Genomic DNA, 230686 nt, shown 5'->3' with positions numbered 1-230686 from the left:
CAGCCGGCCTTTGAGCAACACGATCGCAATGGCGGCCAGGTTGAGCGCGCAGATCGCGAGGCCCGCGAGATTGTTCGCGATGGCCGATGCCGGCGCGGCGCTCGCATCGTCGTAAAACGGCGATGCGAGATCGACGTGCGTGACGAGCACGCCCAGCAGGGCGGCGACCGCTGCGGGCGCGGCGATCAGCAGCCAGCCGCGGGCATCGAGACGTTCGCGGGCGAACGGCGGGGCGGGCAGGCGCTTGCGCACGAGTTCGGCCACGATGACAAGCGCGGGAAAGCCGGCGTGCCAGAACACCCACATCCATGCGGCGCTATACGGCAGCGCGCCGAGCAGGCCCGTGCGTGCGAACACGCCAGGAAACATCAGCAACTGCAGCGCGACGGTAATAGCCGTGAACGCATAAGCGCCGCCCAGCGCGGCGAGCATGGCCACGCGCGTAGCCGCGAAACGGGCGCCCAGCAGGAAAGCCGCGATGCTCGACGTGGTGAACACCGTGAGCGCGCACATCGGCATGAACGGGGCGATGCCGGGCAAGGCTTCGCGCGCACGCGGCGCCGCGAGCGCGAGCGTGAGGAGAATCGCCAATGCGCATACGCTGGCGAAGAGCGCCTGCCTGCGTGTTGCCGGTCCGATCAGCAAGCCGTCCATGTGATGACTTTCGGGTTGATGCGCCGCTCGAGCATGGTGGTCGTAGCGTGACAGCGTTTGGGGCCGGGTGTGGGGCCGGTCGCGTTCCAGAAAGCAGACAAATTCGACTGAAGCTATTGTGCGCCGATTCGGCTAAACAGTGCGGCACGCATGCGCGAGCCCAGTGATATCGGATTCTGGCTTTGGGCGTATCGTGCCGGTATATTTCGTGTAATTTTTATGTAAGGATTGCTGATGATGCATTGCGTGTCGCGCGATCACCGCGCAGCGGCAATCCCGTTTGAGGACACCGATCAGACTCAGTGCGACGCAACGTAAGTCGCGCCGGCGAACGGCGCCGGAATGGCAAAGCTTGCGCGCATGCGCTTTGCTTCGGCTGCCGGCGTCAAACCAAAAAGCCGCTTGAACTCCCTGCTGAACTGCGACGCGCTCGTGTAGCCCACGGCGTGGCCCGCTGCCTCCGCGCTCAGGTCCTGGCGGACCATCAGCAGGCGAGCCTGATGCAGCCGCGTGGATTTCACGTACTGCATGGGCGAGACCTGGGTGATCGCCTTGAAGTGGCTGTGAAAACTCGGCACGCTCATCCCCGCTTCCTCGGCCAGTTGCGTGACGTCCAATGGCCGCGCGTAGCCGGCATGAATGAGGCGCAACGACTTCCCTATTCGGCCGAACTGACCTTTCATCGCCAAAGCCTCGCGCAGGGAGCTTCCCTGCGCGCCCGTGAGCACGCGGAAATACAGTTCGCGCAGCAAGCCCTGGCCCAGCACAGCGGCTTCGAGAGGCCGATGCATCGCCTCGAGCAGGCGCAGCACGGACATCTGCATCGTGTCATCCATCGGCGTCGACATCATGCTTTGCGGCGCTTGCACGGGTTCCTTGATGCCTTCGCGATCGATCTGCGCCGCCAGTTCGGCGGCGAGGGCGAAATCGAGGTGGAGGTACAGCGCGAGCAGCGGGTGTTCCTCAGTTGATTCGGTCTCCATACTGAATGGAACGGGCACGGATACAGCGAGGTAATGATGCTCGTCGTAGAGATAGAGCTGGTCGCCGAAATAGCCTCGCTTGCGCCCCTGACACACGATCACGACGCCGGGGTCGTAGAGCACCGGCGTGCGTGAGAGCGGCCGGTTCGAGCGCAGAATGCGCACGCTCGGCAGCGCCGTGAGGTTGTAGCCCTCGTCGGGCGCCAGCGCGTGAAGCAACGCGATCATGCGCTTCTGGCTTCGTGACGAGCGCACGGAATGGTCGGATGAGTCCCGCTTCGTGTTCATAGTTTTAGGCAAGAAAATTACCGAAATTGGGCTGATTATGCCTCCCGGTTCAGACTAGTATGAACTTTTCAGACACCGTTCGGGAGCACCTTCAATGGCATCCACCAAAATTCTGCTGATTACGGGCGTGAGCAGCGGCTTTGGCCGCGCGCTGGCGCAAGAAGCACTGGCGGCCGGTCACACTGTTGTGGGTACGGTGAGGAGCGAGCAGGCGAAGCGCGATGTCGAATCGCTTTCGGCGTCTCGCGTCTTCGCGCGCGTGCTCGACGTGACCGGGTTCGATGCCATCGACGGCGTCGTGGCGGAAATCGAGGAGAGCGTGGGCCCCGTGGACGTTCTGGTCAACAACGCCGGATACGGTCACGAAGGCGTCATGGAGGAGTCGCCGTTATCGGAAATGCGCAGGCAGTTCGACGTGAATGTGTTCGGCGCGGTGGCCATGATGAAGGCGGTCCTGCCTTTCATGCGCGAGCGCGGGCGCGGCCACATTCTGAATATCACGTCGATGGGCGGCTATATCACCATGCCGGGCATTAGTTACTACTGCGGCAGCAAATTCGCGCTAGAGGGCATTTCGGAAGCGCTCGGCAAAGAGATCGAGCCATTCGGCATTGCGGTGACGGCCGTTGCGCCTGGCTCGTTTCGCACCGACTGGGCCGGGCGCTCGATGAGGCGCACCCCGCGCTCGATCGCGGCTTACGATGCGATTTTCGACCCGGTCCGCCAGGCGCGCGAGGAAAAGAGCGGCAAGCAGCTAGGGGACCCGCAGAAAGCGGCGCGCGCGATGCTCGCCGCCATCGAAGCGGACCACCCTCCCAGGCATCTCCTGCTCGGCAGCGATGCACTGGGGCTTGTCAGGTCCAAATTGGCGGCGCTGGAAGACGAAATCCGCACCTGGGAAAGTGTGACGGTTTCGACCGACGGTTGAAGCTTGATGGTTGAAGGGCGGGCCCGCCCGGAAGCGGCGGACCCGCGTGGGCGATCAGAGGCCGCTGACCGTCTTGACCGTCACCCACTGGCCGTTCTTCACCTGATACACGGTAGACGAACCGTTCTTGAGCGAGCCATTCGGGTTGAACTCGATATGGCCGGTAATGCCGTCGAAGCTGATGCTTTGCAGCTTCGGGCGATAGTCGTCCGGCTTCGTCGAATTCGCCGCCTGCATCGCCTTGATAGCGGCCCAGGCCGCGTCGTAGCCGAACGGCGCGTACGAGAGCACGTCCACGCCATACTTCTGCTTGAAGCGGTCGGCGAACTTCGCGCCGACCGGCGTGCTGTCGAGCGGACGGCCATATTCCCACGCCATGGCGCCTTCCGACACGTCGCCCGCGAGCTTCACGAAGTCCACATCCTTCACGCCGCCGCCGCCCACGTACTGCGCCTTGATGCCGAGCTGGGCCATCTGCTTCATGATGCCGGCCGCCTGCGGATTGAGGGCGCCGACGAAAATCAGATCGGGGTTTTTGCTCTTGATGTTCGTGAGTTGCGTCTTGAAGTCCGTCGCCTGGTTCGTCGTGTACTCGCGGTCGACGATGTCGCCGCCGTGCGCTTTCACGGCCTTCACGAATTCGTCCGCTTCGCCCTGGCCGAAGGCCGTGCGGTCGTCGATCACGGCGATGCGCTTGGCCTTGGTCGTCGTGACCGCATAGGCGCCCGCCGTGCCCGCGTTTTGCGCGTCGCTCGAAATCACCATGAAGATGTTCTTGAAGCCGCGGCCGCTGATGACCGGGTTCGTGGCGGCCGGATCGATGTCGGGCAGGCCCGCCTTTTCGTACAGCTCGGAAGCGGGAATGGTCGTGCCCGAGTTGAAGTGGCCGACAACGACCGAAACGCCTTCATCCACGAGCTTTTGCGCGACTTGCACGCCCACACGCGGGTCGGCCTGATCGTCTTCGGCGACAAGCTCGAACGAGACGGGCTGGCCGTTGATTTTGACGCCTTGTGCCTTGGCGTCGTCGAGGGCCATTTTCACGCCGTTTTCCAGGTCTTTGCCGTAACTGGCGTTCGGCCCGGTGAGCGGCGCGGCAAAGCCGATTTTGACAACGGTATCCGCGCGCGAGGCGAGCGGTGCAACAGCGAGAAGTGCTCCAACGGCAACTGCGATAGGGGTAAGAGTCTTCGCAAAACGCATGTTATTTCCTTTGTCGGCAAGCATGGGTTCACTGCTGTGGCGTGCATACCGGCCGGGCTCCCCCGCTTTTCGCGCCTTGCGCGGTCGGGGCGGCGGCCGGTTCACGACTCTCTTGTTCGCGTCGACTACGGGTTGGGCTCCTCCAGAAAGGCGTGGTATCGATCGAACCGCCCCGCACGACGAGCGCCGGGGCGAAACGCTGAAAGCGACTATAGGAAGCCAATATCGCTTCGTCTTGACCATTCGCGACGGTTTCCATGCGCATTTCTGCACAGCCGGTTAAATTGGGGCAATCAGGACAAATACGCCTGCCGGCGCGAAATAAGGCGTAATAGAAATGTAATCGTCATGCGCGCCGGGTCGGGTAGAGTCCCGCCATCACGCGCAATGCAGCACATCAATGACATCACGCCTGTCACGCCGGGAATTCATCAAACTGACGATCGCGCTCGGCACGAGCGCCGCGACGCTCGAAGCGAGCCCCGCCGCTTTGGCGAGCGCCCAGCCTTGCCGCCTCACGCCGGAGCAGGAAGTCGGCCCCTATTGGATCGACGGAGATCTTGAGCGCACGGACGTCCGGGAGGGCAAGCCGGGTGTGCCGTTGACGCTCGACATCGTGCTCACCGACGCAAGAACGTGCGCGCCGCTCGTGGGCGCCGCGGTCGACATATGGCAATGCGACGCAATGGGCGCTTACTCGGGCTACACGAAAATGGCGCTCTCGCCGCCGCCCGATTTCGATCCGAAGGCACCCGGCCGCCCACCCGCGGACTGGCGCGCCGGTCCGCCACCCGCGCCGCGGCCCACTGACCGCGAGACCTTTCTGCGCGGCATTCAGCACACCGATCGCGCGGGCGTTGTCACGTTCCAGACTATCGTGCCGGGCAACTATCCTGGGCGCACCAATCACATTCATTTCAAGGTCCGCATGGCAAGCGCGTCGCATGTTTCGCATGTCGGCCAGGTGTTCTTTCCCGAGCCGCTGATGGTGTCGTTGATGCAACTCGATCCGTATCGCGAGCACGCGATCCAGCGCACCACGCAGGGTGAAGACCCGGTTTTCGTCAACCAGTCCGGCGCAGCGATGATCGCTAGTGCGAGCCCATTTGCCTTTGAGAGTCGCGTCAATGGTTTTCGCGCACGCGTGAATGCCGTGGTCGATCCCGACGCCCAGCCGCAGGCGGTCGAACCGTTTCCGGGGCCGCCGCCGGGCTGAATGCCCGGGCGCGCTCATCCCGTAACGACGGCTTCGAACTCCTTCCGATACCGCCGCACGAGCGCCGATGCGGTTTCGCGCAATGCGTCGCAATCGCTCGCCAGCGCATGGGCAACCGCATCGGCCAGGTTCCCCGGGTGTACAACGCCGGGGATGCCCGCTGCTTCCCATGTCTGCACGTAAGCCACATGCTTGCTTCGGCCAAAAGAATAATCAGGATGACTGATATTGACGCGCGGAAGCGCATAGGCCATGGCAACGATACGACCGTGCAGGCTGCTGCCGCAATAAATCCGGCTACCAGCGATCAACGCGCAAATGTCCCAGACGTTCAGCGAAGCGAACACGCGAACGTGAGCGGCGCGCAGTCGAACCGCAAGCCGCTCATACACTTCCAGGTCATCGTGCCAGGGAGCGGCGCCTGCGCGAAATAGCACAACACCCAGGTTGTGCGCCTGCGCCACGCGTCCGAGCTGGGCGGCTAGCGTATCGAGCGTTGCATCGTCGCCGAAGTCGGCGCTGAATTGCACGGCGGCATAGCCGCGCGGGAGCGCTTCGCGTAGCGCGAGGTTTGCGGCGTGCCGGCGTATCGTCGCGCCGAACAAAACAGCCGTCATCGTGGCAGGGTCAGGTATCAGGCGGGCACCTTCGATGCCCCGTTGCGCGAGCAACGCCTGAGTTCGAGAGTCGCGCACGCTCACCGTGTCAGCGGATTGCAGCGCGGCGAGCACGTCGGCGCCCAACTGCGCGTAGCGTGCGTCGAGATCGACACCGCCTACTGCGTTGAACGAGAGATGATCCACGCGCACGCCGGGCAACGCCAACTTTGAAAGTGCGTACGGCGCGAGTGACGCCACGCCAACATGCCTTTGCGTCCACGCGCGAGCGTCGCGCAGCCATTCGCCTTCAGCGGCAATGAGCGCTGGCACGCGTTGCGGCGGCGCGAGCATCACAGCGGCTTCCCACGCATTGCAGGTCAGCAGCTCGCCGCCCGCGTGAATCACGTTCACGGCGCGGCCGCGCGCAAATGCGGCGACACGCGAGAGCGCGACGGTGTGCGGGCCGCCATCCCCATGCGGGTCTCGCGCGGCGAGCCCGGCGAACAGCCGTTCGCGCCGAGGCAGCATGCGCGCCACCACCTGCGCGATCAGCAGATCGCCGAAGTTGTGCCGGTCGAACGCGCCGAAGATCACCGTGGGTGTGGCAGCCATGAGGGCCTCGTACGTGCGTCTGTCCAATGATCGCCAAGAGCATGCTTTTCCATCTATACGGTGCCATAGCATAAAGCGGCGTGAAAGGAAGTTGCGGCGTGCCGCCCACGCCACCGACATAAGGAAGCCTTAAGCATTCCCGGGGGACACTGTCGGCCTTGCCGACGTGGTTTCCATCGTATGAGAACGGTCTACTCCGAACTGAAGAGCGCGCGCCTGCGCCCTACGTCCAGCCGCGTGGCCGTGCTGAAGGTGTTTCATGATGCGCCGCACGAGCATCTGACCGCCGACCAGGTCTTTCGCCGCATTGCAAAAGACGTGGAGCAATGCAGTCTCGCGAGCGTGTATCGCGCGCTTGCCCAGCTGATGGAATCGTCCCTGCTCCACAGCACGTGGGTTGGCGAAACGCGCGTGGTGTACGAGCTTGGGCGTGGTGCGCCGCACGCGCACCTCGTGTGCGAGAGCTGCAAGACCGTGGTCGACATCGACGAGCCCACGCTGCAGGAGCAGCACGCCGCCATTGCCGCGGCGCAGCGCTTTCGCTATACACATTCGAGCCTCGTCGTTTTCGGGCTCTGCGCCCAGTGTGCCGCGACTACATCGTGAACTGGCGCGTTACCGGCGCCAGGCTCAGAGCGTAACGACGACCTTTCCGAACGGCTCGTTCGATTTCAGATAGCAGTGCGCCAGGGCGATTTGCTCGAAGGAAAACGTCGTGGCAATCACGGGCGTCAGTGCGCCCGCTTCCACGCCGTCCAGAATAAACGCTTTGGTGCGATCCAACCAATCAGGATTGCCAATTACCTCGTGTACGAGGTAGCCGCATATCCGCCGCTTGCGCGCAACGAACTTGTCCAGCGCGTGAAGGCCGCGGTGCGCGGTCGCCCCGTGACGGTCGAAGCGATGACCGAGGCCATTGCGGCGGCCGCCGTTGCGGGAGAGTACCCCCCACACCTGAAGCTCGACAAGCATCGGCGCAGCCTCGCGCTGCACGGGCTCGTCGCGCAGCGGTTGCGGGGTAATCCGGAGCTAGCTGGGGCTCGATGAAAAACACTGGGTGAGTACCTATGTGCGGTCGCGCACATACGCAAGCGGACGCCGTTTGAGTTTCGTGCCGCCCGTGCTTTAAATGATCTGACGAGACGAGCGTCGACGCCGTGTGGCAAGGCAGCAGGATTGCAAAGGGAGTCACAGCACCATTCGCTCCAGGAATGTGCACGCTCATTCGCCGCCGCTCTGATAAAGAAGGTGAGGCTAGTGCGCGAGGTGACACCTGCGCGACAGCTAACCGCCTGCTTGAAGAAGGTTCATTTCACATTCGAGGCGGAAATGGCTAATCAAAATTCTCCGTTCCATCCCATCATCTACGTCAGAGGCTACGCCATGACGCAGGGGGACATCGACCAAACCGCGGCCGACCCGTTTTGCGGTTACAACGTCGGCTCCACGATATATCGTGCGGTGTCGGATTCAAACAGTGCGCCACGACGGTTCGTATTCGAATCGCCGGTAGTGCGGTTGACAGCGGATTTTCAGTACGGCACCGTCTACTCAGATGGCTACGATATTGTGGACCCCGACTGGATGCCAAACCGCGTTCGAGGTCTACCGCCACGATGCATAGTGATATTTCGCTACTACGATGACGCGTCCCAACTGCTGGGAACAGGCGTAGTACCCAGCATAGAAACATCGGCGAAACAGCTCGCGGAGCTTATTCGGAAGGTTAGGGAGAAGCTACTGGAGTCCGGCGGGGTGGCCAATATCAATGACTTCAGATGCTACCTTGTCGCTCACTCGATGGGTGGACTCGTTTGCCGCGCATTTCTGCAAAACGATCCAGATGACATAAACGACGATCCGCGGCGCCATGTCGCCAAGTTCTTCACCTATGCGACACCACACAACGGCATCGACCTACTCGGATTAAACGTTCCACGGTGGCTTTCGAAGGACGACATAAACAATTTCAACCGCGAGAGAATGGCGGAATACCTCAATGTGAAAAGTGCTTACGCAGCGACAGGACGCGTCGACTGGCTCCCTTCCGGAAGTATCAACCCTGACAACGTGTTTTGTATGGTCGGCACCAATCGTACGGACTATGAGGTCGCGATGGGGGCTTCGCGGACTTTCGCTGGCCATGGAAGCGACGGTCTTGTGCGTATCGAGAACGCTACCCTGCGCAGCTTGAATGCCAAAGGCGAGCCAGGCAGGCCCTGCGCCAAAGCCTTCACTTACCGGTCACATTCAGGAAATTTCGGAATTGTGAATGGGGAGGAATCCTATCAAAATCTGACAAGATTTCTTTTCGGTGATTTTCGTGTTGATATCTGGGCGGATATAACAAATCTTCAATTGCCGTCCGACGTTGTCGCAACGAACAAGCCCGTCAAGGCGCTTTATCAGTTTGAACTGCTTGCGTCGCCTCGCGGGAAACCGTGGTATCTCACGAGGCGAGTGGCCGAGGAGGATTCGGTTGCCTGCCTGACTCACGAAGAATGGCTGAACTCGGGCGGGAATACCTCTGTTTACCTGTCTACAGTATTCCTTGCAAATCTCGCCAAACTGAACCCGAACGACCCGACGTTAGCCTATTCTGTGACCGTCGGCATCAAGGTTCCTGACTACGAAGTCGATGGCCGCATGTGGCTGGCTCAGCATTTCGAGGGCGGATATCTATTCCGCAAGACACTGATCCTCCACATAGTGCCGCCAACCGCAGTCACTTCGGGTTGGACAGTTCAATACGAGTGGGCAGCAGAACCGACGATGTCCGGCGGTACCGTTCCAATACCGCCGCTCGTGCCGAATTCGACGAGCCAAGTGACGATCCCGTTTTCTAATCCGGCCAAACCTGGTGTCTCCGGTAACATCCGTTTCGTCCTGAGTCTATGGAACATAGACAGGCAGCAAGAGAAGTAGGTGTTGCAATGGCCGATTCTGTGCGTAGTTCCTTCGCGGTCCGTAAAGCGTGGCGAGGATTGTCGCGTCAACGAGCGAAAGCAGCCATCCGGCCGCGGTCAAATCGGTGCTTTTGATTGTCAGGGCTCTTTGCTTTCTTTGCCTGGCAAGTCGTATGTTCTGGCTATCGAAGTCTTATTCTCGGGCTTCCGGCCTGACGAATCCCTGTGTACGGATTCAGGACCGTAGCGCCCCAATCGGCAGCCGATTCTGGCCGACTAATGCGCGACACGGTGCGCACGGCGACACGAACTGGCTACGTAGTTTTGCGCCAGGGCACGCCGCGCTCAGAGGAAGTTCCTGATCAGCATCGTCACCCACCGCCAGGCACCGCCGCAGCCGGCGGCCCGGCAGCGCGCATCGGGATCCGCCAGAAGGCGGCTATTGGCGTCGCTCACCGAACCTGAGTTGCGCAGGTAGTACGCCACGCTGTCCTGCAAGGGATCGAGCCCGTCCTCAGGGATATCGATCCACAGGCCGTTTTCGGTATTCAAGCGGGCCGACAGCGAATCGAAATTAAAGCTGCCGAGGTAGTAGCGATGGCTGTCGATGAGGACCAGCTTGGCGTGCATCATGCGGCTGTCACGGTCGGAATACTCGCGCACCTCGATCCCGGCATTCACCAAGCCGGGCAGATCGTCGGCATAGGCGCGACCGACTGCGGGGAATTCCTGCGTGATGCTCGCCAGCGAAGCGCTCACCAGGATCACGTGGACACCTTCGCGCTGCTTGCGCTCAAGCGCCTCGCGCAGTTCCGGCACCAGGATCAGGTAGGGGTTGATGATCAGAATCTCGCGCTGCGCCATATCGAACGCTTGCAGCATGTCCTGCAGCGTGCCTGGCGAGCGCTTGTCGGGCCAGTCGTGGACATAGCGCAGGCGCTCGCAGGCGATCGGCATCCAGGCAGGATCAAAATCCGCCCCGGAAGCGGGCGCGGCGGCGGGATCATCGGGCGTATCGGAAGCCGTTGGTGTATCGGTAGCGGCCAGGTCCGTCGCCTGGGCTGCACCGTCGAGCGGTGCCAGCAGCCATTCGCGCCAATAGTGGATGCGCGCCGGGTCCAGCGTCGCGTAACCCTGCGAGGTGCGATAAGGACTGGCGATTTCGAGGAATTTTTCCGGCTCGGGGCGAACCGCTTCCGGGCTATCCCAGAACAAGGCGAAATGCTGATACATGGCGTGCAGGGACGAAGTGTCCTGGCCGGCATTGCCCGACACGATCAGATCGCGCTCGCTGAGCCAGTTGCGGAAGCTCGCATCCCAGATCGAGGTACTGCCGATCACTGCCGTGTCGCCAACCAGGAACAGCTTGTCGTGCATGCGATGCGAAATCTCGATGAGATCTGATCGTGGATGGAAGATGCGCAGTTCGATGCCGGGAGCCACCTCGTGCAGGGCGACGATGAGCTCGTTCTCGAACGCGAAGTGCGGCTCGGGGCCGATGCCGTCGATCAGCAGCTTGACGGACACACCGCGGCGCGCGGCCTCGACCAGATGACGCAACAGCAGGCCACCGGTCTGATCGATTTCGAAGATGTAGGCGAGAACGCGGATCGGCTCGGTCGGCGTGGCACGGTCGACCAGCGCGATTCGCGACTGCATCAACTGACCGTCGTCAAGACTGGCGACCAGGTCGACACATTGCGCATGGCCGTGCAGAGAAGTGGCAAGCACGCATGCCGGAATGAGCGCCAGGCTTCTTCTTGCGGTCATGATGTGGCGAACTGGTTCGATGTGTCTCGCGAATCTGGCTGCACTTGAAGCACTCAGTGGACAGGACGTCAACGCAGTTGAAAAATGGCTTTCCAGAAGGTCCGATTGTCGCCGATCTGTGAGCACTGTTCCAACGACCGCACATGGCCGGTTTCGCCCGCTGAGCTATGGCGCCGCAAATATGCCGTTGATTGACTGCGGTCTGGAACGGTCCGCCCGGAGGGGGGCGGGCAACGCACTTCGTGATTGGTCGCTCATCAATGAAGGCAGACAAACAGCTGCGACTTCAGGTAAATGCCGGCTGACTTTTGACGCTCGGGCGTTCGCGCATTCTCGCGTACCAGGCGAGAAGGGATTCGCACTCTGCGGGCACCGGCAGCTTCACGATCGACGCAAAGACCAGGCCGCCGATGACGGTGATGTCGGCCATCGAGAACGCATCCCCAGCAACAAACGGCTGCTTTCTCAGGACGTCATTGAAGTACCGCATGCCCCTCAGGGCTTTGTCGCGCTGACGAAACCCCCATTCGGCGTTTTGATAGCGCTCGACTTCGGGCCCAAGTCCAGGCGTGGCGTGGTGGAAATAGACACTGATGGCGTCGAGTAACTCCAGTTCGGCGCGCTTGCTCATCATGTGGATCACGCCCTTCTCGAGCGGTGTTTTGCCGGTCAGCGTGGGTGCACCATCGAGCGTATCGAGGTATTCGGTAATCGCGGTGCATTCGGCGATGCAGGTTCCGTCATTGAGTTCGAGGACCGGCAGCGTGCCTGAGTAGTTCTTCCCTGAGATGAATTCGGGCCGTTTGTGCTCCCCTCTGTAGAGATCGACCATGACGAACTCGACACACGATTGCAGATTCTTTTCGGCCAAAGCGATACGCACGCGTGTTGGGTAGGGTCCGGTGGGGAAATCGTAAATCGTCATGATCGGGAGTTTGGTTGAATCGGAATGAACGATGCCTGATGTCATGCTTACCTCTGCGGGTGGCGGGTACTCAAGATCGAAGGAAATGGGGGAGTATGCCCAGTTGCCCTACCTAACGTTCGTTAGGTTTACCATAAGGGGTATAATTCGCGATGTCAACAGTCACCCCAGTTTGCGGAGGCGGTCGTAGTGAAGAACGATTCAGGTTTGAGCTCGAGGGAACGAATCCTGGTGGCCGCCACAAAGATTGCGCAAGCGCACGGCTACAACGGCCTGAATTTTCGTGATCTTGCTGAAGCTGTCGGCATCAAGGCGGCGAGCATCTACCATCACTTCGCAAGCAAGTCCGATCTCGGAGCAGCGGTGGCGAGGCGTTATTGGGAGGACTCGCAAGCCACGCTGAATGCACTTTTGGCCGAATCCGCAGACCCGGTCGACTGTCTGCGCCGCTACCCAGAAACGTTTCGCAACGCGCTGAAGAGCGGTAATCGCATCTGCCTCTGCAGTTTCATGGCTGCCGAATCTGATGACTTGCCGGAAGCGGTGACGAAAGAGGTCCGAGCCTTTGCAGATGTGAATGTTGCGTGGTTGAGCAAGGTGTTATCCGCCACGGCCATTGCCAGCGCCGAGGAGCGCGAGGGACGCGCGCGAGCGATCTTCGCAGCCGTCGCCGGCGCTCAACTCATCGCCAGAAGTCGCGGGGATATCGCCGTCTATGACGGGTTAATTGAAAGCTACCGTATTGCTGGTCTTTTGCCGGCATAGCAGTAGAAAAAAGTCGATATGGCGCCTGGTGGCCTCCAAGGCGCAGGGGCCGGATGGGCGAAGCGGGCGATATCGTCGCAGCGGTGCTATTTCCGCCGACTGACGATTCGCGATATATGTTGGGAGCGGCGCAGGTGGCCGACGGCAGCGTCGCGCTGCTCTTATGTCCTGGCCCACGAGCCCCTATTGGTGATCGCACATGTACAGCTATCAAATCGAACAGTCTGATCTGCCGCCGGCCTCGCAGTTGAGTTCGTCGTACGGCCGGGCCGATTTCGCGGACGCGTTCTCCGTGGATCTGCCAGAAAGAGCATGCTACGACGTAGAGGCGCTGGCACGACACGTCTTTGCCAACCAGCCCGCATGGATTGCGATGCTGCTGGGAATCCGGGACACGCTCGTGCGGCCTCTCGGCTTGAAGACAACCGTTGACTTCAAGGAGAAAGGAGGGGACAGGATCAGCCTGTTTCACGTATTCGAACGATCGGATAACGAGATCGTTCTCGGCGAGGATGACACGCATCTGGATTTCCGCGTGTCGGTCCTCGTGCAGCCGTCATCGCACAGTCGATCCCGCCTCACAGTGACGACGCTCGTTTTCTACAATCGTCCGCTGGGCCGAGCCTACATTACGCTCATCGCACCTTTTCATCGGGCAGTCGTCCGAGCCTCGCTTCATCGAGCGCAGCAGCTAGGTTGGCCCAATGCATAACAGTGGTCCGCGATGCTTTCGCCGCATCCGGCACCGACTGCCGTCGCTGTTGATTTGGACTGCTTGAATTCCGAAGTATCGAAGAGGGCATCAACGGCCGAAACATGCGTAACCGACGTTTGAGCGACCCCCGCCATTCAGCCATGCAAGCCTTACCGGCTGCTTTGCGAATTAGACCGGCCTTCGGCTTTTCGTTTGCACGAATAACATACTCCAGACCGGTTGCGTGTCCTGTTTGAAGCGGCTGTTATTTGTCTGGCCAGCTCCGGGGAGGAAGGCCGCACACCAGCTCATTTCGAGCAAATCCTGATAGAAGTTTTCGAATGCCAGTCCACGCGCATGAAGCACATTACTCAGGTCGCACGGCAATTCGCAGGCCGCTCAATAAGCGTCTCCCTCACGTGCATGCAGCCTGCCAGGCACCTTCATCCTGTTCGATGCCGGCATTCAGCGGGGATGGGACCAAAGACCTATGGATTGGATGACGTGCTTGTGCCAAGCTGGATTCTGGCGTCCTCCGAGTGCAGGTTTGACGCTCTGTCGGCAACCCTTCGAGGATTGCGAAAAGCCTGGAGTTGACTGCAACCAACACGCTCTCAAGAACGTCAACAAGCGCTCAAGGAAGACATGGTCATGCATACGATTGCTCGACTATCGAGCGTCCTGCCGTGGCTATCTTTGGCATCTGCGGCAGCAGCTCAGCAACCGATCTTCTATCCCTCCGTTTCTCAATGAAGTCACCAGCGACGGCACAGTTACCTTGCGCGTTACCGCCTGGCACCTGATTTCAATCGCAGAAGACAACGGATCGAATTTGGAATCGCACTAGACTCTCCGATACAAAAAGCGAGTTGCAATGGAGTCGGTGCATTGGTGGGTTGTTAATTTGAATTGGAGTACGTCATGTCAAAAATTGTACCAGCGCTGACCGCAATTTCCGGATTGGCGATCCTCGTGGCATGCACGACTGATGGTTCCATGAGCAACAGCGCCGCGCCGACATCAACCGCGGCTCAAACGTCGGACGCCGTGCCGCAGATGCAGGGCAACAGCGCGACACGTGTCCTGGATGCGGACTCCCGGGCGGCTTTGTCTAGCCTCGCCTCAACCCACCCAAAGATGGACTCCCTGGCGCACAAGGCGAAAGCAGTTTTGATATTTCCGAGTGTGGTAAGGGCAGGATTTCTTGCCGGCGTTTCGCATGGAAGCGGCGAATTAATCGAGAGTGGCAAGGTCACGGGGTATTACGCTACGACCTCGGTGTCTTACGGCTTCCAGGCAGGCGCACAGCAATACGCGTACGTCATGCTTTTCATGACCGATGCCGCACTGAATAGCCTGAAGACAAGCGGTGAATTCGAGGTCGGTGTTGGACCAACGGTAGTCGTGGTCGATGAGGGAACCGCCAAGAATCTCAACACCGAGACAGCGAAGTCGGACGTCTATGCAATGATTTTCAATCAGCAAGGCTTGATGGCCGGAACAGCGCTACGCGGAACCAAGATTTCTCGTGTCAGTCCGTGACAGATTGGCAGGCGAAGAGTTCGCCAAGATCGTTGGTCAGCATGCGGGGAGGCACGGTGTTGATCAGGTGCTTGAATATCGGACCAAAGTCCGATTGTGCTTCACCCCGGTGGTGTGCAGACTTGACCAAAGGTGGCCACGGCGGCGTGTGGACTCGCAATCCGCTGACAACCGGCAAGAGCGAGCCGGCGCCAATTTCCGCACCGCTCGCGACCTGTTGACCCCCGCTCCCGTTGACATGAACGCGGACCTCGGTGCCTCAAAGCTGGAGGCCTGCCGTAGAGAGATCTACTCGTTTGGAATTCGTAAGGAATCGTAGCGGATCGAATCAAACCCGGATTGCCTGCTCGCAGTGCTGTGCAAACGTATTATCTGCGAAAACGTCGGAATGTCATCGCCCGAACAAAACGTCGATTGTCAGGTTCAAGCGATCTATCGACGGTATGAATTTCGCGGTGCCGCAAGTTGTGAGTCCAAATATTGATTCGTATTACGAAGTATGTGGACGAAGGGGCCACAATGACTCACGGGAAACTCGTGGCCTGTCACGAATGCGATCTCCTGCAGCGCGAGGTGGCCGTGCCGGAGGGGGGCGCCTTGCGCTGCAAGCGTTGCCGGGCCCAGCTGTACCGCGAGGTTCCCAACAGCCTCGACCGCGCACTCGCGTTTTCTCTTGCCGCCGTTGTGCTTTTCGCGGTTTCGAACGTGTACCCGATAGTCGGTCTGTCGGTGAGCGGGACGGTCGTTGAGACAACGTTGCTGGGCTCAGTGAACGTGCTGTACCACGACGGAAAATGGCCAATTGCGGGCCTCGTGTTTGCGACCACGGTCCTGATGCCGATTTTGCAGACCGTGAGCATGCTGTGGCTACTGATACCCTTGAAGTTTGACCGTGCGCCGTGGGGCGGCCCAGCCATATTCCGGTTGTGCCACCTTTGCCAGCCGTGGGGAATGACCGAAGTGCTGATCCTCGGCTTGCTGGTCGCGCTCGTGAAGCTGTCTGCGATCGCAGGCGTGGTCGTGGGTCCGGCGCTGTGGTCGTTCGGAACCCTGATGTTCGTACTGGCGGCGGCTGGCTCGGCTTTCGATACGCGCAACCTGTGGTCGCGCGTCGCCGTCGTCGAGCACAGGAACGCGGAGCCGGATCTCGACGAAGCGCCGCTGCAAGGGGCGGTGACTGCGGCTCGGTGTGGTCTCGCCCTCTGTCACGACTGCGGACTGCTCGCACGCGCACGGGTCGACGCCCACACGCTCCATTGTCCGCGCTGTGGCGCTGCGATGCACCTGCGCAAGCCTGCAAGCCTGTCGCGCACATGGGCCTACCTGATCGCTGCGATGGTGATGTACATCCCGGCGAACGTACTGCCCGTGATGTACACGAACTCGCTCTTCGGGACCGAGAACGACACGATCCTGTCCGGTGTTGTCTACCTGTGGACATCGGGGTCGTGGCCGCTTGCTATCGTTGTGTTCATCGCGAGCATCGCTGTGCCAATGCTCAAGATCCTGGCGCTTGTCTACCTGACGATCTCCACACAGATGCACTCGCGCTGGTACGCCGCCGAGCGCACACGGATCTACAGGATGGTCGAGTTCGTGGGGCGCTGGTCGATGCTCGACATCTACGTGATCACGATGCTTGTCGCGCTCGTGCAGTTCCAGGCGCTTGCGACGATTCAGGCCGGTAATGCGGCAATCGCATTCGGTGCTGTTGTGGTGCTCACGATGTTTGCGGCGATGGCGTTCGATCCACGTCTGATCTGGGACGAAGTGGAGTGAGATCATGCCCGGGCCGGAGAAAAAGCCTGATTTTCCCAACGCGGATGCGGCGCCGCGGTCGCGCTGGCGTCTGCAGGTCGTATGGCTCGTCCCCATACTCGCGGTCCTGATTGGCGGGTGGCTTGCCGCCAAGGCAGTGATCGAAAAGGGCCCGGCGATTACGATCAGCTTCATTACGGCAGATGGTCTCGAAGCGGGAAAAACGAAGATCAAGTTCAAGAACGTCGACATTGGACTCATTAAGACCGTCACGCTCACGCCCGACCACGAGCGTATTGTCGCGACCGCCGACATCAATAAGAACGCGACTGACATGCTGGTCGACAGCACGCGTTTCTGGGTGGTGCGCCCGCGCATATCGGGCGGAACGGTGTCCGGAATCGGGACACTCCTGTCCGGCTCTTACGTTGAAATGGACGTCGGGAAATCGAAAAAAGGGCGTCGCGACTTCGTCGGCCTGGAGGTGCCGCCCGCGATCGCGAGTAATGCGCCGGGGAGCGAATTCATCCTCAAAAGCACGAATATGGGATCGCTCGACGTCGGTACACCGGTTTATTTCCGGCGGCTGCAGGTCGGGCAGATATCCGGCTTCAAGCTCGACCCTGATGGACACGGTGTGACGCTTCGGGTTTTCATCAACGCGCCGTACGACAAGTTTGTTCTTTCGGACACGCGCTTCTGGCATGCGAGCGGTGTCGACGTGGCAGTCAGCTCGAGCGGCATCCAGGTCAATACGCAGTCGCTCGTGTCGATCATGATTGGCGGCGTGGCATTCGAGTCGCCGCCGAGCGCGCTCGATGGGCCCGCCGCTGCGAACGAATCGACCTTCACGCTGTTTCCGGATCGGGCTGATGCGATGAAGGCGCACTATCATATCGTCGTGAAGTACGTTGCCGACTTCACTGAGTCGGTCAGGGGATTGATCGTGGGGGCGCCGGTAGACTTCCGCGGCATTGTCGTGGGCGAAGTGACAGCGATCTATACACGTTTTGATCCCAAGACCGAGAAGTTCAGCATTCCGGTGGAAATAGATCTCTATCCGGAACTGTTCACGTCCCGCTATGAGACGAACGGCGGGGGCCGCGTGAGCAACGATCCGCACGCACTGGCGGATCGCCTCGTTGCGAAGGGACTGCGTCTTCAGCTTAGAACGGGCAATTTGCTGACCGGGCAGCTATACATGGCCGCCGACTTCTTCCCGGACGCGCCAAAAGCCACCGTCGACTGGACGTCATCGCCACCGACACTCCCAACGATCCCCGGCAACCTGCAGAGGTTGCAGGAGAACATCACGCAACTCGTCGCGAAGCTAAACACGATCCCAATGCAAGCGATTGGCAACAACACGCGAGCGACACTGGCGAGCGCGAAGACGCTGCTCGACGATCTCGACACCATGATCGTCCCGCAGGCTCAGGGCACGCTCGCCGCGGCGCACACCGCGCTCGACTCCGCCAACAACGCATTGCAGCCGGATTCCGCCCTTCAGCAGAACGCGACGGACATGATTCAGGAGTTGTCGCGCACAGCTGCGGCCTTCCGCACGCTCGCCGATTATCTGGAGCGGCATCCGGAGGCTTTGATTCGCGGCAAGCAGCAGGAGCACCGCCCGTGACACGCGCACCAGCATCCCTCATTGTCGCCTTGTTGGCCATCTTGCTGGGCGGTTGCAGCAGTTCGCCGGTGTCCAGTTTCTACCGGTTGAAGCCGGACGCGAATCTCACCGTCTTGAGCACTGCGGTGCCGCTCTTTGTTGTGGTCAACCCGGTCACGATTCCGGCGCTGGTTGACCGACCGCAGATCGTCATCAGTCTCGCCGACAACCAGGTGTGGCCTGACGAGTTTCAACGCTGGGCGGAGCCGCTCAAAGGCAACATCCAGCGGACGATCGCCGCAGACCTCGCGGTGCTGCTTGGCTCTGAGCATGTGAGCGTGTATGCATCGGATTCGGGTGGCTTGCCTGCGTGGCGCGTGCGCGTCGACATCATGCAGTTCGATTCGGTGCTGTCGGGCATGGCAACTGTCGATGCTCAGTGGACAATCTGGTCTCCTGGTAATGCGGCGCCCATCGTCGGGCACACGGTCGCGCGCGAGCCTGTGCGAGGGCCGGCTTACGACGCGCTTGTCGCCGCCCATGATCGTGCGTTGGGCTTAGTCAGCCGGGACGTTGCAGCGGCAATCCTGAAGAACCTGCCGGCGTCAGGCAGCAGTGCTCACAATTGATACACGGCGCCGCATTGGATCGAGGCCGCTGCTTGCCCTGGCATGAACGCTGTGCCAACTCAGATTACGGCAGGGTATGAAGGACGCTGAACATGAAACCCTCAAAGAAGGCATGGCGACTTCAGGGGATTGACCCGAGCAGGAGTCTGAGAGCCCCCCGCGCTGCTGCCGTCGCCGGCATCCTGTTTTCTGTCTTACTGATTACCGGCCTTCTGCTGTTGCGGCGTTCTGTTCCGGTTGGTCCCATGGAAGCGGGCCAGTGGCTTCGAGAAAGTTCAGGTCAGGTGGCTGTTGCGCTCAACATGGTGCCGTTTGCTGGCATTGCCTTTCTCTGGTTCATTGGCGTGCTGCGGGATCGCCTCGGCGATCGCGAGGATCGCTTCTTTGCTACGGTGTTCATGGGGAGCGGCCTCCTGTTCCTGGCCATGCTGTTCGCCGCTGCCGCGTTCGTCGGTGGAATTGTGGCCACGTATCGCATCGGGTTCGATCGGCTTCCCGGCTCGGCCACGTTCACTGTCGCGCGCGAGTTTGCCAACGAAACCATGAATATTTACGCGGTCCGAATGGCCGCAGTATTTACGGCGAGCACCAGTACACTTGCCCTTCGCACTGGCTTTGTTTCGCGCTGGATTGCGTTTGCTGGATACGCCACCGCGTTCGCGCTGCTCGTTGCCGGCCACTATATCGATTGGATCGTGCTTGTTTTCCCGATCTGGATTCTCCTTCTCAGTCTCCACATCCTGGTCGACAATTTCGGCGTATCACAGAAGGTCGGCGCAAGTGGTCCTGACACGAAGGTCGACGATTGATTTGTTGATCCGCCGGAACACTCGCGGTGGACTTCGGCAACTGACCCGGGCGCATGGAATGGCCGAACTGTAGCCGAAGGCAGCGTGGTGAAGGGAGCCTGGGAAGGGTCACACTCTCCGCTTCCGGCTCTGCGCTTCCTCTAGCAGGGTGGCAGGATGCGCGAGATCGATATCGGCAGTACTGCTTATAAAGAGAGGTTGTGGAATTGATCGGCGGCGGCCAGATCGGCTCGCCGAGCAAACGTAATCTGTCCTCTTACGATCGTATGAATCAGTTCGATGACCACCCTATGCAACCGGAAATTGCCAGTCTTCTGTTCGCTAACCTCCTGCACCGGTCGCTTCATTGGCCTTCGTTGACCATACGACCTAAACTCCTTTAGGGGCCGGCGTGCGTTTTGGCAGAGTCTTTGGAGACCGCCATGAAGATGGTTTTGCTAGTGGTTTGCTTAATGATCAGTTCAAGCGCATTTGCGGAGTGCGCGACGAATTCGCGTGGCGAAACCGCCTGTGGCAACGGGGCAACAGCGGGCGGCTATAACCGGAGCACAGGCACCGCCTGGACATCCCAAACCAACCAGAACGGTGTCCGGACGACCCAAACCAATCGTGGTGGCGAGGCGAAGACGGAAAACGGAAAAGGCGTGGTGCGCGGGCCCGGTGGCAAGACCTGTTATCGGACAGCGAACAGCCACGGTTGTAACTGACAGCACTTGTCTCATCAATGAGTGCACAGGGGGTACTTCTACCTTGACTCGCACGGCGCCAAGGCGCCAACCCATCGGCAGCGACGAATCACTTCAACTTCACACCTCACGCATCGCGCGTACATCTGCCTTTGTCCTCAACAAACCTGGAGCGGCCGATGAGGAACAAAAATTCCGCTATGGGTGTGAAAGACTACATGCTTCGCTATGCGCGCGAGTTGGCCGACTCTGGTCGATACGCCGACTGGCGAGCGATTGAAGAGCCACTGCGGCACAGGTACGGCGTTGAGCAGGCTGACCGCCTGCTCAACGATGCCTCACTCCGAGGCGAACTCGACCAGCGCTGTCAATGTGCAGCACATACCGGCGATGGCGCCCAGCAGATCCGGCATTGAAGTGCATGACGCCCGGTGCGCTCACTCTCGCTGAATTTGCCGACAACAGATACCCACCCACGTACCAACCGCGCGGCGATGTGCTACTGGACGCGCGTCCGAAGCTTTCGATTGTGTGTGCGTTCGGCACAGCGTCCTCGCCGCGAATGGCCGAGGCGTGCGAAGCGGGCTATCAGACCAAAGTCTCATTGTTTTTGCCCTGGACGGCTAGCAGACTTGTCGAGGACGGGCGCCCTGACCATGCGGCGACGAACCATGGGCGACGCCGGCGGCTCTTTCGAGCACGCCACATGAGCAAGAATTCCGCCAGCGCATAAAAGGCATTCTGGTCCTTGCGCAACTCATTGGGGCGGGATTCATCGCGGGTGTGACACCCGGTGTGGGCATTGTGTGCCGGAACGGCGGGTCTGCCGGGCCCGTATTATCCCGGCCGGCGCCTCTTCAAGTGGTCCGGAAGAATCCTTATTGATTCGGATCGCGAACGGTATGCGGGCAACGAAGAAGTGACCATGGCGCGCGCGCACCGAGGCGATGCGCGGGTCCGGCGCATTGCGGGAGGCCATTCATGAGTGGACCGTTCTTTCTCGGGCATCGACCGTTACCTCTGGTTTCCGCACGCCGAAACCGCTTCCCACTGGTCCTCGTCGCTGTTGCGCTGATTCTCCTCGCTGGTTGCAAGAAGGCATCCGGGCCTCCGGCACTCGGTGCGCCTGAAGTCACGGTGATGACGGTTGTGGCGCAAGACACGCCGGTCGACCTCGAGTTCACCGCGCAAACACAGAGTTCGCGTGAAGTCGAGATTCGTGCGCGTGTGGACGGCTTTCTCGACCGGCGCATGTACACCGAGGGCGATAAGGTGAGGGCCGGTCAGGTTTTGTTTCTGATGGACCCGAAGCCGTTTCAGGCCTCGCTGCAGACGGCGCGGGGCGAACTTGCGCAGCAGGAGGCGCGGCTCACGGTCGCGCAGCAGAATCTCGCGCGGGTCAAGCCGCTCGCGGCGCAGCAGGCATTGAGCCAGAAGGATCTCGACGACGCAATCGGCAACGAGAAGCAGGCGCGAGCAGCGGTGATCTCAGCGCAAGGGCAGGTGGAGACGGCGGAGCTCAATCTCGGCTACACGACGATCAAGTCGCCTCTGGATGGCCTCGCGAGCTATGCAAGGCAGCAGGATGGCAGCTATCTGATCGCGAATTCATCGGGTCTCCTCACCTTCGTCTATCAGCTCGACCCGATCTGGGTGAACTTCAGCATTTCCGAAAACGAAATGCTCAAATTTCAGGACCAGATTTCGGCAGGCAAGCTGCTTTTTCCGCCCCACAGTGAGTTCGTCGTGGCAGTGGAACTCGCCGATGGCACGGAATTTCCGCAGCACGGCACCATCAGCTTTGCGAATCCGGCGTTCAGCACCGACACGGGCACTTTCCTCGTGCGCGCCTCGCTAGCGAACCCGAAGGGTACATTGCGGCCGGGTCAGTTCGTGCGTGCGCGCGTGTCGGGCGCCGTGCGGCCGAACGCAATTCTCGTGCCGCAACGGGCAGTGCTGCAGGGCGCGAAGAGCCACTTCGTGTGGGTCGTCGACAATCAGTCGAAGGCCCGTCAGCGTGTGGTCGAAGTCGGCGACTGGAACGGCGATAACTGGTTCATCAACGATGGCCTGAAGGCTGGTGAGCGCATTGTGGTGGACGGTGCAATTCGCGTCGTGCCCGAGGTGCCGCTCAAGATTGCCGGAACGCTCCCCTCGACGCAGAGCGGCGGAAAAACGATCGTCGAGAAGGGCGGTGCGTCGGCGCCGCAGGTGAGCGCAGGCGCGCGCGCGATAGCGCCGTCGGCAGCCAGCGGCGCGTCGCAGTAAGGGGCGACTCGATGAACATCTCGCACTTCTGCATCGAGCGGCCCATCTTCGCGTCCGTCATCTCGATCGTGATCACGCTCGGTGGTGCATTGACGTTGTTCTCGCTGCCCATCGCGCAGTATCCGGACGTCACACCGCCGCAGATCACCGTCTCCGCGACCTACCCGGGCGCCAGCGCGGACGTCGTGGCGAACAACGTCGCAGCGCCGATCGAGCAACAGGTCAACGGCGCGGACAACATGATCTACATGTATTCGTCCGGGTCGTCGACCGGCAACTACACGCTCAATGTCTTCTTCGGGATCGGCACCAATCCGGAGTTGGCCCAGGTCGACGTGCAGAACCGCGTGAACCTCGCACTCCCGCAGTTGCCGCAGCAGGTGCAGTCGCAGGGCGTGCAGGTCCAGAAGAAGTCGAACGCCTTCATGATGGTGATCGCAATCTATTCGCCGGACGAGCGTTTCGATCCGACCTATATTGCGAACTACGCGAACGTCTACGTGCTCGACACGATCAAGCGCATTCCCGGTGCGAACCAGTCGTCAATATTTGGCACTCCAGATTACGCGATGCGGATCTGGCTGAAGCCCGATCGCATGGCGCAACTCGGGATCACCGCCGGGGACGTGCAGAATGCCGTGCGCGCCCAGAACCAGCAATTCGCGGTCGGCACCGTCGGCCAGGCGCCAACCGGCAACCCGGTCGAGCAGTCATTCGCGGTGACGACCACCGGGCGGCTCGCCACGCCCGCCGAGTTCGACAACGTCATCATCCGCGCAGCGAGCACCGGCGCGGCGATCGTCCGCTTGAAAGACATCGGCCGGGCCGAGCTGGGCCAGAAGAGCTATTCGAACCGCACCACATACCAGGGCAAGCCTGCGACGATCATCGCGGTTTACCAGCAGCCGGGTGCGAATGCACTCGACGTCTCGAAGCAGGTACGCGAGACGCTCGCGGACCTCAAGACGGCATTTCCGGAGGGGCTCGACTATCAGGTCGCGATGGACACGACGGAATTCACGCGTGCGTCGATCGCCGACGTGATCCACACGTTCTTCGAGGCGCTTGTGCTGGTGGTGATCGTCGTGTTCGTGTTTCTGCAGAGCCTGCGCGCGACGCTCATTCCGGTGCTGGCCGTACCGGTGTCGATCGTCGGCACCGCAATGGGCATGGCGGCACTGGGCTTTTCGATCAACATGCTGACGTTGTTCGGCATGGTGCTCGCCATCGGCATCGTCGTGGACGATGCGATCGTCGTGATCGAAAACGTCGAACGCAACATGACCGTTTTCAAGCTCAGTCCGAAAGACGCGGCCAAGCGAGCGATGGACGAGGTGTCGGGTCCGGTCATCGCGATCGTGCTCGTCATGTGCGCCGTGTTCGTGCCGGTTGCGTTCCTCGGCGGGATCACGGGGCAGTTGTACAAACAGTTCGCTATTACGATCGCGATTTCGGTGGTGTTCTCGGGTATCGTTGCGCTCACGCTGTCCCCGGCGCTTGCCGCCATTCTGCTCAAGCCCACGCATCATGAGAAAAAGGGCTTCTTCAAGTGGTTCGACCATCAGTTCGAGCGGATGACGGCCGGCTACGGGCGCGCCGTGCAGTTCATCATCCGGCGATACGTGTTGGGGCTCATCGTTTTCGGCGTCGTGATCGCGCTCGCGGTCCTGATGGGCAAGTCGATCCCGGGCGCCTTTCTGCCGCCCGAGGACCAGGGCTATCTGCTTGGCGCGATCATCATGCCCGACGCGGCGAGCCTCGACCGTACCGCGGACGTGGGCGACAAGGTCACCGACTATTTCATGAAGCAGGCCGCGGTCAGCAGCATCACGATCGTGAACGGCTACAGCTTGCTCGATAGTCAGAACAAGAATAACGCGGGCACGTTCTTCGTCGGCCTGAGGGGTTTCGACGAGCGATACAAGTTTTCGAACATCAGGGAGCAAAACGCGCGCGCCGTGCTGATCAAGGCTTACGAGACGCTCTCGAAGATTCAGGAGGGCATCGTCGTGCCGGTGAATCCACCGTCGATTCCAGGCCTCGGTACGACGGGCGGCAGCGAGATGTGGATCGAAAGCCACGGAGAGGGCTCTATTCAGCAGCTCGCGGGTGTCGTGCAGGACTTCATTGCGAAGGCGAAGGCGCGCCCCGAACTGACCGGCGTGACCACGACGTTCAATGCGAGTTCGCAGCAGTTGCTCGTGAACGTCGATCGCGACCAGGCGGAGACGCTCGGCGTGCCGGTCGAAGAGGTGTACAGCGCGATGCAGACGATGTTCGGCTCGCTCTACGTGTCGCAGTTCAACAAGGACGCGCGGCTCTGGCAGGTGATTGTTCAGGCCGATCCGCGCTACCGCCTCACGCCCGCCGACCTCGACCAGATCTACGTACGCAGCCGCTCGAACAATATGGTGCCGATCAAGGCGGTGATGACCTACAAGTACGTCACGGGTCCCGACCTGATCACGCGCTTCAACAACTTCCCGGCGGTGAAGATCACGGCGAACGCGGCGCCCGGTTACAGCTCTGGCCAGGTGATCGGGACCTTGAAGGAACTCGCCGCGCAGATGCCGCCGGGTTACGCCGTTGGGTGGAGCGGCGAGGCGTTCGAGGAGATCAAGTCGGGCTCGACAGGCGGGCTCGTGTTCGTGTTCGGGATCATCATGGTGTTCCTGATTCTCGCCGCGCAATACGAGAAGTGGTCGCTGCCGGTCGGCGTGCTCATGGCGGTGCCGTTTGCCCTTTTCGGCGCGCTGCTCGCGATCCTGCTGCGCGGCCTGAACAACGACGTGTACTTCCAGATCGGGCTGACCATGCTGATCGCGCTCGCCGCGAAGAACGCGATCCTGATCTTCGAGTTCGCGGTCTTGAACCGCGAGCAAGGCAAGTCGCCGTACGACGCTGCGCTGACCGCCGCGGAAGAGCGCCTGCGGCCGATCGTGATGACTTCGCTGGCGTTCATCCTCGGGTGTGTGCCGCTCGCCATTGCGCTGGGCGCCTCGCAAAACAGCCGCCATTCGATCGGCACTGGCGTGATCGGCGGGATGCTGGGTGCGACCGCGATCGCCGTGTTCTTCATTCCGATGTTCTACTGGGGCATCGAGTCGCTCGGCTCGCGCAAGGGCGGCGGCAAGGACACACCCGTGCCTGGCGGCGGAACGCCGCCGCCCGCGTCCGGTGGCTCCGGCTCACCGACCGTCACGCCGTCCGCGCGGCATGAGGACGACTGACATGCGCGCCGCAGCCTTCGTGCGCTTTGCCGCGCCAGTCCTGCTCATCGGCTTGCTGAACGGCTGTCTGCTCGGCCCCAACTACGAACGGCCGAAAGTGGACGTGCCGGCAACGTACCGGTTTGCGTACCCGGACGTGGCCGATGTCGTCAACACCACGTGGTGGGAACAGTTCGAAGATCCGGTGCTGAACGACCTCGTGAAGACCGCGCTGGAAAACAACCTCAACGTGAAGCAGGCGGCCGCGCGAGTCGACGAGTTCATGGGCCAGTTCGTGAGCACGCGCTCGGCACTCTTCCCGCAGGCGAGCGTCGGTTTCAGCGCGGCGCGAGAGCGCGCTTCGCAGGACGGGCCGACGCCGATACCGGCGGGCGTTTCGCCAGTATTCAACGAGTTCCAGCCGAGCGTGTCGGCCTTCTGGACCATCGACCTGTTCGGCCAGGTGCGGCGCGAAACCGAGGCGGCGCGCGCCAACGTGAACGCGGCCGAACAGAGCCGCCGCGCGACGATCCTGACGCTCGTCGCATCGGTCGCGACGTCCTATATCACGCTGCGCAGCCTCGACATGCAGCTCGAGATCGCACAGAGCACAACCGCGAGCCGGGCCGATTCCGTGCACGTATTCACGTTGCGTCAGCAGTTCGGGCAGACCTCGGATATGGAGCTTGCCCAGAGCCAGTCCGACTACGAGGCGACGGCGGCGACCATTCCGCAACTCGAGCAGCAGATCGGGCAGCAGGAAGACGCGCTCTCGGTACTGCTTGGCAGCAATCCGGAGCCGATCCTGCGCGGCCGCACGCTCGTGGATCTCTCGACGCCCGCCGTGCCTGAGGGCTTGCCGTCGGACCTGCTCGAACGCCGGCCCGACCTGCTGCAGGCCGAGCAGAATCTGGTCGCGCAGAATGCACTGATCGGTGCGGCGCGCGCGCTGTATTTCCCGCAAATCTCGCTCACGGGGCTGTTCGGCTCGGTGAGCACGCAGTTCTCCAACCTCTTCACCGGACCTGCGCGGGTATGGACGTTTGCCGGATCGGCAGTGATGCCGATCTTCACGGGTGGCAACATCTATGGGCAGAACAAGCAGGCCGAGGCGCGTCAGCAAGAGGCGCTGTTCGCCTACGAAAACGCGATTCGGGTTGCATTCCAGCAGGTCAACGACGCGCTGATCGGGGTGCAAAAGTCACGCGAACAGTTTGTGATTCAGAGCCGGCAGGTCGGATCGCTGCGCAAGTATCTGCGGCTAGCGCGGCTGCGTTACGAGGGCGGCTATACGAGCTATCTGGAGGTGCTGGACGCCGAGCGCAATCTGTTCAGCGCGGAACTGCAGCAAACGCAGACTCGGGCCGCGACACTGACGAACCTCGTCAATCTCTACATGGCAATGGGCGGCGGTTGGGTCGTTCAGGCGGAACAGATGAGCGTGCCGGTACCGGCGAGCGGACCACTGCCGGCGCAGCCTGCTACGCCGGAACCCGTTGCGCAGGTGCCGCAATGACCTGCGGGGACGTCATGCGTGCCGTGTCCAGGCTCTTGGCCGTCGAGCAAGGCGGGCGCAAATCGACATGATCTTGACCACAAGTCCGGTGTCTGGGGCGGACCGGCCGTTCCAATGTCGGCGTGAGAAGCTCGTTGAATGTCTCTTGGTGGCCGAACCCGGAAGCAGGACGCTGATCATCCGGGTCTCGGAGGCGCTGCGGCCATCTCGTCAAGTGCCACGCCGCACGACCGGGACGATCGGCGCGAGGCCTCAACGAGACGTTGATCAGGCGGCAGCAGGAGTATGGTGCTTCCGCTTGCTGGCGTCGTGCGTGACGGTCTGGCGGTGCGCGTTGGCGGTCGAACCTGTCCGGTACGATGCGAACTGCACCCTGACGCGATGAGAATGCGCCAGCACCGAATGGTGATGACGCAGCCGGGTGCTAGCGTAATAGGGCGGCTTGACGACCGGCGTTTCGTCTCCGTCCAGCCATCGGCGTATCGTCGTGAGATCGGTGTAGCGCCCCCACGACGTTGGCGAGCCGAGCAGCGCAATCACCACCTGGCCATTCGGCATGTTCGCATCGACGACGATGCAGCGTCCGGCCTCGCGGATATAGCCGGTCTTGGCGACGAGTATGTCCCAATCGGCTGCGCTGACTATCGGGTCGGTGTTGTGATAGAACCTCGTTCTCGTACCGATCTTCTCTTCATAGCGGGGAAGCGTGGTGTACTCGCCGATCAATGGATAGTGCGCGGCGGCTTGCGCCAGCTTCACGACGTCGCGTGCCGTCGAGAGATTGTCCGGCGAGAGCCCGGTTGGATCATTGAAGTGCGTGTCGGCCATATGGAGCGCGCGCGCCTTTTCGTTCATCTTCCGTATGAACGCAGGCTGGCCGCCCGGGAACGCTCGCGACAGCGCGGACGCCGCACGGTTCTCGGATGACATGAGCGCCAGGCGCAGCATCTCTCCGCGTTCGAGCGACGCACCAATCGGGATGCGGGACCCCGAGCGCTTGAGCCGATCGATGTCGCCTTCGTCAACGGACACCGTGTCCCCCAGCGGCTGCGCGCCGTCCAGCAAGACCATCGCCGTCATCAGCTTGGTGAGTGACGCGATCGGCTGGGCGTCGTCGGCGTTCTTTTCCAGCAGGACTTCGCCGCGTCCGACGTCGTACACGATTGCGCTACGTGAATAGAGGAATGGCGTTTCGGCACACGCGACGAACGGCGCAGTGGCGAGTAGTAGCGCGCTGAGGAAGTTCTTCATGGCGTTCACACCTTGGGACGGCGATCAGGCGATGGCGGGTCCGACGTGCTGAATTGCCCACAACAACTAAACTGTAGTGCTCATGGCAGGAATCAGCGTGTGAAAGAAGGTGGAATATGTGTCTTTGGACGCGTTCCTGAGCGAAGTGACAGAGACTGATCGACCCGAAGCGGTCTGTGGTGCACGGAAGCGGTCAACGGCTGCTTCCAGGTTTCCATCATCTCGAAGCGATGGATCTTCTGAACCGCGACGAGATGATCTGCGTACAGGCAACAGGTCCGGTCGCGCAGCGGAGCATGTTGAGCGCAATGAAAGCGCGCGCGAATCACACAACGCTCATTGGCGATCCCGCACGCCTTGCGCCGAACTCATGAAGTTCACGCTGATACGTGCCTCCACGATGCCCGGTTCCTTGGGCACACAATGCACCCAGTCCTGTTGGGATCGTCCCCCCATCACGACCAGGTCGCCGGAGGCGGGTTTAAAGGTCATGGAGCTACCGCCTTTTATCGGCTTGACCAGGAACCGTCGGGTCGTTCCGAGCGTCAGGACGGGTACGATGCACTCCAATTTTCTGCATGAGCGATGGTCGCGGTGCCAACCGGTGCTGTCCTGTCCATTGCGATAGAGGTTCATCCACAAGCCGTCGTAAGCCACGCCGTAGTGACTTGAGAGCGCACGAACGGCCTGCAGCAGGCCTTGCTGCGGCACGTCGCCAAGATTTTGATAAACCGCCGTCATGCGCGGCTCGCGAAATACCTTGTTGAACATTCGCCGATCGTGTTCGAGCCAGGGAACGCTGTTGCGCATCTGCTCGTAGAGCAGGGAAGCTCCCGAAATCCAGCCGGGCACGATTTCAACCCAGGAATGAGCGTCGAGAGCGAAACGCCTTGCCGTTCCGAAGGATGTGTCTATTGAGAAGTGGGTGTCGCCGCCTCCGAATAGATCGCTCTGGGCATGTATTGGGTTCGGGGTGGGTGTGAGTGTATTCATCACGCGAATCGACCGCTTGCGGCGGCGGGCAGGTACACACGACCGAGAGGCGTGTCGATAAGGGTAGTCTTCATGTTGATGTGCTGTGCTCCATGGCATGCCAGACCCGCAGCACCGAGTAGCCGCGCCAGGGCCGCCATCTTTCGGCAGCTTGTGCCGCGGCGCGGGCGTTGCTCACGCCCAGGGCTTTTTGCAGCGCTACGTCACCGGCAGGAAAGGCGTCGGGCCAGCGCAGTGCGCGCAGAGCGATGTACTGCGCCGTCCAGTCGCCGATGCCAGGCAGGGCGCGCAAATCGGCACAGGTTGTCGCGACGTCCACGCCGGGATGCAGGGCGATGCGGCCTTCCAGCACGGCGTGAGCCAGAGCATGCAGCGCGGCCTGACGCTGGCGCGTGACGCCCAGTTGGCCCAGCGCGTCACCGCTGGCGGCGGCCAGAGCGGCAGGGGTGGGAAAAAGACGATCCAGGCCCGCGACGGGCGTCCCGATGGGCTCGCCAAAGGCCGCAACCAGGCGTGCGCCCAGCGTACGAGCGGCGGCCACGGTGATCTGCTGACCGAGCACGGCACGCACAGCCAGTTCAAAACCATCCAGTGTGCCCGGCACGCGCACGCCATCGCTCGATGGGAACGCGGTGTGCAGGGCGGCGTGGATGGCGATTGGATCGGCATCCAGATCGAGCGCGGCGCGCACGCGGTTGATCAGCGTCGGCAGCGCGGCAGCCAGCGAATCGCTGGCCGTCAGCACGGCTTGGGCGCGATCCTCGTCGAAGCGTACCCGCAACCAGCCGGTGCGGCCCCGCGCGCCTTGCATGAGGCGCAGCGTGCGCGTGAATTCCCGATCCCTCACCTGCTCCACGCCGGGCAACGCACGCAGGCGCAAAAAACCGAGCATCGCCTGCACGTCATAGGGCGGGCGCCAGCCCAATCGGACACTCACGCCCTGACTATCCGGCGCTGACCTGGCGCGACGCAGGGCGCTGGGGTTCAGGCCATAGTGACGCGAGAAGGCGTCGTTGAAGCGCCGTACGCTGGCAAAGCCGCTGGATAACGCCACCTGGGCCATCGGTAGTTGCGTGTCGGCGATCAGTTGCTTGGCCGCCAGTAGCCGCCGCGTTTGCAGATACTGGAGGGGCGAGACACCGAAATGTGACTCAAAAATGCGGCGCAAATGGCGATCGCTGACGCCCAGCTTCTGCGCAATCTGGGTCATCAGGCCGCCGCCGGATTGCTCCACAGCTGATTCCGTGGGGGCGACGTGTCTCCAGGCATCGGGCTCGTCCATCAATCGCGCAGCTTGCAGGGCCAGAATGCGTGAGGCGTCTTCCGTGCTCCACGATGCCGCGCGCGGGGCCAACTCGGGGCGACAGCGCAAACAAGGCCTGAAACCCGCAGCCTCGGCCTCTGCCGCGTGGTGGTAAAAGCGGAGGTTCTCGCGACGAGGCATTTTTACGCGACACACCGGACGGCAATAAATGCCGGTGCTGGTGACGGCCGCGAAAAAGGAGCCATCGAAGCGCGCGTCGTGCGCCTTCAGTGCCAGATAACAGGCGTCGCTTTCGGGGATGTCGATGATGGTAGCCATGAGGGACATCGTACATTTCGATTGCCCGTGAAGCTCGCCATTTTCGGACATGTGGTTAGCCGCTTCGGTATCCACTACTGCGGGCCGCGCGACCTGAAAACAAAGCCCGGGGCGCTGCGAGGCGACGCAATTGCCATGTCGGAGGACGCGCTCGGCGGTATCGCGCAGCGGCCGCTGCCGGTCTACCAGAATTGGCCGCCGGAGGTGCTCGTATCAATCTGCAGCAAGAACGTATCGAAGGCCACGGCTAGCGCCTGCAACCCGAAGGGCTCATGCAGCGCTTCGCTGTCCCCATACGGCAATATTGCCGCCGCCGAAGGCCCATAGATCAGGAGATTTCAGGAGCTGCAGCGCCTGCTCGAGCCGAGGCAGAGGCAATGCAGACGTCGCGAGCAGTTGTTCACGCATCTGCACGGCAGTCAGCTCGAAGAATTCCGCGGCGGGCGAACCGCCCCGGATCACGGGAAACTCTCCCTCGCCACCCACCTGCTCCAGTCCCATGCCCGCCACGGTCTCCGGAAGAATGCGAGCCCAGAAGCAGTCCCGACCCGACGCTTTCACAACTGTGTTGACGAGTGCCACCATGAATTCACGGAATACGGCTGACGATGACGCGTGTACCGGGAAAAAGTCGACCTCCTCCAGTAACAGCCACCCGGACGGGCGAAGTGCATCGACCATCCGGCGAATCGCGCGCTCGGGTTCGCGCAGGTGGTGGAGTATCCATCGCGCGTGGACAAAATCGAATGCGGAGTCTGGAAGCTCAGACTTGACGATGTCATGGTGCTGAACTTCAAGGTTCGGAAGACGGATCTCGTCGAGCAAGGTGGTGTTGATATCGGTTGCCATGACGCTGCCGGTTTGCCCGACCTGCTCGCACAGCCACTTCGCGATCGAGCCGCTTCCGGCCGCCACTTCAAGGCAACGCGCCCCCTGACCGACGCCAAGCATCTTGATACGACGCTGGGTCATCGGGTCGAGCATATGCTCGAGCAGCGCCAGACGACGATTCGCATGCTCCCAGGAGTTATCCAACGCATAGCCAGACATGAGTGCCTCGCACGTCGATTAAAGCGTTGTCACATCGGGCACGCAACGGTAACGCCCCGGTGCTCCGGACGCACTTGTGGTGAGGTGATATGAAACTCAACCAACGCTGCCGTATTGGGCCGTGCGATCAAATTCATCCGGAATCCTCAATAAGGATGATCGGCAACGTCGCTATGGACTGTTCGAACCGGGTGAGTTGGCTGCTAGCCGAGGAGGAAGCGCTATTGAGTATAGATTGCCTGTGGATGAGTATCGAAAAAAATCGTAAGCGCTGTGACAGATTCTGCCAACACTTACTTCGGAAAGCGTCCGCGATTTTCAGCGCCAGCTCGTGCGGCTCCGGTTGATACCAGCCGGGATTCTCGTTGCCTTTAGGGAGTCGAGCAGGCGAAAGCGTCTACGCGATTGAGCGCGGCGGATCGCGATACGGATGGCCAACAGCGAAACAACGACCATTGGAGAGCCGATTGGATCGCCCGAGTAGCTAAATACGCGACGCCAGAAGGCGGATGCCGGCAATCCCGAATATTACGGCCAGGCATCCTTCCATGGCGCGGCGGGTCCGCACGTACATCCTGCGAGCCGAGTCTGTCGAAAACAGTACCGCGTATCCGCCGAATACCAGACATCCAATGGCCGCACAGCCTGCAATCAGAGCGCTATGGGCAGATCCCGTGCTGCTCGACGACAGAGCAACAATTGAAACCCACACAAGGATCGCTTTGGGATTGGTGAGATGGAGCATCAGTCCGCGGGAGTAGACGTTTGTCAATGTCGGCGTTCGCTCCGCATTCAGTGCGGATGCCGCTGCTGTCGCAAGCGCGCTGCGTCCGGATTTGAAGGCCAGCCACAAGAGATAAAGGCCGCCAAAAATCTTGACTGCAATAATGAATTGAGAATAAGCAATTAGCGCAGCCGAGACGCCCAGCGTAGCCACCGTCGCCCAGATCATCGATCCAGAGATGACACCGAGTGCGAACATCACGGCCGCTTTCCGCCCGTGACTGGCAGCTATGGACATAATCGCCAGGTTGCTTGGCCCGGGACTCGCGGTGCCAACGAAATACGCTGCGTAGGCAAGCAGCAGGTTTGTCGAGAAGTGGGCGTTTGCTGTCATGTTTTCGTTCCGGCAACGGAAGGTCCCTGATCATCGGGCTTTGACGAAACAGGCGGAAGTGGCAATGTTGCCATCTTTCGCGGGATATCGGACACGCCATCAATGCGAGCATCATCGCATGGGCCCGTCTGGCTCGATGACAGCGAGGCGTACTCCGGCGCATGAGCGTCGGAGCGCTTCGCACTTCAGGCGCGCAAAGGCCTTAGCCCCTTGCGCACTTCGTTCGCGAAGATCATCGGTTCTTCCCACGCCGCGAAGTGACCGCCAGTTTCGGGTTTGTTGAAATAAATCAGGTTGTGATAGGCCTTTTCAGTCCAGCTCTTCGGCGCCTGGTAGTTTTCACCCGGAAACGCGCTCACAGCAGCCGGCACATCGACGTCGGCCGCGAGGAAGAAGTTCGCGTGCGACTCCCAATAGAAGCGCGCGGCCGAGACGCCGGTGTTCGTCAGCCAGTAAAGCGTGAAGTCGTCGAGTATGTCGTCTCGGGTCAACGCGCCTGCTGAATGACCGTTGACGGGATGACCGAGTACGGCCGCGCTCAACGCCGCCGCGGGCTGGCCGTAGCCGTCGCCGTGATCGAGCAGCCAGGAAGCGAGCGCGACGGGCGAGTCGGCGAGTCCGTACAGCGTCTGTGGGCGCGTGCCCATTTCGAAAGCGTAGCCGCGCTTCTTCTTGAAGTTGGCGCTCAACTGGTCATACGCGTGCTGCTCCTCTGCCGATAAACCGGCAGGCATCGGCTCGCCGGCCGCCAGTGACTTCAGAATGTCCGCAGGAACGGTGGCCGGGAAGTTCACGTGAATACCGATCAATTCGGGCGGCGCCTGTTTGGCCATGATGTTCGTGACAATCCCGCCGAGATCGCCGCCCTGTGATGCAAAACGCTCGTAGCCGAGGCGCTTCATCAATGTGACCCACGCACGTGCGGTGCGCTCCGGTCCCCAGCCGGTTGTGGTCGGTCTCGCAGAAAAGCCGTAACCGGGCAACGAGGGAATCACGAGATGAAAGGCGTCCGATGCCGGTGCGCCGTACGCAGTCGGATTGACGAGCGGGTCGATGATCTTGAACTGCTCGATGATCGAGCCGGGCCAGCCGTGGGTCACGATCAACGGCATCGCATTGTCGTGCTTCGAGCGCACGTGGATGAAATGGATATCGAGTCCGTCGATTTCGGTGATGAACTGCGGATACGAATTGAGCCGCGCTTCGCATTTGCGCCAGTCGTAGCCGGTCGCCCAGTATTGCGCGAGACCCTGAATGGTGGCGAGTTGAATGCCCTGTGATTCGTCGGGCACCGTCTCGCGATCGGGCCAGCGCGTGGCCTTGATGCGCCGCCGCATGTCGACGAGATGCGACTCGGGCACGTGAACGCGGAAGGGCCGGATCGCCGCCTTGTCGCCGTTCGCGGGTTCGGTGGTCGTGCCGATTCCGGGGCTTGTGTCCGCGAAGGCGAGCCGGCTCAGCGAGCCCGCCGCAAGCGCCGCCGCGGCCACGCCGACAAAGTGCCGGCGCGTTGAGGATTGGGGAGCGGTATTTGACATGGAATCGTCCTCCGGCCTCGATCAGCTTGTCGCGCTGCGCGTGAAATCAGCAATGTGCAGCTTGACGAAGTCATACATGCTCATGGGCTTGCGGCCCGTGAGTTCGAACAGATCGTTCGTCATGCGGTCGTACCGCCCCTGAGCATGGAGGTCGGCCATCACGGCCAGATGATCGACGACGTGAGCGGGAATGCCGAGTTCGCGCAATTTGTCCGACCACGGCGCGACAGGCACATTCCGGTAATGGATAGGCCGGCCGAGCGCTTCCGAAAAGACGCGCGCGGCCTGCTCGAGATCCGTCGACTCGAGACCTGTCAGGTTATAAATCTTGCCAATATGCGGCGCCGGGTTCTCGAGAATCACCGATACCGCATTCGCAACGTCAACCGCAGAAATGGGCGACGTCTTGCTAGCGCCGAGCGGCAGTGCGAGTTCGTCGTTGTCGCGTACGCCGGCGGCGCCAAGGGTCAGGAAGAAGCTCTCGAGAAAAGCCGTCGGCCGTACCGTGACGACGGGCAGCCCCGACCATTGCAATACCTGTTCGGCAAGCCAGTGCAGCTTGTGCTGCGGGCTGTCGGTTGTCTCCGTGATGCTCATTTCCGTGACCGTCATTTGCGACATGTTCACGATGGCTTCGACGCCGTGATGACGCGCCACCGCAGCAAAATTGACGGTTGCTTCGAGATAGGCCTCGGAGACGGACATGCCGAAATAGACTCGCGAACAGCCTTCGATCGCGCGGTGCATCGAGGCGAGATCGGTCAGATCGCCTACCACCACTTCGGCGCCCAGGCGGCGCAACTCGTTCGCGCGCTCGTCTTCCTTGCGGACCAGTGAGCGCACTTTGTAGCCCTTCGCGAGCAATGACGTCGTAACGTTGCGGCCGATTCCACCAATCGCGCCTCCGGCGCCTGTCACGAGAATGGGCCGATCATGGGCAGGGTTCGTTGTCATATCAGATACCTTTCAGGAAAAAATCGTGCATTTTATGTATGCATATACACACGTTTGAACGAAAAACGCGCGTGCATACGTTGATTGTCATGCAGCCAGGGGGCGCAGATCGTCGCCATTCTGGTCGCTGACGATAATCGGGTGCGAAGCAGCACGTTCGTGAACATGCGCGGTTGGCGTGCGATCGATCATCAGACTCAGCAATTCGGGGCGGTTGTAATGGCCGGCTGCGTCCATCAGCATCTTGCGGCGATCGATTTGCGTGAAGTCGAGGTCGACGATCACTTCGCCTTCGCCTGAGCGAAGCGGCTCGGCCATCAGCGTGCCGTCAGGAGCAACGATCGTGGTGAAACAGCCGCCCGAAATCGGACCGATTGCACAACCGGTGTCTTTCATGATTTGCGCCTGCTGGTCCGCGTCCAGCCACGCCGTCGCGTTGACGACGAACGCGCCGGATTCGAGCGCATGCTGGCGGATGTTGATTTCCATACGTTGGGCAAAGCCCTCGCCAAAGGCGGAACCAGGGTACATCGCCGAATGGATCTGCTCGCCGTCGGCAATCATCGCGTAGCGGGCAAGCGGGTTGTTGTGCTCGAAGCATGCAAGCTGCCCGATGCGACCGACTGCGCTGTCGACTGCGCGCAATCCCGAGCCGTCTCCCTGACCCCAGATCATGCGCTCGAAATGCGTCGGCGTGATCTTGCGGCGGCGCTGGATCAGCGTGCCGTCGGCATCGAAGAGCAATTGTGTGTTGTACAGCGTGCCGCCATCACGCTCATTGACGCCGATGGATACGACCATGCCTGCCTTTCGCGCGGCCTCGCCGATCGCGTCGGTCGCAGCGGACGGCACCGTCACCGCCTGTTCGAGCAGGCGCAGATGTTCGGTGCCCGAAAGTAGCTCGATGCCCGTCTGGACGGCCGCAAAGTAAGGGTAATAAGGCACGACCGTTTCAGGGAAAGTGGCGAACTGTACGCCTTTCTGGCCGAGTTCGTGGATCTTCTGCACGACCTTGGCGACGGTTGCTTCACGGCTATAGAGCACCGGGCTGAACTGGACGGCAGCGGCTTTGACTACTTTCATGAAAAACTCCTTAACGATGAGTAGGGGTACCAGGCATTGGTCGATCTTGCATATGCAACATCGACCGAAAAACTTCAGACCATACGCAGCGGCAATTTCCCCGCGATATTCATAAGCTCATGGGCGCCGTCTTCGCCAAGGAGGCGCGTCGTGTAGTGCTGTGCCGCCGACCACGCGCTCGCGGCGTTCTTGAGCAGCGCCCGGCCTTCGTGTGTGAGCGAGAGGGGGCGGCTTCGACCATCGCTTGCTGGAATGCCCTCGGCAACCCAGCCCTGCGCGATCAGCGGCTGCAGATTTCTTGTCAGCGTCGAGCGCTCGTGATGATTGCGGCGGCCCAGATCCGAGCGGCTAATCGGCCCGAACTCCCCGATCAGCACGAGCAATGAGAATTGCGGCGCCTCGATGCCGAACGGACGCAACGCTTCGTCATAGACCGAAGTCAGGACGCGGGAGACCTGCCGGGCGCGCGTCAGCAGACAATTGCGCGCGATCTGGCTGCTCAGCGGTTCATCCGCAGTGCGGTCCGGTTCAGCGGTTCCATTCGACTCGTGTTGCATATGCACTATCTCGGTTGCCCCAGTTTTGCGGTGCGGTGTTTTGCTCGCGATGGGCGTATTGGAGCGGATGAATGTATCTCGCTTGTGTCCGAAAACCGGCTGCGTGTATGTGTGCGTATCGTTGGCTGTCGCAGATACGTTGAGATACAAAAAAAGAATAGGGCGAGGAATGAGGGCGGGAGGTGACGAGGCCGCGGCGCGATGAGCTCGCGAGTCCTCAGCGGCCGTTGCGGCCTGACCCGGCTTCTATACTCTTCGCCGTGGCACGCGAGAACCGCATTTGATATTCACTTGGCGACAACCCGGTCTTGCGCTTGAACAATTGCCGAAATGTACTGATATCGCCATAACCAACTCGCTGACTCACTGCCTCAAGCCCAATCGGGCGCGTTTCAAGCAATTTCTTCGCAACTTCGATGCGCAGATTTTGCAGCCAGGTCAACGGCGCGAGCCCGACGGCCTCCTTGAAACGGCGATTGAGCGTGCGTTCGCTAACAGCAAGCGAAGCCGCCAGATCGCTCAACCGGAAGCCTTGCTGCAACGTCGCCTCCATTTGCTGCTGGGCGCGCGCGACGAGCGTGTCGGTATGCCCATGCTCGTCGAGTAGCTTTGCAAAGGAAGCCTGCGAAGTCCGGTTCATGTCGATCAACAGCGCTTTCGCGGTCATCGTAGCGAGTGCTTCGCCGGCGAATGTTTCGACGATCCGCACCGCGAGATTCAGATACGACGTTACGGAACCGCCCGAAATAATGCCGTCTTGCGCGATCAGCACTTCTTGTGCGCGAACTTCGATACGCGGATAGCGGCGTGCGAAATCCGCGGCTCTCGCCCAGTGCGTTGTTGCAGCGCGGCCATCCAGCAGACCCGCCTCGGCGAGCAGGTAATTAGCCGTGCAATATGCCGCCAGCACGGCGCCCGCCTTGCGCTGACGCCGCAGTGCGCAAGACAACGCATTCAACTGCTCGCGGCGCCCGAGGAATTCGTCGACATTCGAAAAAAACGGTGCGGTAAGCAGAACGGCGTCCGCGCGTTTGCGCGGGTCGATCTTGCCGTCGACGTGAATGGTCTGGCCAGACGCGGCGGTGACGGGTTGGCCGTCGAGTGATTCCACGCGCCATGCAAACGCGGGCGCGGATGTCGCACCCGATGCAGCCTTGCGCGCGTGGAACTGATTGGCCGCGCTGAAGACGTCAACCGGGCCCGCGACGCCGGACGCGAGAATTCCGTCATAGACCCAGATGCGGACGATGGTCATGGTGTGTCTGAAATTCCTTGAATAATGGCGATGCTGCCACTCCCGGCCAATCGAGTAAACCCCGATCATGGCCGCATCCAATGACCGGAAGCAGGAGTGGAACCATGCCAATGATCGATGCACTATGGCCCGAAGGCGCCTTGACGCCCGAGGCCGAAGCGCGCCTCGTCAAGGATCTGACCGATATCCTCATCAAGGCGGAAGGGTACGATCCTGCCAATCCGGTCGCACGGCGTGTGACCGTGCTCCATCTTCATCGGCCCGCTGCGATCTACGTCGGCGGCGAACGTACGAACACAATCCGCTACCGGATCGTTCCGTCCGTACCTGAAGGGCAATACACCGCCGAATCGCGTCGCTCGCTCGTCAGAGACGTCACGGAAGCGGTGGCGCGCGCGGAGAACCGGCCGTTCGACGACGTCGCGCCGCGCGTCTGGGTCTTTCCGACCGAAATTCCGGATGGCGCCTGGGGAACGCGCGGCGCGATCTGGACGCTGCCCGATATTCATGCGCTGCTGGCGGGCGAGTCTGAGCGCAGCGCGGGCGTCGAACGTCTCGCACGCCGCCGCCTGGAAAAGGCGCGCATCACGCTCGAAGCGGCGCTCGATGCGGCTAGCGCAGGTACGACGAGAAAATCGCAAGTGGAGCGCCCGGCATGAAATTCAACGATACAGCCCCCGTGCTGGCGTCCGCAGGCACACCGCCGCTCTGGCTGGCGAGGCTCGCTGAAAATGCAACGCTCGAAGCCACCGTCCTGAAGCGGCCGATAGACGGCCGAGCCGATATTCTCTCCGTGATCAAGCACGCGGTCGCGCTCTACGAATTTCAGCATCACAGCTACAAGGGCGAAATCGGCAACGATTTGTATATGGAATCCTATCGATCGCAAATCCAGGGCGTGCCGATCGAAACGGTGGTCGTCGCGCATCTGAACCAACGGGGCGAGACGGATTCAGTGGTCATCAATCATCGCCCGCTCAACGCAGCGCTGCTGTTCTCGAAACGGATGTGGGAAAGCGTCGATGAGCGCTTCCGTGATTACTATCTGACGGGACCAGAAGCCGCTGCGCTGGATAAGGAATCTGGTGTTGCCTCATGCCAGCCTTCGGGCTGATGCGGCAAGAGCAGACGCGATGAAACATCTTCTTTTCGATTTGATAGCAGCCTCCGTGCTGATCGCTTCCACTGGAGTTTCCATGGCTCAAACCACTCCGATGCCAATCACGCCGACTACGAAGATATTGGCAATTGGCACCTTTGCACCGGGCACGGACATGCAACGTGTCCACCACATTCTTCCGACCGAAGTTCGCGCGACGGCACAGCTCTACCTGGAGGGCAAGATTGACCAGTGGTACTCACTTCAAGACCGGGCTGGGGTAGCGTTCATCCTGAACGTGACGGACGTGAATCAAGCCCATGAATTGCTTGAGGCACTTCCTTTGGGGAAAGCGCATTTAATGACATTTTCGCTCCTCCCAATAGGCCCGCTAAAGCCGTTGAGCAAGCTTTTGAATCCGCCGTCCCCCTGATAGCAAGCGCCGGAGGGCTGCTATCGGTGGGACTTGCTATGGCCACGCGCCATTCGGGAATGTCAGCCTGGCGGCGATCGAGCATGCCTTGGAGAGAGTCGCGAAGGCGATTAACGATCAGACATACTAACGACTGACGCGGAATGAAATTGCTCGCCTCGATTCGAAACCACTTCATTCAGCGAGGGAAGAAAGCGGCTTGGCAACGGTGGCCTGAGCAGCGAGAGCCAGAAGGCGTTGATGTCGAAGCACGGCCTGCCGAGCTCAATGGGATTCTCAGTCGATACAGAGCCGTTTGACGAAGCGCGGGTCCGAAGCTACGCACCCGTGAACCGGGGCGCTGGCGCCGCCCGTCCGGACGAACGCGGATTCGACGCAACGGCTTCGATGGAAATCGCGGAAAGGCGCTCGCTGACATAGCGCGCATGCCGCTCAAAAATCGCACAGATCTCGCCTTCGGCAAGCAGTTTTTCGCGGCCGTAGGCACGAGCCGGTGCGGATAGATGGTATTTCACCTCCGCGCCTTCGAATTGAATCTCGATGAGCGATTTGTCGACCAGTTCGCCGACACAGTCCATGACGGCTTCGTCGGAGAGCGTGGCGTCGTGTGCGATCCCGCACGCCGCCTGCGGGCTGAAGGCGCGGCTGAACACGCTCAGACGCCTGAACACTGTCTGCTCGGCTGCGTCGAGCAGCTCGAAGCTCCAGTCGATTGCGGCCCGCAGCGTCCGATGTCTGGGCTGCGCGGTGCGATAACCGCCGGCAAGATAGAGCAGAGGCTCGTCGAGCCCCTCGCAGATGCCTTCGAGGCCCAGTACGGACGCTCGTCCGGCCGCCAGTTCGAGTGCGAGCGGTATGCCCTCGAGGCGCCGGCATATCTCTTCGACGACGCGCAGACGTTCATCGCTCATGTTGGCGCTCATGTCGGCGTTGATGCCGTTCGAGGACAGCCGCCTCAAGAAGAGACCGACCGCAGGGGAGCACAGCATCGCTTCGCGGCAGTCGCCTGCTTCAGGAAGAGCGAGCGGGCCGACACGATAGACGACTTCGTGGGACACCCGCAGACGGAACCGGCTGGTGGCGAGAATCCGCACCTGGGGATTGGCATGGCTGATCAGCCCGACGAGTTCGGCGACGTGCTCCACGACATGCTCGGCGTTGTCGATGACGAGCACGCCGCGCATGCTGGCCAGCCCGCGCGCCACGCTGCGCAGATCGGCACCTTCCTCGGCGTTGGCAAGGCCGCAGACGTCTGCGAACGCGCGGACGACAGCCGCCCGTGTGCTGTGCGCAGCGAGTTCGACGAGGCGGACATCGACAGCCTGTTCTGCGGCGAGCCGGTGCGCGATTTCCCGGGCGATTCTCGTCTTGCCGATGCCGCCCGCGCCGACGAGCGTCACGACGCGCGCCGAGGCGATCAGCGAGCGCACTTCAGCGATCGCGGTTTCACGTCCGAGCAACGTATCGCGTGCGGGCAGCCGATCGGGCCCGGTTGCGCATCCGTGGTACGGCAATGGCGCGATTCGGGCTTCGGGCGCCGCCGCAATCAGCTGATAGCCACGCCCCGGCACAGTGAGGATCAGTTTGCGGTCCGTGCCCAGTGCCTTGCGGATCGCCGAAAGCTGCACATGGATGTTGTTTTCCTCGACGACCGTATCCGGCCAGACCGCCTCCATGAGTTCGTCCTTGGAGACAATGCGTCCCCCCGCCAGGGCAATGGTGGCGAGCACATCGAAGGCGCGGGACCCGAGATCCACCACATTGCCGCCGCGGCGTAGCGTCCGTACGCCGAGGTCCAGCTCACATTCGCCGACCTGAATGACGGGCGCACGGGGGGCGAATGTTGGAGAGTCTGCTATCGCGTGATTCATGTCTGTTTCGTCCGGCATGGCTCGGGCAAGGGACTGAGGGCGCGGCAACCCGCCTCGCCGCGGGTGGCCCGATGTCGTGCGGGCTGACTGCGCGCGGCGCGTATTGAGACGGATGATAGGCGAAGCGCCTTTTCCTCGCCGTTACCCATAAATTAACTTTTGTTAATCTACGGCTTCCGCAGCACTCGTTCAAGCGCATGGGGCCATCGGGAGCCAGTGTCGCGCAACGCCGGTGCCGAAAGCCGGACAGAACATTAACTTAATTTAATGCGGCGCCGAAAAACGGATTATCGGCTCTGGACGGATAATTAGAGGCAGGGTGGCGGAGGCAAGGAGGATCGGGCTTCGCACGAGCAGCGGCGCCGCGCCGCGACCGTTTTGGCGGCTGTCTGGAACCGCGAGTGGCTGGAATGAAGATCTTGTTAGTGGAAGACAATGTGCAGGTGGCCGGCTTTCTGAGGAAGGGCCTTGCGGAAGCAGGCCATGTGGTCGACTTCGCCGACAACGGCCGGGACGGCATGTTTCTAGCCATGGGCGGCGCATACGACGCGATTATTCTGGATCGCATGCTGCCGGGCGGCGTCGACGGCCTCAGCATTGTGTCGGCGCTGAGAGCGACGGGGAGCAAGACGCCGGTGCTGATCCTGAGCGCGCTCGATGCTGTCGACGAGCGCATTCGCGGGCTGAAGGCCGGCGGCGACGACTACGTGGTCAAGCCCTTCGCTTTCGGAGAGGTGCTCGCGAGGCTCGAGGTGCTCATGCGCCGTTCGCAGAGCGACGTGCTCGAAACGACGCTCAAGGTGGGCGACCTGAGCATCGATCTGCTTTCCCGAAGGGTGATGCGTGCGGGCAAGGCGATCAGCCTGAAGCCACGCGAGTTCAAGCTGCTCGAGTACATGATGCGGCATGCCGATCAGGTCGTGACGCGCACCATGCTGCTGGAGAATATCTGGGAGTATCACTTCGATCCGCAGACCAACGTGATCGACGTGCATGTCAGCAAGCTCCGGCAAAAGATCGATGCGGGCTTCGAGCGTTCGCTTCTGCGCACCGTACGAAACTCCGGGTACATGCTTTCGGCCGACACATGACCGACGCGCCAGCCTTCACGAATCCAGAAGACGCGAACGTCCAAACGTTGTGGGACGACGGCACGCTCGTCCTTTCGCGCATCAAGGCGCGGGGCGCGGCGAAAACCCGGCTCGCCGTGCGTCCGTCTGCCAGCCAGCCATCGGCGGAAGCCCTGTCGTTGCTCGAGCACGCCAACCGGCTGCGCTCGCGGCTCGATAGTCCGCGCTTCGCGCAGCCGCAGGCGCTTGTGCGGGAGAGCCGGCGCACTACGCTCTTTCTCGACGATCCGGGCGGCAGTGTTCTCTCGTCCATGCAGACGCATCGTCTGCCGCACAGCCAGGTTCTTTCGATCGCGGCCAGCGCGGCGGCGGCGCTCGACGCTTTGCATGTACGCGGTTTGATCCATCACGACATCCGGACTGCTCACCTGCTCGTCAACGCGAAAACTGGCGGGGTGGCGTTGACCGGATTCGGGTTGACCGCCGCGGCCGAAGCCGAAACTTCCACCGAGGGCGAGAGCAGTCGCCCGCCGGTTCTGTTCACCGACGCGCTTCCCTTCGTTGCGCCGGAGCGAACCGGACTGCTCAACCGGCGGCCCGATGCGCGCTCCGACCTGTACTCGCTGGGTGTCGTGATCTTCTGGATGTTCACGGGCCGCTTCCCCTGGCTGGCCAGTTCCGCGGCGGAGTGGCTGCACTGCCATACGGCGAGAAAGCCCATTTCGCTCAAGGAGTGCGCGCCCGAGATTCCCGAACCCGTCGCCGCCATCGTCGACCGGCTGCTGGCGAAGGCTGCAGAGGACAGGTACCAGACCGCCCGAGGCGTGGAGCACGACTTGCGGCTGTGCGCCGTGCAGAGCCTGCGCGGGGCGCCTATCGAACCTTTTGAGCTGGGCGCGGCCGACGTGGCTGACCGCTTGCTCATGCCCGGGCGCCTGTACGGGCGCGAGATGCAAGTGCGGGCGCTGACCGACGCGTTCGAGCGTGTCGTTCGCGACGGCTTGCCGGAATGCGTTCTGGTGTCCGGCTACTCGGGCATCGGGAAATCGTCGCTGGTCGAGGCCTTTCATCGCTCGATGTCCTGCTCGGGCAGCCTGTTCGCTGCCGGTAAGTTCGATCAGTACAAGCGGGATATTCCGTACGCAACGATTGCACAATGCATGGCGGCGCTCGTGCAGCAGATTCTCGACGAAGACGAGCGCGAAATCGGGGCATGGCGGGCGCGCATTCAGGAAGCGCTCGGTTCTCATGGACAACTGATCATTGCTTTGATCCCCGCGCTCGAGCGTCTCGTCGGTGCGCAACCGCCGGTCGCCGAACTCCCGCCGCAGGACGCCCAGACGCGGTTCGTCGCTGTGCTGACGCGATTCATCGGCGCTTTCGCTTTTCCGGGGCGACCCCTGGTGCTTTTTCTGGACGATCTCCAATGGCTGGACGCCGGCACGATCTCGGTCCTCGAAGCTTTGGGGAAAGGGCAGGAGATCAGGGATCTGCTGCTCATCGGCGCGTTTCGCGACAACGAAGTCGGGCCCGCGCACCCGTTGGCGCGCGTAGTGGGTGCGATGCGCGCGGGGCGGGTTCGCGTTCATGACGTGCTGCTGGCCCCGCTCGCCGTGAGCGACGTGGCAGGCCTCGTGCGAGACGCGACACACGGCGACGCACAACGCACCGCGCCACTCTCGCAGGTCATGTTCGACAAGACGGGCGGGAACCCGTTCTTTGTCGTTCAGTTCCTTCAGGTTCTGGCCGACGAAGGCTTTCTCACATTCGACAAGGCGCGTCACGAGTGGGCATGCAACGCGGATCGGATTGCACAGAGCGCATTCCCCGACAGCGTTGTGGATCTGATGGTCGACAAGCTCGGCCGCCTGCCTGATTCGACGCGCCGTGCGCTGGTGGATTTCGCGTGCCTGGGCGCCTCGGTTTCGACCACGGTGCTTGCGCGCGTGAGCGGTCAGTCGAGCGAAGCGATCGATGCGGCGCTCGCGGAAGCCGCCGCCCAAGGCATTGTGTATCGGCAGCAAGATGGCTACGCATTCGTTCATGACCGGATCCAGGAGGCCGCGTATGCGTTGATGGACGAAGCCGATCGCGCGCCGGCGCATTTGCGCATCGGCACCCTGCTGGACGGCGGCGACGGGGATCCGGAGGTCGAGCGCAATATCTTCGAGATCGTCAACCAGTTCAACCGCGCGATCCACGTCATTGAGGACGTCGATGTACGTATGCGCGTGGCGAGCCTCAACTTGCGCGCGGGCCGCCGTGCGAGGGCTTCGGCAGCCTATGGTTCCGCGCTTGCGTATCTGACGCTAGGAAGCGACATGATCGGCAGCGAAGCATGGCAGACGCACTACCCGGAGAAGTTCTCGTTCGAACTGCTGCGTGCCGAGTGCGAATTCCTCACGGGAAACGCCGCGTTGGCCGAGGAACGTCTGCGAGGTCTGGCAGCGAGCGCTTCGAACTTGCCGCACAAGGCCGCGGTGGCGTTTCTTCGCGTCACGCTGCATACGGCGCTCGATCAGATGCAGGACGCCGTCGAGATCTGTCTCGGCTATCTGCGTGAGGTCGGGATCGACTGGGTTGCACATCCCGAGCGCGCGGCAGCCGTGGCGGAGTACGCGACGCTGCACGACCGGATCGGCGAAAGAACGATCGCCTCCCTCATCGACCTGCCGTTGCTCCAGGACGAAACGCTGGAGGCGACGCTCAATGTGCTGACCGCGGTGTTGCCACCGGCGTTTTTCACCGACGAAAACCTGGTGTGCCTCGTGTTGTCCCGCATGGCGAACCTGAGCATTCGACATGGCAACGCCGACGCGTCGTCTCTCGGCTTTGCCTACCTCGGCATGGTGGCCGGCCCGATCTTCGGCGACTATCGCGCCGGTTTCGAGTTCGGCAGGTTGGGACTGGCACTGGTGGACGAGCGCGGCCTCGCGCGCTTCAGGGCGCGTGTGTACATGTGTTTCGCCTATCACGTGATGCCGTGGACACAGCCCATGCGCACGGGACTGCCGCTGTTGCGCCGGGCGTTCGAAGCGGCGACGCTAAGCGGCGACCTCACCTATATCGGCTTCAGCAGTTGTTGCCTCGTGACGAGTCTGCTTGCCGCCGGCCATTCGCTTGCCGAGGTCGAGGACGAGGCGGTCGAGCGCCTGCGTATCGTTCGCGCCGCGGGTTTCGGGCTGATCGTCGACATCATGACCGCCCAGTTGTCGCTGATTCGCGGGCTGCGGGGGCTGCCGCCGTGGCTCGGTTCCGCCGATGCGGACTATGCAGACGAGGCTTCTCTCGAGCGCCATCTCGAAGGCAATCCCGCGCTCGCCATCGCGGCGTGCTGGTACTGGATACGCCAGATGCAGGCGCACTATTTCGCCGGCGACATCGGGCGCGCGCTGGAGGCGCAAACGCGCGCAGCGCCCTTGTTGTGGACCACGTCGGGACACTTCGAGCTGGCCGAATATCACTTCTTTGGCGCACTGGCGCGTTTGCATTGGCATGACACCCTTGCGCCCGCCGAACAGGCCGCCAACATGACGGCGCTGGCGGAGCATGTCGAGAGACTGCGCGGCTGGTCCCGGCATGCCCCCGCGAACTTTGCTTCGCGTACTGCGTTGGTCGAGGCCGAACTCGCACGCGTAGGCAAGCGCGAGTTCGAAGCGATGCGCTTCTACGAGCAGGCGATCGAGCACGCGCGCTTGCAGCGTCTGCTGCATGTCGAGGGTCTCGCCAACGAGATTGCCGGCCGGTTCTATGCGGCCCATGGGTTTGCAACCATCAGTGTCGTGTACCTGCGCAACGCGCGCCTCGCCTGGTTGAACTGGGGGGCGATGGCGAAGGTCAAGTCGCTCGACGCGCGCTTTCCGGGACTGGTGTCGGAAGACTCGTCGGGAGCGTTGGGCGGGCCGGTAGCGAATCAACTGGAGGTGGAGACGGTTGTTAAGGCATCCCAGGCGATTTCCAGCGAGCGGGTGCTTGAGCGGCTCATGCACACGCTGATGACGATTGTGCTCGAGCACGCCGGCGCCCGGCGTGCCTTACTGATTTTGCCGCACGCGGAACAACTCTGGATCGAGGCGGAGGCCGATGCGATCCACGAGGGCACCACGGTCCATGTAGGCCGCCGCGCCGCCGCGACGGACGCGGTACCGCTCGCCATGCTCCATCACAGCTTGCGCACGCACGAACCGGTGCGGGTGGACGACGCTTCGATGGAGAATCCGTTCGCAGCGGACGAATACTTCAACGGCAGGAATGCGCGCTCGGTGCTGTCATTGCCGCTCGTCAAGCAAGACCGGGTGGTCGGCGTGCTGTACCTCGAGAACGAACTGGCGCCGGGCGTGTTCACGTTCTCGCGGATGGCGGTGCTCAGTCTGCTCGCATCGCAGGCTGCGATATCGATCGAAAATGCCAGCCTGGAAGAGGTCGAGGCGCTCCTCGAGGAAAAGGAAGCCTTGCTGCAAGAAGTGCATCACCGGGTCAAGAACAATCTGCAGTTGATCAGCAGCCTGCTGAATCTCCAGGCCGCGCGCGTCGAAGACAAGGCGACGGCGGAGCGCTTTCTCGACAGCCGGAACCGGGTGCGCTCGATGGCGATGGTTCATGAGAATCTGTACCGCGCCGGGAATTTTGCGCGCATCGACATGGCGTCCCATATCCGGAATCTGTGCGCGCACCTTTCGCGCGTGTATGAATTGAGTCAACTGAACGTGTCCCTCGACGTGCGGGTGGACGACGTGCAGCTCGACATGAACCGGGCGGTGGCGTGCGGCATGATCGTGAACGAACTCGTCTCGAATGCGCTAAAGCACGCATTTCCGGAGGGCCGGCGCGGGCACTTGCGTGTCGAACTGGTGTCGGACGACGAGCGCGGATGCAAGCTCAGCGTATCGGACGATGGCATTGGATTGCCGCCCGATTTTTCCATTGATGAGGCCGAATCGCTCGGCCTGCAGCTCGTTTCCGACCTCGCCCGCCAACTCCATGCTGCGGTTCGGCAGGACCGCGACGCGGGGACAAGCTTTGTCATTCACTTCAAACTCTAGGGACCCAACGGGCTTCGTCATGGCATCCGCGCGCATACTTATCGTGGAAGACGATCGCGTGGTCGCACGCGATATCGGTCAACAGCTCGTGCGCTGCGGGCATACCGTTGCGGCCAGTGTCGCGAGCGGCGAGGAGGCGCTCGTCGTGGCTGCGCGCTCGCCGCTCGACCTCGTCCTCATGGATGTGCGCCTGGAGGGCGAGCTGGACGGTATCGACGCCGCGCGGCGGCTGCGCGAAGCGCATGGACTGCCCATCGTATTTCTCACCGCCTATGCGGACGAGGAGACGGTCCAGCGCGCGACGGTCACCGAGCCGTTCGGGTACGTCCTGAAACCCTTTGAAGATCAGCAGCTGCGCACGGTCGTGGAGATGGCGCTATACAAGCATGCCGCCGAGCGCCGTCTGCGCGAGAGCGAGCAGCGCTATGCGGCCACGCTGGCCAGCATTGGCGACGGGGTGATTGCGACGGACTGCGAATCGCGCATCACGTTGATCAACCCCGTAGCCGAAACATTGACGGGATGGTCCCGGGAGGAGGCCGCCTGCCAGCCGCTCGCGAATGTGCTCGTGCTGATCGACGAGGACACGAACATGCCGCTGGTCGATGTGGGCGCTGCGGTCCTGCGCGAACAGGCTCCCGTTGACTTGCCACCCAAGACCCGGCTGGTTGGCAGGCAGGGGCGCGAAGTACCGGTCGAAACCCGGGTCACGCGGATTGTCGACGATGTTGGGCAGGTTGTCGGTATCGTGCTTGCGATTCGCGACGCGACGGAAACGCGCCGTGCCGCGCAAGCGGAGATCCTGCGTGAGACCAATGAGCGCCTCGGCGCGGCAATGTGGGGGTCGAATGTCGGCGTATGGGAGCTTGAATGCGACGGCGACGACGAACAACATTGGGTGCTGCGATGCTGGAACGTGCGCGAGTGGCTCGGCTACGGCGAGCATGCCGGCGCTCCCAGCTTCGGCCGGTTCATGGCGCTGGTTCATCCCGACGACCGGAAGCGCTTTGAAGAGGCCATCAGAAACCAGTTGCGCAGCGGCGCAGCGCTTGCGGTCGAGCACCGCTTGCTGCACAGCGACGGGGCGTACCGCTGGGTCCTCACGCGCGGCACATCGCGCAAGCATGCCGGCAGCACACCTGTGTGCCTGAGCGGCACGTTGATCGACATTACCGAACTCAAGCGTGCTGAACTGGCATTGCGCGTGAGCGAGGAGCGCTTTCGGGGTACGTTTGAAAATGCCGCAGTCGGGATTGCGCATTGCGGCGCGGACGGGCGATTCCTGCGTGTCAATCAACGCTACTGCGAGATTGTCGGCTATACCCGCGACGAATTGCTCAAGATGACGTTCAGGGACGTCACGGACGCATCGTATCTGCCTGAGAGCGAATCCCGGTTCGGACTGCTGTTCGAGAAGAAGATCCCTCATTATGTCGAAGACAAGCTGCTCATTCGCGGCGACGGAACGCGCGTGTGGGTCAATGTCTGCGTCGCGATGCAATGGGAACCCGGCGAGCAGATCTATCACACAATCGCGGTATTGCAGGACATTACCGAGCGCAGGGCGCTCGAAGCAACGGTGCGCGTGGCGCGAGACGAGGCGCAGGCCGCGAACAAGGCAAAGGATCAATTTCTCGCCAATATCAGCCACGAGTTGCGCACACCGCTGAACGGCATCCTCGGCTATGCACAGATCCTGCGCCATGACGACGGGCTCGGGGCGCGCCAACGATCGCAAGTCGCGGTCATCGAGCAAAGCGGGACGCATCTGCTGACGCTGATAAACGACTTGCTGGAGTTCGCTCGCGCCGGCGCGGGCCGGATCGAACTGCAACCGGCCGATGTGCCGCTCACGCCGTTTCTGGAAATGCTCGCGGAGATGGTCGGCGTGCGCGCGCGGGAGAAAGGACTGACGCAAACCTGCGCGATTGCGCCTTGCTTGCCGGCCGTAATTCGAGTTGACGAAAAGCGCTTGCGCCAGGTGCTGCTCAACCTGCTTTCGAACGCCGTGAAATTCACCGACGAAGGTGCAGTCACATTTACGGTAAGACAGGCCAGCACGGGGGTCCTGCGTTTCGAGGTGTCGGACACGGGCGTGGGTATCCGACCCGACCAGATCGGGCGCGTTTTCCAGCCGTTCGAGCAGGCGGGCGATACCGAGCGACGCAGCGCAGGCGTGGGCCTGGGCCTTTCCATCAGTCAGCATCTCGTCTGGCTCATGGGCAGCGAGATTCATGTGGAGAGCGAACACGGGCGAGGGAGCAGGTTCTGGTTCGATCTCGCGCTAACGGCTCCAGGCGATGGAGGGTGCGCGGCGGATGACGCGGATTGCGCGACGAAGCAGGCTATCGACGGGTCGGCTGACGATCCATCGGGAGAGCCTGACGCGCCCGCGCCACTGGCCGTTCCCTCACACGAGAACATGGAGATCCTGCATCGCCTGGCATTGCGAGGGCAGATGCGAGACGTCATGCGTCACGCCGACGCGCTGCTGGAAAGCGACGGGCGTTACCAGGCATTCGCGCGGCGCATACGCCGGCTCGCGGAAAACTTCGAATCGCGGGAGCTGCTCTCATTCATCGAACGGCATTGGAACGGAAGAGAGCAGGCATGACAGAGAAACTTGAACGCCTTGAGCCGCTCGTTCTGGTTGTCGACGACACGGCTTCGAATCTCGGCCTCGTGGTCGATTTTCTCGAAGGCAACGACCTGCGCGTATCGATTGCCCGTGACGGCGAAGAAGCGCTCAGGCGTGCGGATCTCGTGCATCCGGACCTGATCCTGCTTGACGTGATGATGCCGGGCATGGACGGGTTCGAGGTGTGCCGCAGGCTGAAGGACAATCCGCGAACTCGCGCAGTCCCCGTCATTTTCATGACCTCGCTTTCACAGACGGAAGAGAAGACGACCGGCTTCGAGGTTGGGGCGGTCGATTATGTGACCAAGCCGCTGCAGATGGAGGAACTGCTTGCGCGCGTGAAGACGCATCTGAAACTGGGGCGGCTGCAGAAGGCCCTCACGGAACAGAACGCGCGTCTTCAGGAAGAGGTGCGCAGCCGGGAGGCCGCGCAGAACGCGCTGATCGAAATGATCAATAGCGTGCGCAACACGTCGAATGCGATTGCTCACGATCTTCGAACACCGTTGACCGAACTGCGCTTCAGGATGGAGGCGATGATCCTCGATCTCAAGAAAAAGGTTGATGGCGATACGCTGGAGCGGCTGGACGGCGCGCTGAGCGACATCGACCGTGTCATCGGCATTTTCAACGCGCTCCTGCGCCTCGCGGAGATCGACGCGGGCGTACGCAGGTCGGGTTTTCTGCAGAGCGATGTCGCGCACATCGTCGCCGAGGCCGTGGAGTTTTATCAACCGCTCGCGGAACTGCGTGGGCTCGCGCTGACCCTGAGTGGTCCGGATAGCTTGCCGGCGCTGGTCGATCCATTGTTGCTCGCTCAGGCGATCGGCAATCTCATCGACAACGCGCTGAAGTTTGCGAGCACGCAGGTGCAGGTTTATCTGAGCGGCGCCGACGGCTCGATCGAGGTCGCGGTGATCGACGACGGCCCAGGCGTTCCGGATGCGGAAAAAGCCCGCGTGACCGAGCGCTTTTACCGCAGCGATGCGAGTCGCGGAACGCCCGGAGTCGGACTCGGGCTCGCGCTCGTCAAAGGGGTGGCGACATTGCATCGCGGCACGCTGCAGCTCGAGGACAACGAACCAGGGCTCATCGTGAAGCTGGCGCTGTCGTGCTAGTCGGTGCGGGACAGGTGAGACGGCCGTTGATGCGGTGACGGGCGTGCCGCTACGTGCTTAGCGCTCACCTGAGCACCCGGAGCGCCCGCTGCGCACAGCTTGTGGCGGAGTTGGCCAAGACGCTGGATATCGGGTGCCGGCGAGTTCAGGTCGATAAGGGCATCGAACTGTGCAAGAAGCGCCAGGGCTTGCGCGGCCTCATCTCTTTCGAGGTGATGCGTGGCGAGGTCGAGCGCGGCGCGCAATTTCCAGATCACCGCGCCGTGTTCGCTCGCTAGCGTCATCGCAGCGTTCAGGAAATGGCGTGCTTGCGCTTCGCAACGCGCGCGTTCCTCACGCGCAGAGCCGTCCAGGGCGCGCGCGTGCTGAAGCTCAACCCAGCCTCGGGCGCGCAGCAGTTCGGGCAAAAAGTAATAGTCGCCCTGGGTCTCGCTGCGCGCGATCGCGTCGTCCAGCCTCGCACGAGCCTCCACGAAACGGCGAGCGTTCGCGAGCGTCTCGGCGCTCAACACGATGAACGGGGCAATCACGCGCCGGAAGCCGCGCTTAATGAGCCGCTGCAGGGCAGGCTCGAGCCGCTCGAGCGCGGACACTTTATCGTTCGACTGACGATCGATCTGAACGGACAGACACTCCGCGTAGTCTTCCCAGACCGCGAAGCGGTGAGTCGCCACCTGCGAGCGCAACAGGGCGAGATAGCGCAATGCGGCCTGCGAGTCGCCGCATTGAAGCGCGAGCGGCACAGCCACGGTGGCCAGCAGATGGCTGAGCGTTGGCTCCAGCGTGTCCCGCCGCGCTGGGTTCAGCGAGGCTTGCACATGTTGCATGGCGTGCGCCGGCTTGCCCTGAAGCCAGGCAATGCGAGCGAGCGTGCCGTTGCAGAAGATGAGCGGGTCCACGCCTGGCGTGCCACAGGGCGGCTCCTCCGAGCCGGGTTCGCCGAGCGCCGCAACGGCGAACTCGAGGCGTTCCCGGGCTTGCTCATGCTCGCCGAAGCAGTGGAGCGAAATGGCCAGCATTGCGCTGGCCAGCAGGCGCGTGCTGCGCGATTCGCCATGCTCCGCTATCTGCTGGATGCGGGTGGCGTAACGAATCGATGCGTGAATGTCGGCGATCGACAGTGCGGTGTTCCAGAGGCCCCACAGGGCGCGCATCACGAACGCGTCGTCGCGCGCTGCCTGCGCGAGCCGCAGCACGCGCTGCCAAAGCGATACTGCAGTCTCGACATTTTCGCCCACGTACACGAGCGTGCAAGCGTAGGCTGCGCACAGCCGCATTTCGCAGACAACATCGACAGAGCCTGCCGGCAGGGTGTCGAGGACATCCAGCGCGCGCCGCGCCCGTTCGCAGCATTCATGGACGAGCGCTGCATCGAGCAGCGTGCCGACCAGCGCCCCCGCGAGCGCGACGCCCTGGGCCGGGTCGCCGTTCTCGGAGAAAGCCCAATCGTAGGCGGTGCGCGCGTCGTCGAGAGAAAGACGTGCGTTGAGATCCGCGCCGTGCCGGCTGCCTTGCGCGTGGATAGGGCCGCTCTCCTCAATGCGCTTTTTCATGTAGCGCATGTGCCGCGAAGCGATGACATGCACTTCGCCTTCGTCGCGCAATTTCTCCATCGCGTAGGCACGAGTGCTCTTGGTGAGCCGGTACGTTGCGATTGGACCGTGAAACTCCACGTTCAAAAGCGACTTGGTCGCGAGTTCTCCAAGACTCGATACGACCACTGCAATCGACATGCCGGGCTCCGTGGCGACGGCGCAGACCGCATCGAACGCAAATGCGTCCGTAAAGCAACCGAGGCGGCGAAAGAGAATGCGCGACGGCGCATCGAGCAGCGCGTAGCTCCACTCGAACGTCGCGCGCAAGGTCTGGTGCCGCGGCAGTGCCGAGCGCAGGCCTCCGGTGAGAAGGTCGAGCTGGTGGTCGAGCCGCGAAGCCACGCCTTCGACGCCGAGCGTCGCCACGCGAGCCGCGGCGAGTTCAATGGCGAGTGGCAGGCCGTCGAGTCGCCGGCAGATGTCGGCGGCCAGTGCAATGCTTCTTTCGTCCGCGGCGCAGTCCATGGCGAGTGAGCGGGCACGGCTCAGAAACAGTTCGACCGCTGAATACGCGAGCATTTCCTGCGTTGCCAGCCCGGTCTCGGGTACGGCAAGCGGTTCGAGGCGCAGCACGGATTCAGCGCGAATGTGCAGGGCTTCGCGGCTCGTCACGAGCACGCGTACCGAGGCATTGCGCACGAGCAGCGCCTCCACGAGCCCGGCCGCGACGTCGATCACATGCTCGGCGTTGTCGAGCACGAGCAGACATCCGGATTCGGCGAGGACATCGTATAGCGCGTCCGCGCGGTGCTGCCCATCGCACATGGGCAGCTTCAGCGTGTCAGCCAGGATCGCGAGCACCGCCTCGCTGGAGGACGCTCTGGCAAGCTCCACGAAGCATATTGTCCGACCGCTGCGGCGATGGACTTCGTTGGCGACGTGAAGCGCGAGCGCGGTCTTGCCGATGCCGCCCGCGCCGACGACCGTCGTGACCGGTCCCCGTTCGAGGTGATCGAGCAGTTGTTCGATCTCCGCGGCGCGTCCGATCAGGGGCGTGACGAGCGCAGGGAGTGAGGGAAGCTGAAGTGCGGTTGCGATTGGCGGACGAGTCTCGCCCGTCTCGGCCGCCTCGGACGTTTGGGCGCCCCTGGCAACGAGCAGATAACCTCGCCCCGGTACGGTCTTGATCAGGTCGCGGTCGACGCCGAGCAGCTTGCGCAACGCCGCAATATGCACCTGAAGTCGATTCTCTTCGACGATCTGGCCCGGCCAGACCGCGTCCATGATGTCGTCTTTCGACAGAATGGCGCCATTGGCACGATAGAGGACTTCGAGAATGTCGAAAGCGCGCGCGCCAATTCGCAGCGAAACGCCATTGCGTTGAATGTTTCGCTGATCGAAACTGACCTGCAACGATCCGATCTGAATCATGGTCGTCTCCGGCTGGCGAGATCGTGATTATCTCGATGGCACATCTGATCGGGCGTGGGCAATGAAACGGCGTGGGGTCCTGAATAGCGGGCCAGGTTGGCGCTCCGGATTTGCCGGGACGCGAATGAGCGATGCTCGACATCTTTCGATGCTATGAATCCGCACACATCGAAGTGTAAACAAAGACTAGCGCGACGTCTTGAACAATAGTGCGCAGTGCATGGCTAATAGAGTGTTCTCAAACGCGAGAACGAGCCGATATCGTCCGCTTTGCTGAGAGTCGTGCAGCGCGGCACGCGGCGTTGGTACGCCACTCATTAACCAGGATGGGTGAATGTCCCGCGAAAAAACAGGGGTTCTCGTTACTTGGTGCCATATAACTCGTTTGCTATACGCCAATAATGTTTCACACGCACGAACGATCGAATTGAAGCATGGTGGAATGTGATGTGAGACCGCGCCGCACCCGCTCGGCTTCCGCGCGCAGGGACGGCCACGCCTTTGACGTCTACGGGGCCGTAAGGCCATTCAGAAGCATTAAGAACAATTAAGTCGCATTCCGGTTCGCCCGGTGGGTCATGCGTGCATGATCCGCACGGGAGGTTCACGACTGCAGGTTCGCCGCACCGCTGACCAGTTCGATGAAGGCGCCGATGCGTCTCGATCCGCGCTGGTTCGGCAGATAAAGCGCGGTCACCGCGGACCGGGCGTTGTTCGGGTTGACTTCGTAGTCTTCGAAGAGCTTGGTCAGGCGTCCGCTTTGCACGTCGGCGGCGACGAGCCAGCTCGGGAGCAACGCAATGCCAGCGCCGTTCAGCGCCGCTTCGCGCAGAATTGCCGAGTTGTTGGTCTTCAATCGTCCTGTCACCACGACTTCGGACTGCAAGCCATCATTGCAGAACGTCCATACCTGCCGGTCGGCGCCATAAGAAAAGCGCAGGCACTGGTGCGCGGGTAACTCATCGGGTTTCATTGGTGTGCCGAACTCGCTCAGGTAAGCGTGACTCGCCACGACAAACCGGCTGAAATTTCCGATGTGCCGGCTGATCACGCTGGCGTCTGGCGGCGGCGTGCCGAGGCGAATGGCAAGGTCTATGCGCTCGGACACCAGATCGGCAACCGTGTCGGTCAGTGTGATGTCCAGATCGAGTTTAGGGTAGCGCGACAGAAACGCGCCGAGATGCGGGCTGATGCACTGGCGCGCAAACTCGACAGGCACCGATACCCGCAGCGGACCGGAGGGATCGTCGCCGCGGTCGGTGACGGCGGCGTCGGCTTCGGCGATGTCTTCGAGAATGCGCGCGGCGCGCGAATAATACGTCTTGCCCGCATCGGATAGTGTGACCTGGCGCGTCGTTCTGTTGTGCAGCGCGGTGCCGAGCGTCTCTTCGAGTGCGTCGACGGCACGCGTGACAGACGACGTTGCAAGTTCCAGCTTTCGCGCCGCGCTCGAGAAACCGCCGCTCTGCGCTACCTCGACGAACGCGCGTAGCGCCTGAAGTTTGTCCATCGCTTTGTCTCCGGTGCAACGAAGCGTTGCATGCTGTTCCTATTCTAGCTTTCGACACGCGGCCCTATCTTGTATGCAGCCACATTTGAAGGAGAAACGCGATGGAGCCGCTTGAAATTCGCATCACACACGATTTCATTTGCCCGTGGTGCTGGATTGGTGAAAAGAAGCTCGAGGAAGCCATAACGGCGGAAGGCGCAAGCAAGAACGTCAAGTACGTGTTCATGCCATATGAACTGAATCCGGACATGCCGGAAGAGGGGCGAGACCGGAAGGCCTATCGCACGGCCAAATTTGGCAGTTGGGCCCGCTCGCAGGCCATGGACACGCACGTGAAGGAAGAAGGCCGGCAACATGGGCTGACATTCGACTACGACAAGGTGAAACGCACGCCGAACACGCTGGCGGCGCACCGGCTGGTGTGGTTCGTCCAGTACGAGGGCGGTGACGCGCGCGCATTGGTCAATGCGATTTTCCGCGCCTACTTCACCGAGGGACGTGATATCGGCGATACGGGAGTATTGACGGATATCGCCGAATCAGTGGGGCTCGACAGGGTGCGTGTGAACGACCTGTTCGCATCACAAGACGGCTATGCGCAGGTGTGCAAGCTCGAAGCCGCTTCCGCTCTCGAATCGGTCACCGTCGTGCCGTACGTGAAGCTGGGGCGTGAAGTGGTGAGCGGTGCGCAGCCGGTGCCTGTGTTTCGTCGCGCGTTGCGCGCAGCCGCGGATAGCGAGGTCGGAGCCGGCCTAAGCGCTTCGTAGCGCGTCATGCAGAGCGCACGGGTTTCCCCGCGCGCTCGACTCAACTGCCGCGTGCTTCCGGTTTCGCGAACGCGCGCGGCGTCGAGGACCTCGGCGGCAATACCGCTTAGTGATCCAGTTCGAATCGACGCCCCGCCGCCAGGCCCATATCGAGCCCCTCGGAGGATTCCAGCACGCAGGCGAGAATCGAGTGGTTCGCGTTGGCCGGCCGGATACCTCGCCGATAAGGGCGGTAGATGGCGTCGCCACGGTTGACGGTCATGCCCGTCACGGTGCAAACCGTCTTGCGGCGCGCATGGGTGCGTCTCCAGAGTTGATCCGCGTAATGGCCGCACGTGGCGTCATACCAGCAGAGCGAGACGGCTGTGCTCGAAAGGCGTTCGAGCAGGCGGATATAGCCGGAAAACGGAACGTCGGATGCCGATCGAGTTGTTCCCTGTTGCGTACGCCCGTGTTCCCGCCTGCGCGTTGGGTTTGCCTGATGCATCGCCTCGATGTCGGCGGGCGAGCGAGTGGCGCGTTCGAGCGAGAGGATGGTTTGCTTCCACGGTTCGTCGTTTGCGCAGGGGTCCATTGGGCGGCTCCGTTTCGTCGGCATGCGAGCGGGTCCAGGCAAGGCCGCCCGGCCACGTTGCCGGTCCGGGCGCCGCGCGGGACGACATCGCGTTGAGGCCGGACAGGCAACGCTATTGTGGATCGCGACTGCTAAAAGGTCCTGAGCCGGAAGGTAAAAACTCCTGAAAAATGGGAAGGCGCAACAAGTACGCCCGCCGGCCGCTGTGCTGTCAGTCCGCGGTGGACACAAAGGCCGGATAGTCGATATAGCCTCGCTCGTCGCCGCCGAAGAACGTGCCCGGGTCGGCCGCATTGAGTGGCCGCGCGTCACGTAACCGTGCGGGCAGGTCCGGGTTGGCGATGAACGGACGGCCGAACGCGATGAGATCCGCACGGCCGCTTTCGATCGCGCGCGTTGCGGTTTCGAGCGTATAGCCGCCCGCAAGCATCAACACGCCCTTAAATTGCCGACGCATGAGCGCGATGATGGCGTCCCAGCGGGGATCGTACTTCTCGTCCTTCACCGTGCCGACAATAGCCGGTTCGACGAGATGCAGGTAAGCCAGATCCCGTCCGTCCAGACGCTCTGCGATATGGCCAAAGGTCGCTTCGGGCGTGTTGTCGCCCATACCCATGAAGCGGCCCATGGGCGTGAGCCGTACGCCGACGTTTTGCGCGCCGACTTCGTCGCTGACGGCTTCCACGATCTCGAACAGCAGGCGCGTGCGATTCTCGATGCTGCCGCCATACGCATCGGTGCGGCGATTGCTGTCGCTATTGATGAACTGATCAATAAGATAGCCGTTGCCGGCGTGAATCTCGACGCCGTCCATACCGGCTTGCATGGCGTGGCGCGCGGCGACGCGGAAATCCTGCACGATCTGAGCGATGCCATCGAGCGTCAATGCCTGAGGCACCGGCACATCGGCCCAGGCGCCATTGCCGTCGCTGTCGACGATGAACGTTTTGCCCGGCACGGGCATGGCCGTCGGCGCGACGGGCAGGCCGCCGCCTGGCTGGAAGATCGGATGGGAAACGCGCCCCACGTGCCAGAGTTGCAGGAAGATCTTGCCGCCTTCGGCGTGGACGGCAGCGCTCACGGCACGCCAGCCTTCGATCTGCTCTGCCGTATGGATACCGGGGGTCCAGGCGTAGCCTTGCCCCTGCTGCGAAACTTGCGTGGCCTCGGTGACGATCAGCGCCGCGCCAGCGCGCTGCCGGTAATACTCGACGTTCATCGGGGTCGGCACATTGCCCGGCTGGCCCGCGCGCGAACGCGTGAGCGGCGCCATGGCGACGCGATGGGCGAGTGAGTGACGGCCGAGGCGAATCGGTTGGAAGAGAGCGTCAGACATGGGATTCTCCGTGCATGGAAAGGGGAGCGGGATGTCTGTAACGTTATCGACGAACGGGACTGCGGAGAATCCATCGCGCGCGCTATGCAGTTTTGCGCCGGACGCTAGTGATCGCAGTGAGATGACTGGCGCGCATACGCGCGGCCCGAAACGCGTGGCGGCGCGCTCACGCCTTTCGAGGACTTCAAAGCGGCTCGCCGAGTCCGAACGATGCGGCAAGCTGCGGCCCTTTTTCGAGTAGAGAGGTGACTTCGGCGCGCCGCTGTGCCGACCAGTGCGCAAGGCGCTGCACGACATCGGGCGCATCTGGCGTAAGCGCTTGCGCGAGCGAGACGGCGTCGGCCGCCGCCTTCGACGTGCCGGATGCCGTATGCGGGCGCACCGTGCATGCCGCGTCGCCTACGAGCGCGACGCGGCCCTGTGCGAAGGCGGGGCTCAGTGCGTCGAAGATGGCCTGAACGAAGGGCGCCCGCGTGGCCAGCACGAGTTGTGCGAATACGGCGGGAAGCCGTTCGCCAGCAAGCCGTCTGAGCGTCGTGCCGGAGTCGTCCGAAAGCTGGCCCGCGTGGATCGACGCGTGATGAACGGTGCCTGCGCGGTCGGTCAAGTGGCGGCGTAATGCTTCGGGGTCCGTCTCGTTGCGATACCAGAGCCAGTTGAAACGCCGCGACCCCGGTGCGAGCGATCCGTCCAGCGCGGGAATCAGGAATGCCATGAAGAGTTCGCCGGGCGCCTTATGCAGCGTCATGTTCTCGACCAGTTTGGCGATGGCGTCGGCCCCGAAGTCCGCTTCGTCGACAATGCCGCGCCAGGCGATATAGCCCGCGAACGATGGGGCGTAGCCGGGAAAGAGCTGCGTTCGCAGAGTCGAGCCGGTTCCGTCTGCGGCGATCAGCACGTCGGCACGCTCAATGCGATTGTCGATTTGAACATCGACTCCTTCGGCATCCTGATGAAATCCCGCGATCGTCTGACCGTACCGGATGCGCTCGCGCGGCAACATGCTGCAAAGCGAACGGTAGACCATATCCCACGACGAGAACGGCAGCATCTCCGGCTCGTCGCGCGTGAGCACGCCGTCCCGGTCGATCCAGCGTCGGCGGCGCGTGGGCACGCTGATCATCGCGCGGCAGTGATGTCCGTGCTGTTCGAGGAAAGCCATCATGCGCCGCAGGACGGCCACGCCGCCGCCCTGGCCGCGCAGGGCTGTTGCGGACCGCTCGTAGATTGCTACATCGTGGCCGGTGCAATCGAGTGTCAGGGCGGCCGCGAGACCGGCGATCGAGCCTCCGGCAATGATGACTTTCATGCTTGCTGACTCCCAGATTCGACGTCAGGCGCAGGGCGTCATGCGCTGAGGCTGAAAACGGCGCGGTACGCCGCCCCGGACACGTTGCCACTGCTCGCAAAGCATAGCGTCAAAGCGCCCGGTGCGCCGGTATTGAGTCCTTCCTGGCCGGTTCGAAGCCGTTATTTCAGAACTATTCAGGGTTTCAGCCGCGCATTCGCACGCTATATGTGAAGAAGCTTACCCGCATTGCCGCCGAGTATCATCGCGCGCTGCTCCGCGCTCAGGTCGAGACGGTCCAGAAAGCGAACAGGCTGCTCATACCCCATGTCGAAGCAATAGTCGCTTCCGAGCACGAGCTGGTCGATGCCTATGTTCTGTATCAGGTAGTCGAGCACCGGGCCGGAGTGCGATACCGTGTCGTAGCTGAAGCGCCGCAGGTAGCTGCTCGGCCGTTGCGCGAGCCGCCGCGTTTCGGGCCGCACGGTCCAGCCGGCGTCCAGGCGTCCGATCAGGATCGGCAGTGCGCCGCCCGCATGGGGCAACGTCACGCGCAGGTCCGGATAACGGTCGAGCACGCCGCCGAGAATCAGATGCGAACCGGCGATTGCCGTATCGAATGGATTGCCGAGCAGGTTGCTCAGGTAGAAGTCGCCGAGCCGCGAGCCGCCCACGGTCTGCTGGGGATGCAGAAAGACCGGTAGATTCAGTTGCTCGATACGCGCGAAGATCGGCGAAAACCTGGGGTCGTCGAGATCGATACCGTTGATGTTCGTCCCCATATACACGCCGCGAACGCCTGGTAACTGCGAGGCCCGTTCGAGTTCGTCGATGGCGTCGGTGGCGTTGAGCATCGGCAGCGTTGCGAGTACGACGAATCGGGAAGGATGCTGCTGATAGATGCGCGACGCGGCCGTGTTCCACTCGCGTGCGAGCTTCGCGTTGAATGCCCGGTCGCCCCAATACGCCATCGGCACGCTCAGCGAAAGCGCCTGCACGTCCACGCCCGAGGCATCCATGTCCTTCAGGCGCTCGTCGACGTTGATGAATTTCATCGGAAGGGGGCCGAGACCGCCGGCAGGCGAACCAAATGTGAAAGACGTGTCGTCGCAAACGAACGATCCGCCGAACGGCTTCCCTTCGCCGCCGACAAGGTCGCACCAGGTTTCGGAGTAGTAGTGCGCATGAATGTCGATCGATCTGACCTTGACCGCCGCCACACGCGGTGCTGCAATTTGCGGCTCGGCCGCGCTGGCGGTACGCCCCGCCACGACGGCGCTGGCCAGGGCGGTGAGCGCGCCTGGCACGCGTCGCCGACCGGGTGAGATGCAGCAAAGGCAATTCACTGTGTTGTCTCCTGAAGCTTTGAGTTTTTGGTTGGGCGGGCTTGCATGCAGTTAGCCGCGCCGCGCCATGCCCAACTCGCACTCGACGAGCTGCGTGTCGAAGCGTGCGCGTTCGCGTGTAGCGCGCGCGGATCTGTCGGTCAGCGAGAACACGACAATCGCGACGAACGCGGCGGCCATGGAAAAGAGCGCGGGATACTCGTACGGGTACAGCGCGTGAGCGTGCCCGAGGACCTGCACCCAGACGGTCGGGCTCAATACCGTGAGCGTGACGGCGGTGATGAGGCCGACGAGGCCACCCAGAACCGCACCGCGCGTAGTGAGGCCGCACCAATAGATGGAAAGCAGAAGCACGGGGAAGTTCGAGCTGGCTGCAATCGAGAATGTCAGGCTGACAATGAACGCGATGTTCTGCTTTTCGAATGCGATGCCGAGCAGCATCGCCAGCACGCCCAGCACGAGGGTGGTCATGCGCGCCACGCGCATTTCCTCGCGGTCTGAAGCTTTGCCGCGCCGCAGGACGTTCGCGTACAGATCGTGCGAGATTGCCGAGGAGCCTGCCAGCGTGAGACCGGCGACCACGGCGAGAATGGTCGAGAACGCCACGGCGCAGATGAACCCGAGAAACACGTTGCCGCCGACCGCATGCGCGAGGTGAATGGCGACCATGTTCGCACCGCCTATCACGGTGCCCGAGGCAGTGTGATACTGCGGGTCTGTTGCGACGAGTGCGATCGTTCCGAAGCCGATCACGATGATGAGTGCGTAACCGACGCCGACAATGCCCGTAGCGTAAAGGATGCTCTTGCGCGCGGCTTTGACGTCGGCGACCGTGAAAAATCGCATCAGGATGTGAGGGAGGCCGGCCGTGCCGAAGATCAGCGCGAGACCGAGCGAGACCGCGGAAACCGGATCGGAAACGAGGCCGCCCGGACGCATGATGGCGGCGTGCTTCGGATGCGCGAGGACCGCCTGGGCGAACAGTGCGTTGAGGCTGAAGCCGAAATGCACGAGAACCATCAACGCCATGAAGGCCGCTCCAGCAAGCAGGAGTACCGCCTTGATGATCTGGATCCACGTTGTCGCGAGCATGCCACCGAAGAATACGTAGACGACCATGAGCAGTCCTACGATGACAACCGCGAACATATAGTTCAGGCCGAACAGCAGTTCGACGAGCTTGCCCGCTCCTACCATCTGCGAGACAAGGTACAGCAGGACGATGACGATGGAGCTGGACGCTGCGAAGGCCCGTATGGGCCGCTGCTGAAGGCGGTAGGAGACCACGTCCGCCAGCGTGTATTTGCCGAGGTTGCGCAGCGGCTCGGCGATCAGGAAAAGAATGATCGGCCAGCTCGCGAGAAAGCCGATCGAGTAGATCAGGCCGTCATAGCCGCTCGTGAAAACCAGCGCGGAGATGCCGAGCAGCGACGCCGCCGACATATAGTCGCCTGCGATCGCCCAGCCGTTCTGGAACGCGGTGATCTTGCCACCGGCGGCGTAGTGGTCGGCCACGCTGTGATTCTTGCGGGCGGCCCAGCGGGTAATGAACAGCGTCGAGGCCACAAAGAGGAGGAACATGGCGATTGCGATCGGATTGTGTCCGCGCGCGAGCGACGAGGGGCTCGCCGCGAGTGTGGGCAATGCTTCGACGGCGAGGACCGCCGCCAACAAGAGGCGCTTCATCGATCATCTCCTTCGCGGATCGCTGCCGCCATGCCGTCATGTACCGAATTGGCCTGGTGGACGTACACGGCGACGAGCACGAATGTGAGAACGAACATGCCGAAACCGATCGGGATACCCCACGTGGTCGGTTCACCGGCCATGATCGGCGTGCCGAGCAAGCTGGGCGAGAAAGCGAGGGTCAGGATGAAGGCGAAATAGATCGCCAGCATCAGGAAGGTCAGCGACCACGAGAGTGTCCGGCGCTTTCTGACCAGCTCGCGAAAGCGCGAGTCGTCGAGCAGCGGATGCGCTGCGAGGGCGGGGGCGGCCATGCTTTCCATGGCGGCGCCCGCGACTGCCGGGATGGGATGTTCCACGTTGTCTCCTCGATGTCGGGTGCGGCGTGGCTGACCCGCCAGGTCAGCCGCTGCTTGCGCTCAGAAATGCGCTGGAACGGCGGTTTCCCGCATCACGGCTTCGGGTGTGCGATACCGCTCGGCCATTTCGCGTTCGGTTTCGTCCTTGAGTTGCGCCTGCATATAGGCGCCGAGATGGCGGGCGTGCTGAACGATCGCAACACCGAACTGCGTGCGTTCGTCGCTATAGTCGGCCAGCGCATCGAGCGTGTCAGCGTTGCGATTGAGCGCTGCAACCAGCGCCATTGCGTCACCGGCGGCCTTCGTGACACCCATGCCGCAATGCGGCCGTGCGACGAAGGCAGCATCGCCTAGTAGCGCGACCCGGCCGAACGCCATCCTGGGAACTTCGAGATCGAAGATTGGCTGGAAAAGGGGCTGCGTAGCCCGTGTGACGACTTCGGCGAACTGAGGCGCGAGCAGGGCGAATGCGGCATCCTCCATGTCGGCGAGCACGTCGCGCCGGATGTGTGTCGGTGGAATGCCGCCCGACCAAACCTTGCCCGTGGCGTCGGTCAGCAGGTTGGGCAAATCGGTGTCTTCGCGGGTGGCGCGATACCAGACGAAGTTGTACCGCCGCTCGCCGGACTTCGTGCTATTGCCTTGCCCGGCGACCGGATAGCCGATGATCTGTTCGCGCTGAGGCAGGCAGAACGCGAATTTTTCGAAGAGCGCAGCATGGGTGTCGCAGGACAGCGCGGTCTCGTCCACGAGACCACGCCACGCCACGTAACCGGCGTACTTGAGCTGCGCTTCGGGCAGGAATTTTGCGCGTACTGCGGAGCGGAATCCGTCGGCGGCGATCACGAGGTCGGCGTGCACGCAAGAGCCGTCGGAAAGCGTGACGATGGCGCGTTGCGGCCCGTCGGCAATGTCCGTCACGCTCGCGCCACAGTGATAGTGCTGATCCGGCAATGCGGCGCGCAGCGCATGGTACATCTTGCTCCATGCCGTCAGCGTTTGCGGGAGTTCGCGTTCGGAAACGATCGAGCCGTCCTGCGCGAAGGTCACGCGCGATTGCACCTTCACACCGATCGATTCGTCGATGCGCACGCCCGCGGCATGCATCACCTCGAACAATTCCGGATGCGTCACGATGCCCGCGCCGCGGCCGGACAGTTCTTCCGGCACCCGCTCGAAGACGTCGACGTCCCAGCCGTTGCGCAGCAGGAGATTCGCGGCGAAAAGACCGCCAAGCGAGCCGCCGATGATGGCGGCTTTGCGGTTCGTGGAAGTGGGGTTCATGTCAGGCTCCGTGGGCGACTTGCACGACTGCATGCTGCGATTGGGCTGCGCCGTGCGTGCTCAGATGAGCGACTTCGGCAGCGGGGAAGTTGAGTTCGATGGTGACGCCCGACGGGTCTTCGATGAAAACCTGGTGGAGTCCGAGGCTGGGAACCGTACGGTCGCGCCATGCGATGTTTTCGGCGCGCAGCGTATTCCACATGGCTTCAACGCCGGTGGCGAGGAACGCAATATGGTCGACCGTGCCCGTTCCGGTTGCCGGCAATGCCTTGTCGCCGAGGTAGACAAGGAGTCCTTCCGGATTGTCGGGATCGACGCCGATGATGTGAACCGTGCCGTAGTCGCCTTCGTCGCCGCCCTTGTACAACCACGCGCCGGGGAAGTCGAACGGAGGGCGGTAGCCCTGCTTGAAGCCGAGCACGCGTTCATAGAACCGGCACGATTTATCGAGGTCGAGTGTGCGAATCGAATAGTGCGCGAGTTGGATAACGGGCATGATGCTCTCCTGTTATTTATCAGTCGATCATTGATCGGTTGATAAATTCTAGTGCAAATACGCTGTTGGGCAAGACGGGCTTGGAACGGTGTTAACCCTGGACGGGCCTGCGCGAGGGCAGCTGCAGGAGCCGATGCTGACCGCGAAAGGCCGCGAATCCTGAGTGGGAGGCCTTGCTTGCGGGCCACGCAATGCTGCATTGCGTCCAGCCTGGATTCTGGATCGCGGCTGTTACGCCTACGCTAATGGCCTGGCTTCAATGCCGAACTGAAGGAGCAACGACATGACAGATCGAACATCGCGTCGCGCAGTGATCATTGGCGGTTCGCTGGGCGGGCTCTTTACCGCTGCGTCTTTGCGGGCCGTCGGCTGGACCGTCGATGTCTACGAGCGCTCGGTTAGCGAACTGGACAGCCGGGGCGGCGGGCTCGTCATGCAGCCCGATCTGCTCGAAGCCTTCCGGTTCGCGGGCATCGCCCACGCGCCGCAGCTTGGCGTGCCGTCGCGGGACCGGCAGTATCTCGACGCGAGCGGTGCGGTGCTGTTGCGCCAGCGTATGCCGCAGGCGCAGACCGCCTGGAGCGTGCTGTACAACACCTTGCGGGCCGGTCTTCCCGATGACGTGATTCATTCGGGTGTTGCGCTCACCGCCTTCGAACAGGACAGCGATGGCGTCGATGTGATCCTCTCAAACGGACAGCGTGTTCGCGCCGATCTGCTCATAGGCGCGGACGGCCCGCATTCGACCATGCGCTCGCTGCTGTTGCCGGGCGATTTTCCCGACTACGCGGGATATGTGGCGTGGCGCGGTCTTTTGCCGGAAACGGCCCTCGACCCGACGAGCGCGGCCCGGCTCGTCGATGCGTTCACGTTCCAGAGCGGCGATGCGCACCAGTTGCTGACCTATCTCATTCCCGGAGAGGACGGTTCTACGCGTGTGGGCGAGCGGCGCTGGAACTGGGTCTGGTACCGGCCGCTGGCAGAGGGCGCGCCGCTCGACGCCGCGCTGACCGACCGGCAGCGCGTGCAGCGCGCCCTGTCCGTGCCGCCAGGCGCCCTCAGCGACGAGATCGGCGCCCGCCTGCGGGCGGACGCCCGTGAGCAGCTCGCGCCCGCTCTGGCCGCACTCGTTCACGCGACCGAAGCGCCGTTTCTGCAGATTATCCAGAACTATCGTGCGCCGAGGCTCGTGTTCGGCCGGGCGGTGCTGCTGGGCGACGCGGCCTTTGTCGCGCGGCCGCACACCGGCGCGGGCGCCGCGAAGGCCGCGGCCAACGCAGTCGCCCTTGCACAGCGGCTGCGCGACCCCGTAAGACCCATCGACGAGGCCCTGAAGCAGTGGGAAGCGGTCGAGTGGCGCAACGGCGTGAGGCTGTCCGAGTTTGGCATAGCGCTCGGCAAGCAGATCATGGGCGACCTCAGCCTGCAACCGGCGTCATGACGCGCGCCTGAAAACGGTATCACGCCGTCCGGCGTCGCCATGCGCCCGGAGACACGCCGACGATCCTGAGGAATACGCGGCTCAGGTGGCTTTGATCCGCGAAGCCGCAGGACGCCGCGATCTGCGCGAGCGTCATGTCCGTGGCGTCCATGAGCGCTCGCGCCTGCTCCGTGCGCTTTTCCAGCACCCATTGATGCGGCGTTTGTCCCGTTTCCTTCGCGAATGCGCGAATGAAATAGCCGCGCGACAGGTTGCATTCGCGTGCGACGTCGGCAATCGAGAGTCCGTAGCGCGAACAGTCGAGCAGCATTTCCTTCGCGCGGGCCGCGCAGGCGCGCGACAGGGCGCCCTTGGCGCGTTCGTCGGTGGGCCGCAGGTTGCCGTATTGACGCGAGAGATGCGTGCCGATAGCCACGCCGATCTGTTCGATGAGCAACGTGTTGATCGCGCCGGACGTGTCGAGGCTGGCGGCGAGCGCACGCGCGTGATGACCGAGCACGAGATCTTCCTGCTCGACCGCGCAGGTCAGCCCGTGAACAGGACGCACGTTGTGCTCGTCGGTCAGGTTATTCAAGAAAGCGTGGGACAACTCGACCAGCAGAAAGTCGAAATTGCCGTATAGATCGGCCCGGTAGTGCTCGGAGAAGTCGCGGATATAGATCGAGTTGTCACGAAAACGCCGATCGATTGTCTGCGCGCCGCGGAAGATCTTGCGCCGGTGACCGCTGCGCAGCGAGACGCCGATGAGAAAGCCGCGCTCGCATCCGGGCATGGCGATGCATTCCAGCTCCGGCTTGTCCATACACTTGCGAAAGAACGTGATGCCGCCGTTCTCGATTTGCATGTCCCGGCGCAGCTTGGTGGAAACGCACCCGAGCGAGTCTTTCGAGCCGGTTGATGGATTTGGCATGAGCGGTGATGAAATCATCGGGGTGGTCCGTACGCGTGGTAATGCCTGGTAATGGCCGGTAATGCTTTGCAATTATGGCTCAGAAAGAAAGCCTGCGTTGGCCGCGATTGGGGCTGATTGGGGCTATAGGTGAGCGCGACGTCGGGGCATCGAATCGTCTTATTGTTCAGCGTCCAGTTGGCGCCTTGCCGCCACCTGAACGCGCCATTAAGCATATTTAAGCGTCGGAAAAGGACCTTTTAATTCTGCGCCGTTAAGCTGGGTTCCCGATGCGGGGCATGGCCTGCTTGCATCGTGGACAACAGCTACACGCAGACTCATCTCGCGATAGCCCGCGTATGGGTCGGCAACGACGGAGAACAACGATGAACTTGCAAGAACACGCGAGCGCGCCGTCGCCGGCGCGACGCAGACTGCTTTCGGCCAGCGCAGGCGTGGCCGGCGCGGTCGCCATGTCGGGTCTGCCCACGGCGGCTTCGGCTGCCGGCGGCACGGGCGCGCACAACGCCAGCGAGCATATGCGCAACGGCAGCTTTGTGAAGGCCAAGGACGGCACCGAGATCTACTTCAAGGACTGGGGCACCGGCACACCGGTGGTCTTCTCGCACGGCTGGCCGCTTTCGGCGGACGCGTGGGACCCGCAAATGCTCTTTCTGGTGAATCAGGGCTACCGGGTGATCGCGCACGACCGTCGCGGGCACGGGCGCTCGGGCCAGCCGTCCGCCGGTAACGATATGGACACCTATGCAGACGACCTGGCAGCGGTGCTCGATGCGCTCGATGTGCGCAATGCGATGCTCGTCGGCCACTCGACGGGCGGTGGCGAGGTCGCGCACTACATCGGCCGGCACGGCTCGAAGCGGGTGGCAAAGGCGGTGCTGATCGGCGCAGTGCCGCCGCAGATGGTGAAGTCGGCGACCAACCCCGGCGGCCTGCCCATGTCGGTGTTCGACGGCATTCGCGACGGCGTGGCAGCCAACCGCTCGCAGTTCTATCTCGATCTCGCAACGCCGTTCTATGGCTTTAACCGCCCGAACGCGAAGGTCTCGCAAGGTCTCGTTCAGGACTTCTGGCGGCAGGGCATGCAAGGCTCGATCAAAGGCCAGTACGAGTGCATCAAGCAGTTCTCCGAGGTCGACTACACGGAAGACCTGAGGAAGATGGACATGCCGACGCTCATCCTCCACGGCGACGATGACCAGATCGTGCCGATCGACGATTCGGCACGCCTGTCGGCGAAGCTCGTCAAGCACGCTACGCTCAAGGTCTATCCCGGCGCGCCGCATGGCATGTGCAGCACGCATGTCGCCCAGGTGAACGCGGATCTGCTGGCGTTCCTGAAGGGATAAGTCCGGCTGCCGGTGTTCGCCCGCGCCGTGACAGGCGCGAGCATGGAGCGCGTCATGAAACCTGAACTTGCGGCAAAGCCGATTGAAGTCGCGGGCGTGCGTATTCCGCGCACCGCGCTCGCGGCGCTCGCACTCGAGAACGCCTGCGCGGCGCTCGATCCGCTTCTGGTCGGACACGCGCATCGTGTGTTCGTGTTCGCGGCGCTCGCCGCCCGTCGCGAGCGTCATGCATGCGACGCGGAAACGCTCTATGTGAGTGCGATGTACGCGAACATGGGCCTGAGCCCGGCCTATGCGCACTCGAACTTGCGTTACGAGGTGGACAGCGCCGATGCGGCGCGCGCGCTGCTTGCGGGTGTTTCACCCTGCGTGGCCGAGGACGTGTGGCGGGCGATCGCCCTGCACACCACGCCGGGCATTCCGGAGCATGTTTCGCCGCTTGCGCGCCTGCTGGCGCAAGCGGCGGGCACTGACCTCACCGGTGCGAACTACGACGCGTATACGTGCGCCGAACACACGGCCATTCTCGCGGCGTATCCGCGCGAAGCCACGTTCTGCGAAGACGTGATCCAGGCGATAGGCAGAGGCGTCGCCCATCGTCCGCACACGACGAGCGGCACGTGGAGCGCGGACATTCTTGCGCGGCTCGATCCCGATTACTGCCGGCTGAATTTTTGCGGGCTCATTCTCGGCTCGCGCTGGACTCAGCCGGACAAGCACTTTCTTTCTCACTCAAGAAGACAAAAACCATGAAGCAGCGTTTGATTCCGATGTTGGCCGCCCTCGCATTGACGAGCGTTCACGCCCTGGCCGCCGATGCGGCAACGTCCTATTCGCCGCCTGTCGTGACGCACGCACCGACCGACGCGTCGGGCGCAGCACAGGAGAAAGCGACGCGCAAAGCGGCTCACAAAGCCGAAAAAGCCGCCGACCGCAAGCTGGCGGCAACCGTGCGCAAGGCGGTGACGAAGGAGGGCGATGTGCCGATGGCAAACGTCGTCGTGCTGGCGAAATCGGGTGTGGTCACGCTCACCGGAACGGTGCCCGATACCACCCAGATCGCGGCCGCGCAGCAGCACGCGCAAGACGTGGAAGGCGTGAGCCAGGTCGTCAACCGGTTGACCGTGCGCACGCCAGGCAACTAAGCGGCCGCAAGCCGGTGTAACGCCAGCGATATGCAGGCTTTATGCCGGCTTGCGCGGCTTGCGACGCGACTGCTTGAGCGTATGGGGCACGCCATTGAGGAAGGCGTCGATTTGCTGGGCAATTTGGGCGTCGATATCTTCGGGCACCGGCAGCGCGTAAATCCACTTGCGCACACCGATATAGAAAATACTGGCGTGCAGGCTCCAGATCAGTTCGAGGTCGGACGCCCGCTCCGCGGCGGTCGTGGCGGCGTTTGCGCCGTACGCCGCCCGGATCTCGCGCATCATCGGCAGGAACACGCGCTCGCGCAGCCGCCCCAGATAGCGCGAGTTGATGCCTTCCTTGGTGAGCCCGGCGAAGATGAAGATACGGATCCACTCCCGGCGCAGAATCACTTTCGAATAAGCCGTGTAGAAGCGCACCATGCGCTCCTGGATGGGAATCGTGCGGTCCGTTATCAGCTTTTCCCACGCCGTGTTCCACTCGTAGACTTCGTCGTACACACGGTCGATGAGCGCTTCCTTGCTCGGGAAATACCGGTAAAGCAGTGGCTGGGTCACGCCAAGCTGACGCGCCAGCTCGCGCGTGCTTCCCGAAAATCCATGCGTGGCGAAATGATCGATGGCCTTGACGACGATTTGCCGCTCGCGCACCTCGGGCGGCAGGCGCCGCGCGGCGCCGGGCTGGCCGTCGTTCGTGGCGTCGTCGGGCAGCTCGGCCGGCGCGGCTTTTTTACGGGGCATGCTGGATCCACTCCTTGATCGGTGGAGTGGATCATACAAACTTTTGCGCTGGCGTGGCTAGCGGCGACCAGCCTGCAACGCGGCCCCTACACCTCGATGAGCTTCCTCAGCGTGTCGCCGGCCAGCGGCATTTCGCGCACGCGCTTGCCGGTCGCGTCGAACAGCGCATTGGCGAGCGCGCCTGCCGTCGGGCCCATCGAGGCCTCCGCCGTACCGAGGAACGGCGCGCCGGGGCGGTCGATCAGGTGCACGTCGATGCGCCTGGGCACCGAATCGAAGCGCAGAATCGGGTACGTTCCCCAGTCGAAGCTGCGAATGCGGCTCGTGTCGTAGCGCAGTGCCTCGTGCAATGTCCAGCTGGCCGATTGCACGATGCCGCCTTCGATCTGGTTGCGCGCGCCGTCGGGATTCACGACCTGGCCGCAATCCACGGCGGCCTGCGCTTCTTCGAGCCTCACGATACCCGTTTCGGGCTCGACGGAGATTTCCACGGCGATCGCGACATAGGCCATCAGATTCTTGTACTTCGCGAACGCGAAGCCCACGCCGCGATTGCGCGCGCGCGGTGGCCGCGGCCACCCGAACTGCTTCGCCGCAAGCCGGATCACCTCGCGCGCGCGTGGATCGTCCATGTGATGCAGACGGAACTCGACGGGATCGATGCCGGCCATGTGCGCGAGATCGTCCATCGTGCTCTCGATCGCGAACACGTTGGTGTGCGCGCCGAGCGAGCGCATCGCCGATGTCTGCAGCGGCATGGTCGGCGAGAAGTTGTTCATCACCTCGATGTTGGGCAGCGTGTAGAGCGGAATGCCGTTGCGGTCGCCGCCGCCCTCGGGTTGCAGCATCGGCGTCGAGGGTGCGGAAACGAAGGGCTTTTCCAGCATGCGCGCGGGCAGCAGCCGCCCGGCGTTGACGATGCGCTCGTTGTGCGAGCTGCTCCAGAGCGCGTATTGCCAGTCGACGATGCGCCCTCTCGCGTCGATCGACGCCTTCACTTGCGTCACCATCGCAGGCGTGAAGTGGTCCCACGTGTGCTCCTGTTCGCGCATCCACTGCACGCGCACCGGATGCCCCGGCATGGCTGTGGCGATCAGCGCGGCGTGCGCGGCAGCATCGTCGGCGCCGTTGTGGCCGTAGCAGCCGGAGCCCTCGGTGTGGACGCAGCGCACGCTCTCCTTCGGCATGGAGAGCATTTCGGCCAGCGCGTCGCGCAGCGGATAGACCCCTTGCGAGTGGGTCCAGACGGTGAGCTCGCCCTCGTCGAGCTGCGCGACGGCGCACGAAGGCCCGATCGAGCCGTGCAGCAAATACCGTTTGATGAAGCGCGCTTCCAGCGTTTTCACGGCAGGCGCGCACGGAGCATGATGGTCCACAATCTTGATCTGCTGCGTGCAGAGCGGCTTGAGGTCGCGATGCACGGTCGCGGGATCGGGCAGGGCGCGTCCCGGCGACCATTGGCAGCTGGCCGCCAGGGCGCGTTGCGCCGTCACCGCTTGCCATTCGCCGTGCGCCACCACGGCGAGCATGCTGCCGTTGCGCACGATCTTCACGACGCCGGGCATTTTCATGATCGCGGCCTCGTCGAACGCAAGAAGCTTCGCGTCATACACAGGTGGCATGACGACGCGTGCGTGCAGCATGCCCGGCAACTGCATATCCTGGACATAGCTCACGCCGCCCGTGACCTTCGACGGAATATCGAGGCGCGGGAACGGTGTGCCGATCACACGAAACGTCTTCGGGTCCTTGAGCGGCGAAGTGGGCGTTGCGTTGCGATGCAGGTCCACGAGGCCGACGGCTTCGCCGTAGCTCATCGTTCGGCCGTCCTGTGCGCGGATGACGCCGTCGCTCGCACTGAGCGCGCCGCCATCGACGCCAAAGCGCTTCGCGGCAGCGTCGACGAGCAGGCCGCGCACCTGTGCGGCGGCATTGAGCAGCGCACTGCCGCTGTCGGCCATCGTGTGGCTGCCCGCCGTGAGGCCCTCGTCGGGCGAGGCGCCCGTGTCGGCGGTGAGGAACGTGATGAGCGAGGGCGCCATATCCAGCTCTTCGGCGGCGACCTGAAGCAGCGCCGTGCGCACGCCCGTGCCGAGTTCGACCTTGCCCGTAAAGACCGTGACTTTGCCCGCAGGCGTGATCTTGATCCACGCATCGAGCAGCGGATTGGTCTTGAGGCTGCCGGCCAGCGCCTGGGTTTCCTTCGCAACGTGCACGGCCGCGCCTTCGTCGGCGATGACTTCCTGGGCGAGGACGTCCGCGCCCTTGACCAGGCTGAACGCGACGAAGAGCGCGCCGGAAATCATGAAGTGCCGGCGGCTTTCGTCGATGGGGGCGTCGATGGAGTCGTCGTCGTGGTGGCTCATGATGCGGTCTTCGCGGCAGTGACGGGATGCGTGGCCGGGGTGCTCGCCTGCGGCGGGGGCAGGCCCGCGACATCGCGGATGGCGGCGAGGATGCGCATGTGCGTACCGCAGCGGCACAGGTTCGGGTCCATGTGCGCACGTAGCTCCTGCTCCGTGGGATGCGGGTTGCGATCGAGCAGCGCTTGCGCGCGCATGATCATGCCCGCGATGCAGTAGCCGCACTGCGCCGCCTGATGCTTGATGAACGACTGCTGCAGCGGGCCCGGATGCGCCGCGCTGCCGAGGCTTTCGAGCGTGCGAACCGGCCGCGTGCCGATTGCGGTTACGGGCACGAGGCAGGAGAAGGTCGCCTCGCCGTCCACGATGACCGTGCACGCGCCGCATTGGCCGAGTCCACAGCCGAATTTCGCGCCATGCAGCTTGAGATCGTTGCGCAGCACATACAGCAGCGGCGTGGAGGGATCGATGTCGAGCGCGTGCTGCACGCCGTTTACGTTCAGTGAAATCATCGCGCACTGTCCTCCTTTCTGAGCTGGGCGACGAGGGGTTCGGCGTCGGGCCACGCGGGTCGTGTCGAGTAGGCGCCGCGCACGTAGGCGACGAGGTCGGCGATTTGCCTGTCGTCGTAGACGTCCATGAACGCAGGCATGTAGTTCATCGCGTCAGCGCCGTGCCAGGTGATGCCATTGAGGATCATCTGCACCGCGTTGCGCGGCGTGGCCGAGGTGACCGCCGTGCCGAACGCGAGCGTCGGACGCTCGCCGATCGTTTGCATGGGAGAGCCCGGGCCGTGGCATTGCTTGCACGAGGCGTTGAAGAGCACCGCGCCGCGCTGTTCGGCGGGCGTGGCCTCGCGTGCCGCGACGCGCACGGCAGGCGAGGCCGGTTTGACTTCCGGCGGCGAACGCTTCTGCAGCGAGAGGATGTAGGTGGCGATCGCCTCGACGTCCTCCACCGGCACGGTCGCGAGGTCGCGCGTGACCGGCAGCATCGGGCCCGCGGCGGCGCCGTGTTCCGAGGCGCGTCCGGCGCGCAGGTAGGCGACGAGCTGCGACTTCGTCCACGGCTTTGCCGCGCTGTCGAGCGCATTGAGAGGGGGCGCTTCCCAGCCGTCCACCACGCCGCCGCCGAAGGCGCGGCCGGCCTTCTCGCCGCCGATGGCGTTCAGCGGCGAATGGCACGAGGCGCAATGGCCGAGACCATCGACGAGCAGCTTGCCGCGGTTCCACTGCGCGTCCTGCGAAGCGTCCGACTCGCGGGGGCCTGCGCGCAGGAACAGCAGGTTCCAGAACGCCACCGGCGGTCTGAAGTTCAGCGGAAAGATCAACGCATTGGCCGGCGCGCTCGCCTGAACCGGTTCGCGGCTCATGAGGTAGGCATAGGCCGCGGCAATGTCGTGGTCGGACATGCGGGTGAAATGCACATACGGAAACGCGGGATAGAGCAGATGCCCGTCCCGCGAGATCCCGTGCCGCACGGCGCGTGCAAACGCGGCCTCGGACCATGCGCCGATGCCCGTTTGCGGGTCCGGCGTGATGTTGGTCGCGTAGATCGTGCCGAACGGCGTGGCGAGCGGCAAGCCGCCCGCGAACGGACGGCCCTCTTTCGCCGTGTGGCAGACGATACAGTCGCCGAGCGCGACCACGCGCGCACCCTCGCGCTTGAGCTGCGCATCGAAGCTGTCCGGCGACGGCGGCGTGATGGCTGCGATGGGCGGTCGGTACATGATGACCACGGCGGCCGCGAGTCCCACGACGACGATTGCCGCCGCACCGATCCAGAGTCGTCTGCGGTTCATGAACGCTCCCGCTGCTTGGTGGCACGCGCGGCCCGGGTCATCGTGCTCCCTACCGCACGCCGCATGAGAGCGGGGGCTGATGACTCGGGATGACTCAGCAAGTAGGACATGGTCAGGAATCCTGAAACGGATGAGAAGACCGGGCACCAGTCAACAGCGTGCCGCGCATCGGGCGAGGCGCGCGGCAGACCGGTCAAAGCGTGCTTGCGCTCGCGCGCGCATGCGCGCGGCCGACGAGCAGAAAATGGACGAACGAAACAAGCGGGAAAGCCAGGGCGACACCGGCAACGAGCGTCCAGCCGCCGTGTTCATACAGCGTGCTCGCCAGCGCCGAGCCGAACGCACCGCCGACGAAGATGCTCGTCATGTAGAGCGCGTTGAGGCGGCCGCGGCTCGCCGCGTGAAGCGCATAGATTTCCCGCTGCCCCAGGACCATGTTCATCTGTACGGCGAAGTCGAGCACGATGCCCGTGACGACGAGGCCGTAGACGCCGAATGCCGGATGAATCAGCGCGGGCGCGTAGGCCAGCGCGGCTGCGATCAGGGCGATGAACGTGGCCCGCACGGAGTGGCCCGCGTCGGCGAGACGGCCGGCGAGTGGCGCGGACGTCGCGCCGATGGCGCCGACCAGCGCGAAGACGGCGATGGCGGACTGCGAGAGGCCGTAGTGGCGCGTGAGTTCGATGGGCACGGCGGTCCAGAACAGGCTGAACGAGGCGAACATCAGCCCTTGATAGAGGGCGCGGTGACGCAGCACCGGCATCGTGCGCACCAGATGCAGCAGCGAACCGATCAGCTCGAAATAGGACGCCTGGTGCTCGGGCTGGCGGCGCGGAATGGTCAGCGCGAGGATGGCGGTGACGAGCGCCATGAGCACGGCGGCGGCGGCGAACACGAAGCGCCAGCCGAAATGGTCGGCGACCACGCTCGAGAGCGGGCGCGCGAGCAGGATGCCGAGCAGCAGGCCGCTCATGATCGTCCCGACAATGCGGCCGCGCGCGTGATCGGGCGCGAGGTGCGCAGCGAGCGGAATGAGGATCTGGACGGCGACGGAGCTGAAACCGATCAGCAGCGAAAGGGCCAGGAACCAGCCTGGAGAGTGCGCGAGCGAGGCTGCCGCGAGGCTCGCGATCGACACGAGCGCCGTTGTGATCATGAGCTTGCGGTTTTCGAGCAGATCGCCGAGCGGCACGATGAAGAACAGGCCGAATGCGTAGCCGATCTGCGTGAGCGAGACGATCAGGCTCGCCGAACCGGCCGACATGTGCAGCGACGGGCCGATCAGTTCGGTGATCGGCTGCGCGTAGTACAGGTTGGCGACGATCGCGCCGCAACTGAACGCGAACAGCGCAATGAGTCCCTGGGTGAGCTTGATTGCCGGCGTCTTGTGGCCAAGCGTGCTCGAGGGCGTGGGCATGATGGTTCCTTGAACGAAGAAGTCACTGTGGCGGGGGCGATGTGATACTCGAGCGCAGCAGTCCCCGTCGTCGCGACACCGTAAGGGCGGAGGCGATGTCGGTTGCGTCAAGATTAGGCAATGGTCGGCGGCACCGGAATATGCTCGCGGCGCAACCGCCCGTTGCATCCTGCGCAACATAAAGGCTGAGACCCGTGCCGCATGGCGCCCCGTGGCCTCGTGATGCTGCAAGCGTGTCACGATGCGTCTGAAAAGTCTTGAAACTGCCTGTTAATTGTTGCGCGCGCCCACAGTTCAGCGGCGCTGAAAGCCGCGCGAAATGATCGGACGATAAAAAGGGAGGCATGCTGCCGTCTTTCGCCGGATGCGTCGGTAATCGCGCTGGCATAATCGCCGTCATGGACAAACTACTCGCGCTCAATACCCTGCTCGAAGTCGTCGATGCGGGCGGCTTCGCCAAGGCCGCCCAGCGTCTTGGCGTGGCGACGTCTTCGGTCACGCGCCTGATGGACGCCCTCGAAGCCGCGCTCGGCACGGCGTTGTTGACGCGAACGCCGCGCCGCGTCAGCTTGACCGAAGCGGGTACGGCATACGTGGAGCAGGTTTCCAGGATCCTCGACGACCTCGCCGAGGCCGACGAGAGCGTGCTCGACAGCGGCGCCGCGCCGGCCGGCGCGCTGCGCATCACCGTGCCGTCCGTCTACAACCGCGTCGTGCTCGCGCCGCATCTCACGGCGTATCTGCGCGAGTATCCGCGCGTCGCCCTCGACGTCGTGGTCGCCGATCATTTCGTAGACCTTGCTGTCGAGCGCATCGATGTCGCGGTGAGAATCGGGTTGCCGTCGGGTGACCCCAATCTCATCGTGAAGAAGCTGGCCGCAAACCCGCGCATTGTCGTCGCCAGCCACGAGTACCTCGAACGCGCGGGCTTGCCCCGGCATCCCGGCGAAATCACGGAGCACGAATGCCTTCGCATTGCGTATGGCGGCAGTTATCGCGCGCACCAGGCCTGGACGTTCGCACGCGGTGAGGTGGAGGAAAAGGCGAATGTGCGCGGGCGGCTCATCTCCAACAACCTCGACATGCTGCTGGAAGCGGCGCTGGCCGGCCAGGGACTGGCGCTCTTGCCCGCGTGGCTCGTGAACGAGCATGTGCGCGCGGGCCGTCTGATGCACTGCCTGGCTGACTGGAGCGTGACGCCGCACAACGGCGACGCCGTGGTGTACGCCGCGTATCTTCCGAACCGGCGTCACTCGACCAAGGTGCGCGCCTTGCTGCAGTTTCTCGAGGCACGGGTGGGGCAGGAGGCGGTTTAACGCGCGGCGTGGACCGTGGGCATGGCGAGAACGGCATGGTTGCCGGCTCGCCGCGTCGCTTACACGTTCAGAACGTTTCAGTCCGGCTTAATGTCCGCCGGTGCGAAAGCTGCCACGATGAACGGACACGATACAGAACGAATGTCCGACCGGCAGACAAGACGCATATGATCGACGCAGACGATACGAGCACAAGAACGAGCACGAATACACCCGAGTCCGAACACCCGTTTTCGTCGCTGGAACATCGCAGGCATCAGATGTTTCCCCGCCTTTCCAGCACGGAGATCCATAGCGCGAGTCGGTTCGCACGACGCAAGGCGTTCAAGGCCGGCGAGCTGATATTCGAGACCGGACGCGTGGCCGAAGGGTTGCATATCCTGCTGAGCGGCCGCGTGCGCATCGATTCGCGCGATGCGCAGGGCCGCACCACGCTCGTCACCGAACACCACGACGGGCATTTCATGGGCGAGATGGTGCAGCTCACCGGCAAGCCGTCCCTCGTCGACGCCATCGCGCTTACCGACTGCGACACGCTGGTGCTCAAGCCGGAGCAATTGCGCGCGCTCATCGTCGCGGATGCCCAGCTCGGCGAGCACATCATGCGGGCGTTGATCCTAAGGCGTCTCGGGCTCATCGAGCAGGGACTCGGGCCCATTATCGTCGGCTATGGCGACGACACGCGCGTTGTCCGGCTGCAGGGTTTCCTGCGACGAAACGCGTATCCCGCCGCCGTGATCGATGCGCGAAACGATTCGGAGGCCGTGCGGTTTCTTGCCGGACTCACTTCGAATCCCGAGGACTTTCCACTCGTCTTTTGCCCGGACGGAACGGTCCTGCGCGCGCCGGACGAAGTGGAACTCGCCACGCGGCTTGGCCTCGTGCCCACGTTTTGTGCTTCGCAGTGCTACGACATCGCGATTGTCGGAGCCGGCCCGGCAGGCCTCGCGGCGGCAGTCTACGCGGCATCGGAAGGGCTCTCGGTGGTGGTGTTCGACCGGCGTGCGCCGGGTGGGCAGGCTGGCGCGAGTGCCCGCATCGAGAACTACCTGGGCTTTCCGACGGGTATCACGGGGCAGGCGCTCGCCGCGCGTGCATTCCAGCAGGCGCTGAAGTTCGGCGCTCACGTTGCCATTCCGACCGCGGTCGAGTGCATCGAACGTACTTCCGGCAAGTTCGCGCTGGCACTTTCCGACGGACAGTGCGTTCGGGCGCGAGCGGTCGTGGTGGCAAGCGGTGCGGCGTACCGCAGGCCTTGCGTCCCGGGCTTCGAGCACTTCGAAGGCAGAGGCGTCTACTTCTGGGCGTCCCCCATCGAGGCGCGTCTCGTGAGAGGCCAGGACATCGTGCTGATCGGCGGCGGCAATTCGGCGGGGCAGGCTATCGTGTTTCTCGCCAACTTCGCAAGAAGCATACGCGTGCTGATTCGGCGGGAGAGTCTCGAAGCCACCATGTCGCGCTATCTGATCGAGCGAATCGGCGCCCTGCAAAACGTCTTGATCTGCGCGGGTTGCGCTCTCGAATCGCTGGACGCGAGCCATGGCAGTCTCGAGCGCATTCAGGTCCGGCATCAGGACGGGGGCAGCGAGACCATCGAGACCCGACACCTTTTCCTGTTCATCGGCGCCGACCCGAAAACCGACTGGTTGACATCGACAGGAGTACAGCTGGACGAGCACGGATTTGTCGTGACCGGGCCGTCCGACGCGGGCAACGGCTCGGGCTGCCTGCCGCTCGAGACGAACGTGCCAGGCCTCTTCGCCATTGGCGATGTGCGCTCGGGCGCGGCGAAGCGCGTGGCCTCGGCGGTAGGCGATGGCGCGGCGGTGGTCGCGCAGATTCATGCGTGGCTCGCTCGGTCCGCGGCGCAAAGCAGCGATTCTTGAGGCGGGCTTGCGGGGCCGGCGTCAAGCGCAGCGGCCGGCGCCACGCCTTACGGTTCGAGCAGGCGCTGCAGGCGCAATTCCTCGAGATCGAGTTCGGACTCGATGCGATGCAAGACCGCATCGTCCACCTTGCCGACACGGTGCAGGTCGAGCAGCGTCGCGCGAGACACGCCGACGAGTTCGAGTTCGACGCGCAGAAAGCGCGCCCGGTCCGCGACCCGCTCGATGCCTGAAGTGTGCGCGTTCTGATTCGCGCTCACGCGGATCCGGTATTCGGCAAGCAGACGCTCGAGCGTGGCGCGTTCGATACCGGAAGCACGCTTGCCGATATCCTCGAGTGCAGCAAGGGACGCACCGAAGGTTTGCGCGCGGGCCTCGTGCTCGGACATGGTGTGACGTGCGGCCGGGCGCAGCTTCAGCAACCGGATAAGCGGCGCAAGGCTGCCGCCCTGCACGACGAGCGTCGCGATGATCAGCAAGAAGGTGCTGAACACGATCAGGTCGCGGCCGGGGAAATTGCCCGGCAACGCAATCGCGGCCGCAAGACTCACGACGCCTCGCATGCCGGCCCATCCCAGCACGACGGCCTCCGCGAACGACCATGACTGACCGCCCGCGCGCCTTGCTCGCAACCGGCTCGGGAGCCAGACCGCGGCGAACACCCACACGACGCGCGCGACGATTGCCGCCGCAGTCGCGGGCAACGCGACGCGCAACCCGGCCACGAGCACGGCGCTTTCGTGATGCACGCCCGCGAGAATGCCATGTAGCGCGAGGCCGATCAGGATGAAGACGAGCGCATCGAGGACGAACACGATCGCTTCCCAGGTCGCCTTGGCCTTGATGCGCAGGTCGGCGTCGAAGACGCGGTGCTGGCGCACGCCGAGCACGAGACCGCAGGTCACCACCGACAGGACGCCCGAGCCGTGCACGGCCTCGGCGATGCCATAGCTCGCCCATGCCATCACGAAGGTCACGACGATGCCGAGCATCGGGTCGCGCAAACGCGGCAGCACCCAGCACATGGCGTGGCCGCAGGCGAGGCCAACGGCGACACCGATCAGCGTCAGCGCGAAGAACAGCCCCGTGGCGCTCGCAACGGTGATCGTGGCTGCGAGCGCGGCGGAAACCGCCATCTGATAGAGCAGCAGCCCCGATGCATCGTTCACGAGGCTTTCGCCTTCGAGCACGGCCACGAGTCGCCCGGGTAGCGGATGGCGCTGGAGGATCGCCTTCGCGGCGACCGCATCCGGCGGAGAGACGATTGCGCCGAGCGTGAAACACGCAGCCCACGGCAGGTCCGGATTGAACGCGCGCACCGCGACAGCAACGGCGACGGTCGTGAATGTGACCGCACCGAGCACGAGCGAGGTGATGGTGCCGAGTTCCTGCCTGAATTCCTTCCAAGCCGTATAGAACGAACTCGACATCAGCAGCGGTGGCAGCACGGCCGCGAGCAGCAAGTCGGGATCCATGTCGGGAGCGCGTTTGCCAGCTACCGCGATGACGCAGCCGCCCAGCAAAAGCACAACGGCAGGCGGGATCGAGACGCGCTCGGCGAGCCAGGTCAGCGCGCCCGCGCCGCAGATCAGCAGCAGGAGGTAGTGAAACAGCTCGACGTTATTCATTCCTGTGCCTGCAGTTCATGCAGTGCACAAGCGGGTGCATGGCGACGCATCATGATGATTGATGGTCTTTTGCCGCGGCGTCGGGTACTCGAGCGCCCGGCAGCGAGCCGAACATATGCTGGCCGCATTTTGCGTCTCGCCATGCTGCGCGCGGCTTGTCGCCCGAGAGCATGCGGCGCGCGAGCGGAAGGATCTGCTCGCCGGCCAGCATGCCTAGCAGCCCCATTAGCGCGATGATGGGCGGCGCGGGCGACTGCACGTTAATTGTGTAATAGACGACACCGATCAGCATGCCGGCCAGCAGCGAAAGAATATAGGGTTTCATGATACGAATCTCGTTGATGACCGGCTCACGGAGAAGCCTTGCTCGGCAATCTGTGCGAAAGGGTAACGGGTTTTCAAAAGCGGGAAAAGGCGCTTTCAGATTAATTAAGGGTAAATTTTCTGGAATTAGATTAATTCCATTTTTTAGTTGTTGAAGCGCTGCTTTAGCGTGTCAAATAAGCGCAGCTGGCCCACGATCCCGCCAGTGCAATACACCCCGGTCACCTCCCGGTCATGCCCGCGAGGTAGCGTCTCCTCTCCCGGTTCAAAGGAAACTTGTGTCATGAGCAATCCTAAACTTGAAGTCCTGACCCCGCAGAATAGCCAGCTGATCATCATCGATCAACAACCGCAGATGGCCTTCGGCGTGCAGTCGATCGACCGCCAGGTGTTGAAGAACAACGTCGTGGCGCTTGCCAAGGCGGCCAAGGTGTTCAATGTCCCGACCACGATCACGACGGTCGAAACGGAAAGCTTCTCGGGCTATACGTACCCCGAAGTGCTCGACGTGTTTCCGGACCACAAGCTGCTGGAGCGCACGTCCATGAATTCGTGGGACGACCAGAAGGTTCGCGACGCGCTCAAGGCGAACGGCCGCAAGAAGGTGATCGTGGCGGGCCTGTGGACGGAAGTCTGCAACACGACATTTGCGCTGTGCGCCATGCTCGAAGGCGGCTACGAAATTTATATGGTGGCCGACGCGTCGGGCGGTACGTCGAAGGATGCGCACGACTTCGCGATGCAGCGCATGGTTCAAGCGGGCGTTGTGCCCGTCACGTGGCAGCAGGTCATGCTCGAGTGGCAGCGCGACTGGGCGCATCGCGAAACGTACGACGCGGTCATGGCAATTGCGAAGGAGCATTCGGGCGCCTACGGCATGGGCATCGACTACGCCTACACGATGGTCCACAAGGCCGGGCAACGCACGGCTGAGCCGCACCAACTGCTGGCGGCGGTACCGGCGAAGTAATGGCCTGCGTCGCGGCAGCGCACGCTGGCGCGACGCGTTCAACACGATGGGTGTTGGCTGACTGAATTGATAGATAAGGATGTCTAAGTACATACCGAATCTTGATCCTTCGAAGAGTCTGACCGTATGGAATCGTATCTCGTGTCGCTCGGTGCCGGCGTGCTCGCCGGTGTGATCTACAGCGTCGTCAAGGTTCGCTCGCCGGCGCCGCCGCTGGTCGCCCTCGTCGGTTTGCTGGGTATGGTTATCGGCGCTCAGGCCATTCCCACCCTCAAGCCGTTGTTCGGCTTCTAATCGCAGTACGTTTTGAAGCGAGGAAACGCACATGTGTGCAACCGCTACCCATCCCGATCTCATTCTGCACAACGGACGGTTCACTACGCTCGACCGTTCGAACCCGCGCGCCACCGCCGTGGCGATCGCGGATGGCCGCTTCGTGGCGGTGGGCAGCGATGCGGAGGTCATGCCGCTCGCGGACAGCGCGACCCGGGTCGTCGATCTCGGCGGCAGGGCGGCACTGCCTGGGTTGATCGACAATCACCTGCATTTGATTCGTGGCGGCCTCAACTACAACATGGAATTGCGCTGGGACGGCGTTCGCTCGCTCGCCATTGCCATGGAAATGCTCAAGCAGCAGGTCGCGATCACGCCCGCGCCGCAATGGGTGCGTGTGGTCGGCGGCTTCACCGAGCACCAGTTCGAAGAGAAGCGCCTGCCGACCATCGAAGAGCTCAACGCCGTGGCGCCCGACACGCCCGTCTTCATACTGCATCTGTATGACCGCGCGCTGCTCAACGCAGCGGCCCTGCGCGTGGTGGGCTATACGAAGGAAACACCCGAGCCGCCCGGCGGCACAATCCTGCGCGACAGTGCGGGCAACCCAACCGGGCTGTTGCTCGCCAATCCCAATGCGTCGATTCTCTACGCGACGCTGGCAAAAGGCCCGAAGCTGCCGCCCGAGTATCAATACAATTCGACGCGCCATTTCATGCGCGAGCTCAATCGCCTTGGCGTGACCGGCGCAATCGACGCGGGTGGTGGCTCGCAGAATTATCCCGACGATTACGAAGTCATCCGCAAGCTCCACGAGGCGGGCGAGATGACGGTGCGCATCGCGTACAACCTCTTCACGCAGAAGCCGAACGCCGAAAAGGAAGATTTCGTGAACTGGACCCGCACGGTCAAGTATCACGATGGTTCGGACTACTTCCGGCATAACGGTGCGGGCGAAATGCTGGTGTTCTCGGCGGCCGACTTCGAGGACTTCCGTGTCGCGCGTCCCGAACTGCCGCCTGGCATGGAGGGCGAACTCGAAGGCGTGGTGCGCGTGCTGGCGCAGAACCGCTGGCCGTGGCGGCTGCACGCCACCTACGACGAAACCATCAGCCGTGCGCTCGACGTGTTCGAGCGGGTCAACCAGGATATTCCGCTCGAGGGCCTCAACTGGTTTTTCGATCATGCGGAAACCGTTTCCGAGCGCTCGATGGACCGCATCGCCGCGCTGGGCGGCGGCATCGCCGTGCAGCATCGCATGGCCTACCAGGGCGAGTATTTCGTCGAGCGCTACGGCGCACAGGCAGCGGAAGCGACGCCGCCAGTTGCGAAGATGCTCGCCAAGGGTATCAAGGTCTCGGCTGGCACCGACGCCACGCGCGTGGCGTCGTACAACCCGTGGGTGTCGCTCGCGTGGCTCGTGACCGGCAAGACGGTCGGCGGCCTGCGGATGTACCCGCAGCGCAATCTGCTCGATCGCGAAACAGCGCTGCGCATGTGGACGGAATACGTCACCTGGTTCTCGAATGAAGAAGGCCGCAAAGGCCGCATCGCGGTCGGGCAACTCGCCGACCTCATGGTGCCGGACCGCGACTTCTTTGCGTGCGCCGAAGACGATATCGCCACGACGACGGCATTGCTCACGGTAGTCGGCGGCAGGATCGTCTGGGGCGCGGGCCCGTTCTCGCAATACGATGCGCCGATTCCGCCCGCCATGCCGGACTGGTCGCCGGTACGCCAGTACGGCGGCTATGGCGGCTGGGGCGCGACTCAGCGCGAGGGTTCGCCGTTGCAGCGTGCGGCGGCCGCAGCAATGTGCGCTTGCGCGAACGCCTGCGATTTGCATGGCCACGGCCACGCGAGCGCATGGGCCAGCACGTTGCCGACTTCTGACACCAAGGGCTTCTGGGGCGCGTTCGGATGCTCCTGCTGGGCGATCTGACATGATGGCGCGGAGCGGCACTCGCAACCCCGCATGGGTCCGTGCGCTGCTTTCCCAGTGGTGGGTGGCGCCGCTCATGCGCGTCGCGCTGGTGTCCGCGTATTTGATCGGCGGCGTCAACAAGGCGCTGCACTTTGACAGCGCTATCGCGGAGCAGGCGCATTTCGGCCTGCATCCGCCCGCACTTTGGGCGGGGCTCGCGATCGTGGTCGAAATAGGCGGATCGTTGTGCGTGGTGCTGCGCCGTTTTACCTGGATTGGCGCGGGCGGCCTCGGCATGCTCACCGTCGTGGCGATGCTGGTTGCCAACGACTTCTGGAACCAGAGCGGCACGGCGCGTTTCATCGCACTCAACAGCTTTTTCGAGCATTTGGGTCTGATCGCGGCGCTTGTGCTCGCAACCATGCTCGGCGATGCGCAACCCGCATCCGGCGACAGCCGAGCATGATTGACCGGCAAAATGAAACATCAAGGAAATCCCGTTATGAAAGCTATTCGCTCTGTACTCGTTGCCCTGATGATCGCGGGCGGCCTCGTCGCCGCGCCCGTGTCGTTCGCGAAGCCGCCGGTGTTGCCGGCACAGGCGCCGTGGGTCGCGGTCGGTCCGCAATACGACACGACCCATGTGTATGTAGCTCCCGAAGATTTCGACCGTTTCACAGACAGCTTCGTGGCGACATTCGGCGGCAGCAAGTCGAAGCAGGGTGTGTTCCAGGTCACGCCGACACCGAGCCAGACGATGTCGCAACTCGTCTTCACGCCGGCGGGCACGATCTCCGTGTTCGGCTTCAAGACGCCTGTTCCCTGGCCGTTCGGCGCTGAACGTACGGGCTACCTCGTGACCGACATGGACGCGGCGATGAAGTCGGCGCGTGCGCTAGGCGCGGATGTGATCGTCGATACGTTCCCCGATCCGATCGGCCGCGACGCGGTTCTCACGTGGCCGGGCGGCGTCAATATGCAGATCTACTGGCATACCCAGGCACCGCATTACGATCCGCTGCAGACCGTGCCCGAGAATCGCGTGTACGTATCGCCGCAAAGCCTGCACAAGCTGGTTCATGCCTATGTCAACTTCTCGCACGGCAAAGTGGTGTCCGACGAAGCCAACGCGCCGGGCGTCGAAATCGGGCGCCCGAACGATACCTATCGCCGTGTCCGCATCGAATCGGGCTTCGGCAAGATGACCGTGCTCGTGACCGACGGCCATCTGCCTTACCCCTTCGGGCGGGAAATGACGGGCTACGAAGTGGCGAATCTTGCCCAGACGCTGGAGAAAGCAAAGGCCGCGGGCGTGACCGTGCTCGTTGCGCCATTCACGTCCGAAGGGCGCGACGCCGCGATCGTCCAGTTCCCGGGTGGCTATATCGCTGAGATCCACGCCAACGCCGCGAAATGAAGCACGAGGACTCGATCCTTGCCGCCATCGCCGGATTCGTCGACACGCTGAGCTTCGTGGCGCTGTTCGGGCTCTTCACCGCGCACGTCACAGGCAACTTCGTGCTGATCGGCGCAGGCGTTGCAGGCTACGGCCAGGGCATTTTGCTCAAGCTGATCGTGTTTCCCGCATTCGTCGGCGGGGTTGTTCTCAGCAGCCTGCTGGTGCGCTCGCTCTCCGAGGCGCATGCACGTCAGGGCGCGCGCGTGCTCCATGCGGTGCAGGCCGTGCTCATGGCCGGCTTTTGCCTCGCGGGCGTGTGGGCGACGCCGGTCGGCCAGCCCGACAGCCTGCCGGTCATCGCGGCCGGTGTGGTCGGTGCGTTCGCGATGGGCGTGCAGAATGCGCATCCGCGCCTGATCCAGCGTCCCGCCGTGCCGAATACGGTGATGACAGGCAACGTCACGCAAGCCATCCTGGACGTAGTCGACATGCTGTCCGCGAGTACGCCCGCAAGCTCACGCGACACAGCGCGTGCGCGCTTCGGGAAGATGATGCCGGCCATCGTGGCATTTGCAATCGGCGCCACGGCTGGCGCGCTGGGGTTGCGATACGTGGGCTTCTGGGCGCTGCTCGCGCCGGCGTGCGCGCTTGCAGGGCTCGCGTTGACCACGGGCGAACACGAGCGTACGGCCACGCCGGGGCACACATGAAGCAACGCGGCGAATGATGTCGCCGCGAGTGCACGCGTCGCATGAGGCGGTCGGATACATTCAACTACAAGCCGGGAACGGCCAGGGAAATTCATGGTATCGAGCACGATGCGCGGGCGGCGCTTCGAAAAAGCCGCCGGCGCGACGGCCATTGCTGGGCTGTTGCTGACGGGCGCCGATGCGGCGTTCGCGCAAAACGCGGCACAACCCGCCGCAGGAACGAGCGTCGCGGCCGACCCGGCGGATACGGCCGATACGGGAAATACGGCTGGCAACGCGGCGGCGCAAACGGGTAGCATCGCGGCGGCCGCGTGCGACGTCAAACGTCCTGTCGTGATGTTCAATCGCTGGCAGGAAGACTGGTCGGTGCTCGCCAATCCCTGTGTTCCGCGCAAGCCGCTCGACGGACTCAAGTACATCCCGCTCGGCGGCGACCCGTCATCGTATCTTTCGCTCGGCGCGAATCTGCGCGAGCGGATCGAAAGCAACAACGCGCCGCTCTTTGGCATCGGGTCCGCGCAGTCGGACACGTACCTGATCCAGCGCGTGGAAGTGCATGCCGATGCGCGTCTCGCACAGCACTGGCAGTTCTTCGTGCAGCTCGAGGACGCGCGTCCGTTCGGCAAGAACTCGGTTACGCCTGTGGACAAGAATCCGCTCGATGTCGAGCAGGCATTTGTGACCTATACCGGCGCGCTTGGCGGCGGCACGGTCAAGGTTCGCGTTGGGCGCCAGGAAATGGCGTTCGACTTGCAGCGTTTCATTTCCGTGCGCGATGGTCCGAACGTGCGCCAGGCGTTCGACGCGGTCTGGGCCGACTACGAGTATCAGAAGTGGCGCTTCATTGCGTACGCAACGCAGCCCGTGCAGTATCGCGACGCGACCGTGTTCGACGACGTGTCGAACCGCAATCTCACCTTCAGCGGCGTGCGTTTCGAGCGCCAGTCTGTGGGTCCCGGCGATCTGTCCGGCTACTGGTCCCGCTATAACCGCAGCAACGCGCGATATCTCGATGCGAGCGGCGCTGAGCGCCGTGACGTATGGGACTTGCGATACACGGGCACGCAAGGGCGCTTCGACTGGGACGCTGAAGGCATGTTGCAGTCGGGAACGGTCGGCAACAGCACGATCGGCGCGTGGGCAATCGGCACGATTGCCGGTTACAAGCTCGACATGCCCTGGTCGCCGCGCATCGGGCTGCAAGTCGATGCAGCTTCGGGCGACCGGCATCCGAACGACGGCCGGATCGGGACCTTCAATCCACTGTTTCCTAACGGCTATTACTTCACGCTTGCCGGCTATACCGGCTATTCGAACCTGATTCACGTGAAGCCTTCCATCACGCTCAAACCGACCGCGAATCTTGCGCTGCTCGGCGCGCTCGGTTTCCAGTGGCGCGAGACAACCGGCGACGCTGTGTATCAGCAGGGCAGTCAGGTCGTGCCCGGCACAGCGGGCAAGGGCACGCTGTGGACCGGCATGTATGTGCAGTTGCGCGCGGACTGGACGATTGCGGCGAACCTCATTGGTTCGATCGAAGCCGTGCACTTCCAGGTGGGGAACACGATACGCCAGGCGGGTGGACATAATGCCGACTACGCTGGTATCGAGCTCAAGTATGGCTGGTAGGACAGCCCCGCCGAAAGCATCGAACCAATATCGTTCGCAGCAGTGACTGATTGAGCTATGACGAAATCGTAGCTAAACAGCTGATTTATATTGGTAAGTCCGTTCAACTTAGACGTCTGCCGACAGCAGCGCGCCGGCCTCGACTCACGGAAAACAATCGTTAGCAAACAAGCGTCGCGTTTCAATCGATTTTTCTGTCCAGCTTGAAAATCATTCAAGAACGGGACTCATTATCAAACGGCACGGTATTAAGCAAAATGGTTGCACTTCCACAGCGGTTCCACCGCTTTCTGGAGACAACCAAGCGGCTTCCCATTCTGGTTGTGCTCCCGCGCATGATACGCAGTACGAATTACATTGTTTCCAACCGATTCAGTGAATTTGACCATCACGCATTCAAGGAGTCTCACATGAACACGCAAACCGCTTTCTCTGCTGTCTTCCGCGCCTCTGTCGCCACGCTGTCCGCCGCCACCGCTTTGCTCGGTATCGCGTTGCCGGCCGCAGCGGCGACGAACGACAGCCTGGTGCAGCCGCAACAACTCATCGTCGACAAGAGCCTGCCGAAGCATCAGGCACAACAGCAGATTCGCGCCGCGCGCCTCTACGACACGTTCTGGAGCACGGGCGACGAAGCCCAGGCCCGCGAAGCGCTGGCCGCCGACTTCACGGACCGCACGCTGCCCGCCGGCCGCCCGCAAGGCGTGGCCGGGCCGCTCGCGGCATCGAAGGTGTTCCACGGCGCGGTGCCCGACGTGCATGCCGACGTCGAGCAGATGATCGTGACGGGCGACCGCGTGGTAACCCATCTGCACTTCACGGGCCATTTCACGGGGACCTTCAACGGCGTGCAGGGCAAGGGCCAGCCGGTGGATTTCATTGCCACGGACATCTACCGCATCCGCGACGGCAAGATCACCGACAACTGGCACCTCGAAGACAACCTCACGTTCCTGCAGCAACTGGGCGTAGTCGCCAAATAAGCGCGCACTGTGCATGCCAGTGGCGGTCCGCACGCTTCGCGGGCCGCGCAGGCGTATCGCGCTACCATCGCTGTCACCTTCATCGCAATGCGCAGCCATGGACAATCTCGGAGACATTCGCCTTTTCGTCGAAGCGGCCAGTCTTGGCAGCCTGTCGGCTGCCGGCAGAAAGCTTGGGCTCTCGCCCGCCGCGGCGAGTGCGAGGCTCGTGAAGCTGGAAGGCGTGCTCCACACGCAGTTGTTCGAGCGCTCCACACGCAAGCTGCGCCTGACCGACGAAGGCCGCATGTATCTCGCGCATTGCCAGCACGCGCTGCAAACGCTCGACGACGCGCGCGCCGCGCTGCAAGCCGGGCGCACTTCGGTGAGCGGCGCGCTGCGTGTGTCGGCCACGTCCGACTTCGGGCGCGCCGTGCTGCGCCACTGGCTCGACGAATTCAACGAGCGGCATCCACAGGTCACGCTCACGCTCGTGCTCTCCGATTCGCTCTCGCACCTGCTTCAAGACGATATCGATCTCGCGATTCGCTTTGGCGTGCCCGCCGATAGTGGGATGGTCGCGAGGCGCATGGCCGACAATCGCCGCGCGCTGTGCGCGTCGCCCGACTATCTTGCCGCCCATGGTGCGCCGAGCCACCCCGACGAGTTGCACGAGCACGACTTCATCCTGCTTGCCTCGACGGCGGGTGTGGCGAACCACTGGCGCTTCGCGCGCGGCGAAGAAGCCGCGCTTTTTTCGGCGCCGCTCGAGCGCTCGCGCCAGACCAACGACGGCGCGCTGGCGCGCGAGTGGGCGATCGAAGGGCGCGGCGTGGTGATGAAGTCGATCTGGGACATAGGCGCCGATTTGCAGGCTGGGCGGCTCAAGCTGCTCTTGCCGGAGTGGCGCAGCCCGGACGTGCCTGTAAACGCGCTCTTTCAGCGCACGCCCTATATGGCGCCGCGCGTACGCACGCTGCTCGACTTTCTCGAGCAGCGCTTCGCCGAGGCTTCCGTAGGGCTGGCGGCGTTTTTGCGTCAGGCGTCCCTTTAGTTGCTTTCGCGCAAACAGCTTGAGCGCAGCGCCTCGCCATACCGGCTACCATACACTCCGCCCGCAGTCTCGCAGTGACTCGCAACGACCTGCGCGGCGAAATAACCGGAATACAGGAGCGAAACAAGATGCTTTTCCGCAAGACGATGTTGGCCGTAGCTGTATTCGGCGCCGTGGTGGCCAGTGCCAGCGCGAATGCCCAGATCGCGGGCGCGCAGCCCTTGAGCGTGTCGATCGAGCAGTCGCAGGCACTGCTCGAAGGCTGGAGCGTGAAGAAGAGCGTGCTCGGCAAGCCCGTTTATAACGACGACAACGCGAAAATCGGCACCGTGCGCGACCTGATCGTCGCACCGGACGGCTCGGTTTCCGCGGCCATCGTTGCGGCGGGCGGTTTCCTCGGCGTCGGTTCGCATGACGTGGCCGTACCCATCGCGTCGCTCGACGTGCGCCAGGGCAATCTCTATCTGCCCGGCGCAACCAAGGAAGCGCTGAAGGCCACGCCCGCGTTCCAGTACGCGAAGGTCGAAACGCCGCCGAAGCCGAAGAAGGTCGAGAAGCAGCAGTAAGCCGCAACCGCTGTACACCGTCGGGCCATGCGAACACTTGGGTGGGCGCATGGCCCGACGGCTTTTGCGCGATGATTTTTTGTCTGGCGCGAGGAGCTGCACCGGCTGCGCGCGCTCGGGCGACTCAGCAACCGCACTTCCAGTCGGGCTGCTGCAAAGCCATGCCGTGCAGGCCGCGATATTCGGCAACAGGCGGCGAAGACCAGCCTTCCAGTAGCGCGGGCGCGAGCCGATAGATCTCGATGCCGAGCGGCCGGCAGACTTCCAGCGGGTCGCGCGCGTCCGGTCCCCACATCGGCAGCGAAAGGTCGCCGCCGGGGCAGGTCGAAAGCGCGCACAACAGGTCGATTTCGGCGAAAAACTCGAGGTAGTCGCCCTTCTTCGCCGGGCAGGCCTTCATGAAGTATTTGTCCTCCAGATTCAGGCCCGTGCACTGGAACACGTTGAGCACATCGTGCACGTCGTATTCGGTGAGCCCGTAGGGCGCGATGGCGCGCGTGAGATTCGAGTGGCAATGGAAATGGAAGTCTTCGCCAGTCAGCATGCGGTTCACGTAGGGGTCGCAGCGCGTTCCGAGCAGGTCGTGAACGCGCCCGCCGTGCTCGTCCACACCGTAGCCGGCGAGGCTGTCGTCCGTGATGGTGACGAGCGGGCGCAGGAAGGGCAGCGTGGACCACAGGCGGTCGAAGGTGCTCACGTGCGCCTGCTGGAGTTGGCGCGTGCGCGAAGCCCACATGCGTTCGCGCGGATCGTGCCGGTTCCATAGATTGAGGTCGGCCACTTGCGGGCCTTCGATCGTCACGATGCGAAACACGTGCCCGGCGGGGACGCTCCAGGCCTGACCCGAGCGTATCGGCACGACAATGGATTCGATCAGCTCGCGCTGACCTTGCTCTTCAGCGATGCGGCGGTAAAAGGGCTTGTTCACGTCGAGCGCGGAGCCCTTGGTCGACTGGTAGGCGGCGGGATAGTTCAGCATTGCCTCGTACTCCTGTATGAACGATCTGCGTTTCCAACTGGGAAGTATAGAACCGCCGCCCATTTCGCTGATCCGCGCACGAGGCCCGCGCGCGGCGGCTTCCTGTACAGTTCGCATACTCCATGACTGCCGCGCCGGCTTGCGGGGCGAGCGCAGCCCAACGAGACGCGACGGAACATGATCAGACTGGAAGACCTCGTCATTTTTATCAGTGCGGCGGACAACGGCAGCCTCTCGGCCGCCGCGCGTCAGCTCGATCTCACGCCCGCCGTGGCGAGCGCGGGCCTCAAGCGCCTCGAAACCGAACTCGGCACGCGCCTGCTCGCACGCTCCACGCGCAGCCTGCGCCTCACGCCGGACGGCGAGCGCTACCTGGACTACGCGCGCGGTGTCATGGAGCAGGTGGAGGCCGGCCAGAACGCCGTGGCGCATGGGCGCAAGATGATCGGCGGCAGCGTTTCGCTGTCGATTCCTTCCGATCTCGGGCGCAACGTGCTCGCGCCCTGGCTCGACGACTTCCAGACGCAGCATCCGGCGGTGTCGTTCCAGGTGCACATTGGCGACAGCGTGACCGACATGTTCCGCTCCGCGGTGGCCGTGGCGGTTCGCTATGGCGTGCCCGAAGACTCCTCTCTCGTCGCGCTGCCGCTCGCGCCCGAAAACCGGCGCGTGCTGTGCGCCGCGCCCGGCTATTTCGCGCGTCACGGCAAACCTGCCTCGCCCGCCGATCTCTCGCGCCACAACTGCCTGCGCTTCGCGCTGAGCGACACACTGCACGACCGCTGGACCTTCTATCGCGGCGACGATGCCAGCGTCGTAACCGTGCAAGGCAACCGCAGCAGCGACGACGGCGAACTCGTGCGCCGCTGGGCCGTGGCGGGGCATGGCCTCGCATACAAGTCGCGTCTGGACGTGCTTGCCGATATCAAGGCGGGCCGCCTCGAAACCGCGCTCGACGCGTATCAAGGCGAAGGCGCGCCGCTGCATCTCGTGTGCGCCCACCGCACGATGCTCTCACCAACCGTCAACGCATTGCGCGACGTGCTGCGCGATCGTATTGCCGCGTTTCTTGCCTGACGTGTCATTGCGCAGTCAGCCCGCTACGGACCTGACACCTGGCCCGCTGGCTCCGGCCTTTCCGCCGCTCCCGCCGCTCGATCCCGCGCGCGATTTTCAAAGCAGCTTTGAAGCTGAATTCGCCGATTGCCGCTATGCGCGCGGCTCGCGCTGGCCGATTATTCGTACCAACACGAACGGCACGGAGTCCTCGATGATCGTCGCGATAGGCCGCTTTTACCTGAGAGCCGACAAGATTTCGCATTTCGAGGCGGCCTGGCTGCGCGTCTGCCCGCTGCTCACGAGCAAGCCGGGTTATCGCGGTCATCGCCTGGGTCCGCAGTGCGAAGACGAAGGCTGCTATGTGCTGGAAGTGGAATGGGACAGCCTCGACGCGCAGAGCGCGTTCATGATGCACGGCGATTTCCGGACCTTCCTGCACGCGCTATGGCCGTACTTCTCGGCGGACCCGGACCTGTATCACTTCGAGCCGCTCGCCCAACCGAGCCGGTTTCCTGCAATTTGACTGTCTGGAGGTATTCACGATGAAAGCGATTGGTTACTACCGCAATCTCCCCATCAGCGACCCCGAATCGTTGATCGATCTCGAACTGCCCGATCCGCAGCCGGGCCCGCGCGATCTGCTCGTCGAAGTGCACGCGGTGTCGGTCAACCCGGTCGATGTGAAGGTGCGCGCGAATATGGCGCCCGAAAACGGCGAGGCGAAAGTGATCGGCTGGGACGCGAGCGGCATTGTGCGTGCCGTGGGCCGCGACGTGACACTCTTCAAGCCGGGCGATCGCGTGTGGTACGCGGGCTCGCTGCTGCGCCCCGGCACCAACAGCGAACTGCACGTGGTGGACGAGCGCATTGTGGGCAGCATGCCGCAAAGCCTGAATTTCGCCGAGGCGGCCGCGTTGCCGCTCACCTCCATCACGGCGTGGGAACTGCTGTTCGATCGGCTCAAGGTGGCCGAGGGCACGGCGCAGTCCGGCGAATCGCTGCTCGTGATCGGTGCGGCGGGCGGCGTGGGCTCGGTGCTCCTGCAGCTGGCGCGCAAGCTCACGGGCCTCACGGTGATCGGCACGGCTTCGCGGCCCGAAACGTCGAAGTGGGTGAGCGAGCTGGGCGCGCATCACGTCATCGACCATACGAAGCCGCTTTCGCAGGAGCTCAAGCGCATCGGCATGGAAGGCGTGGACTATATCGCGAGCCTGAACCAGACCGATCATCACTTCGACGAGATCGTCGCCTCGATCAATCCGCAGGGGCATCTTGCGCTGATCGACGACCCCGAGCTGGTCGACTTCCGCAAGCTCAAGAGGAAGAGCGTGGCGCTGCACTGGGAGTTCATGTTCACGCGCTCGATGTTCGGCACGAAAGACCAGATTCGCCAGCACCAACTGCTGAACCGTATGGCCTCGCTCATCGACGAAGGCGTGCTGCGCACGACGCTCAACGAGAGCTTTGGGACCATCAATGCGGCGAACCTGCGCCGGGCGCACGAACTCGTGGAGACGAACCGCTCGCGCGGCAAGCTCGTGCTCGAGGGGTTCTAAACCACGGACTGCTGACGAAAGCTGCCACGACCAGGCATTCGATCGCACGCGCACCATGGGCTGCGGATGCGATCGAACACCTGCGCGCGCGCCGTAGCTCACTCAAACGCACAATCCGCCGTGCTAACGAGCTTGACGAACGGACCGCTCAACGTGCGGTTATGGTGCTCGATAATCGACGCGGCGCTGAGCACGGGCGTATCCATGGTCGTGTGGGCGTCTGCGACGAGCAGCGCCTTGAAGCCCAGGTCGCCCGCGGCGCGGCAGGTCGAATCCACGCAATACTCCGTCTGCATTCCCGCGATGACGAGCTCGCCCACGTTGGCGTGCGCGAGCCGCTGCGCGAGATCGGTGCCGGTGAAGCAATTGGGGCGGCGCTTCTCGAACACGCTGTCGATATCCGGGTCGATGGCGAGCGCCGGCAGCAAGCGCGTGAGCGGGCTGCCCGGCTCGATGGGCGAACCCGGCGGCCCGACGTGGCGTGCGGCGAAGACCGGCGCGCGGGCCTTGCGGGCTTTCGTGATCAACTGCTCGATATTGGCGAGTACGCGCTGCCCGTCGAACGGTGCATTGGGGCCGTTGAACAGGCCTTCTTGCATATCGATGACGAGAAGGGCGCGAGCGAGGCTGGGCATGGTGGCTCTCCGGTGGTTGTGCCCGCAACGCACGGAGAAACGACAAGGCCCCGTCCATTGCTGGCGGGGCCTTGTGATCGATACGAAATCTAATGTGCGCGCACCGAACTCACGACCCGCCGGAAGCGGTCGTGGTAGTCGTCGTGGTGAGCAGGTGCGCGTTCATGAGGACGATCATGCAGGAGGCGGCATGAGGCGTCAATCGTGTTGCACGCGTCAGCGCGAACTCTCGGGGCGCTGCCAATGTGCGTTGGCTTGCTTGTCCGTAATGCGGACCTTGGCCAGCAGCGGCTTGTAGCCCCGCAGGACGATCTCGCTGATCGCGAGATGCTCCGAGCGGAAGATGTTGTCGGCGAACTTGCTGCCGTCCGCGAATTCCAGGGCGTAGCCATCGATTGGCCCCCATTGGCCCCTCGGCAACGGTTCGATATACACGTCCATGATGAGTCTCCATTGAATAACAAGCGAATAAGAAGCGTCGTTCGTTTCAGTCTATCGCAGTGAAAGACGACTTCCCTGCCGCTTTGTTGCGCTGCAATTTCCTTGTTGTTCAATGGCTTACGTGATGTCTTTCACGATAAGAGAAGGTGTCCTTCCATGTGCAATTGCCGGCCCGCATCCGGGACTGCGTCATTTGCACACACCGGGCGCGCATTGCACGATATGAAAGCGAGAGGGGGCATTCACTCCGGCTCGCGCTGCGCCTGTGCGCCCAGATCGATCTCGTCCATGCCTTTGTTCAGCTGATTCAGGAAATGCACGAGCGAAACCTTGTCGTCGAAGCGAAAGCTCGCAAGCGCCTGCCGATAGAACTCGTAGATCTTCGGCTGCAGGCTCTCCCAGAACACTTTGCCTTGTTCGGTGAGCACGACTTTTTTCGCGCGCCGGTCCACGGTGTCGGCCACGCGCAGCACGTGCTCGTCGCGCTCCAGACGCTTGAGCACACCGTCGAGACTCTGGCGGCTCACCACGAGATAGTCGGCCAGCTCGGAAAACGACATGCCCTGCGCCACCTGTGGGCGCGACAGCGCGCCCAGCACCGACCACTGCACGGTCGTGATGCCGAGCGCCTTGGTCGTTTGCCGGTCTAGCGTGTTGCCCGCCTGGAACAGCCGAAAGAACAAACGGTTGTGAATGGACGAGACGGACTGGTCGTACGAAGGGTCGTTCTGGGTCATGGGCGCCTTTCGCTACCCGCGCGGGTGCGCAGGCAATGAGACAAATACCTGATACGAAAATAGTGAAGGGAAGTGGGCGTGCCGTCCATTTGGGCAATCCCCCTCCTCATGCCCTCGATATATATCATGATGTTGACGTAATTTAAGCGCTCGCCTAGAGTGTGAGAACGACGCACGAGAATATCAAGAGACAACCCCCATGGCGAACTACGACCGGCTTTTGACCCCGCTTCGCGTTGGCGCGACGCTGCTCCCCAACCGCATGGTGATGGGCGCGATGCACACGCGGCTCGAAACACTCGACCGTCCGCACGAGCGCCTCGCCGCGTTCTATGCGGCGCGCGCAGCCGGGGAGGTCGGCCTGATCCTGAGCGGCGGGTTCGCGCCGAACCCCGAGGGCGTGATGGAGGCGGGCGGCCCGCTCTTCAATTGCGCCGAACAGCTAGGAGAGCATCGTGTCGTGACTCGCGCGGTTCATGAGGCCGGGGGAAAGATTGTGCTGCAGATCCTGCACGCGGGCCGCTATGCGAAAGTGCCCGAATGCGTGGGGCCCACGGCCGCCAAGGCACGAATCAACCCGTACGCACCGCGCGCGCTCAGCACTGAGGCGGTGCGCGCCACGATCGCCGATTTCGCCCGCACGGCTGCGCTGGCGGTTCAGGCCGGCTACGACGGCGTGGAGATCATGGGCTCGGAAGGCTATCTGATCAACGAGTTCACGGCGGCCGTCACCAACGGGCGCGACGACGAATTCGGCGGCAGCTTCGCAGGCCGCATCCGCTTCGCGCTCGATATCGTGCGTGCCGTGCGCGCGGAAATGGGCCGCGAGCCCATGCTGATCTACCGCATCTCTTCCATCGACCTCGTGGAAGGCGGCATGGGCGGCGCCGAAATCGCGGCATTCGCGCAGGAGATCGAAGCGGCCGGTGCGGATCTCATCAACACGGGCGTGGGCTGGCACGAATCGGCAGTGCCGACCATTGCGGCGTGCGTACCGCGCGCGGCCTGGCGCGACGCGATTCGCAACGTCAAAGAGGCGGTATCGATTCCGGTGATGGCGTCGAACCGCATCAACATGCCCGAGGTTGCTGAAGAACTGATTGCCTCCGGCGTGGCCGATCTCGTTTCGATGGCGCGCCCGCTGCTTGCCGACCCGGACTTTGCGAAGAAAACGCGGCTTGGCATGGCCGACGAAATCAACACCTGCATCGGCTGCAATCAGGCGTGCCTCGACCGCATCTTCACGGATCGTACGGCGACATGCCTCGTCAATCCGCGGGCCGGGCGCGAGATCGAATTCGCGGCGGGCAAGGCCACGCAACCCAAACGCATTGCGGTGGTGGGCGGCGGACCCGCCGGCATGGCGTTCGCGACCAACGCGGCTGAACGCGGCCACCGGGTGACGTTGTTCGAGGCCCATGCGCGGCTGGGCGGTCAGTTGAATCTGGCGAAGGTCGTGCCCGGCAAAGCCGAGTTTCACGAGATGCTGCGCTATTTCGACGTGCGTTTGAAGCGCCTCGGCGTGACTGTACGGCTCGGTGAGCCTGCAACGGCCGATGGGCTCGCGAGCGAGGCCTTCGACGATATCGTCATCGCCACGGGCGTTGCGCCGCGCGTGCCCGATATCGTTGGCGTCGATCATCCGAAGGCGGTCTCGTATATCGACGTGCTCACGGGCAAGGTCGAAGTGGGCGCGCGCGTGGCGATCATCGGCGCGGGCGGCATAGGCTTCGACGTGGCCGAGTATCTGTTGGGCGACGCGCAGGAATCGCTGGACCGTGGCGCATTTTTCCGTGCATGGGGCGTCGATCTCGCCAATACGCGCGGAGGCGGCGTCACGCGCGTCGACGCGCATGGCGCGCCGCGCCGCAGCGTCCATATGTTCCAGCGTAAGGCGGAGCCGCTTGGCAAGGGGCTCGGCAAATCGACGGGATGGATCTTGAAGGCACGCCTGCGCAAGGCGAACGTGATGATGACGTCAGGCGTGACGTACGACGCAATCGACGATGAAGGCCTGCGCTACAGCGTCGACGGCAAGCCGCAGGCGCTGGCCGTCGATCATGTCGTGCTATGTGCGGGCCAGCATTCGAATCGCACGCTCTACGATGAACTCGTCGCGCGCGGCGCAACACCGAAGGTGATAGGCGGCGCCGATGTTGCCGCCGAACTCGACGCGCTGCGCGCCATCGATCAGGCGACGCGCCTCGCGATGGCAATGTGATGTTTCACGATTTCGGCGCGTAGAATGCGAAGGATTCGTGCAATCCGAACGTATCCCGCATGCTCCACCGAATACTCGTTAGCGCTTGTCTGCTCGGCAACCCGGTCCGTTACAACGGCTCGGCAAAAACCGTTGCGCATGCACTGATCGAACAGTGGCAGCGCGAGGGGCGCCTCGTTCCCGTTTGCCCTGAAGTGGCAGGCGGGTTCGGCGTGCCAAGGCCGCCTGCGGAAATCGCGCATGGCGCTTTGGGAACTGCGGTGCTGGCTGGACACGCGCACGTAATCGACGTGCGCGGCGCGGACGTTACCGCGCTGTTCGTAGATGGCGCGCATGTGGCGCTAGAACTCGCGCTCGCGCGCGACTGCCGCTTCGCATTGCTCGTGGACGGCAGTCCCTCCTGCGGCAGCCGCGTTATCTACGACGGCAGCTTCACGGGCCGCAAACAAGCGGGCGCGGGTGTGACAACCGCATTGCTGCGCCAGCACGGCATCGAGGTTTTCGCGGAAACGGAAATCGATGCGCTTCACACGCGGCTCCTGCAAGCCGGCGCGTAACACACCATTCACGCGTTCTCGCCGCTACCCGCTTCCTTCGCGATCCATTGATTGAACGCGCGCATGGCAGGCGTCGCCGTTTTCCCCTTCTGCGACGTGAGCCAGTAGCTGCCCGCGTGCACCTCGATATCGAAGGGCCGCACGAGCCGGCCCGCCGCGAGATCGCGCTCGAACATCGAAACAGGCGCGAGCGCGATGCCCGCGCCCTGCATGGCCGCTTCCACCATGAGCCGCGACGAATCGAACACGGGTCCGCGCACCGGGCGCGGCGCGAGTCCGGCGGCTTCGAACCAGAGCGTCCAGTCGTCGGCGCGATACGAGCGCAGCAGTTTTTCGTTGGCGAGATCGGCGGGCCGCTGCAGGCGTTGCGCGATATCGGGTGTGCAGAGCGCGGCGAGCGGCGCGTCGAACAGCTTCACGGCACGCGAACCCGGCCACGTGCCGTCGCCGAACCGAATGGCGAAGTCGAGCCCTTCGCCCGCGAGATCGACGAGATTGTTGTTCGTCATGATGCGCAACTCGACGAACGGATGCGCGTCGTGAAACGACTTCAGGCGCGGCATCAACCATCCCACCGCGAACGTCCCCACGGCGCCCACGGTCAGCACCTCGTGAAAGTGGCCGCCCTCGAACTGTCGCAACACGGCTTCGATGCGATCGAACGCATCCGTGAGCACGGGGCGCAGCGCGAGACCTTCGTCGGTGATCGCAAGACCGCGCGGCAGGCGCTTGAAGAGCGTCGCGCCCAGCCGCTCCTCGAGCATGCGGACTTGCTGGCTCACGGCCGCCTGGGTGACGTTCAGCTCGCTCGCCGCGCGCGTGAAGCTCAGGTGCCGCGCCGACGATTCGAAGGCGCGCAAGGCATTGAGGGGCAGATTCGGTCGCATGATCGAGCCATAAGTTTTTCTGGGGCGTGGCGCAATTTATCATCGTTTGTCACCTCACGGAGAACACGCGATAGTGGCGGCTCTTTAGGGAGAAGCCATGATCACACGACGTAGATTCACGATGACGGTAGTAGGCGGAGCGATAGCTGGTGTTGCATCTCAGGCGTTCGGCGCGACAGGTGCGAGCGCGGCGAAGCCCGCCCAAACGGGCGCGCTGGAAAAGCAGCTCGCCGCCATCGAGGCGCAGGTGGGCGGGCGGCTCGGCGTCGCGATGCTCGACACGGCGAGTGGCCGCGTGCGCGGCTGGCGGCTGCACGAGCGCTTTCCGATGTGCAGCACGTTCAAGGTTTTGCTCGCGTCGGCCGTGTTGACGCGCAAGGATCAAGGCAAGGAAGATCTCGCGCGCAAGGTCGCGTATTCGCATGCGCAAGTCGTGTCGTATTCGCCGGTGAGCGGCCCGCGCGCGGGCGGCGAGGGCATGACGGTCGCCGAGCTGTGCGAAGCGGCGCTCACGCGCAGCGACAACACGGCGGCGAACCTGTTGCTGGAGAGCATTGGCGGGCCGCCCGCGATTACGGCCTTCGCGCGCAGCCTTGGCGACCCGGTCACGCGCCTCGACCGCAATGAGACCACGCTCAACGAAGCAATACCCGGCGACCCGCGCGATACGACCACGCCCGCCGCCATGGTCGCGAACCTGCGCGAATTGCTGCTGGGCGAGCGTCTTTCCGCGGCTTCGCGCGAGCAACTCGTTGCGTGGCTCGTCGCCAACAAGACGGGCGACGCGCGTTTGCGCGCGGGCTTGCCGAAGGACTGGCGCGTGGGCGACAAGACCGGCACGGGCGAGCGCGGCACGGCGAACGATGTGGCGATTGTCTGGCCCGCCGGGCGCGCGCCCATCCTTGTCACGACCTATCTCACCGGCGCGACGCGTGCGAGTTCGGCACAGCGCGATGCGGCGATCGCACAGGTCGGAGTTTGCGTGGCGCATGGCTGATTCAATTGATACGGTATCCTAATCGTATGAAAAGAGATCGATCGTTCGCTTGCCTCGTGCTTTCCTTACGCGCTGTTATATTTGCAACAGTGACTTAATTTTTTGGCGTCGTGGTCGTCAATACACATGACCTCTCACTACGGCGTCCCCATGTCATTCCTTACCAGAATCAAAATCGGCCCGCGTCTCGGCGCGGGCTTTGCCATTGTGTTGCTCCTGCTCGGCGCAGTGGGCGGGACCGGGCTCCTTCAAGCATCGCGCATATTCGACGGCACGCAGCAAATCGGCATGAACTGGCTGCCTAGCATCGAGACGCTAGGCAATCTGCGTAATCAGGCGCAGGACGTGCGCCGCACGTCGCTGCGCATGCTGATCTCCGGCGACGCTAGCGAGAAGGCCGCGCTGCACGATCAGCACGCCCAGATGGTCAGCCAGTTCGGCTCGACGTTCGACGGCTATTCGAAGCTGGTCTCCTCGGCCGAAGAGCGCCGCGTGGCCGATTCGATCGGCACCGCGTGGTCGCAGTATCTCGACGACGACAAGAAGATCGATGCCCTCGCCATGTCCGCCGACGGCGGAGCGGCCGACGCGCGCGCCGCGGTTTCGACTACATCGGCGAAATCGTTCCAGGCGCTGATGGACCTCATCAACCAGGACGTGACCCTCAATCACAATGGCTCGACCGCCGAAGTCGCCATGGCGAAGGACGCATACCACAGTGCGTTCGCCTGGACCATCGTGCTGATCGTGATCGCCATTGGCTTTGGCGCCACGATTGCGCTCTTCATCACGCGTTCGATCACGGGCCCGATTGCGCGGGCCGTGGAAGTGGCCGAGACGGTGGCGCGTGGCGACCTGACCGCGCGCATCCAGGTGGACGGCAGCGACGAGGCCGCTCAGTTGCTCGGCGCGCTGCGTCACATGAACGAGCGCCTGGTCGACCTGGTGGGCCGTGTGCGCACCGGCAGCGAAGGCATTGCGACGGCTTCCGCCCAGATCGCGGCGGGCAACACCGACCTGAGCCAGCGCACCGAAGAACAGGCCGCTTCGCTCGAAGAAACGGCGGCGAGCATGGAAGAGCTCACGGCAACGGTCAAGCAGAACGCCGACAACGCGACGCAGGGCAACACGCTGGCGGGTCAGGCCTCGCAAACGGCCACGCGCGGCGGCGAAGTGGTAGGCCGCGTGGTCGATACGATGCGCGATATCGCGAACAGCTCCGAACAGGTCGCGCAGATCATCTCGGTGATCGAAGGCATTGCGTTCCAGACCAACATCCTGGCGCTCAACGCCGCCGTGGAAGCGGCGCGAGCCGGTGAACAGGGCCGCGGCTTCGCGGTCGTGGCGGGCGAGGTGCGCACGCTCGCGCAGCGCAGCGCGACGGCGGCGCGCGAAATCAAGGAACTCATTAGCGTGTCGGTCGAGCGCGTGAACAACGGCACGGCGCTCGTGGACGACGCGGGCCGCACGATGGGCGAGATCGTGCAATCGGTCAAGCGTGTAGCCGACCTCATGAACGAGATTTCGGCCGCATCGGGCGAGCAGCGCACCGGCATCGAGCAGGTCAACCAGGCCGTCACGCAGATGGACGAAGTCACGCAGCAGAATGCGGCGCTCGTCGAGGAAGCGTCGGCGGCGGCGCAGTCGATGTCCTCGCAGGCCACGGCGTTGCGCGAGATGGTTTCGGTGTTCAACATCGGCTCGGCGGGGCGTACTGCAACGGCGAGCCTCGCGCCGGCGGCGAATGTCGTTGCGAGTGTCGCGGTCAAGCGATCCGCACCTTCGAGGCCCGCGCCCGCGCGTGCCCCCGCTGCGCCCGCTCCGAAGGCGGACCGCCGCGAGCCGGCAACGGCCACGGCCGACGACGACTGGCAGACCTTCTGATGTAGCGCGCTAAAGCGCAGTTCAAAACGCCCCGGTTAGCAGCACAACCGGGGCGTTTGCATTTTTGCGCGGCTAGCGGCGCATCAAAGCACGCCGAGCGTGGACTTCGGCTCCAGAAACGCTTCGATCCCGAAAGTGCCGTACTCGCGCCCGATTCCCGACTGCTTGAAGCCGCCGAACGGCGCGGCCGGTTCATGCGCGAGCGTGTTGACGAGCACGCGGCCGGCTTCGATCTGCGCGGCCACGCCGCGCGCACGCTCGATATCGGGCGAGAGCACGTAGGCTTGCAGGCCATACGGCGTATCGTTCGCGATTTCGATGGCCTGATCGGTGTCGCGATACGCGATGATCGAAAGCACCGGCCCGAAAATCTCCTCGCGCGCAATCGTCATGTCGTTCGTCACGCCGCTGAACACTGTGGGACGCACGAACCAGCCCGACTCCACGCCGTCGGGCCGCTGCGGGCCGCCCGCAATAAGGCGTGCGCCTTCGTCGATGCCGATGCGGATATACCGCTGCACGCGCTCCCATTGCTTCTGGCTCACCATCGGGCCGACGCTCGTGCGCGTGTCGCGCGGATCGCCCGATTGAATCTGCGCCACGGCCTTCGCAACGCTGGCTTCGAACTCGACGAGCCGCGACTGCGGCACCAGAATGCGCGTGCCCGCTATGCACGCCTGTCCGCTGTTCATGAAGCCGGCCTGCAGCGCGAGCGGCACGGCTTCGTCGAAATTCGCGTCGTCGAGCACGATGACGGGCGACTTGCCGCCCAGTTCGAGCGTCACGCGCTTGAGCGTTTCAGCCGCCGTGCGCAAGATCGTCTTGCCGACCGCAGTCGAGCCCGTGAACGAAATCTTGGCGACGTCGGGATGCTCCGCGATGCGCGCGCCCACGGTGTCGCCGCGGCCCGTGACGATGTTGAAAAGGCCCGCAGGCAGGCCCGCCGAATGCAGCGCCTCGGTCACGATGCGCGTCTGGATCGCGCTCATCTCGCTTGGCTTGATGACGGCCGTGCAGCCCGCGGCGAGTGCGGCGGCGAGCTTGCCGCAGATGAAGCCCGCGTCGCTGTTCCAGGGCGTAATCAGCCCGGCTACGCCCAGCGGCTGCATGGTGACCTCGGCCGTGCCCGCGCGCCGCGTGAACGCATAGTTTTCCAGCGTCTTCGCGGCGTCGCTGAGCACATTGGAGGCGTGCTGGGCCATCCACCGGCCGCGCGAGACCGGCGCGCCGTACTCTTGCACGATCGCTTCGAAGAGCGCGTCTTCGCGCGCGACGACGGCCTCGTGCAGCGCCATGAGCATCTCGATGCGCTGCGCCTTCGTGGTGCGCGAAAACGCCGGGAACGCGCGTTTCGCGGCGGCGACGGCCGCGTCCGCATCCGCGGCGTCGGCCAGACGCACGCGGCCAATCACGGCCTCGGTTGCGGGGTTGAAGAGGTCGAAATACGCCTCGCCGTGTGGCGTGACGAACGCGCCGTCGATATAGATCTTGTCGATGATCTGCATGGCTGCTCCAGAAAACGTGAGTCGATGGGAGCAAGATAGACGCTCGGCATTGCGTTGACTAGCCGTACAATGGCGCATGACCTGTTGAGCGATTTGGGATAATGAAAACATCGGGCCTGGTGGAACTCGAAGCCGTGCTGGCCGTGGCGCGCCATCGCAGCTTTCGTGCGGCGGCGGACGAACTGAGCGTGTCGACCTCGGCGCTCAGTCACGCGGTGGCGGCGCTCGAAGCGCGCATTGGCGTGCGCCTCTTCAATCGCACCACGCGCAGCGTGGCGTTGACCGAAGCGGGCACGCAGTTCGTGGGCAGCGTCGCGCCCGCGTTGTCCACGATCCGCGAGGCGCTCGACCAGGCGGGCAGCTTTCGCGATACGCCCTCGGGCACGTTGCGCATCAATGCTTCGGTTGGCGCGGCGAAGCAGGTCATGCCCGTTCTCATCGCCTACCTGCAGCGCTATCCGGAGATGAAGCTCGATCTCGTCACGGAAGGGCGGCTCATCGACATCGTGGTCGAAGGCTACGACGCCGGCATACGTCTGGCCGAAATCGTGCCGCAGGACATGATCGCCGTGCCGTTCGGCGACCGTCAGCGATTCGCTGTGGTTGGCAGTCCGGACTATTTTGCGAAACATAAGGCGCCACGCACGCCCGCCGATCTGAAGTCGCACCGTTGCATACGCAGCCGCATGCCCAGCGGGCAAATCTACCAATGGGAGTTCGAGCGGCGCGCTCAGGCCGTGCGCGTGGACGTGGAGGGCGCGTTGACGCTCGACGAGCCGGGTCTCATGCTCGCGGCCGCGCGCAACGGACTCGGCCTCGCGTATCTGACCGAATGGAACGTAAGCGCCGACCTGGCGGCAGGCACGCTCGTGCGCGTGCTGGAAGACTGGACGCCGCCGCTTGACGGCCTCTGCCTCTACTACCCCGGCCGGCGGCACGCGCCAGCGGGACTGCGGGCGCTGATCGAAACGATCCGCGAACACGCCGACGCCATGCGCGCGCCCGCAAAAAAGAGCCGGCGCGGGCCTGTTGCCGGGCGCTAAGCGCGCTTACGCCGTCCACAGCGCTGGTTGAACGCAAAGAAGAAGGGAAAGCATGGCTTCGGGGAAGCGCGCATCGCGCACGCGCACGCAACAATGGCGCAGGATCTGCGCACACGCGCTCATCAACACCACGCTCGCGGCGGGCATGGCCGGCATTGCGCACGCGGCGCACGCAGCCGACGCCAACACCGACACGGCAAGCGCAACAGCACATTCGACCGCGGCTACTGACGGCGCCACCCAGCTCGCGCCCGTCAAGATCACGAGCAGCAAGACCCAGGGCTACGCGCCGCAAACGGTCGAGACCGGGCAATACCGTGGCATGGACGCGCTCGATGTGCCGGCCACGGTGAACGTCGTCACGCGCTCGGTCATGGACGCCCAGGGCGACACCGGCCTCTACGACGCGCTGCGCAACGTCGCAGGCGTAACGCGCCAGCCGCTCAACGGACTCGCGTACGACAATCTCTCGGTGCGCGGCATCCCGCTCGACAACCGCTCGAGCTTCTATCTCGACGGCCTGCTGCCCATCGACAACAACATCTCAAATTCTTCGGCTCTTGCCTGTTAAAAAAGAAATCCCCGCAATGCGGGGATTTCTTTTGCTGGCTGGCGCTTCACCGGTTTAGTGGCGCCTGGCCTGAACAAGGACGCTCATTTACGCTCAGCACCGACAGGGAAGCGCTGCAAATCCTCCGACAACGTGACCGGTCCCTTGAACACTTTTTGTGTTTGTTGTTTGATCCTGGCTAGCGATGCACGTTCAGCCGCCGCATCATTGGGTGTCAGGATACTGGCGACAATACTGATATGTGTATAAACCAGATGCCTGGCGCCTGCCTTTGCCGCAATGGTGCCGGCAGCTTCCGGGCTAAGATGCTGGGTATCAAAATGCTCGGTCATTTCTTTTTTGGCCTTGTCAGACATCTGTTTGTTGGCCTGTAATTCTGCGACCATGGCATCCCGGTCAATCACTTCACTGACCAGTAAATCGGTACCTTTGGCAAGCGTTGCAATTGCATCTGCCGGGCCGGTATCTCCGGTATAGGTGACCGACTTGCCGTTGCTGTCAAAGCGCAGAGCCAGGCTTTGCGTCCCATCCGGCAGGTGATGCCCCAGCGGCATATCAAAATGGGAATTGCGTACTGCCCGCACACGGACCCCATCGACCTGCATGTCTGCACCGTCCTCCACAATCACGACCTTGATCATTTGGTCCAGCGGCATACCATGCATGGGTTCAAATTTGGCAATGTTCGCTGAGGGCCCCAGCGCTTTTACAATGCCGTCCACCAGTTCCTGAGTGCCCGGCGGGCCGTAGATGGTCATCGGCGTCATGGCGCCCAGCATCCAGCGCAAGCCGATCAACCCCTGCACGCCACCAATATGATCCATATGCAGGTGACTAAGCCAGACCGTAGATAAATCCCTGGCCTGATAGCCCACGGCCGCCAGACGTTCCATGGCGCCATCACCACAATCAATCAACCATGGCTTGCCGTTGACCATCAACAGGTTGGCGGGCTCGGAACGTTCCTTGAAAATGACGGGCCCGCCATTTGTGCCCAGGGTAATCCATTCCATGGCGCTATCTGCCGTGGCCGGCGTAGCTGCCGCATGCGACAGGGATACCGCCAGCCCCAGTGACAATGCGATGACTGTCGGAAGGATGCCGCGAAAGTGGCGCGTTGCCGCAGAATTGTTTTTTTTCATGCTGTTCTCTTTGCGATGAATGTGTGCCACCGCTGACTGGCTAGCCAGCAATTGAAAAAATGACACATCACCGCCGGAAAATAGGCGTAATTCCTTCGACTAACCTGGATCAGGCGCAAACAACCTCTACCCACGCGTGCTTTTCTTGCAGAACAAGCATTTTTCGCAATAACCGGGGCCAGGAAGCCGGCCTGACTGGCCTTGTCTGATTCCAGCCAGGACAAGCCCTGCTTGTCCGCAAAAATACGGTTTGCCCTATCGACGCCAGGCTTGCCATCTGGATGCCGATGCAGAACAAGGAGCGCGTGGAAGTGCTCAAGGGGGCGTCTGCGCTGTACTACGGCTTTGGCGCGCCGGCGGGCATCGTCAACATGGTGCTCAAGCGCGCGGGCAGCGAGCCTGTCACGAGCATGTCGGTGCTCGGCGACTCGAACGGATCGATCGGCGCCGCCGCCGACATCGCGCGCCGCTTCGGCCCGAGCGACCAGTTCGGCATACGCGTGAACGCAATGGATGAGCACGTCGAAACACCCATTGACGGCGACCGTGGCTACCGCAAGTTCGCGAGCGCGGCGCTCGACTGGCGCGTGAACGACAAGCTCAAGCTGCAATACGATCTCGAGCACATCGAAACGAGCATTGTCGAGCAGGCCGGCATTGCGCCGCTTACCGCCGTGAACGGCAAGATCACGCTGCCGGCCATGCCCGACCCCTCGAAGCTGCTCGTGCCGAACGACCGGCCGACCAAGGCGAGCGCGACGTCGCAACTCGTGCGCGCCGACTATGCGTTCAACGACCACTGGAGCGCGATGCTCTCGCTCGGCCAGTCGATCACGCGGCGCGACCGCTGGGCCTGGGTGTTCCAGAAGTACGACGTCGCGACCGGCGCGGGCACGCTGCAAGGCAGCCAGCAGTTCGGGCAGATGTACGAGAACAAGAACGTGCGCCTCGAAGTGAACGGGGACTTCAAAACCGGGCCTTTCACGCATACGGTCACCACAGGTGTCGTGCAGAACTGGCTGTTTCAGCCGGACTTCACGACGTACACGTACACGGCGGCGCAGAACCTCTACGATCCCATCGACATCACGACGCTCAAGCAAAGCGGCAGCGCGCGGCAGTTCTACGCGCAGCATGTGCGCAACAGCGGCATCTATGTGTTCGACCAGATCGACATCACGCCGCGTTTGCAGGTCGTGGCCGGCGTGCGCCGCTCCGGGTACATGACCTCGCAAGCCGGTACGCCAAGCTCCGACATCAACCACACCTCGCCTTCGGGGAGCATTACCTACCGCATTACGCCGCAGACAAGCGTCTACGCGAGCTATGTCGAAGCGCTCGAATCGGCGGGCAGCGCGCCGGCCACGGCGGTCAACGCAAACCAGATCCTGCCCGCTGCGGTGAGCCGGCAGCAGGAAGTGGGCGTGCGCACGCGCCTCGCCGGCAACACGCTCGTATCGCTTGCGCTTTTCAACCTCAAGCAGGCCAGCGCGGAAACGAATGCCGACAACGTCTATGTGATGGACGGCAACGCGCGTTATCGCGGCGTGGAGTTTTCGGTGCAGGGCGATGTGACGAAGGACGTCTCGGTCACCGCATCGGCCGTTTATCTCGACGCGAAGCAGATCGATTCCTCCGACCCGACGCTCGTCGGCAAGACGCCCGAGAATACGCCGCACGTCACGGCGAGTCTGTTCGCTGAATATCGTGTGCCGGTGCTGGCGGGTCTTTCGGTGAACGGCGGCATCTACTATGTGGGGCCGCGCCAGGTGAACAACGCGAATCAGGCGCAGATTGGCGGCTATACGCTGTTGACCGCGGGCGTGCGCTACGCGACGCGCGTGTACGGCAAACGCGTTTCGGTGCAGGCGAATCTGGAGAATGCGGCCAACCGGCGCTACTGGAGTGCAGCAGGGTCGAATCAGTTGGGCGTGGGACTCGGACGCACACTCGAACTGACTTCAACGCTGGAGTTTTAAGCATGGGTGCAGCGCTTTAAAAAAACTTCGCGCAGGGTCTTCAAAAATGCGCGACGAGTCGATACAATGGCGACCCTTCGAGCCCAAGAGGCAAGAGGAAACGGGATCGAAAGTCCCGGGTTGTATTGGAATGCCGACGTGGTGAAATTGGTAGACACGCTATCTTGAGGGGGTAGTGGCGAAAGCTGTGCGAGTTCGAGTCTCGCCGTCGGCACCAGAATTTGCATTCGCGCGCATGCGCTGCGAATCAGGCGAGAGAGCCGGCTAATAAGCCGGCTTTTTGCTTTGGTGCGGAATTGATAAGGAGTCCAATGCAACGGGCTTGTCGGCGGACAAAGGGTGGCGATCGAGATTCCATCGCGCCTCGCACGGTATTCATCGGAGTGCTTGCGAGGTTGCACGGGCGGCGTATATAATCGCCGCTCTTCGGGCAGGTCCATTAGCTGACCGTGTTCGATTCTGCGTCATCCCACTGGCGCAGAAGCCGTTCTGAATGGGGGTATAGCTCAGCTGGGAGAGCGCTTGCATGGCATGCAAGAGGTCAGCGGTTCGATCCCGCTTACCTCCACCAACAGAACGCGTGGCCTTCGGTCACATTGCAGCAGGCAGGTTGCTGCATCATCCTGATTCACATCCCCCACGTTGCACCGAGAATCACGCATCCTTTGCACTGGATCGCATTCGCGCGTCCGCCGTCATAGCGGCAATGCATGCGTCGAAAGAATCTCCTTGAGCACCATGAAGCTGCGGACCTGCCGCACGCCCGGCAAGTACAACAACTGCTCCGCGTGCAACTGGTTGAAGCTTTCGTTATCGCGCGTGCGCACCAGCATGAAGTAGTCGAATTCGCCGGTCACGACGTGGCATTCCACACAGCCTGAAACCTTCTGCGCCGCTTTCTCGAATGCGGCGAACGCTTCGGGCGTCGAGCGGTCGAGCACGAAGCCGATCACGACCAGCATGCCCGCGCCGAGCGCCTTGGGATCGAGCAGTGCGACGATCCCGCGTATCAGTCCCAACTCCTTGAGTCGTTCCACACGCCGCAGGCACGCGGGCGCACTGAGCTTCACCTTGGCTGCGAGGCTGACGTTCGAAATGGATGCGTCCTGCTGCAAATGCCTGAGGATCGCGCGATCGATGCGATCGAGGGCGGGCGGGCTATCGGGCGTAGCGGGAGACTGCCGGGTTAATTTCATTGCGTCCTTCGATGGTTCTACAAACTAAAAATGCCCAGGAACCGGGGAGATCGCCTTAAACGTAGGTCAACGATATTTTTTTAGCAAGCTCATTTCGTGGCAACGCGCCTAACATTTCTCCATCGGATGGCCCACGCGATGGCCTGTTCCGACCGTTGACCCCGTTTCGCATGAGCCGACCTTCCGGAGAGAGTCGATGAACCTCCAGCGCTTCCCCCGTTATCCACTGACGTTCGGACCCACACCCATCCAGCCGCTCAAGCGCCTGAGCCAGCATCTCGGCGGCAAGGTGGAGCTATACGCGAAGCGCGAGGACTGCAATAGCGGACTCGCCTTCGGCGGCAACAAGACGCGCAAGCTCGAATACCTGATTCCCGACGCGCTCGCGCAAGGCTGCGACACACTGGTTTCGATTGGCGGCATCCAGTCGAACCAGACGCGTCAGGTTGCGGCCGTCGCCGCGCATCTCGGCATGAAGTGCGTGCTGGTCCAGGAGAACTGGGTCAACTATTCCGACGCCGTTTACGACCGGGTTGGCAACATCCAGATGTCGCGCATGATGGGCGCGGACGTGCGGCTCGTGCCGGACGGCTTCGACATCGGTATTCGACCGAGTTGGGAGGAAGCGCTCGAGAGCGTGCGCGCGGCGGGCGGCAAGCCGTATGCGATACCGGCGGGCTGCTCGGAGCATCCGCTCGGCGGACTCGGCTTCGTGGGCTTTGCCGAGGAAGTGCGGGCGCAGGAGGCTGAACTGGGCTTCAAGTTCGACTACATCGTCGTGTGTTCGGTGACAGGCAGCACGCAGGCCGGCATGGTGGTCGGCTTCGCGGCAGATGGCCGCGCAGATCGTGTGATTGGCATCGACGCTTCGGCTACGCCGGAGAAGACTCACGCGCAAATCACGCGTATTGCGCGTCATACGGCTGGGCTCGTCGATCTCAACCGCGACATCGGCGAAAAAGACGTGATTCTCGACACGCGTTTTGCGGGCCCGGAATACGGCTTGCCGAACGAAGGGACGCTGGAGGCGATTCGTTTGTGCGCGCGGCTGGAGGGCGTGCTCACCGATCCCGTGTACGAGGGCAAGTCGATGCACGGCATGATCGACAAGGTGCGCCGCGGCGAATTCGAGCCGGGGTCGAAGGTGCTGTATGCGCATCTGGGCGGCGTGCCGGCTTTGAGCGCGTACAGCTTTATCTTCCGCGACGGCTAACGCGGCGTGGCGGTGCCACGGTCTTTGACTTTGGTCACGGCGCGCCGGGCCAATCGCAACGACAATGGGCGCCCTACACGTCGTGGGAGCGCCGGGCCCTCTTGCCTCTCCTGCGAACTTCGCGCCGGGCTTTTAGCCCGGCGTTTTTTTCAGGGGAGGGCTTCGCGCATTGCCGCATCAACGCGCGAAGCTGATCGGCGTGCCGCCGTCCGGATGCGCAACGGTGCCCATCGGAATGCCGTAGATCGCGCTCAGTATGTCGGCTCGCATCAGCTCGGCGGACGGCCCATGGGTGAGCAGGCTGCCGCCCTTGAGTGCGATGAGTTCGTCACAGAAGCGGCCCGCCATGTTGATGTCGTGCAGCACCACGATCACGCCGATGCCGCGCTCCTCGCTCAGCCGCCGCACGAGCGCCAGCACCTCGATCTGGTGCGCGATGTCGAGCGCGGAAATCGGTTCGTCGAGCAGCAGACAATCGCTGTCCTGCGCGACCAGCATCGCAAGCCACGCGCGCTGGCGCTCGCCGCCTGAAAGGCTGTCCACGGCGCGATCGGCGAATCGCACCATGTCGGTCTGCTCCATGGCTTCCAGCACTTTCTGCGCATCGGTGCGCGAAAAGCGGCCGAGCGCGCCGTGCCACGGATATCGTCCGAGAGCGACGAGTTCGCGAACGGTCATGCCGTCTGCGGCGGGCAGTTGTTGCGGCAGATAAGCGACCTTGCGCGCGAACGCACGGCTTTCCCACTGCGCGAGCGGCCGGCCCGCGAACGTGAGCGTGCCCGCGCCGGGCTGCTGCTGACGCGCGAGCAGCTTCACAAGCGTCGATTTGCCCGAGCCGTTGTGGCCGATCAGACCATACATCCGACGCTTCACGAGCGTGAGCGACAAGGGCTTGAGCAGCGTGCGGCCACCCACGTCGAACGAGACGTCTTCCAGGGTGAAAAGCGCCTGCGCCTCGCAATCGTGCGCACGCGCGGCACGGTGAACGGGTTGCGCTTCGTGCAGCGCCTTCTCGTGCGAAAGCTTCATGGGCGAATTCGTCGGCAAAGGCGTTGGAGAATTCATTGGCAAGATACTCGATAGCGATTGTTCACTGGTATTAATTGGCATGACTGATCAACGAGCGGCGAGCGGTACATCCGTGTCTTTTCCTGCTCCCGTGTAGCGCGTGCTCAAATCCGCACCCGCGCCAGTTTCCACGATCTGGCCATAGTCGAGCTTGATATAGCGATCGGCGAGATGGAAATATCGGTCGTCGTGCGTGATGACCAAAACGGTCTTGCCCTTCGCCCTCAACTCGGGCAACAGCTTGCGATAGAACACGTCCTTGAAGAGCGGGTCCTGATCGGCGGCCCATTCGTCGAACAGGTAGAACGGCCGGTCCTCCAGATACGCCACCAGCAGCGCGAGCCGCTTGCGCTGGCCTTGCGAAAGTTCGAGCGTGGAGAACGCGCCGTCCTCGACGCTGACCTTGTGATCGAGTTGCAGATGCACGAGCAGGTCTCGCGCCGTTTGATCGAGCCCGTCAAAGCGGATGCCAAGCAGGCTGTCGAACAGGAAAAAGTCGCTGAACACCACCGAAAACAGCTGTCGATAACTGTCGCGATCGGCGTCGTTCACGCTCGCGCCGTTGAGCACGATGCGTCCGCTTTCGGGCGTGTAAAGCCCCACGATCATCTTCGCGAGCGTGGTCTTGCCGCTGCCGTTGCCGCCGATCAGATAGACCAGTTCGCCCGGTTTGAACGCGAGGTTGACCGGTCCGAGCGTGAACACTTCATTCTCTTTTTCGCGGAAGTAGCGGTGCGTGATGCCGTCGAGCACGATGCTTTCGAATGCGCCTTTTACCGGCGCATCGAGTCCGTTTTCGAGCGGCAGTTCGGCGTTCACAGCCTCGATACGCTCCAGCGCCACACGCGCGGTGCTGATGTTCGGAATCGCCGAGAGCAGCGACTCGATCGGCATGATCATGTAGAGAAACACCATCGCGTAACCCGACATCACGTGCGTATTCACGGGCAAAACGCGTACGACCACGAATAGCGTCATGCCGATGAACGCAAACAGGATGAAGCTGCCCCAGCTCGCCGCCGCCGCGTAGAGCACGTAGCCGCGCGTGCGCTGCACGCGCACGGCTTCGACGTTGGTGAACAGTGTGTCGTTGATGAAAGCGGCGCGACGCGGACGATGCAGCTTGAGTTCCTTGGCGCCGTCGAACAGCGCGCGAAAGTGGCGCACCAGATCGTCCTCGCGCTGGCGCGACGCGCGCAGGTGAAAGAGCGCGCGGCCGTTGGCAACGCGAAAGCCCGCCGCACCGATGCCGATCGTCACGATCGCCACCAGCAGAATCTGCCACGACAGCACGCTCAGATAGGCGAGACAGCCGATGATGACCGCGCTCTGCATGGCGAGTGCAGGCATGCGCACGAACAGCATGACGATGGCGTCGAGGTCCTGCGTGAGTACGGCGAGCGAGCGCGCCGCGCCTTGCTGCTCCAGATGGCGAAACGAGGCGTCGCCGAGCCGCCGGATCGTCTGCATGCGCAGGCTCGCCTTGGCGCGCTGGCCGAGGTCCATGAAGAGCGTCTGCGAGAGCGTGCGCGTGGCGAGCACGATCACGCCGAGCACGACGAATTGCCAGCCGAGGTGCGCGAGCTGCGCGACGGACGCCGACAGCGCCTGGTTGATGAGCGCGACGAGGCCCGCATTGCCAAAGCCGCTGACGAGACTGGTAGCGAGCGCAACGAACAAGGTCGAGCGTGAATTGCGCGCGAGCTTCAAGAGCATGGACATGAGTTTCCCTGAGACAGTGCGTCAGGAACCGGACCGGTCTTGCGCCGGGTGCCGGAACATTGTGAGGATCAAATAGAGTCCGCCGAGCAGCGTGGCCATCACGCCAGCCGGCATTTCTTGTGGAAACAGCACCCAGCGGCCGAGCCAGTCCGAACCGATCATCAGCGTCGCGCCGAACACCGCGCTGAGATACAGCAAGGGCATGGCGCGGCGAATGCCGAGCATGCGCGCCATGTGAGGCGCCATCAGGCCGATAAACGAGAGCGGTCCGATCACGAGCGTCGCGACCGCGCTCAAGAGAGCGCTCAGCATCAAGAGACCGAAACGCGCCCCGGCAATGCGCACGCCGAGTCCTGCCGAAACCGCATCGCCGAGCGGCAGGATTTCGAGCCAGCGGCGGCACAGCGGCACGGCCGCGAGCGCGAGCAGCGCGCACGCCGCCACCAGCGAGGCCATCCACGGCCCGACGTTGTAAGTCGAGCCCGCCAGCAGGTTGTAGAGGATGATGACGCGCGGATCGCCGCTCGAAATGGCGATGACGGAGACGGCCTGGAACGCTGCGCTCAGCGTCATGCCCGCGAGAATCAGCGTGTCGGGAGAAAACGACGAGGCCCGCGAGATCAGCACGAGCGCGCACAGGGTGAGCATCGAGCCGGCCGCGCACCACGCGAGGAAGGTCGGCAGCCCCGGATGCGCGGTGAGAAAGAGCGCGCCCGTCAAGCCGAGCGCCCCGCCCGCCGAGATGCCGAGCAAGTCGGGACTCGCCATCGGATTGCCGGTCATGCGCTGCACGATGCCGCCCGAGAGCGCGAGCAGCACGCCCACGCCCGCCGCCGCCGCGACATGCGGCAGGCGCAGAAACAACAGCGCCGCGGCTTCATGTGCATGGCTCAGATGCCAGCCCGCGAGGCCGCGCCCGAGCGTGAGCGAAAGCACGGCCGCGCACGTCAAGGCCAACGCGCTCGCGCACGCGACGCGCCGCAGGCCGCGCGGCGAGAGCGGGGCTCCAGGTTGTGTGGGCGTTTGCGCGAGATCCGGGCGGCCGCGCAGGCGGCGCAGCATCGCGAGCAGAAGCGGCGCGCCGATCAGCGTGGTGATCGCGCCGGTAGGTATCGCCATGCCGAAACGTGCCGCGCACAGTTGCGCGAGTTGATCGGCGAGCCATAGCAGCGCCGCGCCGATCAGCGGCGACCACATCACACGCTCGCGCAGGCGGCGCGCGCCGGCGAGCCGCGCAACGGCGGGCGCCGCAAGCCCGACGAAGCCGATCACGCCCACGGCGCTCACCACGAAGGCGGCGATCAGCAGCGTGAGCCCGAGCGTGACGCCGCGCGTGGCCTGCAGCGAGACGCCGAGGCTCGACGCCACCGTCTCGCCGAGATCGAACACGGCCATTGGCCGCAACAACAGCAGCAAGAGCAGCGCGCACGGCGCGAAGCGCGCCGCGAGCGCCAGCGCCACGCGCCAGTCGTGCTGCGCGAACGAGCCGCCACCCCACACCAGCAGGCCGCTCAGCAGATCGTAGTGCGAGATCGCCAGCGCCAGACAGAACGCGCCGCCGCAAAGATTCACGATCATGCCCGCGAGGATCAGCGCGAGCGGCGACATGCCGCGCTGCGCCGCCAGCACGAACACCGCGGCGAGTGCCGCCGCTGCGCCCGCTAGCGCAACCGCATCGCGGCCACCCGCGAGCAGGAAAGGCGCGTAGACCGTGGCGAGCGCGAGCGCGAGCCACGCGCCCGAGAAGATGCCGAGCGTCATGGGTTCGGCGAGCGGATTGCGCAAAACCTGCTGCGTCGCGACGCCCGCGAGGCCGAGCGCCGCGCCGCATAGCAGCGTGACGGCAACGCGTGGAAAATCGCTGTAGTGCGCGAGCAGTTGCGCCACGTTCGTGTTTTCGGGCGCGACGAGCGCCTGCCACCAGAGCGCGGGCGAGAGCCGGGCGTCAAGGCGCAGCGCGAACAACAGCGCCGCGAGCGCGAACAGCGCGCAAACGGGCAATAGCGGCGTGCGGCGCAGCGGCACGAAGGGCGTAGTCATGGCGTCCCTCATGCTGCCTCCGGTGCTTGCGCGGCAGCCAGCGCGTCGACGAGCGCATGCGCGAAATACGCCGCGCTCAGAATGCCACCCTCGGGCGGCACCTCGGCCATGCCCGTCATGCGGCCCGTGCGCGCGAACGGCATGGCCTGCCAGACGCGGCTCGTCTGCATCATCGTCGCGGTCATGGCGGGCAACGGCTTCACGTACACGAGCGTCGCGCGCGTATTAGCGTCGAGCGCATCGAAGCCGATCATGGCCGCAGCCGCCGCGCCGCCCCACGCGTTGCGCAGGCCCAGTTGCGCGAGCAACTCGCCGAACAGGCTATGCGTGCCGAACACGCGCAGACGCGATTCGTCGATAAAGCGCGCTATGTAGAGAGGCGCGCCGCCGCGTGCGTTCGCATACGCGGGCAGCGCATCGAGCCGCGCGCGCGCCTGCGCGATCGCTCGCCGCGATTGCGCCACGGCGGCTTCGCCTTGCGCTTCGCGGCCAAACAGATGCGCGAGGCGCATCGTCTCCCCGCAGGCGTCCGAATACGGAGTCGGGCTCGCGCGGAACTGGCCGAGCGTGACGGTAGGCGCGAGGCGCTCGAGCGAGCCGCGCAGCGAAGCATGCGCGGGCGTGATGACAATGAGATCGGGCTTGAGCGCCAGCATCAGTTCCATGTTGGGCTGGAACATCAGCCCCAGATCGACCACGGAATCGGGCAGCGGACATGCCGTGAAATTGCGCCGGAAGCCCGGCGTGTTCGCCATGCCCACAGGCACCACGTCGAGCGCGAGCGTCAGCTCCGCCAGGCCCCAGTCGAGCACGACCACGCGGCGCGGCACGGTGGTCCGCGCGCGCGCGCCGAGGCTGACGACGTTCAGACAAGCGCCGCCCAACAGCGCGGCGAGCAAGGTCCTGCGTTTCATTGCATCGGATCGGAAAAGAGGAAGGGCTGAGTTACCACTGGTACTTCGCTCCCGCCGTGAGCAGACGGCCTTGCCCCCAGTAGCAGTAGTTCGCGCCCGTGCAGGAGGCGAAGTACTTGCGGTCGAGCAGGTTCGACACGTTCAGCCACGTAGTCCAGCCTTGCAGGCTCGAGAAGCGGCGGCCAAGGTCGTAGCGCAGCGAGAGGTCCACGAGCGTGGCCGACGAGGTCATGAACGAGTTCGCCGTATCGCCATACGAGCCGCCGATATAGCGCACGCCGCCGCCGAACAGCAGCCCCGCGAGCGGTCCGGCGGAGACCGTGTAATCGGCCCACAGCGAAGCCGTGTTGCGCGGAATGCCCACCGGCACCTTGTCGAGTGCGGTGTTGCTTTTCGTGTTGAGCAGGTTCGTGTAGGTGTAGCTCGCGATCAGCTGCAGGTTGTTCGAGAGGCTCGCGTGGCCTTCCACTTCGAAGCCCTGCGAACGCACCTGGCCCGTCAGCACGCTGGCGCCGCTGTGGAGCGGGTCGCTGGTCTGCACGTTGTTCTGGGTGATATGGAACGCCGACACCGTGACGAAGCTGTTATAGCCCTTCGGCTGCAGCTTCACGCCCACTTCGTACTGCTCGGCCGTGAGCGGTGCGAACGCCTCGCCGCTGTACGTGGTGCCGACCTGCGGCTGGAACGAGCGCGAATAGCTGACGTACGGGGCGACGCCGCTGTCGAACTGGTACACGCCACCCGCGCGCCACGTGAACGCGCGGTTGAACTGCGTGGTCGTCGCGCCCGTCTTGTACGAGGTCACGTCTTCGTTGGCCCAGTCCTCGCGGATGCCGAGCAGGAACGACCACTTGCCGATGTCCAGCTGATCCTGCGCATACGCGCCGAGCTGTTTGATCGACGTGGCGTTCGACGTCGAGAACATGAAGTTCGGATACGGAATGGTTTGGCCGTAGATCGGGTTGCTTTCCTGCAGACCCGGCGTGGAAGTCAGGTTGCCATAGAAGTAATGGTCGAACTGCATGTTCTGGTAATCGAGGCCGACCGTGACGTTCTGCTTGACCGGCCCCGTATTGAACTTCGCGTTCAGCTGATTATCGACAGTGTGCGAATTGACGCTGCCGTAGTTCAGATACGCGGTGCGCGCGAGCGTGTCGGTGCCCGACTTGAAGCCGTCGTTGCCCACGTACTGGATCGTCTGCGTGTTGCGCAGGAAGCGATAGCTCTGCTTGAACGACCACACGTCGTCGATGCGGTGCTCCAGTTGATAGCCGATCGACATCTGCGTTTTGCGGAAGCTGTCCCACGTCGGCTCGCCCGGATTGAGGCTGCGGCTTTGCCACGTGTACGGCACCGAGTTGTAGATGCCCGCTTCCGGGTCCGCCTGATAGTTCGCGAAGACGGTGAACGTCGTGTCCTTCGACGGGCGGAACTGGATGGTTGGCGCAATCGAGAAGCGCTGCTGGTTCACGTAGTCGGTTTGCGTGCCGGTGTTGAAGCCGTCGGCGGTCAGGCGGTAGAGCACGGTGCCGTCCTTGTCGACCGGGCCGCTGAAATCGAAGAAGCCCTGGATGCGGCCATAGCTGCCGGTTTCCAGGCCGACTTCGTGATACGGCGTGTCGGTCGGCATCTTGCTCACGAGATTGACCGTGCCGCCGGGCGAGCCCTGGCCGTACAACACCGAAGCCGGACCGTGCAGCAGCTCGATGCGCTCGAACATGTACGGATCGAAGCTCGTGACGTTGAAGCCGAAGCCGCCGTTCGGGCCCGGCGTGCGCAGGCCGTTCCAGAATTCGTCCACGAGGAAACCGCGTGCGTAGAGGTATTCGAGCGAATCGGTATTGGTGCCGCGTTGTTCGGGGTTGATGCCCGAGGTGTAGCGCAGCGCCTGCGCCACGCTTTGTGCGCCCTGCACGTCCATCTGGTCACGCGTGACGACCGAAATGGCCTGCGGCACCTTGATGATCGGCGTGTCGGTCTTGGTGCCGGTCTCGCTGCGCTTCGCCACATAGCCCACCACCGGACCCGTGGCCGTTTCGCTTTGACGCGCGCCCTGCACGACGACGGCCGGCAGTTGCTGGCCCGGCTGCGCAGCGGCGTCCGACGCCGCCACGGGCGCCACCGCTGTTTGCGCACTGGCGATCTTCGCGATCGCGAGCGCCACGACCGCCGTGATCGTGCGCATCTTGATCCGCTTCGCCTCGCATGCCTCGATGTTGCTGTTGTTCGACGACTTTCCGATCCATCCCCGATTCATCCCACGTACCCCGTTCAAGATTTAAGACTCGCCAAATTACGAATGCGAATCATTTCGATTGTCATTTATAAATCAGCAGGCGGACGATAGAATACGGTCGGAACTGCGCAGACGTCCTGTCAATTCGTTACGCGAAACCGTCGAAATTTGACGGTTTTGCCGTATATCCTCAAAAGACTCACAAATGACCGATATCTGGCAACGCATCACCGGTACGCAGCGGCGATATCTCAAGCGTCCCGTCATCGCCAGGCGGTGCGATTTCGAAGCCGGCGACAGCGAAAGCTGGCACTCGCACACGCAACCGCAGTTCGTCTACACGACGCGCGGCGTGCTGCGCGTCATCACGCCCGACGGCGCGTGGACACTTGGCCCGTACCGCGGCTTGTGGATCGCGCCGCTCGTTGCGCACGAGTTGCAGGCGGTTAGCCAGGTGGAGATGTACACGGTCTATTTCGAAGTCGACGTCGCGCCGCGCGAGGAGCCGAGCTGCCACGTGCTGATGATTTCGACGCTGCTCCATGCGCTGGTGAGCGCGCTCGCGCTCGATCATCAGAACGGCCATCCCGAGCGCCGCTCCGGGTTGATCGACCCGCTTCTGCTGCAGGAGATGCGCGAGGCGCAGCTGGCTTCCGAAGGGCTGCTGCCGCTACCGAAGGACCGCCGCCTGCAACAGATTTGCGGCCAGCTGATGGACGCGCCCGCCGACAATACCCCGCTCAACGACTGGGGCATGCGCGTGGGCGCGAGCGAAAGCACGCTGGAGCGCGCTTTCAAGGACGAGACTGGCCTCACGTTCGGCCAATGGCGCCAGCGCTTGCGGCTGGTGGAATCGATCTCGCGGCTCGCCAAGGGCATGGCGGTTTCCACCATCGCCACCGAACTCGGCTACCGCAACTCCAGCGCCTTCATTACGATGTTCCGGCGCGCGATGGGGGAAACGCCCCAACGTTTCCTGCGCAACCGTAGCGGGCTGGAGCAGGTGACAGTGCATCAGGCGCAATAGCCGAACGCGCGCCGGATACAGCTGAACCGAGCGGCGGCGCAAGCAAAACGCTTGCGGTTCAGCGCATGTTTCGACCCGCGGGCTGCACCCTCATCGTCACGCCGCTAGCGCGCCTTCAATTCTGCGCTGAAACGCCTTCCCTTCACCGTCGAACAGATGGCAATGCTCGGGCTTCGCGCCGAGCTTTTGCGCATGGCCCTTCTCGTGCCGCTCGAGCGGTGCAATGCGTGCGATCAGGCCGTCTGGAGCAACGCGCGACTCCGCATACAGATACGCGGCGTCGCCGAGCGACTCGATGGTCATCGTGCGCGCCTGGGTGCCGTCCCCGGTGGTGCTCGCATGCAGGTGTTCGGCACGAATGCCGACTGTCACCTTGTCGCCTTCCTTCGCCGCGCCCGGTTCGACCGACACGCGCTGGGTTTCGCCCGTCTCGTAACGTACGGTCACGCCGTCGCGCGACACAGCCTGCACGGCGCCTTCCAGGAAGTTCATCTTCGGCGAGCCGATGAAGCCGGCAACGAAGCGGTTCGCCGGCGCGTGATACAGCGTCGTCGGGCTGCCGACCTGCTCGAGGTTGCCCGCCGACAGCACGACGATCTTGTCGGCCAGCGTCATCGCCTCGACCTGGTCGTGCGTCACGTAGATCATCGTGGTCTTCAGTTCGTCGTGCAGACGCGCGAATTCGAGGCGCATCTTCACGCGCAGCGCGGCGTCGAGATTCGAAAGCGGTTCGTCGAACAGGAACACCTTCGGCTTGCGCGTGATCGCGCGGCCGATCGCGACGCGCTGGCGCTGCCCGCCGGATAACTGCTTCGGCTTACGGTCGAGCAGATGGTCGATGTGCAGGATCTTCGCCGCATTGCGCACGGCCGAGTCGATTTCCGGCTTCTTCGCGCCGGAAATCTTCAGGCCGAACGCCATGTTGTCGTAGAGCGTCATGTGCGGATACAGCGCGTACGACTGGAACACCATCGCGATGCCGCGCTTCGCGGGAGGCACGTCGTTCATGAGTGCGCCGTCGATCGTCAGGTCGCCGCCGCTGATATCCTCGAGGCCCGCGATCATCCGCATCAAGGTCGATTTCCCGCAGCCGCTCGGGCCCACGAAGACGACGAACTCGCCGTCCGCTATGTCGAGACTCAGGTTGCCGATGACTTCGTGGTGATCGTATTGCTTCCTGACGTTGTGCAGTTGTACCCGTCCCATGTCGCTTCATTCCCCTCGATAGTTCAACCAGACCTTCATCGGTCCGCTTTCGCGGTTGTGCCACGCAAAATAAGGAATCGCGATCAGGGTGGCATGGTCGTTCGGCGCGGTATCGGCGGCCTCGGTCAGCGGCCGGTAAAGCGCGCCTGTCCAGTCCGCACCGATTTCGCGTTTGTACGCGCTGCCCTCGAGCACGACCACGCCCCCGAGTTGCGCTTCCCGCCATTGCGCTTCGAGTAATGGCGGGTCGACGTATAGCTCGTCGAGATCGACGCCCGGCATGTCGGCGCGTTCGACGCAATACAGCACCGGCCCGCGACTCAGCGCGATCCGGCCGCGATTGTCGGGCACCTTCGGGTGACTTTGCCAGGCGCGCAGGGCCATGGGCAGCGTCAGGCGGACCACATCGCCGGGTTGCCACAGGCGCTGGATCACGATGTAGCCGTGCGCGTGCGCAGTGGCTTCGATCGCAACGCTGTTCACGCTAAGACCGATCGAGGGATTCGGCGGCGTGGCGGCCGCAGCGCCTTCGCGAGTGGTCACGAAACCGGACGCGCCATTGAGCCACGCCGGAACACGCAACTTCAGCGCGAACTCGCCTTGACCATCGACGGCGATTTCAACGGCGCCGTCCCACGGATACCGCGTGCGCTGACGCAGTTCCACCGTGCGCCCGTTGAAGTCGATTCGCGCGTCGTTTTCCATATACAGGTGCACGTAAATGGAGTCAGCATCGGTCCCATAGACATAACCGGGCAGCGACGCAATCGTGCGCGCGACGTTTGGCGGACAGCATGCGCAGTAGTACCAGGGTTGCCGGCGATGGCCGCCGTCGTCCTCCAGCGGATTCACGTAGTAATACGCGTCTCCAGCGAGCGACCAGCCCGGCAGCATGCCGTTGTACAGCGTCCATTCGAACAGGTCGGCATAGCGGGCCTCGCCCGTTGCGGCGAGCATGCGGTGGCACCACATCATGCTGCCGATCGCCGCGCAGGTTTCGGTATAGGCCTGGCTGTTCGGCAACTCGAAGTCCGCGCCGATCGACTCGCCGTCATGCCGCGCGCCAACGCCGCCAGTGATATACATGCGATGCGCGACGAGCCGGTCCCACAGCGTTTCGAGCCTTGGCAGCAGGCCGGCTTCGCCGGTCTCGAGGTAGAGATCGGTTACGCCGCAGGCCATGTACAAGGCGCGCACCGCATGCCCGGCCAGGGTCTCCATCTGCTCGAACGGCACGTCGTCCTGGAAATAGGCGTCGCCGAACCGGCCGCCCGCGAGCAGGCCGTGACCGCGCGCCTTGATGAAGAAACGCGCCAGCGCGAGATACTGGTCGTTGCCCGTTTCGCGCGCGAGTTCGATGAGCGCCATTTCGATCTCTTCGTGCCCGTCGATGGCTTCGATCTTGCCTTCTGTTTCCGGGCCGAAGCGATCGCACAGCAGGTTGGCGAAGCGGATCGCCACGTTCAGCAAGCGGCGCTTTCCGGTTGCCCGGTGGTGCGCCACCGCGGCCTGAATCAGATGGCCCGCGCAATACATCTCGTGCAGGTCGCGCAGGTTGCTCCAGCGTTCCGCCTTGCGCTCCACGCTGAAATAGCTGTCGATATAGCCGTCGTCGTCCTGCGCGCGTTCGATCAGGGCGATGCCTTCGTCGATACGTTTTTCAAGCAGCGCGCTCGGTCCGCGCGCCACGACCCACGACGCGGCTTCGAGCCACTTGTACAGGTCGGAGTCGTTGAAGAATATGCCTTCGAATGGGCCATCGTAGTCGCCGGACACGCGGCGGAAATTGTTCAGCCGCCCCGTGCTTTCAAGGAGGTCCCATTGGCTCGGCAACGTCTTGTCGATGTTCGTCGCAAAGCGTCGCCCCCAGAAGTCGCCGAGCAGCTCGACCGCCGTGACGGCAACCGGTTTGATGCGCGCGTAGCGCGTGGAAGCGGAATCGACTACTACAGGCTGTCGCAAGGTTCTGGTGTCGTTCATGATGTATGGGAAAGGTTATGCCTTGACCGCGCCAGCAATCAGACCGTTGATGTAAAAGCGCTGCAGCAGCAGAAAGAGAAGCGCGCACGGCAGGATAGAAATCGTGATGCCGGCCTGCATGAGCCCCCAGTCGATCGCCCCGAGTTGTCCGCTTTGCGCGTTCAGGAGCATGACGGGGAGGGTGTAGTGCCTGGCGTCGCCGAGCAGGATCAGCGCGGCCAGCAGTTCGTTCCAGGAACCGAAGAAAGCGAACAGCCCAGCCGTCACGAGCCCCGGCAGCACCAGCGGCAGCATGATCATGCGCAGCGACTGGAGCGAGCTGCATCCGTCGATTAGCGAAGCGTCCTCGATTTCCAGCGGAACCGAGTCGAACGAGTTGCGCATCATGAACACGGCGAACGGCAACTGGAACGTCGTGTAGACGAGCGCGAGCCCGAATAGCGTGCCTTGCAGATGCATCCAGCGCAGCAGCACGAAGAGCGGGTTGAGGATCGACTGGAACGGAATCATCAGCGTCGCCAGGATGACGACGAAGATGACATTGCGCCCCCGGAAGCGGAATCGCGAGAACCCATAGCCGCCGAGCGTCGAGAGCACGAGCGTCATGGCAACCGTCATCAGCGCCACAGACGCGCTGTTGCCGAGATAACGCCAGATCCCTTCACCGTAGCCCGCGAGGTTCTGGTAGTTCTCGAACGACAGACGCGACGGAATCCAGCGCGGCGGCGATGCGCTCGCATCGGCGGGCGAATAGAACGAAGTCAGCGCGGACCAGGCGATCGGAAACAGAAAGATCAGGGTGAGCACGCCGCAAATCAGGTAGTAAAGCACTACCGAAAGCCGCGCCTTTAGCCGGCTCGCGTGGCCCGCATAGTCCACGGCGGGCACGCTGGACGTCAGTGGAGTCGGCGGCATGGGAACGAAGCCGGTATCGGCGGAACGTAGCTTGTTACTCATCGTCGTCTCGCAGAAGAATCATCTGGATCACGCTGAGCGCGAGCAACACGATCAGCAGCACCACCGACATTGCCGCGCCGTAGCCGAGCTTGAAATACGTGAACGACGCGCGATAGATCCAGTGGACCACGGTGATCGTGCTGTTCATTGGCCCGCCTCGCGTCATCACGTAGAACTGCTCGAACGCGAGGTAGGAACCGATCACGGCCATGATCAGCGCGAGCGCGAAGGTGCGCCGCATCATCGGCAGCGTGATATAGCGTTGTTGCGCCCACCAGCGCGCGCCGTCGATGCGCGCCGCCTCGTACAGATCGCGCGGAATGGCCTGCATGCCGACCAGCAGGATCACCATGGTGAAGCCGCACGCTTTCCACACCACCATGACGATCAGCGAGGCGAGCGCGGAGTGGGTGTCGCCGAGCCACTGGACCGGCTCGCTGACAATACCCAGTTGCATGAGGATCGCGCTGAAGATGCCGACCTGATCGTTGAACAGCCAGACCCAAAGCAGGCTCGCCGTCGTCATGCCGATGACGACCGGCAGAAAGAACGCCGTCCTGAAGATGCCGACGAAGCGGCTTGCCTGATTCACGAGCAACGCCAGCAGGAACGCCACCACGAAGATGGCAGGCGTCACGAGCAGCGTGTACTCGGTCGTAAACCACAGCGCGCCCCAGAACGACGCGTCGTGCAGCAGTTCCAGATAGTTGCGCAGTCCCGCGAACGAGGGGACGCCCATCAGCGGCCAGCGGTAAAACGACATGCCGATCGTCATCGCCAGCGGCAGCAGGAAAAACACCACCGTGAAGGCGAGGCATGGCAGCACGAACCAGTACCCCGCGCCGCGCCGGCCGACGCCTCCACGTTGCTTGCGAGCGTTGGCCGGCAGCGCGAAGCGGCTGCCGCCGGGCGGTGCATCGTTGAGGACGTCCATCGTCTTCGCGCCTCCTGTTGGGCGTGATTGCTCAGTGATCAGGCGTGATCACGCGCTATTGGGCGTTCAGGATCTCGGTGAAGCGTGCCTGCGCAGTCGTGACGGCTGCGTTGACGCCCTTGCCGAAGACCGCCTCCTGAATCATCGCGAGCCAGGGGCCGTTGGGATCGTTGATTAACTGATTGAACTTCGTGCTGTACGGCGTGCGGCCTTTGCTCATCGCCGTGGCCGCCAGCAGATAGCGGCTGTCGAGCTTGCTATAGGCGTTGTCGGCGAGGTCGACGCGCACGGGAATGCTGCCGTTCTTCGCGAACTGATCGACCTGGACCTGCTCGCCAAGGCTCCACTTGATGAACTCGAGCGCGTCCTGCTTGTGCTGCGAGCCCACCGGAATCGCGATCGAATCGCCGCCGGCGAAGCTCGCCCAGCCGCCATTTTGTCCGGGCAGATAGGCGAGCCCAAAGTCGATCTCAGGATGCGTTTTCTTCAGGATGCCGATTGAAAATGCGCCGGAGCCGACCATGCCGATCTTGCCGGTGAGGAATGCATTGATGAAGTTCGCGCCGCTGTCGGTTTTCGCGCTCGCCGGAATATCGCCCGCTTCCCACATGCGCCGATACATGGCGAGCGTGCCTTCGAGCGCGGGGTTAGTCAACGTGGCGGTCTTGCCGTCCGCCGAGAGCAGGTCGCCGCCTGAAGCCCACACGTAGGGCGTCATCGTGAAGATGTTGCAGCCGCCGCACGCGCCGGAAAAATAGAAACCCTTGATGCCGTTGCCGAGCGCGGTGATCTTTTTGGCGTCGGCTTCGAGTTCGGCCCACGTCTTCGGCGGCTGATCGGGATTCAAACCCGCGCGCTTGAAGAGGCTCTTGTTGTACAGCAGCATCGAACTTTCCGCGCTGAAAGGCAGCGCGTATTGTTTGCCCTGGTAATTACCGAGCCGCAGATGAGAGGGACTGAGGCTCTGGTAGAAGGGCAGTTTTTTAGCCTGGTCGCCGATATCGGTCAGCTGACCTGCGCGCGCAAACTCGGGCACGAAAATCAGGTCGATGGCGATCACATCCGGCGCGGCGCCCCCGGCCGAAGCGGTGCCGAACTTGGTGACGAAGTCGTCGTTCGGAATGACGGTCAAATTGACTTTGGTCGGATGACCTTGATTCCAGGTGGCGACCAGCGGTGTGACGAACGCCGCATCCGACGCGCGTACCCAAAAGGAAATGCCGTCATCGGCCTGTGCGTGGGTCGCGGCGAACCATGCCACGCATGCCAACCGTCCAAGCCACCGCTTGTATCGAATCATGGATGTCTCCTCTTGTCATCGACACGCGCTTTGCGACGTTTTGCTGGCCGTCATGCTGGCATCGCCGCTTGGTACGTGCCGCCAAACTTTGGGAAATGTGCTTTTTTCTACCTTTGTGCGTTGCAGCGGCCTTTTCCGGCTCTCCGCGAACGCCCGGTGCGCAAAGATTGACACGCTACGTTTGGACTCGCAAGATGAAGAATCCGCAGTAAAACAGGACAATTCCGACTTTTCTACCCATGACAGATTCCGCACTCCGCCTGGCCTGGTTGCCGCCTCTCGAAGCGAGTAATGGCGGTCTGTTTGTCTCGCGCGGCGTGGGCGTGCATCCGTCGCGAAGAATCCAGTCTCACGAACTGATTTATGTGCGGCAGGGCTGTCTGCAACTTCACGAGGACGGCAGGCAATTCGAAGTGAATGCGGGCGAAACCTTGTTGCTCTGGCCTGGCAGGTTGCACGGCGGCACGTCGCCGTTCGCCCCCGACCTCAAGTTTTACTGGGTGCATTTCACGCTGCCTGAAACGCCGCCTTCCGGCTCGGCGTCGCGTGAGTGGCTGGAGATTCCCCAGCACGCGCGCGTCGAGCGGCCCGATCATTTGTCGGGCATGTTCCAGCGTCTCTTGAACGACCAGCAAATCTATGGCGTCCAACCGGTGCCGGACAGCCTCGCGATCCTGCAGATGCTCTGGGAACTGAAGCGCTCGCGCGTCGCGGCCACGGCTGTCGACGGAGCGCCGCAGCAGTTGGCGGCAAGCGCCGACCGGTGGATTCGCACGCACTTTCATGAGGCGATCAGCGCATCGTCGATTGCGGCGCACCTGGGCTGCAATGCGGATTATCTAGGACGGGTATATCGCGCCGTGTATGGCCGTACGTTGACCGACGCCGTGCACGAACGCCGTATGCTGCACGCTGCCATTGTGCTTGCTGAGGACCGCTTGACGATCGCGCAGGTCGCCTACGAATGCGGATTCGAAGACAGCGGATATTTCCGCAGGCTCTTCAAGAAGAGCAAAGGCATGACGCCGAACGCATTTCGGCGGCTGCATTTGCGGGTTCATGTCAACACAGCCTGATACGTTTCAGCCGTTCTGCTCGGACACCTGTCCGGCATTGGCATCGGCTTCGCGCGCATCGTTGCGCGAAGCGGCCGCGTCCCTGGCTGGCTCTGTTGTCGCGCTCGTTTCAACGGGGGCTGGCGGGCCGTCCATGTCGTCGCCGAGCAAGGGGCGCTCGGGGTGCACGAACAGCCATAGCAGCGCACCGCAAGCCGCCGCCGCGCCGATCACGATCATGCCGCTTCCCCAGCTATGCGTGACCTTGACGATGAGAGCCAGCGTCATGGGGCCGGCGACGTTCGACAGCGCCCCCCACACGTTCGTCCAGCCCGACATGACGCCGGCAAACTCGCGCCCGAGATCCTGCGTGGCAGACCACACGACGACCTGCACGAATCCCACCGCCGCAAAGGACAGGCACAGCAAGCCGATCACCACGGCAATCGAACTGGCTCGCGAGGCCGCGGCCAACGCAAGCGCGCTCACGACAAATCCGCTCATCGCAACGGGCGTGCGCGCCCGATGGATCGAGCCGGTCTTTCTGAGCAGCCAGTCGCTGAACGCCCCCGCGGCGAACACGGCCACGAACACCGCCACCCACGGCAACGACGCGTACAGACCCATCGCCTTGAGCGAAAGCCCGCGCGCTCGCATGAGGTACGTCGGCAGCCACGTCGTATAAAAACTCTGGATCAGCACCAGCAGGAAGTACTGGACACCGAAAATCCAGAAGCGCCACTGCCGCAGACAGCGCCTGAGCGCCCCCTTGGCCGCGGTGTGCCCAGTTGGCTGGCCGTCTGCAATGTACTCGGCCTCTGCTTTCGTGATGAGCGGATGCGCTGCCGGCGTGTCGCGGTAGCCGAACCACCAGACTGCGCCGAGCAGCAGGCCCAGTGCGCCGAATCCGTAGAAAACGGCATGCCATCCGAACCGCGCGATGGTCCACGCCGTAAGCGGCGCCGAAACGATCGGGCCAAGATAAAGCCCCGCGAGCAGCAGGGCATTGCCTTTTGCGCGCTCGCTGGCCGGAACCCAGCGCTTGAGAGCGACGACACTGCTCGACCAGTCCGCCGATTGCGCCCCGCCCAGCACGAGGCGGCACCCGAAGAGCCAGGCGAAGGAGGCGCCCAGGGGTGTGGCGATCATCATGAGCGACCAGAGCGTGCTCGTGCCGAACAGCACCTTGCGCGACCCGTAGCGTTCGGCAGCGCGGCCCGCTGGGATCTGTCCGATTGCGTAGGCCCAGAAGTAGATCGTGAGTATCATCGACATCTCGACGATCGACAGGCCCAGTTCGTTCTGGATCGTCGGGGCCGCGACCGCCATGGCTGTGCGGTCGAGCGTCATCACGAACGTCAGTGGCGCGACGAGCAAGGCCACGATCTTCCAGCGGAGATGGTTCACGTTGTGCAACATCGTTCAACTCCCTGGCGCGTGCGGAACGTGGCTTGCCTGTGGTGCAGGCTAGTGCAGGCTTGCGCAGCCTAGTGCGTGAATCGTTCGGAAACCTGATGAATTAAGCCTCGCGGCCGCAGTGATCGCGATCGGCCGCTTCAAACCCCTGCGGGTCGCGCTCGGCCCACTCGCGCGCCCAGACTTGCAGCGGCTGCAATGCGGCCCGGAGTTTCCTGCCTTCGGCCGTCATTTGATAACCCCCCTCGCCGTGCTCGACGAGACCCGACGCTCTCAATTCCGCGAGCCGTGTATTGAGCAGGCGGGCATTGGTGTCGCAGGCTTCCTGGAGCGCGCGGAACGTCAACGCTTCGCCGCGCAGTTCCCACAGTATCCGCAGTGCGGTCCGCCGCCCGAGCAGGTCCAGCACGACCATGATCGGCCGTCCGGTTGTCGAGCCGCGAACGGGTTGTCCTGGTCGTGGAATTTTCATGCTTTACTTTTTAAAGCATCGAATTGGCGCTGTCAAGCAAGCGATGCCCCCATCTGTCTACGCCGAAAAGCGCTGTCCGAGTTCGCGCAACCACGCGAGAAAGGTATGGATGGCCGGGTCATCGAGCCGCGCCTCGCGGACATAGCTGCAGTAGCGCCATGCGGGCAGGGCGGGGCCGTCGAACGGAAACACGAGGCGGCCCTCTTTGACGTCGAGCGCGACGAGCGCGGTAGGACCCATTGCAATACCCAGACCGTCGATGGCGGCCTGCAGGGTCAAGTAGAAGTGATCCAGTTGCTGGGAATGGCGAGGCGCAAGCCCGGGATTGCCGCTTGCCGCAAGCCACTCCGCCCAAAGGCCGGGATAGGTCGCCGTGTGGAGCAGGGTGTGGTGCGCGAGGTCCGGGACATCGTGTATCGGGTGCATTTCCAGCACCTTGGGTGAGCAAACCGGCAGCCGGACTTCCGACAAGAACTCCTTGACCGCATACCCGGCCGCCTTCTGTTCGCTGCCGCGAATCGCCACATCGCATTCGTCGCCGAGCTTTTCGATCGGCTCATCCGACGTGGTCAGCCGCACCTCGACCGCCGGATTGGTCAGCTGGAAGCCGGAAAGCTGCGGCAAGAGCCAGCGCAGCGCGAAGGTCGTGGGCGCATTGACCCTCACGATCTGCGCCCGTGTGGCTCGAAGCTGCTCACTGGTCGCGAGCGCAATGCGATCGAGCGCCGCCGATACCTCGGCCAGGTAAGCGCGCCCCGACGCTGTCAAAACGACTCTTCGGCCGCGACGCTCGAACAGGTCGAGTCCGAGCCAGTCCTCCAGTTGCCGCACTTGCCGGCTAACGGCCCCGTGCGTGACGCAAAGCTCCTCGGCTGCCGCCGAAAAACTTTCCGCGCGAGCGGCGGCTTCGAATACGCGCAAGGCGTTCAACGGCGGCAAACGGCGCGACATAACCCAGATCCTATGTGACTTTTCCTGACAAGTTCCGTGAGTTTACATCGCTTTTCGTGGCAGCGACGGAGCCCTATATTGAGCCCCTTGGCAGCAGCTCCGGTTGCGGATCTGTTCGATTTACTCACCAGGGGAAATAACGCATGTCGAATGTCGTCGTGGTCGGCGCGCAGTGGGGCGACGAGGGAAAGGGCCGGATCGTGGATTGGCTCGCGGAGAAGGCGGACATCGTCGTTCGTTACAACGGTGGGCACAACGCCGGGCACACGCTGGTGGTGGATGGCCGAACCTACAAGCTCGCGCTGCTCCCGAGCGGCGTGGTGCGCGGCAAGCTCGGCCTGATCGGCAACGGCGTTGCGCTCGACCCCGAAGCGCTTTTCGCGGAGATCGACCGGATGGCGGCGTTGGGCATTCGCGTAACGCCTGAGGTGCTTCAAATCGCCGAAACGGCCACGCTGGTCCTGCCGGTGCACCGCGCCATCGACGCCGCCCAGGAACGCCTGCGCGCGAAGCCGCTGGGCACCACGCTGCGCGGCATTGGGCCGGCCTACGAAGACAAGGTTGGCCGCCGCGGCCTGCGCGTGTGCGATCTTGCCGAACCGGAACTGCTGGCCCGGAAACTCGCCGTCTTGCTCGAGCACCACAACGCGTGGCTTCGCGGTTCGGGCCAGGAGCCGTTCCCGCTCGAGCCGATGTTGAGCAACCTGCTTGCCATGGCGCCGCGCATCCTGCCGTTCGTGGGTCGTGTGTGGGAGCAACTGGATCGCGCTCATTCGTCGGGCAAGCACGTGGTATTCGAAGGCTCGCAGGCGGTCATGCTGGACGTGGATTGGGGCAGCTACCCGTACGTCACATCGTCGAGCACGATTGCCGCCGGCGCGGCCAGTGGCGCCGGCATTGCCCCGGCGCACCTGGGGCGCGTGCTGGGCGTCAGCAAGGTCTATGCAACGCGGGTTGGCGAAGGTCCGTTCACGTCGGAGCTGGACGGAGCGCTCGGTGACGAACTCCGGCAGCGCGGCGGCGAGTACGGCGTCAACACCGGCCGCCCGCGCCGCTGCGGTTGGCTCGACACCGTGCAGCTGCGGCAGAGCTGCAAAGTCGCGGGCATCAACCAGTTGGCGCTGACCAAGCTCGATGTGCTCGATGGCTTCGAGTCGGTGCAGCTCTGCGTGGGCTATATGCTCGACGGGGTGCGCATCGACTATATGCCGTCCACGAACGCCGAGCAGCAGCGCCTTCAGCCGGTCCTCAGGCGTTTCGATGGCTGGACGGGGTCGACCCGGGGCGTGCGCGCATATGGCGATCTGCCACCGCAGGCAGCGGCGCTGATCGAGGCGATCCACAACGAAGTGGGCGTTCCCGTGGCGATGGTCACCACCGGCCCTGAACGCGACGACGCCATTGTCCTGCAAGCGCCGTTCGCCTAACCTTCGTTGGCCAACCTTGATTGGATCTCGGCGGCGCTGAGGTCGCGCTGATGTGTGGCGATCTGCCAGGTGTTTCCCCACGGATCTCTAACCATCGCGCGCCGGTCGCCGTATGGCAGGTCGGTTGGCGGCTCGAGCGAGATCGCATGAGCCGCCACTGCCCGCTGGTACGTCGAGTCGGTATCCTCGACGTAGACATACAGGAATGCCGGCATTGGATCGCGCAGGCCGTCTGATCCGCTGACCATCACGACGGAATCGCCGATCCTGATTTCGGCAGGCAGCCCGTGGCGGAATTCGCCCTGCGCCAGAAACACCGTCTTGATGAACGCGATCAGGTTTTCCGCGTCCCGCACGACGATTCGCGGCGTGACGGTATGCCATCCATCGGGCTGGAATCTGGCCATGTTGCGCTGCCTCGCAAGAGATTCGCCAGCGCATTGTGCGCCGGGCGCCGGATTGGCGCTAGGCGCGTTTGCGCAGCGGCTCGAGCAATCCCTTCAGGCCGTTATGGTCCAACTCGTGCATCAGCGCGAGCAGCCGGCCGATCTCGCCCGGCGGAAAGCCTTCTCGGGCGAACCAGTTGAGGTAATGCCCGGGCAGGTCGGCGATGAGCCGGCCTTTGTATTTGCCGAAGGGCATGGCGAGGGTGACGAGGCGTTCGAGGTCTGGGGCTTGCATGGGCGTATTGTGCACGGTCTGGGAGCGGCTCGCGACCGGTCAGAGCATTCTGGATGTCGCGCTCAGTATGGGATACGACAGCCCTGGCGCATTCACCCCGATGTTCAAAAAGCAGCTTGGGGTGGTGCCAAGCGAGTATTTCCGCGTCAGCGAATAACCGTGTCGCTCAGCTCGAAGTGTCGAAAGACCTTGACCTTCAACTTCACTTGAACGTTATGGTTGTGACTGCCCACCGTGACGTGCAACGCATCGGCGCCAGGTTCCGGTGGCAAAGCAAAAGGGAGTGGTGAGCATGACCAAACGCGTGCTGCATGTTGTCAGCAACGTCGCCAGCTATGCCGACCAGGCCGAACCGACCGGCCTCTGGCTATCCGAGCTGACGCATGCGTGGCACGTCTTCGCCGGGAAAGGGTATGACCAACGTCTTGTGAGTCCGAAGGGCGGCCTCTCGCCGCTGGAGCCGCGCTCGCTCAAATGGCCGCTGGCCGATGCGTCGGTGAAAGCGTGGCTAAGCGATAAGGACCGCCAGGCACTTCTGGCGACCACGGCGCGCCCCGACCAGATCGACGCGGCAGACTTCGACGCGATCTATTTCACGGGCGGCCACGCCGTCATGTGGGACTTTCCCGACGATGCCGGCCTGCAGCGCATCACCCGCGATATCTACGAACGCGGCGGGGTCGTTTCGTCCGTCTGCCACGGTTACTGCGGACTGCTCAATACAACGCTCTCCGACGGCACACGGCTCGTGGCGCAGCGCCGGGTTACCGGTTATTCATGGGCAGAAGAAGTGCTGGCGGGCGTCGCGAAAAAAGTACCCTACAACGCCGAAGAAGAGATGAAGCGGCGCGGCGCGCGCTACGAAAAAGCCCTGCTGCCGTTCGTCTCGAAGGTCGTTGCCGATGGCCGGCTGGTGACCGGGCAAAACCCGCAGTCGGCGAAGGCGACAGCCGAGCGGGTCGCTTCGTTACTGTGAGGCTCGGCAAGGGCAGGCCAAGCGGCACGCGTGCTAGCGGTCCTTGACCGGCCCGCGACGCTTCGCTTTGCGAAGCGTTGTGACATCCGCGGCCTGCAGAGCCGGCGCTTTCACCTCCCCCGAGCGCATCCGCGACAACACCCGCTTCGCATTGGCGGTGCAATCCATGTCGTGCGGTTTCGTTTCGATTTCCGCCAGAAGCGCGACGAGATGCGCCTTGCTCTGCGCGAGCCGCATTTCCAGTGCTTCGATATCCTGCACCTTGCCGCGCAGCGTTTCGACGAGCGAGCCGTGCTTCCACTGCGTCAAGTCGGGCGGTAGCAGCGTGCGAATCTCGTCCAGACTGAAACCGGCTTGCTGTGCCGACGCAATCAGATCGAGCACCAGCACGGCTTGAGTTGAATACGTCCGATAGCCGTTCGGCTCACGCTCGGGCTTCAGCAGGCCGAGACCCTCGTAGAAGCGAATACGCGAAGCCGCAAGTCCCGTGCGCTGCGCAAGTTCACCGATTTTCATGTTTCCGACACTCCCCCGGTCAGACCGAACCTGACCGTCAACTTAACGCTTCGCCCGAATCGCTTCAACCCTCGTCACACGTCATATCGGCTCGAAGCGCAAACCCGCATAGCGAGTCAGACGCTCGATGAAGCGTGCGTCGAATACCGTGGCCGGCGTCCAGAATCCGCCGGGGCGCCCGGCCTTGGCGCCGTCCTCGACGAGATCGCGCGCGAGGCTGATCGCCGCCTGCCCCAGCATCTTGCCGGTCGAGCCGTAACCCGGATCGCGATCTCCGGTCACTTTCACGCGCAGCACTTGCCCTTCGTCGGTTCGGCCGAAAAACCGCAAATCGTAGCGACCCGCCCGTTGAGCCTCGGGGCTTGGACCTTCACCCGGTTTGGGCAATAGAAAGCGTTGCATCAGGCTGCGAACCGGGCCGATGACGATGCCCGCCATGAACGCCCCGAGCCCTGCCATGACGGCCAGGGCGCTCAGGCGTCCCTTCAGGCCCGGCCCCGTCAAGACGGCTTCGTCATAGGTGAACTGAGTGCCATAGGCGTTGCCCGAGAGCGCATTCGAGCGGTGAACGACGCGCTCGTTCACGGCCGCCATTACGAAGGGCGCGATCCACGCATCGAACGCGGAATCGAACTGAGCGGACCTGATGAAATGCTGGCGCGCGTTGAAGCCGTGATCTTCCGGGCAGAGCACATAGGGATTCATCAGTGCCTTGCGCAAGGACCGATCGGCAGCCGCCTCCTGGACCACGTTGATCACGCTAGCGACCGTGCCGCCCGACGCGCCGCCCTTGAGGGTTCTGACGCGCATCTTGACATGCGTAGCTGGCACACCGAATTGGCGCATCGCGTGTTGCTGCAGAAACCACACGCCCATGTCCGAGGGAACCGAGTCGAAGCCGCAGCAATGCACGATGCGCGCCCCCGTCTTCTGCGCCACCGGTTCGTACTTCTCTATCATTGTTTTGATCCACGGGGTCTCGCCAGTGAGGTCGCAATAATCGGTGCCGCTTTCCGCACAAACCTTGATTAGCGGTTCGCCATAAAGCGCATAGGGGCCGACGGTGGACACGACCACCCTGGTTTGCGCGCACAGCGCTCGCAACTGGGTTTCGCTGGCGGCGTCCGCGACGATGACGGGCAGGGATTGCCCCGCCGCGCCCAGCGAGCGCCTGAGGTCGTCGAGCTTCGCTTGTGATCGGCCCGCAATGGCCCAGCGCAAAGTTTCATGCTGCTGTGCAAGGTGTTCGGCGAGGTATCGCGTCAGGATTTGACCAACGAAGCTAGTGGCCCCAAACACGACAATGTCACAGGCTGGAGCGGTCATAGGCGTTTCCTTGTGTGGCTGCGTGTTAGCGGCGGTGGAATGCGCGCCTCCCTGCTCACGTTCACGCACAATCGAAGACCTTTAGCGGCGTTGGCAAATTCAGAACGACCTGCGCGTCCTTGACCACGTCCATACGAATGATGGTTGAGACGCCCAGTCCGTCGAGCAACTGGCTCAGTGGACCGCCACCGCGCAACAGGGTGACGTTGCGCGGGAAAAGGCGTTGAGCGAACGATAGCGTATTGGTCTGCACCGTGGCCTGATGCCATTGTCCATCGACCCGGTTGACCATGGTCGTCGTCCCCATATGGGATTGAGACACGACATCGCGCAAGGCCGGAAGCGGCGCATTCAAGGTCAGGTCCGGCGCGCCACCCGGGCCGGCAATACGCGCCCTGACATCGGCGCCGATGCTCACATCGATCTGCGCGCGCCATTTGGGCAACTGATAGCCGTACACGCCACGCACCCGCGCGATTTCCGTGCTCACGGGCAGTGCCAGCACATGTGCGAAGAAACTTCGACGCCGCATGGAGTCGAGCAGTTCCAGCGCATGGGACCCGCTCGCGCCAGGCCGACGAATCACGATCGCAACGGAAACTTCGTCGTAGGGGTCGTTATCGCAAACGGCATACGAAAAGAAAGTCAGCGCGACTAGCCCGAAGCCCGGGAATGCCCGAAGCGGCTCCAGCGGGGTCGGCAACATCGCTCGCAGCCGGGACAAGGGAGCGAGAAAGAGCACCTGGACATTGTGCGTGCGATAGTAGAAGTTAGGCGCCCACGTCGGACCCACTCGCGAGTTCACCAGTTGCTTTGGAATCCTGCGGAAATAGTCGATATTGCCCGCAGCAGGGTCCCGCGCCACTTCGTCGAGGTTCGGGTTCATCCGGAAGCGGTCGTAGTAGCCGCCTGCCGGCACCTCGACCTTATGCAGTCCAAATTCGACCTGTGTGTAGCGCCTTTCCATGTTCGCTGACCTTTCCCGATGTTTAACCTGGCACGCGCCGGCATGCAGCGCGATATGCAGGACTTCAGCCAGCACTTTAAGGTTAAACTCAACTTGAAGGTCAAGCGTCCAGATGCGGCTAGTCCGGGCTGCCCTTGTTCACCTCGCGAAAGGGGTTGACATTAAAGTTGACTTCAACCTTAAAGTCGAACCTCGATCCAACGAGGTGAACCGATGAACGTGTTCGACAAACTGCCATTGCCCAACGGGTCCGTGATCCGGAACCGCATCGCCAAGGCCGCCATGGAAGAAAACATGGCTGACGCCGACCACGCCCCGTCCGGGCAACTGATGCGTCTGTATCAGGCGTGGGCGCAAGGCGGCGCCGGGTTGCTCATTACCGGCAACGTGATGGTCGACAGCCGCGCCATGACCGGACCGGGCGGGGTCGTGCTCGAGAATGACAAGCACCTCGAAGCATTCCGGCGTTGGGCGCAGATCGGCCGTTTGAAGGGCGCGCAATTCTGGCTGCAGATCAATCATCCGGGACGGCAGATGCGGGCCAATCTTGGCCAGCAGACATGGGCGCCTTCGGCTGTCCCGCTGGCGCTGGGCAAGATGTCGAAGCACTTCAATACGCCCCACGCGATGACGAGCGAAGTGATTGAAGACGTGATCCAGCGCTTTGCGCGCACGGCGCGGCTGGGCGAGCAGGCCGGCTTCACGGGCGTCGAGATCCACGCGGCGCACGGCTATTTGCTAAGCCAGTTTCTTTCCCCGCTCACTAACCTGCGAACGGATCAATGGGGCGGTTCGCTCGAGAACCGGGCTCGCCTGTTGCTGGAGATCGTCAAAGCCGTTCGTGCGGTGGTTTCCCCGCGGTTCGCCGTGGCCGTCAAGCTGAACTCCGCCGATTTCCAGCGCGGGGGGTTCAGTGCCGACGATGCCCGGCACGTCGTGACGTTGCTGAACGATCTGGCGGTCGACCTGGTGGAACTGTCCGGGGGCAGCTATGAAGCCCCGGCCATGCAAGGCGATGCTCGCGATGGGCGCACCCTGGCCCGCGAAGCCTATTTCGTGGAATTCGCCCGCGATATCCGGACGATCGCGAAGATGCCCGTGATGGTCACGGGCGGCATTCGCCGCCGCACCGTTGCCGAACAGGTCATTGCGAGCGGGGTGGACATGGTCGGTATTGGCACCGCCCTGGCGATCGATCCGGGTTTGCCCCGCGACTGGCGTGCCGGCAAAGACAACGCGCCGGCGCTTGCGCCAATCACATGGAAGAACAAACCGCTGGCCTCGCTGGCCAACATGGCTGCAGTCAAGTTTCAGTTGCGCAGATTGAGCCGGGGAAAGACGCCTGATCCGACAGTGTCGCCGTTGCGAGCGCTGATCGTGCAACAACTGGCGGACGTGGCGCGCACCCGCAAATACCGGCGCTGGATGACGCAGCGCCTGAACGTCAGCGTCGGATAGCGGCGCCTGATAGGCAAACCCGCGCGCCGTTCCTCACGGCACCCCGTTCGCGCAATGCAACGCAAACCCGGGGCGTTCGGCGAGCCGCTCGAAATACGCGGAAACGGCGGGCAAACGGGGATGCTCGAACGGCGTGCCGAACCAGCGGTTCACCGACAACCCAACGGGAATATCCGCAAGCGAAAATTGCGAGCCGGCAACGAACGCGCCGGTTGCCTGCAGCCGCGCGTCGAGAATGCGCATGTGGCGGGTCCAGGTGTCGACCGAAAGGGCAATGTCGTTCGTCGCCTGGTGAGCGGGCGACGCTCGGACCAGACCGAGAAATGCATAGCTCCACGAGCGGTTCAGATCGGTCGCCTGCCAGTCCATCCATTGATCGACGCGCGCGCGCATCACGGCATCGGCAGGATAGAGATGCGCGCCGCCATAGCGCGACGCCAGATAGCGGATGATGGTGTTCGACTCCCACAGAACGAAATCGCCGTCCTTGATGACCGGCACGAGCGCATTGGGATTCAATGCGAGGAACTCGGGCTCATGTGTCGAGCGAAAGCCCGCGCCCCAATCCTCCCGCTCGAAGGGAAGGTTCAATTCGACACAGGTCCAGAGCACCTTGCGAACGTTGATGGACGATGCCTTGCCAAGGATGTTGAGCATATCGAGAGGGCCGGGAAGGGAAACCGCACGCGTGCACGATACGTCACGCGTCGGGCCGGCGCCATGTACAGTTGCCCGAACACGCGCCGCTGCAGTGCCTGGCCGCGCTTGCAATCCGCACGCAACCGGCGCATGGTTCAACGACTTGCCCCCCGCTCGAATCAGGAGACTCGACGATGTCGCTCGCGCTATATGGTCACCCGTTTTCCTCGTACACGCAGAAAGTGCTCGTCGCGCTGTACGAGAACAACACACCGTTCGAATTTCGCGGCATCGGTCCGGATTCGCCCGAACATACGGCGCAGTGGCTGCAACGCTGGCCGCTGCGCAAGTTTCCGGTGCTCGTGGACGGCGAGCGCAACGTTGCGGAAACAAGCATCATCATCGAATACCTGCAGCTCGAGCATCCCGGGCCGGTACGCCTGCTGCCCGCCGATCCCATGGCCGCGCTCGACGTGCGCTTTCTCGACCGCTTTTTCGACTTGCATGTCATGACGCCCGTGCAACGCGCCGTGGACGGCGCGTTGACCGGCGACCCGGCGAGGCGCGACGAAGGGCGGGCCTTTGCGGCCGAAAAGCTCGAACTTGCTTATGCATGGCTCGAAGGCCATCTCGCGGGCAAAACCTGGGCGGCGGGCGAGCACTACACGATGGCGGATTGCGCCGCGTCTTCGTCGCTTTTCTACGCGGACTGGACGCATCGCATCGCCCCGGCGTATCCCGTGCTGCGCGCCTATCGCGAGCGCCTGCTCGCGCGGCCTTCGTACGCGCGTGCCGTGAACGAGGCGCGGCCATACCGCCCGCTCTTTCCGCTCGGCGCACCGGATCGCGACTGACGTGATTCGGTAAGGTATCCGAATGACTGCGCGAAGAAAAAGTACAGAGAGACAAGCCTGCCTGCACCAACGCCTCAGGCGCTTTCGCGCTCCTTAAGCCGTTTGCGGTGCGCGGCAACTTTCGCCCGATTCCCGCAGATCGCCATGCTGCACCAGCGGCGCGCGTGGCCGCGCGTGTGGTCGGCGAAGAGCAGCGTGCATTTCGGCCCTTCGCACGCTTTCACGTGCGTGAAGTCTTGCTCGCACACCAGTTGCGCCAGCGCTTCGGCAATCGGCATCAACAGCGATTCCGGCGTTTTCCAGCGCCGGTTCACGCGGTACTCGAACGCCGCCGCGCCTTCGCGACCGGCTGCAACGACCTCGCCGTAGCGATCGTCGCGCGCGAGCAGGTCGTTCAGCAGCGCAAGTTCGCCCAGATCAGAGCCGGCTAGCGGCCGGCCTTTTCTTTCCCGCACGAAGCCCCGGAACCATTCGCGCAGGGCGCGCGCCTCGCCAGCAACCGTGTCGAACTCGGCGGCCGTGAACTGCGCGCGCAGGGCGGCGAGCGCCGATGCGGGGACCATGCCCGCCTGTTCGAGCCACGACAGCAAACCTTCACCGTCGGCGATCCAGTCGAAGGGCACGTCCACCGGTGTCGCGACCGAGTTCAGGAAGTCGAGTCCGGGCGCGTCGGCCACGAATATCGCAGGGATTGGACGGTAGTCCATGTTCTTGCCGCAAAAAGGGTAATCAGGGTGCATTCAGTGTAACCATCAAAATCGTTCTTGACAAGTTACATCACCGATGAGTAACCTCTAAAACGTCGTTTGTATGGTTACTCACGGTGACGGCGCAGCGCGATCGATGTCGCGATCAGCGCCACTTTCCTGGGAGCAGGGCATGTCTCACGGCAATACGAGGGTGGTGCTGGCGCACGGCGCATGGGCGGACGGGTCGAGCTGGAGCAAGGTGATCGAACGGCTGAGCGGTCAGGGCATCGACGCGGTGGCCGCGCCGCTTCCGCTCACATCGCTCGGTGACGACGTGGCGGCGCTCGAGCGCACGCTCGAACGCGTCGACGGGCCGGTCGTGCTGGCCGGTCATGCGTACGCGGGCGCCGTAATCGGCGCGACGCGCGCCGCGAACGTCGCGGCGCTGGTGTACGTGGCCGCGCTCGCGCCCGACGAAGGCGAGACCGTGGCCGACGTGTTCTATCGCGGCAAGACGCACCCGCAGGCGCCGCAACTCGCGCCCGACCGCCACGGCTGGATCTGGCTGCCGCACGAGGCGTTCGCCAATGCGTTCGCACAACACGCCACGCCGCAGGAGGCGGCGGCGCTCGCCGCAATCCAGCGTCCCATTGCGGCGGCATGCATTGGCGAAGCGGTGGCGCGTCCGCGATGGAGAGACCGCCCGGCCTGGTTTCTCGTCGCCGGCGAGGACCGCATGATCGATCCCGGCACGCAGCGCTTCATGGCAAGCCGCATGAACGCCCAGATCCACGCCCACGAAGTCGACCACACGCCGAGCGTCACGGCGCCCGACGCCGTGGTGCAAGTCATTGCCGAAGCTGTTCGGTCCGTCTCTTCGCGCTGACCCGCGCGATTGTCCATTCATCTGTCCGTTCATCTCTGGAGGAACCCATGGCAGCCATTACCTACCGCCGCGCCGATGTCGACGGTTTCAACGTGTTCTACCGCGAAGCCGGGCGCACCGGCGCACCGAAGCTCCTGCTCCTGCACGGCTTTCCGAGCGCCGGCCACATGTTCCGCGACCTCATTCCGAAGCTCGCCGAACGCTTCCATATCGTCGCGCCGGACCTGCCGGGCTTCGGTCAATCGGACTTGCCGGACCGGGACCAATTCGCGTACACGTTCGAGAACATCGCGAACGTGATCGCGCGCTTTACCGAACGCATCGGCTTCGACCGGTTCGCGGTGTACGTATTCGACTACGGCGCGCCCACGGGCTTTCGTCTCGCGCTGGCGCATCCCGAGCGCATCACGGCGATCATTTCGCAAAACGGCAATGCCTACGAGGAGGGCCTCAGCGACGGCTGGAATCCGATTCGCGCTTACTGGCAGGACCCGTCGCCCACGAATCGCGACGCGCTGCGCGCCATGCTCACGCGCGAAGCGACGATCTGGCAATACACGCACGGTGTGCCCGATGCGTCGGCGGTGTCGCCGGACGGCTATTCGCTCGACGACTACTACATGAACCGACCCGGCGCGCGAGAGATCCAGCTCGACCTGTTCCGCGATTACCGCAGCAACGTGGCGCTGTACCCCGCGTTTCAAGCGTACTTCCGCAAGCACCAGCCGCCGTTTCTCGCCGTGTGGGGCAAGAACGATCCGTTCTTCCTGCCGCCCGGCGCAGAGGCATTCAAGCGCGACTTGCCGCAAGCGGTGGTGCGCTTTTTCGACACCGGGCACTTCGCACTGGAAACGCACGCCGACGAGATCGGCACGGCGATCACGCAGTTTCTCGAATGATGATTCGCCATACTGATCGAACGAGGAGTGGGAAGATGTTTGGAAAAGTCGCAATCGTAACGGGCGCAAGTCAGGGCATTGGCCGATCGACGGCCGTGAGGCTGGCGCGCGACTTCGACGCTGTCGCCGTGGTGGCGCGCAACCGCGAGCAACTCGAGCAGACCGCCGCGCAGGTGAGGGAGGCAGGCGCCGAAGCGCTCGTCATCGACATCGACCTGTCGCGAGTCGAAGCTGCGCGACACGTGGTGGAGCAAACGCTCGCGGCGTTCGGGCGCATCGACGCGCTGCTCAACATTGCGGGCGCGGTGCCGCAGATCGATCTGTTCGAAATGACCGACGAGCAATGGGAGGCCGGCCTCGCGCTGAAACTGCACGGCGCGAGACGTTTGACGATCGAAGCCTGGCCGGCGCTGAAGGCGAGTTCCGGCGCGGTCGTGCTGATGTCGGGCAATTCGGCCGTGTTTCCGAAGGCGCCCTATGCGGCAGTCGGCACGATCAACGCGGCGATTGTCGCGCTCGCGAAGGCGTTTTCGGACCGCGGCATCGCAGACGGCGTGCAGGTCAACAGCGTGCTGCCCGGTCCCGTGATGACGGGCCGCCGCCAGTCGTATCTGGAGCACTGGGCGCCGCTGCACGACATGAGCGTGGCGGAAGCTACGGCGAAATTCCCGGCCGAAGCGGGCATTGCGCGGTACGGCACGCCCGAGGAAATTGCCGAATTGATGGCGTTCATCGTCTCGCCCAGCGCGCACTGGATGACCGGCACGACGCTCAGAATGGACGGCGGCGAGGTCAAGTCGATCTGAGCGCCGAAGGCGCGCCGGGAGCTGTGCTGGCGCGCCTGGTCGTACGAGATGGATGCATGAACAACCAATGACGCAGGCGCTCGCCTGCGTTTTCGCATGGGTCCGCCGTTTTGCCCACATGGCGCGTACCGGGTATCATCACGACCTCGTCGGTAATACATCAACGCCCCCCAATACGATCCGGACACCTCGCGTGAAGCGCAGGTGAGCATTGGCGCGCGCCTGCGCAGGCCGCCGCGCCCTGGTGCAGATCGACATCTCAAGCTTGCAGGAAGCGTCATGAAACGAGTTTTGGCGGGGTTATTGCTGTCTACGCGTTCGCCGGGGGGCGGCGCCGCAGCCGCGCGAGCGGCGGCATGAGCACAACGCTCGCATTCATGCGTCGCGCGGGCCCGCTCGCCGCGCGTATTGCCGGCGCGATTGTCGGCGGCTATGCGCTTGGCGCACTCGCGAGCGTGGCTGCGCTCGCGCTGCCCATGAGCGCACCGCAAGGCGTCATCACGGGCATGCTGGCGAGCTTCATTGTCTACACGGGCGCGGTGATCTGGGTATTTCTCGCGCGAAGCGCGCGGCGCGCGTGGGCCGGCTTGCTGCTCGCGGCGCTGCCGCTCGCATTGGCGGCGTGGTGGGCTTCGTCGTCGGTTGCGTCCGCAACGTCTACTGAACCCGGCGTAGCGGCGGCGGGAGGCACGCACACATGACGCAATCGGACAAACAACCGCAAGCCCGCGGCGTGCGTCAGAGCATGTCCGGTCTCCACACGTGGGCCGGCTTGCTCGTTGGCTGGATTCTCTACGCGATGTTCCTGACCGGCACGGTCAGCTACTTCAAGGAGGAGATATCGCAGTGGATGCGGCCTGAAATCGCGCACCAGCAGGTCGCGCCCGACCCCGCCGCCGTCGCGCAGCGCGTCAACGGCACGCTCGAAACGCTTGCGGCGGGCAGCCCGCAGTGGAGCATGCAGCTGCCGACCGAACGCAGCAATATCGCCAGCGCGTTCTGGCGCATGCCCGCTACGGCGTCAGGCAAGCGCGCCTTCGGCGAAGCGACCTTCGATCCCGCAACGGGCGACAAGGTCAGCGCGCGCGACACGCTGGGCGGCGAGTTCTTCTATCGTTTCCATTTCCAGTTCTACTACATGCCGGTGATGTGGGGACGCTGGCTGGCGGGGCTGTGCGCGATGTTCATGCTCGTGGCGATCGTGAGCGGCGTGATCACGCACAAGAAGATCTTCGTGGACTTCTTCACCTTCCGCTGGGGCAAGGGCCAGCGTTCCTGGCTGGACGCCCATAACGCGCTTTCGGTGTTCGGCCTGCCGTTCCACCTCATGATCACGTACACGGGTCTCGTCACGCTGATGACGATGTACATGCCATGGGGTGCGCAAATCGCGCTGAAGACGCCTGCGCAGCGCGAAGCGCTGGCCGCGCAGATGAGCGCGTATATCCAGCCCGGCAAGCCGCTCGGCGTGAAAGCGCCGCTCGCGCCGGTAGACGCGATGGTGCGCGAAGCACAGGCGCGCTGGGGACGAGACAACGTGCTGCGCGTGACGGTGACGAACCCCGGCGACGCGAGCGCGCGCGTGGCCGTTTCGCGGGGCGAGGCCGAACGCGTGTCGACGAGTCCGCAGTACCTGCTGTTCGACGGGGTGAGCGGCAAATTGCTCAGCGTGAACGACAGCGTGGGCGGGGCGGCCGAAACGCGCGGCGTGCTGTACGCGCTGCACATGGGGCGCTTCAGCGACCTGCAGTTGCGCTGGCTGTATTTCATCGTGAGCCTCGCGGGCACGGCGATGGTCGGCACCGGGCTCGTGATGTGGACGGTGAAGCGCCGCCAGAAGCTGCCCGATCCCGAACGGCCGTACTTCGGCTTTCGCGTGGTGGAGCGACTGAACATCGCGAGCATCGCCGGACTCTCCATTGCGATGACAGGCTACGTGTGGGCCAACCGTCTGCTGCCGGTCTCGCTCGCGCATCGCGCGGACGCGGAAATCAACGCGTTCTTCGCGATCTGGGCGGCCACGTTGTTTTACGCGCTTGCGCGCCCCGCGAAACGCGCGTGGATCGAGTTGCTGTGGCTCGCGGCTGCCTTGTTGGCGTTGTTGCCCGTGCTCAATGCATTGACCACCCAGCGCCCGCTTTGGCGCAGTCTCGCCGATGGCGACTGGGTTTATGCCGGCTTCGATCTGATGATGTGGGCGTTTGCCGCACTGCACGCGGTGCTCGCGCTACGCACGGCGCGGCACCGGCCGCGCACGAAGGCGGTGGGCAAGCGCGGCGTGGACGCACTCGCGGCACAGGAGGACGTGTGATGCCGGTTTTCGCTTTGCTGCTGTGCGTGAGTGCTTTTACGTGTCTCGCGATGGCGATGGAGCGTCATCAGGAGGCGTTGTTCCGCGCGCGGTTGTCCGCCGCGCTTGCCCGTGTTCTGCGCTGTGCGGGTTGGTGCGCGCTATTCGTTGCGCTGTGGCTCGCGGTGGCGGGCAAGGGCTGGGCGCTTGGCCTCGTCTGGTATAGCGGATGCACGAGCCTCGCCGCAGGTATCGTGTATGGACTCCTGATTGTTTATGCGCAGCGGATTTCAGTGCGATAGGAAGAGGGTTTTTCGGCATTTGCAAACATGCCGGTATCAAGGCGTTATGTAAGTTGCGGTTACAGAGCGCCGGCCTTCAATCGTACCGTATTCAGTGTCTTGCGCCGACAACGGAACCAATTTCACGCGCAGGTCGTTCCAAAGCAAGCGACTAATATAGGAATACCGATTACCCGGTGCGTGAAGGAGTTGCAAACATGAAAAAGCTTGCGCTTATGTTGCTTCCTGTTCCGCTTTCCATGCTGGCGCCGGTGGCACAAGCGCAAAGCAGCGTCACCCTGTATGGCGTGATCGACGAAGCCTTCCAGTTCGTCCACAACGCCGACGCCGAGGGAAACAACCTGTATCGGATGCAAGGTGGCAATCTGCAAGGGTCCCGCTGGGGAATGAAGGGAACGGAAGACCTGGGCGGCGGCTTGAAAGCGATCTTCCAGCTGGAAAGCGGATTCGATATCAATAGCGGCACTTCGGAACAGGGCGGACGCCTGTTCGGCCGCCAGGCATTCGTGGGTTTGACGCACTCGCAGTACGGCACGCTGACACTGGGCCGCCAGTACGATCCGGTCGTCGATATGGTCCAGCCGCTTACCGCAGACAATTACTGGGGCAGCACGTTCGCCACGCCGGGCGACGTCGACAACAACGACAACAGCTCTCGTACGAACAATGCGATCAAATATCTCTCGCCGCAATTTGCGGGCTTCCAGGTCGAAGGCATGTATGCGTTCGGCGGCGTCGCGGGCGCGACGGGTTCGCAGCAGACCTGGTCGGCGGCAGCGAGCTATGTGACTGGCCCGTTCAGCATCGCGGCAGGTTACTTGCGCATGTATAACGCAAACTCCACCATTCCACGGACCAACTGGACCAGCACCTCGGACGGCACGTTCGATGGCGGTTTTCAGAACCTCGCATACGAAACGGCCAAGTGGGTCGGCATTGGCTCCGTTGCCCTGCAATACGTGGCCGGCCCCTTTACGTTCGGCGGCCGGTATAGCAACGCGCAGTACAAGGCCGACGCCCAGTCGCTGTTCCCATCGAACCAGCGCTACAACGTTGCTGGCGGTTTCGTGAACTATGCGCTCACGCCGGCGTCTCTCGTCGGGATTGGCTATACGTGGACGCACAGCGCGGGCGACACCTCGGCAACCTATAACCAGGTCTCGCTGGGCGGCGACTACAACCTCTCCAAACGTACCGACGTGTACCTTGTCGGCGCGTGGCAGCACGCCAACGGCACGCAGCGCGTGCCGACCGCTACGGGCTCCATCCTGACCACCGCGGTGGCTTCCGTGGCGGACTATGGGCTCAACGGCAGCTCGAGTTCGCAGTTCATGGTGAGTCTCGGCATCCGTCATAAGTTCTGATCGGGCCGCGGCATCCGCCCCGGCACGCCTTCTGCGCCCGCCGCACCGCATGGCCGCTCCGGCCGTGCGCCGGCGGGCGCGCCATTTCGCCTTCGAGCCGCCTTTCAGCCGCGCCAGGTGGCGGTAGGACCATGGTCTGATTGTCTTCGCTGTACCGCTCCCACATCATTGAACGGACCACTGCGCCGGCCGCACGGTGCAGTGTTCGCCCTGGATTTGGGCGTTGTGCCGACAGCACGGCGCTCGCTTCCCAACCTCCCGCCGATAGCAGCAGGCGTAATCGGCGCGCTCTCGCACGCGCCCAAGGAGTTGATATGGATACCTATATAAATCGCCGGACAGGCGCTCTGTGCGCCGCCGTGCTGCTTTTGGCGAGCGCCGCGCAGGCAACGCCTATTGCTTATCCCGCGAAGGGGCAGAGCGCACAGCAACAGCATGCGGACGAATCGGCCTGCTACTCCTGGGCGAAGAGCAACACGGGAATCGACCCGAAACAGGTTGCGGCGACACCACCGCCGCCTTCGGGCCCTGCCGTGGGCGGTGGCCAACGTGTTCAGGGCGCGGCGCGCGGCGCGGCGGGCGGCGCGGTGATCGGCGCGATTACCGGCGACGCGGGTAGAGGCGCGGCGGTAGGCGCTGCGGCCGGAACGATGGTGGGCGGCTCGCGCGCGCGCCAGGACCGGCGCGCGCAGCAGGCCAACGCGCAGCAACAGCAGCAGGGCGCCATTGACACGTTCAACCGCGCGTTTGCCGCTTGCATGCAAGGGCGCGGCTACACGGTCCAGTAAGACCCGCCGTGCCTCGGGGCGGCGTAAGACCAAGGTCCGATTTGTCCGCTGCGATGCGTCTGCGACTATGTCACTGAACGATGAGCCACGCTTGGCAACGATGTGCGAGCAACGTCTCATTCAGGCGTGACGTTCGATCCGCATACGTGAGTGCTGTGTCCGGGCTGTAAAAACTCAATGGAGGACAACGATGAAGCGACGGATTTTTGTGCTTACGGCGGCTGCTGCGGCTGGGCTGGCCGTTGCGGGGTGCAGCACGACCACGAGCAGTGGAACGAGCGGCGCGACCGACGCGGCAAAACGCCAGGAAATCGATGCGTCCGTGGACGGGACGATGTCACGGCTGTTCTCGACGGTCCCAGGCTCGCAAGAACTGGTTTCCAAGGCGCAAGGCGTGCTGGTGTTTCCTTCGGTCGGGAAGGCGGCGTTCATCATCGGCGGGGCATATGGGCAGGGCGCGCTGCGCGTAGGTGGAGCGACAGTCGGGTACTACAGTACGGCGGCCGCTTCGTTCGGCTTGCAGGCAGGGGTGCAGTCGACCGCGGTGATTTTCCTCTTCATGACGCAGGACTCGCTCGACAAGTTCCGCAACTCCAAGGGCTGGTCGGTTGGCGGCGACGTTGCCGTTACGCTCGTCAAGGTCGGTGCGAATGGCCAGATCGACACGAGAACCGCAACGGCGCCGGTCCAGGCGATCGTGATGACCAATACGGGCATCATGGCCGACGCGTCGGTAGCCGGCACGAAGGTGACGAAGCTCGATCTGTAACAGGAGGTCGCGATGCCGTACCTCAAGTGGGTTGTTTCAGCGGCCATTGTCGCCGCGGCACAGCTTGCCGCGGCGCAGGGGCAGACCACGGCCAACGTGACGCACGAGCCGGGCAAGGCAACCGTGACCGGCATGCATACGGTGACGGCGACCATCACGAAGATCGACGCCGATACGCGCACCGTCACGCTCAAGCGCCACGACGGCAAGCTGGTCGAAGCCGAGTTGGGGCCGGAAGTCAGAAACTTCGCTCAGCTAAAGGTTGGCGATGTCGTGACCATGACCTATAAGGAATCGCTTACGCTGAGCCTGAAAAAGGGAGGCGGCGAGGAGACCTCGATACAGGAAACGCCGCAAGTCGAGCGCGCGGCTGCCGGCGAAAAGCCCGGCGGCATGGTCGGGCGTCAGGTGAAGGTGACGGCGAATGTCGTGTCGGTCGACGCGAAGACGAAAACGGTCACGTTGATGGGACCCGAAGGCGGGACGATGGACCTGCACGTCGAGGATCCCCAGCAGCTCGCGAACGTGAAGGTCGGCGATCAGGTCGAGGCTGTGTATACGGAAGCGTTCGCCGTATCCGTCAAGCCTGCACACAAGTAGTCGCGCATGGGGCAGCCGCTTGTGCCCGGGACGCCGGTCGGCGCGTACGGCGGCGCGGGTCTGGCTGTCCCATCGGTAACCGAGCGCACAGTCATATGAGCAACGTGACACGATCCGTGGCCGTCGTCGACGACGAGGTGTCGGTCGGGCGAGCCATCCAGCGCTTGCTGAAGTCGGTCGGCATCGACTCCGACGTGTACACCAGCGGCGAGGCATTTCTCAACGCGCTGGCGGCTGCGGCGCCTCATGCGCCGACGTGCGTGATCCTCGATATCCAGATGCCCGGCATCAACGGTATCGAAGTGCAGCGCCGGCTGGGCGGCACCGGCATACAGTGCATCGTTATTACGGCGCACGACGATGCGCGCGTGCGCGAGCAGGCGCAGGCAGCCGGGGCGGTCGCGTACCTGCGCAAGCCGTTCGACGACTCCGCGCTCATAGGTGCGGTCCACGCGGTGCTTGGCGTGGCGCCGCCAGGCTGACGCCACGCAGGCCGAACCGGTACAGCGACGATGCAGCGACCACGCCACGAACACGCCACGACCGGCGCCAGGGAGGCCCCGCGATGAAGCGCGCCGAGCTTCTTGTTTGCCACGACTGCGATCTCATGCAGCGCGGCGCGGCTTGTCCGCCTCGCGGCACGCTGCGATGCGTGCGCTGCAACGCCGAGCTGGAGCGGGATCTCCCGGAAAGCCTCGGACGTGCGCTTGCGTTCGCGTTGGGCGCGCTCGTGCTGTTCGTCATCTCCAACCTGTATCCGATCGTCGGGCTCGCGGTGAACGGCAATCTCGTGCTCACGACACTGTGGCATTCGGTCGAGATTCTCTATCTCGACGGCATGTGGCCCATCGCGGCGCTGGTGTTCGCCACGACGATCCTCATGCCGGGCATGCAGGTCGCCTGTCTGCTCGCCCTTCTCGTGCCCCTTGCGCTCAACCGCGCGCCCTGGCGGGCGCCGGTCCTGTTTCGCGTGCTGTACATCGCACGGCCCTGGGGCATGACCGAGGTGCTGATACTTGGCCTGCTGGTCGCGCTCGTGAAGCTGTCTCATATCGCAACCGTCGTGACGGGCGTTGCATTGTGGTCGTTTGGCGCGTTGATGCTGGTGCTCGCTGGCGCGAGCGCGGCGTTCGACGCGCGCCAGTTCTGGGCGCGCGTGGCGCGCGCGAAGCAGCAGGCCAACGCAACCAGGGCGGCCGGCGTAGCCGCAGTGCCCGACGTGACAACGAGCTTCGCGCCTGGCGAGGCGGCCGGAGCACGAGGCGGCCGGATTGCAGGCACGCTCACGGGTGCTGCGTGCGGGATCGCGCGCTGCCACGCGTGCGGCATGCTCGCGCGCATGCCGGCGGCCGCGCATGCCGCAACGTGCCCGCGCTGCGGCAGCGCGCTGCATATGCGCAAGGTCGCGAGCCTCTCGCGCACGTGGGCGCTCCTGGTCGCGGCGGTGGTGCTGTACGTGCCTGCGAACGTGCTGCCCGTCATGGACACGAGTTCGCTGTTCGGCACGCAGAAGGACACGATCATGAGCGGCGTGGTGTATCTGTGGGTGTCGGGCTCGTGGCCGCTCGCGCTGCTCGTGTTCATTGCCAGCATCGCGGTGCCCATGCTGAAGATTCTCGGGCTTTCGTATTTGACGTGGTCCACGCAACGCCGCTGGACGTGGCTGCCCGAGCAGCGCACCCGCATCTACCGGCTGATCGAACTGGTCGGCCGCTGGTCGATGCTCGACATCTACGTCATCACGATGCTCGTTGCGCTGGTGCAGTTCAACGCACTCGCCACGATCAAGGCGGGGCCCGCCGCGATCGCTTTCGGCGCGGTCGTGATCCTCACGATGTTTGCCGCGAACATGTTCGATCCGCGTCTGATCTGGGACGCTGTGGAGCGCGAGAATGGCAGCCCCAGGTAACGACAATTCCCTGCCGGATCTGCCCGAGGCGAAGCCGGTGCAGGGCTCGCGCTGGCGCATGCAGATCGTCTGGCTCGTGCCGATCGTCGCGGTGCTCATCGGCGGCTGGCTCGCCGTCAAGGCCATCGTCGAGGAGGGGCCGACCATCACGATCAGCTTCAAGACCGGCGACGGCCTCGAGGCCGGCAAAACGAAGATCAAGTACAAGGACGTCGATATCGGCGTGGTGAAGGCGGTCACGCTCTCGCCCGATCACAAGCGCGTGATTGCGACGGGCGAACTCGTGAAAGACGCCACGAGCATGCTCGTCGACAACACACGCTTCTGGGTCGTGCGCCCGCGCATTTCGGGCGGCACCGTGTCGGGCCTCGGCACGCTGCTGTCGGGCTCCTTCGTCGGCATGGACGAAGGCAACTCCACCAAAACACGCCACGACTTCGTGGGACTCGAAGTGCCGCCGGTGATTCCGAGCGACATTCCGGGGCGCGAATTCGTGCTGCACAGCATGAACATGGGCTCGCTCGATGTCGGCTCGCCGGTGTTCTTCCGTCGTCTTCAGGTCGGGCAGATCGCTTCCTACGAGATGGACCCGAACGGCCGGGGCGTGACGCTGCGCGTGTTCGTGAACGCGCCTTACGACAGGTTCGTGCGCAGCGACACGCGCTTCTGGCACGCGAGCGGACTGGACGTGTCGCTGAGCCCCGACGGCGTGCAGATCAACACGCAGTCGGTGGTGTCCATGCTCATTGGCGGCGTGGCGTTCGAATCGCCCGATGCCGAGACCGGCGGCGAGTCGCCCGAGGCCGACGCCAACGCGAAGTTCGAACTCTACGCCACGCACGCCGACTCGATGAAGGTGCATGACCAGATTGTCGATACTTACGTCGTGACCTTCTACGATTCGGTGCGCGGGCTGACCGTGGGCGCGCCCGTCGACTTCCGCGGCGTCGTGATCGGCGAGGTGACACGCATCTACACGCGCTTCGACCCCGAGAAGAAACAGTTCAGCATTCCTGTTGAAATCAACCTGTATCCGGAGCGGTTTACGTCGCGCTACCAGGATGGCAAAGCGGGCGGACGGCTCAGTGCGCAGCCGCGCCAGCTTGCCGAGTTCCTGGTGGCCAACGGCTTCCGGTTCCAGCTGCGCTCGGGCAACCCGCTCACGGGACAGCTCTACGTTGCCTTCGATGTTTTCCCGGACACGCCGAAGGCGAAAATCGACTGGTCGAGAACGCCGCCCGAGTTGCCGACCGTGCCGCGCACGCTGCAGTCGTTGCAGGATTCGCTCACGCGGCTGCTCGCCAAGCTCAACGGCATTCCGTTCGACGCGATCGGCGCGAACGCCGAGCGCACGCTGCGAAACGCGAACGAGGTGATGGCGAAACTCGGCACCGACGTCGTGCCGCAGGCGCACGACACGCTTTCGGCCGCGCAGTCCACGCTCAACTCGGCCACCGACGCCTTGCAGCCCGACTCGCAGCTTCAGCAGAACACGAGCGACGCCATGCGCGAACTGGCCCGCACCGCCGCTTCCGTGCGCATGCTCACGGACTATCTCGAGCGCCATCCCGAGGCCGTGGTGCAAGGCAAACCAGGAGGCAAGCAGTGAACCGCCGCAACGTGACCTTGCATACCGCGCTCGGCGCTGCGCTGGTGTGGCTCGCCGGATGCTCCTCGCCGTCGCCTACCTTCTATGCGCTGCGCGCCGATGACGGGAGCGCCGCGACAGCGGCCGCAGCGCCCGCCGTCCCAACCGGCGCTGCCGCGCTCGACGTCGTCGTCGGTCCCGTGACCGTGCCCGACATGGTGGACCGGCCGCAGATCGTCACGCGCAATCCGGACAACACGATCGCGATGAACGAGTTCGCGCGCTGGGCCGCGCCGCTCAAGCTGGACATCGGGCGCGTCGTTGCGGCGGACCTCGCGCAGCGGCTCGGCGCGGCGCGCGTTTCGACGGTCGATGTGGGCGCAACGCCGCCGCCGGTCTGGCGCGTTCGCGTGGATATCACACGCATCGACAGCGTGCTGGGAGATTCGGTGACGATCGACGCGCAGTGGATCGTTAAGCCGCCCGGTCACGCGGCGCTGACGCTCGGGCACACGCTGGCGCACGAGAAGGTGACGAGCCAGGACTACGGCGCGCTCGTCGACGCGCATGATCGCGCACTCGCCGCCATCAGCGCCGACATAGCCGCGGCGATACGCGCCGACCACCCAACAGTTGGCAGTGCGACGGATTGAGCGCACCACGCGGGTTCTCATGAAGACGTTGTGTTGTGCGTTGCTGGCGCTGGGCACGACGCTGGCGTTGACGTTGGTGGCGGCCCACGATGCCCGGGCCAGCGTGCCGCGCAACGAGGACGCGCCGGCGGGACTCTTCGCGGTGCTCGATTACGTTGTCGCGCCCGCTGAGCCAACGTCCCCGCAAAGCGCGCCTGGCTTGAGCGAGGCCGGCGTGGAGCAGGAGACGATCAAGGCGCGCATTGTCGAAGCGTGGTTCTACAGACTGCGCGCGGACCCGGCCGTCGCGGTCGCCCTGCCCGGCGGCGTGGCGGGTCTCGAAGCGCGCTTGCGCGACGACGCGGCGCGCGAGCGCCTGATCCGCAGTGGGATTGCGCGCCTGACGCCGCCAGACCGGTTGGCGTACTTCACGCTGCTCGCGAAGTACATGAGCCGCGTGGCGCGCGGCAATTGCCAGGGGATCGCGAGCGTGCAGGACATCGCCGACCGTATTTCGATCGGCAGCATGAGCGATGCCGACACGGCCGAATACTTTTCGTTGCTCTACCGCGTGGTGATCCGTTCCGTGCTTGCGGCGCCGCTCACGCTGCCCGCGCCCGCGGCGTACGAGAGCGCGTTGCGGCATCTGGACGATGCGGTCAACGCGGCGCTTGCGGGCGATCCGCTCGCCGTGGCGCGGCTCGAACGCGTCACGAACGGCGGGCCCGGCGCCACGATGGCCGACATCTGCTGGGCGAGCGCGGTGCTCATGCGCTCGACGGCGGCGATGAGCGGACCCGATCGCGACGCGTTGCTGCTCTATATGCTCGGCGAAGGCGCAGCGGTGCGAACACCTGCCCGCGATTCCACGCATGCGCGTTGATCGGGCCGGCGTTGCGCGTCAGGGCGAAGCCTTTGACCAGCCCGGACCCGGATCGAATGACGTCATCGCTTCGGCTTTCGCCGCGCCATCGGGGCCGAGATCGCGCTCGTAGACCTGGCCGTCGTGGCTCACCATGAACGTCTTGATGCCCGTGTCGCCATAGCGCACCGGCCATGCGACGACGCCGAAGCCGCCGAACAGCTTGCCGTGGGCCATGTAGTTATACGCGCCGCCCGGCGCGTGCGGCCCCTGAGAGGTCAGCAGCTTGTAGTGGTAGCCGTAGTAGCCGGCGTTTTCGGTGTTGCGCGCGCCGGCTGTGGCAAATGCGACGCCTAGCGGACTTGGCGCCTGGTCGGCGTCGGTCGGCCAGTACAGGCCGTCCTGTTTGCCCGGCGAACTCGCGAGCTTGCTGGCGTAGACCAGCATGTCGCTGCCGTCGTGATACGCCTGCGCATATTCGCGTTGGGCGTCGTAGATCGCGAGCATCGTCTGCATCACGGCAAGCTCGTTGCGGCCGATGCGGCGCACGCGCATTTCCTCGACACCGGCCTGCGTGTCGAAGTGCCAGCCGTGAGCGGTCTTGACGAGCGGAATCGGAAAGGTCCACCCGTCGTCGCCAACGGCGATGGCCGCATGATTTGCATCGGTATCCTGAATGGTGTGCGAAACCTTCCATTCACTGAGGAATTTGTCGCGGAGCTCGGCGCCCACCGGCGGGATCAGCTGGCGGAAATCCGCGCCGAAGAGCGTGCGCAATTCCGCTTCGTCGTTGCCGGCCACAGCGTTGCCGAACGCCGCCATCGCCGCGTCGGGCGTGGAGAAGGTGCTTTGCCCGGCGGCGAAGCAAGGCCGTGGCGCGTACGCCATGAGCGCGATGGCGATAGCCGCTGCGGCTGCCGCGGTTGCCGCCGGACGGAGAATCTCATGTCTGTTCATCGCCGTTCTCCCTAGCGTCTGCCGCCGCCGCGTCCGCCGCCACCGCCGCGCATGCCGCCGCCGCCGCCGCTTGGGCGATTGAACCCCGAGGATTGCATGCTGGAGCGGCCGCGGCTCGCGTCGCGCTGCGTGGCGCCTCCGCCGCCAACCCCCTGGAAGGCGCTGTCACGTCCGCCGCCGCCGTAGCCTCTGCCACCGCCGGCACCGCCGCCATACCCGCCGCCCCCGCCGCCTGCGCCGGCGCCCGCGCGATTGCCTGCGCCGGCGTTGTTGCTCACGCCCGCGCGATTGCCGCCCGCGTTACCGCCGGGACCGTTACCGCCAGGACCGTTGCTGCCGAGATTGCCGCGATTGCCCGCGCCCCCGTTGTCGGCGATGTTGGCGCGGTTGCCGACACTTGCGTTATTGCCCGCGCCGCCGCGATTGCCGCGATCTCCGCGATCGCCGAGATTGCCCTGATTCGCTTGATTCCCGCGGTTGCCATTGCCGAGGCCCTGGCCGCCTGCACCGCCGCCCCCGCGGTTGCCCGCGCGATCGGCCACGTTCGCGCCGCCTGGGCCACTCTGGCCGTTGCGGCCGCGATAGTCGCGGCGTCCGTCGGCGCCCCCCACGTTGTTGCCGAATTTTTCGCGCGTGGCGTTGTCACGGTACGCAACGCCCTGGCGATGGCTCGAATCGTGCTTCCACTTGCCTCCCTGAACCTTCGTGCTGTCGAAATTTCGATTGACGTTGCGCGCCTTGTTGACGTTGACGTTGACGTCGCCGCCGCCCCAGTTGCAGTTGCTGAAAATCGCGCCCGCTGCGGCAATGCCCACGCCCCATGCGAAGCCGGTCGCCAGCGCGGCGCCGGGATAGTAAGCGGGATATGGCGGCCAGGCGTACGGCGGGTAAGCCGGGGCGCTCCATGCGCCGTATACGACCGTGGGGTTGTACGCGGGCACGTAAATGACCTCGGGGTTGGTGGGTTCGATCTTCACGATGGTCTGGCCGCCCTGCGCGGGCGGCTGTTCGACCACGACTTGTTGCTGCTCGTTGCTCTTCAGGTTGCCCGAGTCCTGCGCGCGCGAGCGCAGGCGCTGCACGGCGGCGAGCACATCTTTTTCCTGGGCGAGAAACGCGTCGCCGAGCTTCTGGGTCCAGTCGAGCTTGTCGCTCATCGGTTCGAGCACCTGCGGGAACGCTACGAGCGATTTCACGCTCGTGTCCCACGACTGGTCCTGCACGGCCTTCACGGCGTCGTCGCCCTTCACCTTCGGGTGCTCCTTGACCCAGCGCGCCGCGTGCACGATTTCCAGCGGGTAGGTGGAGGCCATCAGGACCTGTGCCAGCACCGAATCGGGGTAGAGCGCAATCGGCGCGACGAGCGCTTCCAGCTCCTCGGGTTTGTAGGGGGCGGGCTGCGGCGCGTCTTGCGCGCGCAGCGTCTGGGCGCCTGCGAACAGCAACGCGAACACGAGCAGGCAGACCGTGTGCATGCGTTGTTTGATCCATGAAGTCATGGCCGATCCTTCCATTCGTTTGCTCAACCGGAGTACGGGACGGATAGCGACAACGAGACTGGGCGAGCGCGTGCGCGCGCATTCTTCCTTTTCGAGTGTGGCGAGGCGGGGCGGCCCACGCGTATAGTCCGGTAAGCTGCCTCGTGATGGCAATCGGACCAGAGTCCTATTGACACCGCAACAGCTGCGCAACGATGCTATTCGTTCGTCGAAGCGAGCAGCGTGGATACCTGGAGGTCCAGAATGAAAATGTGTTTTGCTGCGCGGTGTGCGACGGTGCTCCTGCTTTGCGCGCCCGTTTTCATGTCCGAGGTATATGCGCAAGCGGGAACGATGGGGACGAGGCAGATGCGGGACGTGCAGCGCAAAGCGGAGCAAAAGGCCCGCTCGAACCAGTCTCAGCAGAATACTCAGAAGAACGCGACGCAGCATCATGCGGCGAGCGCACCGGCGCCGGCTTCGGCGCCTTGATCGACAACGACATCAAACGTGCCGCCGCGCGTGAAAAGTGTGACTGATCGCGCCAGTCATTGAAAGCGATTTCAGCCTGAAATAATGATCGCGGTTATTTCATTGTCGATAAACCAGATAATTAAGAATACACAAAAAAAGATATTTATTCATATTGAATGGATATCAATATCGATTGTGCGGTCCAATATCGAATTCGAATAAAATGTTCGCAAATATCTCCCGTAAATAGTCAGTGTATATCGGCAATCATACGCACATTAAAGCCCTGCTGGGCTTGAGCGGCGGCGTGTACGGAAAAAATTATCGAAAACAATTGCACCGGGGATCAATCATCGGCAATTTCTTTCATATAATTAACGCGCGGCGAAAGCGTATGGACACGCTGTTCCGCAACGATGATTCCATCCAGTCTTTTCTTCAATGAATGACTCATTCTCCGCAACTGCCGGAGCGTTCTTCAAAATCTAAAGCAGGCAGTAGTCGGTATTGGGGCGCGCAACCTGGCCCCGCGAACGGCCGGAATTCTGGTGCTCGTCAAATCCGCCCCGCCTGGCGCCGAAGCGTTTGAAGCGATCGAAACGTTTCTCACGCCGCAGCGGGGCAGCGTAGTCGGAGGACACCGTGATCAGGGCAGACATGGGGAACGAAAAACTAAAACTGAACAGATCGAGAGCCGAGCATGCGGCAGCCAGCCTGCTGGCATGGCTCGATAGAATCAAGCCACACAGTCTCCCGAACTCGAAGGCATCGGCCGCGGCCAAAACCGGCCACGTATCGGCGCAGGCCACGCAAGCCATTGCGCAAAGTGTGCACAGCGTGCTCGAAGTCGTGCCTGCAGCGGCGCTGGTGATCGACGAAACGGGCAACGTTGCGTGGGCGAATGGCATGGCCACCCGCGTACTCGGCTACGCCCTGGGCGAATTGATCGGCATGCGTGTCGAAACCGTGCTCGTGGCCTGGCGAAGAGACGCGCGCCCTGTATCGTTCGCCGCCCTGCAAGGCGCAGAAGGGATGCCGCACAGCACGACGCGTGTCGCTATCGCGCGCACGAAGAACGGCGCCGATCTCGACGTTCACGTGAGCGCTTCGGCGACGCTCGCCGCCGGACCGGCGGCGCGCATGGTGGTCGTCATCGAACCGGAACGTCGTGATGCGGCGCTCGCGGAACCCGGCAGCGAACCACGCCGGCTGCGCCGGGAACGGGCGTCCGAAGTGGGCGACATGGCCGCCGCGCTCGCGCACGAAGTCGACCAGCCGCTCACGGCCATTCTGAGCAACGCGCAGGCGGCGCAGCGGTTTCTCGCCCAGAACCCGCCGGCTTTGAGCGATCTGCGGGAACTGCTCGGCGAGGTCGTGTCCGATAGCACCCGTGCGCACGCGATCATCCGCAAGATGCGCCAGTCGGCGCGGTGCGAACCGTCCGAGATGTGTCCGGTCGATGTGGGCAGCCTCGTGCGCGACGTGGTTCGCCTGCTGCGCCGCGAGACGGAAACCTGTGGTGCGGCTGTGGGCGCACGCATCGAAGACGGGCTGCCGCAGGTGCATGGCGATGCGGTCCAACTGCAGCAGGTGCTCGTCAATCTGCTGTTGAACGCGTTCGACGCGGTGCACGACTGCCGCCCCGAAGATCGCAGGGTGTGCATCGTCGTCACGGCCAGCGAAGATCGCGGCAAGGTGCGCCTCGCCATTCGCGATCATGGGCCCGGTGTCGACGCCGACCGGCTCGTCACGCTGTTCAAGCCGTTCATGACGTCCAAGCCGCAAGGGCTGGGCCTTGGCCTCTCCATCAGCCGCACCATTGTGATGGCGCACGGCGGCCAGCTGTGGGCCGAGCGCAACGCCGATCGCGGCCTGACCTTCCATATCGAACTTCCTGCTCAGGGCGCGTACGTGCAGACGAATACGCGTTTTTCACCATGAACTCGCCAACCCCCATCGTGTTTGTCGTGGACGACGACGAACACGTTCGCAACGCGCTGAGCCGCTTGCTGCGATCCGGCGGCTACACGGTGGAGGCCTACGGCAGCGCGAGCGCGTTCCTGCATGGCGCGGATCTGACGAGCGCGCCGGCGTGCCTGCTGCTCGATCTCCAGTTGCCCGACTTGAGCGGCATTGAATTGCAGCAGCGGCTCGAGGGCAGGGTGCCGATCGTCTTCGTTTCGGCCCACGGCGACATGGGCACGGCGGTGCAGGCGATGAAGGCGGGCGCATCGGACTTCCTGACGAAGCCGATCGACGCGAGCGTGCTGTTCGAGGCCACGTCGCGTGCGCTCGAGCGCGGCTGCCAGCTGTTCGAACAACGCGAGCAGCACGCCGAGATCCAGCGCCGCGTCGAAAAGCTGACGCCGCGCGAGCGCGAGGTCATGGCGCTCGTGGTGATCGGCCGGCCAAACAAGCTCGTGGCCGACGAACTGGGCGCGGCGGAGAAAACGATCAAGATTCACCGGGCCCGCGTCATGGAGAAGATGAAAGCGAACTCGCTCGCCGATCTGGTGCGCCTCATGACCACGTTCGACGCCGACGAGCCGCATCCGCTTCGGCATACGGGCTGAGCGAGCTAAGGGGCAGGGCCCCATGGCCCTGTCACTTCAAATGGCTATTGCGCCAGTCGCGCGGCGTCATGCCAAAGCGCGCGCTGAACCAGTTCGTGAACGAGCCCTGCTGCGCATAGCCGAGCAGGTCGGAAACCCGCCCGATGGGGTAGCGCGGGTTGCTCATGTAGCGCACCGCGAGTTCGCCCCGCACTTCCTCCACGAGCCGCGTGAAGCTCGTACTGGCGGCCCCGAGCTGGCGCTGCATGGTGCGCACGCTCAGGCGCAGATACTCGGCCACGCCCTCGACACTGGCCCGCTCGAGCGGCAGCAGCAGGTAGATCGCCTTGCGCACCTCGAGCGCGGCGGAATCTTCACCTGTCACGTTGAGCGAATCAGCGAGGCTTTCCGCGTAGCGCACCAGCTCGGGGTCGGCGGCCGGGTTCGGGTAGTCGAGGTCGGCGGCCGCGCATACGAAGCCGTTGAAGTCGCTGCCGAATTCCAGCGGGCAGCCGAAAAAACGCCGGTGATACGTGAGGCTGGGCGGCGCCCGATGAACGAAGTGCACCGCGCGCGGTTTCCAGTGCTCGCCCAGCAGCGCGCTGGAGTGGCGCGCGAGCACGCCCACCGCGAGTTCGATGGCCTGGTAGGTCGGCGTGCCGGGATCGACAACGAGTTCCTCGCGGATCGTGACGGTCGCGCCCGTATCTTCGACATACACCGCGAGCGCCTCGTTGAGCAGATGCCGGTACTCGGCGGTGGCGAGCAGCACCTCGCGCAGCGTGCGCTTGTGCGCGAGCAGGATGTTGACCACGCCGCTGCCGAACTTGTGGCGTGTCTCGGCCATTTGCAGCGCGAAGGTCGGGCACGACGCCTTTTCTGCCGAGCGCTCCAGCAAGCGGCACGCGGCGGCGGCGGGAATGCGGTGGTCCGGGTTCGCGAGCGCCGCGGCGTCCACGCCCGCCTCGTGCGCAAGCTCGACCGGGTTCAGTCCCACGCGCTTCGCCACGTCGAAATAGCCGCTCAGCGAGACCGAGCTCAGAGTCGTTTCCATGGTCGTGTCTCCTCGATGCCGCGCTCTCGCCGCGCCTTTTAGCCCGTAGAACATACGCGCGCGCTGATACTGGTGTTAACGCCTGGTGGCGCGAAAAGCTAAAACGATGGCGCGCGATCAGAAAAGTGTAGCGCAGGATTGCCGTATCGTGCATCTCAACGGATCAGCCAGTTCCGAGCGGTCTTTCAGGCTCCTGGCCACGTTGTCAAACGTTGAAATACCGTCACCCAATATTGGAGAACACGATGCAATTCCTCGACGATTCGCTGCACCCCGAGAACCAGGACAAGGTAGTGATCACCACCGCGCCGTATGGCCCGGAGTGGATGCCCGAAGACTTCCCGGAAGACATTCCGGTCACGATGGAAGAACAGATCCAGAAGGCCGTGGACTGCTACAACGCGGGCGCAACGGTGCTGCACCTGCACGTGCGCGAACTCGACGGCAAGGGCTCCAAGCGCCTGTCGAAGTTCAACGAGCTGATCGCGGGCGTGCGCGCCGCGGTGCCGGACATGATCATCCAGGTGGGCGGCTCGATCTCGTTCGCGCCGGAAGACGACGGCCAGGCCGCCAAGTGGCTCTCGGACGACACGCGCCACATGCTGGCCGACCTCGAACCGAAGCCGGACCAGGTGACCGTGGCGATCAACACCACGCAGATGAACATCATGGAGCTGCTCTACCCGGAATACCTGGAGGGCACGTCGCTGGCGCACCCGGCGCTGATGGCCGCGTATAGCGAGATGACGGTGCCGGCCGGCCCGGCATGGGTGGAGGAGCATCTGCGCCGCCTGCAGGCTTCGGGCATCCAGCCGCACTTCCAGCTCACGGGCATCCACGCGCTCGAAACGCTCGATCGCCTCGTGCGCAAGGGCGCATACAAGGGTCCGCTGAATCTCACGTGGATCGGTATCGGCGGCGGCTTCGACGGCCCGAACCCGTTCAACTTCTTCAACTTCGTGCACCGTGCGCCCGATGGCTGCACGCTCACGGCGGAATCGCTGCTCAAGAACGTGCTGCCGTTCAACATGATGGCGATGGCCATGGGCCTGCACCCGCGCTGCGGCATCGAAGATACGATCATTGACCAGCACGGCAACCGCATGACGTCTGTGCAGCAGATCGAGCAGTGCGTGCGCGTGGCGCGGGAACTGGGCCGCGAAATTGCCACCGGCAAGGAAGCGCGCGAGATCTACCGCATTGGCGTGCAGTACGACACCGTCGACGAAACGCTCGCGGCCAACGGCATGGCGCCGAACCGCGTGACCGGTGTGAAGAACCTGCCGCTGCGCGCGGCGTAATGAAAGTGGGGCCCGGCGCGCATGCGTGCCTGTGCCGGGTCCTGAAACGGGTGTTTGGCTTTTGCTTCGTGCGTGCCGGCAGACCTGAGAGAACAACGGAACCCGACGAAGAGCGGGTCACCCAGGAGACAACTCATGCTTACGCATGCTGAGCCCACTGCGGGCGAATTGACGACGACCCGATCGAGCGTGCCCGCCTATGCGTGGGTCGTGTTCGCCTTGACAGTCGGACTGCTGCTTTCGGACTACATGTCGCGCCAGGTTTTGAATGCCGTGTTTCCGCTGCTCAAGACCACGTGGAACCTCTCGGACACGCAGCTCGGCTCGCTGAGCAGTGTGGTCGCGCTGATGGTGGGCGTGCTCACGTTTCCGCTTTCGGTGCTCGCCGACCGCTGGGGCCGCGTGAAGAGCATCGTGCTGATGGCGGCGCTGTGGAGCATCGCGACGCTGGGCTGCGCGATCTCGACAAACTTTGGCGAAATGCTGCTCGCCCGTGCCTTCGTGGGTATTGGCGAAGCGGCGTATGGCAGCGTGGGTATTGCAGTTGTCCTGAGTATTTTTCCGGTCCGGCTGCGCTCCACGATCACGGGCGCCTTCATGGCGGGCGGCGCGTTCGGCTCGGTGCTCGGCATGGCGCTGGGCGGCGCGGTCGCGGCGCAGCTTGGCTGGCGCGCGGCATTTGGCGCGATGGCGGTCCTGGGTATCGTGCTGGTCGTGATCTATCGCATCGTCGTGACGGAAAAGCGCATTGCCCCGCTGCAGCCGGCAAACGTGAGCCGCGAGACGAATGGCCTTGGCATGCGCCTGAGCCTGCGCGCGCTGCTCAAGGGCCTCTTTTCCACGCGCTCCGTGGTGTGCGCGTATGTGGGCAGCGGCCTGCACCTGCTCGTGCCCGCGGCGGTGTGGAGCTGGCTGCCGAGCTTTTTGAACCGCTATTACGGCATGGCGACCGGCAAAGCGGCTGCGACCGCCGCGTTGTTCGTGCTCGTGACGGGCGTGGGCATGGTGGTGTGCGGCAACCTCGCGGACCGCTTCAGCAAGGACAACGGCGCGCGCAAATGGAGCATTGCGATCGCATACTGCCTGCTCTGCTTCGTGCTGCTCACGGTGGGCTTGCGCATGCCGGCTGGCCCGGCGCAGCTCGTGCTGATCGGCGCAGCGATGTTCTTCTGCGCAGGCGCAGCGGGCCCCTCGGGCGCGATGGTGGCGAACCTCACGCCGCCCTCGATCCACGCTTCGGCGTTCGCCACGCTCACGCTGGCGAACAACCTGCTCGGTCTTGCGCCCGCCGCGGTGCTCACCGGCATGGCCGCGGATCACATCGGCCTGCTCGGCGCGCTGCAGCTCGTGCCGTTTGCGCCGCTCGTGGCGGCTGGTGTTTTCCTGATCGGCAAGCGCAACTACGCCGTCGATCTGGATCGTGTGAACACACTGCGCGAAGAAGCCGGTGGTCACGCACAACGATGAATCTGAATTTGCAGTCTGAGTCGGCTTGACTGAGTTCCAGTCAATGCGTTTGAGTAAAGAACAGGAGATTGAACATGGCGAAAGCAGTGCGCTTCCACGAAACCGGCGGTCCCGAAGTTTTGCGCTATGAGAGCGTTGAAGTGGGCGACCCCGGCCCCGGACAGGTTCGCCTGCGCCATGAGGCAGTCGGCCTGAATTTCGCGGACACCTACTTCCGCTCCGGCCTGTATCCCGTGCCGTTGCCTGCTGGCATGGGCGTGGAGGCCGCGGGCGTGGTCGAGGCCGTGGGCCCCGAGGTGAGCAACGTCGCCGTGGGCGACCGCGTGACCTACACCGGCTTCATCAACACGCTCGGTGCGTACAGCACGGAGCGTCTGATCCCGGCGGCGCCGCTCATCAAGCTGCCAGACGCGATTGCATGCGAAACGGCGGCCGGCATGACCATGCGGGGCCTCACTTCGTCGTACCTCATGCGCCGCATTCACGACTTCAAGGCCGGCGACACGATCCTGCTGCACGCCGCGGCGGGCGGGGTCGGCCTGATCGTCTCGCAGTGGGCGAAGCTGCTGGGCCTCACGGTGATCGGCACGGTGTCGAACGAGGCGAAAGGCGAGGTGGCGCGCGCACATGGTTGCGACCACATCGTTTACTACGGTCGCGAAGATGTCGCGAAACGCGTGCGCGAACTGACGAACGGCGTGGGCGTGAACGTGGTGTTCGACAGCGTGGGCAAGGACACCTTCGAAGCGTCGCTCGATTCGCTCAAGCGCCGCGGCCTGATGGTGTGCGTCGGCACGGCTTCCGGCCCGATTCCGCCGTTCAATCCGCAGATCCTCGCGATGAAGGGCTCGCTCTATCTCACGCGCCCGGCGCTGGCGGACTATATCGCCGACCCCGCGGAGAAGAACGAACTGGCTTCGGAGCTGTTCGGGCACGTTGCGGCGGGCCGCATCAAGATCGAACTGAACCAGCGTTACGCGCTGGAAGACGCGGTGCAGGCGCACCGCGACCTTGAAGCGCGCAAGACGACGGGATCGTCGGTCTTCGTCATCTGAGGAGCGCAACATGAAAGTCGAACAACTGACCTATGCCATCGGGGCGGAACTGACTGGCGTGAATCTCGCCGATGCGGTTCACGACGACGGCCTCTTTGCCGAGATTCGCGCGGCGCTGCTCAAGCACCGCGTGCTGTTCCTGCGCGACCAGAACATCACGCGCACCGAGCATGTGGCGTTCGCGCGCCGTTTCGGCGAGCTGGAGGACCATCCGGTCGCGGGCAGCGACCCGGATCATCCGGGGCTCGTGCGCATCTACAAGAACCCCGAGCAGCCCAACGACCGCTACGAAAACGCCTGGCACGCGGACGCCACCTGGCGCGAGGCGCCGCAGTTCGGTGCCGTGCTGCGCTGCGTGGAATGCCCGCCCGTGGGCGGCGACACGATGTGGGCGAACATGGTGCTCGCCTACGAGAAGCTGCCCGAACACGTGAAGGCGCAGATCGACGGTCTGTATGCGCGCCACAGCATCGAAGCGAGCTTTGGTGCGGCCATGCCGATCGCAAAACGCCATGAACTCAAGGCGCAGTTTCCCGACGCGGAGCACCCGGTGGTGCGCACGCATCCGGAAACCGGCGAGAAGGTGCTGTTCGTGAGCGCGTTCACGACGCACATCACGAACTATCACACGCCCGAGCGCGTGCGCTTCGGTCAGGACGCCAATCCGGGCGCGGGCGACCTGCTGCGCTATCTCGTGAGCCAGGCCTATATTCCGGAGTACCAGGTACGCTGGCGCTGGAAGCCGAACAGCATCGCGATCTGGGACAACCGCAGCACCCAGCACTATGCCGTGATGGACTATCCGCCCTGCCACCGCAAGATGGAACGCGCCGGCATTATCGGCGACAAGCCGTACTGAAGCCGTAGTGATGCAGGCAGGAGACCCAAACCAATGACGCTGGACACCACACCGACCATCTTGATGGTCCCGGGGTTGCGCGACCATGTGCCGGAGCACTGGCAAACGCTGCTGGAAAGCAAGCTGCCCAAGGCCGCTTCGGTGCCGCCGCTCGAGCACGACAAACTGAGCTGCGCGGCGCGCGTGGCCGCGCTCGACGCGGCGCTCGCGAAGATCGACGGCCCCGTCATTCTCGTGGCGCACAGTGCGGGCGTGATGATCACCGTGCATTGGGCGCAGCAGCACAGCCGCAAGATTCATGGCGCGCTGCTCGCCGCGCCGGCGGACCTCGAAACGCCGCTGCCGGCCGGTTACCCGGCGTTTGATGCGCTCGTCGAGCACGGCTGGACGCCGATTCCGCGCAAGCCGCTGCCGTTCCCGAGCATCGTGGGCGCGAGCCGCAACGATCCGCTTGCGCGCTTCGAGCGCGTGGCGGCGATGGCGAAGGATTGGGGCAGCACCCTCGTGGACCTTGGGGAAGTCGGGCATCTGAATCCGGCGGCGGGATTTGGCGAATGGCCCATGGCCGAGATGTTGATTCATGAACTTGTCTGATCAAAAGTGGGCGGCGCAGGCGAGCCGCGACGCGGGTGAACCGGCCGTATTGACGATCGAGGCCTTCTTCGATTTCATCTGCCCGTGGTGCCTGATCGGCAAGCGCAATCTCGATGCGGCGCTCGCGCGTTTCGCGCGTTCGCGGCCCGATGTGCGCGTGCGGGTGCAGTGGCGCTCGCACCAGTTGCTGCCGTGGACGCCGCTCGAAGGTCTGCCGTATCAGGCGTTCTTTCGCGACCGCCTTGGCAGCGCCGAAGCGGTGGCCGCGCGGCGCGCGCAGGTGCAGCGCGCGGGGCGCGATGCGGGTGTCGAGTTCGCGTTCGAGCGCATCGCGGTGCTGCCGAACACGGCCGCCGCGCACGACCTGGTCACGTTTGCCGCTAGCCGCGGCGCGCGCGAACAGAGCGCGGCGCTGATCGACCGCGTGCTCAAGGCTTACTTCATGGAAGGCCAGAACATCGGCGATTACGCGGTGCTCGAATGCCTGGGTCTTGAATGCGGCCTCGAACGCGAGAGCCTGGAGGCGCACCTGGTTGCATCGAAGCGCCTCGCAGACCCGACCGGACAGCGCGTACCCTACGCCGACCCGCGGGTGACCGGCGTGCCGTACTTCGTGTTCAACAAGGGTTATTCGCTCTCGGGCGTGTATTCGCCGGTGGCGATGGCCGGTGCGATGGCGCTGGCGGTCGGAAATTGATGCGAGTCGAGGGAAGTCGAGGGGAAAGGGAATGACACGTGAAGTACCGGTCGGCGCGGCCGACGAACTTGCGCCAGGCCAGCGCAAGCTGGTTTTCGTCGACGGCCGCAGCATCGTGCTGTTCAATATCGAAGGGCAGATGCACGCGGTCGACAATTCGTGCCCCCACAACGGCGCCTCGCTCGCGAGCGGCGCGCTCGAAGGGTGCATGTTGCGCTGCCCGGCGCACGGGCTGCGCTTCGACGTGCGCAGCGGCTGTATGCCGGGCGCGGGTGGACTGAAGCTCACGACATTTCCTGTGCGCGCCGTAGAAGGAAAGTTGCTGCTGAGCGTGCTGGCAACGCCGGCTTCGAGCCAGGCATAGCCGCGCAGCACGGCATTCGAATCTCGCACACGAACAAAAGTTACTTAGGATAGCAAACCATGAAAGGCCTGATGATGGAGCAACCGCTCCTGGTCGCTTCGCTGCTCAACCATGCAGAACGCCATCACGGCGCGCGCGAAATCGTCTCGCGCCGCGTGGAAGGCGACATTCACCGCTACCGCTACCAGGATCTCGCGCAGCGCGCGCGCCGCATGGCGAATGCGCTGTCGAGCCTCGTCATCGCGCCGGGCGAGCGCGTGGGGACGCTGGCCTGGAACGGCTACCGGCACATGGAGCTGTACTTCGCGGTTTCGGGTTCGGGGGCGGTGCTTCACACGCTGAATCCGCGCCTGCATGCCGATCAGCTCGTCTACATCATCGAACATGCGCAGGATCGCATCATCTTCTTCGATCTCACGTTCCTGCCGCTCATCGAGAGCGTCGCGGCGCGCGTAACGAGCCCGATGTTCTTTGTCGCCATGACCGATCGTGCGCATATGCCGCGCAGCCATAGTCTTGGCTCGAGACTCCTCTGCTACGAGGACCTGATCGACAATCACACGGCCGATTTCGAATGGCCGCTGCTCGACGAAAACAGCGCGTCGTCGCTTTGCTATACGTCGGGCACGACCGGCAATCCGAAGGGCGTGCTCTACAGTCACCGCTCGACGCTGCTGCATACCTACGCGGCGGCGCTGCCCGACGCGCTGAACTGCTCGGCGCGCGACACGATCCTGCCGGTGGTGCCGATGTTCCATGTCAATGCATGGGGCCTGCCGTACATTGCCTGCATGACGGGCGCGAAACTCGTGTTTCCGGGCCCGGCGCTCGATGGCAAGTCGCTGTATCAACTGATCGAAGAAGAGCAGGTCACGCTTTCGGCCGGTGTGCCGACGGTCTGGCAAGGCCTGCTTGCCCATGTCGAGTCGGTGGACGGTTCGTTCTCGTCCATGCGCCGCACGATCATCGGCGGCGCGCCGTGCCCGACCGCGATGACCCAGGCGTTCCAGAAGCGCCATCACGTCGACGTGATTCATGCATGGGGCATGACGGAACTGAGCCCGGTTGGCACGGTTTGCAGTTTCAAGGCGCATCAGAGCGCGCTGGACGAAGATGAGCGCTACGCGCTTCAGGCGAAGCAGGGGCGCTCGGTGTTCGGCATCGACATGAAGATCGTTGACGCTGCCGGCGAGGAACTGCCGTGGGACGGCCATGCCGCCGGCGACTTGCAGGTGCGCGGCCACTGGGTCGCAAGCGAGTACTTTGGCGGCGACTACGCCTCGCCGCTGCAGGACGGCTGGTTCCCGACCGGCGACGTGGCGAAGATCGATGCCGACGGTTTCATGCAGATCGTGGATCGCAGCAAGGACGTCATCAAGTCGGGTGGCGAGTGGATCAGTTCCGCCGACATTGAAAACGTCGCGAGCCTGCACCCCGAAGTCGCCACAGCGGTTTGCATTGCAGCACGCCACCCGAAGTGGGACGAGCGGCCGCTCTTGCTGATCGTGAGGAAGCCGGGCAGCGCGCTCGAAGCGGACGACCTGCTCATGTTCTTCGACGGCCGCGTGGCGAAGTGGTGGAAGCCCGACGCCGTGCTGTTCGTCGACGCCGTGCCAATTGGCGCGACGGGCAAGGTGCTCAAGAACCAGCTGCGCGATCAATACGGCGGGCACTACTTGCAAGCGTGTTAAGCCCTCTGGTCACAACGATTCATTCAGGTAATACCCTTTAAGGCAACTACAAAAGGCGCGGGGACCACCCGGCAGCCACACACGGAGATCGGCAATGAAATTGAAGTTCGGTAGCCTCGCAGCGTTGGCCTTGTTCGCCAGCGCAGCGCATGCGCAATCATCGGTCACGCTTTATGGCGTGGTTGACAGCGGCCTGCTGTATCAAAGCACTTCGGCCGCAAACTTTTCGGGGACCGCCAAGAATCTGGGGAGCACCTGGCAGCTCAAGGACGGCGGGATCTTTTCGAGCGTCTGGGGCATGAAGGGCACCGAGGACATTGGCGGCGGCTACAAGATCAACTTCAAGCTGCAAGGCTCGTTCACGTCGAACAACGGCAAGACGGGCCTGTCCGACACGCCGGGCGTGACCGCGGTCTTCAACCAGTACGCGACCATTGGCGGGTCGGGCTGGTTCGGTTCGATCGACGCGGGCCGCCAGATCATCCCGATGATCTACGCGATGGCGGACACCGACGTTCGCGGCGCACAGTACTTCGGCAGTATTTTGACCGCGTGGCTGGGCCTCAATCAGGCGGCCGGGTGGCCCGGCACGAGCACGAACGCGCCGATCGGCGCGCTCTATGACAGCAACGCGATCGTCTACAGATCGCCGAAGTTCTATGGCGCTTCGCTCGAGCTGGAGTACGCGCCGGGCGGCGTGCCGGGGCAGTTCCAGGGCGGCACGCGCGAATCGGCCGTGCTGAAGTACTCGAACTACGGCCTGAACCTGGCTGGGGTCTACTACAGCGGCCACGACACCAATCCGTACGCGGGCAACTTCCCCACGACGCCGGCCGCACCGGCCACGGGGCGCAACAACAACAACTTCTACTACGTCGGCGCGATGTACACGATCAGCGGATTCTCGATATCCGGCTCGTTCAGCTCGTCGAACTCGTCCAGCCTGTTCACCAAGGCGACCTATAACTTCGAAATGATCTCGGCCGGCCTCGGTTACCAGTTCAGCCCGGTCTTCAAGGTCACTTCGGGGTACTACTATTTGAAGGACCGCAATAACTCGGCGAATCATTCGAGCGAAGTCGCCGTAGGCGCCGAATACAACCTCTCGAAGGCGACCAAGGCGTATGCCCAGGTCGGCTATGTCAGCAACAAGGGGACCATGAACCAGACGATCGTCTACGGTGCGCCAGTCGCGCCGGGCCAGTCGACGACGGCGGCGATGGTCGGTATTCGTCACGCGTTCTGATCCTCATACACCCTAGAAAAGATGGAGCAATTTATGAAAAAAACCACGGTAGCCGGGTTGGCGGTCGCGACGCTCGTCGCGGTGGCTTCCATGAGTGCGTGGGCACAACCCCAAGGCGCTGCCAGCGCGCCCGCCGAATCGCAGGCGGCGTCCGCGACCGCGGCTCCCGCGGCGGTTCCGTCCGACCGGCAGGCGAATCGCGCCATGCGCCGCAAGGTGTATGCGGCCATCGGCAAGGACAAGTCGATCAACGCGGGCAACATCAGCGTGGGCGCGAAGGGCGGTGCGATTACGCTGAATGGGACCGTTTCGGACACGGCACAGATCGCCAGGGTCGAGGAAATCACCAAGGGTGTTCCCGGTGTGACGTCGGTCACCAACAAGCTGACGGTCAAGAAGTCTTTCGGCGGCATGTAAGCCGCCACACGAGGCGCGCAGTACGGTGCGGCCGGGAGTCCCCCCGGTTGCACCGGGCTTCGCCCGGCAGCGTAGAGGTTGAATCCAGTCGGCCTCTCGCTGTTTCTCCGGACTGCTAATAACAATCCGGAGCGTCGATCAGGCTCGTGTGCAGGCATGAGTCTGGAGGCGTGAGTTCGACGTTAGAGTCGGAGCGTTTTATCGCCGTTTCGCGCGTGCGGAACGGCGATTTTTTTATGCAGCCACCGCCCGAGCGACCATTGCCACGCCCACCGCAATCGCGGCCGCCCCAATCCCCCGCGCGACTCTTGCGCCGCCCGGCAGCCATCGCTCCGCGGCAATCGCCGCAGCGACCAGCGCCATCGCGGGCCGATCCATCACACCCGCTGCGAGAAGCACCGCCATCAGATTCCCGCAGCAGCACAGGCAGTGCCGACCGAGCCTCAAGCCGTGACGCAGCGCCGCCCGCACATCGAGCCGCGCGTGCCCGCACGACGGCGAGTACCCGCAGCACGCTAGCCAGCGCGCTTTCCACGCGGAGAACTGCAGCGCGCCCGCCAGCACGACGACAACCCCCGCCGCGGCCGGCTCCGTATGCGCCAGCGCAGGCGCCGCGACGGCTAGCGCTGTGAGTTGCGCACCCGCCGCGAATACGAGCACGCCGACCGCGAGCCACACGAAGAAGTACCCCACGCCAGCCATCGCCGTCATCCCGCCCGCCCGCGCCGTGCGTTCATCGCCCATCGCCTCGAAATACCGCCACAAAGCCGGCGTGAGCGCAGGCAACATCATCGCGACCATCATGACATTCCACATGCCGGCAAACGATACGGCGGCGTCGAACCACGTGCGCCCGCACATGGGTGCCCAGAGCGCGGACATCGTCCAGCCGCCGGGCATGGGCGTGCCGCCCATCGCCTCCATCGACGCACACCAGACGAACGTCACCGCGGTGCTCGCCGCAAAGACCAGCGACGAAACGCCAAAGAAAATCGCACGCGGAGCCGGACCGCCGTGCCGCCGTACCGTCATGCCGACGTTATCCATGATGCGCCTCAGCTTTGCGTGTACTCGTCATGCCGGTGCCACCAGATGCCGGTCTCGTTGCGACCCTTCGGCGCGCGGTCGAGCCACTGGTACATGCCCCACACGCCATCCAGGCCGCGCGCATAGGTCGAGTACGTGTGATAGACCACGCCGTCTTCCAGCACGAATGCGCTGAGGCCCGGGCGGTCGCGCGTGTAGGTTGCCGCGTCGGTGCCGCAGCTCGCCGCGAATTCGGCGACGGGCGCGGGCGGCGGATTCATGTCCATCGCGTGGCCGCTGCGCGCATAGTTGTATTCGATGTCGCCCGCGCGCTGCTGCGCCGTGGTGAACGACACGTTGAAATCGAAGTTGAAGTCGTTGCCGCTCGATGAGGCCCACGGAAAGTGCCAGCCCATGCGCTTGCGATAGTCCAGCAGCTTGGGCAGCGGCGCGCGCGACACGGCCATGAGCCGAACGTCGTGATTCGCGAGATGCACGGCGATGCCGTCGAAGCCATCGGCAATCGACGAGCACGACGGACAGCCCGCCGCGTAATCCGGCCCGAACATGAAGTGATAAACGAGCAGTTGCGAGCGGCCCTTGAAGAGATCGGGGAGTGTCGCGCCGCCATCTTCGGTTTCGAATCGATAGGTCTTGTCGACACGCACCCACGGCAGCGCCTGGCGCTGCTGCGCCAGTGCGTCGCCGCGCCGTGTGTGTTCCTTTTCTGCCGCGAGCAGTTCGATACGCGCCGCAAGCCAGTCTTCGCGTGTTCCTGTGGTATGGGACATTGCCTGGTGCTCCTATGGATTCACTGGGGTGACGGCGCGCTGTGCGCGCCGCCGCGTCGTTCGATCGATGATTCGCTTGATCGCCGTGTTAGATTAGGCGCGGACCGAGGAGCCGGGGGAGTGACAAGTGTGGCGGGATTCGCATGACGATGGATTCGCTGATAACGGCTGCGGCGCGCGCGCTCGCAGCCGGTGATCCGGTCGGCGCGCTGAACCGGGTCGCCTTGCGCGACGATGCGCCCGCGCTCGCGTTGCGCGGCATCGCCATGGCGCAGCTCGGCGACTTCGCGCGTGCGAAAACGCTGTTGCGCAGCGCGGCGCGCGGCTTCGGCGCGCGCGAGGCCGTGGCGCAGGCGCGCTGCGTGGTCGCCGAGGCCGAGATTGCGCTTGCCTCGCGCGATCTCGGCTGGCCCACCGACACGCTCGCTGCGGCGCGGCAAACGCTCGAAACCCATGGCGACCGTCTCAATGCCGCGCACGCGCGCTACCTGGAAATTCGCCGTTTGCTGCTCATTGGCCGGCTCGACGAGGCCGGCGGCATGCTCGCACAAACCGATCCCGCGCCACTGCCGCCCGCCTTGCGCGCGGCGCACGAGTTGATCGCCGCGGGCATTGCCATGCGGCGCATTCAAACGCAGGTCGCGCGGCGCTCGCTTGCAGAGGCCGCGCGCGCGGCGCGCGCAGCGGGCATCGCGGCGCTGAGCGCCGAGATTGAGAGCGCCGCGCGGCTGTTGACCTCGCCGGCCGCGCGCCTCATCGCGCGTGGCGAAGAGCGGGTGCTGCTGCTGGAAGACGTCGAGGCGCTGCTCTCCTCGAAGGCGCTCGTCGTGGATGCGTGCCGCTACGTTGCGCGCGAGGGCGCGACGGTCGTCGAACTCGCGAGGCGGCCCGTGCTGTTCGTGCTCGCGCGCGCGCTCGCGGAGGCGTGGCCTGCCGATGTGCCGCGCGACGTGCTGATCGCCCGCGCCTTTCGCACGAAACACGCCGACGAAACGCATCGAGCGCGGCTGCGCGTGGAAATTGGCCGCTTGCGCACGCTGTTGCGCGACGTGGCCGAGATCGGCTCGACGCAGCAAGGCTTCGCGCTGGCGCCGCGCACTGCGAGCGAAGTGGTGGTGCTGGCGCGGCCTGTGGAAGAAAAGCACGCAGCGGTACTCGCATTTCTTGCCGACGGCGAATCGTGGTCGAGTTCGGCGCTGGCGCTCGCGCTCGGCGCGAGCCAGCGCACCGTGCAACGCGCGCTCGATTCGCTCGCCGCGGCGGACAAGGTGCAGTCGTTCGGCTACGGCCGCGCGCGCCGCTGGACCACGCCGCCTGTTCCCGGATTCGCGACGACCTTGTTACTCCCCGCGCCGCTGCCGGGCGATTAGGATGAACGCCTGCCCTTTCATTGAAGGAGGAAGTCATGAAACGAACGACTGCCGAAATCGTCCGCGAGTACGGCCCTTTTCCCGGCATCGACAAGGTGGGCGGGGTCACCTACGACGGTAAGCAGGTCTGGTTCGCCGTGGGCGAGCGCATTGCGTCGCTCGACCCCGAGAGTGGCCAGACACAGCGCTCGATCGACATCGCGGCGCACGCGGGCACGGCGTTCGACGGGCGGCACCTGTTCCAGATTTCCGAAGACCGCATCCACAAGATCGACCCCGAAACGGGCCGCGTGCTCGCCACGATTCCCGCGCCCGGCGGTGGCGGCGACTCGGGGCTTGCGTGGGCGGACGGCACGCTCTGGGTCGGGGTGTATCGCGAGCGCAAGATCCACCAAATCGATCCGCAGACGGGCGCGATTCTGCGCACGCTCGAATCGAGCCGCTTCGTCACGGGCGTGACGTGGGTGGACGGCGAGTTGTGGCACGGCACGTGGGAAGGCGACGAGAGCGACTTGCGGCACATCGATCCGGGCACGGGCGAAGTGCTGGAACAACTCGACATGCCGCCCGGAACTGCCGTTTCGGGACTGGAGTCCGATGGCGGCGAGCAGTTCTTCTGCGGCGGCGGGAACAGCGGGAAGATTCGCGCGGTGCGGCGGCCGAGATAGCGACCGGCGGCGATTTGTTATGTGAAGGCATCGCCACTGTCTGTGCGCCAGCGCACGTGCCGGCGCCGCTTTTTGTCATCCCGATGGAGGTGTGCAGAGCAGGTGTTCGTCATCAATAGTTAGCGATCCATATCGATGGGTGCAGCGCCGACCCTGACGTGCTGCCTTGAATGTCACCGTGCTGTCGCCTATGCTCATTCGGCGGATTGCGTCGCGATATCCGGAGCAGCCCTTGGGGAAGCGCCATGGCCGAGGAAGGTGGAAACAATACGCCCGGCAACGGTGCTGTCATTCAAACCGGGAACGACCAGCCGTTGCGCAATGGTATCGACCGCGTTGGCGAGGAAAATGCCAACGGCTTAGGCTGGCGACGCTTTTTGACGTGGGTGCTTTATTGCGCGTGCGTTTTTGCTGCCGTCCTTTACCTGTTCTTCTGGCCGTCCTTCAACGCAGCGCCACACGTTGCGGCGTCTGCGGGAGTGCACGCGGGCGCGCCAGGCCAGACTGCGCCATCCTCGCTCCATCCCCCCAAGGCCGCGTCCGCCAGCCAGTCCGAGCGGCCGCTTGACACCGTCAGGAAGGTGATGAGCGATCTGCTGACTGACGAACAGGAGGAAACGAGCTTCCAGGGGGTATTCGTATTGGCGCTCACGTTTCTCGCCTTTCTGATGCACGGGCTAGAGAGCGCGGGCAAGAAAGAGGGACATGGCGAGGCTGCAACGGCCGGGACCTCGAGATTGCGCCGCTGGGCAGGCAATCCCCACGTTCGTTTTGCCGTGCCGACACTGATCTTCTTTGCTGCAATGATCCGCCGCAGTCACGACGATGCGGCCGTTTTCCTGATGGCGGTCCTCGCCATCTACGTTGCGGCCGAGCATTTCGTGGCGCTGCAACAGCAGCACGCGACGGCGCGCTCGATACTGTGGGAAATGAGCCAGCAGGCCGAGGAGATCAAGAAACATACGAGTGGTCTAGGTGCGTTGCAGACCGATCTGAAGCGACGCGCGACGGAAGTCGGCGACGTCATCGCGGAACTGAACCGGCAGGTTGGCAGCATCAGAAATTCACTGGGTACACCTTATAGTCAGAGGCAGCTCTACAAGGCCTATGGTGTTCCGGTGGACCCGCGCCGTGCAACGACGCCGAAGGGCTACGGGGCGGGAATCTATGCCGTCTACCGCTTGCTCGATATCGACGGGGAATGGCTGGATGCCCCGCGCAAGCAGAAGTGGCCGCTCTACTTCGACAAGAACCCGCCCCGCGAAACCTTGTACTCCGCGTTGATGCGGGGGCGCCGCGACAGGGTGCTGATCATCACCGACATGCCGCTCAGGCTCGTGAAGCCGTGGAGCGACGCCAGCGAGCCGGATAGGGACCGTGCAACGGACTTTCTCCGTTTTATCGGACTCGTGTGGCATACGGTGGTGCTGGAGCAGGCGGCGCGCGACCTTCAGGCGGAACACGGGGTGCGTGCGAATTACGACGTGAGGGTTGGCGATTCGTCGAACTGGATGCATGTTGTCGACGGCACCGTTTATCAATTGCTCGGAAAGCCGCCGGGTCAGGTCTATCTTCGCGATCTCACGCTCGACATCACGCGCGAGGGCGAGCGCACGGGGATGAATCTCGTGAGCTGGGCCGTGGAGGACATCATGCGCTCGGCTTCGCGCGCGGCCAGTGCGCGCGACTATATTTGCGCTGTGTTCTCCCAGGTCTTGATGATCAGGCGCTTGTACCAGATGGATCTTCCCTTGCTGCCTGGCATCGTCGACCAGATCCTGCTCGATATCGGTTTCGGCGACTGGCTGCAGTTCCAGGACGGCTTTGTCGAGAAGTGGAGCGAAACGGATGCGAAGACCGTGTTTCGCGGGCTGATCGAGAAGTTTCTTGTCGGTCTCGCCGACGACAAGGGCACGCTTGCCGCCAGCCTCATTTACCGGGAGCTGCAATGAACGACGCCGCAAGGCCCGAACCGGTACCGGTTTCGCAGCTTTCAGTGATGGCAAGGCACATCGACGACCTTGCCGAGCGCGTCTACGCGAAGCTGGTGACCCGCCAGCCCGACGGCAAGTGGACGTTGCACGACCCGGAACTGGTCGCGCAGCGCGTGGCGCGCGAACTGGCCGGGGAAGACCATGAAGAGAGCGCAGCAAAGCGCGAGGCGGCGCAGCCGTCCGACCTGCCGCTTCAGACGCTGGCCGAAGTGTTCCTGCAGTCGGTTGAATTGCTGATGGCCTCGCCGCATGAGCCCGACAGCAAGAGCGCGCTCCTGACGTGGTGCGGAAAATCGCCGGACACTTCGATAGGCGAGTCGGAGCAGATCCGCGTCGACTTGCTGACGACGAGCTGGCTCGGCCTGCATTTCGTGGGGATTCCGTTCAGCATTCCATGGGAGCGGGTGCGTCGCTGGGCCGACGAAGAGGGCGGCGGTTTGCCGAACGGGGCCTGTATTGGCAAGGCGATTGGCGATATCGTACGCGACGCTCGCAAGCACAACGAACGAATGAAGCGCGAGGAAAGCAGTGCCGCTCGCGCCGTGCGGCCAACCGGCGCCGCGCAAACGCCCGCCGAAAACGCGGCCGCGGCCGCAGTTGCCGCGGGGGCGGGGGGCGTAGTGCAGTCGGCGCGCAATCCCGCGCTGATCGTGTTTTCCGGGTTGCCGCTTCTATTGTTTCCCGAATTGCTGCGAGGTGAGCCTCGCGAGGGGTGCACGCCCAACGGGGCGCATATCCTGGGCCGATGCTATGAGCTTCTGCAACTGGTGCTTTATTTGCGGGCCGGGTTCCAGATTCTGTATTGCGTAAAGGAGGACATCGTTGTCGAATGCCTGCGCTTCGTCCATGCGCAACACAACGCTACGCCGACAAAAGAGAGCGCGTGGAAGATATGGCAGCACGCGCTGGAGTGGCTGCAGAATCTGGTTCCTGCGCCAGTGCTCGAACGCCAATGCGTGTGCGTGATGGAAGATCCGCTCATGCCTGCGTGCTTCATCAATCACGAGCGTGGGCTTTATACGGTCGAAACGCCGATGGCGAACGAAGACCGGAGCCGCCAGGGCCGCCGGCAGGGCGAAATGCCGCTGCCTGCGAGCTATATGCGTGAGATCCGGCGCTTGCTGTACATCGAACACCTGACGGCAGGTGGTGGGCTGAGCAAGGCGACCAACCTGTTGAGCAAGGACGCCAATTACCACGAAGCGGTCTTCAGGAATATCTGGAGCCGGTGCCAGGCGGACAACCGCCGTCCAGCCGCTGGCTCCGATCCTCAAAACGTATAAGTGACCTTCCCAAACGCCGTGCGCCCGAGCGTGTTGTACCCGTACGCGGTCACATATTGCCGGTTGAACACGTTCGCAAGCGTGGCCGAAAGCGCGAGATGCGCATTGACCTTGTACGACGCGCGCAGGCTCACCGTCGTCCACGAAGGCAGGTAGATCGTGTTGAGCTGGTCGTCGAACGTCGAGCCGTTATACAGCAGCGAAACGCCGGTGCTGAGCGCGTGGAGCTGGAACTCGTCCCACGTGTGATCCACGCTCAGGCTCACCGTCTGGCGCGGGCGGCGATTGAGCCAGGTCTGGTCGGTCACGTCCTGCGGATTCAGAATCCCCACCGTGAGGCTCACCGGCGTGTAGTTGCCAAGCGTGCCCTTGTACGAGAGGTCGAGACCCTGAATATGCGCGCGGCCCACGTTCACCGGCAGGAAGGTCTGCGAGTTGTACGTGATGAGGTCGTGTACGCGCGTGTCGTACACCGCGGCCGTGAACGTGCCGATCGAAGTGGTCGCATCGAGCGCCGCCTCGACCGAGTCGCTGCGCTCGGGAAGCAGGTTGGGGTTCGAGTAGCCTGGATAGTACAGGTCGTTGAACGTGGGCAGACGGAACGCATTGCCATACGAAACGCGCGCCGTGTAGACCGGTGTGATCGCCCACGAGAGCGCGACGTTGCCCGTATTGACCGACTCCCCCTGCACGATCTCGTGCCGCCCCGCGAGGAACAGCGTGACGGGCCCGAGCGTTGTGGACTGATGCATCGACACGGCGGAATCGTTGCGCGCGGGCAGGCCGCCCGGCACATCCACAGGCAGAAACGCCAGTTCGCGCGTGTAGTCGTAGGCGAGCTTGGTCTCGCCGTCGAGCGGCATGCCGAAGAGCGTGTGGCCCCTTTCCTGATGCGTGAGCGACGTGGAGGTGGCAAAGCGCGTCGAATCGATCTCGTCGGTCGGGATCGTCGGGTCGTTCGAATAGAGGAACTGACGGTCGGTGGCGTACCCCACCGACTGATCGAACTGCGTGGTCGGCGTGATGTCGAGGTGGAACGCGAGGCCGGTCGTGAGCTGGTTGTCGCGCTGGCGGTCGTTGCCTCCCGCGTTGTCGTAAGAGAGATCGGAGCGGTGGTAAAGCGCGAAGGTCGAGATCGACCAGTTGTCGTGCGCATAGCCAAGGCGCGCGTCCAGGTTCTGCGCGTGGTAAGGGTTGCGGCCGGCTTCGTGGCCGTAGGCCCAGGGCTGCGTCGCGTCGATGCCGGCCGTGTTGTAGTCGTGCAGACCCAGCGAATACGTGAGTCCGCTCAACGCGGCAAGCGGCCCGGTCGAGCCGATCGTGCCCGAGGTGCGCACCTGCGTGTCGAAGGTCTTGTTCGAGCCGCCGCCGAACGACACGGTGGTCTGGTTCGGCTGGTTCGACGCATGGCGCGTGAAGAGCTGCACGACGCCGCCCACGGCGTCCGCGCCGAACGAGGCGGCCGCGGGACCCGAGATCACCTCCACGCGGTCGAACGAGTCGGTCGCAAGATCGCCCCATTCGGCCGTGCCGGTGGTGACGGAGCCCACGCGTATGCCGTCGATGAACACGGCCACCTGGTCCGCCGACGACCCGCGGATGCTCACTCCCGTGTACGACCCAGGCCCGCCGGTCTGCGAGACGGTGACGCCGGGCAGCGTGGCGAGCGCCTGCGCAATGCTGGGGTCGATGGGGGAGACGCGGTCGAGGTCGGCGCGCGTGAGCACCTGGGTGGCCGCGTAGCGCTGGTCGAACGATTGCGGCAGGTGCTGCGTGTCGCCCACGACGAGGATATTGGGCAGCGTGGTGTCGTCGGTGGTTTGCTGCTGGGCCTGGGCGGGCGATGCGTCGGCGGCATGCGCGGTTTGCCACGCACAGGCGAGCGCGGCGGAAGTCAAAACGAACTGGCGAAACTTCATGATGCGGTGGCTGGAAACAGCGCTTGTTCAGGGCTGTCCTTGCAACGGGCAGCCGCCGCATGGGCGGTGCTTGCGCATTGGGGATCCCCGCCCGTTGCGGCTGCTGGACTCGGCTGATGGCAGGTCTCCTGGCTCGCGGGTCGACGTCCGTTGCCGGCCTTCCCGGTTTCCCAGTGGCCCGCTTTGGCATGGACTCGCCGCTGACAGTTGCGGGGGCAGCCGCAGTCTTGCACTGCGTTCCCTTTTGATCCCGTCGCCGGGAACCATCAGCGCGCAAGGGTAATGGCCGCGCATTGCGCGCGTCAACCTTTGCCGGGTGCGGTGTGGCGAAAACACCCGATTTGGTCTGCCCCCCGGCGCCACGCGTTGACCGATGGACGTGCGCTGTTATGCGGGTGTCTCACGGCATGCGATCTCGTGCCGTTGACGGAGGGGCGAGAGAGGCGCTTGCGAGCCTCGCGAAATCGCAAGCTCCGGTGTTCGGCGCATGAAACACGGCCCCGAACCATTGTGATTCGGGGCCGCTTTCCAGTGTGGCTACATCACGAAGCCGAGAGCTTCACCGCCACGCCGGTCGAAGAATAAACGGGCGTGGCCTTGAAGCCATCCACAGTGACGGTCGCGAACTTGACCGACGCGCCGCTGCCGTCGATCAGGTCGATCGTGTCGCCTGCCTTCGGCGCATAGCCGTTCACGAACTTCACGTGCAGCGTGCCGCCCGCCACCGTGAGCTGGCCGCCCACGCGCAGGCGTCCGCCGCCGTTGCCGTCGATGTCGAGTTCGAGCGTCGTGCTGTCGAGCTGCGTGTACTTGCCCGCTACCGTCAACGGCGCGGCCGCCGCGACGGTCACGCTGCCACCGGAGCCCACGTACACATCGCCGTTGCCGAAGGCCGTGGCCGACGCGGCCGCGAGCACGCCGCCGCTCACCTGCGAGCCGCCCGTGTAACTGTTGTTGCCCGCGAGCGTGAGCGTGCCGCTGCCCTGCAGCGTGAGCTTGCCCGAGCCGGCAATGTCGTTGCGCCAGGTGTCGGCGGCGTTGAAGCCGCCCTGGCTTGCGTCCATTGCGACGATCACGTTGCCGCTGAATGCGCCATAACCATCGGCAGCACTAAACATGTTCAGACGGCCCCAGCCTTCGGAATCGTCCATGACCGGATAGCCCGAGACGACTTCGGTCGTCTTCAGCACGACGCGGCGCTGGTTGGCGCTCAGATACGGGAAGCGCGTTTCGAGCAGCACCTCGGCGCCCTTGGGTACGACAGGCGGCGCTTCGGTCGATTCGATCTGGCTGAAGCCGAACGTCATGCGGCGTGCGAATTCCGTCTTGTTGGTCGCATAGTCGGCGAAGCGGTCAGTCGCGCTCGTGCCCGAATGCGCGAAGGTCGAGAAGGTCGTGGTGCTCGTGCCGGTTGCCTGTTCGAGCGCGCTGTGCGCTTGCGCGTAGGCCGCGTTCTTGAGCGTGGCGTTCGCGGGGTCGTAGAGATTTGCGGCCGTGGCGGCCAGCGCGAACATGCGTCCGCCGATCACGTCGAGCGGCGAATGCATGCCCGCAAGAATGCGGTTCTCGCCGAGTTCGAGGCCGCGGCTCGCCATTTCCTGGTAACGCTCGGGCACGAGGTAGGCCATCGTCATCGCGTCGCGCATGGCTTCGGCTTCATGGCCGCTGATGAAGCCGCCGTCGGTCGAAGGCGTCGTGCTGATCGCCGGCACGAGCGTGGGGTCGACCACGACGCTCGTGCTCCAGCGGAATGGCCGCGCGTATTTGTAGAAGCGCTTGGCGGGTTCGGTCGAGGCGTTGTTGCCCATGGTGTTGAGCAGGTCCACCACCTTGCCGAACGTCGCGTTGCTCGTGCTGCCCACGCCCGTGTTGTTGCCCGAGTCGTTGTAGAGCGTGGTGGTTGCGTCAGCGGGAATCGACGTGATGCTCGTGGTTTGCTGCGCGGCCGCGCGCCAGGCGGCGGTGAGCGGGCCCATGCCGTCGGTCACGCTGTAGCCCTTGCCGCGGCGGTCGTCGTAGTAGGCGGCGTCCGCTTGCGCCTGGGTGCGCTGTGTCGTTGCGCTCACAACGTACTGGATGTTCGCGTTCAACACGGTGCTGTTGAGAATCGTGCCGTTGGGCGTGCCGTCGGTGGGCACGCCCGTCCATGTGGACTGCACGACTGCGGGGAACGTGCCGTTGGCGGGGGCGGAAACGCCTGCGTCCACGAGCAGCGTGAGCGGCTGCCACAGATCGAGAAAGCGCGCCACCACGCGCACGCCCGCGTTGGTCGCGAGCGTGGCGTAGCGCGCGTCGCCGCGCTGGTTGGTCGCGATGTTGTCGACGAAGGCGGGCACGTCGGGAATCGGTGCGTTGTCCACGAAGCCGGGGTCGGCGGGCGGCGCGGGGATGACGGCGGTGCTGGCGGGGTCGCTATTGCCGCCGCCGCAGGCGGTTAGTGCAGCAATGCTGGTAAGCACTGCCAGGTAGAGTGGCAGCGCAATTCGGTGGTGTGATGCGGACATGCTGAGGGCTCCGTCGTCGTGGTTGATGCTGTGTGGTGATGGCAGACTGACGGCGGCGAATTATGCTTACCCTCGATTACTCCCTAATTACCAAATTATTACGTCTATGTTAAACGGTAATTGAAATGAAATTCGGGTGAAATAATGTTCGGGGTTCATTTACGGCCGCGCCTCGAGATACCCCACCTGTACCGGCGGCACGAACCACGCGAGACACAGGCCGGCGAGCGCGGCGATGGCGGCAACAACGAGGCCCATGTGGATCGAATCCACGAGCGCGCTGCGCGCCGAGCTCATCATCGCGTCGCCGGCGTGCCCGGCGCTCACGAGGCGACTGATCAGCGCGGCCTGGTCGGCGCGGTCCACTAGCAGTTCGGGACTCGCAAACGACTTGAACCACTGCGTTGCCTGGTACGAGTCCAGCGAGCGATTCACGCCCATGGTGTAGAGGTGCCCGAGCAGTGCGCCGGTCATCGCCGTGCCCAGCATGCCGCCGAAAGTGCGCAGCGATTGCAGCATCGCCGTGGCGGCGCCGAGATGGTCGCGCGACACGATTTGCTGCGAGCAGACCGTGAGGCTCGTACCCACGAGGCCCAGGCCGAGGCCGCTCGCGCCCATGCACGCCATCCACACGAGATGCGGCTCGTTGCCTCGCAGCACGACCACCGCGAGGCTCGCGAAGGCGGACAGTGCGAAGCCGATGTAGAGGATCGCGTTGGCGCGCCGGATACGCGTGACCACGCGGTTGTTCACGAAACTGCCCACCGTTGTGCCGAGCAGGAGCGGCGTGATCAGCATGCCCGAGGCGCGCGGCGACATCGCGTAGCCGCCCTGGAACAGCAGCGGCACGTAGAAAACGAGCGAGAACAACGCGAACCCGCCAAGCACCGACATCGCAAAGAGCGGACCGAGCTTGCGATCGAGCAGCATGTCCACGGGGATGATCGGGTAGCCCATGCGCTTTTCCCAGAAGAAAAGCGTTAGCGAAAAGACCAGTACGATCACTGCCAGCACGATCGTCGTCGTCGTCCATCCTTGTTTCGGCCAGAGTTCGATCACGAGCTGCAGTGCGCCGAACGTGACAGCGACGACGCAAGCGCCGAGCCAGTCGAGGCGCAGCCTCGCCCCTTCGCGCGCATGGTGCAGGTGCGGCAGGAAAGCGTGCACGAAGAACAGCGCCAGCAGACCCACCGGCACGTTGACGAAGAACACGAGCCGCCAGCTTCCGTGCTGCGTCAGCATGCCCCCGAGCGTGGGCCCGACCATGTTCGCAATGCCAAATGCGGAGGTGACGAATACCAGCCAGCGCAGGCGTAGCCTCGGATCGGGGAACAGGTCGGCGACGGTCGCAAAAACTGTCCCCATCATGATGCCGCCGCCAATACCTTGCAGGCCGCGCGCGAGCACGAGAAACAGCATGTTGGTCGCCATGCCGCAGAGCACCGACGCGACGGTGAAAAGAAGAATGGCGGCGAGCATGAAGGGCTTGCGGCCAAACAGATCGCCCAGACGCCCGAAGATCGGAATGGTGATGACGGAGGCAAGCATGTAGGCCGTCGCGACCCATGCATAGAGTTCGAAGCCCTTGAGTTCCGCAACGATGCGCGGCAACGCGGTGCCGACAATGGTCTGGTCGAGCGCGATCAGCATCGACACCGACGCGACGCCGAGCATCGCCAACACCGACTCGCGAAACGGCAGCAGTTGCCGTCCTTGATCTTGAAGCCCGATGCCTGCGGCCATGGAATGCTCCTCGCCGCTCTGAAGCGGCCAATCTGCTGCACGGTGCCCGGCAAAAAGCGAGTGAGTCGGGCCTGCGCGTGCGACCTTCATTCGATGTGCATTGATGGTACGCCCGCCTACGCGAACTTGACGGTACGAACACGCGTTTGGCGGCGGTTATTCCACTCGGCCGGCCAGGGCCTGGAAGCCGCAAGGCGTTTGACAACGTTTCGCGGCGCGACAATCTGCAGTGCAAATTTGGTCCGCATGGAGTAAATCGGCTAGTGCGCTGTTTGCCTTCACGTCGAATGCGATTCGACCGATACGGAGGGGACGTCATGAACGCTGCAATTCGACTCGTTTTACGAGCAACGGTGTGCGGTGCGGCCGTGCTTTCCCTGGCCGGTCTATGCGCCGCGCCCTCGAGTGACGCGGGACCTTCCCGCAACCGCGAAGAAGGCCTGTTTTTATCAGAGAACGACGCGGCCATGACGAAGATGATGGCCGGGATGGCGGCGAAGCCCACAGGCGATATCGACCGCGATTTCGTCGCAACGATGATTCCACACCACCAGGGCGCGATCGACATGGCCATGGCGGAACTGCGGCACGGACACAACGAACAGTTGCGCAGGATCGCTCAGGAGATCGTGGTTGAGCAACAGCAGGAGATCGTCGCCATGCGCTTCGCGGTGCATGACTCGATCGCTGTGCCCGCTCCGATGTCCCACTGACCCACGCGCGTCACGACGCAGGAGACAACGCCATGAAATACATCACCATGAAGTGCAACTTCGTTCTTGGCGCGGCCATGATTGCCGCATCGCTTGTTGCATCAACGCTCGCCGAAGCGGGGCAGGTCCCCGGATCGCTCGCAGCTGCCGATATTCCAGTCAGCCATCGGGACCGCGTCTATTCGTCTGATCAGTTTTCGAACACCGTATCGGTCATCGATCCCGCCGCCAATCGTCTGATCGGCGTCATTCGGCTCGGGGAGCCGACTCCGGCCAACTTCAGCCCGCTGTATCACGGTCAGTTGCTCGTGCACGGTATGGGCTTTTCTCCCGATCACCGCACACTCGCCATTGTTTCCATCGGCTCGAATTCGGTGACGTTCATCGATACGCAAACCAATTCGGTCAGGCACGTGACCTATGTGGGCCGTTCGCCGCACGAGGCCTTTTTCACGCCAGACGGCAATGAGGTGTGGGTGACCGTGCGCGGCGAGAATTACGTCGATGTGCTCGATGGCAAGACCTTCGAAGAGAAGACCCGCATCGTCGTGCCAGCCGGGCCGGGCATGCAGATCTTCTCGCCGGACGGAAAGTACGGGTATATCTGTTCGTCGTTCAACCCGGAGACCGATGTCGTTTCGGTTGCCGATCACCAGATCGTGGCGAAGGTCACGCAGGCGAGCCCGTTCTGCCCGAACATCGCGGCTACACCGGATGGCAGGCAGGTCTGGTTCACGCTCAAGGATGTGGGCAAGACCCAGGTGTTCGACGCGCGCCCGCCGTTTGCGCTGCTGAAAACGCTCGACACGGGACCGATCACCAATCATGTGAACATCGTGCAGAACGCTCACGGCATGTTTGCGTACGTCACGGTGGGCGGCCTGAACCAGATCAAGGTGTTCCGTACCGACGACTTTTCGCAGGTGGCGACCATCGCCGTTGGCAGCCTGCCGCATGGCATCTGGCCGTCCGGCGATGGCACGCGTGTCTACGTGGGCCTCGAAAACGGCGATGCGATGACGGCAATCGACACGCTGACCAACAAGGTCATCGCCACGGTGCCGGTCGGCCAGGCGCCACAAGCCGTGGCGTATGTGCCCGACGCCGTGCCGCAAGGCGATGGCACGGCCAACACGCAGCCGCTTGGCGCGGCGGGCGAGGCGACGCACGTGTCGCTGATTCCGGTGGGTGGCGCGCCCGCCGGACAGGGCGGTGCGCCCACTTCGGTGGCGTTGTTCGATCAGGGCTTGCTGCAGGTGCTGCAGGCGGCGGTCACCGGGCTGCAGGCAGGGCAGCCGTATTTCCTCGGTCTTTCCGACCACGCCGACGGCAGTGGCAGCATTGACGTGCTCGCGAGCTTCAAGACCAATCCGGCCGGCTCGGCCATCGTCAACACGCTGGGCCAGATTCGGCAAGTCGTTACGCCCGGTACGCCGGGCACAGCGGGCGTTGCCGATCACCGCCGATACCTCGTGATTGCGCCCAATGTGGGCGGCGCTCCCGGACCCGCAGTGCAGGTGCAGGCCTTGTGAGTGTTACGCGGGTATCGCGCCAGTCATTTCGAATTCCTTACTAAAAAGGTGACGAACACTGTCTGTTTGCCCACGTAAGGCGCCTCCTGGCCCTTGACGCCTGGTTCTGCGGGAAGCTAACTGACGGTGATCGACACCCAAAAAAACGAGGTGAAGAAATGACAGCTTGCCGCAAACTGGCGCACAGCCAACTTGCCGTCCTTCTCCTGATGCTTCTCGCGCACGGCGCAGCGAGTGCCGCCGGCGACCGCGCGGCGCCGCCGGCTTCGCCGCGCTTCGAGCCGAGCGAGCTTTCGACAGACTGCATCGACCGGGAATATCGCGGGAAAAACGCCAAGCTGGGACTCGACTACACCGACCTGATCAACAATTGCGGCGCGTCGGTCGTCATCACGTGGCAGTCGTTCAATAACGGCGCGCCGCAAATGGAAGGTGGCGGCATGGGGCAATCGGCATGCCTGCCGCCGGGCGGTTCGATCACCACGGCATCGCGCGAGAGACTCGGCACGGCGAGCGAGAACTTGCCTGTGAGCGTCGTGACCTGCCAGTAATGGCGGTGGCACTGGCTCAGCCGGATATGGCCTTTACGCTTTGCGCCGCCACTTCGATTCGTTGGCACTTGATCCTTTCCAGCCATTGCAGCGATTTCTCGACGACGTCGGCTGGAACCTCGTCGAATGTCGTGTTGCGGATCAAGGTCTCGCTTGCGGCAATGTCATTGAATTCGCCCAACATCTTTTGCACGGACGTCAGTTCCTTAAGGGTGCGTTGGTGCTCGCCCTTGATTACCGGCTGAAAAAATTCGAGCAGATAGCGCAGCTTCTTACCGGCCTTGCGCACGTCATGGAGACTCTCCTCGTGGCCAGCCTCGCTTTGCACGGCGCGCCGGCTGCGCTTTCGAAGCGTGCGCTGCGCCATCCGGACTCGCTTTTTTGCGAACGCGCGTATCGGAAGATCACTGCAACACGACTGCAGCGTGGTTTGCGCGCGAAGCAGCGCGTCGTTCAGGAATGCCTCGACAGCGTCGCTGTTGATCATCGCCTGGCTATGCGCCACCGCCTGTGAGCGCTTTTCACGCGCGGCGCTCACGAGCAGTTCGATGGAGGCGTCCGACTTCTGCGCGGTTCTCAGGAGCTCGCCTGCGACGTCCCAGTCGCGCGTTCCGCCTGCCACCGCAGCGAGCCGCTTGAATTCGTCGCTCGCTTGCGCGGTGGCTTCCTCGCCGAGCCAGGGGGAGTACGCCCAATACAAGGCACGAAGTTTTCTGAACGCCACCCGAAGCTGATGAAATGCTTCGGGGTCAGCTTCTGTTGCCAGGGCTTTCGCTCGTTGCACCGCCTCGTTGACCACTGGCATGGCCAATGACGAAAAGGTGCTGGCGATAGAGGTCTTGCTGGTGAGTGATGCAGCGGAGCGCCGCCGATCGATTCTGAAGAGAGTGCGCGGCCGTGGTAACGGCCAGTCACTGTCCATATCCATTGCAGCCTCGAGTCTGACAAAAAATATGTGTGGCCAAAACCATACCACAAGGGCTGTCGGCAAACGGATCTTTATGACGGTTTGATGAAGTAATTAAAATCTGGCAAGGTGACGGCCATCGTGCTTTCAGCAGGTTGAACTTCTGACTTTCTGTATTACGATGCTTAGCTAAGTCAGCCGATGCAATGCTGATGTTTCGTGAGGCGCCCCCCAGGAACGAAGTGGGAGTTCGAGTTGAAGAAACGGGCCACCGTGATTTGTCGCAGAGGTAAGCGAATTCTCCTGGTAGCACGCAGTCAGTCGAAGTGGGCACTACCGGGCGGCATATTGAAGCGCGGCGAACATCTGATGGAAACCGCGCTACGAGAACTCAGGGAGGAGACCCGGCTCTCCGGTAAGGCAGCCAGGTATCTGTTCGACATTCGCGGCAAGCAGAAACACCATCACGTGTTCTCCTGCGAAATATCCAGGCAGGCCAAGGCGCGGCCGAGCAGCGAGATCGCCAGGTGCCGCTGGGTCCATCTCGACGACATCCCGCGCCTCGCAACGAGTGGGCCAACGAGCGATATTCTGCGGCTCGTCAACCAGCGGCGCAGGAAGTAACGCCACAGCTTTCGCCGCGAGGAATTGAGCGCTCACAGCGCTCAATTCCAGTGCATCTGTTTTCCATCGGCGCGGCCCGCGCCCCTCACCCACGCTTCGCGCGTATCAAGCGTTGTCGTCGCCTTTGGCCGGACGGCCTGTCTTCACGGTTTCAAGCGCGGCGATGGCGGCCAGCAGCCGCTTCTGTGGGGCCGATTCCAGCAATTGCAGGCCCGCGCGCAATATCTCGCTCTTTTTCACCGCAACCCCGGCCTCGAGACACTTGCGCTTGAGGAGGGCGATGCGCTGATAGTCCGCCTTGGGCATGGTGAAACTGTCGCGCACGACTTTTTCTTTCTTCACGCGCTTGGTCTTGACCTTCTCGGCAGCCGCAGGAGCCGCTGCCTCTGCTGGGGCGCTTGCGGGTGTCGCCGCTTTGGACGCGGATTTTTTGCGGCTGGGCTTGTTCGTTTGCGCTGCCTCAACCGGCATGGCCGCTTCGTTCTGTTCCTCCCCGGTTGCGGGTGATTTCGGGAAGTGGAACGCCTTTTTTGTGGGCTTGCGCGTGGTCGCTGTAGTCATGTCGGCCTCTCCGGTCTGAAAACTGTATAAACAGTATATACGGTTTATTCCGGCATTCCACTCATGCCGCAACGCGCACGCGGACGTCTTCCGTTAGCCCTGGCTAACATGTCCTCTGAATGGTCGCGTCGCCATCCATAAGTCCGCTTCTGCGATCGACTCCAGTGTCACCCAATCGTCACATTGCGATCGTAAGGTCCAGCGCATCAATAACGATTTTAAGGAGTCCGGGATGAAACTCAGTCTGTATGCGATTGTCGTTCTCGCGCTGGGCGCGAGCGTGGCCCATGCCGCGGATATTACCGGCGCGGGCAGTACCTTCGCGGCGCCGATCTACACGAAATGGGCCGACGCCTATCAGAAGTCGGGTGGCGGCAAGGTGAATTACCAGGGCATTGGTTCGTCGGGCGGCATCAAGCAGATTCAGGCCAAGACCGTCGACTTCGCGGGCTCCGACGCGCCGCTGAAGGACGACCAGCTGGCCAAGGACGGTTTGTTCCAGTTCCCGACGGTGGTCGGCGGCGTCGTGCCGGCGATCAACGTGCCGGGCGTGAAGGCCGGCGAAATCACGCTGTCGGGCCCGGTGCTCGGCGACATCTACCTCGGCAAGATCAAGAAGTGGAACGATCCGGCTATCGCCGCGCTGAACCCGAAGGTCAAGCTGCCTGACCTCGACATCGCCGTGGTCCGCCGCGCCGACGGTTCGGGCACCAGCTTCATCTGGACGAACTACCTCTCGAAGGTCAACCCCGAGTGGAAGAGCAAGGTCGGCGAAGGCACGACCGTGAACTGGCCGACGGGCACGGGCGGCAAGGGCAACGACGGCGTCGCCGCCTTCGTGCAGCGCCTGCCGGGCGCGATCGGCTACGTCGAGTGGGCGTACGCCAAGCAAAACCACATGGTTTATGCCGCGATGAAGAACGAAGCGGGCGCGGTCGTTCAGCCGGGCACCGAAACGTTCAAGGCCGCCGCCGCCGGCGCGGACTGGAAGAAGTCGTTCTACCAGATCCTCACGAACGAGCCGGGCAAGGACGCATGGCCGGTTGTCGGCGCGACCTTCGTGCTGCTGCACACGGCACAGGACAAGCCGGACCAGGGCAAGGAAACGCTCAAGTTCTTCGACTGGGCTTTCAAGAACGGTGCTTCGGCAGCCGATAGCCTCGACTACATTTCGCTGCCGGATTCGGTCGTCGCCGAAATCAAGTCGCAGTGGAAGGACAAGGTCAAGGACGCGAGCGGCAAGCCGATCGCGCCATAACGCGAAATGCAATGCAGGCGCGCGTATGGCGCACGCGCGCCTGCATTCAGCCACGTTTTTAATCTTACGCAGTTACCCAACGTCAGTCGCCCGCAGGCGCGATCTCCAGACGATAACCCACACCGTAGATCGATCGAATCATGTCCTGGTCGGGCCGGATCGACTGGATCTTGCGCCGCAGGTTCTTGACGTGCGAATCGATCGTGCGGTCGGCGACCACACGGTGATCGTCGTAGAGCGCGCGCAGCAGAAAGTCCCGTGCGTAAATGCGGCCAGGGCCGGAATGCAGTAGCGCAAGCAGACGAAATTCGATGGGCGTGAGGTGCAGATCCCGGCCGTCCAGGCGCGCGGCGTGTTGCGCGACGTCGATCGAAAACGGCGACGGCACAGTGCCTTCCGCTTCCTGGTGCGCTCGCGCCAGCAACTCGGCGCGCCGCAGGATCGCCTTGACGCGCGCCACCACTTCCCGCGGGCTGAACGGCTTGCACACGTAGTCGTCGGCACCGAGTTCGAGCCCGAGCAAACGGTCGATTTCGTCCACGCGCGCCGTGATGATCATCACGGGAACGGCGGAGAACGTGCGCAGTTCGCGGCACACGTCGAGGCCGCTGCGTCCGGGCAGCATCAGGTCGAGCAGCACCATCGACGGTTGATGCTCGCGCACGTAGGGCACGACCTCCCGGCCGTCCGCAATGATCGTCGTGGCGAAATCCTCCTTCGCGAGGTAGTCGGCGAGCAGGGCTGCGAGCTTCGGCTCGTCTTCGACGACGAGGATGGATGGCCGCATGGTCGGATCAATCATGATGCGTGTTCAGGCGAGGAAGTTGAACGAGGATGCGCAGCCCGCCAAGCGGGGAGCGTGATGCCTCGATGGTGCCGCCGTGTTGCTCCACGATGTGCTTGCACAATGCGAGTCCGAGACCCGCGCCGCCACTTTGCCGGCTGCGCGATGGATCGACGCGGAAGAACCGGTCGAACAGATGGGGCAGCAGCGGCGCGGGAACCGGCGGGAACGAGTCCTGGACATCGACATAAATATGGTTGTCGTTCGACGTGACCGAGATCCGCACGCGGCCGCCCTCATTGGTGTAGCGCAGCGCGTTTTCCAGCAGGTTTTTCCACAGCTGCGTGAGGCGATAGGGATCGCCCGAGAGCGTCGCGCGAGCATCGTCGCAATCGAAGTCCAGCGTGATTCGCTTCGCTGCGAGCCGCTCGCGAAAGACGTCGCATGCGGCTTCCACGATCGGTACGAGATCGAGCGGCACTTTCTCGAACGAGAGCTGGCCGATGTCCGCTAGCGAGAGTTCGTAGAGATCGTCGATCAACTGGCTGAGCATCGCTACTTCGGACTGCAGAGAAGCGATGGTCGCGGCGTCGGGCCGGCGCACGCCGTCTTCGATCGCTTCGAGTTCGCCGCGCAGCACCGAAAGCGGTGTGCGCAACTCGTGCGAAATATCGGCGATAAAGTCGCGCCGGTCGCTTTCGGCTTTTTCGAGCGACGCCGCGAGCCGGTTGAAATCGCTCGCGAGCATTTGCAGTTCGTCGCGGCCCGTGGCTGGCACGCGCGTGGCGTAGTCACCGCCCGCGAGGCGATGCGTGGCGGTGACGATCCGCTTGATCGGCGTGAGCAGCGTGCGCGCGAGGATGATCGACACGGCAGCGCAGAGCAAGGTGGTAAAGCCTACGATGATCCACGTCGCCTGCGTCTGGCGGTCCTTGAAGCGCTGTTCCGCCTGATTGATGAGCGACGTGGGGCCTGCCACCGCGATCCAGCCCACCGTTTGACCCCTGACGCGCAGCGGATGGCGGACGGCCTCGGGCGGCGGAGGTGGCCCCTCGCTCGCGACGACCTTCATGTCCGCGTCGTAGAGCATATAGGGCGGGCGAAACGTCCGCGAGTGCTCGGCAAAGCCGGGGGTGAAGGGGCCATCCTTGCCGCCTTCGTCGTGGAAGCCGCCCGGCGCATCGGGCGGACGGGCGTCGCGCGGCGGCTCGCCCGGCGGCGGGCCGCCATCGAATGGGGGCCGGCCTCGCGTGCGAGCGCGAACGAAATCCCAATTGCCGTGCTGCGCATACGAGGCTTCCAGTTCCTGTTCGAGCGCCGCCAGATCGTTCGCGCCTTGCTCCTGCAGAAAATCCACGAAGCCATATTCGAAACTCGTCCGGACCGCGATGCCCATGGCCACGGCGGCGAGCACGCAAGCCGAAAGAATCGCGAGGAAGAGTTTGGAGGTGACGCTGACTTTCATGACGGATTCAGCAGAAGGCAATAAACGTGAGTGCGCGCAAATTCGGCACTATTTTCGCCTGAAGCGTACCGTAAGGTGAGCGTGGCCCGTCCGAATCCTTATTTTCTCCAGATTTCCCTTCTTTTTCCTGCACGGTTGTTCCGTATGATCCGCTGCAGATCGAAGCGCTTGCATGCCGCTCGTGCGCGCGATCTGGCTGGAATGACGTGCATGACACAGGAAGGGACAGATCGATGGACATACACGTGCTGCTTGTCGAACCCGATCAGGCATATCGGGACGACCTGCGTACCTATTTGCAGCGTCAGCAGATCGCCGTGTCGGTGCTGTATGGCGTCGAGCGACTGGAGCAGCGTCTCGCGCGAGAAACGCCTTCGCTCATCATCCTTCGGCATGACGCGCTGAAGATCGACGGCATTGCAACGCTACGCGCGCTGCGCGAGCGAGGGTGGCTCACGCCCGCGATCATCGTGAGCGAATCCGGCGACGTGGCCGACAAGGTGCTCGCGTTCGAATTCGGCGCCAACGACTATATGGTCGATCCGTTCGATCCTCGCGAACTGCTCGCGCGCATGCACCACGCGTTGCGCTGCAGGATCGATTACCCTGCGTCGCCGCGCAGGGAAACGAAATACGTCTTCGACGGCTTCGAACTCGACGCCATCGACAATCAACTGTTCAGGGACGGCCGCAAGATCCCGGCTCCGCCCCTCGTGCTCGCCGTGCTCGCAGTGTTCGCCGCGAATCGCCTGCGGCCGCTGTCGCGCGAGCGCATTGTGAACATGATCGATCGCAATTCGTCGCTTCATGCGCGCAGCGTCGACGTGGTCGTTTTCCGCCTGCGCAAGCTGCTCGGGCTGTCGCCGTGCGGCCGCCAATATATTCAAACGCGTTACAGGGACGGCTATGTTTTCTGCCCCGACGACGCGCTTCCCGACCAGGACCTGGCGGCTGCCCGCGGATGAAAAAAAACCCGGCGTTTTCGCCGGGTATGCAAAGAGTTGGAGGTATAGCACCCTTCATCCACGGTTGAGGCATACCGCGCAATGTCAGGTGAGACCAGCGTAGCAGATGATTTCGCATTTTCGAACTTCAGAACCATTGCTATTTCTTAACGTGTAACCGGTCCTGTAACGTTCGCGCACGCTGGCGTGGCGTGGAAGAAATGTACGGAAAAATCCTGTAACCCGGAACCGGCGCCACGGTGGCAACATGCGTGTCCATAGCCTTAACCCGCAGAAACCCTGCCGAACCCCGATCAGACACGCAACGATGCAACACCTCGACCGTGAGAGCCACGCCCAGCACGACGCAACGTGTCCCTCCCTGGCGCGCGAGCAAGCACGCAGCGCGGCGTTTGTGATGTCGCCGGCGCTTGGGGATTCGCTGAATCTGTTGATCATTGCGCACAATCTCGTACGCGCGGGCTGGCAGGTGGAAATATTCGGTAATCACGCGTGGTCGCTTGCCCGCTGGTTCCCGCACTTGTCGATGAAGCCGGCGCTCGGCGAGGAAGAAGCACGCGATCGGCTAGCGGATTTCGGCGTCGTCGTGCAGATGCACCGCGACCGGCCGCTCAAGCAACTACGCGCATGGCATCCGGGCTTCGTCGATCTGCACGATGTCGAATACGCGGACGACGGCCGCTGTATGGCGCATCGCTTCGCGGCGTTCGCGACGCATCACTTCGGATTGCCAACCGTCGAGATTTCGAACGGTATGCGCGCGCCGCCGGAGCTTCAGCACCGCCGCCACGCCCAACGCGTAGCGGTGCACCCGGAGGCCAGCACAGCGGACAAGCGCTGGCTGGCGCGCCGTTTCATTGGCCTCGCCCAGCGTTTGAGCGGGGAAGGTTTTGCGCCTGAGTTCGTCGTTGCCGACGGCGAGCGCTCGCGCTGGCTGCCGCTTGCCAGCACCGCACCGCCGTTGTGTTCGTTTCGCGATACGGCTGACCTTGCAGCGTGGCTTTACGAATCGGGCTGGTTTATCGGCAACGATTCGGGCCTGGGCCATCTCGCTTCGGCACTCGGCATCCCGACGCTGACCGTGTTTCGTCGGCGACGCGTCGCGCAGCGCTGGCGCCCTGGATTTCAGTGCGGCGAGATCGTGCTGCCGCCGTGGTGGGTGCCGACCGCTGGCCTCAAGGAAAAGTGGTGGCGCGAAGCGATTTCGGTGCGACGCGTGCACCGCGCCTTTCGGGTATTGCGCGAACGCGTGGCGGTGCCGGCCTGAAATTGCCTTCGCGGTAACGCATATCGGCGACCGCGGCAAGCATCGAATCAATGATTAGTGTTACTAACGTTTACCGCGCCGGGATCTTCCGGCCCACCTTCGCATGGACATGAAATTCCAGATCCAGGGCAGTGTTGCGGTGGCGTTGCCGCCGCCAATCGGTGACAGCCTTATTGGGCTCGTTCTCGTCAACAACCTCATTCGAAACGGCTACCGGCCCATCGTGTTCGGCTGGGTGGCCGAGCAGCTCGCGGCCTGGTTTCCCCACATGACGGTGGGGTATCAGGCGGCGTATGCCGGCGCGTTCGACACGGTCATCGAACTGCGCCGCACCGAGTTCGGGCCGATGCTGAGCCGCTCGGGCAAGACGCTTTGTCTGGCCGAACTGCCCGAATACGGCGGCGGGAAGCACATGGTCGACCGCGTGGTCGACATTGCCGTGAATGTGCTCGCGTTACGCGATGTGACGCATTCGAACGGCCTCGTCGTGCCGCCCGGCGTGCAGCGCGGCCGCTTCGCGGATCGTGTCGTGATCCATCCCACCGGCAGCCACCGCGAAAAAATGTGGAGCCGCGAGAAGTTTCTCGCGCTCGCCCACGAACTCAGCCGTGCGCACCTGCATCCGAGCTTTCTCGTCGCGCCCGGCGAGTTTGCGGCCTGGCGGGAGAGCCAGGCGCAAGGGCATGAGGTTCACTCACTGCCGCGACTCGAGGACGTGGCGACGTGGATCGCCGAGTCCGCGTGGTTCATCGGCAACGACTCGGGGCTCGGTCATCTCGCTTCGTCGATCGGAGTCCCCACGCTCACGCTTTTCATGCGGCGCGGACTGGCGCGCACGTGGCGCCCGCGCTGGGGGCCTGGCCACATCGTATTGCCGCCCAACGTCATACCGTTCGGCAATCTCAAGGAGCTTCTGTGGACAAAGCTGCTCAGCGTGGGTCGTGTCATGGCGCACTTTCAGGCGCTGCAGTCGCGTTCATGAGCGCGAGCCATCAAACGCGGCGGTTTTGAAGTATTGGATCGATCAACTGTAGAGGAGGGGATGCCATGAAACTCGGCGTTTCCTGCAACGTGATGAAGCATAGCGGCGGCATGGAGCGCTACGCGAGAGATCTTGCGCGCGGCATTGCCGAGCGCGGCTTTCGCCCCGCCTATTTTGCGCGCAGCCTCGACCATGCGCTGCCCGAGTATGCGATGGTCGAGCCGCATCGTATCAACGTGTCGTTTTTGCCAGGCAAACTGCGCGACGCCTGGTTCTCGTGGCGATTGCGCCGCGCGAAGCGTGTAGCCGCCGTGGACATCATGATCGGCTGCAACCGTGTCGACAGTTCGGATATCGCCGTGTGTGGCGGCACCCATCGTGGCTTCCTGCGCGCAACGGGCCGCAGAACCAAGCTTACCGACCGTTGGCAGATTGCACTGGAGGAACGCCTGTACGCCAATGCGGCGATCATTCTGGCGCATTCGCCTTTGATGCGTGACGAACTGATCGAACTGTACGGAATCGACGAGGCCAAGGTGCGCATTCTGCGTCCCCCCGTCGACACAGCGCGCTTCACGCCAGTCGATACCGCTGCGCGCGCATCGCTGCGCAAGCGGCTCGGCTTTCAGGACAACGAGTGCGTGTTGCTGTTTCCTTCGAGCAGTCACATGCGCAAGGGCCTGCCGCTCATCGAGGCAGCCGCGCGGGACCTCAAGGAACCCGTCGTCGTCGCAGTAGCGGGGCGGCCGGTGGGCAGCCTCTCGCCGCACGTGCGTTACATCGGCTTTCAGCGCGAAATCGAGGACTGTTATCGCGCTGCCGACTTCACGATCCTGGCTTCCGCTTACGAGCCTTTCGGGTTGGTGGGTATCGAATCGGTGATGTGCGGCACGCCTGTGATCATTCCTTCGACGATGGGTTGCGGCGATGTGATCGCCACACAAGCGAAGCACGTCTTCGAGCGAGGAGACGTGCGATCGCTGCGCGAGGCGATCAGGCGCGCAATTGCCAGCCAACCCGCCGAGATGGAGAAAGGCAAAGCCGTGCTCTACGACGCCAGCGTGGCCGGGCACGTCGATTCACTGCTTTCGCTAGCCAGCCAGGTGCATACAGGTTGGGGTATCAGCGCCGTTGGCGCCCAGCGCGGCGCCGCTTCGACGCTGGGTCTGAACGCGACGGTCAGTCCGCGTTCACACTGACCGCCACGTCCACCCGATGCTCGCCGCCGCCAAGAATGACGCCGCGCAGCAGCGACACGTCGGTGTAGTCGCGGCCGATGGCGAGCGTAACGTGGCCTTGATCGGCGAGCACGTCGTTGGTCGGATCGAGATCGATCCAGCCTGCCGGGGGCGCAGAGAGTGCGGACGGCGCCGGGGGTACGTAGAGCGACACCCACGCATGCGAGGCGTCCGCGCCGATCATCGGCGGCGCGCCTTCGGGCGGGTCGTTGCGCAGATAGCCGCTCACGTAGCGCGCGGCGAGCCCGATCGAGCGCAGGCAGCCGATCATCACCTGGGCGAAGTCCTGGCACACGCCATGGCGCAGTTCGAACGCGCGCGCGGCGGGTGTGTCGAACGCCGTTGCCGAGGGCAGGTACTCGAAGTCGGCATGGATGCGATGCATCAGGTCAATCGCCCCGGCCAGTACCGGGGTGCCGGGCGTGAAGCTTTCCAGCGCGTAGGCTCGCAATCCGGGCTGCAGGGCGATATTCGGCGAAGCGAAGCAAAACTCCGACTCCGCGTAAAACGCGCCGCCCGCCGTGTAGCGCAGCATGCGCTCGACGTCTTCCCAGGCCGGTGTCGCGGCGACATCGAGCGATGCGTAGCGAGGCGTGAGCAGCACGCTCGTCTCGCTCGTCATTTGCAGGTAGTCGTGTGGCGCGTCGAACGAGAAGTAGAGGACCTCGTTGCCGAAGGCGTCGCAGCGGCTGGTTTGATACGACGGCGCGGGTTCGATGCGTTCGCGGTGCGTGAGCACGCGCTGCCACGGCAGGTCGAGCGGACGGATCGTCGCGAGATGCTGCGCGGTCTCGACGAGCGTCGAATAGCGGTAGGTCGTGCGGTGCGTGACCGCGAGGCGCGTGCCGCTCATGACCACACCTGCGCGGCGAGCGGCACGGCGTGGCTGAACCAGCGTGCGCTGATCTCATTCGACATCGCGGCCATGCGCTCGGCGAAACTATCGCACAGCGCGGTGAGCGCAGGGTAGCGGCCGTCGTCGCCGGGCTCGCAAAGCACTTCCAGTGTGGGCAGCGCCTCGACGGGCGCGAGGTGTGAGGCGAACGGCTCACGCTTCGGACCGCGTGAAGCCTGGGCGATTTCGTCGAGCCGCGCGCGCAGCCGCGCATAGACGCCGTAAAGGCCACGCGGATTGGTCGGGTCGGTCACGATCACGTCGAGCAGCGCGGGTACTTCGAGGCGCCCCGGGTAGAGCGAGCGATACGTGAGCGTGCTGTCGAACAGTTGCAGCAGCACGTCGAAGCCCGCGGGCGTGGCGAGCGTGCGTTCGTGCGCGGCGATACGCAGCATGGTGGCGAGTGCGGACACGCGTTCGATATGGCGTCCCGCGAACAACAGGCGCCAGGCTTCGTCGCGGGTCATGCGGTCGCCCTGGCAGCCGCTGATGGCGCTTAGCTGCGTGGCGAGCGTGTCGAGCGCGCCCATCAGCGCGATGCGGTCGTACGGCGTGGGACGCCTGAATTCGAGGGTAGTGCCGTTGCGCGGCGCCGCTGGCACGAGCGAAAGCGCGTGCAGCGCGTCGCGGAAGTCGTTGCGCGAGGCAAGCACGGTGCGCCAATGGTCATTCGAGAGCCGGCCGCGAATTTCGCCGCACGCGTACGCCTGGCTCGCGAGCGTGCGGCCGATTCCCGTTGCGCCCGCGTTTTCGTGCAGATTGGCGACGAGCGCGCGCTCGAAGTCGTCGAGGCTGCGCCGCGCTTCATGGCCCGTGGCGGGCACGAGCCCATTGGCGGCGGCCAGTTCGATGAAGGTGCCGAACAACTCTTCGGCGTCGCTGCCTTCGAGCGAGCCGAGAATCAACCGGCACAGGCGCACGCCGTTTTCGGCGCGCTCGCCGTAACGGCCCGCCCAGAACAGGTTCTCCGCCGAGCGGCTCGGCACGCGGCGGCGCTCGCGGTGCAGCTCGCCGGGCTTGATCGGGCTCGGCAGGAGTGTGAAGGTCGAACCGGGCTGGCTCGACAGCACCCAGGTATCCACGCTGCTGCCGCCCATCTGCATCGATACGGATTCCTGATGTTCAGCAGCCAGGCGCGTGAAGCCGCCAGGCAGCACACGCCAGCCGCATTCCTGGTCGGCAATCGCGTAGACGCGCAGGACGGCCGGCCGCGCGCCGAGCATGCCCGCGCCGTTTTCATAGCGCGGCGTATAGCTGTAGCGCAGCGGCTGCTGTACCGTGAACGCGTCGGGCAACTGCTCGATGCGCTCGCGCCAGTCGGCGAGCGTTTGCAACCCGGCGGCGAGCCCCGGCGCGGACGACGCGCTTGCCGCGCCGGGCCACGTCGGCACGAGCAGCGCCTCGGGCACCTGCGCGAGCGCGTCGTGCCAGGCCGCGTCTTCGCCGCACCACCAGGTCGCGCTGCTCGGCAGCGCAAGCTCCTCGCCGAGCAGCGCCTGCGCGATGCCCGGCATGAAGCCGTGCAGCGCGGGCGATTCGACGAAGCCGGCGCCCGGCACGTTCGAGACCATCACGTTGCCCGCCCGCATGACCTGCAGCAGGCCCGGCACGCCGATGGTCGAGTCGGCGCGCAGCTCGACCGGGTCGCAGAACGTGTCGTCGAGGCGGCGCAGCACCGCGTGCACGCGCTCGAGGCCATCGAGCGTCTTGAGGTACAGCATGTCGTCGCGCACCGTGAGGTCCTTGCCCTCGACGAGCGTGAGGCCGAGGTAGCGCGCAAGGAACACGTGCTCGAAGTAGGTCTCGCTGAACGGTCCCGGCGTGAGCAGCACGATATGCGCAGACGCGCCGCTCGCGCTGCGCTCGTCGGCGCTCATGATCTCGCGCGCGGCCGCGGCGAGCGTGGCGACGAGCTGCGAATAGGAAGGCGCGAGACGGTGCACCCGCATGGTGCGAAACGGCTCGGCAAAGAGGCTCGAGACGATGAGCCGGTTCTCGAGCAGATAGCCGAGGCCCGAGGGCGCTTCCGTGCGGTGCGAGACGACGGTCCACTGGCCTTCGGGCGAGCGCGCGAGGTCGAGGGCGACGATCTGCAGATACTGGCGGCCCGGCGGCACGAAGCCTTTCACGGCGCGCAGGTAGCCCGGGTGGCCGAACACCAGCGCGGGCGGCAGCAGGCCGCGCGCGAGCAGCGTTTGCGGCCCGTAGATATCGGCGACGATCTCGTTGAGCAGGCGCGCGCGCTGCGCGGCGCCGCGCTCGATCTGCGCCCATTCGGCTTCGTCGATGATGAACGGCAGCACGTCGAGCGCCCACGGGCGCGGCCCGCCCGCGTCGGCGTAGACGTTGTAGGTGATGTCGTTCTCGCGCACCTGGCGCTCGACCGAGGCCGCCGCGCTGTCGAATCCCGCCACCCCCGGCTTGCCGAGCAGGCCGAAGAACTGCCGCCACGGCTCGCGCAGCTCGCCTTCTGCCGTTTGCAGTTCGTCCCAGTGTCCGGCGCGCACCGGCAGCGTGCGCAGCGGCGCGAGCGCCTCGTCGTCGCTGGCGGAGGAATCGAACGGCAGGATGGATTGAGTCGGCAAGATCGTGGGTCGTGGCAGCGCGCCTCGCTCGCGAGGCGCGCCTTCGGTTAGGGCTATTGACGGGTTATCGGCCGCAATTAGCCGCGGCGTAGATCCAGTGTGAACGGAAATTCGAGGCTGCGCTCAGGCGGCGCCACTTCCACCGGCCCCGGCGTGTGGCCGGTCGTGAAGAAGCGCGCGCGGCGGCGGCTTTCGGCCTCGTAGGCGTTGACCGGAAACGTCTGATAATTGCGTCCGCCAGGATGCGCAACATGATACTGGCATCCGCCAATCGCGCGGGCATTCCAGGTGTCGACGATATCGATCGTGAGCGGCGCGTGCACGCCGATGGTCGGATGCAGCGCGGCCGACTGCTGCCACGCGCGAAAGCGCACACCCGCCACGCTCTCGCTCACGCGCCCAGTGGGCTGAAGCGGCAACGCGCGGCCGTTCACGCTGACGATATGGCGGTTTTCGTTGATGCCGAGCACGCGCACTTCGAGCCGCTCCACCGACGAATCGACGTAACGCACCGTGGTGCCGGCCCCGCCTTCCTCGCCCATCACGTGCCACGGTTCGAGCGCATGGCGCACCGAGAGCGCGATGCCGCCCGTCTGCACCTCGCCCACCAGCGGGAAGCGGAATTCGAAGTGCGGCGCGAACCACGCGGCGTCGAGCGCGAAGCCCGCCTGGGTCGTTTCGGCGAGCACGTCGTCGAAGTCCATCTGCACGAAGGTCGAGAGCATGAAGCGGTCGTGCAGCTCGGTGCCCCAGCGCGTGAGGCGCTGCGTGTACGGCGTTTTCCAGAAGCGCGCGACGAGCGCGCGCAGCAGCAGCTGCTGCGCGAGGCTCATGCGCGCGTGCGGCGGCATTTCGAAGCCGCGCAGCTCGAGCAGGCCCAGGCGCCCGGTCGGGCCGTCGGGCGAATAGAGCTTGTCGATGCAGAACTCGGCGCGATGGGTGTTGCCCGTCACGTCGATGAGGATGTTGCGCAGCGTGCGGTCGATGAGCCACGGCGGCACGCGCGGGCCGTTGTCGAAGGGGCTGCCGAAACCGCGCAGCAGATCGACTTGGCGCTGGATCTCGGCGAACGCGACTTCCAGTTCGTAGACCTGATCGTTGCGCGCTTCGTCCACGCGCGGCGCCTGGCTCGTCGGCCCGATGAACAGGCCCGAAAACAGATACGAAAGCGACGGGTGGTTGTGCCAGTAGGCGACGAGGCTCGCGAGCAGGTCGGGGCGGCGCAGGAACGGGCTGTCGGCGGGCGTGGCGCCGCCGAGCACGAGGTGATTGCCGCCGCCGGTGCCGGTGTGGCGGCCGTCGAGCATGAACTTTTCGGTGGAGAGCAGCGTTTCGTGCGCGGCCTGATAGAGGAATTCGGTACGCTCGACCAGCTCGTCCCAGTTCGACGACGGGTGGATGTTCACCTCGATCACACCGGGGTCAGGCGTGACCTGGAGCATTTTCAGGCGCGGGTCGCGCGGCGGCGGATAGCCTTCGATCACGACCGGCAGCGCGAGGTCGGCGGCGGTGGCCTCGACGGCGGCGAGCAGGTCGAGGTAGTCGTCGAGTTCGGCGAGCGGCGGCATGAAGACGTGCAACTGGCCCTGCGCGCGGCCGAACGTTGCGGCTTCGGCTTTCGGTCCCGCGGCGCGCGCCGGGTCGCGCGCTTCGACGCACAGTGCGGTGCGATGGATCCAGGCGGCCGACTCGCCGCGTTCGGGGTAGCGATGTGACGCAGAGGGCACGCCGGTGCCCCCCGCGCCTTCGGCGTAGGCGGCGCTTCCCGCACTTCCCGCACTTCCAGCGCGTTCTCCGCTACGCAATTGCGCGGCGGCATCAAAGTCCGCCTCGTACTGCATGCGCACCTCGGCCGCGCTGCGCAGCGGCGCCGGCGCGGCGAACGGATCGCGCGTGTGCTGCCACGGGTAGTCGGCCTCCGCGACCCACGGCAGCGAATCGAGCGGCAACCGGTAGCCCATTGGCGAGTCGCCGGGAATGAGATACATGCGCTCGTCACGGAAGAACCATGGGCCGCTGATCCAGCGCGGGCCCTGCAGCGCGGGTTGCCCCGCTCCAGGCTCGCCGCGCTCGCAGGCGAGCGGCAGCACGTAGCCCGTCACGGTGTCGAGGCCCGAGTCGAAGATACGGCGCAACCGCATGCGCTCCATCTCGTCGTCGAGGCGCGAGTCGAACGGATCGACGTTGACGGGCAGACGGCGCTCGCGCCACAGGTAATACCAGGTGTCTTCGTAAGCGGGCTGTACGTGCTCGGGATCAACTGCGAGCTTGGTAGCGAGATGTGCAATGAAGCGCTGCGCATCCTCGGCCGTGTGGTGCGTGAGCGAGCGCTCGTCGGCGAACAGCGCGGGGTCGCGCCAGCACGGTTCGCCGTCCGTGCGCCAGAAAAGCGACAGCGCCCAGCGTGGCAACTGCTCACCCGGATACCACTTGCCCTGGCCGATATGCAAAAAGCCCAGCGCGCCATAGTGCGCGCGCAACTTGTCCATGAGTGCGATGGCGTAGCGGCGCTTGGTCGGGCCGAGCGCGTCGGTGTTCCATTCGGGCGCGTCGCGGTCGCCCGCCGCCACGAAGGTCGGCTCGCCGCCCATCGTGAGGCGCACGTCCTGGCCGGCGAGCGCGGCGTCCACCTCGATGCCTACCGCGTGCATGCCGGCCCATTGCGCTTCGGTGTAGGGCTTCGTCACGCGGGGCGTTTCGAGCACGCGCGAGATCGACATCGAATGCGAGAACTCGACTTCGCATTCGTCGAGCGCGCCCGAGATCGGCGCGGCGCTGCCGGGCTCCGGGGTGCACGCCACCGGAATATGGCCTTCGCCCGCAAGCAGCCCCGAGGTCGGATCGAGCCCGATCCAGCCCGCGCCCGGCAGATAGACCTCGCACCACGCGTGCAGGTCGGTGAAGTCGGATTCGGCGCCGCGCGGGCCGTCGATCGCCTTGACGTCGGGTGTGAGCTGCAGCAGGTAGCCTGAAACGAAGCGCGCGGCGAGCCCGAGCTGGCGCAGCGTCTGCACGAGCAGCCAGCCCGTGTCGCGGCACGAGCCGGAGCCATTTTCCAGCGTTTCCTCGGGCGTCTGCACGCCCGGCTCCATGCGGATCAGGTAGCCGATCTCGTGCTGCAGGCGCTGGTTCAGATCGACGAGGAAGTCGATGGTCACGCGCGGCGTGCGGTCGATCGACTCGACGAACGCGGCGAAGCGCGGCGTGGGCTCGGTGCGCACGAGATACGGGGCGAGTTCGGCGGCCAGCTCGGGCGCGTAGGTGAACGGAAAACGCTCGGCGCTCGGCTCGAGAAAGAAGTCGAACGGGTTGTAGACCGCCATTTCCGCGACCAGGTCGATCGTGACGCGGAACTCGCGCGTCGGCTCGGGAAACGCGAGCCGCGCCTGATAGTTGGCGAACGGGTCCTGCTGCCAGTTGACGAAATGATCGGCGGGCTCCACGCGCATCGAATACGAGAGGATGGGCGTGCGGCAGTGGGGCGCCGGGCGCAGGCGCACCACGTGCGGCGCGAGGCGCACGAGCCGGTCATAGCGATACTGCGTGACATGGTTTAACGCGACACGGATGGACACACCCGACTCCTCGATCGACTTGGTTGGAACGGCGCAAAACGGATAAGCGGCGCACGGCGCAGCGTGCGTATGATGCAGTCGGCGCGAGTGCGGGATGTGACAGCCGCGGCGGCAACCGGGGCAAAAGCGCCGCCCGCGCGCGTGCGAGGCACGCCGCGTGCTGCGTGAGGCGCTGCGGCCCGCGCGGCCATCACAGGAATGCGGCCATGAAGACCTTTCACTGCGACCACTGCAATCAGCTGGTGTTTTTCGAAAACGAGCGCTGCGAGCGATGCGAGGCGCGCTTGGGCTATGTGCCGCAGACGGGCGAGATGCACGCTTTCGAAGACGCGGGCGAAGGCCGCTGGCGCAGCCTGAATGCCAAGGCCGCCGGCGCGCTCTTTCGCCAGTGCCACAACTACGCGGTCGAAAACGTCTGCAACGGCATGATTCCGGCCGATTCCGGGGACACGCTGTGCCGCGCCTGCCAGTTCACGCGCACGATCCCCAACCTCTCGCGAGCCGAGAACCGCCTGTACTGGTATCGCCTCGAAACGGCCAAGCGGCGCCTGCTCTATACGCTGGGTGCGCTCGGCCTGCCGCTCGTCACGCGCGCCGAAGACCCGGAACACGGCCTGCAATTCGAATTTCTCGAGGCAACCGACGATGGCGAGCCGGTCATGACGGGCCACGATCATGGCCTCATCACGATGAACATCGCCGAGGCCGACGACGCGCATCGCGAGCGCACGCGCGTCTCGCTGCACGAACCGTATCGCACCTTGCTGGGGCATTTCCGCCACGAGGTCGGCCATTACTATTTCGACCGTCTCATCGCGCAGGAGCCAACCGGGCGCTGGCTCGAACCGTTTCGCCGCTGCTTCGGCGACGAGCGCGCCGACTATGCCGAAGCGCTCGCCGCGCATTACGCCGAAGGCCCCGCGCCGGACTGGGCCGAACGCCATGTGAGCGCGTATGCGTCGGTGCATGCGTGGGAGGACTGGGCCGAGACGTGGGCGCATTACCTGCATATCGTCGATACGCTCGACACAGCCACGGCCTGCGGCCTCGCGCTGCTGCCCGAAAGCCGCGACGAGCCTGTGCTGGTCGACCAGACGCCGGTGGACGAGGCGAGCTTCGACAGCCTCATGGCGCGCTGGTTTCCGCTCACCTACGCGCTCAATAGCCTGAACCGCAGCCTCGGCATGCCGGACGGCTATCCGTTCGCGCTGGCAACGCCTGTCATCGACAAATTGCGCTTCGTTCATCGCGTGATCTCGGCTTCGTCTTCCCGGTCGTGAACGTCCACGCGCCGCTTGCGTTTTTGCGCTCTTGTGTTCGCCAACGCGCCGGCTCAGCGCTCGAGCACCCAGGTGTCCTTCGTGCCGCCGCCCTGCGAGGAATTGACCACGAGCGAGCCTTCGCGCAGCGCGACGCGCGTGAGCCCGCCCGGCACCATACGCACTTCCTTGCCCGAGAGCACGAACGGGCGCAGGTCGATGTGGCGCGGCGCAACGCCCGCTTCGACCCACGTTGGGCACGTGGAGAGCGACAGCGTAGGCTGCGCGATGTACTTGTCGGGGTTCGCGACGAGCACCGCGCGGAATTCCTCGATCTCGGCGCGCGTGGCGGCCGGGCCGATCAGCATGCCGTAGCCGCCGGCGCCGTGCGTTTCCTTCACGACCAGTTCCGGCAGATGGTCGAGCACGTATTGCAGGTCGTCGGCCTTGCGGCACATCCACGTGGGCACGTTCTTGAGCAACGGTTCCTCGCCCAGATAGAAGCGCACCATGTCGGGCACGTAGGGGTAGATCGACTTGTCGTCGGCCACGCCCGTGCCCACCGCGTTGCACAGCGTCACGTTGCCCTTGCGGTACACGTTCATGAGGCCCGCCGCGCCGAGCGTCGAATCGGAGCGGAAGACGTGCGGATCGAGAAAGTCGTCGTCCACGCGCCGGTAGATCACGTCCACGCGCTGCGGGCCCTTTGTGGTGCGCATATAGAGGTGATCGTTCTCGACGAAGAGGTCCTGGCCTTCCACGAGTTCGACGCCCATTTGCTGCGCGAGAAACGCGTGCTCGAAGTACGCCGAGTTGTACATGCCCGGCGTGAGCAGCACGACCGTCGGGTTGTCGGTGCCGGAAGGGGCGGCGGCGCGCAGCGTGTCGAGCAGCAGGTCGGGGTAGTGCGCGACCGGCGCCACGCGGTTGCGCACGAACAGGTCGGGAAAGAGCCGCATCATCATCTTGCGGTTTTCCAGCATGTACGACACGCCGGAGGGCACGCGCAGGTTGTCCTCCAGCACATAGAACTCGCCCTCGCCGGCGCGCACGATATCGATGCCCGCGATATGCGCATAGATGTCGTGCGCGACATTCACGCCCTGCATCTCGGGGCGGTACTGCGCGTTGCGCAGGATCTGGTCGGCGGGCACGATGCCGCGCTTGACGATCTCCTGCTCGTGGTAGATGTCGTGGATGAAGCGGTTCAGCGCATTCACGCGCTGGCGCAAGCCGCGCTCGAGCGTGTTCCACTCCTGGCGCTGGAAGATGCGCGGGATCACGTCGAAGGGAATCGTGCGCTCGGTGCCCGCGCCCGTGACGTCCTTTTCGCCGTAGACGGCGAACGTGATGCCCACGCGCCGGAAGATGGCGTCGGCTTCGGCGCGCTTCTTGAGCATTTGCTGCTCGCTCTGGCTGCGCATCCATGTGAAGAATTCGCGGTAATGGGCGCGCGGCTCGCCGGCCTGCGCGAACGCCGCGGCGGAGAGGCCGCGAACGTCGAATTCCCCGTACTCGAACATCTCGTTGAAGAATGTTTGCTTCATGTTCGTTTTTCCGTCCGCTGCTTTTCTGCGCTGTTGCTTCGCGCTTCTTCATACAGTTCGATAATCGGGCTGCATGGGGTCATGCAACTTCCATGCCGATGCCGGGCGGGGGCGTGTCGCGCCCGTTGTTGGTGCACGGTGACGATCAGAACTCCATATCGAGTTCGTCGATGTCCTCGGTTTCCGACTGGGCCGCCGCGATCCATTCAGCAACGTAAGGCTGCTTGAGTATGCGCATGCAGTAGTCGCCGATGTCGGGGTCGATCGGCACGTCATAGGTTAGCAGGCGTGTGACGACGGGCGCATACATCGCGTCCGCCGCGCCGATCTCGCCGAACAACCAGGGCCCGCCATACTTTTGCAGACATTCGCGCCAGATCGTCACGATACGCCCGATATCGTCCTGCGCGCGCGACCAGACGCGAAAGTTCGGGAAGTGGCCGCGCAGGTTCATGGGCAGCGCCGAGCGCAATGCGCTGAAGCCCGAATGCATCTCCCCGCATACGGAGCGGCAGTGCGCGCGCGCCGTGCGGTCCGCGGGCAGCAATTGCGCTCGCGGCTGGATCTCGTTGAGGTATTCGCAGATCGCGAGCGTGTCCCAGACCGTGATGCCGTCGTGACGCAGGCAGGGCACGAGAATGGAGGGCGAAAGCAGCAGCAACTCGGCACGCGCGGCGGCGTCGTCGAGCGGCACGGTTACCGTTTCGAATTCGAGTCCAGCGAGTTTGGCCAGCAGCCAGCCGCGCATGGACCACGACGAATAGTTCCGGCTGCTGATCGTCAGGGTCGTATTCGTCTGATTCATGGGTGCTCCAGAACGGTAAGGAAACGGTGGGCAGGTGCGGGAAGGAAGCCGCATGCACCGAATGCGCGCATCACGGGTGCATGCACCTCTCGCGGCATGCGCCGCACTACATTGCGGCATGCAGGACGGCGCAGCCGGCGCGCTGTGCACGTTGTGCGAGGCGTTCGCGCCCCGCTGCCGCGGCGCGGCGCGCAGGCCGCGGCGCGCGTGCTCGCGCACGCATGCCGCGCCACGCCGAAAAGGTGCAAACACTGTGCCAATGAACGCTTCTGGCATATGTATTGCCTGCTTCACTTCGCGTTCAAGACAATTGAGACCCGTGCCCATGAACCTGCTTGCCTACCTGGCCTACCAGACGTTCGCGGACGCGACGAGGTTCGGGCGTGCCGCCGCGTCGTTTTCCCGCGCGGCGATCGCGGCCTGGCCCACGCTCGCATCCGGATTCGACGCGCGCTATCTCGATGCATGGTGGGAGCAGATCGAGCTTGCCGGGCTTTCGCACGCGCGGCCGCCGTTTGGAATCGATTTCGTGGAGGTCGATGGCGTGCGCACGCCGGTGACCGAAAGCGTCGTCAAGCGCACGCCGTTCGCCTCGCTGCTCCACTTTCGCAAGGACGTGGCCGTGCCGCAGCCGCGCGTGCTGCTCGTCGCTCCCATGTCGGGGCACTTCGCGACCCTGCTGCGCGGCACCGTGCGCACCATGCTGGCCGACCACGACGTCTATATCACCGACTGGCACAACCCGCGCGACGTGCCCTTGGCGGCGGGCCGCTTCGGCTTTGACGAATACGTCGAGCACGTCATGTCCTTCATTCGGCGCATCGGGCCCGATGCGCACCTGGTGGCGATCTGCCAGCCGACGGTCGCGGCGCTGGCGGCCGTCTCGTTGATGGCCGCCGACAACGATCCCGCGCAGCCCGCGAGCATGACGCTGATGGCGGGGCCGATCGATTGCCGGGTGAATCCCACCAAGGTCAACGAACTCGCCAACAGCAAGCCGATCACGTGGTTCGAGCGCAATCTCATCAGCGCGGTGCCAGGCGGCTTTCCCGGCGCGCAACGGCGCGTGTACCCGGGCTTCGTGCAACTCAGCGCGTTCATGTCGATGAATCTGGAGCGTCATCTCGCGTCATTCGAGGAGATGCGCCACGAACGGGCGAAGGGCGACCCCGCGAGAGCCGATGCGCTCAACGTGTTCTATCGCGAGTACTTCGCCACCTCCGATCTCACCGCGGAGTTCTATCTGGAAACGGTCAGCTCAGTGTTTCAGGAGTACCAACTGCCGCTCGGCAAGCTCAAGGTGGGCGAGCGCCTTGTCGAGCCGCACGCGATCCGCCGTACGGCGCTGCTCACGATCGAAGGCGAGAAGGACGATATCTGCGCGGTGGGGCAGACCGTGGCCGCCCACGATCTGTGCCGGGGGCTGCGCCCCTATATGAAGACGCATCATGTGCAGACGGGCGTGGGCCACTACGGCGTATTCAATGGCCGCCGCTGGGACACGCAGATTTATCCGCTCGTGCGCTCGACCATTCACGACCACGAGCCGCGCGCGCGACGCATTGCGGCGCCGGAGGCGGTAGGCGACGATCAGGTGACCCTGCGCGCGCTGCTCGACGCCGACGCACATGCGGCATCGGCGATCAGCCGCGCGGCCGAAACGCAGCCCAAATAGGACGGACGGCGCGCTTTAGGTCGCGTCAGGTCGCTTTACGTCGCGGCGCTCGTTTGCCATGGCGTCGGCGCCGGCACGGCGCACGGCGCTTCCACATCGATCGACTTGAAGTCGGCGGGGCTCACGATTTCGAGGTACTCCATGTCGGGCGAGTAATCGAAGAGGTAATGCGCGATGCCCGGCGCCTGATGCACGCAGTCCCCCGCTTCGACGAGGGTTTCCTTGTCGCCGTACATGAAGCGCGCCCAGCCCTTGAGCATGATGACAATGTGAAATTCTGCCTCATGCCGGTGCCAGCCCGTGCCCAATTCCGGCGCAAGATTTGCCCTGACGAGTTGCGCGACCACCTTGCCGTGCGTCGCATCGGCGATTCCCAGGTCTCGATAGACGAAGAAGTCGCGCAGCCCTCCGCCCGTAAATGACGTGTCCTGCGGCTTGACGTGCGAAAAGTCCGTGGCGAGTGCGGTTTGCATGACAGGTCTCCCGAGCGCGAAGGTTGAAGGGGCAACGGGTTCGACAAGCACGACGCGTTCCAGCGTGAGGCCATGAACATTCGGGTTCTTCTATGACGCCGTGGCCGGTTATATCGATTCTGTTATTCATCACATAATGAATCGAAATTTCGGCCTTAATTTTGACTGACCAATATTTTCGCTAACGTGACGTTATCCGGCGGACAACTGTCGAATCGCGTCGCATCCTTCCCAATCCTGTTTCGGAGACCTCATGGCAACAAAATTCGCTTGCGCGGCGGTGCGCTCACTGCGCTTCGCGGCGACGGTCGTCGCCACGCTCGGCGCCTGTGCCGCGCTAAGCCCCGCGGCTACCGCCGCGGCCCCCGCCGCGGCCCCGATCGGCGTTGCGTTCGTCTATCTCGGCAACCCCGGCGACGCAGGCTGGACCTATGCGCACGAGCAGGGCGTGAAGGCGATCGAAGCGAAGTTCGGCGACAAGATCAAGGTCACGCGCGTGGAGAACGTGCCCGAATCGGCCGACTCCGAGCGCGTGTTTCGCGATCTCGCAAGCAAGGGCAACAAGATTATCGTCGGCTCGAGTTTTGGTTTTCAGGACTTCGAACTGAAGACCGCAAAGGATTACCCGGACGTGGTATTCGAGCACGCAACGGGCTACAAGAAGGCCGCGAACTTCGCGACCTATGACGTGCGCACGTACCAGAGCGCGTATCTCGCCGGGCTCGTTGGCGGCTATACGACGAAGACGAATACGCTCGGCTTCGTCGCCTCGGTGCCGGTGCCGGAAGTGGTGCGCAACATCAACGCCTTCACGATGGGCGCGCGCTCGGTCAATCCGAATGCGAAGGTCAAGGTCATCTGGATCAATAGCTGGTTCGATCCGGGCAAGGAGAAGCAGGCGGCCGAAACGCTGATCGGCCAGGGCGCGGACGTGCTGATTCAGAACACAGATTCGACGGCGACGATGCAGACGGCCGAGCAGAAGAAGGTGCACGCGTTCGGTTGGGACTCCGATATGAAGAAGTTCGGCCCGAATGCTCAATTGGGCGCATGCGTGAGCTACTGGGGCGTGTATTACTCTCACCTGGTCGAACAGGTGCAGGCGGGCACGTGGACCAATGCGCCGACGTGGTGGGGCCTCAAGGAAAAAGCCATCGACCTTGCCGACATCAATACGGCAACCGTTTCGCCTGCCGCGCAAAAGGCGCTCGCGCAAAAACGCGACGATATCATTGCCGGCAAGTTCGATCCGTTCGCGGGACCGATCAAGGATCAGAGCGGCGCGATCAAGGTGGCCGCCGGCACGTCGCTGCCCGATGCCGAGTTGCAGCGGTTGAACTGGTTCGTGCAAGGCGTAGACGGCGCATTGCCGAAGTAACACCGCCGACGTAACGCCACCGACGTAACACCACAACAAGGAGGAGACATAGTTTGAGCCTGACCCATTTGCCGCAACAAAGCGCGTCGGCGTTTCCCGAGCAAGGGCTCGCGCCGACGCGCGAACAGATCGTGCGCCATTTGCGTCACGCGAGCCTTGTCGCGGAGCGTGCGACGCTCCTGGGTCACCACCCGTTTGGCGCCATTCTCGTCGGACCCGATCAGGAGTCGGTGCTCATCGAACAGGGCAATGTCGATACCATCAATCATGCGGAGGCGGTGCTCGCGCGTACCGCTGCGCTGAACTTTACGCCGCAATACTTGTGGAGTTGCACGCTGTATACGACGGTTGAGCCGTGTTGCATGTGCGCGGGCACGGCCTATTGGGCGAACATTGGGCGCGTGGTGTTCGGCATGACGGAAGAGCGGCTGCTGCAATGCACGGGCGACCATGCGGAGAATCCGACGATGAGTGTGTCGTCGCGTTATGTGTTCGACCATTGCCAGAAGCGCGTAGAGCTGATCGGGCCCGTGCCCGAGGTCGAGGAAGAAGTGATGCAGGTGCAGCGCAGGTTTTGGGGGCATCGGTAACCGTAGTCGCGGGGGCGTAATTGGGCGTAATCACGCGCAATTGCGCTTTAAGTCATCTGACCTATGCTTAACGCACCGGCTTCGTTTGAACAGGAGGAAAGCAAATGAAAGCTCGACGCGTGTTTGCAGCCCTGCTGGCTGTATCGCTTGTCCTCGCGCTTCCGGCAACCGCGAGTTACGCATGCGACGGTAGTGGTTATAACCAGCCAAACGGCCCGGGAAAATGAAGCGGTCATGTAACTAGCCGCTGGCCGGGAAAACCGCCACCAAAAAACTTTTCTGCACCGCCGCATCGGGTATGCTCATCCCCATCCGTCTCATTGCATTGACGAGAAACAGGGGAGCGAAGACATGCGGCGTGTGGTATTCAATCAGAAGGGTGGCGTAGGCAAGTCAACGATTGTTTGTAATCTCGCCGCAATCAGCGCGAATGAGGGTCAGCGTACGCTCGTGATCGACCTCGACGCGCAGGCAAATTCGAGCCAGTACCTGCTCGGGGCCGCTTCCGCCGATGCGAAGCCCAACGTCGCCGACTTCTTCGAAACCGCGCTGACTTTCAGCTTCAGGCCCATCGACGTCACGTCGTTCATTCATTCGACACCGTTCGAGAATCTGGACGTGATGCCCGCGCATGCGGACCTCGACACGCTGCACGGGAAGCTCGAGTCGCGCTACAAAATCTACAAGTTGCGCGACGCGCTCAAAGAACTCGACATGTACGATGCGATTTACATCGACACGCCGCCTGCGCTGAACTTCTACACGCGCTCCGCGCTAATCGCGGTCGAGCGCTGCCTCATTCCATTCGACTGCGACGACTTCTCGCGCCGCGCGCTCTACACGCTGCTCGAGAACGTGAAGGAGATTCAGCAGGATCACAATGCCGCGCTCACGGTCGAAGGCATCGTCATCAACCAGTTCCAGCCGCGCGCGAGCCTGCCGCAGAAGCTCGTCGACGAACTCGTCGATGAAGGGTTGCCGGTGCTGTCGTCGCGGCTGTCGTCGTCGGTGAAGATTCGTGAATCGCATCAGCAGGCCAAGCCTGTCGTGCACCTCGACCCGGCGCACAAACTCACACGCGAGTTTGTCGCGCTACACCAGGAATTGAGCGGAGCCTGAAGAGCAAGAGCGGACATCACCGGTTTACGCCCCCGGCGGAGTGTGCAAGTATCCCTCGCAGCGAGTAGCACCGATACTCTTGCTCTCTTGCGAGGTGCACAATGGACTGGAGGTTCTGGAAGACCGAGAAGCGCCAGGAAGAAGAGGCGCGCAACTGGCCGACCGATACGCATGAATCCATACGCCAACTCCTGGGCATGTACCAGGGCGTTGGCACGCCGCCGTTCGCGAACTGGGCCGCGCCCGGCATCGCGTTCACCCCCGAAGTCGAAACGACCGCCCAAAATGGGGTCAAGGGCTATCAGCTTGCCCTGTGGTTCTGGCTGTTTGCCGAGAAGCACGGCACCATCGCGGCGCGAATGGCGCGCGAAACGTTTTGCCTGCTAGCCGATGCCGCGCAGCCGTCGTCGGGAGACGCGATCGATACGCTCCTCGACCAGGAAAATCGCCTGGCGCGTGCCGTCGAAGCGATTTCCGCCGAACAGCGCGCGTTCGCGCTCGAAGGCATGCGTGTAGAGCTGCCGATGGAATTCTTTCTCGCCACCGGCACCCTGAGGCTTCGGCCCGAGTCGCCTTATGCGGGGGAGGCGGGCGCTTCCCTGCAAGGCAACGACTACAAGCTGGCGGACTGCTTTCGCCACGCCACTGACGAAGCGCTCGCCGTTTTCCGGCCGATGATCGAGGCCGTCGAATTCGACGCGAAGTCGCTGCCCAACTGGAAATGGAGCGCCCGGCCCGGCGCGGCGGAGCGCCACTTGCAGCGGCGCTACAGCAATCCGCTTTTCCCTCTGCACCGGCAGATGGTGACGGCCCACGACGTGCATGAAGCGCGGCTCGCCGACAATCAGGCGCTGCAGGACATTCGCAACGAACTCAATGAAGTGAGGCGCGCATTCTTCGAAAAGCCGGAGCTGCCGCTGAACTGGCTGGCCTACCTCGAAAGCTATCGGGACGAAGTCGACCGGCTCGATGAACGCCGCCTCGTAGCGGGCGGGCAAAACGCTGCGCTCGGCGAAGCGATCGCGGCGCTACGTGCCGACGTGCTTGCGCCGTGGCGCGCCGAGATCCAGAAGAGCCGCCCGAGCCTCGCCGCGCTCGAGCAGGACGAAGCGCGCAGGGCCGAACGGCGCGCGCTGCTGTACGGGTGCGACTGGACGGCGCAACTGCTGAGTCACGGCTCGCTGATCCCGCCGGAGGAAGTCGTGCCCGCACTGCTGAGCGAATCGCCGCCTGAGCTGGAGCGGGCGGTGACGGGGCTGCAGTCCGAGCCGCGTTTGCATGAGACGCTGGCGCACTGCCGGGCCGTTGGGCATCGGATCGTCAATGAGCTTCGCGCCGCGGGTCACAGCTTTCCCGATATGACCGACAAGCTTCGTATTCTGGACGGCTCATTCGACGGCCCGCTGAACCGTCCCCAGGACGGACCGCACGACAGCGCAACGGGGCAGGTGCCCGCGTGAAGAGGCGGGCATCCGGCTGATTCGCTACCGTCAGGTTTTCAGCCGGTAGCCCGTTTTGAAGATCCACGCCGTGATCACGAGGAACAGCGCGAGAAAGGCGGCTGTCATGCCGAGACTCACGCCGACGTCGACGTCCGCGAGCCCGTAGAAGCTCCAGCGAAAACCGCTGATGAGATAGACGATCGGGTTGAACAGCGTGATCACCTTCCATGCGGTGGGCAGCATGTCGACCGAGTAGAAGGCGCCGCCAAGGAAGGTGAGCGGCGTGATGACCAGCAGCGGCACGATCTGCAACTTCTCGAAGTTGTCCGCCCAGATGCCGATGATGAAGCCGAGCAGGCTGAACGTGACCGCCGTTAGCAGCAGGAACAGCACCATCCACACGGGATGCTGGATCTGGATTGGCACGAACAGCGCCGCGGTCGCGAGGATGATGAGCCCGAGCACGACCGACTTGGTCGCCGCCGCGCCGACATAGCTGATCACGATTTCCAGGTAGGACACGGGCGCCGAGAGCAGTTCGTAAATCGTGCCCGTAAAGCGCGGGAAGTAGATGCCGAACGACGCGTTCGAAATGCTCTGCGACAAGAGCGACAACATGATGAGGCCCGGCACGATGAACGCGCCGTAGCTCACACCATTGACTTCCTTGATGCGCGAGCCGATCGCGGAGCCGAATACGATGAAGTAGAGCGAGGTGGAAATCACCGGCGCAACGATGCTTTGCATCAGCGTGCGCCGGGTGCGCGCCATTTCGAAGCGGTAGATGGCGCGAATTGCGTAGTGGTTCATCGCGAGGTTACCTGTCCTTTTACCTGTGCTTTGCCATCTTCCTCGACCGCAGGCGCGGCGAATGGCGCAGCGGCCGCCGGGTCCTGATGGACGAGACTCACGAAGATGTCCTCCAGCGAACTCTGGCTCGTTTTCAGGTCCGTGAAGCCAATGCCGGCATCGCTCAGGTCTTTCAGCAGCGCAATGATGTCGTTGCGCTCGTTTTCGCTGTCGTAGGTGTAGATGAGTTCGGCGCCGCTGCCGGCCAGTTCCAGCCCCCAGGCGGCGAGCCCTTCCGGAATGGCGCGCAACGGGGCTTCGAGCTGCAACGTCAGTTGCTTGCGGCCCAGCTTGCGCATGAGCACGTCCTTGTGCTCGACGAGCATGATCTTGCCTGCGTTGATCACGCCGATCCGGTCGGCCATCTCTTCGGCCTCGTCGATGTAGTGGGTCGTGAGAATGATCGTCACGCCGTTCGCCTTGAGCCCGCGCACGAGTTCCCACATGTCGCGGCGCAATTCGACGTCCACACCCGCAGTCGGTTCGTCCAGGAACAGGACCTGCGGCTCGTGCGCGAGCGCCTTCGCGATCAGCACGCGGCGCTTCATGCCGCCCGAGAGCGTCATGATCTTGTTGTTGCGCTTCTCCCACAGCGACAGGTCGCGCAGCACGCGTTCGACATACGCGGGGTTGGCCGGCTTGCCGAACAGGCCGCGGCTGAACGACACCGTGGCCCAGACCGTTTCGAATGCGTCGGTGGTGAGCTCCTGCGGCACGAGGCCGATCAGCGAGCGCGCGGCGCGGTAGTCGGCGAGGATATCGTGACCGGCCACGCGCACGCTGCCTTCGCTCGCGTTGACGATGCCGCAGATGATGCTGATGAGCGTCGTCTTGCCCGCGCCATTCGGCCCCAACAGCGCGAAGATTTCGCCGCGCTGGATGTCGAGGTTGATGTTCGTGAGCGCGTGGAGCCCCGATGCATAGACTTTCGAGAGATTCTCGATGGAGAGGATCGTTTGCATGTGCGTGACATTACCAGAAGCGGGTAAAACACACCGCGCGGACCACGCGGGACCGCTCCAGGGAAAACCCTCGCATCTCATTCCCATTCGCTGGGAATCGTATTTTTGATTTCTGGGAGTGACGTGGCATGCTGACTGCATCCATTCAGCCTTCGTCCTCCAGGTGAAACACGAACCCGGTGTTACCGGCGCAGAGCGCCTGCTACTGGTGCTTTCGGCACTCGCGAGCCGCGGCAAGGCAATGTCCGCGAAGGACATGCTCGCGGCAACGGGTCTCGCGCAGAGCACACTCTACCGCCAGGTCGCGGTGCTCAAGCGCTGGGGCTTCGTGACCGAAGACGCCGGCTATTACGCGCCGGGCCCCATCAGTCTGCAGCTTGCGCTCGGCTTCGACGTCAATTCGCTGCTCGTCGAATCGAGCCGCGAAGGCATGCTGCAACTCGCGCGGACCTCGCAGGAGAGCGTCGGACTCGTCGTTGCCGTGAACGACCAGGTGGTCTGCCTCGAAATGGTCGAGAGCACGCATTCGCTGCGCTGCTCGTTCGAGAAGGGGCGCGCGGTTGCACTCAAGGCCGGCGCGTCGGCCAAGTCACTGCTCGCGTTCATGCAAGAAAAAGCGCGCGGCGAGGCGCTCGATCGCCTCTTCGCCGGCGACGCAGCGGGCCGCGCCGCGATCGAAGCGGAACTGGCGCAGATTCGCGCACGCGGCTACGCGGTGAGCGAAAGCGAAGTCGACCCCGGCGTATGGGGCGTGAGCGCGCCGGTGTTCCGGCGCGTTGCGCGCGGCGCGCTCGCCAACGCGTCGATCACCTTGATGGCGCCGTCCTCGCGCGTGGCGGGCCGCGAGCTTCAACTCGCCGACTGGACCTTGCGCACTGCGCACGCCATTTCCGCCCGCCTGCAAACCGAATGAATGCGATTGAATGCGATTGCATTTCGATAGACCGCAACGAAAGAAGTCAACAACCGTAGCGTCCCGATCAACCACACACCGGAGTCCAACCATGAAACTGCACAAACTGCTGTCCGCCACGTGCGTCGCATTCGCGATGTTCGCCGCCGCCGCTCCCGGCACCGCGAGCGCGCAAGCGCAGAACGTTCTCCAGGTCGCGACCGATGCGACGTTCCCGCCGATGGAGTTCACGGAAAACGGCCAGCGCACCGGCTTCGACGTCGACCTCATGAACGCGCTCGCCAAGGCCATGGGCAAGCAGGTCCAGTGGACCGACATCGACTTCAAGGGGCTGATTCCGGGGCTCATTGCGCATCGCTTCGACGCCGCGATCTCCGGCATCTACATCACGCCGGAACGCAGCCAGGTGGTGGACTTCACGCAGCCGTATTTCGCGGGCGGCCTCGTCGCGCTCGTGAAGGCCGACTCGCCGATCAAGACGCTCGCCGATCTCGAGGGCAAGAAGGTCTCCGTGCAGGTCGGCACGAAGTCGGTGAACTTCCTGCGCGACAACTACCCGAAGGTCACGCGCGTCGAGGTCGAGAAGAACCAGGAAATGTTCGACCTGGTCGGCATCGGCCGCGCCGACGCCGCCGTTACCGGCAAGCCCGCCGCGTATCAGTTCGCACGCACGCGCCCGGGATTTCGCGTGCTCGACACGGAGCTGACGAAGGAGGCCTATGGCATTGCGGTGCGCAAGGACGAACCGCAATTGCGCGATTCGCTGAACGCAGCGCTTGCGAAGATCAAGGCGGACGGCACCTACGCCCAGATCGTGAACAAGTGGTTCGGCGCCGGTTCGAAGTAATGCGGCGGATCTGATCCATGCAACTCGACTTCTCTCCGGCCATAGCCGGTTGGGCCGACATCGCACACGGCGCGCTGGTCACGGTGGAGGTGACCGCCGCGGCGCTCGTGCTCAGCTGCCTGCTCGGCCTTTTGATCGGCATCGGCCGGCTCGCGCCGCAACGGCGGCTCATTTACGGCTTCTGCACCGGCTACCTTGTCTTCTTTCGCGGCACGCCGCTGCTCGTGCAGTTGTTCCTGCTGTTCTTCGGGCTGCCGCAGTTCAACATTCTGCTGCCGGCGTTCGTTTGCGGCATGTTGGGGCTCGGGCTCTATTCGGCGGCTTATGTTTCGGAGATCGTGCGCGGCGCGATTCAGTCCGTCGATCGCGGGCAGATGGAAGCTGCGCGTTCGATCGGCATGTCGGCGGGGCAGGCCATGCGCGCGATCATTCTCCCGCAGGCCGTTGTTCGCATGATTCCGCCGCTTGGCAACGAATTCATCGCGCTCATCAAGAATTCCGCGCTGGTCTCGCTGCTGACGATCGACGACCTCATGCATGAAGGCCAGAAGATCATCAGCGTTTCGTATCGCTCGCTGGAGGTGTACCTCGTGATCGCGCTCGTCTACCTCGTGCTCACGCAGACGACCAACTATGCGCTGCATCGCGTCGAGCGCCGCTTGCGCGCAGGAGGGATGGTGCAATGAGCACGCAACCGGATCCGATCGTCAGCATTCGCGGACTCAAGAAGTCGTTTGGCTCGCACCTCGTGCTCAACGGCATCGACTTCGATATTCAGCCGCAACAAGTGGTCGTGGTGATCGGCCCGAGCGGTTCGGGCAAGAGCACGTTCCTGCGCTGTTGCAACGGCCTCGAGCAGCCCGAGGGCGGCACGGTCGATATCTGCGGTCATCGCCTCGTGGAAAACGGCGCGATGCTCAAGGACCGCGCGCTCAACGCGCTGCGTACCGAAGTCGGCATGGTGTTCCAGTCGTTCAACCTGTTTCCGCACCTCTCGGTGCTGCACAACATCACGGTTGGGCCGCGCATGTTGCGCGGCGCTTCGAAGGCGCAGGCCGAGTCCGCCGCGCTTGCCCTGCTCGAGAAAGTCGGGCTCGCGCACAAGGCGCATGTGATGCCGGCCAGCCTTTCGGGCGGGCAGAAGCAGCGTGTCGCGATTGCGCGCGCGCTCGCCATGCAGCCGCGCGTGATGCTGTTCGACGAGCCGACTTCGGCGCTCGACCCGGAGCTGGTGGGCGAGGTGTTGCAGGTCATGAAGCTGCTGGCTTCCGAGGGCATGACCATGGTGGTCGTCACGCACGAAATGGGCTTCGCGAAGGAAGTGGCCGACGTCGTGGTGGTGATGGACGGCGGCGAGATCGTCGAGGCGGGGCCGCCTTCGACGATCTTCACCGCGCCGGCGCAGCCGCGCACGCGCAGCTTCCTGCAAGCGGTGCTTTCACGAGCATGAGCCGCTCGTCCGTAGCAACGGTGACGCTGCTGCGCGGCGTCGATCTTGCGCCCGCACCCTGGAAGAATGGCGGCGGGGTGACGCGCGAAATCGCGGCGGGTGGCGCGGCGCTCGCGCCGCCCGATGCGTTCGCCTGGCGCGTGAGTCTCGCGGATATCGCGCAGGCCGGGCCATTTTCGCGTTTCGATGGCGTCGACCGTACGCTCGTATTGATCGAAGGCGCGGGCTTGCAGCTGGACGAAGTGCGCGCTGCCGCAGAGATGCCCCACGCAACGCACAGGCTGGAAAGCGCGCTGGACATCGCCCGCTTTGCCGGTGAATCCACGATCGATGCGCGGATTGCCGCAGGGCCCGTGCGCGTGTTCAACCTGATGGTGCGCCGTGGCGTCGCGCATGGCGCGCTCGAAGTGTGGCGAGAAGCAGGGCGGCGCACGGTATGTGCGCAGACCGTGTTGCTGCATGCCGTGCAACGCGAGGTTGCGGTGAGCGTGGCTGGCGAGGGTTTCATCGCGCTCGCGCCAGGCGACACGTTGCGCGTGGACGCCGGGCAGGCAATGAACCTCGAAGCGCGCGGCGAAGGCACGCTGCTGGCCGTCACACTCGATATTGCGCGAACCTGATTTCATGAGCACCGTTATTCCTCCGCTTTCCATCGTGAACGCGCTTTTCGCAGACCATGCATACCTGCCAGGCGGTTGGCGCCGCAACGTGCTGCTCGAATGGGACGCAACGGGCACGCTGCGCGGCGTGACGCCCGATCTCGCGCACGCGCCCCAGGGCGTCGTATGCGCGGCCGGTCCGCTCATCCCTGGCATGCCTAATCTTCATTCGCATGCGTTCCAGCGCGCGATGGCGGGCCTCACCGAATACCGCGCGAATCCCACCGACAGCTTCTGGAGCTGGCGCGACCTGATGTACCGTTTCGCTGCGCGCATCACGCCCGAGGATCTTGAGGCCGTTGCGAGCTGGCTTTACGTCGAAATGCTCAAAGCGGGCTATACGTCCGTGTGCGAGTTCCACTATGTGCATCACGCGCAGGACGGCCAGCATTATGCGAGTCCCGCCGAGCTGGCGCAGCGTGTGGTTAGGGCGGCAGAAGTCAGCGGCATCGGCATGACCATGCTGCCGGTGCTTTACCAGTACAGCGGCTTCGGCCAGCAACCGCCGCGCGACGACCAGCGGCGCTTCATCAACACGCCCGACCAGTTGCTCGCGATCGTCGAATCGTTGCAACGCTTGCAGCCGCAACACGGCGCGTTGCGCTATGGCGTCGCGCCGCATTCGCTGCGCGCGGTGTCGCAGGACTCGTTACGCGCGCTGCTGGAAGGGCTCGATGCCGCATTGCCTCACGCGCCTGTGCATATCCATATTGCCGAGCAGACCGCCGAAGTGGACGCGTGCCTTGCAACCGAGGGCGCGCGGCCCGTTCAATGGCTGCTCGATCGCTTCGACGTGAACGCGCGGTGGTGTCTCGTGCACGCGACGCACATCGACACGAACGAGACGCAGGCGCTCGCAAGGAGCGGCGCGGTGGCGGGCTTGTGCCTCACGACGGAGGCGAATCTCGGCGACGGCTTTTTCCCGGCCCACGACTACCTGGCGGCGCAGGGCAGGTTCGGCATCGGCTCCGATAGCCATATCGGCGTGGACTGGCGCGCCGAGTTGCGCCTGCTCGAATACGGGCAGCGGCTCACGCGGCGCGAACGCAATGTGCTCGCATCGCACGAGACGGCGCAGGTGGCCGACCGTCTGTTCGACGCGGCGCTCGCTGGCGGCGCGCGCGCAACCGGACGCGCGGTGGGCGCGTTGCAGGAGGGCGCCCGCGCCGACTGGCTCGTGCTCGACGCGCAGCACCCGAACCTCGCGCAGCAAACGCCGCAAAGCTGGCTTTCCTCCGTGGTGTTCTGCGAGCACGGCGAAACGCCGGTGCGCGACGTGTACGTGGGCGGCGAGCCAGTCGTCGCGCACCGGCGCCACCGCGACGAAACGCGCCTGTACGCCGGCTATCGCAAGGCGCTGAACCATCTCCTCGCCAGCGCTTGAGTGCGTGGCCAACCGAACGGAGCCCACATGACCGACCTCTATTTGCTCGAACGCGGCACGGCGCCGCTGCTGATCTCGATTCCCCACCTCGGCACGCAGATACCCGAGCCGCTGCGCGACGCCTATACGGACATCGCGCTCACGGTTGCCGATACCGACTGGCATCTCGACCGGCTCTATGCGTTTGCGCAGTCATTGGGCGCGACGATATTGGGTGCGCGCGTGTCGCGCTATGTGATCGACCTGAACCGGCCGCCCAATGACGAAAGCCTGTATCCGGGGCAGACGACGACTTCGCTGTGCCCGACCGAAACGTTTCGCGGCGCGGCGCTCTATCGCGAGGGCCGTGCGCCCGATGCGCACGAACGGCAACGCCGCGTCGCCGCCTACTGGCAGCCGTATCACGACGCGCTGCGCGCCGAGTTGCAGCGCTTGCGCACGCAACACGCCAACGTGCTGCTGTGGGAAGCGCACTCGATTGCGAGCGTGCTGCCGCGGCTATTCGATGGCAAGCTGCCTGATCTGAACATCGGCACGCAGGACGGCCGCACGGCGGCGCCGGCGGTCCAGGCGGCAGTCGAGCGCGCGGCTTCGGCAAGCGGCTTCACATGGATCGCGAACGGCCGTTTCAAGGGCGGCTACAACACGCGACACTACGGCGCGCCGCAAGACGGCGTGCATGCCGTGCAGCTCGAAATGTGCCAGTCGACGTATATGAGCGAGGCAGCGCCGTTCGACTACGCGCCGTCGATCGCGCAGAAAGTCGAGCCGGCGGTGAGCGCGATGGTGGGCGGCGCGCTCGAGGCCGTGAAGGCGATGAACGCCTCGGCGGGCTGATAGCGCGGCGCTTCGGCTATTCGGGTTTGCCCCGTCCTGGATGCCGCTTGAGCGCGGGAAAGTACTCAGTTGCGCGGGCTACGATGGCGCTGCCGATCGTAGTATTCTCTAGCGACGCGGCCTCGGGGGGGCGCTGATGTGCCATCGCGAAGCAGTCCAGACATCCAGATAAAGAGGAGAGGTTGAATGAAGTTGAAGAAGCTCCTGTTCACAAGCGCGCTTGCGGTATCGGCACTGGGATTCACCGCCATTTCCGCCCATGCGGAAGATCTGCTCGATTCCGTCAAACAGGCCGGGGTGCTGAAAATCGGTCTGGAGGGCACCTATCCCCCGTTCGATTCCCGTGACAGCAGCGGCCAGCTCGTCGGCTTCGACGTGGACGTCGCGAAGGCGGTGGCGGCCAAGCTCGGGGTCAAGCCCGAGTTCATTCCCACCGAATGGAGCGGCATTATCGCGGCGCTGCAGGCCGGCAAGTTCGACGTGATCGTCAATCAGGTGACCATCACGCCGCAACGCCAGCAGGCGCTCGACTTCAGCCAGCCGTACACGTATTCGGCGGCCCAGCTGATCCAGCGCGCCGACGACAAGCGCGAATTCAAGACGCTCAACGAATTCAAGGGCGACAAGAAGCTCGGCGTGACGCTCGGCACCAACTATGACCAGATGGCGCGTGCCGTGCCGGGCATCAACGTGCAAACGTATCCGGGTGCGCCGGAGAAGCTGCGCGACCTGGCGGCGAAGCGCATCGACGCGACGATGGATGACCGCCTGATGCTGCCGTACATCATCAAGACGTCGAACCTGCCGCTGCGTCCGGGCGCCGTGTTGCCGGGCGCCGATCAGGAAATGGCCATTCCGTTCCGCAAGGGCAATCCGAAGTTCGAGAAGGCGATCAACGATGCGCTCACCTCGCTCAAGCAGGATGGCACGCTCAAGAAGATCTCCATGCAGTGGTTCGGCCAGGACGTGACGCAACCGCTCGCTCACTAACGCGACAGGCGCTTTGCTACCAGCGCCTTGCTTCACTCGCGCCGGCCGCATTCACGGCCGGCGCGATCGCTTCAACACTCCTTTTTAGCGCGCCGCCTGCGTCCTCGTGCGCATCTTCGCCACTTCTGCCGCGCCCACCGCACCCGCCTTGTTGTTCCACCCCGCGCGCACGAACGTGAGCACGTCGGCAATCTGCTTGTCGCTTAGGACATCTGCATAAGCGGGCATGGGGTACGGCGCGGGCATGCCCTGAATCACGAGATCGCCGGTGCCGTTGAGCGTGACGTTGATGAGCGACGACGCGTCCTTCTCCAGCACGCTCGGATTGCCCGCGAGCGGCGCGAACATCGGCGCGAAGCCGCGCCCGTCGGCGCCGTGGCAATGCATGCAATACGCCGTGTAGACGCGCGCGCCCGCATCGTTGGCCGGGCGCGAGAGCGATACCTTCGTCGCCTGCGGGTCATACGCATACGCCGGTCCACCATCGCCGCCCTTCGCCGGCAGCGACTTCAGGTAGACGGCGATCGCGTTCACGTCCGCGTCGTTCATGGCCTGGGTGCTCTTGTTGACCACGTCGGTCATCGCGCCGAACGCCGAGGCGTGCTGGTTCGCACCCGTCTTCAGGAACTGCGCGAGGTCCGCTTCGCTCCAGCGCCCGAGGCCCGTGTTGTGCTCTCCCGTCAGGTTCGAGGCGAACCAGCCGTCGAGTGCGGCGCCCGTGAGCCAGGCGTCGCCGCTTTCGTCGAGCGCCTTCTCGTTGAAGCCGACGCCGCGCGGCGTGTGGCACGAGCCGCAGTGGCCGAGGCCCTGCACGAGGTACGCGCCGCGGTTCCATGCCGCGTCCTTGCCCGCTTTGTCCTGGTACGCGCCCTTCTCGAGGAAGACGGCGTTCCAGAGCTTGAGCGGCCAGCGCATGTTCATTGGCCACTTGATGTCGGCGTCGCGGTTGCTCTGCCTGACCGGTTGCACGCCCTGCATGAAGTACGCGTAGAGCGCGGCGACGTCTTCGTCGCGCACCTTCGCGTACGAGGGATAGGGCATTGCCGGATAGAGATTGTGGCCGTCTTTTGCCACACCCTCGCGCATGGCGCGCGCAAAGTCCGCCTGCGTGTAGTTGCCGATGCCGGTGTCGGGGTCGGGCGTGATGTTGGTCGTGTAGATGCGTCCGAGCGGCGTGTTCATCGGCAGGCCGCCTGCAAACGGCTTGCCGTGCGGCGCCGTGTGGCACGCCGCGCAGTCGCCCACGGTGGCGAGATAGGCGCCGCGCTGGATCGTGGCGGCGTCCGCTGCGCTCGCTGCCAATGCGGGGCGCGCACCGGCACACGCGAAGGCCGCGAGGGCGAGCGCGAGTTTTGCGCCGTCGCCGGCGGCGCGGCGCAGGCCGCGGGCTCGTTGGGATGCCTTGATCGTTTTCGTCATGGTTCGCTCCCTCACGCCGACTGTGCGGACGCGCCCGCGTTCGCGAGCTGGCGGCCCACGGGCAAATGCCGCAGACGCTTTCCGGTGGCCGCATAGATCGCATTCGCCACGGCCGGAATGACTGCCGCGGTGCCGGGCTCGCCGATCCCGCCAGGCGCTTCGGCGCTCTTCACCATGTGCACTTCGATCACCGGCATCTGGTCGATGCGCATGATCCGGTAGTCGGTGAAGTTGTTTTGCGTCACACGTCCGCGCTCGATCGTGATTTCCCCCCACAACGCGGCGGTGATGCCGAACGCAATGCCGCCCTGGATCTGCGCCTCGATGGTCTCGGGATTCACAACCATGCCGCAATCCACGGCGCACACCACGCGGTTCACGCGCACCTCGCCGTCGTCCACGGTGACGTCGGCGACCATGCTGAGGAAGCTGCCAAACGCGTGCATGACCGAAACGCCGCGCCCCTGGCCCTTCGGCATCGGCGGTCCCCAGTTCGCGGCGCGCGTGGCCACGTCGAGCACGCCGAGCGCGCGCGGCGACTTGCCGAGCAGATTGCGGCGATAGGTGACCGGATCGGTTTTCGCGGCCACGGCCAGCTCGTCGATGAAGCTCTCCACCACGAACGTGCCGCGCGTCGGTCCCACGCCGCGCCAGAACGCCGTGGGCACCGCATGCGGCTCCTGGCGCACGTACTCGATCAACTGGTTCGGCAGGTCATAGGGCAGGTCGGCGGCGACTTCCACGGCGTCGGGGTCCACGCCGTGCTGGAACGCGGGCGGCGCAAAGCGCGCCATGATCGAAGACCCCGCAATGCGGTGCTGCCACGCCACCGGTTTGCCGTTCGCGTCGAGCGCGGCCGAGATGCGGTCGTAGTAGTACGGCCGGTACATGTCGTGCTGAATGTCCTCCTCGCGCGTGTAGAACACCTTCACCGGCACATTGAGCTGCTTGCCGATCTTGAGCGCCTGGGTGATCGCATCGACTTCGAGCCGCCGCCCAAAGCCGCCGCCGAGCAGGTGATTGTGTACGGTGATCTGCCCGGGCTTGAGTCCGGTGACAGCCACGGCCGCGTCCACGGCGCGCGTGGGCACCTGGGTGCCCACCCAGATGTCGCAGGCGTCGGGCTGCACGTGGACCGTGCAGTTGATCGGCTCCATCGTTGCGTGCGCAAGGAACGGCTGCTGATACACCGCGTCGATGCGCGTTTTCGCGTTGCCGAACCCCTGCTGCACGTCGCCGTCCTTGCGCGCAACGGCGCCCTCGCGTTGCGAGGCACTCGCGAGATCGCCGACGATCTGCTGCATCGACACGCTCGCGCCCGCGCCTTCGTTCCACTGAACGACGAGCGCCGCCGCGCCGCGTTTCGCGGCCCACGTGTGCGCGCCGATCACGGCCACGCCGTTGTCGATCTTCACGATCTGCGTGACGCCGGGAACCTGCTTCGCGCGCGTGTCGTCGACCTTCGCGAGCGTGCCGCCGAACACGGGGCAGTTCACGATGGCGGCGTAGACCATGCCGGGCAGGCGCACGTCGAGGCCGAATTGCGCCGAGCCGTCCACCTTCTCCGGCGAGTCGAGGCGCCTGGTGGGCTTGCCGACCAGCGTGAAGTCTTTCGGGTCCTTGAGCGCCACCTTCTGCGGCACGCTCAGGTGCGCGGCCGCATCAACGAGCTCGCCATAGGCAATGCGCCGGCCGCTCGCGTCGTGCAGCACCTCGCCTGCCTTGGCGTGGCAGCTGGCGGGGTCGACCTGCCACTGCTGCGCGGCGGCCTGGATCAGAACGGTGCGCGCGGCGGCGCCCGCTTCGCGCATGGGCTGCCACGCAAAACGAATCGACGTGGAGCCGCCCGTGAGCTGGCCGCCGAGCAGCGGGTCGGTGAAGAGCTTCTCGTTGGGCGGCGCGTGGTCGACCGTGACGCTATCGAGCGGCACTTCGAGTTCTTCCGCGATCAGCATGGGAATCGACGTGTACACGCCTTGCCCCATTTCGACCTTCGGGATGATGAGCGTGACCTTGCCCGAGCGGTCGATCTGCACGAACGCGTTCGGCTCGAACACGCCGTCTTGCGGCGCTTCGTTGCCGTCGCCGCCGATGATCGACTTGCGCGTCTGGCTGTCGCCTTGGGCGCCTGCGGAAAAGCTGATGCCGAGCAGCAGCCCGCCGCCTGCTGCCGCACCGAGCTTGAGGAACGTGCGGCGCGAGAGTTGACCGCCGCCGTCGTGTTGCGGCTTGCGTCGCGGCGCGCCGTTCTGCGCATCGAGGAGACCCTGTGACATGTCAGGCCTCCTTCGCGGCTTGCTTGATGGCGGCGCGAATTCGCGCATAGGTGCCACAGCGGCAAATGTTGCCCGCCATTGCAGCGTCGATATCCGCGTCGCTTGGGTTCGGATTCGCGGCAATGAGCGCTGCCGCCGACATGACCTGCCCCGATTGACAGTAGCCGCACTGCACGACGTCGATCTCGCGCCAGGCCTTCTGCACCTTCTGCCCCGCAGGCGTCGTGCCGATCGCCTCGATGGTCGTGATCTTGCGGCCCGCTACGGCCGCGACGGGCAGCACGCACGAGCGCGCCGCCTCACCGTCGAGATGCACCGTGCATGCGCCGCACTGCGCAATGCCGCAGCCGAACTTCGTGCCGGTGAGGCCGACGATGTCGCGCAGGACCCAGAGCAGCGGCATCTCGGGTGGCGCGTCGACTGTATGAGTTTCTCCGTTGATGATCAGCGTCGTCATGAAGCGGCTCTCCGGGAGTGGGGATTTGTAGATATTGATCGCGCAATCGAAGTGTCCGCGCGCCGGCTGTTCCGCTTTGCCCGCCTAATGGGGGGCAAAGCACAGGCACATGAGCACGGCCTTTCGACAACCGGTTGAGTGTAGCGCCGCCTTTAAATACGTGCAGAAAACGGTCCGTTATGGTGGCTTGCAAACGAAAGCTGTCCTGGCCCGGCAATCAAAGTTGTCCAGGGTGTGGCCTCGCGCAAATGCCATGAGCCGCGGTGCAACCGGGGGGCGAAACCGGCGCCGCGCACGAATTGATTTCTCCGCAACGATTGATTGCCCTTTGCTGAGTGCTTGTGCTGGAAGTGCCGTTTGCTGTCGACAGAACCAAGTAGCCTTTAAACGTGTGCTTCATGGCATGGCGCGGCTGTGAATTTTCTCGGGTTCGAAAATTCAGTTTGGATTACTTATCGTATTCATCGCCGGCGGTTGCCTCTCTGTGCTGCCGCAATTCGATCGCGTGTGCGCTTGCGCACATTCGGGCGTAAATTTTCAGGAAAACTGAGATGCAGCTTTCTAATGTTCGGGCATAAGTCCAGCCCCTTCTGCAGGACCTCCAATGGCAACGTGTGTCGCGTAGCCGCCGACTTGATGGCCTTCGACAAATCCTTACGGAAACTTGTCATTCGTGTCGCGGGAACCGATGAATGTAGCGTCTTCCGGAAAACTACGATGACGGTCCATTCGTTTGCAATTGAGTATGACGCTCGACTACTGCGTTTCACGAAAAAACAGAATGGCCCCGTGAAAGCAGCACGAAATTGATCGGTGGCTCGATCGGGATGCGGTGCGTGAGAATAACTGAATAGTGAGGAAATCATGGCTCAACCTCGCGCTGTCAACGCGCAAACCATTGAACTCGTCAAAAAGGCTGAGGGGATTCCTGGTATTACGACTGGCGATATTTATCCTTACATGGATCCGATAGGCATCTGGACGATCGGATGGGGGCACGCCATTGGAGTCGATGGCCGTTTCCTGCGCGGCAATGCCGATCTCGACAAGGTCAAGGCACTCTATCCGGACGGAATCAGCGAGGCGCAGGCAGAAATTTTCCTGCAGGCCGACTTGATGCATGCCGGAAGCGGCGTACTCTCAGTCGTCACGGTTGCGCTCAATGACAACCAGTACGGCGCACTCACGAGTTTCACGCTCAATCTCGGCTTGGGCAATCTGCGTTCTTCGACGCTCCTCAAGCTATTGAACGCGAGAGACTTCGACGATGCGGCGAAGCAGTTCCCGCGCTGGAGTTTCGCCAACGGAAAACAGCTGCCGGGCTTGCTCAAGCGAAGAGAAGCAGAGCAAACACTCTTCCTGAACTGAGAAGGGGACAATCGTGAAGGCGATACACGGCCTGCTGGCCATGCTCTTTCTTGTGGCCGCATCTTTGGTGAATGCGGCGGACGCGCCGGGCGCAACGGACACATCGACAAAGCCGGCCACGTTGTACAGGCCAAGGCCGGTCGCCCTGGGTGACATTGTCGCCGTGACGCTCAAGAAGCAGCCGTGTCAGTCACTTGCGGTCGTCCAGAAGTACAGGCTTCTCGTGAATGGCGCGTATACCGGCATCGCCGCGCAAGGATGCCAGAACGTGGCACTGCCGGACGGGAGCACGGCGGGACAGATACAGTTTCTCCTGCGAAAGGATTCGGACCCGCCCGCGCCTGAAACCGCCGCCGCGTGGCGTACGCTGATTGGCGAACCGTGGCAGGGGCAGGGAACGCCTACGGAACGTGAGATTGCATTCGGTGTTTCCGACGAAGCCGGCAACGAGATCCCGGTGATGGACGGTACCCAGACGTTTCGCTGGTCGCCCGTATGGAAGATGATTGCAGGCGGCGCGGTTTTCGTGGCTGTGATCTTTATATTCGTATTGCTCGCCAGGCAAACTGCGTTGCTGCGCGACGTGGGAAGCACGACCTCGGTTCCGCTGAATCGGCGAACCTTCAGTCTCGCCCGAACGCAGATGGCATGGTGGACATTGATCATTGTGGGCTCCTACATTTACGAGTGGCTCGCCTCCGGCGTCATGCCCCCTCTTTCGGCTCAGGCACTCGCATTGATGGGCATCTACAGCGTGTTGACCGTGGGATCGCGCAGCGTCGACCTGGCGCGCGATACGCAATTCCCGCCATCGGTTCCGCGATTTTTCAGCGACCTCGTGAGCGACGAAAGCGGCGTAGCGATCCACCGACTCCAGATGCTCATCTTCACAGTCATCGTCGGACTGATGTTTGTCTATCAGGTCCTGACAACCGTGTCGATGCCCGCGCTCGAACCCTATACGCTCGCGGTCATCGGCATCAGCGGCGCGACCTATATCGGTCTGAAATCGACTGAGCCGCAGCCCAAGCCGGTGGATCCTGCACAGCCGGCAACGCCCGCCGATACGCCGGCGAGCAGCAACGGCATCAAATCCGGATACGCCGAGGGTGACGCCACGCAGCAGGCGGGCGCGCAGGAGGTCGAGGACGACGTCAAGGCGGCTTATTCAGCCGGTTGAGGGCTTACGCCCGGATGAAACTCGGCCGGAGCACGGCTTCCCGGAATGTCGTGCCATGTTCGCCTTGATAGCATCGATGTGGCATCGATCGGGCCGGAGTGCTCTCGTCAGCCGTGCATGTCGACGTGATCCGGAACGTGAAGTGCGAAATCGGCCACGACGACGGACATCGCGTCCGCGGCGAGGACGTACTCGGACTCGTACTTCTTTTGTGCCAGATCCTCGACATGCGCGAGCGCGTCGTCGAGGCCGGCGTCGTTGATTCCGAGGCGCGTGAGCGCGGCGCGTGTCTTCGCTCCCATCGCACCGTCCAGATTGCCGATCACCTCGCCGCATCGAATGAGCGCCGCCTGAAGTTGGGCTTCTTTTTGCGCCGAGCCGAATCTGTCGACGCGAACGCCGAGCGCGAGGATCGCGGAGGCGGCGCCGGCCGCGTAGGGGTAGTCGAAGTTGTCGCCATTCTTCGCCTCGTAGTAGTCGATCACGCGCTGATGGCTGCCCCGGCACTCGAAATGCCATGCTTCACTCGCGCGCGAATCCGGCGCCTTGATGATAGGGTTCACGCCGTGCGTCTTCGCCAGTAGCCAGAATTTGTCCAGTTCCATATTCAGGTCTTTAAGGGAGAGATCCATTGCGCGTCCGGC

The 230686-nt window shown here is 63.8% G+C and carries 202 protein-coding genes, 2 tRNA genes, 1 pseudogene and 1 riboswitch (2 of these 206 running past the window's edge); of the genes and pseudogenes, 116 read left to right on the top strand and 89 right to left on the bottom strand.

Features of this window, described 5'->3' with window-relative positions; genetic code table 11:
• Positions 1–654, bottom strand: the beginning of a protein-coding gene (locus U5A65_RS03505; protein WP_321945488.1) for a GGDEF domain-containing protein. It extends 738 nt beyond the left edge of the window; 654 of the gene's 1392 nt are visible here — the first part of the coding sequence; the start codon lies at positions 652–654; the stop codon falls past the left edge of the window.
• A 299-nt stretch (positions 655–953) separates the two neighbouring features.
• Complete coding sequence (locus tag U5A65_RS03500; RefSeq protein WP_321945487.1) at positions 954–1925, bottom strand: AraC family transcriptional regulator; 972 nt, start codon at positions 1923–1925, stop codon at positions 954–956.
• A 94-nt stretch (positions 1926–2019) separates the two neighbouring features.
• Here U5A65_RS03500 and U5A65_RS03495 point away from each other — a divergent pair, with 94 nt between their 5' ends.
• On the top strand, positions 2020–2853 hold the full coding sequence (locus U5A65_RS03495) for an oxidoreductase (protein WP_321945486.1): 834 nt from the start codon (positions 2020–2022) through the stop codon (positions 2851–2853).
• A 54-nt stretch (positions 2854–2907) separates the two neighbouring features.
• Here U5A65_RS03495 and U5A65_RS03490 read toward each other — a convergent pair whose 3' ends face one another.
• On the bottom strand, positions 2908–4056 hold the full coding sequence (locus U5A65_RS03490; RefSeq protein WP_321908198.1) for a branched-chain amino acid ABC transporter substrate-binding protein: 1149 nt from the start codon (positions 4054–4056) through the stop codon (positions 2908–2910).
• Positions 4057–4456: 400 nt separating this feature from the next.
• Between U5A65_RS03490 and U5A65_RS03485 the strand changes: the two genes are divergently transcribed.
• Positions 4457–5272 carry an intradiol ring-cleavage dioxygenase gene (locus tag U5A65_RS03485; RefSeq protein ID WP_321945485.1) on the top strand — a complete coding sequence of 272 codons (816 nt, stop codon included), beginning with the start codon at positions 4457–4459 and terminating at the stop codon, positions 5270–5272.
• Positions 5273–5286: 14 nt separating this feature from the next.
• Here U5A65_RS03485 and U5A65_RS03480 read toward each other — a convergent pair whose 3' ends face one another.
• Complete coding sequence (locus U5A65_RS03480; RefSeq protein ID WP_321945484.1) at positions 5287–6483, bottom strand: polysaccharide pyruvyl transferase family protein; 1197 nt, start codon at positions 6481–6483, stop codon at positions 5287–5289.
• Positions 6484–6663: 180 nt separating this feature from the next.
• On the opposite strand from U5A65_RS03480, the gene U5A65_RS03475 reads away from it, so the two are divergent.
• Positions 6664–7089 (top strand): Fur family transcriptional regulator, encoded by a 426-nt coding sequence (locus tag U5A65_RS03475; protein WP_321908204.1) that lies wholly within the window; start codon positions 6664–6666, stop codon positions 7087–7089.
• A gap of 24 nt (positions 7090–7113) precedes the next feature.
• On the opposite strand, the gene U5A65_RS03470 is transcribed toward U5A65_RS03475, so the two are convergent.
• On the bottom strand, positions 7114–7455 hold the full coding sequence (locus U5A65_RS03470; RefSeq protein WP_321945483.1) for a zinc-binding dehydrogenase: 342 nt from the start codon (positions 7453–7455) through the stop codon (positions 7114–7116).
• Between the two features lie 357 nt (positions 7456–7812).
• Here U5A65_RS03470 and U5A65_RS03465 point away from each other — a divergent pair, with 357 nt between their 5' ends.
• On the top strand, positions 7813–9408 hold the full coding sequence (locus U5A65_RS03465; RefSeq protein WP_321908206.1) for a hypothetical protein: 1596 nt from the start codon (positions 7813–7815) through the stop codon (positions 9406–9408).
• A gap of 326 nt (positions 9409–9734) precedes the next feature.
• On the opposite strand, the gene U5A65_RS03460 is transcribed toward U5A65_RS03465, so the two are convergent.
• Together U5A65_RS03460 and U5A65_RS03455 are read right to left on the bottom strand one after the other, a co-directional pair.
• A complete protein-coding gene (locus U5A65_RS03460; RefSeq protein ID WP_321934611.1) occupies positions 9735–11159 on the bottom strand; it encodes a phosphatidylserine/phosphatidylglycerophosphate/cardiolipin synthase family protein in 1425 nt (474 codons plus the stop codon).
• Between the two features lie 286 nt (positions 11160–11445).
• The gene (locus tag U5A65_RS03455) at positions 11446–12129 is read right to left on the bottom strand and encodes a glutathione S-transferase (RefSeq protein ID WP_321945482.1); all 684 of its coding nucleotides are present in this window, start codon (positions 12127–12129) and stop codon (positions 11446–11448) included.
• 144 nt (positions 12130–12273) lie between these two features.
• On the opposite strand from U5A65_RS03455, the gene U5A65_RS03450 reads away from it, so the two are divergent.
• From U5A65_RS03450 to U5A65_RS03395, 12 genes are all read left to right on the top strand, one after another.
• The gene (locus tag U5A65_RS03450) at positions 12274–12849 is read left to right on the top strand and encodes a TetR/AcrR family transcriptional regulator (protein WP_321945481.1); all 576 of its coding nucleotides are present in this window, start codon (positions 12274–12276) and stop codon (positions 12847–12849) included.
• A 199-nt stretch (positions 12850–13048) separates the two neighbouring features.
• Positions 13049–13561 carry a DUF2867 domain-containing protein gene (locus U5A65_RS03445; protein WP_321934608.1) on the top strand — a complete coding sequence of 171 codons (513 nt, stop codon included), beginning with the start codon at positions 13049–13051 and terminating at the stop codon, positions 13559–13561.
• 903 nt (positions 13562–14464) lie between these two features.
• Entirely contained in the window at positions 14465–15085 is a 621-nt protein-coding gene (locus U5A65_RS03440; protein ID WP_321908212.1) for a lipid-binding SYLF domain-containing protein, read from the top strand.
• Between the two features lie 519 nt (positions 15086–15604).
• On the top strand, positions 15605–16864 hold the full coding sequence (locus tag U5A65_RS03435; protein WP_321908213.1) for a paraquat-inducible protein A: 1260 nt from the start codon (positions 15605–15607) through the stop codon (positions 16862–16864).
• A gap of 4 nt (positions 16865–16868) precedes the next feature.
• Entirely contained in the window at positions 16869–18479 is a 1611-nt protein-coding gene (locus U5A65_RS03430; protein ID WP_321945480.1) for an intermembrane transport protein PqiB, read from the top strand.
• The gene (locus U5A65_RS03425; RefSeq protein ID WP_321945479.1) at positions 18476–19087 is read left to right on the top strand and encodes a PqiC family protein; all 612 of its coding nucleotides are present in this window, start codon (positions 18476–18478) and stop codon (positions 19085–19087) included. Before U5A65_RS03430 ends, U5A65_RS03425 begins: the two co-directional genes overlap by 4 nt.
• Positions 19088–19179: 92 nt before the next feature.
• Entirely contained in the window at positions 19180–19896 is a 717-nt protein-coding gene (locus tag U5A65_RS03420; protein ID WP_321934605.1) for a hypothetical protein, read from the top strand.
• A 422-nt stretch (positions 19897–20318) separates the two neighbouring features.
• A complete protein-coding gene (locus U5A65_RS03415) occupies positions 20319–20603 on the top strand; it encodes a hypothetical protein (RefSeq protein ID WP_321908218.1) in 285 nt (94 codons plus the stop codon).
• Between the two features lie 158 nt (positions 20604–20761).
• A complete protein-coding gene (locus U5A65_RS03410) occupies positions 20762–20998 on the top strand; it encodes a hypothetical protein (RefSeq protein ID WP_321945478.1) in 237 nt (78 codons plus the stop codon).
• Between the two features lie 565 nt (positions 20999–21563).
• Positions 21564–22850: an efflux RND transporter periplasmic adaptor subunit gene (locus tag U5A65_RS03405; RefSeq protein WP_321945477.1), complete on the top strand. Its 1287-nt coding sequence runs from the start codon at positions 21564–21566 to the stop codon at positions 22848–22850.
• Between the two features lie 11 nt (positions 22851–22861).
• Positions 22862–26080: a multidrug efflux RND transporter permease subunit gene (locus tag U5A65_RS03400; RefSeq protein WP_321908224.1), complete on the top strand. Its 3219-nt coding sequence runs from the start codon at positions 22862–22864 to the stop codon at positions 26078–26080.
• 1 nt (position 26081) lies between these two features.
• Positions 26082–27575, top strand: a complete 1494-nt coding sequence (locus tag U5A65_RS03395; protein WP_321945476.1) for an efflux transporter outer membrane subunit — start codon at positions 26082–26084, stop codon at positions 27573–27575.
• 267 nt (positions 27576–27842) lie between these two features.
• Here U5A65_RS03395 and U5A65_RS03390 read toward each other — a convergent pair whose 3' ends face one another.
• The 10 genes from U5A65_RS03390 to U5A65_RS03345 all read right to left on the bottom strand — a co-directional run bounded on the left by U5A65_RS03390 (position 27843) and on the right by U5A65_RS03345 (position 38955).
• A complete protein-coding gene (locus U5A65_RS03390) occupies positions 27843–28826 on the bottom strand; it encodes a D-alanyl-D-alanine carboxypeptidase family protein (protein ID WP_321908226.1) in 984 nt (327 codons plus the stop codon).
• A gap of 336 nt (positions 28827–29162) precedes the next feature.
• Positions 29163–29819, bottom strand: a complete 657-nt coding sequence (locus tag U5A65_RS03385; protein ID WP_321934603.1) for an alpha-ketoglutarate-dependent dioxygenase AlkB — start codon at positions 29817–29819, stop codon at positions 29163–29165.
• 70 nt (positions 29820–29889) lie between these two features.
• Positions 29890–31401, bottom strand: coding sequence for an AlkA N-terminal domain-containing protein (locus U5A65_RS03380; protein WP_321934602.1), 1512 nt, complete (start codon positions 31399–31401; stop codon positions 29890–29892).
• A gap of 270 nt (positions 31402–31671) precedes the next feature.
• Positions 31672–32451, bottom strand: coding sequence for a class I SAM-dependent methyltransferase (locus U5A65_RS03375; RefSeq protein WP_321934601.1), 780 nt, complete (start codon positions 32449–32451; stop codon positions 31672–31674).
• A gap of 484 nt (positions 32452–32935) precedes the next feature.
• Positions 32936–33568, bottom strand: a complete 633-nt coding sequence (locus U5A65_RS03370; protein WP_321945475.1) for a LysE family translocator — start codon at positions 33566–33568, stop codon at positions 32936–32938.
• A 185-nt stretch (positions 33569–33753) separates the two neighbouring features.
• Positions 33754–35106, bottom strand: coding sequence for an alpha/beta fold hydrolase (locus U5A65_RS03365; RefSeq protein ID WP_321934600.1), 1353 nt, complete (start codon positions 35104–35106; stop codon positions 33754–33756).
• Positions 35107–35127: 21 nt separating this feature from the next.
• Complete coding sequence (locus U5A65_RS03360) at positions 35128–36060, bottom strand: NAD(P)H-binding protein (RefSeq protein WP_321945474.1); 933 nt, start codon at positions 36058–36060, stop codon at positions 35128–35130.
• 87 nt (positions 36061–36147) lie between these two features.
• Positions 36148–37143: a carbon-nitrogen hydrolase family protein gene (locus tag U5A65_RS03355; RefSeq protein ID WP_321908239.1), complete on the bottom strand. Its 996-nt coding sequence runs from the start codon at positions 37141–37143 to the stop codon at positions 36148–36150.
• Between the two features lie 74 nt (positions 37144–37217).
• Complete coding sequence (locus U5A65_RS03350) at positions 37218–37850, bottom strand: MarR family winged helix-turn-helix transcriptional regulator (RefSeq protein WP_321908240.1); 633 nt, start codon at positions 37848–37850, stop codon at positions 37218–37220.
• 67 nt (positions 37851–37917) lie between these two features.
• On the bottom strand, positions 37918–38955 hold the full coding sequence (locus tag U5A65_RS03345) for a GlxA family transcriptional regulator (RefSeq protein WP_321945880.1): 1038 nt from the start codon (positions 38953–38955) through the stop codon (positions 37918–37920).
• A gap of 104 nt (positions 38956–39059) precedes the next feature.
• Here U5A65_RS03345 and U5A65_RS03340 point away from each other — a divergent pair, with 104 nt between their 5' ends.
• Genes U5A65_RS03340 through U5A65_RS03330 form a run of 3 tightly spaced genes read left to right on the top strand, consistent with a single transcriptional unit; the run spans position 39060 to position 40487 of the window.
• A complete protein-coding gene (locus U5A65_RS03340) occupies positions 39060–39614 on the top strand; it encodes a Tautomerase enzyme (RefSeq protein ID WP_321908244.1) in 555 nt (184 codons plus the stop codon).
• The gene (locus U5A65_RS03335; protein WP_321908246.1) at positions 39611–40069 is read left to right on the top strand and encodes a hypothetical protein; all 459 of its coding nucleotides are present in this window, start codon (positions 39611–39613) and stop codon (positions 40067–40069) included. Before U5A65_RS03340 ends, U5A65_RS03335 begins: the two co-directional genes overlap by 4 nt.
• A 19-nt stretch (positions 40070–40088) precedes the next feature.
• Positions 40089–40487, top strand: coding sequence for a hypothetical protein (locus tag U5A65_RS03330; RefSeq protein WP_321945473.1), 399 nt, complete (start codon positions 40089–40091; stop codon positions 40485–40487).
• A 317-nt stretch (positions 40488–40804) separates the two neighbouring features.
• On the opposite strand, the gene U5A65_RS03325 is transcribed toward U5A65_RS03330, so the two are convergent.
• Entirely contained in the window at positions 40805–42358 is a 1554-nt protein-coding gene (locus tag U5A65_RS03325; protein WP_321945472.1) for an ATP-binding protein, read from the bottom strand.
• 410 nt (positions 42359–42768) lie between these two features.
• Here U5A65_RS03325 and U5A65_RS03320 point away from each other — a divergent pair, with 410 nt between their 5' ends.
• The 4 genes from U5A65_RS03320 to U5A65_RS03305 are packed head-to-tail and all read left to right on the top strand — an operon-like array spanning position 42769 to position 52226.
• Positions 42769–43449: a response regulator transcription factor gene (locus tag U5A65_RS03320; RefSeq protein WP_321908252.1), complete on the top strand. Its 681-nt coding sequence runs from the start codon at positions 42769–42771 to the stop codon at positions 43447–43449.
• Positions 43446–48470 carry an AAA family ATPase gene (locus U5A65_RS03315; protein WP_321945471.1) on the top strand — a complete coding sequence of 1675 codons (5025 nt, stop codon included), beginning with the start codon at positions 43446–43448 and terminating at the stop codon, positions 48468–48470. Before U5A65_RS03320 ends, U5A65_RS03315 begins: the two co-directional genes overlap by 4 nt.
• Positions 48448–51084, top strand: a complete 2637-nt coding sequence (locus U5A65_RS03310) for a PAS domain S-box protein (RefSeq protein WP_321945470.1) — start codon at positions 48448–48450, stop codon at positions 51082–51084. The genes U5A65_RS03315 and U5A65_RS03310 overlap by 23 nt, the downstream gene beginning before the upstream one ends.
• Positions 51081–52226: a hybrid sensor histidine kinase/response regulator gene (locus tag U5A65_RS03305; RefSeq protein ID WP_321945469.1), complete on the top strand. Its 1146-nt coding sequence runs from the start codon at positions 51081–51083 to the stop codon at positions 52224–52226. Before U5A65_RS03310 ends, U5A65_RS03305 begins: the two co-directional genes overlap by 4 nt.
• Here the strand turns inward: U5A65_RS03305 and U5A65_RS03300 are convergent.
• Positions 52223–55192 carry an ATP-binding protein gene (locus tag U5A65_RS03300; RefSeq protein ID WP_321945468.1) on the bottom strand — a complete coding sequence of 990 codons (2970 nt, stop codon included), beginning with the start codon at positions 55190–55192 and terminating at the stop codon, positions 52223–52225. The genes U5A65_RS03305 and U5A65_RS03300 overlap by 4 nt on opposite strands.
• 604 nt (positions 55193–55796) lie before the next feature.
• The gene (locus U5A65_RS03295; RefSeq protein ID WP_321945467.1) at positions 55797–56702 is read right to left on the bottom strand and encodes a LysR family transcriptional regulator; all 906 of its coding nucleotides are present in this window, start codon (positions 56700–56702) and stop codon (positions 55797–55799) included.
• Positions 56703–56803: 101 nt separating this feature from the next.
• Between U5A65_RS03295 and U5A65_RS03290 the strand changes: the two genes are divergently transcribed.
• Positions 56804–57469 (top strand): DsbA family oxidoreductase, encoded by a 666-nt coding sequence (locus U5A65_RS03290; RefSeq protein ID WP_321945466.1) that lies wholly within the window; start codon positions 56804–56806, stop codon positions 57467–57469.
• A 106-nt stretch (positions 57470–57575) separates the two neighbouring features.
• On the opposite strand, the gene U5A65_RS03285 is transcribed toward U5A65_RS03290, so the two are convergent.
• The 8 genes from U5A65_RS03285 to U5A65_RS03250 all read right to left on the bottom strand — a co-directional run bounded on the left by U5A65_RS03285 (position 57576) and on the right by U5A65_RS03250 (position 65838).
• A complete protein-coding gene (locus tag U5A65_RS03285; protein WP_321908264.1) occupies positions 57576–58043 on the bottom strand; it encodes a DUF3331 domain-containing protein in 468 nt (155 codons plus the stop codon).
• 211 nt (positions 58044–58254) lie between these two features.
• Positions 58255–59379 carry an alkene reductase gene (locus U5A65_RS03280; RefSeq protein ID WP_321908267.1) on the bottom strand — a complete coding sequence of 375 codons (1125 nt, stop codon included), beginning with the start codon at positions 59377–59379 and terminating at the stop codon, positions 58255–58257.
• A gap of 184 nt (positions 59380–59563) precedes the next feature.
• The gene (locus U5A65_RS03275; protein ID WP_321945465.1) at positions 59564–60688 is read right to left on the bottom strand and encodes an FAD binding domain-containing protein; all 1125 of its coding nucleotides are present in this window, start codon (positions 60686–60688) and stop codon (positions 59564–59566) included.
• A 203-nt stretch (positions 60689–60891) separates the two neighbouring features.
• Entirely contained in the window at positions 60892–61974 is a 1083-nt protein-coding gene (locus tag U5A65_RS03270; RefSeq protein ID WP_321945464.1) for an amidohydrolase family protein, read from the bottom strand.
• A 90-nt stretch (positions 61975–62064) separates the two neighbouring features.
• Positions 62065–63699 carry a cation acetate symporter gene (locus U5A65_RS03265; protein WP_321945463.1) on the bottom strand — a complete coding sequence of 545 codons (1635 nt, stop codon included), beginning with the start codon at positions 63697–63699 and terminating at the stop codon, positions 62065–62067.
• Positions 63696–64058 carry a DUF485 domain-containing protein gene (locus U5A65_RS03260; protein WP_321908274.1) on the bottom strand — a complete coding sequence of 121 codons (363 nt, stop codon included), beginning with the start codon at positions 64056–64058 and terminating at the stop codon, positions 63696–63698. The genes U5A65_RS03265 and U5A65_RS03260 overlap by 4 nt, the downstream gene beginning before the upstream one ends.
• Positions 64059–64118: 60 nt before the next feature.
• Positions 64119–65342 (bottom strand): FAD binding domain-containing protein, encoded by a 1224-nt coding sequence (locus tag U5A65_RS03255; protein ID WP_321945462.1) that lies wholly within the window; start codon positions 65340–65342, stop codon positions 64119–64121.
• Between the two features lies 1 nt (position 65343).
• Entirely contained in the window at positions 65344–65838 is a 495-nt protein-coding gene (locus U5A65_RS03250) for a VOC family protein (RefSeq protein ID WP_321945461.1), read from the bottom strand.
• Positions 65839–66121: 283 nt separating this feature from the next.
• Here U5A65_RS03250 and U5A65_RS03245 point away from each other — a divergent pair, with 283 nt between their 5' ends.
• Positions 66122–67279, top strand: a complete 1158-nt coding sequence (locus U5A65_RS03245; protein ID WP_321945460.1) for an FAD binding domain-containing protein — start codon at positions 66122–66124, stop codon at positions 67277–67279.
• Between the two features lie 19 nt (positions 67280–67298).
• On the opposite strand, the gene U5A65_RS03240 is transcribed toward U5A65_RS03245, so the two are convergent.
• On the bottom strand, positions 67299–68207 hold the full coding sequence (locus U5A65_RS03240) for an AraC family transcriptional regulator (RefSeq protein ID WP_321945459.1): 909 nt from the start codon (positions 68205–68207) through the stop codon (positions 67299–67301).
• A gap of 347 nt (positions 68208–68554) precedes the next feature.
• Between U5A65_RS03240 and U5A65_RS03235 the strand changes: the two genes are divergently transcribed.
• The 3 genes from U5A65_RS03235 to U5A65_RS03225 are packed head-to-tail and all read left to right on the top strand — an operon-like array spanning position 68555 to position 70683.
• Positions 68555–69538 carry an alpha/beta hydrolase gene (locus U5A65_RS03235; RefSeq protein WP_321908285.1) on the top strand — a complete coding sequence of 328 codons (984 nt, stop codon included), beginning with the start codon at positions 68555–68557 and terminating at the stop codon, positions 69536–69538.
• Positions 69539–69592: 54 nt separating this feature from the next.
• Entirely contained in the window at positions 69593–70291 is a 699-nt protein-coding gene (locus U5A65_RS03230) for a phosphohydrolase (protein WP_321945458.1), read from the top strand.
• The gene (locus tag U5A65_RS03225) at positions 70288–70683 is read left to right on the top strand and encodes a BON domain-containing protein (protein ID WP_321908289.1); all 396 of its coding nucleotides are present in this window, start codon (positions 70288–70290) and stop codon (positions 70681–70683) included. The genes U5A65_RS03230 and U5A65_RS03225 overlap by 4 nt, the downstream gene beginning before the upstream one ends.
• A 39-nt stretch (positions 70684–70722) precedes the next feature.
• On the opposite strand, the gene U5A65_RS03220 is transcribed toward U5A65_RS03225, so the two are convergent.
• The 5 genes from U5A65_RS03220 to U5A65_RS03200 form a co-directional block, all read right to left on the bottom strand.
• Positions 70723–71427 (bottom strand): TetR/AcrR family transcriptional regulator, encoded by a 705-nt coding sequence (locus tag U5A65_RS03220; protein ID WP_321908291.1) that lies wholly within the window; start codon positions 71425–71427, stop codon positions 70723–70725.
• A gap of 86 nt (positions 71428–71513) precedes the next feature.
• The gene (locus U5A65_RS03215; RefSeq protein WP_321945457.1) at positions 71514–73793 is read right to left on the bottom strand and encodes a xanthine dehydrogenase family protein molybdopterin-binding subunit; all 2280 of its coding nucleotides are present in this window, start codon (positions 73791–73793) and stop codon (positions 71514–71516) included.
• A complete protein-coding gene (locus tag U5A65_RS03210; RefSeq protein WP_321908295.1) occupies positions 73790–74302 on the bottom strand; it encodes a (2Fe-2S)-binding protein in 513 nt (170 codons plus the stop codon). The genes U5A65_RS03215 and U5A65_RS03210 overlap by 4 nt, the downstream gene beginning before the upstream one ends.
• A complete protein-coding gene (locus U5A65_RS03205; RefSeq protein WP_321945456.1) occupies positions 74299–75591 on the bottom strand; it encodes a cytochrome c in 1293 nt (430 codons plus the stop codon). The genes U5A65_RS03210 and U5A65_RS03205 overlap by 4 nt, the downstream gene beginning before the upstream one ends.
• 193 nt (positions 75592–75784) lie before the next feature.
• Complete coding sequence (locus U5A65_RS03200; RefSeq protein WP_321945455.1) at positions 75785–77008, bottom strand: MFS transporter; 1224 nt, start codon at positions 77006–77008, stop codon at positions 75785–75787.
• Between the two features lie 398 nt (positions 77009–77406).
• On the opposite strand from U5A65_RS03200, the gene U5A65_RS03195 reads away from it, so the two are divergent.
• Both U5A65_RS03195 and U5A65_RS03190 read left to right on the top strand, forming a co-directional pair.
• Positions 77407–78324 (top strand): LysR family transcriptional regulator, encoded by a 918-nt coding sequence (locus U5A65_RS03195; protein WP_321945454.1) that lies wholly within the window; start codon positions 77407–77409, stop codon positions 78322–78324.
• Between the two features lie 167 nt (positions 78325–78491).
• Positions 78492–80210: an FAD-dependent oxidoreductase gene (locus U5A65_RS03190; protein WP_321945453.1), complete on the top strand. Its 1719-nt coding sequence runs from the start codon at positions 78492–78494 to the stop codon at positions 80208–80210.
• A 47-nt stretch (positions 80211–80257) separates the two neighbouring features.
• On the opposite strand, the gene U5A65_RS03185 is transcribed toward U5A65_RS03190, so the two are convergent.
• Together U5A65_RS03185 and U5A65_RS03180 are read right to left on the bottom strand one after the other, a co-directional pair.
• Positions 80258–81838, bottom strand: a complete 1581-nt coding sequence (locus tag U5A65_RS03185) for a sodium:proton antiporter (RefSeq protein ID WP_321945452.1) — start codon at positions 81836–81838, stop codon at positions 80258–80260.
• A 49-nt stretch (positions 81839–81887) separates the two neighbouring features.
• Positions 81888–82163 (bottom strand): XapX domain-containing protein, encoded by a 276-nt coding sequence (locus U5A65_RS03180; protein ID WP_321908302.1) that lies wholly within the window; start codon positions 82161–82163, stop codon positions 81888–81890.
• Between the two features lie 282 nt (positions 82164–82445).
• Here U5A65_RS03180 and U5A65_RS03175 point away from each other — a divergent pair, with 282 nt between their 5' ends.
• The 10 genes from U5A65_RS03175 (at position 82446) to U5A65_RS03130 (ending at position 91649) form a co-directional block, all read left to right on the top strand.
• Positions 82446–83132, top strand: coding sequence for a hydrolase (locus U5A65_RS03175; protein ID WP_321908306.1), 687 nt, complete (start codon positions 82446–82448; stop codon positions 83130–83132).
• A gap of 126 nt (positions 83133–83258) precedes the next feature.
• On the top strand, positions 83259–83426 hold the full coding sequence (locus tag U5A65_RS03170) for a DUF1427 family protein (protein WP_321908307.1): 168 nt from the start codon (positions 83259–83261) through the stop codon (positions 83424–83426).
• 31 nt (positions 83427–83457) lie between these two features.
• Complete coding sequence (locus U5A65_RS03165; RefSeq protein ID WP_321945451.1) at positions 83458–85347, top strand: amidohydrolase; 1890 nt, start codon at positions 83458–83460, stop codon at positions 85345–85347.
• Position 85348: 1 nt separating this feature from the next.
• Positions 85349–85795, top strand: a complete 447-nt coding sequence (locus U5A65_RS03160; RefSeq protein ID WP_321945450.1) for a DoxX family protein — start codon at positions 85349–85351, stop codon at positions 85793–85795.
• A 36-nt stretch (positions 85796–85831) separates the two neighbouring features.
• Positions 85832–86746, top strand: a complete 915-nt coding sequence (locus tag U5A65_RS03155) for a glyoxalase (RefSeq protein WP_321908310.1) — start codon at positions 85832–85834, stop codon at positions 86744–86746.
• Positions 86743–87438, top strand: a complete 696-nt coding sequence (locus tag U5A65_RS03150; protein ID WP_321908312.1) for a YoaK family protein — start codon at positions 86743–86745, stop codon at positions 87436–87438. Before U5A65_RS03155 ends, U5A65_RS03150 begins: the two co-directional genes overlap by 4 nt.
• A 93-nt stretch (positions 87439–87531) precedes the next feature.
• On the top strand, positions 87532–89067 hold the full coding sequence (locus U5A65_RS03145) for an alginate export family protein (protein ID WP_321908314.1): 1536 nt from the start codon (positions 87532–87534) through the stop codon (positions 89065–89067).
• Positions 89068–89477: 410 nt separating this feature from the next.
• Positions 89478–90050, top strand: coding sequence for an ester cyclase (locus tag U5A65_RS03140; protein ID WP_321908316.1), 573 nt, complete (start codon positions 89478–89480; stop codon positions 90048–90050).
• Positions 90051–90147: 97 nt separating this feature from the next.
• Entirely contained in the window at positions 90148–91083 is a 936-nt protein-coding gene (locus U5A65_RS03135) for a LysR family transcriptional regulator (protein ID WP_321934599.1), read from the top strand.
• Positions 91084–91211: 128 nt separating this feature from the next.
• A complete protein-coding gene (locus U5A65_RS03130; protein ID WP_321945449.1) occupies positions 91212–91649 on the top strand; it encodes a PRC-barrel domain-containing protein in 438 nt (145 codons plus the stop codon).
• Positions 91650–91773: 124 nt separating this feature from the next.
• Here U5A65_RS03130 and U5A65_RS03125 read toward each other — a convergent pair whose 3' ends face one another.
• Positions 91774–92628 (bottom strand): urea carboxylase-associated family protein, encoded by an 855-nt coding sequence (locus U5A65_RS03125; protein ID WP_321945448.1) that lies wholly within the window; start codon positions 92626–92628, stop codon positions 91774–91776.
• A gap of 177 nt (positions 92629–92805) precedes the next feature.
• Between U5A65_RS03125 and U5A65_RS03120 the strand changes: the two genes are divergently transcribed.
• The 3 genes from U5A65_RS03120 to U5A65_RS03110 all read left to right on the top strand — a co-directional run bounded on the left by U5A65_RS03120 (position 92806) and on the right by U5A65_RS03110 (position 95243).
• A complete protein-coding gene (locus U5A65_RS03120) occupies positions 92806–93705 on the top strand; it encodes a LysR family transcriptional regulator (RefSeq protein WP_321945447.1) in 900 nt (299 codons plus the stop codon).
• Positions 93706–93898: 193 nt separating this feature from the next.
• On the top strand, positions 93899–94210 hold the full coding sequence (locus tag U5A65_RS03115) for an antibiotic biosynthesis monooxygenase (RefSeq protein WP_321908324.1): 312 nt from the start codon (positions 93899–93901) through the stop codon (positions 94208–94210).
• A gap of 19 nt (positions 94211–94229) precedes the next feature.
• Positions 94230–95243: a zinc-binding alcohol dehydrogenase family protein gene (locus U5A65_RS03110; RefSeq protein ID WP_321945446.1), complete on the top strand. Its 1014-nt coding sequence runs from the start codon at positions 94230–94232 to the stop codon at positions 95241–95243.
• Between the two features lie 98 nt (positions 95244–95341).
• Here the strand turns inward: U5A65_RS03110 and U5A65_RS03105 are convergent, their stop codons facing one another.
• From U5A65_RS03105 to U5A65_RS03095, 3 genes are all read right to left on the bottom strand, one after another.
• On the bottom strand, positions 95342–95878 hold the full coding sequence (locus tag U5A65_RS03105) for a cysteine hydrolase family protein (RefSeq protein ID WP_321945445.1): 537 nt from the start codon (positions 95876–95878) through the stop codon (positions 95342–95344).
• 216 nt (positions 95879–96094) lie between these two features.
• Positions 96095–96319: a hypothetical protein gene (locus U5A65_RS03100; RefSeq protein WP_321908330.1), complete on the bottom strand. Its 225-nt coding sequence runs from the start codon at positions 96317–96319 to the stop codon at positions 96095–96097.
• A 242-nt stretch (positions 96320–96561) separates the two neighbouring features.
• A complete protein-coding gene (locus U5A65_RS03095) occupies positions 96562–97056 on the bottom strand; it encodes a MarR family transcriptional regulator (protein ID WP_321908332.1) in 495 nt (164 codons plus the stop codon).
• Between the two features lie 199 nt (positions 97057–97255).
• On the opposite strand from U5A65_RS03095, the gene U5A65_RS03090 reads away from it, so the two are divergent.
• Both U5A65_RS03090 and U5A65_RS03085 read left to right on the top strand, forming a co-directional pair.
• Entirely contained in the window at positions 97256–99277 is a 2022-nt protein-coding gene (locus U5A65_RS03090; protein ID WP_321945444.1) for an NADPH-dependent 2,4-dienoyl-CoA reductase, read from the top strand.
• Between the two features lie 59 nt (positions 99278–99336).
• Positions 99337–99834 carry a DUF523 domain-containing protein gene (locus U5A65_RS03085; protein ID WP_321908336.1) on the top strand — a complete coding sequence of 166 codons (498 nt, stop codon included), beginning with the start codon at positions 99337–99339 and terminating at the stop codon, positions 99832–99834.
• Positions 99835–99842: 8 nt separating this feature from the next.
• Here U5A65_RS03085 and U5A65_RS03080 read toward each other — a convergent pair whose 3' ends face one another.
• The gene (locus tag U5A65_RS03080; RefSeq protein WP_321908338.1) at positions 99843–100721 is read right to left on the bottom strand and encodes a LysR family transcriptional regulator; all 879 of its coding nucleotides are present in this window, start codon (positions 100719–100721) and stop codon (positions 99843–99845) included.
• A 121-nt stretch (positions 100722–100842) separates the two neighbouring features.
• On the opposite strand from U5A65_RS03080, the gene bla reads away from it, so the two are divergent.
• Together bla and U5A65_RS03070 are read left to right on the top strand one after the other, a co-directional pair.
• Positions 100843–101718: a class A beta-lactamase gene (gene bla, locus U5A65_RS03075; protein ID WP_415764289.1), complete on the top strand. Its 876-nt coding sequence runs from the start codon at positions 100843–100845 to the stop codon at positions 101716–101718.
• Between the two features lie 150 nt (positions 101719–101868).
• The gene (locus tag U5A65_RS03070; RefSeq protein ID WP_321945443.1) at positions 101869–103602 is read left to right on the top strand and encodes a methyl-accepting chemotaxis protein; all 1734 of its coding nucleotides are present in this window, start codon (positions 101869–101871) and stop codon (positions 103600–103602) included.
• Between the two features lie 83 nt (positions 103603–103685).
• Here U5A65_RS03070 and U5A65_RS03065 read toward each other — a convergent pair whose 3' ends face one another.
• Positions 103686–105107: an aldehyde dehydrogenase family protein gene (locus U5A65_RS03065; RefSeq protein ID WP_321945442.1), complete on the bottom strand. Its 1422-nt coding sequence runs from the start codon at positions 105105–105107 to the stop codon at positions 103686–103688.
• A 101-nt stretch (positions 105108–105208) separates the two neighbouring features.
• On the opposite strand from U5A65_RS03065, the gene U5A65_RS03060 reads away from it, so the two are divergent.
• Together U5A65_RS03060 and U5A65_RS03055 are read left to right on the top strand one after the other, a co-directional pair.
• Positions 105209–106150 (top strand): LysR family transcriptional regulator, encoded by a 942-nt coding sequence (locus U5A65_RS03060; RefSeq protein ID WP_321945441.1) that lies wholly within the window; start codon positions 105209–105211, stop codon positions 106148–106150.
• Between the two features lie 52 nt (positions 106151–106202).
• Entirely contained in the window at positions 106203–106721 is a 519-nt protein-coding gene (locus U5A65_RS03055; protein WP_321945440.1) for a Plug domain-containing protein, read from the top strand.
• 83 nt (positions 106722–106804) lie between these two features.
• Here U5A65_RS03055 and U5A65_RS03050 read toward each other — a convergent pair whose 3' ends face one another.
• Positions 106805–107863, bottom strand: a complete 1059-nt coding sequence (locus tag U5A65_RS03050; RefSeq protein WP_321945439.1) for an MBL fold metallo-hydrolase — start codon at positions 107861–107863, stop codon at positions 106805–106807.
• A gap of 287 nt (positions 107864–108150) precedes the next feature.
• Here U5A65_RS03050 and U5A65_RS03045 point away from each other — a divergent pair, with 287 nt between their 5' ends.
• From U5A65_RS03045 to U5A65_RS03035, 3 genes are all read left to right on the top strand, one after another.
• On the top strand, positions 108151–109842 hold the full coding sequence (locus tag U5A65_RS03045) for a TonB-dependent siderophore receptor (RefSeq protein ID WP_321945438.1): 1692 nt from the start codon (positions 108151–108153) through the stop codon (positions 109840–109842).
• Between the two features lie 132 nt (positions 109843–109974).
• Positions 109975–110059, top strand: a tRNA-Leu gene (locus U5A65_RS03040).
• Positions 110060–110337: 278 nt separating this feature from the next.
• Positions 110338–110413 (top strand) — tRNA-Ala (locus U5A65_RS03035).
• A gap of 124 nt (positions 110414–110537) precedes the next feature.
• On the opposite strand, the gene U5A65_RS03030 is transcribed toward U5A65_RS03035, so the two are convergent.
• Positions 110538–111038 carry an Lrp/AsnC family transcriptional regulator gene (locus U5A65_RS03030; protein WP_321908353.1) on the bottom strand — a complete coding sequence of 167 codons (501 nt, stop codon included), beginning with the start codon at positions 111036–111038 and terminating at the stop codon, positions 110538–110540.
• Between the two features lie 196 nt (positions 111039–111234).
• Between U5A65_RS03030 and U5A65_RS03025 the strand changes: the two genes are divergently transcribed.
• On the top strand, positions 111235–112251 hold the full coding sequence (locus U5A65_RS03025; protein WP_321945437.1) for a 1-aminocyclopropane-1-carboxylate deaminase: 1017 nt from the start codon (positions 111235–111237) through the stop codon (positions 112249–112251).
• A 177-nt stretch (positions 112252–112428) separates the two neighbouring features.
• On the opposite strand, the gene U5A65_RS03020 is transcribed toward U5A65_RS03025, so the two are convergent.
• From U5A65_RS03020 to U5A65_RS03000, 5 genes are all read right to left on the bottom strand, one after another.
• Positions 112429–113280, bottom strand: a complete 852-nt coding sequence (locus U5A65_RS03020) for an ATP-binding cassette domain-containing protein (RefSeq protein WP_321945436.1) — start codon at positions 113278–113280, stop codon at positions 112429–112431.
• Between the two features lie 87 nt (positions 113281–113367).
• Positions 113368–115041, bottom strand: coding sequence for a cyclic peptide export ABC transporter (locus U5A65_RS03015; protein WP_321945435.1), 1674 nt, complete (start codon positions 115039–115041; stop codon positions 113368–113370).
• A 21-nt stretch (positions 115042–115062) separates the two neighbouring features.
• Positions 115063–117081, bottom strand: coding sequence for a Fe(3+)-hydroxamate ABC transporter permease FhuB (gene fhuB / locus U5A65_RS03010; protein ID WP_321945434.1), 2019 nt, complete (start codon positions 117079–117081; stop codon positions 115063–115065).
• An 8-nt stretch (positions 117082–117089) separates the two neighbouring features.
• Positions 117090–117995, bottom strand: a complete 906-nt coding sequence (locus tag U5A65_RS03005) for an ABC transporter substrate-binding protein (RefSeq protein ID WP_321945433.1) — start codon at positions 117993–117995, stop codon at positions 117090–117092.
• A 31-nt stretch (positions 117996–118026) separates the two neighbouring features.
• Positions 118027–120252, bottom strand: a complete 2226-nt coding sequence (locus U5A65_RS03000; protein ID WP_321945432.1) for a TonB-dependent siderophore receptor — start codon at positions 120250–120252, stop codon at positions 118027–118029.
• Between the two features lie 184 nt (positions 120253–120436).
• On the opposite strand from U5A65_RS03000, the gene U5A65_RS02995 reads away from it, so the two are divergent.
• On the top strand, positions 120437–121258 hold the full coding sequence (locus tag U5A65_RS02995; RefSeq protein ID WP_321908364.1) for a helix-turn-helix transcriptional regulator: 822 nt from the start codon (positions 120437–120439) through the stop codon (positions 121256–121258).
• Between the two features lie 96 nt (positions 121259–121354).
• On the opposite strand, the gene U5A65_RS02990 is transcribed toward U5A65_RS02995, so the two are convergent.
• Genes U5A65_RS02990 through U5A65_RS02970 form a run of 5 tightly spaced genes read right to left on the bottom strand, consistent with a single transcriptional unit; the run spans position 121355 to position 127635 of the window.
• Positions 121355–122464 (bottom strand): sn-glycerol-3-phosphate ABC transporter ATP-binding protein UgpC, encoded by a 1110-nt coding sequence (locus tag U5A65_RS02990; RefSeq protein WP_321945431.1) that lies wholly within the window; start codon positions 122462–122464, stop codon positions 121355–121357.
• Between the two features lie 6 nt (positions 122465–122470).
• Positions 122471–124444 (bottom strand): glycoside hydrolase family 127 protein, encoded by a 1974-nt coding sequence (locus tag U5A65_RS02985; protein WP_321945430.1) that lies wholly within the window; start codon positions 124442–124444, stop codon positions 122471–122473.
• A 15-nt stretch (positions 124445–124459) separates the two neighbouring features.
• A complete protein-coding gene (locus U5A65_RS02980) occupies positions 124460–125401 on the bottom strand; it encodes a carbohydrate ABC transporter permease (protein ID WP_321945429.1) in 942 nt (313 codons plus the stop codon).
• Complete coding sequence (locus U5A65_RS02975) at positions 125394–126335, bottom strand: sugar ABC transporter permease (RefSeq protein ID WP_321945428.1); 942 nt, start codon at positions 126333–126335, stop codon at positions 125394–125396. The genes U5A65_RS02980 and U5A65_RS02975 overlap by 8 nt, the downstream gene beginning before the upstream one ends.
• Positions 126336–126390: 55 nt before the next feature.
• Positions 126391–127635, bottom strand: a complete 1245-nt coding sequence (locus U5A65_RS02970; RefSeq protein WP_321908374.1) for a sugar ABC transporter substrate-binding protein — start codon at positions 127633–127635, stop codon at positions 126391–126393.
• A 239-nt stretch (positions 127636–127874) separates the two neighbouring features.
• On the opposite strand from U5A65_RS02970, the gene U5A65_RS02965 reads away from it, so the two are divergent.
• Complete coding sequence (locus U5A65_RS02965) at positions 127875–128711, top strand: AraC family transcriptional regulator (protein WP_321945427.1); 837 nt, start codon at positions 127875–127877, stop codon at positions 128709–128711.
• 6 nt (positions 128712–128717) lie between these two features.
• On the opposite strand, the gene U5A65_RS02960 is transcribed toward U5A65_RS02965, so the two are convergent.
• The 3 genes from U5A65_RS02960 to gcvA form a co-directional block, all read right to left on the bottom strand.
• The gene (locus U5A65_RS02960; RefSeq protein WP_321945426.1) at positions 128718–130109 is read right to left on the bottom strand and encodes an MFS transporter; all 1392 of its coding nucleotides are present in this window, start codon (positions 130107–130109) and stop codon (positions 128718–128720) included.
• A 100-nt stretch (positions 130110–130209) separates the two neighbouring features.
• On the bottom strand, positions 130210–130521 hold the full coding sequence (locus U5A65_RS02955) for a winged helix-turn-helix transcriptional regulator (protein WP_321908381.1): 312 nt from the start codon (positions 130519–130521) through the stop codon (positions 130210–130212).
• 114 nt (positions 130522–130635) lie between these two features.
• On the bottom strand, positions 130636–131529 hold the full coding sequence (gene gcvA, locus U5A65_RS02950) for a transcriptional regulator GcvA (protein ID WP_321908382.1): 894 nt from the start codon (positions 131527–131529) through the stop codon (positions 130636–130638).
• Positions 131530–131672: 143 nt separating this feature from the next.
• Between gcvA and U5A65_RS02945 the strand changes: the two genes are divergently transcribed.
• Entirely contained in the window at positions 131673–132956 is a 1284-nt protein-coding gene (locus tag U5A65_RS02945) for an adenylosuccinate synthase (RefSeq protein ID WP_321945425.1), read from the top strand.
• Here the strand turns inward: U5A65_RS02945 and U5A65_RS02940 are convergent.
• Together U5A65_RS02940 and U5A65_RS02935 are read right to left on the bottom strand one after the other, a co-directional pair.
• Positions 132953–133363, bottom strand: coding sequence for a VOC family protein (locus U5A65_RS02940; RefSeq protein WP_321908387.1), 411 nt, complete (start codon positions 133361–133363; stop codon positions 132953–132955). The two genes, U5A65_RS02945 and U5A65_RS02940, sit on opposite strands and share 4 nt — an antisense overlap.
• A 58-nt stretch (positions 133364–133421) precedes the next feature.
• The gene (locus tag U5A65_RS02935) at positions 133422–133637 is read right to left on the bottom strand and encodes a DUF3820 family protein (RefSeq protein ID WP_158761255.1); all 216 of its coding nucleotides are present in this window, start codon (positions 133635–133637) and stop codon (positions 133422–133424) included.
• On the opposite strand from U5A65_RS02935, the gene U5A65_RS02930 reads away from it, so the two are divergent.
• Positions 133567–133794, top strand: a complete 228-nt coding sequence (locus tag U5A65_RS02930) for a helix-turn-helix domain-containing protein (RefSeq protein ID WP_321945424.1) — start codon at positions 133567–133569, stop codon at positions 133792–133794. The two genes, U5A65_RS02935 and U5A65_RS02930, sit on opposite strands and share 71 nt — an antisense overlap.
• Before the next feature lie 135 nt (positions 133795–133929).
• A complete protein-coding gene (locus U5A65_RS02925) occupies positions 133930–134613 on the top strand; it encodes a type 1 glutamine amidotransferase domain-containing protein (protein ID WP_321908394.1) in 684 nt (227 codons plus the stop codon).
• A 33-nt stretch (positions 134614–134646) separates the two neighbouring features.
• On the opposite strand, the gene U5A65_RS02920 is transcribed toward U5A65_RS02925, so the two are convergent.
• The 3 genes from U5A65_RS02920 to U5A65_RS02910 all read right to left on the bottom strand — a co-directional run bounded on the left by U5A65_RS02920 (position 134647) and on the right by U5A65_RS02910 (position 137422).
• On the bottom strand, positions 134647–135129 hold the full coding sequence (locus U5A65_RS02920) for a MerR family transcriptional regulator (RefSeq protein WP_321934572.1): 483 nt from the start codon (positions 135127–135129) through the stop codon (positions 134647–134649).
• A gap of 81 nt (positions 135130–135210) precedes the next feature.
• Complete coding sequence (locus tag U5A65_RS02915; RefSeq protein WP_321945423.1) at positions 135211–136455, bottom strand: saccharopine dehydrogenase family protein; 1245 nt, start codon at positions 136453–136455, stop codon at positions 135211–135213.
• A gap of 61 nt (positions 136456–136516) precedes the next feature.
• A complete protein-coding gene (locus tag U5A65_RS02910; protein ID WP_321945422.1) occupies positions 136517–137422 on the bottom strand; it encodes an acetoacetate decarboxylase in 906 nt (301 codons plus the stop codon).
• Between the two features lie 213 nt (positions 137423–137635).
• Here U5A65_RS02910 and U5A65_RS02905 point away from each other — a divergent pair, with 213 nt between their 5' ends.
• A complete protein-coding gene (locus U5A65_RS02905) occupies positions 137636–138880 on the top strand; it encodes an NADH:flavin oxidoreductase/NADH oxidase family protein (RefSeq protein ID WP_321945421.1) in 1245 nt (414 codons plus the stop codon).
• 33 nt (positions 138881–138913) lie between these two features.
• On the opposite strand, the gene U5A65_RS02900 is transcribed toward U5A65_RS02905, so the two are convergent.
• Positions 138914–139537 carry a glutathione S-transferase gene (locus U5A65_RS02900; RefSeq protein WP_321908402.1) on the bottom strand — a complete coding sequence of 208 codons (624 nt, stop codon included), beginning with the start codon at positions 139535–139537 and terminating at the stop codon, positions 138914–138916.
• A 176-nt stretch (positions 139538–139713) separates the two neighbouring features.
• Between U5A65_RS02900 and U5A65_RS02895 the strand changes: the two genes are divergently transcribed.
• A complete protein-coding gene (locus U5A65_RS02895; protein WP_321945420.1) occupies positions 139714–140373 on the top strand; it encodes a glutathione S-transferase family protein in 660 nt (219 codons plus the stop codon).
• Positions 140374–140447: 74 nt separating this feature from the next.
• Here U5A65_RS02895 and U5A65_RS02890 read toward each other — a convergent pair whose 3' ends face one another.
• Positions 140448–141080: a CGNR zinc finger domain-containing protein gene (locus U5A65_RS02890; RefSeq protein ID WP_321908407.1), complete on the bottom strand. Its 633-nt coding sequence runs from the start codon at positions 141078–141080 to the stop codon at positions 140448–140450.
• A gap of 172 nt (positions 141081–141252) precedes the next feature.
• On the opposite strand from U5A65_RS02890, the gene U5A65_RS02885 reads away from it, so the two are divergent.
• The 15 genes from U5A65_RS02885 (at position 141253) to U5A65_RS02815 (ending at position 154778) form a co-directional block, all read left to right on the top strand.
• Positions 141253–141948 carry an alpha/beta hydrolase gene (locus tag U5A65_RS02885; protein WP_321908409.1) on the top strand — a complete coding sequence of 232 codons (696 nt, stop codon included), beginning with the start codon at positions 141253–141255 and terminating at the stop codon, positions 141946–141948.
• A gap of 47 nt (positions 141949–141995) precedes the next feature.
• Entirely contained in the window at positions 141996–142847 is an 852-nt protein-coding gene (locus tag U5A65_RS02880; protein ID WP_321945419.1) for an alpha/beta hydrolase, read from the top strand.
• Between the two features lie 35 nt (positions 142848–142882).
• Positions 142883–143653, top strand: coding sequence for an SDR family oxidoreductase (locus U5A65_RS02875; RefSeq protein ID WP_321945418.1), 771 nt, complete (start codon positions 142883–142885; stop codon positions 143651–143653).
• Positions 143654–144009: 356 nt separating this feature from the next.
• Complete coding sequence (locus U5A65_RS02870) at positions 144010–144354, top strand: DUF3649 domain-containing protein (RefSeq protein ID WP_321908414.1); 345 nt, start codon at positions 144010–144012, stop codon at positions 144352–144354.
• The gene (locus tag U5A65_RS02865) at positions 144351–145964 is read left to right on the top strand and encodes a PepSY-associated TM helix domain-containing protein (protein WP_321945417.1); all 1614 of its coding nucleotides are present in this window, start codon (positions 144351–144353) and stop codon (positions 145962–145964) included. The genes U5A65_RS02870 and U5A65_RS02865 overlap by 4 nt, the downstream gene beginning before the upstream one ends.
• Positions 145964–146245 carry a DUF3325 domain-containing protein gene (locus tag U5A65_RS02860; RefSeq protein WP_321908417.1) on the top strand — a complete coding sequence of 94 codons (282 nt, stop codon included), beginning with the start codon at positions 145964–145966 and terminating at the stop codon, positions 146243–146245. The genes U5A65_RS02865 and U5A65_RS02860 overlap by 1 nt, the downstream gene beginning before the upstream one ends.
• 197 nt (positions 146246–146442) lie before the next feature.
• Positions 146443–147609, top strand: a complete 1167-nt coding sequence (locus U5A65_RS02855; protein WP_321945416.1) for a porin — start codon at positions 146443–146445, stop codon at positions 147607–147609.
• A 314-nt stretch (positions 147610–147923) separates the two neighbouring features.
• Positions 147924–148397 (top strand): glycine zipper family protein, encoded by a 474-nt coding sequence (locus tag U5A65_RS02850; RefSeq protein WP_321908419.1) that lies wholly within the window; start codon positions 147924–147926, stop codon positions 148395–148397.
• 190 nt (positions 148398–148587) lie between these two features.
• Positions 148588–149166, top strand: a complete 579-nt coding sequence (locus U5A65_RS02845) for a YSC84-related protein (RefSeq protein WP_321908421.1) — start codon at positions 148588–148590, stop codon at positions 149164–149166.
• A 12-nt stretch (positions 149167–149178) separates the two neighbouring features.
• Complete coding sequence (locus tag U5A65_RS02840) at positions 149179–149766, top strand: copper-binding protein (RefSeq protein ID WP_321908423.1); 588 nt, start codon at positions 149179–149181, stop codon at positions 149764–149766.
• A 95-nt stretch (positions 149767–149861) separates the two neighbouring features.
• Positions 149862–150248 (top strand): response regulator transcription factor, encoded by a 387-nt coding sequence (locus tag U5A65_RS02835; protein ID WP_321908425.1) that lies wholly within the window; start codon positions 149862–149864, stop codon positions 150246–150248.
• A gap of 83 nt (positions 150249–150331) precedes the next feature.
• Positions 150332–151675: a paraquat-inducible protein A gene (locus U5A65_RS02830; protein WP_321908427.1), complete on the top strand. Its 1344-nt coding sequence runs from the start codon at positions 150332–150334 to the stop codon at positions 151673–151675.
• On the top strand, positions 151659–153284 hold the full coding sequence (locus U5A65_RS02825; RefSeq protein WP_321908430.1) for an intermembrane transport protein PqiB: 1626 nt from the start codon (positions 151659–151661) through the stop codon (positions 153282–153284). The genes U5A65_RS02830 and U5A65_RS02825 overlap by 17 nt, the downstream gene beginning before the upstream one ends.
• The gene (locus tag U5A65_RS02820; RefSeq protein ID WP_321908432.1) at positions 153281–153916 is read left to right on the top strand and encodes a PqiC family protein; all 636 of its coding nucleotides are present in this window, start codon (positions 153281–153283) and stop codon (positions 153914–153916) included. The genes U5A65_RS02825 and U5A65_RS02820 overlap by 4 nt, the downstream gene beginning before the upstream one ends.
• Before the next feature lie 19 nt (positions 153917–153935).
• Positions 153936–154778 (top strand): hypothetical protein, encoded by an 843-nt coding sequence (locus U5A65_RS02815; RefSeq protein ID WP_321945415.1) that lies wholly within the window; start codon positions 153936–153938, stop codon positions 154776–154778.
• A gap of 18 nt (positions 154779–154796) precedes the next feature.
• On the opposite strand, the gene U5A65_RS02810 is transcribed toward U5A65_RS02815, so the two are convergent.
• Together U5A65_RS02810 and U5A65_RS02805 are read right to left on the bottom strand one after the other, a co-directional pair.
• Positions 154797–155714, bottom strand: coding sequence for a DUF2950 domain-containing protein (locus tag U5A65_RS02810; protein WP_415764042.1), 918 nt, complete (start codon positions 155712–155714; stop codon positions 154797–154799).
• A gap of 11 nt (positions 155715–155725) precedes the next feature.
• Positions 155726–157213: a DUF3300 domain-containing protein gene (locus U5A65_RS02805; RefSeq protein WP_321934563.1), complete on the bottom strand. Its 1488-nt coding sequence runs from the start codon at positions 157211–157213 to the stop codon at positions 155726–155728.
• Between the two features lie 1095 nt (positions 157214–158308).
• Between U5A65_RS02805 and U5A65_RS02800 the strand changes: the two genes are divergently transcribed.
• The gene (locus U5A65_RS02800) at positions 158309–159607 is read left to right on the top strand and encodes a HAMP domain-containing sensor histidine kinase (protein WP_321934562.1); all 1299 of its coding nucleotides are present in this window, start codon (positions 158309–158311) and stop codon (positions 159605–159607) included.
• Complete coding sequence (locus U5A65_RS02795; RefSeq protein ID WP_321908439.1) at positions 159604–160239, top strand: response regulator transcription factor; 636 nt, start codon at positions 159604–159606, stop codon at positions 160237–160239. Before U5A65_RS02800 ends, U5A65_RS02795 begins: the two co-directional genes overlap by 4 nt.
• A gap of 31 nt (positions 160240–160270) precedes the next feature.
• On the opposite strand, the gene U5A65_RS02790 is transcribed toward U5A65_RS02795, so the two are convergent.
• The gene (locus U5A65_RS02790; protein WP_321934561.1) at positions 160271–161272 is read right to left on the bottom strand and encodes an AraC family transcriptional regulator; all 1002 of its coding nucleotides are present in this window, start codon (positions 161270–161272) and stop codon (positions 160271–160273) included.
• A 245-nt stretch (positions 161273–161517) separates the two neighbouring features.
• Between U5A65_RS02790 and U5A65_RS02785 the strand changes: the two genes are divergently transcribed.
• From U5A65_RS02785 to U5A65_RS02740, 10 genes are all read left to right on the top strand, one after another.
• Positions 161518–162573 carry a 3-keto-5-aminohexanoate cleavage protein gene (locus U5A65_RS02785; RefSeq protein ID WP_321908442.1) on the top strand — a complete coding sequence of 352 codons (1056 nt, stop codon included), beginning with the start codon at positions 161518–161520 and terminating at the stop codon, positions 162571–162573.
• A 135-nt stretch (positions 162574–162708) separates the two neighbouring features.
• Positions 162709–164040, top strand: a complete 1332-nt coding sequence (locus U5A65_RS02780) for an MFS transporter (RefSeq protein WP_321908443.1) — start codon at positions 162709–162711, stop codon at positions 164038–164040.
• Positions 164041–164114: 74 nt separating this feature from the next.
• A complete protein-coding gene (locus tag U5A65_RS02775; protein WP_321908445.1) occupies positions 164115–165095 on the top strand; it encodes a quinone oxidoreductase in 981 nt (326 codons plus the stop codon).
• A 10-nt stretch (positions 165096–165105) separates the two neighbouring features.
• Entirely contained in the window at positions 165106–165954 is an 849-nt protein-coding gene (locus tag U5A65_RS02770) for a TauD/TfdA dioxygenase family protein (RefSeq protein WP_321908448.1), read from the top strand.
• 33 nt (positions 165955–165987) lie between these two features.
• The gene (locus U5A65_RS02765) at positions 165988–166548 is read left to right on the top strand and encodes an RBBP9/YdeN family alpha/beta hydrolase (protein WP_321934560.1); all 561 of its coding nucleotides are present in this window, start codon (positions 165988–165990) and stop codon (positions 166546–166548) included.
• Positions 166535–167245, top strand: coding sequence for a DsbA family oxidoreductase (locus U5A65_RS02760; RefSeq protein ID WP_321945414.1), 711 nt, complete (start codon positions 166535–166537; stop codon positions 167243–167245). The genes U5A65_RS02765 and U5A65_RS02760 overlap by 14 nt, the downstream gene beginning before the upstream one ends.
• 31 nt (positions 167246–167276) lie before the next feature.
• On the top strand, positions 167277–167609 hold the full coding sequence (locus tag U5A65_RS02755; RefSeq protein ID WP_321945413.1) for a Rieske (2Fe-2S) protein: 333 nt from the start codon (positions 167277–167279) through the stop codon (positions 167607–167609).
• 59 nt (positions 167610–167668) lie between these two features.
• Complete coding sequence (locus U5A65_RS02750; protein WP_321908455.1) at positions 167669–169300, top strand: 3-(methylthio)propionyl-CoA ligase; 1632 nt, start codon at positions 167669–167671, stop codon at positions 169298–169300.
• Between the two features lie 94 nt (positions 169301–169394).
• Positions 169395–170546 carry a porin gene (locus U5A65_RS02745; RefSeq protein ID WP_321908457.1) on the top strand — a complete coding sequence of 384 codons (1152 nt, stop codon included), beginning with the start codon at positions 169395–169397 and terminating at the stop codon, positions 170544–170546.
• 33 nt (positions 170547–170579) lie between these two features.
• Positions 170580–170963: a BON domain-containing protein gene (locus U5A65_RS02740; protein WP_321908458.1), complete on the top strand. Its 384-nt coding sequence runs from the start codon at positions 170580–170582 to the stop codon at positions 170961–170963.
• A 234-nt stretch (positions 170964–171197) separates the two neighbouring features.
• Here the strand turns inward: U5A65_RS02740 and U5A65_RS02735 are convergent, their stop codons facing one another.
• Together U5A65_RS02735 and U5A65_RS02730 are read right to left on the bottom strand one after the other, a co-directional pair.
• Positions 171198–172010, bottom strand: a complete 813-nt coding sequence (locus U5A65_RS02735) for a DUF2182 domain-containing protein (RefSeq protein WP_321945412.1) — start codon at positions 172008–172010, stop codon at positions 171198–171200.
• Between the two features lie 8 nt (positions 172011–172018).
• Positions 172019–172780 (bottom strand): DUF899 domain-containing protein, encoded by a 762-nt coding sequence (locus U5A65_RS02730; protein ID WP_321945411.1) that lies wholly within the window; start codon positions 172778–172780, stop codon positions 172019–172021.
• Positions 172781–172929: 149 nt separating this feature from the next.
• On the opposite strand from U5A65_RS02730, the gene U5A65_RS02725 reads away from it, so the two are divergent.
• The 4 genes from U5A65_RS02725 (at position 172930) to U5A65_RS02710 (ending at position 178095) form a co-directional block, all read left to right on the top strand.
• The gene (locus U5A65_RS02725) at positions 172930–174150 is read left to right on the top strand and encodes a helix-turn-helix domain-containing protein (RefSeq protein ID WP_321945410.1); all 1221 of its coding nucleotides are present in this window, start codon (positions 172930–172932) and stop codon (positions 174148–174150) included.
• Positions 174151–174185: 35 nt separating this feature from the next.
• Positions 174186–174818, top strand: coding sequence for a PQQ-binding-like beta-propeller repeat protein (locus tag U5A65_RS02720; protein ID WP_321908466.1), 633 nt, complete (start codon positions 174186–174188; stop codon positions 174816–174818).
• Between the two features lie 245 nt (positions 174819–175063).
• On the top strand, positions 175064–176770 hold the full coding sequence (locus U5A65_RS02715; RefSeq protein ID WP_321945409.1) for a hypothetical protein: 1707 nt from the start codon (positions 175064–175066) through the stop codon (positions 176768–176770).
• Positions 176767–178095 carry a hypothetical protein gene (locus U5A65_RS02710; RefSeq protein WP_321945408.1) on the top strand — a complete coding sequence of 443 codons (1329 nt, stop codon included), beginning with the start codon at positions 176767–176769 and terminating at the stop codon, positions 178093–178095. Before U5A65_RS02715 ends, U5A65_RS02710 begins: the two co-directional genes overlap by 4 nt.
• Here the strand turns inward: U5A65_RS02710 and U5A65_RS02705 are convergent.
• From U5A65_RS02705 to U5A65_RS02695, 3 genes are all read right to left on the bottom strand, one after another.
• Positions 178083–180014 carry a TonB-dependent receptor domain-containing protein gene (locus tag U5A65_RS02705; protein WP_321945407.1) on the bottom strand — a complete coding sequence of 644 codons (1932 nt, stop codon included), beginning with the start codon at positions 180012–180014 and terminating at the stop codon, positions 178083–178085. The genes U5A65_RS02710 and U5A65_RS02705 overlap by 13 nt on opposite strands.
• 100 nt (positions 180015–180114) lie before the next feature.
• Positions 180115–180297: riboswitch (cobalamin riboswitch) on the bottom strand.
• A gap of 259 nt (positions 180298–180556) precedes the next feature.
• Positions 180557–182518: an acid phosphatase gene (locus U5A65_RS02700; RefSeq protein ID WP_321945406.1), complete on the bottom strand. Its 1962-nt coding sequence runs from the start codon at positions 182516–182518 to the stop codon at positions 180557–180559.
• A 159-nt stretch (positions 182519–182677) separates the two neighbouring features.
• Positions 182678–184261 carry an MFS transporter gene (locus U5A65_RS02695; RefSeq protein ID WP_321908475.1) on the bottom strand — a complete coding sequence of 528 codons (1584 nt, stop codon included), beginning with the start codon at positions 184259–184261 and terminating at the stop codon, positions 182678–182680.
• A 317-nt stretch (positions 184262–184578) separates the two neighbouring features.
• On the opposite strand from U5A65_RS02695, the gene U5A65_RS02690 reads away from it, so the two are divergent.
• From U5A65_RS02690 to U5A65_RS02680, 3 genes are all read left to right on the top strand, one after another.
• Complete coding sequence (locus U5A65_RS02690) at positions 184579–184974, top strand: DUF305 domain-containing protein (RefSeq protein WP_321934551.1); 396 nt, start codon at positions 184579–184581, stop codon at positions 184972–184974.
• 47 nt (positions 184975–185021) lie between these two features.
• On the top strand, positions 185022–186506 hold the full coding sequence (locus tag U5A65_RS02685; protein WP_415764288.1) for a YncE family protein: 1485 nt from the start codon (positions 185022–185024) through the stop codon (positions 186504–186506).
• Positions 186507–186664: 158 nt separating this feature from the next.
• On the top strand, positions 186665–187057 hold the full coding sequence (locus U5A65_RS02680; protein ID WP_321945405.1) for a hypothetical protein: 393 nt from the start codon (positions 186665–186667) through the stop codon (positions 187055–187057).
• 16 nt (positions 187058–187073) lie between these two features.
• On the opposite strand, the gene U5A65_RS02675 is transcribed toward U5A65_RS02680, so the two are convergent.
• On the bottom strand, positions 187074–187985 hold the full coding sequence (locus U5A65_RS02675; RefSeq protein WP_321945404.1) for a CHAD domain-containing protein: 912 nt from the start codon (positions 187983–187985) through the stop codon (positions 187074–187076).
• 234 nt (positions 187986–188219) lie between these two features.
• On the opposite strand from U5A65_RS02675, the gene U5A65_RS02670 reads away from it, so the two are divergent.
• A complete protein-coding gene (locus U5A65_RS02670) occupies positions 188220–188588 on the top strand; it encodes an NUDIX hydrolase (protein WP_321945403.1) in 369 nt (122 codons plus the stop codon).
• 105 nt (positions 188589–188693) lie between these two features.
• On the opposite strand, the gene U5A65_RS02665 is transcribed toward U5A65_RS02670, so the two are convergent.
• Positions 188694–189149 (bottom strand): hypothetical protein, encoded by a 456-nt coding sequence (locus tag U5A65_RS02665; RefSeq protein WP_321945402.1) that lies wholly within the window; start codon positions 189147–189149, stop codon positions 188694–188696.
• Between the two features lie 232 nt (positions 189150–189381).
• Here U5A65_RS02665 and pstS point away from each other — a divergent pair, with 232 nt between their 5' ends.
• Positions 189382–190407 (top strand): phosphate ABC transporter substrate-binding protein PstS, encoded by a 1026-nt coding sequence (pstS, locus tag U5A65_RS02660; RefSeq protein WP_321908493.1) that lies wholly within the window; start codon positions 189382–189384, stop codon positions 190405–190407.
• Positions 190408–190489: 82 nt separating this feature from the next.
• Here pstS and U5A65_RS02655 read toward each other — a convergent pair whose 3' ends face one another.
• The 3 genes from U5A65_RS02655 to U5A65_RS02645 are packed head-to-tail and all read right to left on the bottom strand — an operon-like array spanning position 190490 to position 192897.
• Entirely contained in the window at positions 190490–191209 is a 720-nt protein-coding gene (locus U5A65_RS02655) for a response regulator (RefSeq protein WP_321908497.1), read from the bottom strand.
• A complete protein-coding gene (locus U5A65_RS02650; protein ID WP_321908499.1) occupies positions 191202–192656 on the bottom strand; it encodes an ATP-binding protein in 1455 nt (484 codons plus the stop codon). The genes U5A65_RS02655 and U5A65_RS02650 overlap by 8 nt, the downstream gene beginning before the upstream one ends.
• 7 nt (positions 192657–192663) lie before the next feature.
• Positions 192664–192897 (bottom strand): hypothetical protein, encoded by a 234-nt coding sequence (locus tag U5A65_RS02645; RefSeq protein ID WP_321945401.1) that lies wholly within the window; start codon positions 192895–192897, stop codon positions 192664–192666.
• Between U5A65_RS02645 and U5A65_RS02640 the strand changes: the two genes are divergently transcribed.
• The 4 genes and pseudogenes from U5A65_RS02640 to U5A65_RS02625 all read left to right on the top strand — a co-directional run.
• Entirely contained in the window at positions 192890–193621 is a 732-nt protein-coding gene (locus U5A65_RS02640; protein WP_321908505.1) for a response regulator transcription factor, read from the top strand. The two genes, U5A65_RS02645 and U5A65_RS02640, sit on opposite strands and share 8 nt — an antisense overlap.
• Before the next feature lie 307 nt (positions 193622–193928).
• Positions 193929–194888: a glycosyltransferase family 9 protein gene (locus U5A65_RS02635; RefSeq protein WP_321945400.1), complete on the top strand. Its 960-nt coding sequence runs from the start codon at positions 193929–193931 to the stop codon at positions 194886–194888.
• A 103-nt stretch (positions 194889–194991) separates the two neighbouring features.
• A complete protein-coding gene (locus U5A65_RS02630; RefSeq protein WP_321945399.1) occupies positions 194992–195870 on the top strand; it encodes a glycosyltransferase family 9 protein in 879 nt (292 codons plus the stop codon).
• A gap of 65 nt (positions 195871–195935) precedes the next feature.
• Positions 195936–196973, top strand: a pseudogene (locus U5A65_RS02625) (glycosyltransferase family 4 protein); the annotation flags it as partial.
• 76 nt (positions 196974–197049) lie between these two features.
• Here the strand turns inward: U5A65_RS02625 and U5A65_RS02620 are convergent.
• From U5A65_RS02620 to U5A65_RS02610, 3 genes are all read right to left on the bottom strand, one after another.
• On the bottom strand, positions 197050–197961 hold the full coding sequence (locus tag U5A65_RS02620; RefSeq protein WP_321908513.1) for a transglutaminase family protein: 912 nt from the start codon (positions 197959–197961) through the stop codon (positions 197050–197052).
• Complete coding sequence (locus U5A65_RS02615; RefSeq protein WP_321945398.1) at positions 197958–200588, bottom strand: circularly permuted type 2 ATP-grasp protein; 2631 nt, start codon at positions 200586–200588, stop codon at positions 197958–197960. The genes U5A65_RS02620 and U5A65_RS02615 overlap by 4 nt, the downstream gene beginning before the upstream one ends.
• Before the next feature lie 77 nt (positions 200589–200665).
• Entirely contained in the window at positions 200666–204163 is a 3498-nt protein-coding gene (locus U5A65_RS02610; protein ID WP_321945397.1) for a transglutaminase family protein, read from the bottom strand.
• Positions 204164–204369: 206 nt separating this feature from the next.
• Here U5A65_RS02610 and U5A65_RS02605 point away from each other — a divergent pair, with 206 nt between their 5' ends.
• Positions 204370–205443, top strand: coding sequence for a putative zinc-binding metallopeptidase (locus U5A65_RS02605; protein ID WP_321908519.1), 1074 nt, complete (start codon positions 204370–204372; stop codon positions 205441–205443).
• Between the two features lie 53 nt (positions 205444–205496).
• Here the strand turns inward: U5A65_RS02605 and U5A65_RS02600 are convergent, their stop codons facing one another.
• Positions 205497–206969, bottom strand: coding sequence for a circularly permuted type 2 ATP-grasp protein (locus U5A65_RS02600; protein ID WP_321945396.1), 1473 nt, complete (start codon positions 206967–206969; stop codon positions 205497–205499).
• Between the two features lie 145 nt (positions 206970–207114).
• On the bottom strand, positions 207115–207774 hold the full coding sequence (locus tag U5A65_RS02595; RefSeq protein WP_321908522.1) for a glutathione S-transferase family protein: 660 nt from the start codon (positions 207772–207774) through the stop codon (positions 207115–207117).
• Between the two features lie 325 nt (positions 207775–208099).
• On the opposite strand from U5A65_RS02595, the gene U5A65_RS02590 reads away from it, so the two are divergent.
• A complete protein-coding gene (locus U5A65_RS02590) occupies positions 208100–209449 on the top strand; it encodes a polyhydroxyalkanoate depolymerase (RefSeq protein ID WP_321945395.1) in 1350 nt (449 codons plus the stop codon).
• A 35-nt stretch (positions 209450–209484) separates the two neighbouring features.
• Here the strand turns inward: U5A65_RS02590 and U5A65_RS02585 are convergent, their stop codons facing one another.
• The gene (locus U5A65_RS02585; protein WP_321908526.1) at positions 209485–209922 is read right to left on the bottom strand and encodes a cupin domain-containing protein; all 438 of its coding nucleotides are present in this window, start codon (positions 209920–209922) and stop codon (positions 209485–209487) included.
• Positions 209923–210175: 253 nt separating this feature from the next.
• Here U5A65_RS02585 and U5A65_RS02580 point away from each other — a divergent pair, with 253 nt between their 5' ends.
• The 4 genes from U5A65_RS02580 (at position 210176) to U5A65_RS02565 (ending at position 214469) form a co-directional block, all read left to right on the top strand.
• Complete coding sequence (locus tag U5A65_RS02580) at positions 210176–211300, top strand: BMP family ABC transporter substrate-binding protein (protein WP_321945394.1); 1125 nt, start codon at positions 210176–210178, stop codon at positions 211298–211300.
• 53 nt (positions 211301–211353) lie between these two features.
• Positions 211354–211890 carry a nucleoside deaminase gene (locus U5A65_RS02575; protein ID WP_321945393.1) on the top strand — a complete coding sequence of 179 codons (537 nt, stop codon included), beginning with the start codon at positions 211354–211356 and terminating at the stop codon, positions 211888–211890.
• A 351-nt stretch (positions 211891–212241) separates the two neighbouring features.
• On the top strand, positions 212242–213009 hold the full coding sequence (locus U5A65_RS02570) for a ParA family protein (RefSeq protein WP_158761326.1): 768 nt from the start codon (positions 212242–212244) through the stop codon (positions 213007–213009).
• Between the two features lie 101 nt (positions 213010–213110).
• Positions 213111–214469, top strand: coding sequence for a tryptophan leader peptide (locus U5A65_RS02565; RefSeq protein ID WP_321945392.1), 1359 nt, complete (start codon positions 213111–213113; stop codon positions 214467–214469).
• Positions 214470–214499: 30 nt separating this feature from the next.
• Here U5A65_RS02565 and U5A65_RS02560 read toward each other — a convergent pair whose 3' ends face one another.
• Together U5A65_RS02560 and U5A65_RS02555 are read right to left on the bottom strand one after the other, a co-directional pair.
• On the bottom strand, positions 214500–215261 hold the full coding sequence (locus U5A65_RS02560; protein ID WP_321908532.1) for an ABC transporter permease: 762 nt from the start codon (positions 215259–215261) through the stop codon (positions 214500–214502).
• Entirely contained in the window at positions 215258–216262 is a 1005-nt protein-coding gene (locus tag U5A65_RS02555) for an ABC transporter ATP-binding protein (RefSeq protein WP_321908533.1), read from the bottom strand. Before U5A65_RS02555 ends, U5A65_RS02560 begins: the two co-directional genes overlap by 4 nt.
• Before the next feature lie 163 nt (positions 216263–216425).
• Here U5A65_RS02555 and U5A65_RS02550 point away from each other — a divergent pair, with 163 nt between their 5' ends.
• The 8 genes from U5A65_RS02550 to U5A65_RS02515 all read left to right on the top strand — a co-directional run bounded on the left by U5A65_RS02550 (position 216426) and on the right by U5A65_RS02515 (position 223342).
• Entirely contained in the window at positions 216426–217175 is a 750-nt protein-coding gene (locus U5A65_RS02550; RefSeq protein ID WP_321908535.1) for an IclR family transcriptional regulator, read from the top strand.
• A gap of 91 nt (positions 217176–217266) precedes the next feature.
• Positions 217267–218022 (top strand): transporter substrate-binding domain-containing protein, encoded by a 756-nt coding sequence (locus tag U5A65_RS02545; protein ID WP_321908537.1) that lies wholly within the window; start codon positions 217267–217269, stop codon positions 218020–218022.
• Positions 218023–218039: 17 nt separating this feature from the next.
• Positions 218040–218708: an amino acid ABC transporter permease gene (locus U5A65_RS02540; protein WP_321934535.1), complete on the top strand. Its 669-nt coding sequence runs from the start codon at positions 218040–218042 to the stop codon at positions 218706–218708.
• Positions 218705–219472 (top strand): amino acid ABC transporter ATP-binding protein, encoded by a 768-nt coding sequence (locus tag U5A65_RS02535; RefSeq protein ID WP_321908540.1) that lies wholly within the window; start codon positions 218705–218707, stop codon positions 219470–219472. Before U5A65_RS02540 ends, U5A65_RS02535 begins: the two co-directional genes overlap by 4 nt.
• Positions 219469–220092 carry a HutD family protein gene (locus U5A65_RS02530; RefSeq protein WP_321945391.1) on the top strand — a complete coding sequence of 208 codons (624 nt, stop codon included), beginning with the start codon at positions 219469–219471 and terminating at the stop codon, positions 220090–220092. The genes U5A65_RS02535 and U5A65_RS02530 overlap by 4 nt, the downstream gene beginning before the upstream one ends.
• Before the next feature lie 4 nt (positions 220093–220096).
• Positions 220097–221515 (top strand): formimidoylglutamate deiminase, encoded by a 1419-nt coding sequence (locus U5A65_RS02525; protein ID WP_321945390.1) that lies wholly within the window; start codon positions 220097–220099, stop codon positions 221513–221515.
• Positions 221516–221542: 27 nt separating this feature from the next.
• Positions 221543–222352, top strand: coding sequence for an N-formylglutamate deformylase (gene hutG / locus U5A65_RS02520; protein WP_321945389.1), 810 nt, complete (start codon positions 221543–221545; stop codon positions 222350–222352).
• Between the two features lie 186 nt (positions 222353–222538).
• Complete coding sequence (locus tag U5A65_RS02515) at positions 222539–223342, top strand: transporter substrate-binding domain-containing protein (RefSeq protein ID WP_321934532.1); 804 nt, start codon at positions 222539–222541, stop codon at positions 223340–223342.
• Positions 223343–223426: 84 nt separating this feature from the next.
• On the opposite strand, the gene U5A65_RS02510 is transcribed toward U5A65_RS02515, so the two are convergent.
• Genes U5A65_RS02510 through U5A65_RS02500 form a run of 3 tightly spaced genes read right to left on the bottom strand, consistent with a single transcriptional unit; the run spans position 223427 to position 227494 of the window.
• Positions 223427–224761 carry a cytochrome c gene (locus U5A65_RS02510; RefSeq protein ID WP_321945388.1) on the bottom strand — a complete coding sequence of 445 codons (1335 nt, stop codon included), beginning with the start codon at positions 224759–224761 and terminating at the stop codon, positions 223427–223429.
• A gap of 11 nt (positions 224762–224772) precedes the next feature.
• Positions 224773–227037 (bottom strand): xanthine dehydrogenase family protein molybdopterin-binding subunit, encoded by a 2265-nt coding sequence (locus tag U5A65_RS02505; protein ID WP_321945387.1) that lies wholly within the window; start codon positions 227035–227037, stop codon positions 224773–224775.
• Position 227038: 1 nt separating this feature from the next.
• The gene (locus tag U5A65_RS02500; RefSeq protein ID WP_321908553.1) at positions 227039–227494 is read right to left on the bottom strand and encodes a (2Fe-2S)-binding protein; all 456 of its coding nucleotides are present in this window, start codon (positions 227492–227494) and stop codon (positions 227039–227041) included.
• A gap of 864 nt (positions 227495–228358) precedes the next feature.
• On the opposite strand from U5A65_RS02500, the gene U5A65_RS02495 reads away from it, so the two are divergent.
• Positions 228359–228862: a lysozyme gene (locus U5A65_RS02495; RefSeq protein WP_321908555.1), complete on the top strand. Its 504-nt coding sequence runs from the start codon at positions 228359–228361 to the stop codon at positions 228860–228862.
• 13 nt (positions 228863–228875) lie between these two features.
• Complete coding sequence (locus tag U5A65_RS02490; protein WP_321945386.1) at positions 228876–230042, top strand: hypothetical protein; 1167 nt, start codon at positions 228876–228878, stop codon at positions 230040–230042.
• A gap of 107 nt (positions 230043–230149) precedes the next feature.
• Here U5A65_RS02490 and U5A65_RS02485 read toward each other — a convergent pair whose 3' ends face one another.
• Positions 230150–230686, bottom strand: the 3' portion of a protein-coding gene (locus U5A65_RS02485) for a M15 family metallopeptidase (RefSeq protein WP_321945385.1). Its footprint extends 270 nt past the window's final position; 537 of the gene's 807 nt are visible here — the last part of the coding sequence; the start codon falls outside the window, past its right edge; it ends in the stop codon at positions 230150–230152.

Source organism: Paraburkholderia sp. J10-1, from assembly GCF_905220165.1.
GTDB lineage: Bacteria > Pseudomonadota > Gammaproteobacteria > Burkholderiales > Burkholderiaceae > Paraburkholderia.
Note: the sequence above shows the minus strand (reverse complement) of the source record. Positions and strands in the feature narration are given on the sequence as shown.

Excerpts from the sequence above, each read along its gene's own strand:
- U5A65_RS03500 (WP_321945487.1), bottom strand. The coding sequence starts at position 1,925 with ATGAACACGAAGCGGGACTCATCCGACCATTCCGTGCGCTCGTCACGA.
- U5A65_RS03495 (WP_321945486.1), top strand. The coding sequence starts at position 2,020 with ATGGCATCCACCAAAATTCTGCTGATTACGGGCGTGAGCAGCGGCTTT.
- U5A65_RS03490 (WP_321908198.1), bottom strand. The coding sequence starts at position 4,056 with ATGCGTTTTGCGAAGACTCTTACCCCTATCGCAGTTGCCGTTGGAGCA.
- U5A65_RS03485 (WP_321945485.1), top strand. The coding sequence starts at position 4,457 with ATGACATCACGCCTGTCACGCCGGGAATTCATCAAACTGACGATCGCG.
- U5A65_RS03480 (WP_321945484.1), bottom strand. The coding sequence starts at position 6,483 with ATGGCTGCCACACCCACGGTGATCTTCGGCGCGTTCGACCGGCACAAC.
- U5A65_RS03475 (WP_321908204.1), top strand. The coding sequence starts at position 6,664 with ATGAGAACGGTCTACTCCGAACTGAAGAGCGCGCGCCTGCGCCCTACG.
- U5A65_RS03470 (WP_321945483.1), bottom strand. The coding sequence starts at position 7,455 with ATGCTTGTCGAGCTTCAGGTGTGGGGGGTACTCTCCCGCAACGGCGGC.
- U5A65_RS03465 (WP_321908206.1), top strand. The coding sequence starts at position 7,813 with ATGGCTAATCAAAATTCTCCGTTCCATCCCATCATCTACGTCAGAGGC.
- U5A65_RS03460 (WP_321934611.1), bottom strand. The coding sequence starts at position 11,159 with ATGACCGCAAGAAGAAGCCTGGCGCTCATTCCGGCATGCGTGCTTGCC.
- U5A65_RS03455 (WP_321945482.1), bottom strand. The coding sequence starts at position 12,129 with ATGACATCAGGCATCGTTCATTCCGATTCAACCAAACTCCCGATCATG.
- U5A65_RS03445 (WP_321934608.1), top strand. The coding sequence starts at position 13,049 with ATGTACAGCTATCAAATCGAACAGTCTGATCTGCCGCCGGCCTCGCAG.
- U5A65_RS03440 (WP_321908212.1), top strand. The coding sequence starts at position 14,465 with ATGTCAAAAATTGTACCAGCGCTGACCGCAATTTCCGGATTGGCGATC.
- U5A65_RS03435 (WP_321908213.1), top strand. The coding sequence starts at position 15,605 with ATGACTCACGGGAAACTCGTGGCCTGTCACGAATGCGATCTCCTGCAG.
- U5A65_RS03430 (WP_321945480.1), top strand. The coding sequence starts at position 16,869 with ATGCCCGGGCCGGAGAAAAAGCCTGATTTTCCCAACGCGGATGCGGCG.
- U5A65_RS03420 (WP_321934605.1), top strand. The coding sequence starts at position 19,180 with ATGAAACCCTCAAAGAAGGCATGGCGACTTCAGGGGATTGACCCGAGC.
- U5A65_RS03415 (WP_321908218.1), top strand. The coding sequence starts at position 20,319 with ATGAAGATGGTTTTGCTAGTGGTTTGCTTAATGATCAGTTCAAGCGCA.
- U5A65_RS03410 (WP_321945478.1), top strand. The coding sequence starts at position 20,762 with ATGAGGAACAAAAATTCCGCTATGGGTGTGAAAGACTACATGCTTCGC.
- U5A65_RS03405 (WP_321945477.1), top strand. The coding sequence starts at position 21,564 with ATGAGTGGACCGTTCTTTCTCGGGCATCGACCGTTACCTCTGGTTTCC.
- U5A65_RS03400 (WP_321908224.1), top strand. The coding sequence starts at position 22,862 with ATGAACATCTCGCACTTCTGCATCGAGCGGCCCATCTTCGCGTCCGTC.
- U5A65_RS03395 (WP_321945476.1), top strand. The coding sequence starts at position 26,082 with ATGCGCGCCGCAGCCTTCGTGCGCTTTGCCGCGCCAGTCCTGCTCATC.
- U5A65_RS03390 (WP_321908226.1), bottom strand. The coding sequence starts at position 28,826 with ATGAAGAACTTCCTCAGCGCGCTACTACTCGCCACTGCGCCGTTCGTC.
- U5A65_RS03385 (WP_321934603.1), bottom strand. The coding sequence starts at position 29,819 with ATGAATACACTCACACCCACCCCGAACCCAATACATGCCCAGAGCGAT.
- U5A65_RS03380 (WP_321934602.1), bottom strand. The coding sequence starts at position 31,401 with ATGGCTACCATCATCGACATCCCCGAAAGCGACGCCTGTTATCTGGCA.
- U5A65_RS03375 (WP_321934601.1), bottom strand. The coding sequence starts at position 32,451 with ATGTCTGGCTATGCGTTGGATAACTCCTGGGAGCATGCGAATCGTCGT.
- U5A65_RS03370 (WP_321945475.1), bottom strand. The coding sequence starts at position 33,568 with ATGACAGCAAACGCCCACTTCTCGACAAACCTGCTGCTTGCCTACGCA.
- U5A65_RS03365 (WP_321934600.1), bottom strand. The coding sequence starts at position 35,106 with ATGTCAAATACCGCTCCCCAATCCTCAACGCGCCGGCACTTTGTCGGC.
- U5A65_RS03360 (WP_321945474.1), bottom strand. The coding sequence starts at position 36,060 with ATGACAACGAACCCTGCCCATGATCGGCCCATTCTCGTGACAGGCGCC.
- U5A65_RS03355 (WP_321908239.1), bottom strand. The coding sequence starts at position 37,143 with ATGAAAGTAGTCAAAGCCGCTGCCGTCCAGTTCAGCCCGGTGCTCTAT.
- U5A65_RS03345 (WP_321945880.1), bottom strand. The coding sequence starts at position 38,955 with ATGACCATCGTCCGCATCTGGGTCTATGACGGAATTCTCGCGTCCGGC.
- U5A65_RS03340 (WP_321908244.1), top strand. The coding sequence starts at position 39,060 with ATGCCAATGATCGATGCACTATGGCCCGAAGGCGCCTTGACGCCCGAG.
- U5A65_RS03335 (WP_321908246.1), top strand. The coding sequence starts at position 39,611 with ATGAAATTCAACGATACAGCCCCCGTGCTGGCGTCCGCAGGCACACCG.
- U5A65_RS03330 (WP_321945473.1), top strand. The coding sequence starts at position 40,089 with ATGAAACATCTTCTTTTCGATTTGATAGCAGCCTCCGTGCTGATCGCT.
- U5A65_RS03325 (WP_321945472.1), bottom strand. The coding sequence starts at position 42,358 with ATGAATCACGCGATAGCAGACTCTCCAACATTCGCCCCCCGTGCGCCC.
- U5A65_RS03320 (WP_321908252.1), top strand. The coding sequence starts at position 42,769 with ATGAAGATCTTGTTAGTGGAAGACAATGTGCAGGTGGCCGGCTTTCTG.
- U5A65_RS03315 (WP_321945471.1), top strand. The coding sequence starts at position 43,446 with ATGACCGACGCGCCAGCCTTCACGAATCCAGAAGACGCGAACGTCCAA.
- U5A65_RS03305 (WP_321945469.1), top strand. The coding sequence starts at position 51,081 with ATGACAGAGAAACTTGAACGCCTTGAGCCGCTCGTTCTGGTTGTCGAC.
- U5A65_RS03300 (WP_321945468.1), bottom strand. The coding sequence starts at position 55,192 with ATGATTCAGATCGGATCGTTGCAGGTCAGTTTCGATCAGCGAAACATT.
- U5A65_RS03295 (WP_321945467.1), bottom strand. The coding sequence starts at position 56,702 with ATGGACAAACTTCAGGCGCTACGCGCGTTCGTCGAGGTAGCGCAGAGC.
- U5A65_RS03290 (WP_321945466.1), top strand. The coding sequence starts at position 56,804 with ATGGAGCCGCTTGAAATTCGCATCACACACGATTTCATTTGCCCGTGG.
- U5A65_RS03285 (WP_321908264.1), bottom strand. The coding sequence starts at position 58,043 with ATGGACCCCTGCGCAAACGACGAACCGTGGAAGCAAACCATCCTCTCG.
- U5A65_RS03280 (WP_321908267.1), bottom strand. The coding sequence starts at position 59,379 with ATGTCTGACGCTCTCTTCCAACCGATTCGCCTCGGCCGTCACTCACTC.
- U5A65_RS03275 (WP_321945465.1), bottom strand. The coding sequence starts at position 60,688 with ATGAAAGTCATCATTGCCGGAGGCTCGATCGCCGGTCTCGCGGCCGCC.
- U5A65_RS03265 (WP_321945463.1), bottom strand. The coding sequence starts at position 63,699 with ATGAAGCGCCTCTTGTTGGCGGCGGTCCTCGCCGTCGAAGCATTGCCC.
- U5A65_RS03255 (WP_321945462.1), bottom strand. The coding sequence starts at position 65,342 with ATGAACCCCACTTCCACGAACCGCAAAGCCGCCATCATCGGCGGCTCG.
- U5A65_RS03250 (WP_321945461.1), bottom strand. The coding sequence starts at position 65,838 with ATGCCCGTTATCCAACTCGCGCACTATTCGATTCGCACACTCGACCTC.
- U5A65_RS03245 (WP_321945460.1), top strand. The coding sequence starts at position 66,122 with ATGACAGATCGAACATCGCGTCGCGCAGTGATCATTGGCGGTTCGCTG.
- U5A65_RS03240 (WP_321945459.1), bottom strand. The coding sequence starts at position 68,207 with ATGATTTCATCACCGCTCATGCCAAATCCATCAACCGGCTCGAAAGAC.
- U5A65_RS03235 (WP_321908285.1), top strand. The coding sequence starts at position 68,555 with ATGAACTTGCAAGAACACGCGAGCGCGCCGTCGCCGGCGCGACGCAGA.
- U5A65_RS03230 (WP_321945458.1), top strand. The coding sequence starts at position 69,593 with ATGAAACCTGAACTTGCGGCAAAGCCGATTGAAGTCGCGGGCGTGCGT.
- U5A65_RS03225 (WP_321908289.1), top strand. The coding sequence starts at position 70,288 with ATGAAGCAGCGTTTGATTCCGATGTTGGCCGCCCTCGCATTGACGAGC.
- U5A65_RS03220 (WP_321908291.1), bottom strand. The coding sequence starts at position 71,427 with ATGCCCCGTAAAAAAGCCGCGCCGGCCGAGCTGCCCGACGACGCCACG.
- U5A65_RS03215 (WP_321945457.1), bottom strand. The coding sequence starts at position 73,793 with ATGAGCCACCACGACGACGACTCCATCGACGCCCCCATCGACGAAAGC.
- U5A65_RS03210 (WP_321908295.1), bottom strand. The coding sequence starts at position 74,302 with ATGATTTCACTGAACGTAAACGGCGTGCAGCACGCGCTCGACATCGAT.
- U5A65_RS03205 (WP_321945456.1), bottom strand. The coding sequence starts at position 75,591 with ATGAACCGCAGACGACTCTGGATCGGTGCGGCGGCAATCGTCGTCGTG.
- U5A65_RS03200 (WP_321945455.1), bottom strand. The coding sequence starts at position 77,008 with ATGCCCACGCCCTCGAGCACGCTTGGCCACAAGACGCCGGCAATCAAG.
- U5A65_RS03195 (WP_321945454.1), top strand. The coding sequence starts at position 77,407 with ATGGACAAACTACTCGCGCTCAATACCCTGCTCGAAGTCGTCGATGCG.
- U5A65_RS03190 (WP_321945453.1), top strand. The coding sequence starts at position 78,492 with ATGATCGACGCAGACGATACGAGCACAAGAACGAGCACGAATACACCC.
- U5A65_RS03185 (WP_321945452.1), bottom strand. The coding sequence starts at position 81,838 with ATGAATAACGTCGAGCTGTTTCACTACCTCCTGCTGCTGATCTGCGGC.
- U5A65_RS03180 (WP_321908302.1), bottom strand. The coding sequence starts at position 82,163 with ATGAAACCCTATATTCTTTCGCTGCTGGCCGGCATGCTGATCGGTGTC.
- U5A65_RS03175 (WP_321908306.1), top strand. The coding sequence starts at position 82,446 with ATGAGCAATCCTAAACTTGAAGTCCTGACCCCGCAGAATAGCCAGCTG.
- U5A65_RS03170 (WP_321908307.1), top strand. The coding sequence starts at position 83,259 with ATGGAATCGTATCTCGTGTCGCTCGGTGCCGGCGTGCTCGCCGGTGTG.
- U5A65_RS03165 (WP_321945451.1), top strand. The coding sequence starts at position 83,458 with ATGTGTGCAACCGCTACCCATCCCGATCTCATTCTGCACAACGGACGG.
- U5A65_RS03160 (WP_321945450.1), top strand. The coding sequence starts at position 85,349 with ATGATGGCGCGGAGCGGCACTCGCAACCCCGCATGGGTCCGTGCGCTG.
- U5A65_RS03155 (WP_321908310.1), top strand. The coding sequence starts at position 85,832 with ATGAAAGCTATTCGCTCTGTACTCGTTGCCCTGATGATCGCGGGCGGC.
- U5A65_RS03150 (WP_321908312.1), top strand. The coding sequence starts at position 86,743 with ATGAAGCACGAGGACTCGATCCTTGCCGCCATCGCCGGATTCGTCGAC.
- U5A65_RS03145 (WP_321908314.1), top strand. The coding sequence starts at position 87,532 with ATGGTATCGAGCACGATGCGCGGGCGGCGCTTCGAAAAAGCCGCCGGC.
- U5A65_RS03140 (WP_321908316.1), top strand. The coding sequence starts at position 89,478 with ATGAACACGCAAACCGCTTTCTCTGCTGTCTTCCGCGCCTCTGTCGCC.
- U5A65_RS03135 (WP_321934599.1), top strand. The coding sequence starts at position 90,148 with ATGGACAATCTCGGAGACATTCGCCTTTTCGTCGAAGCGGCCAGTCTT.
- U5A65_RS03130 (WP_321945449.1), top strand. The coding sequence starts at position 91,212 with ATGCTTTTCCGCAAGACGATGTTGGCCGTAGCTGTATTCGGCGCCGTG.
- U5A65_RS03125 (WP_321945448.1), bottom strand. The coding sequence starts at position 92,628 with ATGCTGAACTATCCCGCCGCCTACCAGTCGACCAAGGGCTCCGCGCTC.
- U5A65_RS03120 (WP_321945447.1), top strand. The coding sequence starts at position 92,806 with ATGATCAGACTGGAAGACCTCGTCATTTTTATCAGTGCGGCGGACAAC.
- U5A65_RS03115 (WP_321908324.1), top strand. The coding sequence starts at position 93,899 with ATGATCGTCGCGATAGGCCGCTTTTACCTGAGAGCCGACAAGATTTCG.
- U5A65_RS03110 (WP_321945446.1), top strand. The coding sequence starts at position 94,230 with ATGAAAGCGATTGGTTACTACCGCAATCTCCCCATCAGCGACCCCGAA.
- U5A65_RS03105 (WP_321945445.1), bottom strand. The coding sequence starts at position 95,878 with ATGCCCAGCCTCGCTCGCGCCCTTCTCGTCATCGATATGCAAGAAGGC.
- U5A65_RS03100 (WP_321908330.1), bottom strand. The coding sequence starts at position 96,319 with ATGGACGTGTATATCGAACCGTTGCCGAGGGGCCAATGGGGGCCAATC.
- U5A65_RS03095 (WP_321908332.1), bottom strand. The coding sequence starts at position 97,056 with ATGACCCAGAACGACCCTTCGTACGACCAGTCCGTCTCGTCCATTCAC.
- U5A65_RS03090 (WP_321945444.1), top strand. The coding sequence starts at position 97,256 with ATGGCGAACTACGACCGGCTTTTGACCCCGCTTCGCGTTGGCGCGACG.
- U5A65_RS03085 (WP_321908336.1), top strand. The coding sequence starts at position 99,337 with ATGCTCCACCGAATACTCGTTAGCGCTTGTCTGCTCGGCAACCCGGTC.
- U5A65_RS03080 (WP_321908338.1), bottom strand. The coding sequence starts at position 100,721 with ATGCGACCGAATCTGCCCCTCAATGCCTTGCGCGCCTTCGAATCGTCG.
- bla (WP_415764289.1), top strand. The coding sequence starts at position 100,843 with ATGACGGTAGTAGGCGGAGCGATAGCTGGTGTTGCATCTCAGGCGTTC.
- U5A65_RS03070 (WP_321945443.1), top strand. The coding sequence starts at position 101,869 with ATGTCATTCCTTACCAGAATCAAAATCGGCCCGCGTCTCGGCGCGGGC.
- U5A65_RS03065 (WP_321945442.1), bottom strand. The coding sequence starts at position 105,107 with ATGCAGATCATCGACAAGATCTATATCGACGGCGCGTTCGTCACGCCA.
- U5A65_RS03060 (WP_321945441.1), top strand. The coding sequence starts at position 105,209 with ATGAAAACATCGGGCCTGGTGGAACTCGAAGCCGTGCTGGCCGTGGCG.
- U5A65_RS03055 (WP_321945440.1), top strand. The coding sequence starts at position 106,203 with ATGGCTTCGGGGAAGCGCGCATCGCGCACGCGCACGCAACAATGGCGC.
- U5A65_RS03050 (WP_321945439.1), bottom strand. The coding sequence starts at position 107,863 with ATGAAAAAAAACAATTCTGCGGCAACGCGCCACTTTCGCGGCATCCTT.
- U5A65_RS03045 (WP_321945438.1), top strand. The coding sequence starts at position 108,151 with ATGCAGAACAAGGAGCGCGTGGAAGTGCTCAAGGGGGCGTCTGCGCTG.
- U5A65_RS03030 (WP_321908353.1), bottom strand. The coding sequence starts at position 111,038 with ATGAAATTAACCCGGCAGTCTCCCGCTACGCCCGATAGCCCGCCCGCC.
- U5A65_RS03025 (WP_321945437.1), top strand. The coding sequence starts at position 111,235 with ATGAACCTCCAGCGCTTCCCCCGTTATCCACTGACGTTCGGACCCACA.
- U5A65_RS03020 (WP_321945436.1), bottom strand. The coding sequence starts at position 113,280 with ATGAAGCTTTCGCACGAGAAGGCGCTGCACGAAGCGCAACCCGTTCAC.
- U5A65_RS03015 (WP_321945435.1), bottom strand. The coding sequence starts at position 115,041 with ATGTCCATGCTCTTGAAGCTCGCGCGCAATTCACGCTCGACCTTGTTC.
- fhuB (WP_321945434.1), bottom strand. The coding sequence starts at position 117,081 with ATGACTACGCCCTTCGTGCCGCTGCGCCGCACGCCGCTATTGCCCGTT.
- U5A65_RS03005 (WP_321945433.1), bottom strand. The coding sequence starts at position 117,995 with ATGAAACGCAGGACCTTGCTCGCCGCGCTGTTGGGCGGCGCTTGTCTG.
- U5A65_RS03000 (WP_321945432.1), bottom strand. The coding sequence starts at position 120,252 with ATGAATCGGGGATGGATCGGAAAGTCGTCGAACAACAGCAACATCGAG.
- U5A65_RS02995 (WP_321908364.1), top strand. The coding sequence starts at position 120,437 with ATGACCGATATCTGGCAACGCATCACCGGTACGCAGCGGCGATATCTC.
- U5A65_RS02990 (WP_321945431.1), bottom strand. The coding sequence starts at position 122,464 with ATGGGACGGGTACAACTGCACAACGTCAGGAAGCAATACGATCACCAC.
- U5A65_RS02985 (WP_321945430.1), bottom strand. The coding sequence starts at position 124,444 with ATGAACGACACCAGAACCTTGCGACAGCCTGTAGTAGTCGATTCCGCT.
- U5A65_RS02980 (WP_321945429.1), bottom strand. The coding sequence starts at position 125,401 with ATGAGTAACAAGCTACGTTCCGCCGATACCGGCTTCGTTCCCATGCCG.
- U5A65_RS02975 (WP_321945428.1), bottom strand. The coding sequence starts at position 126,335 with ATGGACGTCCTCAACGATGCACCGCCCGGCGGCAGCCGCTTCGCGCTG.
- U5A65_RS02970 (WP_321908374.1), bottom strand. The coding sequence starts at position 127,635 with ATGATTCGATACAAGCGGTGGCTTGGACGGTTGGCATGCGTGGCATGG.
- U5A65_RS02965 (WP_321945427.1), top strand. The coding sequence starts at position 127,875 with ATGACAGATTCCGCACTCCGCCTGGCCTGGTTGCCGCCTCTCGAAGCG.
- U5A65_RS02960 (WP_321945426.1), bottom strand. The coding sequence starts at position 130,109 with ATGTTGCACAACGTGAACCATCTCCGCTGGAAGATCGTGGCCTTGCTC.
- U5A65_RS02955 (WP_321908381.1), bottom strand. The coding sequence starts at position 130,521 with ATGGTCGTGCTGGACCTGCTCGGGCGGCGGACCGCACTGCGGATACTG.
- gcvA (WP_321908382.1), bottom strand. The coding sequence starts at position 131,529 with ATGTCGCGCCGTTTGCCGCCGTTGAACGCCTTGCGCGTATTCGAAGCC.
- U5A65_RS02945 (WP_321945425.1), top strand. The coding sequence starts at position 131,673 with ATGTCGAATGTCGTCGTGGTCGGCGCGCAGTGGGGCGACGAGGGAAAG.
- U5A65_RS02940 (WP_321908387.1), bottom strand. The coding sequence starts at position 133,363 with ATGGCCAGATTCCAGCCCGATGGATGGCATACCGTCACGCCGCGAATC.
- U5A65_RS02930 (WP_321945424.1), top strand. The coding sequence starts at position 133,567 with ATGAGCCGGCCTTTGTATTTGCCGAAGGGCATGGCGAGGGTGACGAGG.
- U5A65_RS02935 (WP_158761255.1), bottom strand. The coding sequence starts at position 133,637 with ATGCAAGCCCCAGACCTCGAACGCCTCGTCACCCTCGCCATGCCCTTC.
- U5A65_RS02925 (WP_321908394.1), top strand. The coding sequence starts at position 133,930 with ATGACCAAACGCGTGCTGCATGTTGTCAGCAACGTCGCCAGCTATGCC.
- U5A65_RS02920 (WP_321934572.1), bottom strand. The coding sequence starts at position 135,129 with ATGAAAATCGGTGAACTTGCGCAGCGCACGGGACTTGCGGCTTCGCGT.
- U5A65_RS02915 (WP_321945423.1), bottom strand. The coding sequence starts at position 136,455 with ATGACCGCTCCAGCCTGTGACATTGTCGTGTTTGGGGCCACTAGCTTC.
- U5A65_RS02910 (WP_321945422.1), bottom strand. The coding sequence starts at position 137,422 with ATGGAAAGGCGCTACACACAGGTCGAATTTGGACTGCATAAGGTCGAG.
- U5A65_RS02905 (WP_321945421.1), top strand. The coding sequence starts at position 137,636 with ATGAACGTGTTCGACAAACTGCCATTGCCCAACGGGTCCGTGATCCGG.
- U5A65_RS02900 (WP_321908402.1), bottom strand. The coding sequence starts at position 139,537 with ATGCTCAACATCCTTGGCAAGGCATCGTCCATCAACGTTCGCAAGGTG.
- U5A65_RS02895 (WP_321945420.1), top strand. The coding sequence starts at position 139,714 with ATGTCGCTCGCGCTATATGGTCACCCGTTTTCCTCGTACACGCAGAAA.
- U5A65_RS02890 (WP_321908407.1), bottom strand. The coding sequence starts at position 141,080 with ATGGACTACCGTCCAATCCCTGCGATATTCGTGGCCGACGCGCCCGGA.
- U5A65_RS02885 (WP_321908409.1), top strand. The coding sequence starts at position 141,253 with ATGTCTCACGGCAATACGAGGGTGGTGCTGGCGCACGGCGCATGGGCG.
- U5A65_RS02880 (WP_321945419.1), top strand. The coding sequence starts at position 141,996 with ATGGCAGCCATTACCTACCGCCGCGCCGATGTCGACGGTTTCAACGTG.
- U5A65_RS02875 (WP_321945418.1), top strand. The coding sequence starts at position 142,883 with ATGTTTGGAAAAGTCGCAATCGTAACGGGCGCAAGTCAGGGCATTGGC.
- U5A65_RS02870 (WP_321908414.1), top strand. The coding sequence starts at position 144,010 with ATGAGCACAACGCTCGCATTCATGCGTCGCGCGGGCCCGCTCGCCGCG.
- U5A65_RS02865 (WP_321945417.1), top strand. The coding sequence starts at position 144,351 with ATGACGCAATCGGACAAACAACCGCAAGCCCGCGGCGTGCGTCAGAGC.
- U5A65_RS02860 (WP_321908417.1), top strand. The coding sequence starts at position 145,964 with ATGCCGGTTTTCGCTTTGCTGCTGTGCGTGAGTGCTTTTACGTGTCTC.
- U5A65_RS02855 (WP_321945416.1), top strand. The coding sequence starts at position 146,443 with ATGAAAAAGCTTGCGCTTATGTTGCTTCCTGTTCCGCTTTCCATGCTG.
- U5A65_RS02850 (WP_321908419.1), top strand. The coding sequence starts at position 147,924 with ATGGATACCTATATAAATCGCCGGACAGGCGCTCTGTGCGCCGCCGTG.
- U5A65_RS02845 (WP_321908421.1), top strand. The coding sequence starts at position 148,588 with ATGAAGCGACGGATTTTTGTGCTTACGGCGGCTGCTGCGGCTGGGCTG.
- U5A65_RS02840 (WP_321908423.1), top strand. The coding sequence starts at position 149,179 with ATGCCGTACCTCAAGTGGGTTGTTTCAGCGGCCATTGTCGCCGCGGCA.
- U5A65_RS02835 (WP_321908425.1), top strand. The coding sequence starts at position 149,862 with ATGAGCAACGTGACACGATCCGTGGCCGTCGTCGACGACGAGGTGTCG.
- U5A65_RS02830 (WP_321908427.1), top strand. The coding sequence starts at position 150,332 with ATGAAGCGCGCCGAGCTTCTTGTTTGCCACGACTGCGATCTCATGCAG.
- U5A65_RS02825 (WP_321908430.1), top strand. The coding sequence starts at position 151,659 with ATGGCAGCCCCAGGTAACGACAATTCCCTGCCGGATCTGCCCGAGGCG.
- U5A65_RS02815 (WP_321945415.1), top strand. The coding sequence starts at position 153,936 with ATGAAGACGTTGTGTTGTGCGTTGCTGGCGCTGGGCACGACGCTGGCG.
- U5A65_RS02810 (WP_415764042.1), bottom strand. The coding sequence starts at position 155,714 with ATGAACAGACATGAGATTCTCCGTCCGGCGGCAACCGCGGCAGCCGCA.
- U5A65_RS02805 (WP_321934563.1), bottom strand. The coding sequence starts at position 157,213 with ATGACTTCATGGATCAAACAACGCATGCACACGGTCTGCCTGCTCGTG.
- U5A65_RS02795 (WP_321908439.1), top strand. The coding sequence starts at position 159,604 with ATGAACTCGCCAACCCCCATCGTGTTTGTCGTGGACGACGACGAACAC.
- U5A65_RS02790 (WP_321934561.1), bottom strand. The coding sequence starts at position 161,272 with ATGGAAACGACTCTGAGCTCGGTCTCGCTGAGCGGCTATTTCGACGTG.
- U5A65_RS02785 (WP_321908442.1), top strand. The coding sequence starts at position 161,518 with ATGCAATTCCTCGACGATTCGCTGCACCCCGAGAACCAGGACAAGGTA.
- U5A65_RS02780 (WP_321908443.1), top strand. The coding sequence starts at position 162,709 with ATGCTTACGCATGCTGAGCCCACTGCGGGCGAATTGACGACGACCCGA.
- U5A65_RS02775 (WP_321908445.1), top strand. The coding sequence starts at position 164,115 with ATGGCGAAAGCAGTGCGCTTCCACGAAACCGGCGGTCCCGAAGTTTTG.
- U5A65_RS02770 (WP_321908448.1), top strand. The coding sequence starts at position 165,106 with ATGAAAGTCGAACAACTGACCTATGCCATCGGGGCGGAACTGACTGGC.
- U5A65_RS02765 (WP_321934560.1), top strand. The coding sequence starts at position 165,988 with ATGACGCTGGACACCACACCGACCATCTTGATGGTCCCGGGGTTGCGC.
- U5A65_RS02760 (WP_321945414.1), top strand. The coding sequence starts at position 166,535 with ATGAACTTGTCTGATCAAAAGTGGGCGGCGCAGGCGAGCCGCGACGCG.
- U5A65_RS02755 (WP_321945413.1), top strand. The coding sequence starts at position 167,277 with ATGACACGTGAAGTACCGGTCGGCGCGGCCGACGAACTTGCGCCAGGC.
- U5A65_RS02750 (WP_321908455.1), top strand. The coding sequence starts at position 167,669 with ATGAAAGGCCTGATGATGGAGCAACCGCTCCTGGTCGCTTCGCTGCTC.
- U5A65_RS02745 (WP_321908457.1), top strand. The coding sequence starts at position 169,395 with ATGAAATTGAAGTTCGGTAGCCTCGCAGCGTTGGCCTTGTTCGCCAGC.
- U5A65_RS02740 (WP_321908458.1), top strand. The coding sequence starts at position 170,580 with ATGAAAAAAACCACGGTAGCCGGGTTGGCGGTCGCGACGCTCGTCGCG.
- U5A65_RS02735 (WP_321945412.1), bottom strand. The coding sequence starts at position 172,010 with ATGGATAACGTCGGCATGACGGTACGGCGGCACGGCGGTCCGGCTCCG.
- U5A65_RS02730 (WP_321945411.1), bottom strand. The coding sequence starts at position 172,780 with ATGTCCCATACCACAGGAACACGCGAAGACTGGCTTGCGGCGCGTATC.
- U5A65_RS02725 (WP_321945410.1), top strand. The coding sequence starts at position 172,930 with ATGGATTCGCTGATAACGGCTGCGGCGCGCGCGCTCGCAGCCGGTGAT.
- U5A65_RS02720 (WP_321908466.1), top strand. The coding sequence starts at position 174,186 with ATGAAACGAACGACTGCCGAAATCGTCCGCGAGTACGGCCCTTTTCCC.
- U5A65_RS02715 (WP_321945409.1), top strand. The coding sequence starts at position 175,064 with ATGGCCGAGGAAGGTGGAAACAATACGCCCGGCAACGGTGCTGTCATT.
- U5A65_RS02710 (WP_321945408.1), top strand. The coding sequence starts at position 176,767 with ATGAACGACGCCGCAAGGCCCGAACCGGTACCGGTTTCGCAGCTTTCA.
- U5A65_RS02705 (WP_321945407.1), bottom strand. The coding sequence starts at position 180,014 with ATGAAGTTTCGCCAGTTCGTTTTGACTTCCGCCGCGCTCGCCTGTGCG.
- U5A65_RS02700 (WP_321945406.1), bottom strand. The coding sequence starts at position 182,518 with ATGTCCGCATCACACCACCGAATTGCGCTGCCACTCTACCTGGCAGTG.
- U5A65_RS02695 (WP_321908475.1), bottom strand. The coding sequence starts at position 184,261 with ATGGCCGCAGGCATCGGGCTTCAAGATCAAGGACGGCAACTGCTGCCG.
- U5A65_RS02690 (WP_321934551.1), top strand. The coding sequence starts at position 184,579 with ATGAACGCTGCAATTCGACTCGTTTTACGAGCAACGGTGTGCGGTGCG.
- U5A65_RS02685 (WP_415764288.1), top strand. The coding sequence starts at position 185,022 with ATGAAGTGCAACTTCGTTCTTGGCGCGGCCATGATTGCCGCATCGCTT.
- U5A65_RS02680 (WP_321945405.1), top strand. The coding sequence starts at position 186,665 with ATGACAGCTTGCCGCAAACTGGCGCACAGCCAACTTGCCGTCCTTCTC.
- U5A65_RS02675 (WP_321945404.1), bottom strand. The coding sequence starts at position 187,985 with ATGGATATGGACAGTGACTGGCCGTTACCACGGCCGCGCACTCTCTTC.
- U5A65_RS02665 (WP_321945402.1), bottom strand. The coding sequence starts at position 189,149 with ATGACTACAGCGACCACGCGCAAGCCCACAAAAAAGGCGTTCCACTTC.
- pstS (WP_321908493.1), top strand. The coding sequence starts at position 189,382 with ATGAAACTCAGTCTGTATGCGATTGTCGTTCTCGCGCTGGGCGCGAGC.
- U5A65_RS02655 (WP_321908497.1), bottom strand. The coding sequence starts at position 191,209 with ATGATTGATCCGACCATGCGGCCATCCATCCTCGTCGTCGAAGACGAG.
- U5A65_RS02650 (WP_321908499.1), bottom strand. The coding sequence starts at position 192,656 with ATGAAAGTCAGCGTCACCTCCAAACTCTTCCTCGCGATTCTTTCGGCT.
- U5A65_RS02640 (WP_321908505.1), top strand. The coding sequence starts at position 192,890 with ATGGACATACACGTGCTGCTTGTCGAACCCGATCAGGCATATCGGGAC.
- U5A65_RS02645 (WP_321945401.1), bottom strand. The coding sequence starts at position 192,897 with ATGTCCATCGATCTGTCCCTTCCTGTGTCATGCACGTCATTCCAGCCA.
- U5A65_RS02635 (WP_321945400.1), top strand. The coding sequence starts at position 193,929 with ATGCAACACCTCGACCGTGAGAGCCACGCCCAGCACGACGCAACGTGT.
- U5A65_RS02630 (WP_321945399.1), top strand. The coding sequence starts at position 194,992 with ATGGACATGAAATTCCAGATCCAGGGCAGTGTTGCGGTGGCGTTGCCG.
- U5A65_RS02620 (WP_321908513.1), bottom strand. The coding sequence starts at position 197,961 with ATGAGCGGCACGCGCCTCGCGGTCACGCACCGCACGACCTACCGCTAT.
- U5A65_RS02605 (WP_321908519.1), top strand. The coding sequence starts at position 204,370 with ATGAAGACCTTTCACTGCGACCACTGCAATCAGCTGGTGTTTTTCGAA.
- U5A65_RS02600 (WP_321945396.1), bottom strand. The coding sequence starts at position 206,969 with ATGAAGCAAACATTCTTCAACGAGATGTTCGAGTACGGGGAATTCGAC.
- U5A65_RS02595 (WP_321908522.1), bottom strand. The coding sequence starts at position 207,774 with ATGAATCAGACGAATACGACCCTGACGATCAGCAGCCGGAACTATTCG.
- U5A65_RS02590 (WP_321945395.1), top strand. The coding sequence starts at position 208,100 with ATGAACCTGCTTGCCTACCTGGCCTACCAGACGTTCGCGGACGCGACG.
- U5A65_RS02585 (WP_321908526.1), bottom strand. The coding sequence starts at position 209,922 with ATGCAAACCGCACTCGCCACGGACTTTTCGCACGTCAAGCCGCAGGAC.
- U5A65_RS02580 (WP_321945394.1), top strand. The coding sequence starts at position 210,176 with ATGGCAACAAAATTCGCTTGCGCGGCGGTGCGCTCACTGCGCTTCGCG.
- U5A65_RS02570 (WP_158761326.1), top strand. The coding sequence starts at position 212,242 with ATGCGGCGTGTGGTATTCAATCAGAAGGGTGGCGTAGGCAAGTCAACG.
- U5A65_RS02565 (WP_321945392.1), top strand. The coding sequence starts at position 213,111 with ATGGACTGGAGGTTCTGGAAGACCGAGAAGCGCCAGGAAGAAGAGGCG.
- U5A65_RS02560 (WP_321908532.1), bottom strand. The coding sequence starts at position 215,261 with ATGAACCACTACGCAATTCGCGCCATCTACCGCTTCGAAATGGCGCGC.
- U5A65_RS02555 (WP_321908533.1), bottom strand. The coding sequence starts at position 216,262 with ATGCAAACGATCCTCTCCATCGAGAATCTCTCGAAAGTCTATGCATCG.
- U5A65_RS02545 (WP_321908537.1), top strand. The coding sequence starts at position 217,267 with ATGAAACTGCACAAACTGCTGTCCGCCACGTGCGTCGCATTCGCGATG.
- U5A65_RS02540 (WP_321934535.1), top strand. The coding sequence starts at position 218,040 with ATGCAACTCGACTTCTCTCCGGCCATAGCCGGTTGGGCCGACATCGCA.
- U5A65_RS02535 (WP_321908540.1), top strand. The coding sequence starts at position 218,705 with ATGAGCACGCAACCGGATCCGATCGTCAGCATTCGCGGACTCAAGAAG.
- U5A65_RS02530 (WP_321945391.1), top strand. The coding sequence starts at position 219,469 with ATGAGCCGCTCGTCCGTAGCAACGGTGACGCTGCTGCGCGGCGTCGAT.
- U5A65_RS02525 (WP_321945390.1), top strand. The coding sequence starts at position 220,097 with ATGAGCACCGTTATTCCTCCGCTTTCCATCGTGAACGCGCTTTTCGCA.
- hutG (WP_321945389.1), top strand. The coding sequence starts at position 221,543 with ATGACCGACCTCTATTTGCTCGAACGCGGCACGGCGCCGCTGCTGATC.
- U5A65_RS02515 (WP_321934532.1), top strand. The coding sequence starts at position 222,539 with ATGAAGTTGAAGAAGCTCCTGTTCACAAGCGCGCTTGCGGTATCGGCA.
- U5A65_RS02510 (WP_321945388.1), bottom strand. The coding sequence starts at position 224,761 with ATGACGAAAACGATCAAGGCATCCCAACGAGCCCGCGGCCTGCGCCGC.
- U5A65_RS02505 (WP_321945387.1), bottom strand. The coding sequence starts at position 227,037 with ATGTCACAGGGTCTCCTCGATGCGCAGAACGGCGCGCCGCGACGCAAG.
- U5A65_RS02500 (WP_321908553.1), bottom strand. The coding sequence starts at position 227,494 with ATGACGACGCTGATCATCAACGGAGAAACTCATACAGTCGACGCGCCA.
- U5A65_RS02495 (WP_321908555.1), top strand. The coding sequence starts at position 228,359 with ATGGCTCAACCTCGCGCTGTCAACGCGCAAACCATTGAACTCGTCAAA.